Origin of the sequence: Actinoplanes teichomyceticus ATCC 31121, from assembly GCF_003711105.1 — a bacterium.
GTDB lineage: Bacteria > Actinomycetota > Actinomycetes > Mycobacteriales > Micromonosporaceae > Actinoplanes > Actinoplanes teichomyceticus.
Genome location: NZ_CP023865.1, coordinates 5,253,495 through 5,478,431 on the forward strand (window position 1 = coordinate 5,253,495; position 224,937 = coordinate 5,478,431).

The following is a 224,937-nucleotide window of genomic DNA, read 5'->3' on the forward strand; positions in this document are numbered from 1 at the left end:
GTACACCTCGAAGCAGTCACCCCGGGCGAACCACTCCTCCCCGCGCAGGACCGCCATCGCCAGCTGCGCGGCCGCGTACCCCAGCAGCGCGCACCCGACCACCACCGGGTCGGTCCGGTGCGGGGCGACCAGCTCGAACCAGACGAACGCCAGCAGCCACAGCACGCCCGGCCAGACACCCGCCCCGGGCCCCGGGCGCAGACCGGCGCGCGGCAGCCGCAGCAGCCGGAACACCGTCCGCAGCGGGTTGACCGCCCGCCACACCGGTCCGCACAGGGCGCTGAGCGGCACCAGGCCCACCCACAGCCACACGAACAGCGCGTGGGCCGCCGGGTTCGCCGCGCTCCGCGGACCGGCCAGCGCGTCGGCGACCAGGTAGAGCGACGCCACCAGGACGAGCATCCGCAGCCCCGGCAGCTTGCCGGCGGTGCGCACCGGCCGCTGCGGGTGGCCGGCCAGCCGTGGTCTGGTCCACACCGCCGCGGCGATCAGGAAGGACAGCACGACGGTGGCGGCCCCGGCCTGCAACACCAGGTCGAGCGGCAGCGGGAGGTCGGCGGAGCCGCCGACGCCGTGCGCGAGCGGCACGCCGCGGCTCACTTCACTTCGAGCTGCAGCAGCAGGATGTCCGGGTGCGCCTCCACGTCGAACAGCCCGGGCCGGGAGGCGACGAAGACGACGCACGCCGGCTGGCCGGGCTGGACCGGGTATCGCAGGTCGTAGCCGTGCACGTGGATGTCGGCCGCGGTGTCGGCGGAGATGCCCAGCCGGACCTGGCTGCCCAGCGGCACGCTGACCCGCCGCGGCGCCGGTTGCGCCCGGCCCTCGCGCAGCGCCGCGTCCGCCCGCACCTGGTCGCGGGCGGCCGGTCCGCACGCGGCCGGGGACGCGGCCTGCGCGGCCGGCGCCGAGGCGCAACCGGGCAGCAGCGCGAGCGCCGCCATCAGGAACGGGACGGTGCGCAGCGTCCGCCGCTGAAGAGCGGCCGGGCCGGGAGGGAGCGGCTCGGAGTGCCCGGCGAGGGGCGCACCGGCCGGCGCGGGCGGGTCGGGGCGGACCGGTCGGCGGCGGGTCAGCGCCAGCATCGCCAGCTGGGCGAAGACCGCGATCGACGCCGAGGACACCACCAGCACGAACGCCGCGAACAGCGCCGGGGCCGACAGCAGGCTCGGCGCCGACAGCAGCGTGGTCATCCCGAGCAGCGCCGGCACCGTGAAGGCGGCCGACGACACCAGCAGGACGAGCCCGGTCAGCACTCGCATGTCCCCTCCCTGACGAGCACGCTCATCCGCGCTCCACGGTCACCGGCGCGGCGGCACGCTGCGCGAGCGTGCGCAGCACCGGCGCCCCGGCCAGCGCCACCCCGGCGCCCAGGCCCAGGGCCAGCACGACCAGCGCCCGCTCGGCCGCCGCCGGGCCGGCGAACGGCAGCACCGCCCGGTGGAACGACGTCACGTCCGGCAGGACGAACACCGCCGTCAGCGCGGCGCCCGCGCAGACCGCGAGCAGACCGGCGGGCCGGCCGCGCCAGGCGGTGACCGCGCCGCCCAGGATCAGCGGCCAGCTCAGCAGGTTGATCCCGGCGGCGCTGAGGAAGGTGCCGGCGAACGGCGCCGACTCCACCGCCAGGGTGGACCCGGTGACGTGCGCGGCCGACGCGGCCATCGCGATCACGCCGGACACGGCCAGCAGCACGTCGGCGCGGCGCAGGCGGCGGACGATCACGGGTACGGCCACGGCCGCCACGATAGCCAGCGCCCACCAGGGCAGCGGGTTCGGCGGGCGCTCGCCGGTGAGGACGCCGGTGACCGTCACGGCGGTGCCGCCGGCCTCGACGGTGAGTGACCAGTCCGCCGTACGTCCGGGTGGGATCCTCCTGCCCTCCGGCGTCGACCGGGAGTCCGCCCAGGTCAGCTCATTGCCAGTGGCGACGGTGGCCGGTGTTCCGGCGCCGCCGCCACCCCGGACCGTGACCGGGCCGCCGGTGTCGTTGGTCAGCCGCAGCTTCGCGCCGTCCTCGATCGCGAGCACCCGCAGGCCCGGGACCGCCGGTGTGATGGCCACCACCCGGCTGCTCGCGTTCGTCGCGACCAGCCCACCGGCGTGCGCCGCGGCCGGCCCGGCCGCGCCCAGCACCACCACCCCGGCCACCGCGACCAGCACCGCCGCTCGCCGCAGCCCGGCCGGCCGCACCGGCCCGGCCGGGGACCGGCGGACGGCCGCGGGCGTGTCCGGCGCCGCCGCGCGCGGGGCGCCGGGACCGATCCGGGTCACTCCGGCCGCAGGTTCTGGATGCTGCGGGTGACCAGGACCGTCGCCGCTCCGGCGAACGCGGTCAGGGTGAGCAGGCCGCTGACCATGTGCACGTTCCAGCCCACCGACCCGGTGCGGATCTGCCCCACCAGCAGCACCGCGCCCCACACCACGGGCGGGGCGATCAGCCCGAGCGCGATCCACCGCCCGTTGACCGGCAGCGTCGCCATCCGGTTCGCCACCCGCAGCGCCAGCTCGGTCACCGGCGCGGCCAGCGCCACGGTCAGCTGCGGCCACCACGGCGCGTCGGAGTCGAACATCAGGTGCATGAGCAGGGCCGGGACCGCGACCAGCGTGGCCGGCAGGCCGACCGGCAGACGCCAGCGGCGGCCGATGAGCACGATCGGCGCCAGCAGCAGAACGGTACTGACCAGGTAGCCGTGCACCAGCTGGGCGTCGGTGGAGAAGACCAGCGGGTCCTCGCCGCCGCTGCCGAGGTGCCGGATGCCGAGGGCGGTGGCGTGCAGCGAGTAGATGTGCAGCGGGAGCACGGCGAACAGCGCGGCGACGGTGACCAGCACGGCGCCGCCCGCGCCGAGGGTGCGGCCGGGGGCGGTGGCCAGCATCAGCGCCGGGCCCATCGCGACCAGGACCATGCCCAGGATGATCAGTTCGTGGCTGGGGCTGACGAAGATCTCGAGCCGCTTCTCGATGCCGAAGAGGTTGTGCCAGAGCGTGTCCATGCCACCGCCGGCCAGCAGCGCCGCCATGCCGGCCAGCGGGATGCGCAGGGCGTTGGGCAGGGCGAGCAGGCTCCGGTACGTCGGGATCGCCGGCAGCCGCGGCCGCAGGATCCCGAGCAGGGTGAAACCGCACGCCGCGATGCCCGAGTAGAGCACGCCGTGCCACGGGGTCCAGAACGTCTCCAGCTCCGGCGTGGTGGCATGCGCGTACGCGTCGAGTTGCAGCCCGATCACCAGCCAGACGCTGGCGAGCAGCAGCACCCAGCGCTCCCGCGCGGTGAACGCGGCGGCGCCGGCGGGAACGTTCCCCACCGGTTGCGGTCGTTGCACGGGCGTGGTCACGCGTCCCCCTTCGATCGGACCGGGCCCCGGTAACCTACCTCGGCAGCGTCACGTCGATCGATCCGATGGCGGACCGGCGACCGGCGGGACCCCGGCCGCGCCCGGCCCGGAGGCTTCGGCGCCGCCACCGTCCGGAGCCGGCGTGGCGCCGCCCGCGGCCGCCGCTGCGCCACCGCGCTCAGTGCCCGCTCAGCCTCACTCGGTGAGAATGCGCACGTGAGTGGTCATTTTCACGGCATTCGGGTATCCGGAAGTGCGCTGTACTGAGCGCACAGACTGGGACGGGAGCAGGCAATGACTCAGGCAAGCCGCCGTCATCGCGTGGTCGTGGTGGGAGCCGGTTTCGCCGGACTCTTCGCGATCAAGGCGCTGCGCAAGGCTCCGGTGGACATCACTCTCATCAACGGCACGGCGTACCACCTCTTCCAGCCGCTGCTCTACCAGGTGGCGACCGGCATCCTGTCCGAGGGCGAGGTCGCCCCGCCGATCCGCGAGGTCCTGAAGCGGCAGAAGAACGTGGACGTCCGCCTGGGCTGGGTGCAGGACGTCGACACCGAGCGGAAGATCGTCTCGGTGGCCGGGCCGGGCATCGACTACACCGTCGAGTACGACACGCTGATCGTCGCGGCCGGCGCCTCGCAGTCGTACTTCGGCAACGACCATTTCGCCGACCACGCGCCCGGCATGAAGAGCATCGACGACGCCCTGGAGCTGCGCGCCCGCATCTTCGGCGCGTTCGAGGTGGCCGACCTGCAGACCGACCCGGAGGCGGTGCAGCGGTGGCTGACCTTCGTGGTGGTCGGCGCCGGCCCGACCGGCACCGAGCTGGCCGGGCAGATCGCCGAGCTGGCCCACCGCACCCTGCCCGGGCAGTACCGGCACATCGACCCGCGCACGGCGCGCATCATCCTGGTCGACGCGATCGGGGCGGTGCTCAACACGTTCGGCGATCACCTCTCCGCCGGCGCCCAGCGGCAGCTGGAGAAGCTCGGCGTCGAGGTCAAGCTGAACACCAAGGTGGTCGGCGTCGACTCGACGAGCATCGAGGTCGAGGACGCGACCGGCCGGCACCGCATCCCGTCGATGACCAAGGTGTGGGCGGCCGGGGTGGCCGCGCCGCCGCTGGCGCGCAAGCTGGCCGAGTCGACCGGGGCGCAGACCGACCGGGCCGGGCGGGTGCTCGTGGAGAAGGACACCACGCTGGCCGGACACCCGGAGATCTTCGTGCTCGGCGACATGATGAACCTGGCCGGTCCGGACGGGCGGCCGCTGCCCGGCGTGGCGCAGGTGGCCATCCAGAGCGGCCGGCACGCCGCCGACCAGATCAGCCGGCGGCTGGCCGGCAAGGAGTCCGGGCAGCCGTTCAAGTACTTCGACAAGGGCAGCCTGGCGACCATCTCCCGGTTCTCCGCGGTGGCCAGCATCGGCAAGCTGCACATGTCCGGCTTCCTGGCCTGGGTGGTGTGGGTCGCGGTGCACCTGTTCTACCTGGTCGGCTTCAAGAACCGGGTGACCGCGGTGCTGCACTGGGCGGTCAGCTTCGTCGGGCGCGGGCGCTCCGAGCGGGTGGCGACGCAGCAGCAGGCGTTCGCGCGGCGCGCGATCCGGGCGTACGGCGATCCGTTCGAGCGCGACCGCGCGGCGGCCACCGAGAGCCGGCCGCAGGCCAGCACGACGGCGGCCGAGGGCCGGCCGGTGCAGAACCCGGCGGAGACCGGCGACCAGGCCACCCTGGACGGCAAGGCGGAGCGGAAGCCCCTCGGCGTCCGGGACTGAGCGCGGGGCCGGCGCAGCACGGCGCTCCACGGCGGCCCGCCCGCCGGCCGGGTGGCGTCCCCTCACCGGCCGGGTGGCGTCCCGGTCGCCGACCGGGCGCAGACGGTGCTCGACGTGGTCACCGCCGGGCCGCCCGGCCGGTCCGGCGGCGCCGGTCTGGTCCGGTCGGGCCGCCGCGACCGGCCGTTCCGGCATTGATTCTTCGTCGGGTGTCTCGAACCTGACCGTCGACCGGCGGTAACCAAAAGTTCGGTGACCAGGTAGCGTGTACCGGCCCCGCCCCGCAGAGAAAGAGGCCCCGATTGATGCCGGTCACCGCCGCGCCCGTTCTCGCCGCTCGGCAGCCGGCGCTGGCCCCGGTCTTCGGGACGCTGACCCTGTTCACCGGCCGGATGGGTTCCGGCAAGAGCACGCTGGCCCTGCAGAACGCGTTCAACCGCCGCCAGGCCGGTCGGCCCGGGGTGCTGCTGACCATCCAGGATCGGGCCGGCGAGGGGATCATGTCGTCCCGGCTGGGAGTGGCCGCGGACGCCATCGAGGTGCACCCGGAGATGGACCTGGTCCGGCTGGTCACCGAGCGGGTCCCGGCCGGCGGTTTCGTGATCGCCGACGAGGCGCAGTTCCTCAGCCCGGCCCAGGTCGAGCAGCTGGCCTGGGCGGCCGACGAGCTGGGCGTCGACATCGACTGCTACGCGATCACCACGGATTTCCTGTCCCGGCTGTTCCCGGGCGCGCAGCGGCTGGTCGAGCTGGCCGACGTGATCGTGCCGTTGCAGGTCGAGGTGACGTGCTGGTGCGGGCGACCGGGCCGGCAGAACGCGCGCATCGTGGACGGCCGGGTGGCGCGGGCCGGCGCGCAGGTGGCGGTCGGCGACACCACCGAGACCTCCGCGGTGTCCTACCGGGTGCTGTGCCGGCGGCACTGGCGCAACGGCGAGCCCGGCCCGGCCTGACGCGCCCTTCGGCACCGGCCGGCGCCCCACACCAGCAGGAGCTCCTCGCGCCGCAGCGGGTCGCGAACCCGTCCGCCGGTTCCGCCTCGATCAGCAGCCGGGCCGCCTCGCTCGGCGCCCGGTCGCCGGCCTCGTGCGTGCACCGGCCGGTGAGCGCCTTGAAGTGGTCCAGGTGGAGCAGCGGCGCCCCGGTGCGGGTGGCGTGCTCGGTCAGGCCGGGCAGCTGCTCGTCGACGTAGCGGCGGTGGCGCAGCCCGGTGAGCGGGTCGCGGCGCGCCTGCTCGCGGAACCGCTCGGCCTCCCGGCCATCCGCGGCCGGGGGCGCATCACGGCTGTTCCGGCCATGTCCGGCCGTCGGCATGATTCCTCCGCTTCGTCGCCTGTGACCCGGCCCGCCGATCATCGTGCGCCGATCCGGCACAGCGGGCAAGGAAACCGTCACGACTCGTTAAAACCTATAAACCCGATAGGCAATGTATATTCATCGGCGATCGTCACGCCGCGGATACGCAACGTCGCCGCCTCCGCCGTTCGTTGAGGGGAAGCAGATGACAGGTCCGACACTGAACCGCCGAACGCTGCTGGGCGGGCTCCTCGGGGTGACCGCGCTCGGCCTGGCCGGATGCGGCGGCGACGACGCCGCCGCCGCGAACCTGACCGCCTCCGACCCGCTGCCGACCACCGTCGACCCGGCGACCGAGCTGGTCATCTCGATCCACACCACCCAGGTGGCCCTGCAGGCCGCCGGCGAGATCGACAAGCTGCCCTTCAAGGTCAAGGACTGGCCGAACATCTCCGCCGGCCCGGACGTGATCCAGGGCTTCCGGGCCCGCTCGATCGACCTGGCCGCCAACGCCGGCATCCCGCCGATCCAGGCCGCCGCGATCAACGTGGACGCCCGGATCGTGGCGGTGCAGACCAAGAAGGAGCCGCAGTACACCTACGTCACCGCGCCGGGCAACCCGGTGGCCGGCATCACCGACCTGCGCGGCAAGAAGATCGGCTTCTCGCAGGGCCAGGCGCAGGGCCTGGTGGTCCTGCGCACCCTCAAGGAGCAGGGCCTGACGCCCAAGGACGTGGAGCTGGTCGCCCTGCCCAGCACCAAGTTCCTGGTCGCCCTGCAGAGCAAGCAGATCGACGTGGCGCCGCTGTACGAGCCGTCGATCACCAAGTACCTCAGCGAGTACGGCAAGGACGGCGCCACCCAGTTCCCGATGACCGCGGTGGACTACCTGACCATCCTCTGGGCCCCGGGCGAGGTGCTCGCCGACTCGGCCAAGGTCGCCGCGATCCGCGCGTTCATCCCGATCTGGGCCAGATCCACGGTGTGGCGCTGGGAGAACCAGAAGAAGTGGCTGGACGCGTACTACGTCAAGGACCAGGGCGTCTCGGCGGCCGACGCCCAGCGGATCGGCGCCACCGAACACAAGCCGCACTTCCCGCGCCGCTGGGACAAGGCGGTGGCCTGGCAGAAGGAGTCCGCCGACCTGCTGGTGGAGGGCGGCTTCATCAAGCCGATCGACGCCGAGAAGCTGTTCGACCGGCGTTTCGAGACCATCGCCGCGGACGCGGTGCCCGCCGAGTACCAGGAGTGACCATGGCCACCGAGACGCTCTCCGTCGCCACCCGGCCCCGCTCCCCCGCGTCACCGGCGCGCCGGGCGCGGCGCCGGCTGGGACCGGGCCGGCCCATCCCGTACGGCCGCCTGCTCGGCCCCGCCCTGCTCGTCGCGATCTGGGCGGCCGCCTCCGCGACCGGGCTGCTCGACCCGCGCAAGCTCTCCGCGCCGTGGACGGTGGCCGGCACCGCCGCCGACCTGATCTCCACCGGCGCGCTGCAGGACAACATCCTCGCCTCGCTGGAGCGGGCGGTCTCCGGTTTCCTGATCGGCGCGGTCATCGGCACCGCGCTGGCGCTGCTGGCCGGCACCAGCCGGATCGGCGAGGCGCTGATCGACGGGCCGATGCGGATCAAGCTGGCCATCCCGACGATCGGCCTGATCCCGCTGCTGATCCTCTGGCTGGGGATCAACGAAGGCTTCAAGATCACCATCATCGCGGTCGCGGTCGCGGTCTACATGTACATCCAGGTGTTCGCCGGTCTGACCGGCATCGACCAGCGTTACGTCGAGCTCGCCCAGGTCCAGAACTACTCCCGCTGGGAGTTCCTGCGCCACGTGGTCTTCCCCGGGGCGCTGCCCGGCTTCTTCGTCGGGCTGCGCCTGGCCGTGACCGCCTCCTGGCTGATCCTGATCACCGTCGAGCAGATCAACGCGCTCTCCGGCGTGGGCTACATGATGTCCCAGGCCCAGCTCTACGCGCAGACCGACATCATCGTCGTCGGCCTGGTCGTCTACGGCATCTTCGGATTCGCCTCGGACGCCCTGGTCCGCTTCACCGAACGGAGGGTGCTGGGATGGCGGCGCACGCTGACCAGCTGACCGGCGGCGTCCGGATCGAACAGCTCACCCGGCGCTTCGGCGCCAAGACCGTCCTGGACCGGATCGACCTGGACATCGCGCCCGGCGAGTTCGTCGCCCTGCTCGGGCGCAGCGGCTCCGGCAAGAGCACCCTGCTGCGCGCCCTGGCCGGCCTGGACCACGAGGTGGCCGGCTCCGGCGAGCTGCGGATCCCCGGCCGGGTGTCGGTGGTCTTCCAGGACTCGCGGCTGCTGCCCTGGCGCCGCGTGCTGGACAACGTGATCCTGGGGCTGCGCGCGCCGGACGCCCGGCAGCGCGGCGTCGAGGCACTGGCCGAGGTGGGCCTGGCCGGACGCGAACGCGCCTGGCCCAACCAGCTCTCCGGCGGCGAGCAGCAGCGCGTCGCGCTGGCCCGCTCGCTGGTCGGCGACCCGGAGCTGCTGCTGGCCGACGAGCCGTTCGGCGCGCTGGACGCGCTCACCCGGATCCGTATGCACGACCTGCTGCGCGCGCTGTGCAAACGGCACCAGCCGGCGGTGCTGCTGGTGACCCACGACGTGGACGAGGCGGTGCAGCTCGCCGACCGGATCGTGGTGCTGGACGGCGGGCACATCTCGCTGGACCTGCGCCCCGGCCTGCCGGAGTCGCGGTCCCCGCGTGACCCGGGCTTCCAGGAGGCCCGCGAACTACTGCTCAAGGCCCTGGGGGTGTCCGAATGACCCGGCAGCTGCACCTGAACGCGTTCCTGATGACGGTCGGTCACCACGAGGCGGCCTGGCGGCTGCCGGAGAGCGACCCGTTCGCGCACCTGGACCTCCAGCACTACGTCCGGCTGGCCCGGATCGCCGAGCGCGGCCGGCTCGACTCGCTGTTCCTGGCCGACACCCCGGCGCTGTGGAACAGCATCGGGCGCCGGCCGTCCGGCGGGCTGGAACCGACCGTGCTGCTCACCGCCCTGGCCACCGCCACCGAGCACATCGGCCTCATCGCCACCGCGTCGACCAGCTACAACGAGCCGTACAACCTGGCCCGGCGGTTCGCCTCGCTGGACCACATCAGCGGCGGCCGGGCCGGGTGGAACGTGGTGACCACGGCGGGGCCGGACGCGGCGCGCAACTTCAACCTGGACGACCAGCCCGCGCACCGGGACCGCTACGAGCGGGCCGCCGAGTTCATCGAGGTGTCCCGCAAGCTCTGGGACAGCTGGGAGGACGACGCGGCGCTGGGCGACAAGGCGAACGGCGTCTGGGGCGACGACTCGAAGATCCACCCGGCCGGGCACGAGGGCCGGTACTTCCGGGTGGCCGGGGCGCTGAACGTGCCCCGCCCGCCGCAGGGCCACCCGCTGCTGGTCCAGGCCGGGTCCTCGGCCGACGGCCGGGAGCTGGCCGCCAGGTACGCCGACGCGGTGTTCACCGCCCAGCAGACCCTGGCCGACGCGCAGGCGTTCTACGCCGACCTCAAGCGGCGCGCGCTGGCCGAGGGCCGGGATCCGGACACCATCAAGATCCTGCCGGGCATCGTCCCGGCGATCGGGTCCACCGAGGCCGAGGCCCTCGCCCTGGAGGAGGAGCTGGACCGGCTGATCAGGCCGGAGTACGCGCTGCGCCAGCTCGCCACGACGCTGCGGGTCGACCCGGCCGATCTGCACCTGGACCGGGAGCTGCCGGACGACCTGCCCGCCGAGGACGAGATCGAGGCCGCCAAGAGCCGGTACACCCTGATCGTGGAGCTGGCGCGGCGGGAGCGGCTGACCGTACGACAACTGATCGGGCGGCTCGGCGGCGGGCGCGGGCACCGCACCTTCGCCGGCACCCCGGAGCAGGTGGCCGACGCGATCCAGCACTGGTTCGACAACGGCGCCGCGGACGGCTTCAACATCATGGCGCCGGTGCTGCCGGCCGGGCTGGAGCTCTTCGTCGAGCACGTGGTCCCGCTGCTGCAGCGGCGCGGCCTGTTCCGCACCGAGTACACCACCGGCACGCTGCGCGAGCACTACGGGCTACCGCGGCCCGCGGCGGTGCTGGCGGGAGCCTGACGAGATCGGAGGAAACCCCGGCGGCGCCGGGGTTTCCTCGGCCCATCTCGTCAGCCGCGGATGTCCTGCGGTCCCACGACCGGGTCCGGTCCGGCGAGTTGATGCCCCGGGCCACCCCGGACGTCCGGGAGCATCGACGAGCCCCGTCCGCTTCGGACAAGCGTTCCGCATCACGGGCCGAGGTTTCAGCGCAGCGCCTGCTGAACGGCCGTATCGCTATCTTGTCGCGCAGCGGCTGTCCACCACCCGTCGGCGACGACCGGATGATTGTGGTCGGCGACGACGGCATCCTGGAGCACGGCAACCACGACGAGCTGATCTCGGCCAGCGGACGCTACGCCGGCATGTACGCCACGGAGGAGCGGCTCGCGGCTGGCTCTTGAAGGCGACCGACCGGGCCTCTACAACAGGTCGGGCGCTGTAGCCGCACCTCAATCAAGACGTCGCATGGCACGACCTGTTCGCCAGGATGACCGCCGCACGAAGATTGTTCTCCGAGCACCCCGCTGACCTCGTCCGCGTCGCGCTGGGTGCAACCCGAACCGGTTGAGTAAGATTCATCCATGCTCACCCGGCTTGAGGTTCAAGGTTTCAAAAACCTCCTCGACGTACGCATCGATTTCGGCCCTTTTACGTGCATCGCCGGCGCCAACGGTATCGGAAAGTCCAATGTCTTCGACGCCATTGAATTCCTTTCATATCTGGCCAGCGACTCCCTGGTTGAAGCATCGCAGCGAGTGCGGGGGGCATTAGGAAACCAGGGCAGCACCTCAGGCATTCGAGGCAGCGACCCCCGAGACCTCTTCTGGGATGGATATCGGGACCACCAGCGGAAGATACGACTCGCTGCAGAAATGATTGTCCCAGCCGAGGTCGAGGACGATCTCGGTGCATCCGCCAAGGCAACGACCACCTTCCTGCGCTACGAGGTAACCCTGGGGTACTCACCTCCAGAAGGAGAAGGCAGCACCGGAAGACTGACCCTCCTCGAAGAGGGATTGAGGCATATAAATCGCGGTGAAGCGGCTCAGCACCTACGTTTCAAGCACAACGCCAGAAGCTTCCGGAACAGCGTTCTTGTCGGACAACGCCGCGGCGGCGCATATCTGTCCACCGAACACCGCGACAGTGGCACGGTAATCAATGTTCATGGCGATGGCGGCAGCTTCGGCAGGCCGCAACCCCGAGCCGCAGCACGAGCCGGAAGAACTGTGCTGAGCACAGTCACCACGAACGACTATCCGACCATTCTGGCAGCCCGGCGCGAGATGCAAAGTTGGCGACGGCTTGCTCTCGAACCCTCGGCGCTACGCGCGCCCGACAACCTCATCGACCCGCGCTCTCTAGCCACTGACGGTAGGCACTTGGCAGCCACCCTGTTTCGCATCGCGAATGAGAAGGACCCGGTCACCGGCAGAGCTGACCCGGAGGCCGTGTACGCCCGCGTCGCAGGACGCCTGTCAGACCTCATCGGCGTGGGCGTCGAGGGTATTCATGTGGAACTCGATCAAGTGCGCGAGGTGTTCACACTGTTCCTTCAAGAGAAAGGCGGATTGCGCCTGCCCGCGCGAGCACTTTCCGAAGGAACTCTTCGGTTTTTGGCGCTCTGCGTACTACTCGAAGACCCGAGTTTCGTCGGCCTGATCTGCATGGAGGAACCCGAGAATGGCATACATCCGGCAAATCTGCCAGCCATGCTGGATCTGATTCGTGACCTAGCCGTTGATCCGACCGCAGTTCCGGACGCAACCAACCCTTTCCGTCAAGTCATCGTCAACACCCATTCACCGGGCGTTGTTCAACTCTGCAATACAGACGATCTGCTGCTCGCCGAGGTCAGACAGCACAAGGTCACGACCAGCAACACCGCACGAGCATTAACGCTTCTCCCATATACAGGCTCCTGGAGGGAGACACCCTCTCGCTCGACTTTCACCACGGCTGACGTAGTTTACTATCTGACTGCGCCCGTGGGCGCTCAGCTCACCCTACCGCTGGGGATTTCAGGATGACGGAGCGCCTGTACAAGGGAATTTTCATCTGCAGAAGTGACTGGCAGGCGTCGCGACCGCGTAGCCAACCGCTTCAACCAGAACCGTAGACAGCTACTAGAGAGACTTGATCGGAACGGGCCCGTCACACGACTGCAAAGTTGGCAGAACCTGCTAATCGACATTGACCGTGTCCTTGAGCAATGGGGTCTTTCATAGACGTATGACATCTGCCCCTGCTCCAATGACCGGAGGTACACCCAACATTCTATCGGCTGGCTGTCCGGCTCGAGACAAGTTGCAATCCTTGCCCAACTGCCCTCTTGCGTTGGCTCTACCTCGACGATGGGGTTGTGTCGCTCTCGGTCTCTTCGACCGGCGCGAGGAAGGCGAAGACGCGCATCCCGACCGGGCCGGTGGGCAGCGGCGGCTCGGCCGCGGCGGTCACCCGCATCCCGGCCGCCCACGGCTCGCCGTCCCGGAACACCTCGTTGGTCAGCATCCGGCCGCCCTGGTGGGCGGTGAAGAACCGCAGCGCGTGCACCGCCCGGCTCAGCGGCTCCTCGTCGAGCGCGGCGAGGAGCCGGTCGAACAGCGGCTCGGCGGACGGCACCGGCCCGGTGGCGAACAGGTCGACCTGCGCGCCGAGCAGGATCTCGAACTCGCCGCTGGGGTGGCTGCGGCGTTCCACGTGCACGTGCTCGGCGGCAGCGGCTCGGCCAGCGTGATCGACCCCGGGGCGAGGCGGCCAGTTCGGCGCCGCCGCGCAGGGCCCGGCGGACGGCGCGGCCGCTCCCGCGCGGAACGCCGTGACCGCGACCGCCTCGTCGAACATCGCGTGAGCGTACCGTCCGGCCGCTCGTCCGCAACCCTGCGGAGGCACCGGCCCGAGGCGCCACCCCCGGGCCGGTCAGCGCCGAGGATGCAGTTTTCCCCGGACGACTGGCGGGGAGTAGCGCACGGCCGCGCCGATGCGCCAGGCTGCGATCATGACCGCTTCCGTGCTACGCGCGCTGCTCGCCGCCGACCGGGTCACGCACGTGCCCGGTGTCCACGACCCGCTGACCGCGTCGCTCGCGGTGGCCGCCGGGCACGGGGTGGTGCACCTGTCCGCGGCCGCCGTCTCCGCCACCATGCTGGGCCGCCCCGACCTGGGCCTCGTTCCCACGACGCAGATCGCCGACCGGGCGTCCACGCTGGAACCGGCCCTGCACGGGGTTCCGCTGCTGGCCGACGCGGACACCGGCTACGGCAGCCCCCGGGACGCGGTGTGGACCGGGCTGGCCTACAGCCGGGCCGGCATCGCCGGACTGATCCTGCGCGACCGGGTGGGTGCGGCACGTCCGGGGCTCGTCGACGCCGGCCTGGCCGCCGCCACGATCGAGGCGCTGGCCGGGGAGGTCCCGCAGCTGGCGGTGATCGCCCGGACCGGGGCGTACGCCGTGGACGGGGTGGCCGGCACGATCGAGCGCGGCCGGGCGTACGCGCACGCCGGCGCCGCCGCGGTCTGTCCCGACGGCGTACCGGACCTGGCCGGGCTCACCGCCGTCCACCGGGCTCTTCCCGGCGTGCCGCTGGTGGTCGAGCGCAGCGAGGCGGCGCCGTACCGTCCGGACCTGAGCGACGCGGATCTGGCCGCGGCCGGGGTCCGCCTGGTCCTGCACCCGCTCACCGCCCTGCTGGCCGCCATCCGCGCGGCGTCGGCCGCCTACCGGGTGCTCGCCGAGTCCGGTGACGTGGCGCCGATCGACCGGATGCCGTGGGCGGTCGTCACCGCGCTGGCCGCCGGCACCGAGACGACCGGCTCGAACGGCCGCCAGGTCCCCGGGAACCTGCAGACCTGACCCGACCCGCCGCCGCCCCGGCCCGGGGGCGGTGCGGTCAGCGGGCGAGCCGTGCGTCCGCCTCGGCCATCGCCGCCTGGCGTCCGGGTTCCTCGCGCAGGATCGCCGCGTTCAGCCACGCGTCCGGGATCGCGAACGCGTCGACCAGCGTCGACAGGTGCGGGCGCAGCTGTTTGAGCAGGTCGTTGACGACCGCGGTGATCGCCCTGGAGCGGGCCGGCGTCAGGCGCCCGTGCTCCAGGTACCACGCCCGGTCCGCCTCGATGGTGGTCAGCGCGTACAGGTCGCACACCCGGTCGAGCAGCGCCTTCGCGCCCGGGTCGGTGGCCCGTTCGATGCCGGCGACGAACGCCTCCAGGGTGATCCGGTCGATGTGCGCGGTGGCCGCCTTCAGCACATGGTCCTGGACGTCGTTGAAGATGTCGAACGGGCGATCCTTCTTGGTCGCGGCGCCGCTGCGCAGGCGCCGGATGGCCCCGTCCAGTACGTGCTTCTCCCGGTCCTCGAACATGGTCAGGTGCCAGCCGCGGTCGGTCACCGCGACCTCGTCGTCGCGGCCGGGCACCGCGGCGACCAGGCGCTGGATGAGGCCGCGGGCGGCGGTGCGCTCCAGCACCATCTCGCGGACCTGCTCGGCGACGAACGTGGCCCGCCCCCAGCCGTCCAGCGAGCCGAACGCGTCCCGGTAGCCGGTGAGCAGGCCCTTCGCGACCAGCTGCAGCAGCACCGTGTTGTCGCCCTCGAAGGTGGTGAAGACGTCGGTGTCGGCCTTCAGCGCGGGCAGCCGGTTCTCCGACAGGTAGCCGGCGCCGCCGCAGGCCTCCCGGCACATCTGGATGGTGCGGGTGGCGTGCCAGGTCTGCGCCGCTTTCAGCCCGGCGGCCCGGGACTCCAGTTCGCGCTGCCGGTGCTCGTCGGCCGGGCCGGGGCCGGATTGCACGTCGGCGAGCGTGCCGACGAGTTCCTCCTGGGCGAACGCGTACGCGTACGTCGTGGCCAGCGCCGGCAGGAGCTTGCGCTGGTGGGCGAGGTAGTCGTTGAGGACCACCTCACGGTCCTCGCCGGGGACGCCGAACTGGCGGCGCGTGTCGCCGTACCGGACCGCGATGGTCAGCGCCGCGCGGGTGGCCGCGGACGCCGCTCCGCCCACCGTGACCCGGCCGCGGACCAGGGTGCCGAGCATGGTGAAGAACCGGCGGGTGTCGTTCTCGATCGGGCTGGAGTAGGTGCCGTCCGGCGCGACCTGGCCGTATCGATCGAGCAGCATGTCCCGGGGCACGCTCACGTGGTCGAAGCTGATCCGGCCGTTGTCCACGCCGAGCAGGCCGGCCTTGTGCCCGGCGTCGCTCAGGGTGACCCCGGGCATCGGGTTGCCGTCGGCGTCGCGGATCGGCACCAGCCAGGCGTGCACCCCGCGGCCGCGGCCCTGGGTGATCAGCTGGGCGAAGACGACCGCCATCCGGCCGTCGCGGGCCGCGTTGCCGATGTAGTCCTTGCGGGCCGCCTCGTGCGGGGTGTGCAGGTCGAAGGTCTGCGTCCGCGGGTCGTACGTGCAGGTGGTGCGCAGTTTCTGCACGTCCGAGCCGTGCCCGGTCTCGGTCATCGCGAAGCAGCCCATCACCTCGGTGGAGATGATGCCGCGCAGGTAGGCGTCGTGGTGGCGCCGCGTGCCGAGGGCCACCACGGCGCCGCCGAACAGCCCCCACTGCACGCCGGCCTTGACCATCAGGGACAGGTCGGCGTACGCGAGCATCTCGGCCGCGACGACCGAGCCGCCGGGGTCGTCGGATCCGCCGTACGCCTTGGGGAACGCCGACGCCACCCCGATGCCGGTGGGGATCTGCCGGATCGCGGCGCTGATCCGGGCGCGCGCCTCGTCGCCGGTCTCGCCGTGCACCGCGGTGAACCCGGCCTTGCCGAGCTCGTCGCGCACCGCCTGCCGGATGTGCGCCCAGCGCCCGTCGAGGACGTCCTGCAGGCGGGCCGGGTCGATGGAGTCGCCGATCATGACAGAGAGTCAATCACGCGGCCGGCCGGCCCGCCGCGCGGCGACCGGTCCGGCCCCGGCGGCGGGCTGCGCCGGGGGACCGGGCGCTGCCGGCCCTCCGGAGCGGGCGCGGATCGGCCCCGACAGCGATCCGCGACGTTCCTCTCGCGCCGGGTCACTCCTCGCCGGCTCCGAGGTGCCACGGGACGACCAGCGGGTGCCGCTGTTCGTCGCGGGCGGCGATTCCCTCCATCGAGCGCAGGTACTGCCGGCGGGTGATGCCGCCGTCCATCAGCTGGCCGCAGAGCACGCCCTCCAGGCTCTGCGGCGCGAAGAACGACTCGGGCACGAGCAGCGGGTCCGTCGCCGTGCGCACCTCCGCGCGGACTCCCCGCACCGCGAGCGCGCAGGCGGCGGCCAGGACCAGGATGAGCAGGAACAGGATCAGCATCGCCACCGCCTTGTCGGTTCTTGAGCGGGACACGTTCGTCCGCCTCGACAAAGCAAACGGATCACGGCGCGTATCGGTTCGACGGTTTCCCGGCCGACTCGCCAGCCGCGGAACCGGACAACGCGCCGGACGGCCTCGGCGCACTCCCCCGTCGAGGTGAACGACTCACCGCGAAGTGGACGGCACGCACGGTGATCGTCCGGTTGCCGGCCGCACGGGATCGGCGGGCCACCGTACGCCCGGCTCCACGATCGGGTGCGGGGGATGTCCAGGCTTCGCGGCTTCTGGATAGTGTCCCCCTGTGACCGAATCCGGTCACATATTGACAAACCATCACAATGCGCGCTGAGCGTGACGGTCCCGTCTGTCCACCTTCCCCCCAGTGACAGAGGAGAACGATGCCCTACGACTACGACAGCTTCAGCCGCCTCGCCGGTCCCGCGGACCCGGCCCCGCCCGGCCCCTACCGGGTCCGCCTGCGCCGGCTGACCCGCCACCGCCGCACGCGCGGCCTCCTGATCGCCGTCCTCGCGTTCACCGTGGAGGCCACCTTCGCCGGCTGGCTGCTCACCCGCGCCGACCCGGCCGGCGGACTCGGCCCGGCGATGGTCGCCACGATCGCGCTCATCGAGTTGTTCCGCCTGATCAACGTGGCGACGCTGGGCCTGGCCACGCTGCGCGCCCGGGACCCGGTGCCGGTCCCGCCGGACCCCGGGCTGCGGGTCGCGTTCCTCACCACGATCGTGCCCGGCAAGGAGCCGGTCGCGATGGTCGAACGCACCCTGCGGGCCGCCGGGCGCATCCGCGGCGACCTGGACGTGTGGCTGCTCGACGAGGGCGACGACGACCGGGTCCGGGCAATGTGCGCGAGCGCCGGCGTACGGCACTTCAGCCGCCGGGGCGTGGCCCGGTGGAACACCGAGGCGGGCGCCTTCAAGGCCCGCACCAAGCACGGCAACTACAACGCGTGGATGGACGCGCACGGCGACGAGTACGACGTGTTCGTCTCGGTCGATCCGGACCACGTGCCGCTGCCGTCGTTCGGCGAGCGGCTGCTCGGCTACTTCCGCGACCCGGACGTGGCGTTCGTGGTCGGCCCGCAGATCTACGGCAACTACGACAACCTGGTCACCCGCTGGGCCGAGTCGCAGCAGTACCTGTTCCACTCGCTGCTGCAGCGGGCCGGCAACCGCCTCGGCGCGCCGATGCTGGTCGGCACCAACAACGCCGTCCGGATCGCGGCCCTCAAGAGCATCGGCGGCCTGCGGGACTCGATCACCGAGGACATGGCGACCAGCCTCGCCCTGCACGCGGCCCGCAACCCGGCGACCGGCGCGCGCTGGCGCTCGGTCTACACCCCGGACGTGCTGGCCGTCGGCGAGGGCCCGTCCTCCTGGACCGACTACTTCAGCCAGCAGCACCGCTGGTCACGCGGCACCGACGAGGTGTGCGTGACCGGGTTCGCCCGGGTGCTGCGCCGGCTCGGGGCGCGCCGCGCGCTGCACTACGGGCTGCTGATGGCCTACTACCCGATGACCGCGGTGTCCTGGCTGCTCGGCTGCGTCACCGCGGTCGCGCACATCGTGCTCGGGGTCCGCGGCGTGCCGGTGCCGCAGCAGGTGTGGTCCATGCTCTATGTGGACGCGGCGCTGTTCCAGATCGGCCTCTACCTGTTCAACCGGCGGCACAACGTCAGCCCGCACGAGGAGTCCGGCTCGTCCGGGGTGACCGGGATGCTGCTCTCCACGCTGTGCGCGCCGGTCTACGTGGCCGCGTTCCGCCAGACGCTGCTGCGCCGGCGGGCCGGGTTCGTGGTCACCCCGAAGGGCGACTCGACCAGCCCGGACCGGCTGAGCACCTTCCGGACCCACCTGAGCTGGGCGGCCTTCTTCGCGGCGCTGCTGGTCACGGCGGTGCTGACGGGTCGTACCCAGGGATTGATGTGGCTGTGGCCGGCGCTGAACCTGGCACTGTGCCTCGGCCCGCCGGCGCTGTGGGCGCTGACCGCCAAGCCGGCCGGCAGGCCCACACCGATCCCCGCCCAACGCGCCGGTGAACCCGTGAGGACGTACGCATGATCCGCCGACCCCAGCCCACGCTCACCCGCCGCCTGCTGCGCGGCCTCGCGGTCGTCCCGGCCGTCGTGGCGGTCCTCGCCGCGAACCGGCCGATCGCGGACTTCGCGGCCGAGCGCTACCACGAGATCACCATCAACCGCCCGGGCTACAAGCAGAGCCACGGCCGCTGGTCGGTCCTGCCCGTCCCGGCCGCCTTCCGGATCAACGCGATCCACGCCGCGCTGCTGCGCACCGGCAAGGTGCTGATCATCGCCGGGTCCGGCAACGACCGGCGCAACTTCGAGGCCGGCACCTTCCGCAGCATCCTGTGGGACCCGGCCACCGACCGGTTCTCCGAGGTGCCTACCCCGACCGACATGTTCTGCGCCGGGCACACCTTCCTGCCCGACGGCAGACTCCTGGTCGCCGGCGGCACCCGGTCCTACGAGGTGCTGCCGGCGAACATCCGGTACGCCGCCGGGGTGATGAAGGTGAAGAACGAGTCGCCGGACCACGGCGCGCGGACCCTGCCGAAGGGCACCCGGTTCGTCGCCGCCGACGGCCGCCGGTACGCCACCCGCGACCGCGTCACCGTCCCGGCCGCGACCAAGATGGTGCACGGCGGCCGGACCATGGTGCACGCCGGCGCGGCCGAGGTGTGGGTGGACGCGGTCGAGCCCGGTGACGCGTCGGTGATCGACCGGCCCGCGCAGTACCGGATCTCCGGGCTGCGCGCCCCGGACGCCCGCAACCTGTACGGCGTCGCCGACAAGATCACCCGCGAGAAGCAGGAGTACGGCGGCGACCACACCACGTACGAGTTCGACCCGCGCGCCGAGCGGTACGTCCGTACCGGCGACCTGGTCGACGCCCGCTGGTACCCGACCCTGGCCGCGCTGCCCGGCGGCAACGTCCTCGCCGTCTCCGGCCTCGACCGGTTCGGCCGGATGCTGCCCGGCCGCAACGAGATCTACCTCGCCGCCGAGCACCGGTGGGTCCCGGCGCCCCGGCTGACCCGGGTCTTCCCGACCTACCCCGCGCTGTTCCTGACCCGCGACGAGCGGCTGTTCTTCTCCGGCTCGAACGCCGGGTACGGCTCGGCCACCGTGGGCCGCACCCCCGGCCTGTGGGACCTGCGGACCAACCGTTTCCGGCCGGTGCCCGGGCTGCGCGACGCCACGATGACCGAGACCAGCGCGTCGGTGCTGCTGCCCCCGGCGCAGCGGCAACGGGTGATGATCCTGGGCGGGGGCGCGGTCGGCGACGCGCCGCAGTCCACCGCGCGCACCGCGATCGCCGACCTGAGCGCGCGCGCACCGGTCTACCGCCCCGGGCCGGACCTGCCGCATCCGGCCCGGTACCTCAACACCGTGGTGCTGCCCGACGACACCGTGCTGACCAGCGGCGGCTCCTCCGGCTACCGGGGCGGGCCGTACCGCGGCAGAACCCGCAGCGACCTGCTCACCGCGCAGATCTACCATCCGGACCGCAACGTGTTCCGGCCGGTGGCCGCGCCCACCGTCGGCCGCGACTACCACGCTGAGGCGCTGCTGCTGCCGGACGGGCGGGTGGTGACCATGGGCAGCGATCCGATCTACGACCGGACCGGGCGCAACCCGGGCACGTTCGAGCAGCGGATCGAGATCTACAGCCCGCCGTACCTGTTCCGCGGCGACCGCCCGGCGATCGTGGGCGGGCCGGCCGAGGTGGCCCGCGGCTCGGCCGTGTCGTTCGGCACCTGGGACGCCGGCCGGATCCGGACCGCCCGGCTGGTGCGGCCGAGCGCGGTCACCCACGGCACCGATGTGGACCAGCGGTCGGTGGCGCTGCCGGTCCGGCCGGCGCCCGGCGGCGTCACGGTACGGATCCCCGCCGACCGCGGCCTGGTCCCGCCGGGCTGGTACATGCTGTTCGTCACCGACACCAGGGCGGTTCCCTCGGTGGCCACCTGGGTCCACGTCCCCTGACGTCCCGGCCCGCTGCGGCGCCTCAGTTGGTGGCCAACCCCAGCGCGTACTCCGGCCACCACTGACCGGCCTGCGGGGCTCCGGCCCCGCAGGCGCCGTCCGACTCGCCGGGCCGCTTCACCCACAGGTACGCGTCCACCCGCTCGTGCCCGGTCCGCGTGGTCGGGGCCGGACCCAGCGCCCGGCCGGGCGGGTTGCACCAGTGCCCGTCCCCGTCGCCGTCGGTGGTCGCCGGGCCGTTGCCGTTACGGCTGGTGTCGATCACGAAGTGCGTGCCGCCGAGCCGGTCGGAGATGGCCGTGCCGTAGCCGATGTTCGCCTCGGTGGTCTCGAAGTTCGCCACGTTGAGGCTGAACCCGTCGGCGTCGGCGATCCCGGCCCGGCGCAGCGCCTCCACCACCCGGTCCACGTCCTTGACCCAGCCCGGGTTCCCGCCGTCCAGGTAGACCCGCACCGCCGGTTTCCGGCCGAACGCCCGGACCGCCTCGCCGAGCAGCGCGTACCGCTGGGCGGCGGCCTCCTCGGACAGGCAGCCCTGCAACACGTGGGTCACCGCGTCCGGCTCCAGCACGACCAGCGCGGGCGACCCGCCGACCGCCGCGGCCAGCTGAGCGATCCAGTCCCGGTACGCCGCCGCGTCCGGCGCGCCGCCCCCGGAGTGCCCGCCGCAGTCGCGCTCCGGCACGTAGTACGCCACCAGCACCGGGGTGCGCCCGGCCGCCGCGGCCGCGGCGACCAGCCCGCGGGCCCGCTCGGCGAACCCGGGGGCGGCGTCGGCGAACCAGACCGCGGTGGGCGCGTCGGCGATCCGGCGCACCGCGGCGGCGTCCGCCGTCCGGCCCTCCGCCTCCCACGCGCGAACCTGGGCGGCGGCCGCCCCGGACGGGTCCACGTAGAGCTGCTCGGCGCTCGGCGCGGGCGCCCGGTCCGGCGGCGAACCGGCGCAGGCCGCGAGGCCCGTGCACGCAGCGACGGCCAGCGCCGCGGATCGAACTCCCATAACCCCTTACCGTCTCAGCGCACCGGCCGGGCCGCCCTGGCACGCCACCGGCCACCCGGAACGCCGGCTCCCGCGTCCGTCGAACCGGTCGCCACGCACCGTACCGCCCGGACCGGCACGGACGGAGCACACGCGGCGCACCCACCGGGCCCGGACCGGCCGGAACCACCCGGTCGGGCGACCCCGGCGGGCCCGCGACTTACCGCACCGGCCGTGGCGACCGGGCCGGCCGCCGGTCGGCAGCCGGGAATCCCTCAGACCGATGCGGCTCCGCCCGATCGGTGCGGCATGCTGCTGCGCTGCTACGTCGCGGTCACCACCGTCCTGGTGGCGACCTATCTGGTGTGGCCGTACGACCTGCGGCAGTGGCCGTTCCTCGCGGTGACCCTGGGCGCCGTCCTGCCGGCCGTGATCGTCGGGCTGCGCCGGGCGCCGGCCGGGGAACGGGCGCCGTGGTGGCTCACCCTGGCCGCGATGGTGTTCTACAACGTCGGCAACGTGGTGTGGATCGTGCGCGCCGCGCTCGACGCCCGGGGAACCGGCGACGGCAGCGTCGCCGAGCTGTTCTTCACCGGCGGCGGCCTGCTGTCGCTGGCCTCGGCGATCGCGGTGGTCCGGCGGCGCGGACGGGGCGACGTCGGCGGCATCATCGACTCGGTGCTCACCGCGCTGGCGCTCGGCGGCGTGCTCTGGGACGCGGTGCTGTGGCCGGCGATGAGCGCGCAGGGCCAGCCACTCGGGCGGCTCATCGCGATGTTCCTCGGGGTCATGATGACCAGCGGCACGCTCGGCGCGATGCTGCGGGTGTCCTTCGCCGGCGGGCGGTCGACGTCGGTGTGGCTGTTCACCGCGGGAATCGCCCTGACCCTGGCCGGCGACGTGGCGTCGGCGCTGGCCGTGGACGCGGCCGGGGTCCGCCCCGACTGGACGAACATGGTGTTCCTCGCCGCGTACGCCGCGTTCGGGTGCGCCGCCGCGCACCCGTCGGTGGCCGTGATGACGTCCGCCGGGCAGGTGCCGGAGGACGACCTGAGCCGCGGCCGGATGACCTTCCTCGGGGTGATGCTGGCGCTCACCCCGCTGGTCGGCGGGGGCCGGGCCATGTTCGGCCTGGCCACCGACGGGGTGCTGATCGCGTTCTCGTCGGCCGCGCTGGTGCCGCTGGTCATGGTACGGATCGCCCGGCTGGCCGGGCAGCGGCGGGCGGCCGAGCAGGCGCTGCACCGGCTGGCCACCCGGGACGGGCTGACCGGGCTGCCGAACCGCGGCGCCTGCCTGGACCGGCTCGCCGCCACCCTGGAGGCCGGCCCCGACGATCTGGCGGTGCTCTTCTGCGACCTGGACGGGTTCAAGCCGGTCAACGACCGGCTCGGGCACGCGGCCGGCGACGAGCTGCTGGTCGAGGTCGCCACCCGGCTGCGGGACTGCGTCCGCGACGGCGATCTGGTGAGCCGTTTCGGCGGCGACGAGTTCGTGCTGCTCTGCCACGGGCCGGAGGCGGTCGGTGCGGTGCGCGACCGGATCGCCGAGCTGGCCGCCCGGCCGTTCACCGCCGGGGGCGTCGCGGTGCGCATCGGCGTCAGCGTCGGCGCCGCGCAGGCCCGCCCCGGCGACACCACCGACGATCTGATCGGCCGCGCCGACCTGGCGATGTACGAGGCCAAGAAGGCCAAGCGGGTCGGCGCGGTGAGCCTGGTCCGAGCCGCCTGACGGCCGCCGTGTCCCGGTCGGCTCGCGGGGTGGCGGTGATCGACGTTGCGGTATCGGTCCGCGGCCGGGCTGCCGTGTCCGCGGCAGCCCGGCACGCTCTCAACCGTGGGTCAGGTTCAGCGTCTTCACGCCGGTGGCCGGGATGCCCACCTTGGTGGCGGTGCTGATGTCGGTGGCGTCGGCGTACCACAGTTTGGCGTCCGAGCCGCCGTACAGGTCCCACTGCAGCTTGACCTGCTGGCCGCCGATCAGCGGGATCCCGTAGGCGGTCACGTCGGTCTCACCGTGGTAGCCGTGGAAGAAGCCGACCAGGTCGCCGGTGGTCGCGTTGTGGGCCAGCAGCCGCACCTCGCGGGCACCCGGCGTGACCGAGCCGCGCAGCGTCGCGCCCTTCGCCAGCCGGAAGTCGTAGGTGCTGCTGCCGCCCGCGGTGACCGGGATCCGGGTGGCCTGGAAGCGGTTGCCGGCATTGCCGGACCACTGGAACGGATGGTCGGCGGTGGGCGAGAAGAGCAACGGCCAGGCGTACGGGCCGAGCTTGCCGATCACGTAGCGACCGGACGAGTCGGTGCGCACCCCACCCGCCTCGCCGGAACCGAAGCTGGCGTTCGCCCGGTAGTCGACGGTGACGCCGCTCACCGGCGTGCCGGCGGTTCCGGTCACCACACCGGTGATGGATCCGGCCTGGTCCAGCCGTACCGCCGGAGCCTTCGTGGTGGTACCGGGCTTGACCGTGATCCGGGCGGCGGCCCGCTGGTCGCCGGTGCCGCCGGACGCGCCCAGCCACTGGTGGCCGTAGGTGCCCGGGGCCCGGACGAAGACCGTGTACGTGCCGGGCGCGGCCGGGGTGTACAGCGTCCCCGTTCCGTCGGGGCCGGTGCAGCCACCGCTGAAGTCCTCCGGGCGGCCGACCGTCTTGAGGGTGAAGCAGGCGTCGGCGACCGTTGACCCGGTCACCCGGTCGACGGCGGTGACCGCGACCTGGCCGCCGAGGACCAGGGGCACGGTCACCGTGGTGGTCCGGTGGGCCGCCGGCTCGGCGGTCACTCCCCGGCTGGCGAGGTAGAGACCGGAGCCGCTCGCCTCGACGTCGAAGCGCACCGGCCCGGCGGGCAGGTCGCTGAGTGTGGCGCCGCTCGCGTCGCCGCACACCGGATCGGGAAGGTCCCACGCCTGCACGCAGAAGTCGCCCACCGGCGCCCCGGTGACCGAGTCGACCGCCTTCACGACCAGCGTGGTGGGAGCCGGCAGCGTCGCGTCCACCGTGGTGGTCGCGTCGGCGGCGACGGTGAAGGTGCCCGGCACGTGGTGCACGGCGGTGCTCCAGCCGAACGCCACCTGGTACTCGCCGGGCAGCACCCCGTCGAAGCTGTAGAAGCCGCTCTCGTCGACGTAGGCGTAGGCGACCGGCTCGCCGCCGCGCCGCAGGGTCACCTCCGAGCCGTACAGCGCGGTGCCGTCCGGGCGGGTGATGTGGCCGCTCAGCGTGCCGGTGGCCAGCAACTGGTCGTCGACCCGGACGGTCTCGCCCTCGCCGACCGGGAAGGTGGCCGCCCGGTCGGCGGTGACCTGCCGGTACGCCCACTGGGTCAGGGACTTCCAGCCGAACGAGACCCGGTAGGTGCCGGGCGCCACGTCGGCCGAGTAGGCGCCGGCGTCGTCGGTGTAGGTGTACTGGACGTTCCCGTCGAGGTTCTCGACGGTCACGAAGGCGGAGGCCACCGGCCGGCCGGACGGATCGGTGAGGGTGCCGGCGACGGCGGTGCCCTCGGCGGCGGCCGCGGGGGCCGTCAGCGCGCCGGCGGCCAGGAACCCGGACAGGACGGCGAGCCCGAACCGGGCTCGAAGTGATCTGCGCAAGGAGTGTCCTCGAAGGGGGGTGGTAGAGGTCCGCAGCCGTCGATGACTTTCGCTGCGACACGGATCATAGCCACCTGCTCCTTCCGCACCCCTTGCGTCCCGGCCGCCGCCGCGACGCCGCGGCTAGACGCGACGGAAGACGTCCAGGACGAACCACTCGTCCTCGTGGCGCACCACGCGCTCCAGGCCCGGGTGCCCGGCCATTGCGCCGTGCACGTGGAAGCCGTCGTAGTTGCCCGGGTTCTCCCGGTCGCGGAAGTGCACGGAGAGCAGGTCGCCGCCGGGCTCCAGCCGGGCCACCATGCCGTCCAGCATCCGGTTCAGGTCGTCGCCGGAGAGGTAGTAGAGCAGGTCGCCGATCACGATCAGGTCGAACGTGCCGTCCGGCAGCTCGGCGGGCAGCAGGGCGCGTTCCACCCGGACGTTGGCGAGCCCGGCGGTGGCCGTACGCGCCTGCGAGACCGCCTCGTCCACGCAGTCGACGGCCAGCACCTCGTCGCAGCGCTCGGCGAGCATCACGCTGAGCAGGCCGACCGAGCAGCCCGGCTCGTAGCAGCGGCGGTATCGCGGCCGCGGCAGACTGGCCACCGCGACCGCGTACTTGCGCTGGTCATGCCACTTGGTCGCGGTGTCCCACGGGTCGTCCTTCGCCTCGTAGAGACCGATGAAGTGGTCGAGGGAGACGGAAGCCTCCGGCGGTACGGCGTCACCCTGAGTACGTGTCACCCGGCGATTCTCCCCCGGCCTCACCGTGCCTGAACGGTCAGGGCTCCCACCCCGCCGGTGGAGTCCAGCCGGATCCCGCCGTCGCCGCGTCCCGCCCGGGCCGTCCCGCCCCGGGCCACCCCGTCGTCGGTGCGGCCGTAGAGGGTGACCGAGCCCGCGCCCTCGCGGAACAGTGCCCGCACCGGCACCTCGCCGCCGGTGACGATCCGCCAGGTGCCGAGCCCGCCCCGCTCGGTGATCGGGATCGCGTCGCGCTGGCCCGGCAGCACCAGGTCCATCGTGCCCGAGCCGCCGATCAGCTCGATCGCGCCGACCCGGCCGCCGGACAGGTCGATCCCGGCCGTGTGTACCCCGCCGCGCATCCGGAACGACCACCTGACCTCGTCGCTGAGCAGTACGTCGAGGCGGGCCGAGCCACTGGTGCGCCCGCTGGGCCCGATGGCGACCCGGACCGTGCCGCCGTCGACCGAGGCCCGCGCCGTGATCGCGCTGTCCGCGCCGGTCTCCACCCGCACCAGGCCGCCGCGCACGTCGCCGACCCGGACGCGCAGTTGGGTCACCCCGTCGGCCAGCTCCAGGGTGGCGGCGGCGGGGACCGCCGGGGTGGTCCTCCCCGCGCCGCCCGGCGCGGTCGGCGAGGCCGGCGGCTGCGGGCGTGAGGTCGCCGGGCGCGACGGCGGTGAGGTGCCGATGGAGACCGGCGGGGTGGCCGGCGGCGGCGAGGGCGCCGGCAGCGGCGGCGCGGGCAGGCTCGTGGCCGGGTCGCGGCCGGTACGCGGCCAGGACACGGCGGCGGCGACGCCGGCGCCCACCAGCAGGACCACGACCAGCAGGACCAGCACCGGCTTGAGGTCTCGCCCGGTACGGTCGCCGGGCCCCGCCGCCACCGGCGCCGTCTCGCCCACCGGCCGCCGGGTGTGCAGGGCCGGTCCGGTGCGGGTGGCGTCCACACCGGGCAGCTCGTAGTGGTCGGCGGGCGGGCCGAGCCGGTGCGGGGCGTCGGGCCAGTAGTCGGCGATCCGGGGCCAGGCCGGCGGGGGTCCGGACGGATCGTCGGTGCCGGGCACAACAGGACTGTCCACGCATGTCTCCTCGGTGCGGCCAGCCGGCACCCCATGTCCACGCCGGATGGTCCACCGGGGTATACGCAGCGGTCCGAGCTTCGGTTCGCCCGCCGGTGACAAAGATTTGTACGCCGTTGCGGGAAATTGCGGCGGCCACCCCTTGATATCCGTCACCGGCCGGGCAAAGATCCTTATCGTTTCATTAAGTCGGTTGGCCACAGGCACTGCAGGAAGCGAATACATGCCGGAAGACGACACCCGTTCGAGGTTGCGGGTCGGTGGGTGGGTGCCGCCGTATTCACCCGACGCGCGCTGCAGCGCACCGCGGGTCGGGCCGACCACACCCGCCACCTTCTCGCCGGCCCCGCCGCCCGGCTTCCCCGGGTGGAGCCGCCGGGGCGGGCCGCTGCGCCGGCGCGCCGCCCTGACCGCCGTCGCGGTCGCCACGCTGGCGGTGGCCGCGCTCTCCGCGGCGGCCCTGCGCGGCGATCCGCCGCCGGGCGACCCGGCGTTCGTGGCCGGCGCGGTGCCGCCCGCGCCGCCGCCCGCCCAGCCGGTCATCATCGCGCCGAGCAGCAGCTCCACCCCGGCACCCACCGGGAGCGCTCCCACGTCCCGGCCGGCGGCCACACCGGCAAGCCATCGGCGTACATCGAAGCCGACTCGCGCCTGGCCCGCGCCGAGCCGCGCCACGGCGCTCACTCTGCGTGCCGGCTCGACCGTCGCGCTGACCCTCGCCGACGACCCCGGACAGCGGGTGCGGCACCGGGACCTCCTCGGCCGCATCGACGCCGTCGGGCCGTCCCCCGGCGGCATCGACCGGGCCGACTCCAGCTTCACCGTGCGCGCCGGGCTCGGGAATTCCGGCTGCGTCTCGTTCGAATCTGTAAACTTTCCCGGATATTTCCTGCGGCATGAGAACTTCATAATCAAGCTGCACCGGCCGGACGGGTCCCAGCTTTTCCGCCAGGACGCCACTTTCTGTCCGATCAGGATTCGCTCGGGCGCCGCGCTCGCGTTGCGGTCGCTCAATTTCCCGGAACGGTTCGTGGCCGCATTCCGCGGCGAACTCCGGCTGCGGGAGTCCGCCGCCGGCACCGCGCTCGCGCTCGTGCCGCGCGCCGTGGGCTGACCGCGCCACCAGCCGACCACGCCCCGGAGCCGGCCACCCCTCGATCTGACGGCGCCGCCGGCCGACGCTGCCTCAAGGCCCCCGAGGCAGCGTCCGGGGAGGGCCGGCCCGGCCGGCCCTCCCCGCGCGGCTGTCTCAGCCGTCCAGCACCGCCACGCCCAGCCCCGCACGCGCCGGCCGGAGCGGCGGCTCGACAAGGCGCCCGTCACCCGTGATGGTCATCGGCCGGTCCGGCGCGGGGCATTCTGGAAAAATATCCGGGTGGCGGTGCACAGGAGGAGCTCGGGGGACGTCGATGGGGGTGTGACCTTCGAGCAATTCGCGATGGCCCGCCTGCCCAGCCTGCTGCGCTACGCGGTCGTCCTCACCGGCGACCGGTATCTCGCTCAGGACGTAGTTCAGGAGGTGCTGGCCCGGGCGCACGTCCGGTGGCGGCGGATCAGCAATGCGGACTCCCCGGAGGCGTACGTCCGGCGGATGGTGCTCAACGAGTACCTCTCCTGGCGGCGCTCCTGGGCGGTGCGCAACCTGCATCTGGCCGGCGAGCGGCTGACCGAGATCGAGGACGCCCGCGGCGGGGTGCTCGACCACGCCGACCGGATCGCCGAGGCCGACGCTCTCTGGCACCGCCTGGCCCGGCTCGGCCGCAAGCAACGGGCCGTCCTGGTGCTGCGCTACTACGAGCAGATGGACGACGAGTCCATCGCCGATCTGCTCAACTGCTCCCCGGCGACGGTGCGCAGCCAGGCCTCGAAGGCATTGCGAACGCTCCGGCTGGAGTCGGAGCGGCAAATCCTGATCACTGCCGAGGAGAAGTCGTGACCGACCACGGTGACCGGCTGCGCGAAGCATTCGAGTCCCACGAGAACCAGACCCCCGACCCGGCCGCGGTGTACGCCAAGGTCGTCGAGCTTTCCGCAAAGCACCGGTGGCGCCGCCGGGGTGCGACCGCCGCCGGTGGCGCCGCACTGGGCGCCGGGCTGATCGCCGCGGTGGTGAACCTGCCGGCGATCCTCCCGGACGGGCCGCAGGAGTCGAGCGCCCCGATCGCCGCGGCCGCCCCGGCCACGCCTGCCGTGACCGCGAGCGTGGCACCGAGCACGACCCCGAGCGCGGAGCCCACCGCCGAGTGGGACGCCTACTTCGACGCGGGCTACGACTACGACGACGCGCTCCGGCTCGCCCGGCTGTGGAACATGTCGACCGACGACATCGGCGGGGTCAAGGCCGAGGCCGGGCGGCGGCTGCTGGCCGGTCAGGCGCTGCCGTTCCCGGCCACCCCGGACGAGCCGGGGCAGGTGCCGGCCACCGTGCAGAAGTTCTTCGCCGCCGGGTACGGCTACGACGACGCGGTCAAGCTGGCCAAGCTGTGGCACCTGAAGACGCCGTACGACGCGAAGGTCGCCGCCGGCAAGCGGCTGCTCGCCGGACAGACCCTGCCGATCAAGCCGGAGCGGGAGAGCGCCGAGTCGAAGCAGGAGCTGCTGCGGGTCGAGGCGTTCGACCGAGCCGGGTACGACTACGACGACGCGGTCAAGCTGGCCAAGCTCTGGCACCTGAAGACGCCGTACGAGGCGAAGGTCGCCGCCGGCAAGCGGCTGCTCGCCGGACAGAGCCTGCCGATCGAGCCGTGACCGAGAGGCTGCGCCGGCGCACCGGGTTCGAGATCGAGCTGAGGGCCCCGCCCGGGGCCAGCCGGCGCACCCTCGCCCTGGACCTGGCCGGGCGCTGCGGGGGCAGCGTCCGGCCGGTGTGGCACTCCGACAGCGAGCCGTCCCTGGTCCCCGGGCTGGGCCGGTTCCTGCACCTCACCCAGGGGTTCCAGGTGCGCCGGCCGGACGGCGCGTGGCTGTGCACCCTGGTCGACGACATCACGCTGCTCGCCGGGCTGGACCCGAAGGCGCCCCCGCAGCCCGGCTGGTTCCGGGTGCTCACCGACGACGCGCGGCTGCTGCGCCTGCTGGCCCGGCCCGCCAGCTGGGTTTCACCGTGCCGTACGAGACGGCGGTGCACCTGCACGTGGACGGCGCGCCGTTCCGCGCGCCGCACGCGCTGGCGAACCTGGTGCGGCTGTTCGCGCACTGGCGGGAGCCGCTGCGGGAGGTGCTGCGCACCAACCCGGCCTGCCGGCGGCTGGCGACGCTGCCGGAGCCGCTGGTGGCGGCCACGAACGGCACACCGACGTACGCCGAGCTGCGGGCCGCCGCGGCCGAGGGCGAGCTGACGAAGTACTTCGACGTGAACCTCACCCAGCTGCTCACCGACACCCCGGTGCGGGACACGGTGGAGATCAGGATCCTGCCGGGCCGGATCGAGGCGGCCCCCGTCGTGGACCGGGCGGCCCTGGTGGAGCTGCTGCTCGACCGCTGCCTGGATCCGGCCCCGATCCCCCCGGCGGGCACGTCGAGACCCTGCTGGAACTGGCCGCCGAGGCGCTGGCCGGGCGCGGCTGACCGGCCCGCGGGTCATGCCGCCGCCGGCTGTCACCCGGAGCCGGCGGCGGCGCTCCCGGATCGGGTGACACCGGCACAACTGGCCGTTCGGCCCACTGTGGGCGGTGCCGGGGTCGGCTGAGATGGGGAGGGTGACGTACCCGCCCCAGCAGCCGTTTCCACCCCCCGAGGACCCGTACGTCAACCATCCGCCGACCCAGCCGTTCACCGGGCCGTACCCGCAGGCGGGTTTCCCTGCGGGCTATCCGCACCCGGCCGCGCCGCCGCGCCGCCCGCTCTGGCCCTGGCTCGCCGCCGTGGCGGCGCTGTCGCTGATGCTGCTCGCCGGGAGTGGCTGGCTGCTGTGGGACCGGGTGCTCCGGGAGGACTCCGGGGTGGCCGCCTGCAAGGCCCTCGCCGACCGGGACCGGGCCGCGGGCGGCGCCGACGAGACGCTGACCCGCGAGGAGTACCTCGCGATGCGCCGGGTCTTCGCCGACTCCCGGTACGCCGACCTGCGCGAGCACGGCACCAAGCTGATGGACGTGCTGTGGCAGGTCACCCAGCTGGGCACGGACGACCAGGTGGCGGCGCTGACCTATCTGGAACCGCTGACCCGGCACGTCAGCGGCCTGCAGTCCGCCTGCGCCGACCACGGCGTCGTCATCGACCTCAGGCTGACCGACTGAGCGCGCCGGTGCGGGTGACGCGGGCGGCCGCGTCACCCGCCGGTCTCAGTGGACGGTCGGCCAGCCGGACGAGCTCCACGAGAGCAGGTTGATGCCGAGCCGGGCGTCGCCCGCGGACGTGTAGTAGTGGTAGACCAGCACGTCGGCGTCGCTGTCGGCGAGCACCGCCGGGTGGCCGGGGCCGTGGATGGCGCCGTGCGAGGCCAGGATCTCGGTGCCGCCGCCGGCCGTGGTGAGCGTGCCGGCCCGGTCCCGGTACGGCCCGGTGATCGTCGTCGACCGGGCCACCACCGTGCGGTACGTGCTGGACGCCCCCTTGCAGCACAGGTCGAACGCCATGAACAGGTAGTAGTACCCGCCGCGGTGGTAGATGTGCGGCGCCTCGACGGACTTGCTGTTGACGAAGCGCTCGGCGATGTTGTGGATGGTGCGGTCGGCGCGCTTGCCGGTCGACGGGTTCAGCTTGACCATCTTGAGGCCGGACCAGAACGACCCGAAGCTCAGCCACCACTCGCCGGACGGGGTGACCGTCAGGTTCGGGTCGATCGCGTTCCAGCCGCTGGTAGCCGTCGACTCGATCACCTTGCCGTAGTCGGTCCAGGTCCCGGCCGCGCCGCTGGTGGAGCCGGCCAGGAAGATCGCCGACTTGCTGGAGCCGAAGCTGGACGCGGCGTAGTACATCAGGTACTTCCCGCCGTGGTAGGAGATGTCCGGCGCCCACAGGTTCGCGCTGCCGCCGGTGTACTCGTCGGCCCAGGCCGTGCCGTTCGGGAACGCCCGGCCGGCGTCGGTGAACCGGGTCCGGTCGGCCGAGGTCTTCAGCGTGATGCCGTCACCGGTGGCGGCCAGCAGGTAGCCACCGCCGGGCTTCTTCACCATCGTCGGGTCGTGCGCGCCGGTCGAGCCGGTCACCGCGCCGGGGTCGGGGTACGTCGCGGCGTCGGCCATCTTCAGGCCGTACACGCCGGCCGCGACGGCCACCACACCGGTGACGCCGGCGAGCAGCAGCTTGCGGAAGCGGGATGTCATGGATCGCCTTCCGGGTCGGGGATGTACCCGGTAGGTGGCGCGCCGGGCGGGAAAAGGTTGCCCGCGCGGCCGGAAAAGATCGCCTCGGCTCCGGTATCGACGTAGATCCTCTCCAGGGCCGGGGTGCGAGCACGGGACCGCGCCTCCCGGGCACGGGCGGATTGACCCGACCGTCTAGGGTGAGCGGCCGATACCTAGGGACGGGGAGACAACGAACGATGAAGATGGGACGTCTGGCCGTCACGGGGGTGACCCTGGTGGCCCTCGCCGGGCTCAGCGCCTGCGGCGACAAGGGCACGCCGGCCACCACCACCGGCGGCACGGGCTCCACCGCCGCCGCGGCGACCACGGCCCCGGCCAACCCGGCCGAGGAGCTGGTCGCGGCGGCCCGCAAGCTCACCGGCTCCAGCGGCAAGATTCACCTGACCTCGGTCGGCGGCATCACCGCGGACGGCTCCTTCGACGCGGAGAACAGGCTCATCGCGTTGACGCTGGACATGTCGTCGCTCGGCAGCACCGCTGAGATGCGCCAGATCGGCAACGACCTCTACGTCAAGTACGGCGGCGACGCGGCGAAGAGCTTCGCCGACGGCAAGTGGATGCACATCGACGCCAGCAAGATGCCGTCCACCAGCGCGCTGAGCCTGGAGAAGAACGACCCGCGCAACTCGGCGAAGATGCTGGAGGCGGCGATCGGCGTCACGAAGACCGGGGACGGCACCTTCACCGGCTCGGTCGACATGTCCAAGTCGCCGTCGGCCACCCCGGAGATGGTCAAGCTGCTCAAGGGCAAGACCGTGCCGTTCACCGCGGAGGTCGACGGGCAGGGGTACCTCAGCAAGATGGCGCTGGACATCGACTCGGTCATCTCCGGCGGCGGCCAGACCGTCGCCAGCTACTCGGACATGGGCACCAAGGTCAGCGTGTCGGCCCCGCCGGCGAGCCAGACCGTCGAGATGCCGAAGTCGGCCATCACGATGATGGGCGGCTGAGCCCTCCCGTCCCGAGCGCGGGCCTGCGGAGGCCGCCGGTGACGGCGGCCTCACCCGGCCCCGGCGGTGCGCAACGCCCGCAGACGGCGGGCCTCGGCCGGATCGGTCACCGGCACGGCCGCCAGCAGCTGTCTGGTGTACGGGTGCCGGGGCTGCTCGTACACCTCGGCGGTCGGACCGATCTCCACCACCGCGCCGTCCCGCAGCACCGCCACCCGATCGGCGATCTGGCGCAGCACCGCCAGGTCGTGCGAGACGAACACCATCGACAGGCCCAGCTCCCGCCGCAGGTCCTCAAGCAGGGCGAGGACCTGCGCCTGGGTGGTGACGTCCAGCGAGGACACCGGCTCGTCGCAGACGATCAGACGCGGGGACGGGGCGATGGCCCGGGCGATGCCGACCCGCTGGCGCATCCCGCCGGAGAGCTGATGCGGGTGGCGGTCGTACTCGCCGCGGTCCAGGCCGACGCGTTCCAGCAGCTCCTCGACGCGGGGACGGGGATCGCGGACGCCGGCGAGCCGCAACGGGTCGGCGATGCTCTCGCCGACGGTGCGCCGCGGGTTCAGTGCCGAGAGCGGGTCCTGAAAGACCATCTGCACCGAACGCCCGCGCCGCCGGGCGATGTCCACCCCGTCGAAGGTGATCGTCCCGGCGGTGGGCCGGACCAGGCCGACCATCATCCGGGCCAGGGTGGTCTTGCCGGTGCCGGACTCGCCGACGATGCCGAGCGTCTCGCCGGCGTGCACGTCCAGGGTGACGCCGTCGACAGCGCGGATCGGCGGCGGCTGGCGCAGCGAGCCGCGGCGCGGCTGCCGGAAGTGCTTGCGTACGTCCCGGACCCGCAGCAGCGGCTCGCCCGGCCGGTAGTCCCGCGAGCCGGGCTTGGGCACCGCGTCCAGCAGCGCCCGGGTGTAGTCGGCGCGCGGCGCGACCAGCACCGTGTCGGTCGGCCCCTGCTCGACCATCCGACCGCGCCGCATCACGATCACCGAATCCGTCGATCCGGCCACCACGCCCAGGTCGTGGCTGATCAGAAGGAGCGCCGCCCCGGTCGTGGCGCGCACCTCACCGAGCAGGTCCAGGATCTGCGCCTGCACGGTCACGTCCAGGGCGGTGGTCGGCTCGTCGGCGACGATCAGCCGCGGCCGGCAGGCGATCGCCATCGCGATCAGCGCGCGCTGGCGCATCCCGCCGGAGAACTCGTGCGGATACGCCCCCGCCCGCCGCGCCGCGTCCGGGATGTGCACCTGGGCGAGCACCTCGACCGCGCGGGCCCGGGCGGCCCTGCGCGACGCGCCGGTGTGCAGCCGGTACACCTCGGCGATCTGGTCACCGACGGTGTGGAACGGGCTCAGCGCGGTCAGCGGCTCCTGGAACACCATGGCGATCTGTCCACCGCGGATCCGGCGCCACCGCTCGGGCCCCGCGGTGACCAGGTCGGTCCCGTCGAAATCGATGCGGCCGGCCGCCTCGCCGCCGAGTCCGAGCAGGGCCAGCGCCAGCGAGCTCTTGCCGGAGCCGGACTCGCCGACCACGCCGAGCGACCCACCGGCGGGCAGCGTGAAGGAGAGCCCGTCGACCGCCCGCTTGTCGCCGAAGCTGATCCGCAGGTCGTCCACCTGAAGCAGGGTCATCGCAGTTCCACCCGGGGATCGACGGCGGCGTAGAGCAGGTCGGCGGCGGCGTTGGCCACGACGATGAGCAGACCGGTGAGCAGGGTGACCCCGACGACCACCGGCAGGTCGATCTGATTGACCGCGCCGACCAGCAGCTGCCCGACGCCGGGCAGGCCGAACATGGTCTCGGTCAGCACCGCGCTGGTCATGATCGCGGCGAGGTCCACCGCGGTCAGCGTGACCAGCGGCAGCAGGGCGCCCCGCAGGGCGCGGCGCCAGAGGATCCGGCGCTCCGGGATCCCGTACGCCCGGGCGGTGCGGATGTGGTCCTCGGCCAGCGTCTCCTGCAACCCGGAGCGGGTCAGCCGGGCGTAGGCGGCGCTCTGGATGACGGCCAGCGCGACCCACGGCAGCAGCAGGTTCTGCGCCCACAGCAGCGGGTCGGTGGTGAACGGGACGTACCCGGGGAACGGCAGCCACCGCAGGTGCACGCAGAACAGCAGGAGCAGCAGCAGGCCGACCAGGAAGACCGGCACCGTGTACCCGGCCAGGATCAGGCCGTTGACCACCCGGTCGAGCACCCGGAAGCGGCGCAGCCCGGACAGCATGCCGGCGCCGATGCCGACGGCCAGCGACAGCGCCTCGGCGCCGATCGCCAGCGAGGCGGAGACCGGCAGCCGGTCCAGCAGCAGGGCGGTGACCGGCTGGTCGGTCTCGAACGAGTAGCCCAGGCAGGGCGCCGGGCAGTGCCGCACGTCCGGGCCGGCCGGATAGTCGCGGCCGGCGAACAGCCCCTGCAGGAAATGGCCGTACTGCGTCCAGATCGGGTCGTCCAGGCCCATCGCGGCGCGCACGTCGGCGAGCCGTTCCGGGGTGCAGCCCTTGCCGCAGGTCAGGATCGCCGGGTCGGACGGGGCCAGGTAGAACAGCGCGTAGATCAGCGCGGACAGCACCAGCAGGACCACGCCGGCGCCGGCGACCCGGCGGATCAGGTAACCGATCATCGCAGCACCGCCCGCTGCCGCGGGTCGAGCACCCGGCGCAGCCCGTTGGCGACCAGCACGAACGAGAGCAGGGTCAGAAACAGCAGCAGCGCGGGGAAGAAGACGTAGCACGGGTCGGCCCGGAACCAGGTGGTGGCGCTGGAGAGCATCTGGCCCCAGGACGGGGTGGGCGGGCGTACGCCGACGCCGAGGAACGACAGCCCGGCCTCGACCACCATGTTGGTGGGCAGCAGCAGCGCGGCGTACGTCAGGATCGGCGCGGTCAGGCCGGGCAGGATCTCCCGGCGCGCGACCCGCCCCCAGGACGCTCCGGACACCTGTGCGGCCGCGACGTACTCGCGGGTGCGCAGGGTCAGCGTCTCGCCGCGGCTGATCCGCGCGGTGCCGCCCCAGCCGAGGATCGCGATGACCGCGGCCAGCAGCAGCGGCCGGGGCCAGTCCTGCGGCACGATCGCCAGCAGCGAGATCGCCATGACCAGCACCGGCACCGACAGGACCAGGTCGATCAACCGGCTGAGTCCGGCGTCCACCCAGCGGCCGCCGAGCCCGGCGGCGATCCCGACCGTGACGCCGAGCAGCACCTCCAGGAAGGTGGCGGCGACCGCGACGCCGACCGACACCTGGGCGCCGTAGACCAGCCGGGCGAACAGGTCGCGGCCGGTGCCGGGCTCGACCCCGAGCCAGTGCTCGCCGCTGATCCCGCCGAACGACCCGATCGGCACCCCGCCGCGGGCCGAGTCGAGCAGGTCGTCGTGGTACGTGGTGTAGTCCTGCCCGGCCAGCGCGGCCAGCAGCGGCGCGGTGACCGCGACCAGCACCATGCCGGCCGCGATCACCGCTCCCACGACGAAGCCGCGGTCCCGGCGCAGCGCACGGATCACTTGACCGAGATCCGGGCGATGTCGAGCTGGCCGCGCCACCCGTCGGCGTAGGCGTTCTTGACGTTCTTGCCGTAGAGGTAGACGTCCTTCTCGTGGGTCAGCGGGATGACCAGCGCCAGCTTGCCGAGCTTGGCGTCCAGGGCGCCCCAGCGCGCGGCCGCCGCGGCCGGGTCGGTGAGCGCGTTGATCGCGTCGATCTCCGCGTTGACCTCGGGGTCGTTGTACTGGGCGAGGTTGAAGTTGCCACCCGCGGTGATGATCTGCCGGCCGTCGAAGATCGGGATCAGGAACGGGCCGCCGGACGGCCAGTCCGCGCCCCAGGTGGCCAGCGCCAGGCCGGGCTGGGTGGCCGGCTTGCCGACCACGTCGCGGTAGGTGGCGGCGTCGATGGCGTTCAGCTTCACCGTGACGCCGGCCTGCTTGAACGCCTCCTGCACGGCGGAGGCGACCTTCGGTCCGATGCCCTCGCTGTCGTCGTTCTCGTACGCCAGGTCGATGGTCAGTCCGGTCAGCCCGGCCTCGGCGAGCACCTGCCTGGCCTTCTCCGGGTTGCCGCTGTCACCGGCCGGGAAGTAGTCGTACGGCTGGTGGCCGAGCGCCTTCTGCGGGGGCAGGAACGTCGTGGACGCGCCGACCACCGCGGAGCCGCCGAGGGCGTTGACGACCGAGGTGCGGTTGATGGCGTAGGACAGCGCCTCGCGGACCTTCTGGTTGTCGAACGGCGCCTTCTTGGTGTTGAAGGCGAGGTACGTGGTGGACGGGAACTCCCCTCGGGTGACCCGCTTGTCCAGCTCGGAGCCGGTGCCCAGCTGGGCGAGCTGCTCGGGGCCGACGACCGCGTCGGTGGTGACCGCGCTGGCGTCCTTGCCGGCGCCGGTGACCAGCCGCTGGTTGATCACCGCGGCGTCCAGGCCGGAGGTGACCTCGATCCGGTCCGGGCAGGCGTAGCGCAGCTCGTCGACGCTGCTCGACCAGTGCTTGTTGCGCACCAGCACCAGCGACTTCTTCGGCTGGTAGGACTCCACCTGGTACGGGCCGCTGGAGATCGGGTGCGCCTCGTACTCGGCGCCGGTGTCCTTGGCCTTCGGCACCGGGGCGAACTGGGTGGCGGTGGCCAGGTACGGGAAGTCGCCCTCGGGCTTGCGCAGCCGGAAGACGATCGTCTTGTCGTCCGGCGTCTCGATCGCCTTGATCCCCTCCGGCTGCTTGTACGGCCCCTGGTAACCGGCCGCGCCGGCCAGCCAGTCGCGCAGGTAGGGCGCGCCGCCGGGCAGTTCGGGAGCGAACGAGCGCTCGATGCCGTACTTGACGTCGGCCGAGGTGATCGGCGTGCCGTCCTCGAAGAAGATCCCGTCGCGCAGGTGGTAGGTCCAGGTCTTGGCGCCGTCCGAGGGGGTGCCCAGGTCGGTCGCCAGGTCCGGGGCCGGCTTGGTGCCGGCCTCGCCGGGCTGCCGGTTGCGGGTGGTCAGCGTGCGGAACAGCAGGGACGGCAGATTGCCGCCGCCGGAGGTGTAGAGCCGGGCCGGGTCGAGGTGGTTGATCCCGCCCTGGTTGAGCACGGTGAGCGTGCCGCCCTGACAGGTCTTCGGATCGAAGGCCGCGTCCGACGCGGTGGTGTCGCCACCGGCTCCGCCCTGGCAACCGGCGAGCAGCACGGTCACCGAGGCAACGATAGGCACGAATCTGCGCATGGGATTTCCTTAGGACGGAGCCACAACAGCGGTGAACCTATCGGATCGATAGGCAATGTGCACTATCCGCGTAACACTCGAAGCAAATCCTTTAAATTTGGTTCCGGCCGGGCACCCGGACCGGCGGTCAGGCGCAGGCGGTCGCGTCCGCGCCGTTGAGATAGGTCCGAACGTAGTCGAACGAGGCCGTCGCGCCGGGCGCGTTCATCGAGATCAAACCGATCCGGTACGTCCCGGTGTGCGGCAGCGTCCACACGCCGCCCCAGGTCCACACGGTCCCGTCGACGCTGGACGCGGCACGCACCTCGTCCTCGTTGTGCGCTGCGTCGAAGTGGTACCGCAGCCGCAGCCAGGTCGTCCCGGCCGCCGGCCCGCCGAACATCGGCGCGTTGGCCACCGCGATCGGCGGCGTGTAGGTCGGCCGCTCCCCCTCCTTGCCGAACTCCACCTGATGGGTCACCTGGCTCGTCCCGCTCAGCGGCAGCACCGAGTGCGCGAGCTTGAAGTACCGGTCGTCGTTCTGGTACAGCAGCAGCCCGGCCTGCTGGTTGCCGCGGGTGCCGTCGAAGGTCAGCCGGGTCTCCACGGTGAAGTCGCCCGGCGGGGCGGTGCGCGCCAGCACCGACGCGGTGTTCGTGCCGGTGTGCAGCTCGGCGGCCTGCGTCGGCCAGACCAGCGCGCCACCGGTCAGCGTGGTGTCGTCGCGCCCGCGGATCCAGCTCCACGCCGGATCCGCGCCGGTGAACTCGTCGGAGTAGGCGGGCAGCGGCGCGCCCACCGCCGGGTCGGCGACCCGCTGGGTGACCGGCCGGTACAGCGGAGCCGCGCCGATGTTGTCCGCGGCGGCGCCGGCCGCGGTGGCCGCCGCGCCGATCCGGCCGGTCAGCGCGACCGCGGCCGGCAGGGTCAGGGCGACCGACGCGACCGGGTCGCGCAGCCGGTCGGCGGAGACCTCCACGCTCAGGTTCCGGCCGCGCCGCTCCGCGGCGACCGTGTGCCAGGTGGCATGGGGGAATCCGCTCGGCAGGGCGGCCGTGTGGTCGCTGCGCCGCCCGCGCACGGTCACCGCCACGTCCAGCCGCTGCCCGCCCCGATCGAGCCAGGCGACCACGTGGTTCTGCGGATCGGCGTACGAGATCACCAGTCCGGCTCCGGAGCGCAGGTCCCCCTCCACCCGTACGTCTCCGGAGACGGCCCGGTCGCTCAGCGAGAAGGACCGCTGCGCGGCGGACAGGAACCCACCGGAGTCCGGATCCGTGGCCGTCGGCCACGCCGTGCTCCACCCGCTGAGCGAGTCGAACGTGCTGCCCACCGCCCAGCTGGTGACCGGCCCGGTCTGCGCCGTCTCGGACGGGCCGGCCCCGGCCCGGACCACCGGCCAGCCGTCGATCCAGTCCAGGCGGTCGATCATCAGCGGGCGGCGGGTGAGGTTCAGGGTGGCCCCGTTCGCGCCGGTGACCGGCGGGAAGTCCGGCTCGCCGGCCGGGATCGCGTGATAGACCAACCAGTCCTGGCCGGCCAGGTCGGTGGCGATCGCGTTGTGGCCGGGACCGATCCAGCGGTTCCCGTTCGCGCTCAGCACGATGCCGTCCTTGCTGGTCAGGGCCATCAGATCGGTGCCGCTCGGCGTGACGAACGGGCCCTTCGGGCTGATCGAGCGGCCGACCTTGACGGTGTAACCGCTGAACGCGCCGTCGCAGCAGCCGGCGTCGGAGAAGAACAGGTAGTAGTAGCCGCCGCGGTGCACCACGAACGAGCCCTCGGCGCGCCGGCCGCGCCCGACCTGGGTCACCTCGCCGACCCGGGTGGTGGCATCCGCGCTGAGCTGCTGCACGCAGAGCGTGTCGTAGCTGCCCCAGTAGAGGTAGTTGACGCCACCGGTGTCGGTGAACAGCGCCTGGTCGATGGCGCCGGTCGGGCAGCCGCTGTCCGACGGCCTCACCAGCAGCCCGCGATCGGTCCACGGGCCGAGCGGGGTGGGGCCGGTGAGCAGCGCGACACCGCCGGTGGAGAGCGCGTAGGTCAGGTGGTAGGCGCCACCGAGGTAGCGGATGTCGGGCGCCCAGGCCCGGGTGCCGGCGGCCCAGTAGGCGGGCTTGCCGGTCGGGGTGTAGACGTCGCCACGGTACGTCCAGTGGACCAGGTCGGGCGAGGACAGCACGGGCAGGATGTGCTCGCCGGCCTCGCCGCTGCTGTTGCGGATCGGGTTGGTGGTGCCGTAGGCGTACCAGGCGCCGTCCTTGCCCCGGATCACCGCGGGGTCCGGGAAGGTGTCGACGGTCCCGGCGCTGACCGGGTTGGTGTAGGAGGTGGGGGCCGCGGCCGGGGCGACCGGCGCGGCGGCCTGCGCGGAGGCCGGTGTGACGAGGCCGGCGACGGCCAGCGCCGCCAGCGCCATCCAGGTGCGGAGTTTCATCTCGGCGACTTCCTCAGCGGGTCCGATTTGCCGCCGAGACCGTAGGCGTGCCCGGATTTTTCCGGCAACGACCCGGCAGATTCACACCTGTTACAGCCGCGGCCCGGCGATCAGACCTGGTCGGGCCCGGTGATCGGCTGGCTGACGTCCCAGTGCTCGACGATCCGGCCCTGATCGAACCGCCAGACGTCGACGACCGCCTCGCCGGCTCCGCCGTCCTGCGGGGTGAGCCGCAGGTGCGCGACCACGAACTCGTCGTCGGCGATCACGCGCTTGAGCTCCAGCGTGGCGGTGGCGACCGGGCCGGTCCGGGTGAATTCGATCCACTCGTCCCGGCCGCGCGGGCTGTCCGGGTCGTGGTTGACGAAATCCTCGCGGAGGATCTCTTTCAGCACACCGGTGTCGCCGGCGGCGAAGCGGCCGAACGCCTCCAGGAAGATGTCCTTGATGGTCATGCGGGCACCCTGGCACCACGGCGGCGTCACGTCGATTACCGGGCTGGTAACCAAGCGGTCATAGCAGCAGGTCACGCCGCCTGTATCGCAATCCCGGATTTTCTGCACGGACGGCCGGGCGCCGGGTGCGCCGATCGGCCACATGGCGGTCACTGACGAGCGGGCCGGTGCGCGATATCGGGCGATCCGGACCCGCTGAATCGTACGTTCCACCACGACGACTGCTGTTCCCGGCAGATCTGCCATTCGTCGCATTTCAGGAGGAACCTCGATGCTGAGCTCGATCACCGCGGGCGCGCTGCTCGTCTCGTCGCTGAGCGGGGCGCCGGCCACGACATGGCACGGCTCGCCGCCCCCGGCGGACCGGATGGTCATCGACGTGGTGTCGGCGAACGGCTCGGGCTGCCCCGGTCGCAGCGCGGACGTGCAGGTCTCCCCGGACAACACCGCGTTCACGGTCACCTACAGCGACTTCATCGCACAGGTCGGACCGGACGCCGAGCCCACGGATTTCCGCAAGAACTGTCAACTCGCGCTGGACGTGCACGTGCCGCAGGGATTCACGTACGCGGTGGCCGGGGCGGACCACCGCGGCTTCGGCCACCTCGAGGAGGGGGCGAGCGGGACGGAGACGGCGTCCTACTACTTCCAGGGCGAGCCGCACACCACCCGGATCCGGCACGACTTCCACGGCTGGATGGACAGCGAGTGGCAGCACAGCGACCGGGTCGAGGTCGGGTCGATGTCCTACCTGCCCTGCGGAGAGCAGCGATACCTGAACGTCAACACCGAACTGCGGGTGGACGCCGGCTCCTCGGAGAGCTCCACCACCAGCTTCCTGACCATGGACTCGACCGACGGCAGCCTGGAGACCACGTACCACGTCTCCTGGCTGGAGTGCTGAGCGCCGCCGCTGTCCCGGGTGTCGGGCGCCAGCTGAGCGAGGGCTTTTCAGGAACACGGCGGGGACCACGACATCGTCGGCGTGACGGACCAGCCGCCACGTCGCCGGGTTCTGCCGGCGCTGCCGTGTCCGCCGATACTCGCCGCCCGTCGCCGCGCCCGGCTTCCATGACGCCATCAGATGCGCATCGCCCGCTGGCCGCTCGATGCCGGCCGGCAACGGCGACAGGATGCCGCGCTGCGGGGCGCCGGTCAGCGTTTCCTGCGCGATGCCGGGTTCCGTGAGCGATCCCGGCCTCGAGGAACGCGTTGACCGGCGCCGGCCCGCGTTTGTCCTTGATTGCAGCATTCTCAGAGAAATGTTTACGCCACGACGATCGTAGGATGGCGGCATTGTGCTCCCGGAAGCCATTGGCGTACAGCCCGGAATTGTTCGCCAGTCCTGATCGCAGGAGGTACGCAATGACGCTTTCCACCGACGGGCCGATTGACCTCGGCATGACGAGCAACGACGTCGGCGGGGAACCGAAGAAGCGTCAGAACAACCGGCGGCCGCGGTCGCGAGGGCTCGGCATGCTCACCTTCGTGGTTCTTGCCTGGCTAGCCGTATTCGTCGCCCCGGTGTACTTCTCCCTCGACCCGTCGACGGCGAGAATCCCGCTGCGGCCGGGCCTCTCACTGCATTATCCGCTGCTTGTCGTGCACGTCTGGTCCGGGACGGTGGCGATGCTGACCGGTCTGATGCAGATGTGGCCGTGGCTGCGCCGCGCCCACCCCCGGGTGCATCGGGTGGCCGGCCGGGTGTACGTCGTCGCGGTGGTCGCCGGGGCGCCGGCACTCGCCGCCCTCATCGCCATCCGGTCGCAGACCCTCGGTGACGTCAGCACCGCGGTGGTCGTGGGTTTCGGTGTGCAGACCGTGCTCTGGGTGTGGGTCACCGCCACCGGTTACCGGCGGGCCCGCCAGCGCCGGTGGGCCGACCATCGGCGACTGATGATCTACAGCTTCGCGCTGACCCTCTCCATCATCTGGAGCCGGATCGCATTCGTCGTGGCCATGATGATTCCCGGCGCCGACATGCGATGGGTCAGCGAGAACACCGGCTGGTTCCCCTGGGTGCTCGATCTGCTGATCGCGCACTGGTGGATCAGCCGGACGCAACGACGCCCGCTGCAGCTCTCCGCAGCCACCCAAGACGAGAAGGTGACGGTATGAGTATCGACCAACGTCCGGCCGGGCAGCGCGATGCGGCGCGGGCGACCGCTGTCGTGGAGAGGCTGCTCGCGGCCACGGCGTCACGCGACGACGACGTCGATGCGGTCATCGACGACCTCGGCGCCGTCGAGGTGGCCGACGTCGTGGTCGCGGAACTGCTGTTCCGCGCCTGCGTCGAGGACCTCGTGCCCGCGGCGGGTGACGACGGGGCCGCGGTCACCGTGGTGTTCTCGCACCGTGGCCGCGACATCACCACGTTCCTGGCGGTCACGTCCGGCGGCGTGCGGGTCGTGCCCGGCGAGCTCGGCGCCCCGTACGAGGAAAGCCTCTCGCCGTCGCTGACGCAGGAGCTGTCCGAGACCGTCCGCGCGCTGTACGGCCCGCTGGCGGACGTGTCCGCGACGACCCGCCGGATTCGCTGGCCCGGGCCCGAGGTCGTGTTCCCCACCCCGCAGCGGCCCAGCCTTCCGACGGTCTTCTACGCCGTCGTGCAGCGCCTCGTCCAGGTGCTCGACCGGCGTGAGCCCTCCGACCTGACCGAGCTGGCAGTGCGGTACGGCACCGACAAGTGGGGTGCGATGCATCAATACCCCCGCCGGTACGAGACCCATTTCGGCCCGTTGCGTGATCGCCGGCTGCGCATTCTGGAGATTGGTGTCGGCGGTTTCGACGACCCGGCCAAGGGCGGCGGCTCGTTGCGCATGTGGAAACGGTATTTCCCGCGGGCACTGGTCCACGGCCTCGATATCCTGGACAAGAGTCCGCTGGCCGAACCTCGGATGACCATCGTTCGCGGCGACCAATCGGACACCGACGACCTCGACGAGGTGGTGCGACGGCACGGGCCCTTCGACATCGTCATCGACGACGGCAGTCACCGCCCCGAGCATGTCCTGGCCTCTTTCAACGCCCTGTTCCCGCACGTCAAGCCGGACGGCCTGTACGTCATCGAGGACTTGATGGCCTGCTACTGGCCGGTTCCGTTCGGCGGCAGCGACACCGACCTGAGCGACCCGGGTTTCACCGTCGGATTCCTCAAGTCATTGCTCGACGGCCTGCACCACGAGGAGTTCCTGCGCCCGGACGCGCGAGCCGCACTGCCGACCGACGCCCTGATCAGCGCGGTCCACGTCTACCACAACCTGGCCGTGATAGAGAAGGGACCCAACGCCGACGGCAGCCTGGTGGCCTCGCTGCTGCGCGCTGAGCGGGCAGCAGGCCCGAAGGCCGATCCGGCATGACCGCGTTCGGCGCCGAGCCGACGAACAGTGGTCTCACAGCTGCGTGTCCGGGGACCACCCCCCGCCGAGGGGCGCCTGTCTGCCTTTGAGCCGGCGAGCGGATCCCCTTTCTCTCATGTGCCGGTGCGGGCCGCCGACAACTAACCCCGAGCACTTCTCCGGGCCGTGGCGGCGGCCCGGAGAACAGCAACCGGCGGGCACCTTGACGGGCACCGTCCTGACAACTCCACTCCCGGAATCTTCTTCCCATGCCCGGCGGGCAACACCGCCGGACAACTCGGGGGAGATTCATCGTGAAGCGCTCGACGCTGCGTAAGACCGTACTGACGCTGGCCGCTCTGGTTGCCGGGCTCGGCACCGCGACGACCACGCCGGCACCGGCCCAGGCCGCACCGACCGTTTCGCCGGCGTCCAAGTCGTGCGTGACCAACGCCAAGCTGGTGCCCAGCTGCGGGGTGCTGTGGGGGGCCGCCGCCGGCGGGTTCACCGGCAAGCCGCGCGACGCGGAGCACCGCAACTGGGAGAAGCTCAGCGGACGCACCGCGACGATCTTCCACACGTACCACAAGGGTGACGAGAAGTTCCCGACCGACGCCGAGATCGCGATGGCGCGGGACAAGGCGCACCCCCGCGTGCTGCTGCTGAACTGGCGCGTCGAGTACGGCTCCACCTGGGCCGCCGTCGCCGCGGGCAAGCACGACAAGCGGATCGACGCGTTCGCCGAGCGGCTCAAGCAGAAGTTCTCGGAGAAGTTCTACCTGGTGCTCAACCACGAGCCGGAGGACGACGTCCGCACCGACCCCAAGTCCGGCATGACCGCCAAGGACTTCGCCGCCTCGTTCCGCCACGTCATCCAGCGGCTGCGGGCCAAGGGCGCGAACAACGTGGTGAGCGTCGTCGCCTACATGGGCAACGAGAAGTGGATGGGTCAGTCCTGGTGGAAGGACCTGTACCCGGGCAACGACGTGGTGGACTGGATCGGCCTGGACTCGTACGTCAGCGCCGAGAAGAACTACTACCACGCCGGCGTGTTCAAGGATCTGCTGGACCGTAAGGCCAAGGGCGGCGTCGGCTTCTACGACTGGGCCACCCGCAACCACCCGACCAAGCCGGTCATGGTCGCCGAGTGGGGCGCGTACCACCGCGTCGGCAAGGTCGTCGACAAGGCGGCGCAGTTCAACAGCGTGCTGCCCGAGCTGGCCAAGCGCCCGGCGGTCAAGGCGATCGTCTACTTCGACACCAAGAAGGACCTGTTCGGCGACCGCGACATCAGCATCGACAGCACCGCCACGAGCCTGGCGGCGTTCCGCAAGCTGGCCGCGAACCCGCTGTTCAACGTCAGCATCCGCTGACCGACGCACCTCCACGAGCCGCCCGGCATCCCGCCGGGCGGCTCGTCGCCTTTCCGGGCCGCCGGGCGCGACGCCGTTTCCGCCCCGCCGGCGAGACGTCGTTTCCAGCCCGCCGGGCGGACGTCCCGTTTCCAGCCCGCCGGGCAGACGTCCCGTCCCCGGCCCGCCGGGCAGACGTCCCGTCCCCGGCCCGCCGGGCAGACGTCCCGTCCCCGGCCCGCCGGGCAGACGTCCCGTCCCCGGCCCGCCGGGCAGACGTCGCGCTCCCCGCCCCCAGGCGGCTCATCGCGTTTCCGGTCCGCCGGGCGGCCGCCCGCGTCACCGGGCCGCCGGTCCGGGGGCGGCCTCGGCGGGCCGCCGGCCGGCCTCCCGTTCAGCTGGAGGCCGACGGCACGGGAGCGGGGTCGCTCGGCGAGATGCCGGGAGAGGTCCGACCCTGCGACGTACGGCCGTCGCCGCGCCGCCCGCCGTACTCGTAGCCGCCGCGGTCGCCGCCGAACCGGCTCTCGCCGGAGCCGAAGCGGCCGTCCCCGGAGCGGCCGTCCCCGGAGCGGCCCTCCCCGGAGCGGCCCTCCCCGGAGCGGCCCTCCCCGGAGCGGCCCTCCCCGGAGCGGCCCTCCCCGGAGCGGCCCTCCCCGGAGCGGCCCTCCCCGGAGCGGCCCTCCCCGGAGCGGCCCTCCCCGGAGCGGCCCTCCCCGGAGCGGCCATCGCCGGAGCGGCCCTCCTCCGAGCCGGACTGGCCGCGGCGGTCGCCGTCGTGGTGACCGGCGAAAGCTCCGACCGCGGTTGCTCCCGCGCCGAGCACGCACCCCAGAAGCAGGGCGGCCCCGGCGAGCAGCGGGCCGCGACGGCTGCGCCAGGAAGCACCGGACCGGCCCGGGCCGCGCGGCGGTACGGCCGGGACGTAGGCCATACCCGGTGGCGGGGTCGGCAACTGACCACCCACGCTGCCCGCCGGGACATAGGCCCAGCCGGGCGGCGGGGGCGGCAGCGGCCGCCCACCGGCCGGGACATAGGCCCAGCCGGACGGTGGCGGCGGCAGCGGCTGCTCACCGGCGCCGGCGGGCGGGTGGCCGGCCACGGCCGAGGTGTATCCGGCCTCGGCGGGCACCTCCCCGGAGGTGGGAGCCGCTCCGGCAGTCGGCGGAACCGGAGCCGAGGCCGATCCGGCAGCCGCGGAACCCGGAGCCGAGGCCGATGCGGCAGCCGCGGAACCCGGAGCCGGCGCGGTCGGCGGAGGAGCCGGGGCCGGCGCGGGCGTCGCCGCCGTGGTGGGTGGGGTGGCGGCCGGGGCGGAGAGCTCGGGGGTCTTGTCGGCCGCGGGGGCGGGGGTGTCCGGCCGATGGGCCGGGTGCTCTTCGGTCATCAGGGAACTCCGTGTTCAGTCGCGATCATGGCGCCACCACGAGAGTCCGTGCGGTGCTTAAGACGCGCGGGCTGCGCTCGTAAGAAACGGCTAAGGAAGCCGGTTGAGCGTGGCGTTCGGTGGTACGGCGTACCGGAAAGGGTTTGATCTGCCGGGAACCAACCGCCGCGCGGCGCCGACTAACGGCGACCCGACTAGAGAGATCTGCTGACGCCATGACGAAACGCCTCCTGCTCGCCCTCGCCGCCGTCCTCGCGCTGCTGACCCCGGCCGCGCCGGCCTGGGCGCACAACGCGCTCGCCGAAGCGGCGCCGGCCAAGAACGCGACCGTCAAAAAGGCGCCGACGGCGGTGAAGCTCCGCTTCCTGGACGACCTTCCCGACTCCACCAAGCTCTCCGTGACCGGCGCCGACGGCACGGTCCCACCCCAGTCGACGCCGAAGATCAGCGGCGCGACCATCTCGGTGACGTTCGCCGAGCCGCTGCCCAACGGGGCTTACACCGTCACCTACCAGGTGGCCGGCGAGGACGGGCACGTGACGAAGAGCTCGTACCGGTTCACGGTGGCGGCACCGGTGACCTCGCCCTCGGCCGCTTCGTCCGCACCGGTTGGTGCCGGGGCGGCCTCGCCCTCGTCGCCGGAGGCGCCGGCCGGCGCCACGCCGGCTGCGACCGGCGCCGCGGATGTCACCGCCGTGCGGGATGTCACCGCGGAGGACGCGGACAGCGACGGGCCGTGGCTCGGTCTGGCCACCGGGATCGGGATCCTGGCGCTGGCCGGTGCGGCGGGCTTCGTTCTCTTCCGGCGGCGTGCCGCCAAGTGAGGCGAACCACCCTCATTTTCGCGTGCCACCCGGGTGGGACGAGCGGGTCATCGCGCCACCCGGGTTAGGGCTGACCGCCATCACGCCACCCGGCCCAGCGAGCCCCGCCACGCCACCACCCGGCCCAGCGAGCCCCGCCACACCACCCCGGCACAGCGAACCCCATCACGCCGCCACCCGGCCCAGCGAGCCCCGCCACACCACCCCGGCACAGCGAACCCCATCACGCCGCCACCCGGCCCGGCGAGCCCCGCCACGCCACCCGGACCCGGCGAACCCCTCCACGCCACGCGTCGCCGTGATGGGGCTGGCCGCATCGTCCGGTATGCCATCCAGGTGAAGCGCGTCGCCATCGGGCAGCCGAGCCGCCGCACCGTCTTCTCGCCGACCCGCACCCCGCCACCAAGGCCGGTCCCGGCCGTCGAGCCGGCGAGGCCGGGCTGACCGGGCGGCTCCGGACCGCATCGCCCGGGCTGAGGTGACAGCGATGAGATCGCGCAGCGGCACGGACGCCGCCGAGGTAGCCGATGTCCCCTCGGCCTCGCTTCGCCGCCCGGCGCGGCCATCCGGCCCCCGGCTCGATCGGGGATCAGGTCCCCCGGCGACGCCGGCGGCCCCATCCGTCCATGTTGGCCGGCCCCCGCGGCAGGCTCGGGGCTCACGCTGCGACCGGCGCCCGATGCGGACCGTAGCCGGTGGACCGGAAGCCGCCGCACGACGAGGTAGTCGGACGCTTTTACGACCCGCCACAACTCCCGAATCCGCCTCGCGACCGCGGTGAATGATCACTTCCGAAAACAGGAAATCTGCAAGTTGCAGTGCTCGGAAATGCACCGGGAGCGCTCTCACCGAGCGCCATCGCGCATCACGCGCTGAAATCCATCCAAGGCGCTATATGTGACGTAGATCACATAGATCGTCGACTCGATCTTGACAATGCGCCGTCATTCCGGAGAAGGTCACGGGCCGACGTCGGCGGACGCCTTACCGCCACGTTTTTCGGATCAGCGGAAAACAATCACCGGAATGCGACACGTGCCTAGCGCCGGAATCGACCTCATACTTTCGGCCACCCACCGGTCCCCCGCACGGCCCAGAGCGCCGGCTTCCGGACGGATGACCCGCCGGAAAACTCGCCGAGAACCCGAGCGGCGGCCGGCCGGTCAGTCGATCCCGGGAAAGCCGTGACTTCCCTCCAGCATCCGACACCAGACGCACTCAGCGTACAAATAATGTATACGCAGCGTAGCGGTCGGTCGAGTCGGGGCCATAAAATCGTAGGAAACAGACAGCACACCGGGACTCTGTTTCATCGGCACCGCGGGGCAGGCCTGAAATTTCTTGAAACAGCGTGCGGGGCCCGCGTGGGCACATCGGCTTGCAGGACCACTAGATGTAGTGCACTGTAGAAGCCGTCGACCGGGCATTGTCAAGGCCGGCGACAACGACTTCCCGGTCTTGGGAAGTCTCTCCGAATTGCTGTTCGCTGGTCCGGGCGCCAATTCGGAAAACACCGCACCGGAGGCCCCTCGTTGGCAGCGGGGGGCCTCGCGCTGTCCGGTCGCCGTCAGTACAGCTGACCAATTTCGGCCGGGCTCGCCGATTCCCCCTCGATCACCCTTCATATTTCCGCGGTAAATACCCTCGCGATTCCGCTACCGGCGAGTACGCCCGAAAGCGCGGCGAGGACGTCGTACCGGTGGAGGAAGATATGAGGGCGGCTCGATCTCTGGCTGCCAACCAGAAGCCGCGGCGGTGCTTTCCCGAGCGCCCGGACCAACCCCACAGGCGGGGGCGGAGGAGATCCCTCCGTCCCTGCGTCCCGCGCCAGAGGGCGGGACGAGATTCGGAGAACCAAGGAGTGGAACGTGTCCATCGCAGACCCCCCGGACACCCCCGTCGCCCCGGCCGGTGGGCCCGGCGGCGACCACCGGCACACCTGGGCCACCGTGCTGATCGTGCTGCTGGTGCTCGGTGGCGTCCTCACCATGTTGCTCACCGGGCATCCGGTGGGTGAGGCGCTGATGCTCGGCGCCGGCGTGACCCTGCTCGGCGGGGCCGTCGCCCGGCGCATCCTCACCGGCGCCGGCCCGATGCCGACCGTCGTGGTGGCCGCCGCGGTGACCGTGTTCGCCGTGGTGCTGCTCGTGCGCGGGTACCCGATCAGCGACGCCGCCATGATCTGCGGCCTGGTCGGCCTCGTGGCCGGCGAGGTCGCCGCCCGCCACCTCGACGGATCCCGGAAATAGGAAGGGGGCCGCGGGCGGGACCGGCCACGCCGGTCCCGCCCGCGCCGAGCATGAACGTGTTCACCCTGGTCACCGAGAACAATCGGGACGACAGCGGCCTGGACGTGCTGCGGCGCCGCCTGCAACTGGCCCACCAGGAGGCGAGGCGGCCGACCTACCGCATGATCGGCGGACAGACCGGCCTGTCCGCGTCCACCATCTGCCGGATCTTCACCGCCCGCAAGCCGCCGGCCTGGGACAACCTCCGCCGCGTGCTGGAAGCGCTGGGGATCCCGGCGGAGACGGTCGACGAGACCTGGCACGAGCTCTGGCTCAACGCGGAGAACGACGCGCACCCGATCCCGGTGCAACTGGTGGAGGGGCTGTCCGTCCCGGGACGGGAGCACTGCCCCGACTGCGGCGCCTGGATCGCCGACACGGACACCCACGATTCCCTGCACCGCCGCCTCGACCGGCTCGAACGCCTGGTCCGCCGGCTCTCCGCCGAGCAGCTCCAGACGCCGTGACGGGCGACGCGCGCCACCCGCCCGGCCGGACATCGCCCACGTCCGGCCCGGGCACGGTGTCCATCCGGCCGCCCGGTGCACGACATCCGCCGAGCCGCCGGACACCGGCCGCCGCGTGATTCGGATCACCCGAGCCGGCATGGGCACGCGGCGGCGCCGGCGCCGGGATCCCCCGGGTCAGCGAGCACAGCGGGCGGAGAACTGGCAGCGGGCCGGACGCCGGGACGATCAGGGCCGTCCCGGGGCCGGGCCGGGCTATGAGCCGTGACGGATTCGGCGGAGGCGGACGTGGCGCCGGTGGCTCGCATGGTGTTGGATGTCGTCCACAGGTTCGGGGCGACCACATGTAAACATATCGTTCCCATAACGATTGATCATGCGACCCCCGTCGTTCATTTTCATGCGGGTGGAGATACGGCCGATGGCACAGCGTCACACGCTTGCGGAGATTCGTGAGCGTACCTACAAGAGCCGGGATGCGTGGTGGACCGTCTGGCTGGTGGATCCGCTGGCGTCACGCCTGGTGTGGCTGGTCTCGCCGTGGCGGTGGGTGACGCCGAACCGGCTGACCGTGTCGGCGTTCGTGCTCGGCCTGGGGTCGGCGGCCGCCTTCTGGCATCAGGGGTACGCCTGGCTGCTGCTCGGCGCCGCGCTCTTCCACCTGAGCTTCGTGCTCGACTGCATGGACGGCAAGATCGCCCGGTTGAACGGGACGGGCTCGGCCTTCGGCGCGTGGCTGGACTACGTGTTCGACCGGCTGCGCGTGCTGGCCTGCGCGATCGGCCTGTTCGGCGGGGAGTACCACCGCACCCATGACTTCGGCTACCTGTGGCTCGGGCTGCTGGTCATCTTCCTGGACATGTTCCGCTACCTGAACGCCCTGGAGATGGGCAAGGTCCGCGGCGACATGCGCCGCCGGCTGACCGAGGCCGGCGTGGTGCCGACCACGCCGGAGGCCAGCCTCAACGACGAGTTGCAGGAGGACTTCCGGGCGCAGTTCGGGCGGTTCGCCGCGGTCCGCCAGTTCCTGGTGAACAACCGGATCCGGGTTCACCTGATCAGCGGCATCGAGTTCATGATGTTCGTGTTCATCGTCGGGCCGGTGATCGGACAGATCAAGATCACCACGATCGCGATCTCGGTCGGCATGATCGCCTTCGAGCTGCTGCTGATCTACAAGCTGTGGACCAACACCAAGAGCTTCGCCCGCCGCATGGCGAAGGTGCAGGCCGCCCACGACGCGGAGGCGACCGGCGCCGATCTGGCGGGCGCGCCCGGGAGCGAACCGGCGACGGGTGGCGCGGCGGCCGCGACGACGGGAAGCCTGGAGACCACCTCGGCCTGACCCGGCCGGCACGCGCGAGGAGGCACCCCCGACCACGGGGGTGCCTCCTCTTTTTCGTTGCCCGGAGCCGGGCACGAGCAGCCCGCGGGAACGTCACGACCAGCCCGGACGCCCGCGCTCCGGAACACCCGGCCGCGGCGGGATTCGCAAACACCGCTCCATGCCCTTTACGACATCGACACTGCTTGGTAACTTCCTGAAACAAGTTGCAAGGACTTGCATGACATGTCCGAGGGTTCCATCGGCTCATCAGGCTCGTGGATTCCGAGGGCTACCCGAACCCGAGGTGAATCCCCCTCACCTCCTCGGCCGGGTCCCGATAACGGCAGTTCACCGCCTTTGTCAGGACCGGGACCGCGGCGCGCGACGACACACTCCCGGCGAGCGCCGTACTCCTGAAAGAACTTTCACGCCATCCGTCCCCCAACCCCCCGATCCCCGTTCGCATCGCGTAGACCCTGCGATGTCCTCAGCAGAAAGCGCTCTCGACATGCGAAAACGAACTCGTGAGCTGATCCTCGGCTCGGTGAGCAGCCTGGCGCTGGCCGCCGCCGGCCTGGTCGGCGTCAGCCTGGCCACCACGGCGAACGCGGCCGTGGCCCTCAACAACAGCGATGTCACCGCGAACCTCTGGGAGTGGAACTTCCGGTCGATCGCGGCCGCCTGCACCAACCACCTGGGCCCGGCCGGGTACGGCGCGGTCCAGGTCGCCCCGCCGCAGGAGTCGGTCACCCTCGCCTCCACCAGCGACGGCGCCCACCCGTGGTGGGAGGTGTACCAGCCGGTCTCCTACCAGATCTCCGGTCGCCTCGGCACCCAGGCCGAGTTCACCAGCATGATCACCGCCTGCCACAACGCCGGCGTCCGGGTCTACGTGGACGCGGTCATCAACCACATGGCCGGCTCCAACAACACGGTGACCACCGGGTACGGCGGCTCCACGTTCAGCCCGAGCGGCTACTCCTACCCGGCGGTGCCGTACGCCTACGGCGACTTCCACCACCCGAACGACGGCTACTGCGCCGACAGCGACGGCGTCATCGACGACTACAACAACGCCGCCGAGGTGCAGAACTGCGAACTGGTCGCGCTCTCCGACCTCAAGTCGCAGGACAGCTCCGTCCGCACGAAGATCGCCGGCTACCTGAACAAGCTGATCGACTGGGGCGTGGACGGTTTCCGGGTGGACGCCGCCAAGCACATGGCCGCCGCGGACCTGTCGGCCATCAAGGCGCAGCTGCACAACACCACCGCCGAGGGCCGCTCCCCGTACTTCGCCCAGGAGGTCATCCCGGGTGGCAGCGGCGAGACCGCCCCGTCGGCGTACACCGGCATCGGCGACGTGCTCGGGTTCTCCTACGCGTACGGCCTGAAGACCCAGTTCGCCAACGGCACGCTGTCGAACCTGTCGGGCATCCCGTCGTGGGGCCAGGACGCGTCCAGCGACCTGACCGCGGCCATGGTCACCAACCACGACCTGGAGCGCAACGGCAGCACCCTGCGCTACCAGGACGGCGCGACGTACACGCTGGCGAACTACTTCCTGCTCGCCCACCCGTTCGGGCAGCCGTTCCTGTACGACGGTTTCACCTTCTCCACCTCGGCGACCGGCGCCTCGCCGCCGGCGAGCTCCAGTGGCCACGTCACCGACACCAGCTGCACCAACGGCGCCTGGCAGTGCCTGACCCAGAGCACCGGCGTCAAGGGCATGGTCGCCTGGCGCAACACCACCCGGTCGGCGACCACGGTCACGAACTGGACGAACACCGCCGGCAACGTGATCGGCTTCAGCCGCGGCTCGCTGGGCTGGTTCGGGGTCAACCGCTCCGGCAGCGCGTCCACCGCCACCTACCCCACCGGCCTGCCGGACGGCACCTACTGTGACCGGATCACCGGCGGCGCCACCACCGGCGGCTGCGCGGGCACCTCGATCGCCGTCTCCGGCGGCCGGGCGTCGGTGACCATCCCCGCCAACGGCGCGGTCGCGATCGACGTGAACGCGAAGACCGGCGCGGGCACTGGCTCGCCGAGCGCCAGCGCGACCAGCAGCCCCACGCCGAGCACGAGCCCGACCGACAGCACCGGCACCGTCCGGGCGACGTTCAACGTCTACGCGACCACGACCACGGGCACACGCGTCTACGTGGTCGGCTCGAACGCGGCCCTGGGCAACTGGGACACCGCGAAGGCGGTCCCCCTGTCCGCCGGCGGCTACCCGATCTGGTCCTCGACGGTGACCGTCCCGGCGAACGGCAGCTTCGAGTACAAATACCTCAAGAAGGACGCGGCCGGGAACGTCACCTGGGAGAGCAACGCGAACCGGGCGGTGACCACCGGCGGCTCCGCGGTCACCGCCACCGACAGCTTCAACGTGTCCAACGCCGCCGCCACCGCGGTGACGTTCACCGCGACGGCCACCACCAGCACCGGCACCAACGTGTACGTGGTCGGCTCGATCCCGGCGCTGGGCGGCTGGAACACCGCGGACGCCATCCCGCTCCCGGCCACGGCGTACCCGACCTGGAGCCGGTCGGTCATCGTCCCGAAGAGCACGAGCTTCACCTACAAGTACCTCAAGAAGGACGCCTCGGGGAACGTGACCTGGGAATCCGGCAGCAACCGTTCGTACACGACGGGCACGGCCGGGTCGTACACGGTCAACGACACCTGGCGGTAGCCGGGCGCGGGGCCCGCACGGAAAACGTGCGGGCCCCGCACCGTGACCGGGATCCCCACGGGTGACGTGACGCCCGTCCTACCGGCCGCGGAATCAGCGGATCTGGACCGGGACCACCTCCGGAGCGCCCAGGCGGGCGGCGTCCGCCGTCTCGTCGTCCTGTTGCTCCTGCGAGTCGCGTTCCGCGTCGACCCGCAGCCGGTAGTTCTCCACCTCGCGGTCCCGCTGCCGCGGCGTCCACCCGAGCACCCGGCCCATCAGCTCGGCGGCCTCCGCCGCGCACACCGTGCCCCGGTCGAACGTCTCGATCGAGATCCGGGTACGCCGGGTCAGCACGTCCACCAGGTGCCGCGCCCCCTCCGCCGCCGCCGCGTAGACGACCTCGGCGCACAGATAGTCGTCGGCGCCGGCAAGCGGGCGGCCCAGAGCCGGATCGTCCCGGATCAGCGCGAGCAACTCGCCGATCAGCGACCCGTAGCGGCCCAGCAGGTGCTCGACCCGGGCCACGTGCAGGCCGGACTCCGCGGCGATCAGCCCGCGCCGGTTCCACAGCGCCGGGAACCCCTCCGCCCCGATCAGCGGCACCCGGTCGGTGCAGCACCGGGCCACCGGACGGTCGAGGTTGAACACGCAGGCGTCCACCGCGTCCCGGGCCATCACCCGGTACGTCGTGTACTTGCCCCCGGCGACCACGACCAGGCCGGGGACCGGGCTGGCCACCATGTGCTCGCGGGACAGCTGCGAGGTGGACTCGGACTCGCCGGACAGCAGCGGCCGCAGCCCGGCGTAGACGCCCTGCACGTCGGCGCGCTCCAGCCGGGTCGACAGCACCTTGTTCACCTCGGTGAGCAGGTAGTCGATGTCCTTGGCGGAGGCCGCCGGGTGCGCCTTGTCCAGGTTCCAGTCGGTGTCGGTGGTGCCGACGATCCAGTGCCGGCCCCACGGGATCACGAACAGCACGCTGGTCGCGGTCCGCAGGATCAGCCCGGTCGTCGACGGGATCCGGTCCCGCGGCACCACCAGGTGGATGCCCTTGGAGGCGCGCACGTGGAACTGGCCGCGCTCGCCGATCAGGGCCTGGGTGTCGTCGGTCCACACCCCGGTCGCGTTGATCACCTGCTGGGCGCGGATCTCGAAGGTCCGGCCGTGCTCCAGGTCGGCGACCCGGACCCCGGTGACCCGCTCGCCCTCGCGCAGGAAGCCGGTCACCTCCACCCGGTTGGCGACGTGCGCGCCGTACGCGGCCGCGGTCCGGGCCAGGAACATCGTGTGCCGGGCGTCGTCCACCTGGGCGTCGTGGTATTGCAGCGCCCCGACCAGCGCGTCCTTGCGCAGGGCCGGGCAGGCGCGCAGCGCGCCGCGACGGGTCAGGTGCCGGTGGCGCGGCAGCGCGCCGGGCCATGCCATCGCGTCGTAGAGGGTGACGCCCGCACCGGCGTACAGCCGCTCCCACCCGCGGTGCCGCAGCGGGTAGAGGAAGCGCACCGGGCGGGCCAGGTGCGGGGCGAGGCGGGACAGGATCAGCCCGCGCTCCCGCAGCGCCTCCCGGACCAGCCCGAAGTCGAGCATCTCCAGGTAACGCAGGCCGCCGTGGATCAGCTTGCTGGAGCGGCTGGAGGTGCCGGAGGCGAAGTCGCGCGCCTCGACCAGCCCCACGGAGAGACCCCGCGTGACCGCGTCGAGCGCGCACCCCGCCCCCACCACTCCCCCGCCGACGACCAGCACGTCGACCTCGGCCCCGGCCAGAGCCCGCAGCGCGGCGTCCCGGGTGTCGGGCGAGAGAGCCGACATCAGTCCACGTCCACCCAGTCGAGAGTCCGCTGCACCGCCTTCTTCCAGCGGCCGTACCCCTGCTCGCGCTGCTGCGCCGACCAGCTCGGCTGCCAGCGCTGCGACTCGTTCCAGTTCTCCCGCAGCTCGTCGGTGCTCTTCCAGAAGCCGACCGCGAGCCCGGCCGCGTACGCCGCCCCGAGCGCCGTGGTCTCGGCGACCACCGGCCGGCTCACCGGCACGCCCAGCACGTCCGCCTGGATCTGCATGCACAGGTTGTTGACCGTGATGCCGCCGTCCACCTTGAGCACGTCCAGGGTGACGCCCGAGTCCTGGGCCATCGCGTCGACCACGTCGCGGGTCTGGTAGCAGATCGCCTCCAGGGTGGCCCGGGCGATGTGCGCGTCGGTGTTGAAGCGGGACAGCCCGACGATCGCCCCGCGCGCGTCGGACCGCCAGTACGGGGCGAACAGCCCGGAGAACGCCGGCACGAAGTACACCCCGCCGCTGTCGGGCACCTGCGCCGCCAGCGCCTCGCTCTCCCCGGCCGACTTGATCAGGTGCAGCTGGTCGCGCAGCCACTGCACGGCCGATCCGGTGACCGCGATCGAGCCCTCCAGGGCGTAGACCGGCGCGGCGTCACCGAATTTGTAGCAGACCGTGGTGAGCAGGCCGTTCTCCGAGCGCACCAGGTTCGTCCCGGTGTTGAGCAGCATGAAGTTGCCGGTGCCGTAGGTGTTCTTCGCCTCGCCCGGGGAGAAGCAGACCTGGCCGACCGTGGCGGCCTGCTGGTCACCGAGGTCCCCGGTGAGCGGCACGTCCCCGCCGAGCGGCCCGTCGACGTGCGCGATGCCGTAGCCGTTCGGGTCCGACGAGGGCCGGATCTCCGGCAGCATCCGCCGGGGGATGCCGAAGAACGACAGCAGCTCGTCGTCCCAGTCCAGGGTCTCCAGGTTCATCAGCATCGTGCGGCTGGCGTTGGTCACGTCGGTGACGTGGTTGCCGCCGCGCTGCCCGCCGGTGATGTTCCACAGCAGCCAGCTGTCGGTGTTGCCGAAGATCGCGTCGCCGCGCTCGGCGGCCTCGCGGACCCCGTCGACGTTCTCCAGGATCCACTGGATCTTGCCGGCCGAGAAGTAGGTGGCCGGCGGCAGCCCGGCCTTGCGCCGGATCACGTCGCCGCGGCCGTCCCGGTCCAGCGCCGAGGCGATCCGGTCGGTCCGGGTGTCCTGCCAGACGATCGCGTTGTAGTACGGCCGGCCGGTGCGCCGGTCCCACACCACCGCGGTCTCCCGCTGGTTGGTGATGCCCACCGCGGCCAGGTCGCTCGCGCCCAGGTTCGCCTTCTGCATCGCGGTACGCACCACCGCGACCGTGCGCTCCCAGATCTCGATCGGGTTGTGCTCGACCCACCCCGCCCGCGGCAGGATCTGCTCGTGTTCGAGCTGGTGCCGGGCCACCTCGTTGCCGCCGTGGTCGAAGATCATGAAACGGGTGCTGGTCGTGCCCTGGTCCACGGCCCCGACGAAGTCAGCCACGGTTCGCCTCCACACTGTCACGCGCCGGGACCTCGCCCACCCGCTGGGGCTCATCCGACGGCAGGAATCGTCCGATCAGATACTGGTACAGACCGGCGCCGAGAACACCACCGATGATCGGCCCCACGATCGGTATCCAGAAGTAGAGATAGCCGGTCTGGTCCCGGAACGCCCCCTCGTACCCGGTCAGGAAGCTGGCCAGCCGCGGCCCCAGGTCACGGGCCGGGTTGATCGCGTACCCGGCGTCGGTGCCCCAGGCCATTCCGATCGCCACCACCAGCAGGCCGACCACGAGCGGACCGAGGTTGGCGGCCGGTGCGCTGTTGGCCACGTCGGTCAGCGCCAGGATCACGAACAGCAGGATCGCGGTGCCGATGATCTGGTCGCGGAACGCGCCCCACTCACCGACCGGCAGGCTGCCGTTGCCCGGCAGCGTGGAGAAGACCCCCTGGGTCTTGATGGTCAGGCCGGGGTCCGCCGCGTGCAGCACCTCGGTGTAGTTCCAGCGCACCAGCAGCGCGGCGACGAACGCCCCGAGGAACTGGGCGATCGAGTAGGGCAGCACCTTGCGCCAGGCGAAGCCCTTGAAGACCGCGAGCGCCACGGTCACCGCCGGATTCAGATGGGCGCCGCTGATCCGCGCCGCCACGTACACGCCGAGGGTGACGCCCAGGCCCCAGGCCCAGGCGATGCTGTCGTGGTCGCCGATGCCGCCGGCCACGACCTGGGCCACCACCCCCACCCCGAACAGGATCAGAATCAACGTGCCGGCGAACTCCGCCGCGAGCTCACCGACCAGTCCCGGAACCTTGCGTCGTACGGCCATGCTCCCTCCCGTTTTCGCACAGCGATGACCTCCGACGCTAGGAACCGCGCCGGCCGGGAGCAACGCACAGCGGTCGGCATTGTCGAACATCAATCACGTCGGGTCGTGGCCCGGTCGCATAGAGTGCGAAACATGCCGGGAACAGTGCAGTCCATCGAGCGGGCGGCCGCGATCCTGCGGGTGCTCGCCGGAGGACCGGGCCGGCTCGGGCTCAGCGAGATCGCCCGCGCCCTGGACCTGGCCAAGGGCACCGCCCACGGGATCCTGCGCACCCTGCAGGGCGTCGGGTTCGTCGAGCAGGACCGGGCCTCCGGGCAGTACCACCTCGGCGCCGCCCTGCTGCACCTGGACACCAGCTACCTGGACGTCAACGAGCTGCGGTCCCGCTCGATCAACTGGGCGGACCCGCTGGCCGCGCGCAGCGGCGAGGCGGTCCGGATCGGCACCGTGCGCGAGGGCCAGGTGCTCGTCGTGCACCACGTGTTCCGCCCCGACGACACCTTCCAGACCCTGGACGCGGGCAGCCTGCTGCCGCTGCACGCGACCGCGCTCGGGAAGGTGCTGCTGGCGTACCGGGCGGGCGGGGCCGGCGTGGACCGGCCGGCCGCGTACACCAGGAAGACCCTGGTCGAGCCGCGCGAGCTGGCCGCGGCGCTGGACCGGATCCGGGAGTGCGGCTGGGGCGCCGACGTCGAGGAGCTCACCCTCGGCCAGGCCGCGGTCGCCGCGCCGATCCGCGGGTACGGCGGGCTGGTGATCGGCGCGATCGGCGTGTCCGGCCCGGTCGAGCGGATCTGCGACAGCCGCTACCGGCCGCAGCCACACCTGGTCGCCTGCGTACGGGACGCGGCCCGGGCGGTGTCGCGGGAAATGGGAGCCGCCCGGCGCTAGAAGGGGGGATGGATGATGTCCGAGCGCTACGTGGTCGCGATCGACCAGGGCACCACCTCGACGCGGTGCATCGTGTTCGACCGGCGCGGCCAGCTCGTCTCCCTGGCCCGGCAGGAGCACCGGCAGCACTTCCCGCGGCCCGGCTGGGTGGAGCACGACGCCGTGGAGATCTGGCGCAACGTGGAACGCCTCGCCCCGCGGGCGCTGCGCCGGGCCGGGGTGACCATCGACCAGGTGGCCGCGCTCGGCATCGCCAACCAGCGGGAGACCACGGTGGTCTGGGACCGGCACACCGGCCAGCCGATCGGCCGCGCGATCATCTGGCAGGACACCCGGACCGACGCGCTGGTGCACGAGCTGGCCGGGCAGCCGGGCGCCAAGGACGTCGAGGAGCGCTCCGGGCTGCCGCTGGCGACGTACTTCTCCGGGCCGCGCCTGCGCTGGATCCTGGACCGCACGCCGGGCCTGCGGCGGCGCGCGGAGCGCGGCGAGGTGCTCTGCGGCACCATGGAGACCTGGCTGATCTGGAACCTGACCGGCGGCGAACACGTCACCGACGTGACCAACGCCAGCCGCACCATGCTGCTGGACGTGCGCACCCTGGACTGGTCGGCCGACTCGCTCGACTTCTTCGGCATACCCCGGGCGATGCTGCCGCGGGTCCGGGCGTCGATCGGCGCCTTCGGCACCGCCTGCGCGGCGTTTCCCGGGGTACGCATCGGCGCCGCCCTCGGCGACCAGCAGGCCGCCCTGTTCGGCCAGACCTGCTTCACCCCGGGCGAGGCCAAATGCACCTACGGCACCGGCAGCTTCCTGCTGCTCAACACCGGCACGGAACCGATCGCACCGGCGCACGGGCTGCTGAGCACGGTCGCCTACCAGGTCGCCGGGTCGCCCGCCTGCTACGCCCTGGAAGGCTCGATCGCGATCACCGGCTCGCTGGTCCAGTGGTTCCGCGACCAGCTGGAGCTGATCTCCAGCGCGCCGGAGATCGAGACCCTGGCCCGCACGGTCGCCGACAACGGCGGCTGCTACATCGTCCCGGCCTTCTCCGGGCTGTACGCCCCGCACTGGCGCTCCGAGGCGCGCGGCGTGATCGTCGGGCTGACGTCGTACATCACCAAGGGCCACCTGGCCCGCGCGGTCCTGGAGGCGACCGCGTGGCAGACCCGCGAGGTGGTCGACGCGATGAACGCCACCTCCGGGCTGGCCCTCAGGACGCTCAAGGTGGACGGCGGGATGACCGCGGACAACCTGCTCATGCAGATGATCGCCGACGTGCTCGACGTGCCGGTGGTCCGCCCGCTCGCGGCGGAGACGGTGTCGCTGGGCGCGGCCTACGCCGCCGGGCTGGCCGTCGGCTACTGGCCGGACCTGGACGGCCTGCGCCGCAACTGGCACATCGCCGGCCAGTGGATCCCGGCGATGGACCCGCGGCTGCGCGCCACCGAGTACGCCAACTGGCAGCGCGCGGTGCAGCGCACCTTCGACTGGATCCAGCCCGGCTGAGCCCGGCACCGGTCGGCCCCGGAGCGCCCGGGACAGCGGGTGCTGTGCCGACGGTCACCGCAGTGGGCCGGAATCGGCGCCGGGCGGCACGGGTTCGCGCTGGTATGACGACGATCGGACTCATCGGCAGTGGCAACATCGGCAGCACCGTGGCACGGCTGGCCGTGGCCGCCGGCTATGACGTGGTGCTGAGCAACTCGCGGGGCCCGGAGACCCTCCGGGACCTCGTCGGCGAGCTGGGCCCCAAGGCCCGGGCCGCGACCCCCGCCGAGGCGGCCGTGGCCGCCGACATCGTGGTGGTGACCGTCCCGTTGAAGGCCTACCCGCAGATTCCGGCCGAACCGCTGGCCGGCAAGGTTCTGATCGACACGAACAACTACTACCCGGAGCGCGACGGCCGCATCGAGGAGCTGGAGAACGGCTCGACCACCACCGGGGAGCTGCTGCAGAGGCACTTCGCCGCGGCCAAGGTGGTGAAGGGCTTCAACAACATCTGGTTCGAGCACCTGGCCCGCCTGGGCCGCCCGGCCGGGGCGCCGGACCGCTCGGCGCTGCCGGTCGCCGGTGACGACGCCGCGGCGAAACTGGTGGTCACCGAGTTCTTCGACCGGATCGGGTACGACACGGTGGACGTCGGCCCGCTCGCCGAGAACTGGCGCACCCAGCGGGACACCCCGGTCTACGTCGCGCCGTACGGCCCGGGCGACCCGGCGGGCACCCCGGCCAGCGCCGCGGTCATCCGCGAGCTGGTGGGTGCGGCGAAGCGGTGATCCGGTGGCGGCGTACCGGGGCCGGACCCCGGGGCGCCGCCGCCGACACGCGAGCCCGCGACCGGTCCGCCGGTCGCGGGCTCGTGCGCTCACAGCCGGCACGCCGGCCGTCGTAGGTCAGAAGCTGACCGGAACCCCGGCCGCCCGGCACGCGGCGGCGACGTCCGTGCCGGCCTTCTCGAAGCTGGGCTCGGCGGCGGCGGTGACCGGGTCGGCGGCGGTGGCGGCCTTGGCCGCCTCGTCGGCGACCGCCTTCGCGGCGGCGGACACCTTGCTGTCCCCGGCGGACTGCAGCGCGGTGGTCACCTGCTTGGTGAAGTCCTCGAGGATCGCTTTGGCGTCGCCGGCCGAGATGGTGCCCGAGTTCGCCGACATCAGCGTGACCAGCGCCTTCTTCATGGACTGACCGGCCTTGTCGGTGGCCGTGCAGAGCTCCTTGTCGGCGGCGGCGCCGGCCTTGCTGCCGGGACCGTCCTTGGTGGCCGTCGGGTCCGTGACGATCGCCGACGCGGACGGGGCGGCGGTCGCGGAGGCGGGGGCGGCGGGGGTCGCGGACCCGGCCTCGGTCTTGTCATCGTCGGAGCAGGCGGCCAGGGTGAGAACGGCCGTGGCGAGCAGGACAGCGGAGGTGACCCGGGTGCGCTTCACGGCGCGTACGGTAGTCGATGCGAAAAGTAAGATCAACTCAATCTGAGCGCGGGACGGCGCCGGCACAGCCGCGCATGGCGCCCGCCCCGAGCACCTCGGCACGCCCGGTTCCCCTCACGAACCCGTGGTCGTCGCCGGCTGCCTGATCCGGCCCAGCCGCGCGGCGGCCCGCTGCCGGAGCGCGAAGCCGTGCTTGGCCGCGTCGCGCAACCGGGCCACCAGCGGCGAGCGCGACTGGCGGGCCCACGGGACGGCGACCTCGGTGGTGCCGTACTTCGCCTTGTACGAGTTGGCGCCGACGAAGTCGAACTCGGTCACCCCGCGCGCCCGCGCCCAGCGCAGCGCATGCCAGATCAGCGCCTCGTTGGGCCGTAGGTGCTGATGCTCCCGGTAGCTCGCGCCGCCCCAGAAGTACATCGTCCGGCGGTACCAGGGCAGCACCGCGGTGGCGATGCACCGGCCGTCGCTGTCGCGGGCCCGCAGCAGGCTGATCCGGCCCACCGGGAACAGGTGTCGGATGAGCGACCGGACCCGTTCCACGGAATACGTCGGCACCAGGTTCTGCTTGGCGAAAACGTCGCGCAATTGATCGTAGAATTCGTCGGCGAATGCCGGATCGGCACCCGCCTCCTCGATGACCACGCCGGACTTCGCGGCTTTGCGGATATTGCGGCGACAGGCCCCGGCCATCGCACCGAAGAGGGCGTCCTCGTCCGGGCGCAGGTCGATCACCGCGGTGGGCGCGGCGTCCCAGCGCAGGCCCAGCCCGGCCAGATCGGCCTCGGTCGTGCCGCGGTCACGCACCTCGAGGTGGGCGCAGCCGAGCTCGTCGAAGGCGAACCGGGTCAGTGCCCGCACCGCGGCCCGCCGGCAGACTCCCGGACGCAGGTTGAAGCCCAGGTAGGAAGTGGTCCAACCGGCCATCGGGCTACCCAGGATGCGCAGACCGCAGCGCCGGGTGAGCAGGCCGGTGAAGTGCCCCACCGTGGCGCCCTGGTCGCTCACCGTGGCCAGCACCGGCTCGGCGCGCTGGCACTCGGCGACGAAGGCGAGCCACTCGGGGGTGTGGAAGAGGAGGCGGTCCTGGTAGGTCGCGCGGTCGGCGTGGAGCGCCGCGGCGGGCTCCACGCGGTGTAGTCGAAGCATCCGGTCGCCCCGATCGAATTGGTTGTCGAAGGCGGATGATGCCCCGCCGGACGGCCATTCCGCAAGACCCGGACGGGGCATCCGGGAATCGACACGAATCATCCTCGCATTCAGCGTGACAATTGCTACTGCCGCGCACCGGCGCCGTTTTGCCAAGGTATGGAGAACCGACGAGCGGGAGGGTGCCGACCGCATGCAGCCGCCGACCGCGATCAGACGACGCCTCAACGAACTGGGCCTGCGCAGCCGCCTCCGGGCCCACCCCCGGACGCAGGGCCGCGTGCTGGCCCCGGCCGGACTGCTGCGCCGCCTGCCCAGCGTTCCCGGACTCTACTTCCCCTTCTACCACGACGTGCCGCCGGAGTACGCCGCCGACCTGCGCCACCACCTGCGCACCCTGCGCCGGCTCGGCCCGATGGTCAGCTGGGACGAGGCGCTGGCGGTGCTGGCCGGACACCGGCCGCTGACCGGGCCGGCGTTCTGCCTGTCCTTCGACGACGGACACCCGAGCTGGCGTGACGTGGTCGTCCCGGTGCTGCTCGACGAGCAGGTCACGGCCACCTTCTTCCTGACCACCGGTCTGGTCGGCCGGCCCGGCAACCTGACCTGGGCGGACTGCCGCCGGATCCGGGACGCCGGGTTCGCCTTCGGCTCGCACACGGTCACCCACACCCGGCTGGCCGACCAGGACGACACCGGGGCGCGGCGCGAGATCGCCGACTCCAAGCGGGAGATCGAGGACGAGCTCGGCGTCGAGGTGCGCGACTTCGCCGCCCCGTACGGCCAGCCCGCCGTCGACTTCACCGAACGCGACGTGCGCGCCGCCAAGGAGGCCGGCTACCGCAGCTTCGCCACCACCCTGCGCCCGGCCATGCACACCGGCGACTCGCCGATGTGGATCTGCCGGCAGGGGCTGCACCCGGCCTGGCCGATCATGGCGGTACGGAGCCGGGTCCATGACTGACCCACGGATCCACCTCTCCCCGCCGGATGTCACCGACGTCGAGCGCAAGCTGCTGCTGGAGGCGTTCGACTCGAACTGGGTCGCGCCGGCCGGCCCGGACCTGGACGCCTTCGAGGCCGGCTGCGCCGAACTGGTCGGCGTCCGGCACGCGGTCGCGCTCAGCAGCGGCACCGCGGCCCTGCACCTGGGCCTGATCGCGGCCGGGGTACGCCGCGGCGACACCGTGCTGGTCCCCTCGTTCACGTTCGCGGCCAGCGCCAACGCGGTGGTGTACCTGGGCGCCCGCCCGGTCTTCCTGGACAGCACGCCGGAGAGCTGGAACATCGATCCCGGGCTGGTCGCCGCCGAGCTGCGCGACCGAGCCGTCCACGGCCGGCTGCCGCGCGCGGTGATCGCGGTCGACATGTACGGCCAGTGCGCCGACTACGAGCCCCTGCTGGACGCCTGCGACCGGTACGGCGTGCCGCTGATCGAGGACGCCGCCGAGGCGCTCGGGGCGACCTATCGCGGCCGGCCGGCCGGATCGTTCGGGCTGGCCGGGGTGCTCTCGTTCAACGGCAACAAGATCGCCACCACCGGTGGCGGCGGGATGCTGGTCACCGACGACAGTTCGGTCGCCGCCCGGGTCCGGCACCTGGCCACCCAGGCCCGCGAGCCGGTGACCCACTACGAGCACCGCACGGTGGGCTACAACTACCGGCTCAGCAACCTGCTGGCCGCGGTGGGCCGGGGCCAGCTGCGGCGCCTGCCGTCGATGATCGAGGCGCGGCGGGTCACCGCCGAGCACTACCGGGCCGCTCTCGGCGACCTGCCCGGGCTCGGCTTCCTGCCGGTGGCCGGCTACGGGGTGCCGAACTGGTGGCTGACCTGCCTGCTGGTCGACGCCGCGGCGTTCGGGGCCGGCCGGGACGCCGTCCTGGCCGAGCTGGCCGCCCGGGACATCGAGGCCCGGCCCGCCTGGAAGCCGATGCACCTGCAACCGGCGTACGCCGACTGTGTGATGCGCGGCGGCGCGGTCGCCGCCGACCTGTTCCACCGCGGGTTGTGCCTGCCCAGCGGGTCCGCCCTCACCGGGCACGACCGGGACCGGGTCGTGGCCGCCGTCCGCTCGGTCGCCGCCGGGCAGAAAGGGTGACGGGCGGATGCGCGTCGTCTACATCCACCAGTACTACTGCAACCGGCAGATGGCCGGCGGCATCCGCTCCTACGAGCAGGCCCGGCGGCTGGTGGCCCGCGGGCACACCGTCGACGTGATCACCACCGACATCACCCCGGGCGGCCGGACGCTGGGCTGGCGGGTGACCCGGGACGACGGGGTCACCGTGCACTGGTTCCGGGTGCCGTACCACAACCACATGTCGTACCCCCGGCGGCTGCGCGCGTTCGCCGAGTTCATGGTGCTCGCCACCGCACGCGCCGCCGGACTGGACGCGGACCTGGTCTTCGCCACCAGCACGCCGCTCACCGTCGCGGTACCCGGTGTACTCGCCGCTCGGCTGCGCCGGGTGCCGTTCGTCTTCGAGGTCCGCGACCTGTGGCCGGAGGTGCCGATCGAGATGGGCGCGCTGCGCAACCCGCTCGCCCGCCGGCTGGCCGGGGCGCTGGCCACCTTCGCCTACCGCAACGCGGCCGAGGTGATCGCGCTGTCGCCGGGGATGGCCCGGGGGGTGACCGCCCGTCGCCCGGGCACCCCGGTGACCGTCGTGCCGAACGCCGCGGACCTGGACCTGTTCGCGCCGGACCCGGCGCGGGTCAGGCGGTTCCGCGCCGAGCACCGCTGGCTCGGCGACCGGCCGCTGATCGTCTACACCGGCGCGCTGGGCGCGGTCAACGGCGTGGACTACCTGGTCCGCGCGGCCCGCCGGATGCGCGAGCTCGACCCGGACGTGCGGGTGCTGATCGTCGGGCACGGCCGGGAGTGGGAGAGCACCGGGCGCCTGGCCGCCGAGCACGGCCTGCTCGACCACACCGTGCACATGTGGGAGAAGGTGCCCAAGAGCGAGCTGCCGGTGATCCTGGGCGCGGCGACCATGTCGACCAGCACGGTCCGGCCGATCCGCGCGCTCTGGGACAACTCGGCGAACAAGTTCTTCGACGCCCTCGCGGCCGGCCGGCCGATCGCCGTCAACTACGGCGGCTGGCAGGCCGACCTGCTCCGCGAGACCGGGGCCGGGCTGGTGCTCGACCCGGACGACCCGGACGCCGCCGGCGCGACGCTGGCCGCCCACGTCCGCGACCGGGACTGGCTGGCCCGCGCCGGCGCGGCGGCGCACCGGCTGGCCGTCGACCGGTTCTCCCGGGACCTGCTCTTCGAACGCTTCGAGGCGGTGCTGAACCGGTCGGCCGGCCGCCGCGCCGCGCTGTCCCGGCAGTCCTGACGAACGGGGGACGCGTGGAACTACGTGCGTACGTGCGGGCCGGCCGCCGCCGGTGGCCGTGGCTGGCGCTGCCGGCGCTGCTCGCCGCCGGGATCGCGGCCGGGCTCACGCTGACCGCGGCACCGGCCTACCGGTCCTCGATGGTGCTGTTCGTCCCGGCCGGCACCGGTGACCCGGACGCCGCGGCGCGCCGGCTGAACTCCTACATCGCCCTGCTCACCGGGCCCCGGGTGGCCCAGGGCGTGGTCGCCGAGCTCGGCCCGGACGTCACCGCCGAGCGGGTCCGGCAGAGCCTGAGCGCACGGGTCAGCGAGGGCACCGACCTGCTGGAGATCTCCGCGACCGACGCCGCCGCCGCGCGGAGCCGGGCGATCGTCACCACCGCCGCGTCGGTGCTGGCCGACCTGGTCCGGCAGATCGCCCGATCCGCCCCCGGGGAGCCGGCCCCGGCGATCTCCATCCTGCAGGACGCCGAGACCGCCCGGCAGCCCGGCCACCCGGTCCGCGACGCCGGCTTCGCCGCGATGCTCGGCCTGCTGGCCGGCGCCGCCGCCGTGGCGCTGCGGGAGGCCGCCGCGCCGGCCGTGGCCGACGAGGGCGATCTGCGCCGGCTCGGCCTGGGCACGGTCGGGGTGATCGCGCTGGACGCCCGGCACGGCCGCGGCTCGCACCCGGACCAGACGCTCGCCGAGGCGTTCCGGCGGCTGCGCAGCCTGCTTCCGGGGATCACCGACGCCCCGCCCGGCCGGTCGCTGCTGCTGGCCGGGTCCGGACGCAAGGAGGGCACGACCGCGGTCGCCTGCGGGCTGGCCGTCGCGATGGCCGAGACCGGGGCGCGGGTGGCGCTGGTCGACGCCAATCTGCGCACCCCCGGGGTGGGCCGTTACCTGTCGCTGGACCCGGCGCCGGGGCTGGCCGAGGTGCTGTCCGGGACGGCCGGGGTCGCCGAGGTGCTGCGGGAGTCACCGGACGGGCGGCTCACCGTGCTGCCGGCCGGCGAGCAGGTGCCCGACCCCGGCGGGCTGCTCGCCTCACCCCGGCTGACCGCGACCGTGCGTACCCTCACCGAGCGTTTCGACGTTGTGCTGGTCGACGCCCCGCCGCTGAACGGGCCGGCCGACGCCGCGGTGCTCGGCAAGGTCACCGACAGCGCGCTACTGGTCGTACGGGCCAACCGGACCCGTACCGCGGACGTGGAACGCTCGATGGAGTTGCTGGAGAAGATCGGCGCCGCGCCGGCCGGGGCGGTCCTGAACGCCCTGCCGCGCAAGCTGCCCACCGGCCAGGCGTGGGCGGCGGCCAACGTCGCCCCGGCCGACCTGCTGACCGGACTGGACGAACCGGACGGTCCGGAACCGGCCGGCGCCGCACCCACCCCCCGGCCACCGTCCGGTGTGGTGCGCGGCCGGGCCCGGGTGGTCAAGGCCGCGCTCGCCGCCGGCCAGGACGAGGTGGCCCGCGGCCAGGCCCCGGTCGTCGAGCCGACCAGCGGCCCACCGGCCGGGCGTGGCGGCGTGCCGGAGCCGGCGGGGCAGCAGCCCGGTGAGTGAGCTGCAGGTGGACCCGGCGGCCACCGCGGGGCTCGCGCGGCGCCGGGCCGAACCGTTCGGGTGGGTCCGCGCCCAGCTGCGCGAGCCGTACGTCCAGCTGCTCGCCTCGCAGGTGCTCACCGGCGCGGTCGCGCTGGCCGCGAACATCCTGATGGTCCGCTCGCTGACCCCCGCCCACCGGGGCGAGGTGGCGCTGCTGCTGCAGGTGGTCTACCTGGCCACCCAGGTGCTGCTGCTGGGCACCGAGCGCAGCTTCGTGGCCGGCTACCACAACGTGGCGCCCGGGCCGGCGGTCCGCGCGTACGCGCGGCTGCTGCTCGTCCCGGCCGGGATCGGGCTGACCGGGGCGATCGTCTACACCGTGGTCGCGCCGTACCGGCACCAGCCGGGCGCGGTCATCGTGGCCATGCTGGCCTGGTACACCGTGGTGGAGGCGGCGTCGCTGGCCAGCCGCGCGATCGCGATCGCGGCCGGCCGGGTGCGCGACTTCCTGCTCTGCCGGGTGCTCGAGGCGATGCTGTTGCTGCTCACGCTGACCGGCCTGTACGCCACCCACCGCACCCACCCGGAAGTGTGGTTCCTGGCCTACCTGTTCGCCGGGGCCGTGCCCACCGTCGCCTGCCTGGCCGTCTGGCTGCGGCTGCCGCCGGACCCGGCCGCGGTCACCCCGGACCGCAACCGGGTGGTCCGCCGGGAGGGGCTGGCGCTGTTCCCGGCCGCGCTCTCCAACATGGCCATGCTGCGGGTGGACCGGCTGGTCATCCCGGCGCTCGCCTCCACCGCCGCGCTCGGCCTCTACACCAGCGTCGCCACCATGACGGAGCTGCTGTCCTGGCCGCTGCGTGCCTACGCCGACTCCCGCCTGGGCCGGTGGCGTGCCTCGCACCAGGCGGGTGGCCTGCGGCCCGGCCCGATCGTGCTGGCCGCCGCGCTGTACTCGCTGGTGGTGGTCCCGCTGGTGGCCGGCGGCCTGTACCTGCTGATCGTGCCGGTCTTCGGCCACCGGTACGCCGCGGCCCGGGTGGTGGTGCTGCCGCTGGTGGTGGCCGCCGGCCTGTACGCGGTGTCGCGGATCAGCCTCGGCCTGCTGATCGCCAAGGGGCACGGCGCGCTGGTGTCGGCCGCCGAGATCACCGGGTTCGTGGTGAGCTTCACGGTCTACCTGCTGCTCATTCCGCGCCTGGGCATCCTCGGGGCGGCCTACGGCTCGCTCGCCGGGTACGGCACGTGCCTGGTGTTCGCGCTGGTCACCAGCCGGGTGGCGAGCACCCGGCGCGACCCGGGCCGCGCCGGGCGGGGGCGAGAGCCGTGACCGTACGACATCGCCCGCGGATCCTGCTCGCCCCCGGCCTGCTGCTCGTGCTCACCGCGATCGGCGGCCGGTTCACCCTGGACCGGGCCGGTTTCGCCGATCTGGCCTGGCTGGACCTGCGGGTGATCGGCCTGGTGGCGGCGCTGGCCGGGCTGGTCGTCGACCTGACCCGCCGGTCGCGGCCGGGCCCGGGGGCGCGGCGCGAGGGCTGGCTGGTGGCCACCGTGCTCTTCGTGCTGTTCCAGATCGCCTCGGCGCTGTGGGCGCCACCGGCCTCCCGGACCGGCCCGCAGGCTCTGGGCCTGGTCCTGCTCGCCGCCCTGACGCTGGCGTTCTACCACTGGACACTGGGTGACCCGGACCGGGCGATCCGCTTCACCTTCCGGCTGTTCTTCCTCGCCGCGATCGTGTTCGCGCTCGCCGCGATCCTCGTCGACGGTCCCGGCGAGCAGGGGCGGTACTCCGCGTTCGGGGGCGGCCCGAACGTCTTCGTACGGATCCAGATCCTCGGGGTGATCAGCGCCATCGCGCTGGCCCGGTACTCACGCCGGGTGCTGCCGCTGCTGGTCACACCGCTGTTCCTGCTGGCCGCGGTGCTGTCCGGGTCACGGGCCGGGCTGCTCGCCGGTGGTGTGGTGGGCCTGGCCGCGCTCGGGCGGGTCCGCGGCCGTCTGCGGCCGGGGCCGGTGATCGCCGCCGGGGCCCTCCTGGGCGCCGCCGCGGCCGTGGTCTGGCTCGCGGCGCCGCCGGCGTTCACCGACCTGTTCCGGGAGCGGTTCGTCGAGCAGACCGTGCACGAGCGGTACCTGTCCGACCGCACCGGCATCTGGGCGGCGGCCGTGCGGCTGGCGGTCGAGCACCCGGTCGCCGGCGCCGGGCTGGACGGCTTCTACGGCCTGGTCGGGGTGAACCGGATGGTCGAGTACCCGCACAACTACGTGCTCGCCGTCGCCGCCGAGGGTGGACTGATCGGCCTCGGCCTGCTCGCCTGCGCGGTCATACTGTGGGCCGGGACCGTCCGCGGTGGCGGTGCCCGCCCACAGTCGACCGGGCTCGCCGTGTCGGCGGCCGTCTTCGTGGCGCTGAGCAGCCTCTTCTCCGGGGACTACTACGACGCCCGGCTCGCGTGGACGTTCGCCGCGATGGCCGCCGCGGCCGCGGTGGCCCGGGCCCGGCCGGCGAACGCCGCCGAGCCCGCCCGCGAGCGACAGGCGGTAGGACGATGACGTCCCGGCACAGCGGATACGGACGGCGCTCGGTGCTGCTGCTCGGCACCGGCGCGATGGTGGCCGCGACCGTGGCGCAGAGCGCGGCCCGGCCGTGCAACGCCCGGCCGATGCCCCCGCACGCACAGGGCCGGCCGGCGCCGGTCCGGCTGCAACCGGTCAGCCACTGGGCCGCGGTGTTCGAGCAGAGCTGGAACCACCAGTCCCGCACGGCGCAGCCGATGAGCCGGTCACGCGACAGCCAGGACCACTACGACCTGGCGTACACGCTGGACGCCAACGTGGCGATGTTCCGGGCCACCGGGACCCGGCGCTACCTGGACCGGGCGCTGGCGTACACCGAGAACGTGGCCGCCTCCGCGGTGCCCTCGGCGAGCCTCGCGCACAGCACGTTCCGGGACCGCTACCGCGGCTGGGCGTCGAGCAAGTCCGGGCAGGGCGGCAACGAGGTGCCGCTGTACGAGAGCTACTTCTGGCGGTACGCCACCCAGCTGCTGGTCGTGCTGCGGCAGCACCCCCGGGTGTACGCCGACCCGCGCTACCGCTCCCGCTACGACCGGCTGCTGTCGTTCGCCGAGGTCGACGTGTTCGAGAAGTGGTATTCGCGGGGCTCCGCGGACACCATCTACCGGGAGCGCACGCACATGGCCGCGCACTGGGCGCTGATCGCGCTGAACCTGGGCCGGGTCACCGCGGACGCCGCCCGGCGCGCCCGGTACCGGCAGGTGCTGACCACGATCGGCGCGCAGATCCGCAACCAGATGCGCCGCAACCCGCAGGAGCCGACCGCGTACTTCTGGAGCGACGTGTGGGGCTCGACCCGCCGGCCCGGGCAGGACGTGGGGCACGGCAACGGGGTGATCGCCTACGTGGTGGAGGCCCGCGACCAGGGGACCACGTGGACGGCGGGCGACATGACGGCGTTCGGCGCGCTGCTGACCGAGGTGATCTGGCCGGGTGGCGACACCCATCGCGGGTTCGTCGACGGGACCGGCTCGGACAACGGCTGGATCGCCGACGGTTTCGTCAAGCTCGGCCGCTACGACCCGGCGATCCAGCTGCGCCTGGAGAGATACCGGGTGGTCAACGATCAGTTCGCCGCGAACATGGCGCTCAACGCGAAGATCCTGCGCGGGTGAGGAGAATCCGACATGACGGCATCGCTGCTGGACCCGTCGGCCCGGGAGTGGAAGGAGACGTTGCAGCACGTCCAGCACGACCTGTACCACGTGCCGGACTACGTCGTCCTGGACGCCCGGCTGTACGGCGGGACGCCGGCCGCCTTCCACTACCGGGCCGACGGGCGGCGGCTGCTGATCCCGCTGATCGTCCGGGAGATAGCCGGCTCGCCGTGGCGTGACGCGCTGTCGCCGTACGGATATCCCGGCCCGGTCAGCGATGCCGCGCCCGGCGACGAGGCGTTCTGGGGCCGGGCCTGCGCCGCGCTGGCGCGCACCCTGCGGCAGGCCGGGGTGATCTCGGTGTTCGTCCGGATGCACCCGCTGCTCGACGCCCCGTCGCCGGTGCTGAGCCGGGCCGGCGCCCTGGTCCGGCACGGTGAGACGGTCTCCATGGACCTGACCGTCAGCGTCGAGCAGATGTGGCGGCAGACCCGCGGCGACCACCGCAACCACATCAACCGGGCGCGCCGCGCCGGCACCCGGGTGGTCTTCGACGACTGGAGCCGGCTCGCCGAATGGGTCGAGGTCTACCACGACAACATGCGCCGGGTCGGCGCCGCCGACTACTACTTCTTCACCTACGAGCACCTGTCCGCGCTGCACGACGCGGTCGGCGAGCACATGCACCTGGCCGTCGCGCTGGAGGGTGACGAGGTGGTCGGCGGCAACACCTTCTTCGAGTACGACGGGATCGCCACCGGCTACGTCTCGTCCACCCGCCGCGCCCGTGGCCGGTACGCCGACGAGTTGCTCTACGACTCGGTGCGGCGCTGGTGCAAACAGCGCGGCGCCGAGGTGTTCCACCTGGGCGGCGGCAAGGGCGGGCGGCCCGACTCGCTCTTCTCCTACAAGGCCGGGTTCTCGCCGGGTCGCCACCCGTTCCACACCTGGCGGGTGGTCACCGACCGGCCGGCGTACGACAGCCTGGTCCGCGCCCGCCGCCCGGACGCCGACCCGGCGGACCTGACCGGCACCTTCCCGTCCTACCGTTAGGAGCACGCCATGCGAATCACCTGCGTCGGCGGCGGACCCGCCGGCCTGTACTTCGCGGTGCTGGCGAAACTGGCCGACCCGCGGCACCGGATCACCGTGCTGGAGCGCGACCCGGCCGGGGTCACCTACGGCTGGGGCGTGGTCTTCTGGGACGACCTGCTCGACGACCTGTTCCGCCACGACCCGGTCAGCGCCGCCCGGATCGTCGACGCCGCCTGCGGGTGGGACGAGTACGAGGTGCGCGCGACCGGCAAACCGGTCACCCACCTCGGCGGCTACGGGTTCAGCCTGGGCCGGCACCGGCTGCTGGAGATCCTCGGCGAGCGGGCCCGGCAGCTGGGCGTCGAGGTGCGGTACGAGGCCGAGCTGGCCGACCCGGCCGCGCTGCCTCCGGCCGACCTGGTGGTGGCCTGCGACGGCGCGGGCAGCCGGATCCGGGACTTCCGCGCGCGGCACTTCGGGACGCGGATCGAGACCGGCCGCAACAAGTACATCTGGCTGGGCACGCCACACGTCTTCCGCACCTTCACGTTCGGTTTCGAACGCACCGAGGCCGGCTGGATCTGGTTCCACGCCTACCCGTTCACCGACCGGGCCAGCACGTTCATCGCGGAATGTCCCCCGGAGACCTGGACCGGGCTGGGTCTGGACCGGTTGGACCCGGCGGACGGCTGCGCGCGGCTGCGGGAGATCTTCTCCGCCCACCTGGACGGCCGGCCGCTGGATCATGCCGGGCGGGGGTGGCGGAACTTCCGGCGGATCACCGCCGAGCGCTGGGACCACGGCAACGTGGTGCTGATGGGCGACGCCGCGCACACCACCCACTTCGCCATCGGGTCGGGCACCAAGCTGGCGATGCAGGACGCGATGGCGCTGGCCGACGCCATCGCCGGCGGGATCGCCGACGGTACGGCGCTGAGCGCCGCGCTGGAGCGCTACGAACACCGGCGCAGGGTGGCGCTCGCCCCGCTGCAGCGCGCGGCGCGCGCCAGCAGCGCCTGGTTCGAGCGGATGCCCGAGTACGCGGACCTGCCGGCCAGGCGGTTCTCCTACGCCCTGTCGAACCGGCGCGGCGAGTATCCGGCGTGGCGGTACCTGCTGCACATGTCCACGCAGGGCACCGCCGGGCGCACGATGCTGCGCTGGACGCTGAGCGCCCGGCGCTGGCACCGGGCCCGTCGGCGGCCGGCCGGGCGGCTGTCCGCGGCGCTGTCCTGACCGCCGGCCTCCCCGGCTTCCGGGGCGCCCGCCGCGCACGCCCCGGCCGGGCGATCCGCCGTACCGGGAAAAGCTCTCAGCTCGCCGGAAGTCGCACCGATGGTTGCGGCCATGGTGCAGAGGCGACGACCGGCGGCGGTGGCGGCCACCCTGCTCGTCGCCCTCCACCTGCTCACCGTCCGGGTGCTGCCGCTGCCGCCGCTGGTGGCGGGGCGGATCAGCCAGCTCGCCCTGACCGGGATCGGGCTGTTCGTCGCGGTGGTCTGGGGTCGCGCCGCGATCCGGGCGCGGGGCCGGATGCGCGCCGGTCTCGCCATGTGGAGCCTGGCCGCCGCGGGTTGGGCGCTGGGCGAGGTGACCTGGCTGGCCGGCGGCTGGCACAGCGGTTACGCGCCGATCGGCACGGCCGGCAACGCCGGTTTCGCCGTCACCATGGTCGCCACGCCGCTGGCCGCGGTGCTGCTGGTGGGCCGCCCGTCGGCGAGCCTGCGCACACTCTTCGACGCGCTGATGATCGGGACGTCGCTGTTGTTCGTGGTGTGGGCGCTGGTCCTGGGCCCGCGCCAGCGGACCGGTGACGCGCATCTGGGCACGGTGGTCTACGCCCTCGTCGACGTGGTCATCCTCAGCCTGGTGCTCCTGCTGCTGGCCGGCGGCGGCGCGGCGCTGCGCGCACCGCTGGAGATCGCCGCGGTCGGCATCGTGGTGATGTTCGCCGCCGACACGGTCTACGCCTACCAGTCGGTGGCCGGGACGTACCGGTTCGGCTCGCTGCCCGACCTGCTCTGGCTGACCGCGTTCGCGATCATCGCGGTCGCCGCGCCGCACCGGGCCGAACTGCGGGGCGTCACCCGGCTCGGCGAGAGTGGGCGGCCGCGGGCGTACCTGCCGTACGTGCCCTTCCTGCTGGCCTTCGTCACCGGGCTGGCGCTGCTGGCCACCCACCGGCAGCTCGACCGGATGCTGACCGCGCTGAGCATGACGCTGACCGGGCTGGTGGTGTTCCGCCAGATGCTCATCCTCGGCGACAACCGCTCGCTGACCCGGCAGCTCTCCGCGCTCGTCGAGGACCTGCGGTTCCGGGCCGAGCACGACCCGCTGACCGGGCTCGCCAACCGCGCCCGGTTCGAGGAGAGCGCCGAACGGGCGCTGGAGCCGGCCGCGGACCGGCCGGTCGCGTTGCTGCTGCTGGACCTGGACGGGTTCAAACCGGTCAACGACACGTACGGGCACGAGGCCGGGGACCGGGTCCTGGTCGAGGTGGCCCGGCGGCTGCGGCGCGCGGCCGGGCCGGACGACGTGGTGGCCCGGCTCGGCGGCGACGAGTTCGCGGTGCTCACCGCCGGCGACCCGGGGCCGCTGGCCGAGCGGGTGCTGGGCTCGTTCACGGCGCCGTTCGAGCTGGGCGAGGCCCAGGCGCGGATCGGCGCCAGTGTCGGCGTGGCCGGATGCCGGCCCGGCGAGCACGGTGTCGGGCAGCTGGTGCGGGACGCGGACGTGGCAATGTACGAGGCGAAACGCGGCGGCCGCAACAGCGTGGCCTGATCGCGGGGGAAGCACACCCGAGCTCGAACGCATCGCGGCTCAGGCCCGGAAGCGCACCCCGGGACAGGATCGGGAGCACACCGCCGCCTCCACCCTGGAGCACCGGAAAGGGTATGACCGAAGGGATATGGGCCGTTTCCGACCAGCGGAGATCAACCACAGCCCATTCATAGACTTCGATGCTTATCTCTCCTCCGACCCATTCCCCGCCCCGAGGAGGAGCGATGCGAGACAACGACGCCTACGTGCGCGAGGTGCACGACAAGGGGTTGCAGTTCGACCTGCCGGCGATGTCCCGGCGCCGGATGCTGACCGTCGCCGGCGGTGTCGGCGCCGCGGTGATCGGCGGCACGCTGGCCGGCGCGGGCGGAGCCGACGCCGCGACCACCGCCGCCTGCCCGGCCGAGGTGGAGTCGGAGACGGCCGGGCCCTACCCGGCGGACGGCTCCAACGGCCCGGACGTACGCGTGCAGTCCGGCATCGTGCGCAGCGACATCCGCTCCAGCTTCGGCACCTCGACGACCACCGCGCCGGGCGTGCCGCTGCAGTTCTCCCTGACCGTGCAGAACCTGAGCTGCACCCGGGTCGCCGGCGCCGCGGTCTATGCCTGGCACTGCGACCGGGCCGGGCGGTACTCGTTGTACTCCTCCGGGGTGACCAACGAGAACTACCTGCGTGGCATCCAGGTCACCAACTCGGCCGGCGTGGCCACCTTCACCAGCATCTACCCGGGCTGTTACGCCGGCCGGTGGCCGCACATCCACTTCGAGGTCTACTCGTCGCTGGCCGCCGCCACCAGCGGTTCCGGGCCGATCCGCAAGACCTCGCAGATCGCGCTGCCCAAGAACGTGTCGCAGACGGTGTACGCCAGCGCCACCGGGTACTCCGCGAGCGTGACCAACCTGCGCCGGATCACCCTGGCCACCGACATGGTGTTCGGTGACGACCTGGCGGCCCGGGAGATGGCCACCGTCACCGGTTCGGTCTCCGCGGGGTACGTCGCCAACCTGACCATCTCCGTCAATCTGTGATCCGACCACGCCCGCCCGGACCGCGCTCGCCGGTCCGGGCGCGCACACCCGTCACGCCGCGCGAATGGCAACGACCGCAACGGGGCGGGCCGGACGCCGCACTCCACCGCACCGGCGGAATGCGCGATGGGCCGAACGGGCCGGAATCGACGGTTTCCGCGGCAGGAACTTCCGGGTGGGCGATAGTGGGCATGTCGTTATCCGTGGGAAAAGTCCGTACGAGAAGGAAAGCCCGTTCGCCCGTCCGGTGCCGAACCACCCGCGGCGCTGCGACGCCGGAAACCCGCGGGCGAACAGGACTTTCACCATCACCGAGTGACGGCGGCGGCGTCCCGGCGCCGTTCGCGGCCGACGGCCGCGGCGAAACGCGCGGGCCCGCGCCGGAAGGAGCAGAGGTTCCATGCGAAGCAGGATCTGGATGACCGCCGGGATGTCCCTGGCGCTGTCCGCCGGCGTGCTGCCGGCCGTCCCCGCGACCGCGGCGCCGAGCTTCTCCATCGTCGCCGACGTGGAGACCAGGCCCTCCAGCAGGACCGGTGTCCGCGACTGCAGGGAGTCCAGGGAGCCGGTGGTGACCCGGGCACCGGACGGTTTCCTCATCGACAAGCGGATCGTCAAGGCCGCATGGGTTCACGCGCGCGGCTCGGACAGCCGGTACTACATCACCTACGGCGAACAGGTGGCGGTCCTGCCCGGCGGCAACGAGGAGTTCTACTCGAAGATGATTTCCGTGCGGGTGCGCGCGTGCAGTTTCGAGGGCGCCAACGGCAGTTCCGGCCGCTCGGCGGTGCGGGTGAGCGGGACCTTCGTGCCGTACCCGGAATGACGCTCGCGGCGGGCGGCGGTCAGGCGGCGTCGCGGCGCTGACCGGGAATGATGATCTCCCGGTGGCGCGCCGGCCGGCGGGCGGCGGGCAGTTGCGGCCCGACCCGGGCCGGCCAGATGCGCTGCGGCCGGTCGGCGAGTTTGGGCCGGTCACGCGGCACGAGCGTGCGGTCCGGCGGGACCCAGATGGGCAACGGCGCGCTCGGCGGCCCCCACCAGACGATCGTGCCGTAGCCCCGGATCAGCGGCGGCTGCAACGCCGGCCAGCGCGCCTCCAGCGGGATGGCCAGACGCCAGGCCTGGCCCGGGGCGAGCGCCGCGACCGGGTGCCCGGCCGCGCCCGGCAGGACCGGCAGCGGCGGCGCCGGCAGGGCGTACGGCTCCGCACCGGCCGGCAACGCGGCGGGCTCGGCCGCCTCGGCCGCGGCCACGGTCGTCGCCGGGGCGCTGGCCAGCACGATCGCGCAGCTCACGGTGATCAGCGCGGCGGCCAGCGCGACCGGCTCCCAGCCGGGGCGGACGGTGTCGCCCAGGATGGTCAGGGCGATCACCGACGGGGCGATCACCTCACCGGTCCAGTGCACCGCGGTGACCCGGCCCACCTCGCCGCGCTGCAACGCGTTCGCGTACATCACCATGCCGTTGGCCGCGAAGACCAGCAGCACCCAGGTCAACGGCTCGGTGGCGATGGTCCAGGCGGCCGAGCCGACCGTGGTCATCTCGTCGTCGGGCAGGTGCAGGGCACGCCCGCCGAGGGCGGCGGCGCCGACCGACAGCCCGCCGATCGACGCGATCAGGCCCGGCGAGCCGATCCTGGTGGCGGCCCAGCCGAGCACCAGCACGACGACCAGCGCCACGCAGAAGCCCAGCCGCAGCCCGAACGACGCGGCCACCATGTGCTGCTGCCCGGCCGACAGGGCCAGCCCGGCCAGCGCGCAGATGGTGACCACGATCGCCGCGACGTCGCGCCGGCGCAGCTTGGAGCCGAGGAACAGCCAGGCGGCCAGCGCGGTGATGGCGAGCGACCCGGCCAGCACCGACTCGACCAGGTAGACGGCCAGCTCGCGCAGCGCGACCATCGAGCCGAGCCAGGCGGCCATGTCCAGCGCGATGCCGATCAGGTAGAGCGGGTGACCCAGGGTCTTGACCGCGCTGGTGCTGCGCCGGGCGCCGATGGCCTGCAGGATCGAGCCGGCCGCGTAACACAGCGAGCCGAAGACGGCGATGCCCAGCGCGACCCAGCCACCGGTCGTCATCGCGATCGACCGCCGTCACCGGGTGTGCGGGCCGCTCTCACGCCCTGATGATATGGCCGTCCCTCGATTCGCGCGAGGCCCGGCCACTGAACCCGGTGACCACCCCGGCGATCCGGCGCACGTCCGCTGAGCTGCAGCGATGATCAACCGGCAGGGTGAGCATCCGGTCCGCCCAGGCGGCCGCCTCGTGGTCGCCGCTCCACCACCCGTGCCGGTTCTGCGGCCAGTGCACCGGTGCGAAGATCCGGTGCGCGGCGAGATGCGCCAGCAGCGCGTCGCGCTGCGCCCGGGTGGCGGCCACCCACGGCAGCCGGAACGGCGCGGCGTCCGCCGCGGGCCACCTGCCGGTACACCCGTCGAGCAGCTCGCCCAGCGCCACCACGTTGCGGGTGCCGCGCGCCCGGATCCCGGCCACGTCCAGCACCGGCAGCACCGCCGCGGTGAACGTGCTCACCGGCCCGGAGCTGCCCAGCAGCGCGCTCTCACCGGCGCGTTGCAGCGCCCGGAAGTGCTCCTTGCGTACCGGCCACCCGTCCAGCCAGCCGGCCTTGAGCAGCATCGCCGTGAGCTTCTGGGCCGCGCCCGCACTCTGCGGCCCCCGCGGCGCGGGCAGTCGCCGCCCCTGCGGCGACCACAGCAGCGCCCCGTCCGGCAGCGGCAGGGTCTTGCGCAGCGACGCGAGCGCGTACGCCGCGGTGCTGCGCCGGGCCCACCCGCCGAACGGGTCGTGCGAGTGGTCCTCGATCACCGGGACCCCGGGATGGGCCGCGATCCACCCCGCCCACGGCGCCGGGTCGTCGCGGCCGAACAGGTTCTGCGCCAGCACCACGTCGCCGGGCCGGACCCGCAGCGTCTCCCAGCGCGGCCCGCGCCCGTCCGGCAGGTGCCGGTAGTAGGTCACCGGCAGGCACTCGGCGAGCGCCGCGGCGACCCCGGGACAGAAGTACGACGGAACGTGCAGCCGTCCGGGCGCCGCCAGCCGCCGCAGCAGCTCCCGCAGCGCCCCGCACCCGGTGGCGAACAGTTCCCGCCGCTCCGGCAGCCAGTCCGGCAGGCCGCCGCACCCGCCGCCGAGCAGGCCGGCCGGGTCCCAGTGGAACTCCGAGCCGATCTCCCGGGCCGGCTCAGACGGCACGGCGCAGGTCCGGGGTGCCGTCGCCGGCGGCGCGCCGGACGTTGAGGGTGTCCACGTGCACCGGCGGCTCGCCGCGGCGCAGCCCGGTCACGGTCCGCCAGATGATCTTCAAGTCCAGCAGCGGCGACCAGTGGTCGATGTACCAGCGGTCCAGCACGAACCGCTGCGGCCAGTCGATGTCGTCGCGGCCGTTGACCTGCGCCCATCCGGTGATGCCGGGTTTGACCTGCAGGCGCCGGGCGTCCTCGGCGGAGTAGTTCGCCACCTGCGGCAGCACGTCCGGGCGCGGCCCGACCAGGTTCATCTGGCCGCGCACCACGTTGATCAGCTGGGGAAGCTCGTCCAGGCTGGTGCGCCGCAGGGTCCGGCCGCACCGGGTGATCCGCGGGTCGTCGCGCAGCAGGCCGAACGGGTCGGTCAGGCCCAGCCGCGCGCTCATCGCCACGCTGTCGTGCACCATCGAGCGGAACTTGAGCATCCGGAACGGGGTGCCGCCCCGGCCGGCCCGGTCCTGCACGAACAGCACCCCCCGGCCGTCGGCGAGCCGCACCCACAGCGCGACGGCCACCATCAGCGGGGCGAGCAGGACCAGGGCGGCCGCGGCGGCGACGCGATTGAGAACATCCCAGGTCGGGCGTACGAGGTCCACGATTACCTCCGGCTCAGATCGATTCGACGGTGCTTCCGGTCAGGCGGTGGCGGGTGTCCAGCACGTACCGGGCGTGCCCGGCCACCAGGTCCAGGTCGAAGGCGTCGTGATCGGCGAGCAGGACGACCGCGTCGGCGGCGGCCACCTCCCCGGCGGTCAGCGACACCCGGGTCACCCGCCGGTCGACGCGCGCGTCCTCGACCACGTGCGGGTCGGCGGCGCGGACCTCGGCGCCCATGTCGAGCAGCAGCTCCGCGACCCGCCGGGCCGGCGATTCCCGGGCGTCGCCGCTGTTGCGCTTGTAGGCCAGCCCGAGCAGCAGCACGGTGGCGCCGTTGACCGCCCGGCGGCGCCGGTTGAGGGCGGCGACGAGCCGGCGTACGACGTAGTCGGGCATGTGGTTGTTGATGTCGTTGGCCAGCTCGACGAAGCGGAAACTCTGGCCGAGCGCCCGCTGCACCCGCCAGGACAGGTAGGACGGGTCGATCGGCAGGCAGTGGCCGCCGACGCCGGGCCCGGGCACGAAACGCATGAACCCGAACGGTTTCGAGCTCGCCGCGTCGATCGCCTCCCAGATGTCGATGCCCAGCTCGTGGGCGAACACCGCGAGCTCGTTGACCAGCGCGATGTTGACGTGCCGGAAGGTGTTCTCGAGCAGCTTGGCCAGCTCGGCGACCTGCGGATCGGACACCGGGACGGTCCGCTCGACGAGGGAGGCGTAGAACGCCCGGACCCGCTGCAGCGACGCCGGGTTGATCCCGGAGACCACCTTCGGGGTGCTGGCCAGCCGCCACTGCCGGTTGCCCGGATCGATGCGTTCCGGGCTGTAGCCGAGGAAGAAGTCCTCGCCGGCGATCAGCCCGGAGCCCTCCTCCAGCAGCGGGCCGACCAGCTCGGCGGTGGTGCCCGGGTAGGTCGTGGACTCCAGCGCGACGCACGCGCCGGGGCGCAGGTAGCGGGCCAGGGTGCGCGCCGACTCCTCGATGTGGCGCAGGTCCGGGGTGCCGTCGCGCAGCGGGGTGGGCACCGCGATCACCGCGACGTCGAAGCCGGCGCAGGCGCGCGGGTCGGACGAGGCCTGGAACCGGCCGCCGGCCAGCACCTGCCGCAGCTGCTCGGAGGTCACGTCGTCGACGTAGGACTCGCCCGCGGCCAGGCGCTTGACCCGCTCGTCGTCGACGTCGAAGCCGACCACGCGGTGCCCGGCCTCGGCGGCGCGGACGGCCAGCGGCAGTCCGACGTAACCCTGGCCGGCGACGACTACCCGCATCGGGATGCTCCTGTCGTGGTGGGTGGGCGCGCTCACGGGTGCCGGCCCAGGCGCATGGTGAACTCGGCGTGCCGCCGCCCGGCGCGCCCACCGGAGCGGGTCGCCGGCGCGCCGGCCCGGCCGGGCGGCAGGGCCGGGCTCTCGGCCAGCCAGCGCAGCACCGCGATCAGGTCCTCGCGGGACGCCGACGGGTCCAGCAGGGACAGCACCGCCCCGTCCAGCGGCGGCACCGGGGCCTGCGAGATCAGCGGGTGGTGCGGCCGGTGGTCCGGTTCGTCCGGGCCGAGCAGCACCTCGGCCAGCTTCTCGCCGGGCCGCAGTCCGGTGTAGACGATCGGGACCCGTCCACCGGCGCTCGCCGCGATCCGCCGCGCCACGTCGGCGATCCGGACCGGCTCGCCCATGTCCAGCACCAGCACCTCGCCGTGGCTGTCCACCGCGCCGGCCTGCACGACCAGCCGGACGGCCTCCTGCACGGTCATGAAGTACCGGGTCACGTCCGGGTGGGTGACGGTGATCGGGCCGCCCGCCTCGACCTGCGCGGTGAACGCGGTCAGCACCGACCCGCGGCTGCCGAGCACGTTGCCGAACCGGACGCTGGCGTACGTGCCGGTGGTGGCCGCGTCGGCGGCGGCGGTGAGCCGTTCGGCGATCCGCTTGGAGTAGCCGAGCACGCTGCACGGGTCGGCGGCCTTGTCGGTGGAGATGTTGACCAGCCGGTCGACGTGGTGCCGCAGCGCGGTCTGCAGGATCTGGTACGTACCCAGGATGTTGGTCTTGAGAGCCTCGGCGGGGTGCATCTGCAGCAGGGGCAGGTGCTTGAGCGCCGCCGCGTGGAACACCACGTGCGGCTTGTGCTCGGCGAACACCTCGTCGAGGCGCTGCTGGTCGCGGATGTCGGCGACGACCAGGTTGCGGTCGTCGAGCAGGCCTCGGCCGTCCAGCGACAGCTGCACCGCGTGCAGGCCGGACTCGTCACGGTCGAGCATCACCAGCCGGGCCGGGTGGAACCGGGCGACCTGCCGGCACAGCTCGGCGCCGATCGAGCCGCCGGCCCCGGTGACCAGTACCCGGCGGCCCTGCAGGTAACCGGCGACCGCGGCCAGGTCGATGGTGATCTCCCGGCGGCCGAGCAGGTCGGCGTGCCCGACCGGGCGGATGTCCTCGACCCGCACGGTGCGGCCGAACAGCTCGGCCACCGGCGGGACCACTTTGACCTCCACCTCCAGCGGGGCGGCCAGGTCGGTGAGCGAACGGATCAGGTCGGCGCCGGCGCTGGGGATGGCGATCACCACGGCGTCGGCGCGGAACCGGCGGACCACCTCGGCCATCGCGTGCCGGTCGCCGGCCACCGGCACGCCCATGATCTGCAGGGCCCGCTTGGTGGGGTCGTCGTCGAGCAGGGCGACCGGGACGTACGGGCTGGACGGGCTGCGCAGCATGGCGCGGATCACCTGGGTGGCGCCCTCGCCGGCGCCCATCACCACGACCCGGCTGCCGGCCTCGGGGTGCGGGCGCAGGCGCTGGTCGTGCAGCAGGCGCACGGCGTACCGGACGCCGGCGGCCAGGACCAGGCCGATCAGCCCGGCGGCGATGATCGCCGAACGGGGCGCCAACCGGCCCAGCAGCGTGTCCAGCACCAGCACCGCCGGTGTGGTCACCGCGGCGGTCTTGGCCAGCGCCAGGATCTCCTCGAAGCAGCCGTACGACCACCGTCCGGTGTAGAGGCCGGACACGACCCCGGCGCCGGTGTGCGCCAGCGCGGCGACCGCGCCGAGCGCCGCCAGGCCGGCGCCGTCGAGGTGGTCCAGCCGCCCGTCGTGGCGCAGCAGGGTCGCCACGAACAGCGCCGTCGCCAGGGCGAGCGCGTCGGCGCCGGCGCGCGCCGCCCGGCCGGGCAGCGCCGCACGCCACCACGGCACGCGCCGGGCGGGCCGCGCGCCCACCGGTGCGCCCGCCGGACCCGGACCGGGCCGCGCGCCGGCCGGTGCGCCCGCCGCTGGGCCGCCGCCAGCGGCTCGCCGTCTCTGCATCAGATTCCCCCTCGTACGGTGCCGGCGGCAACCGGCCGCGGATCCTTGCTGGACGCGTAACGCCGAACCGGCCGGCGGAACCCGCTCCGCCCCGGTGAGAAATCGCGTTCACGAGTCGTTGCGGCCACGCACGGGCCATTCGCGGCTTTCAGCGTTCCAGCCGCCGGGGAGTCGATTGCAGTAGCATTTGTCACGGGCTGTGCGAATGTTTCTCACGTCCCGGTCGCCCGTTCCGCACGCGTCGTCGATCGCCTTTTCGAAAAACCCGTCCGGAGTCACCCGACGGCCATTCAGAGGAATGTGTCATGCCGTCGACGAGGGATTCTCACCTTAGCGGTGACATCGGCGACCAACGGTTGTGACGGCCATTGCGGCACCGTTCTCGCGGCAGCCGTCGCAAGCGTTTCGTCGACTATCCGACCGGGGGACGGCGATGCGGGCGCGGCACGCGGTCAGCGCTGCGGCGCGGGCCGCCCGGCCGCCGCGGCCGGGCGGTTCCACGGACGGCTCACCGCACCCCGGCCGGCACCTCGGTCACCGCGTTCCGCACCCGCGCGGAACGCATGAGACGCCACCACCCGAGGTAGCCGAGAATCGTGCCGATGGTGTTGGACAGCAGGTCGTTGACGTCCGCCCAGCGGTTGCCGTGCAGGGTGAGGATCAGCATCAGCTGGGTCGTCTCGATGCCGAGGCTGAGCAGGAAACCGATCCGGACCACCCGCAGCCGGTCGGTCACCCCGAAGTTCAGGTGCAGCAGCGCGGCCAGCGGCAGGGTCATCATCGCGTTCAGCACGAAGTCGCGGCGGCGCGTGCTCAGCGACGGCACCAGCAGGATCCGCCAGGTCTCCGCCGACCCGGCGTCCGGCCCCCAGGAGAGCGACATCGGCAGCATGGTCGCGCCGAGGACGGCCACCGCGTACCACGACAGGGCCCAGGCGGCGAGCAGGCGACGAGCGGTGAGCCGGTCCCGGCGGCGCAGCCACAGCCAGGAGAGCAGCATGAGGACCGCGCCCAGGGGCAGCAGCACCGGCAACGCCGGGACCTTCAACTGTTCAGCACCCATCACGTCCCACGCTACGCGACCCGGCCGGGCCGGCCCGTCTCCCGGCGTTCCCGGGCGATCCCGGGTGACCGGCGGCGCCGCGCCCGCCGGTGGCCCGCCTCGGGCTCACCGCAGCCAGCCCTCGGAGGCCCCGCCTCGGGCTCACCGCAGCCAGCCCTCCTTGCGGGCGATCCGGATGGCGTCCAGCCGGTTGCGGGCGCCGGTCTTGGCGATCACCGCGGACAGGTAGTTGCGCACCGTGCCGCCGGCGAGGTAGAGCCGTCCGGCGATCTCCTTCACCGACTCCCCCTCGGCGGCCAGGCCGAGCACCTCCAGCTCCCGGGTGCTCAACCCGCGGTCGGTGTTGAGCGAGGCGGCCTGCAGCATCGGCGAGACCACCCGCTCGCCGGCCGCCAGCCGGCGCACCGAGTCGGCCAGCGAGGCGGCCGCGGCGCTCTTGAGCAGGAAGTTGAGGCCGCCGTTCCATCGCCGGGGCGGCAGCATCCCACGCTTGGACGGATCGCAGAGCAGCAGCATGGCGCAGGACGGGACGGCGGCGTGCAGCTCGTCGGCGATCGGCAGCAGCTGACTCACCATGTACTCCGTGTCGATCACGATCACCGCGGGCCACAGCCGCGCGGCACGCGGCGCCAGTTCGGCGTTGATCGGCAGGGTGGTGACGTAGTGCATGTCCGGTTCGGTCTCCAGGAACGTGCGCACCGGAACACCGAAGTATCCCTCGTCCCGCACCACCACGACACGGATCATCACACCACCCTCGTCGATGGGCGCCGGCCTGCGACCGGGCGCCGGACCCGTCCGCAAAACGCTTGGCGCATTACTTTTTCCCGACGACCCGCCACCATTCTGCGAGTGCGGCGAAGTCGATCTGACAAAGATTTGCATGGATACGGCAGGAGGCTGGTCAAAACCGTTCCGTGCCACCGGTCGGAACGCGGGGGCACTCCCACAAAGTAACTGAGCGAAACGATCCATGCACGCTCTGTCGGCCGTTCGACGGAGACCGACCCACCGGATCAACGAATTCTTCGAGCAACCCGGGCGCCGCACCGGCCCGCACTCAGGAGAAATGACCCGTCAATTATTACAAGTGCTTACTTTTCGGACACCACTCTCGCGTTTCCCGCCTCGGGAAATCAACTCCCCGGCGCATCACCCATTCCGGATCACTCGGGAGATCGATGCCACCGGACCATTTTCATGATTGGCGATGCGTTGATTGTCCGATGCCACCCGTCGCCGGGCCGGCGGCGCGGGGCGCGGCCGCAGCGGGCCGGTCCGGATCAACGCGCGCCGGTGAAGCGTCCGGGGGCGGTTCAGCACCGGCCCCGGCAGAGGTCACCCCCGCGCGGGATCGCGGCGTAGGGCTCTCGCGGTCCACTTTGCCCGCCGGTAGCTCCCCCGGGGCCCGGAATCGCGGCGAAGGGGACCCGCAGGCCACTCCGCCCACTGGCAGGGCGCCCCCGCGCCCGGGATCGCGGCATAGGGCTCTCGCGGTCCACTCTGCGCCGGCAGGTCATCCCCGCGCCCGGCGTCGCGGCCCGGTGGCGCGCGGCGTGCGGAAACGGCGCAGGCGCCCCCGGACCGACCGGGAGCGCCTGCCGCATCAGGCGGACAACCGCCGGGCCGTCCGCGCGCCAGGGAATCCGCAGGCGCCCGGACCGCGGCCCGGCCTCAGTGCATGACGATCGGCGCCGGCGCCGCGCTCCCGTCGGTCGCCACACGCGTCTGCTGCCGCTTGCGCGCCAGGAACAGCGCCGGGATCAACGTGGCCAGGGTCAGCACGAACCCGACCCAGAACGTCGTCGCGAACGAGTCCGCGACGAACCGCAGCCCGCGCTGGAGCAGGTCCGGCGGCAGCTGCTGGGCGATCTGCGGGTTCTGCCAGGAGCCGATCGCCGCCCCGGCCTCGGTCACCGGCTCGCCGGTGGCCGGGTCGGTGAGGCCCGGGATGGCGGCGGACTCGTTGAGCTGGTTGGTCAGGATCACCGACATCATCGCCGAACCCACCGAGCCGGCGATCTGCTGCAGGATGTTGAGCAGCGTGGAGCCCCGCGCGACCTCGTGGTTGGTGAGCGTACGCAGGGCGGACGTCATGATCGGCATCATGGTGCCGCCCATGCCCAGCCCCATCACGAACAGCGAACCGCACAGCAGCACGTACGACGTGTCCGTCCCCACCTGGGTGAACGTGAAGAACCCGGCGGCGATCAGCAGCAGCGCGAACGGGACGGTACGGCCCACCGGCACCTTGTCGGCCAGCATCCCGGCGATCGGCATGGTCACCATGGCGCCGATGCCCTGCGGGGCCATCAGCAGGCCGGCGTCGAGCGTCGTCTCGCCGCGCACCTGCAGGAAGTAGCTCGGGAACAGCAGGCCGGCGCCCATGAACGCGACGGTGAAGACGGCCAGCGTGATCGCCGCGACGGTCAGGTTGCGGTCGCGCAACAGGCGCAGGTCGAGCAGCGGGTGGCGGGGCTTGAACGAGTAGAACACGAACCCGATCACCAGCAGCGCCCCGACCAGCATCGGCGCCCACACCTCGGTCGCGCCGAAGGTGCCCTCCTCGGGCAGGGAGGAGACGCCGTACAGGAAGGAGGCCAGACCCGGGGACAGCATCAACATGCCGATGAAGTCGAACGACTCGGACGGCTCCGGGTTGTCCTTCTCCAGCGCCCACCACGCGTAGACCAGCGCGACCGCGCCGATCGGCAGGTTGATCAGGAAGATCCAGTGCCAGCTGGCCACGTCGATCAGCCAGCCGCCCATGATCGGGCCGCCGATCGGGCCGAGCAGCATCGGGATGCCGAGCACGGCCATCAGCCGGCCGATCCGCTCCGGACCGGCGGCCCGGGTCATGATCGTCATGCCGAGCGGCATCAGCATGCCGCCGCCCAGCCCCTGCAGCACCCGATAGCCGACCAGTTGGCCGATGCTGTCGGCGGTGGAGCACAGGCCCGAGCCGAGGGTGAACAGCACCAGCGCGGTCATGTAGAGCCGCTTGGTGCCGAACCGGTCGGCCGCCCACCCGGTGAGCGGGATGACCGTGGCCAGCGCCAGCGTGTACCCGGTCATGGTCCAGGCGACTTCGGCGTACGTGGCGTCGAACTCTTGTTGGAAGGTGGGCAACGCGACGCTGACCACGGTGACGTCGAGGATCGACATGATCGCGCCGAGGACCACGACCCCGGCGATCTTGAGGACGGCGGCGTCGAGCTTGGCCGGCGCAGCCGCGGCTTGACTACTCAACAGAAACTCCAATGGCCGCGTGGGCCCACGCGGCGGATTGTCCGGACAGAACTGGCGGGCGCAGCCCCCCGGCCCGCCGTGTCACGGCGTGAGCGTAACGGGCCGGCCCGCCGCGCACCTCCCTTTATCCGTCTCCCGACTGTGGCCCTGCCCACTGATCGGGTGTTCCGGTCACCCGCGCGGCGGCGAGCACACCCAGCCCGTCGGCGGCCCAGTGCACCAGCGCGGGCGCCGGCAGCCCGCCCCCGGCGTCCCGCAGCACGCCGAGCACCACCCCGGCCACACCGGTGACCACCGCGTCGGTCCACGGCCGGCCCGGGCCCAGATGCCAGAGCCCGAACAGCACCGCGGTCACGCCGGTCGCCCAGGCCGGTCCGCGCTCCCGGTCGATCAGCCCCCACAGCACGCCGCGGAACGCCACCTCCTCGAACACCACCGTGGCCAGCGGCACCGCGAACAGCGCGGTACGCCACGGGCGGGGGTAGGCGGTGCGGAAGAGGCGGCGCGTGGCCGGGACCCGCACCGCCACCGCGTACCCGAGCGCGATCACGGCGGCGCCGGCCAGGCCGTACCGCAAACCGGCGGTCGTCAGCCCGCACTCACCGCGGGTGAGCCCGGAGACCGCGACCAGCAGCGCCGCGGCCAGCGGCCCGGTGATCGGCTGCACCCGGGCCGGTCCGGCCCGGGTCCAGACCCGGACCGCGGCGATCATCAGAACGACTGTGACGAGGGTCACCCGCGCCACCGTCCCGAGCGCGGCCCGGCGACGCCCGGGCGAAGATCGCCGCCCGGCGACGGACCCGGCCGGGAATCCCCGCTGGCCGGCAACGTACCCGGCCGGGCATTATCGGCTCCCCGCGGCGCACCCGGGCGCGGATTGCGGGCTCCCGGCGGCGGACCCGGGCGGGGATTCCCGCCGCCCGGCGACGGACCCGGGTGCGGGTTACCGGCTCCCCGCGGCGGATCCGGCTCGAACGGCACACCCCACGATAAACCGGACCGCTGGCCGCGGTCGCCGTCACGCACGTCGCCGGTCGCGGACTCCGGCGCCCGTATCGGACGAACCACCGGATGAGAAGCGTGTGGGCAGCCGGCGCCCACCTGCATCGGTCCACGATGGACAGGCACACGGCGTGGATCCGGCCGGAGCCTACGGGAGACCGACGACCCCACCGATCGCCGCGACCGTATCCGCACCGAGCCGGAACCGCACCGAGCCGGAACCGCACCGAGCCCGCCGCCGGGACATCGCGGACCGGGTGGGGGACCACGCCACGGTCCGGCCGGACGCGGTGCGCCGGCGGCACTTCGCCGGGCGGGGGCTACATCCGGCCGGGAGCGGGTATACGGCGGTTATGAGTGATCTTGAGCCGGAGAGCTTCGCCGAGTTCGTGACCACGGACGGGCCGGGGTCGGCCGACGCCGACCAGCAGCCCGGTGACGAGGAGCAGGAGGTCCGGACCGGGCCGGTGAACGACCTGATCGAGCGGTCGATGGAGGAGCCCGACGAGGGTTCGTACCGGTAGCGCGAGGCCGGGGTCCCCGCACGCGGGGCCCCGGTGTGGCGGACGCGGGGCCGGGGCCCGGCCTCGCGGATGTCCCAGGCGCGCGCGAGCGGATACCGGTCTTCGCCCTGGACGGCATCCGCGGCCGCCGGTGACCGCCCCCGCCGCTCAGGCGAACGTGGTGGCCAGCGGGACGAAGTCCGGCTCGGTGACCGGCCGGCCGAAATAGAAGCCCTGCGCGTACTCGTAGCCGATCTCGCGCAGGTAGACCGCCTGGCCCGCGCTCTCCACGCCCTCCGCGACGGCGCGCAGCCCCAGCCCCTTGCTGACGTGGATCAGCGCGTCCACGATCACCGCCCGGCCCCCGCCCGCGGTGATCTCGTCGACGAACGACTTGTCGACCTTCAGCACGTTCACCGGCACGGTGCGCAGCAGCCCCAGTGACGAGTGGCCGGTGCCGAAGTCGTCCAGCGCGATCAGCACCCCGGCCCGGTGCAGGGTCTCCACCGCGTGCACCGCGGTGCCGCCGCCGAACAGGGCCGTCTCGGTGACCTCGACCAGCAGCGCGGCCGGTTCCAGGCCGCACTCGGCGAGGATCCCGGCCACCACGTCCGGGAAGCCCGGCTCGCGCAGCTGGCGGGCGGAGACGTTGACGCTGACGTAGCGCGGCGCGTCGGCGCCCAGCTCGCGCCGCCAGGTGGCGAAGCGCCGGCAGGCGGTACGCATCACGAACTCGCCGAGCTCGACGATCAGCCCGTTGTCCTCGGCGATCGGCACGAAGTCGGCCGGGCTGACCGGCCCGCGCACCGGGTGGTGCCAGCGCACCAGCGCCTCCACCGCCTCGATCCGGCCGCTGCTGAGCTCGACGATCGGCTGGTAGACCACCCGGAAGTCGCCGTCGTCGAGGCTGTGCCGCAGATCGGCGCCGAGTCGCACCGCCGCGTCGGCGCGCTCGTCCAGCTCGGCGCGGTACACCATCAGCTGGCTGCCGGCCGCCTTCGCCGCGTACCGGGCGGTGTCCGCGCGGCGCACCAGCTCGGGCACCGCGACGGCCCCGCCGCGCTCGCTGTCGGCCACCCCGAACCGGGCGTTGAGCAGCAGCTCGTGCTCGCCGGAGACGATCGGGCGGCGCAGCACGTCGACCAGCCGGGCGACGACCGCGTCCCTCTCGCCCCCGTGGGCGTCCAGGACCAGCACGGCGAACTCGTCGGCGCCCATCCGGGCCACCGCGTCCCCCTCGCGCAGCGAGGCGCGCAGCACCGCGGCGACCGCGGCCAGCGCCTGGTCCCCGGCGGCGCGGCCGAGCCGGTCGTTGACGTGCTTGAACCCGGCCAGGTCGATCATGATGAGGCGGCACGGCCCGGCCGCCACCCCCTTGGCCGCCTCCGCCTCGAAGGCGCGCCGGTTCGGCAAGCCGGTGAGGTCGTCACGCATCGCCAGGTCGCGCAGCCGCCGGGACTGGCTGTGCACCCGGGCGATGTACCCGGACATCCGGCACACCACCAGCATGAACAGCACCATCGACCCGAGACCGACCACGAGCCGGCCGGAGTCGACGCCGCCCTGCACCAGCAGGATCGCCGGGACCAGCAGCAGCGAGGCGGTCAGCACCAGCAGGCGGCTCCAGCCGAGGCTGTCGGCCTCCTCGGCGGGCGCCTCCGGCGGCGCCGGGCAGGCCGCCGCGGACGCCCAGCAGACGTACGCGAACAGGTAGCCGGCGTAGAAGAACGAGCCGGCGGCGGCCATCACCTCGGGCAGCAGCGTGTACACCACGTTGCACGCCAGGATGGCCACGCCGCCCACGGTCAGCAGCCACATCCCGGCGGTGCGCGGCCCGCGGCGCAGCAGCACCGGCACCAGCAGCGCGCACAGCAGCACCCCCATCGTGGGGTAGCCGGCGGTCACCGCCCGGGCCAGCGGCGACAGGCTGTCGTCCACCACGATCGGCTGGATCACGAACGTCCAGTACGCGATCCCGACGCTGATCGCCACGATCGCGGAGTCGATCAGGTTGCCGGACCGGGGGCCGCGCCGGCCGGTCAGCAGGAACAGCGCGGTCATCAGCAGCGGGTAGGCGCCCAGGTAGAAGGCGTCCGACCAGGCCGGGTACGCCCACGAACCGGACAGCGCCTGCGCCGCGAACACCAGGTCACCGGCCACCCAGGCGGCCACCCCGCCGGTGAAGACGTACCAGGCGGACAGCTGGGGCCGGTGGTACCGGCGGGCGCCGACGACCATCAGCGCGCAGGCGCCGGCGGAGATCAGCGTGGAGATGACCACCGACGTCCAGCCGTAGGGCAGCAGCGCATACCCGACCGCGGCGGCCGTACCGCCCAGCAGCCAGGCGAGCCACGCGGGGGTACGCCGGAGACCCGTCACAACCGGTCAGTTCGGCACGTGATCGGCAAAGTTGAGCGGCAGGCTCAACCAGGTCCGCCGGCTGCCGATTCTCGACGAGTGAGCGTCCCGTATCCGGCCCGCCTGGCCACCCGCGCCTGCCTCGCCCTGTTCGCGGTGGCGGTGGCCGGGTTCGTGCTGTGGCCGGTGCACCCCTGCGGCCCGGCGTGGCTGCTGTGGGTCACCATGCCCGGGTACGGCCCGCTGGTCGCGGCCGTCTTCGGGCTGCTGTCACGCAACCCGCAGCTGCCCGCCGCGACCCGCCGGTTCTGGCGGCAGCTGGCGCCGGTGCCGCTGCTGGTCGGAGCCGCGCAGACCGCGCAGGCGATCGACGTGATCGGCCATCCGGGGGCGCGCTCGTCGTACACCGGGACGGCGACGCTGCTGCTCAACGCGGCCGCGCTGCTGGCCTTGTGCCACGCTCTGATCCGGTTGCCGGCCGGCGGCCGGCAGGCCGGTTCCGCGGCCCGGGTGGTCCTGGATGCCGGCGTGGTGGCGCTGGCCTCGGCCGTCTTCATCTGGCACTTCGGCACCCGGCAGGCGCTCGGCGCCGGGCTCACCACGCCGGTGGCCGCCTCGCTGGCGCTCAGCGTGCTCGCCGTGCTGATGGTGTTCGCGCTCGCCAAGGTGATCATGGCGGAGTACTCGGCGATCGACGGGCGCGGGCTGCGGCTGCTGGCGGCCGCGGTGTTCCTCGGCGCGTTCGCCCCGATCCTGCAACCGCTGCTGGTCCACCTCGACCCGCGGCTGTACGTCGCCCAGGTGCAGCTGCCGGCGATCTTCGTGCTCGGCGCGAAGGCGGCCGTGGCGCAGTGGCGGGCGCCCGCCGCCGCCCCGGCCCGCCGGCCGCCGCGGCGGCGCCCGTACAGCCTGCTGCCCTACGCCGCGGTCGCCGCGGTCGACGGCCTGTTGCTGTGGTCGGCGGTCGTGGACCGCAGCGACCTGATCGCGGTGGCGTTCAGCGCGGTGGTGCTGACCGCGATGGTGGCCGTCCGGCAGGCCGGCACGCTGCGCGACAACGCCCGGCTGCTGGCCGAGATCGACCACGCGGCCAGCCATGACGCGCTGACCGGGCTGGCCAACCGGGCGCTGTTCCAGCAGCGGCTCCAGGAGGCGCTGCACGACGGTCCGGTCCGGGTGGCGCTGCTCGACCTGGACGGGTTCAAACAGGTCAACGACACGTACGGGCACGAGGCCGGTGACCTGCTGCTGACCACGGTCGCCGCGGCGCTGCGCGCGGCCGTACGGCCCGGCGACCTCGCCGCCCGCCTCGGCGGCGACGAGTTCGTGCTGGTCCTGCCGGGCGCGCCGGACCGCGCGCAGGCGGTGATCGAGCAGGTGATCGCCACGGTGGGCGCGCCGGTCCGCACGCGCGGCGAGCAGCTGCACATCCGGCTCAGCATCGGCCTGGCCACCGGTGTGCCCGGCGACGACCCGGCCACCGTGCTGCGCCACGCCGACCAGGCGATGTACGCGGCCAAGAAACTGCCCGGCACCGCCTGGCTGGCCGCCGCCTGAGCCTCAGGCCGGGCGGTACTCCACCTCCGGGCGGCCCGGGCCGCCGTAGCGGGGGCTGCGCACCGCCCGGCCGGTCTCGGCCAGATGCTCCAGGTAGCGGCGGGCGGTCACCCGCGACGTGCCGGTACGGGCCGCCACCTCGGCGGCGGACAGCCCGTCCGCGGCCCGCAGCGCCGCCCGGATCCGGTCGAAGGTGGCCGGGTCCAGTCCCTTCGGCAGGCTGTCCGGCGACCCGCCGCGCAGCGTCGCGAAGACCCGGTCGATCTCGTGCTGGGCGGCCACCTCGGTCGCCTCGCGCACCTGCGCGCGGTATCGCGCGTAGCGCTCCAGCCGGTCCCGGAAGGCCGCGAAGGTGAACGGTTTCAGCAGGTAGTGGGTCACCCCGAGGGCGACCGCCTGACGGACGACGGCGAGGTCCCGGCTGGAGGTCACGGCCAGCACGTCGGCGCCGTTGCCGGCGGCCCGCAACGCCCGGGCCAGGTCCAGCCCGTGCCGGTCCGGCAGGTTCAGATCGAGCAGGATCAGATCGACCTCCGCGGTACGCAGCACCCCCATCGCCTCCTGGGCGGTGTGCGCCACCCCGGCCACCTCGAACCCGGGCACCCGCTCGGTGTAGGCCCGGTGCGCCTGGGCGATCAGCGGCTCGTCGTCGACCACCAGCACCCGGATCACGACGGCACCGGAAGCCGGACGGTCAGGACCGCGCCGCCACCGGGCGCCGGGTCGATGCCGTAGCTGCCGCCGTACCGCTCGGCAACCTGCCGGACCAGCGACAACCCGACACCGCGCCCGGCTCCCGGCTTGGTCGACCAGCCGCGCCGGAAGGCCGCGGCGGCCTGCTGCGGGGTCAGGCCGGGCCCGGTGTCGCTGACCCGGACCAGCACCTCGGCCGGGCCCTGCCGGATCAGCACCCGCACCCGGCGCGGCCCGGCCACCCCGGACACCGCCTCCAGCGCGTTGTCCACCAGGTTGCCGGTCACGGTGAGCAGGTCACGGCTGGGCAGCGGCGCACCGTCCAGACACGACGACGGGTCGACGCTCAGTTCCACGCCGCGCTCCCCCGCCTGCGCCGACTTGCCCAGCAGCAGCGCCGCCAGCGCCGGCTCGCGCACCGCGCCGACCACCTGGTCGGTCAGCTGCTGGGCCAGCGCCAGCTCCTCGGTGCCCAGCCGCACCGCCTCCTCCGGCTGTCCCAGCTCGACCAGGGTCAGCACGGTGTGCAGCCGGTTCGCCGCCTCGTGCGCCTGCGCCCGCAGCGCCTCGGTGAGCCCACGCACCGAGTCCAGCTCGCCGGTCAGCTGCCGCAGCTCGGTGTGGTCGCGCAGGGTCAGCACGGTGCCCAGGGCGCGCCCCTCGAACCGGGCCTCCCGGCGGCTGGCGACCAGGATCCGGTCACCGGCCAGGATCGGCTCGTCCACCATCGGGCGGCGCTCGGCGATCAGGTCGGCGACCTCGGCGGGCGGGCCGGCCGGACCGTCCGCGGGCACGCCCAGCAGCCGCCGCGCCTCGTCGTTGATCAGCTCGATCCGCCCGTCCCGGCCGGCGACCACGAGACCCTCGCGCACGGCGTGCAGGACCGCGTCGTAGTACTCGTACATCCGGGTCATCTCGGCCGGGCCGAGCCCGTGCGTCTGCCGGCGCAGGCGCCGGCTCAGCAGTGCGGACCCGGCCGCGGCCAGCAGCAGCGCGGCGAGCGTGCCGGCGGCCACGGTGGGAACCTGGGCGAGCAGATCCCGGTTGATCGCGGCGGTGGTGATCCCGACCGCCACCAGGCCGATGATCGTGCCCGCCGCGTTCCGGACCGGCACCACCGCGCGCCACGAGTCGCCGAGGCTGCCGCGGTACTGCTCGACCACCACCCCGCCGGCGAGCGCGCCGCCGACCGAGCCGGCGAACGGCCGGCCGATCAGCTGCGGCGTCGGATGCGTGTACCGGGTCCGGTCCGGGGCCATCACCACGATGAAGTCGGTGTGCGTGGCCCGCCGGGTGCTCTCCGCGTACGGCTGCAGCAGCACGCTGGGATCGGCGGCGCCCAGCGCGTCGATCACGGCCGGCGACTGCGCGATCGTCTCGGCCACCGCGGTCACCTCGCCGATCGCCGCGTCGCGCGCGTCCCGCCGGGCCAGCAGCACCGCGCCCGTGGTGCACGCCGCCACCAGCAGGGTCACCACCAGCACCTGCAACGCGAACAGCTGCCGCGCGATACTCCACCGTCGGGTCATGTGTTGCCGTCTCACGTCTCGGAACGATGAACAGAATGACCGTAATCGTGATCCGGGCTGAGACCTAGACCACAGTGGCGAGGCATGAAGGATCGCACCCGCTACCTGTACCCGGCCGTGATCGCGGCCGTGCTCCTCGGTATCGCCGTGGGACTGATCGCCCCGGACACCGGGGTGGCGTTGAAGCCGATCGGCACCGGGTTCGTCAACCTGATCAAGATGATGATCAGCCCGGTCATCTTCTGCACCATCGTGCTCGGCGTCGGCTCGGTCCGGCAGGCCGCCAAGGTCGGCAAGGTCGGCGGCCTCACCCTCGGCTACTTCCTGCTGATGTCCACCGTGGCCCTGGCCGTCGGCCTGCTCGTCGGCAACCTCATCCACCCCGGCTCCGGGCTGCACCTGGACGCCTCGACCGCCGCGGCCGGCCACCAGCAGGTCGGCGAGACCGCCGACGAGAGCACCGCCGACTTCCTGCTCGGAATCATCCCGACCACCCTGGTGTCACCGCTGGTCAGCAGTGAGGTGCTGCAGACCCTGCTGGTCGCGTTGCTGGTCGGCTTCGCGCTGCAGTCGATGGGCGACCGCGCCGAGCCGGTACTGCGCGCCATCGGCCTGTTCCAGCGCCTGGTCTTCCGGATCCTGGCGATGCTGATGTGGCTGGCCCCGATCGGCGCGTTCGGCGCGATCGCCGCCGTGGTCGGGTCGGCCGGCGTGGACGCGCTGATCAGCCTCGGCCAGATCATGCTCGGCTTCTACCTGACCTGCGTGATCTTCGTGTTCGCCGTGCTCGGCCCGCTGCTCTGGCTGGTCGCCCGGATCAACGTCCTGCGGCTGTTCCGCTACCTGGGCCGCGAGTTCCTGCTGATCCTGTCGACCTCCTCCTCCGAGTCGGCCCTGCCCCGGCTGATCGCCAAGATGGAGCACGTCGGGGTGAGCAAGCCGGTCGTCGGCATCGCCGTGCCGACCGGGTACTCCTTCAATCTCGACGGCACCGCGATCTACCTGACCATGGCGTCGCTGTTCATCGCCCAGGCGATGGGCGACCCGCTGGGCGTCGGCGAGCAGATCTCCCTGCTCCTCTTCATGATCATCGCGTCGAAGGGCGCCGCCGGGGTCACCGGCGCCGGCCTGGCCACCCTGGCCGGCGGCCTGCAGACCCACCGCCCCGAGCTGGTCGACGGCGTCGGCCTGATCGTCGGCATCGACCGGTTCATGTCCGAGGCCCGGGCGCTGACCAACTTCGCCGGCAACGCCGTAGCGACCGTCCTGATCGGTGTCTGGACCCGCGAGTTCGATCGGCAGAGGGCCGACCGGGTGCTGCGCGGCGCCGACCCGTTCGACGAGGCCACCATGCTCGACGACGACCACGCCCCGGCCGCGCCGGCCGGCCCGCCGCAGCGGACGCCGGCCGCCTGAGCGGCAGCCGGGCCGCAGGCCCCGCCGCGCCGGCCCCCGAGGCGCCGCCGGGCCTGCCCGGACGCACAGCGCGCTGGCAGGCCCGTGCTCCTTCGTCAACCGACACTTATGACAGCAACGTGAGGAGCTGCCCGGAGGGCCCTTCCCCCCATCGCCTTACCTTCTGCGGGTGGCGGCTGGGCAACGGGATTCTCCTGGTGTTGGCCCACGAGCGCCGCTCGGCGAGGTCCACGACCTCAGCCCGGGCGGCGGCTGCGGACTCGTACCTCCGGGTGTTGAAGTGCGGCGGCAGAGCTCGGGGCGTATCGGCACCATTACCCAAGCGGCGGTCGAATCGATGCTCGTTCCGGGCAACGATGACTGCCTGGACAAGCCGCTCCTCAAGCAGGATTTCCACGGCCCGCCAGTTGCCGTGGATGACATATCCCGGGAAGATTCCCCGGTTCCGGCAGTACGTGATGGCGGAGTATGCGAACGTCTCGTCGTAGGGTCCGGGCTGCACAAAGACCACGGCGACCTGTGTCATCGGCATGAACGGATCTCCCCTCAGATCGGCGTCCAGCGTCGTGAGGCTCCATTGAACGACGTAGGTGATCACCGCGCTACCCCTGGTGATCACCTTGAGGGAGGTTTCAGCCCGGTTTCGTCCGTCCAGTTTGGGCTGGTCAGACGAATGGTCAGAACTTTAGCTCTCAAGTTGCGGCGCGCCGCCCGGGTGGGTCACCGCAGGCCCCGCCGGATCGCCGAGTAGAGCCGCTCCTCCTCGGCCTCCTCCTCGGCGTGCAACGCCTCGATCACGGCGATCCGGGCCTCCAACTCGGCCACCGACGGCCCGAACGCCACCGGCTTGCGGGTGATCCCGTCCTCCGGCAGCCGGCGCAGATCGTTGCAGCCGACCATCCACCAGCCGGGCCGCCACGCGGCGAACCCGGCCGGCCTTTCCCAGCCCCGGCCGTAGTTCGGACCCAGCCAGCTCGCGTGCCAGCCCGGGTGCTCGGCGTCCAGGCGCTCACATATGGCCAACGCGCCGGCGGGCCACCCGGTGCGGCGGGCGACCACGATGCGGTTGTGGCGACGCAGCGCCATGCCCTCCAGTGCGGTCATCGGGAACTCGTCCGGGTGGCCGGCCGGCGCGCCGACGGCGTGCGGGCGTTGCGGGCCCGCGGGTCGGGCGCGCCGCCCACCCGCTGCAGTCCGGCGGGCTGCACGAAGATGGTCCGGCGGTCCACGGCGTCGCCGGTGGCCGCGTTCAGCTCGTACCCGTCGAGCCAGACCCAACCCTCGTACGTAGTCCAGTTCAGCACCCGGATGACCCGGAACAGGATCGGGCGTGCGGCGAACTGCACGCTCGCCGCCCGCGTCACGTGGATGACGTCACCGGTCCGGAGCATTAGCCTCGCCTCCCGGCCGGGTCGGGCACGTCCTGGGCAACGATCCGGCGCACCGCGGCGTTCCGCTCGGCGGCCTGGGCGCGTTCAGCGTCCCGCCAGGCGCGGGCGGCGGCGGCCCGGCGGCGGTAGAGCAGGTGGCGCGCGATCTCTGTGAGCATCCGTCCTCCCCAGGTAGCGGGGTGGCGGCCGGGTGTGGAAAAACGGGATCCCGGCCGCCACGCTGGAGGGGCGGCGACGAGACCGGTGATCTGCCCCAGGGGTTTCGGTGGGGTGGCCGCGCCGCCGCCCAGGGACGGCGACGGGCTCAACCACTCACGACGCTGGACGTGCCCGCCGCCGCCACGTCTGATCGTGGGACAGCGATCACGCGGCCGGAACGGACGCCGGGTACCACTCTGGGCAGGTCACCCGGGAGAGGTCGGACGCTGCGTCCTACCTTGGCACTCCGAGCCGGCGCGCCAGCCCCCGGACAGCGCTCGACGGGCGCGGTGTGGCGAGCAGGTGGGACACCACGGCCTTCGGGAACGCCTGGTAACGCATCCACCGCGGCGCCTCCCGCTCCACCTCCAGCAGGAGCCGCTCCGCGTCCCGATAGCGGCCGAGGCTCGCATGGGCGTGCGCCAGGTCCACCTTGTGCCGCGACCGGGCCGCGAGCGGCAGCCGACCGGCCCGGGGCATCTCGGCGGCCACGTCCAGGGCGCGCACGTAATCGCCGGCCACCACGGCGGCGTCGACGCGCTGCATCACGACCTGCGAGACGCCGAAAACCGTCTGGTAGTCGTTGCGGTCCTCGCCGAGCCGGACCGCGGCCCCGTGGGCGGCCAGCAGCAGATCCCGCGCCTCGTCGTCGTCGCCGGCCCGGGCCGCCGCGGTCGCGCCAGTCACCAGCAGATTGCCGTACATGCTTATGGCCTCCGGCGCCGACTTGCGTCGCGGCTCCATCGCGTCGGCCTCCCGCACCGCGAGGGCGGCGGCGTCCGCCGGCCGGGCCTGGTTCAGCAGCACCCAGGAACGGGTGCCGACCGCCGCGGCGCGCAGCAGCGGGTCCTCGGCGGCGGCCAGCGCTGCGTCGACCGCGGTCAGGGACAGGTCGGCGTGGCCGAGGTGGACCAGGGTGCTCGCGGCCAGCTGGCTGCCCTCGGCCAGCACGTTGGCGGCGCCGATCCGGCGGGCGTCGGTGATGATGCCGGGCAGGAACGTTGCCAGCAGGTCGTAGTCGCCGCGCCAGTACGCCTCCCACGCCTGGACCAGCGAGGCGCGCAGTTCCTCGAGGGGGGCCGGCTCGCCTGGCGGGTCGACAACGGGTGTGAGGGCGCGGCGCAGCTCCAGCAGCCCGCCGGCCAGCGGGACGCTTTCCAGGTGGGTGGGCTTGCCGACGAGCGCGGCCAGGTCGACGTCGAGGGCCTCGGCGATCCGCGAGAGCGTCGGGAGCGAGCCGGCCCGGCGGCCCTGTTCCAGCTTCTGGATCGTGTCGATGCTCAGGCCGGTACGGTCGGCCAGGTCTTGCTGGGTGAGGCGCGGTACGCGCTCGTCGCGCAGTTCGTAGATGCGGTCGCCGATCTCGGACATGGTGGCGGCTCCCCTGGTAGCGGTCAGGGTGAGGCGGCCGGCCGCTACTCCGGCCGCCACTTCGACGGTACGTCATCCTCGATAACGCCACGGATCATCCGGGGACGCCGTGTCCCCCTTCGAGGTCCGCGTTCCACCAAAGTGGTACCGCCTGTCCGTTCCGCGTTGCCCACCCATCCACGACGATGGAATCCATCGAGGGCGGTTCTTGCCGGATCTGCCCACCGACGCAAGGAGGAACGACATGGAGCTGCACATCAACGGCGGCAAGGCCAAGGGTGGCGAGGGGGCCAGCGGCCCCACGCCGAAGCCCAACGGGGGCAACTGAACCCTGAAGCCCCAAGCAGCAGCCCCGGAGGTTCGCCTCCGGGGCTGTTCGCATGAGCGGTCAGGTCAGCTGCCGCCCACCTTGGCATCGGGGGCCAGGTCGCCGCCGTCGCCCTCGGGCAACCGCGGCGGGAACGGTTCTATGGAGCCCCGCTCCAACTGGAGACCCACCCACACCGCCGTGTCGGCCATCCATACCGGCGAGTTCAAGTCCGGCTGGCTCGGCAGTAGCCGCTGCACCCATCGAGACGCTCGCTGCACCCATTGAGAAACTTGTTGCACCTGCTGAGAGTCTTCATCGGCGAGAGCGGTCACGATATCGACCGTACGCAAGTCCGGGCCGCCGCGAGCATCCCTCGTCCGAGTAGACCGGGGGTCCGAAACCCCGGGATGCGAAAAGAGCGGCCACCCGCCGGGGTGACCGCCTTGATGCTCACCGGCGCAGGCGCCCGATCGTGTCGCGGATGGCGGAGACCGCGGCTGGTCCGGCAGCAGCAAAGGCTGCTTGCAGGCGTTCGGCAGCCTGCACGACCGGGCCTGGGTCCGGCGCGGGAAGCGAGCGACGGAGCGCCTCCACAGCGAGGTTGATGCGGACCACGGGGCGCTCGGGGCGCTCCGGCTGGTCCGTCACGGTCGCCACTCCTTGCGGTAATCCGGGTGCTCAGCGTGGGGCGTAGCCATGAACCGCACCACCATCTCCAGTTCGCGGTGGGTACCTCGTTCGAGGGCAACCCCGTACTGGGCGAGGATCCACCGTTTCGCCTCGATCTCGGCCCGCTCTCGCCGCACCTCGTCCAGCACGCGCTGCGGGTTCCAGCGGGCGATGTGCTCGGCGTCGGCCTTGGACTGCGCGTGCCCACCGGGTCCGGTGGCCGCGATGCAGCCGCTGAGCGGGCTTTCGCCGTAGCCGACGAACTCCTCCCCCTGGGCGAGGTCGTACGCCTCGAACGCCTGGGCGCCGAGCCACACCTTGCTGGGGTTGTGCCACCACGGCCCAGACGTTGCCGACAGCGCCACCCGCTCGTCCTCGGCGAGCTGGCGTTCGCGCTCGTCCCACCGGGCCAGGATGAAGGCGATCAGGTCGGCGGTCACTATCGCAACTCCTCCGGGTAGTCGGGATGGTCGGCGTATGGCTGGGCGAGCAGGCGCAGCAGCGACTTGCGGTGGTCGGGGCCTACGGTTGTCCACGCGCCGGGTCGGCCGTTCACCGAGGCCGCGTGCCCACCTCGTCGCATCGTCGCGATGTAGTTCAGCAGGGCGCGCTTGGCCTCGACCTCGGCCAGGACTCGGGCCGGATTCCAGCGGACGATGTGGTCGGCCGCCTCGCGGAGTGCGACGCTGCCGAGATCGTCCGCGTTGCGGCCCGGATCGAGGTAGAACGTCCCGTCAGGTGCCGCATCCCACTTCCAGTGCGGGTGGCCTCCTGCGGCCGCTCGCGCCGCCTGCTCGTCCTCGTCCAGCCGGGCGCGCAGGAACGCGATCAGGTCGCCGGTCATGCCTCGTCCGCCTTCCCGCCCTGGCCGCCACTGGCCGGCCCCTCGATGATCTTCTGGGCTCGGTTGCGGTGCATGCCCACCGCGCGGCCGATCTCCGCGTAGCTCATGCCCGCCGCCTTCATCTCCCGCAGGATGGCCTGCCGCTTCTCGCGCAGCAACGCGTTCCAGGCGGGGATCGCGTTGAGGCGTCGGCCGACCTCCTTGGCGCGCTCGGCAGGGTCGGCGATGTTGTCGATGTCGTCGATGTCGGCCAACGGGTTCTCCACGTCGTGATCGTAGGGGGTACCTGTGCAAACGTCACTGTAGCTGGGGGGGTTGCACGGCTGCAACTCCCCCCGCTACAGTTCGACTCGTGACCATCACAACGACCACCGACGACCTGATGTCGAGGGCCCGCGACCTCGCCGCCCAGGAGAGGGCCGTGCCGTCACGCGAGCGACTCCGGAAGGCCCTCGCGGTCGGCTGGCCCAAGGCCGCCGAAGTCCACGAGCGCCTCCTCGCCGAGGTCGCCGAGCGCCGCACCGCACGCCGCCGGACGCTGCGCTCCCTGCCCTCCCGGAAGAACCACCGCGGCGGGCTGCGACCCCGGCACGAGCCTCTACCGGCCGCGCCCGAGACGGCCGCCATCACCCCGCCCCCGGAGCGGGCATCCGCGCAGGTGGCGGCGGTCGCAGAAGACCCACGCCCGGCCGCCGCTACCCCTCTACCGGCAAAGCTCTCGCGGTGGCCGCTGCTGCTGCTCGCCGCGCCCGCCATCGTCGCGATCTGGGCCGGCTGGGTAGACCTCGGCCGCCTCACCGGATTCGGCGTCGTGCACCCCTTCCCGGGCATCGCCGACGACCTGGCGATCAACACGGCGATCACGCTCCCGATCGGCCTGGAGACCTACGCCGCGTACGCGCTGCGGGTGTGGCTGTCCGGCGCCGGAAGAGGCCGCGCGTTCGCCCGCTGGTCCGCGATCGGCTCCCTCCTGCTCGGCTTCGCCGGCCAGGCCGCCTACCACCTGATGGTCGCCGCCGGCTGGGAACGCGCGCCGTGGCCGATCACCCTCGCCGTGTCCGGCGTGCCCGTCGCCGTGCTCGGCATGGGCGCCGCCCTGTGGCACCTGACCCACGAGCCGCCCGCCGCGGCCCGTCAGCTCTGAACCCCACCCGATCAAGGAGAAGCACGCAATGCCACATGCCAACCCCGGGCCGCGGTCCGGCTTCCTGGGCGTCGACCAGGGAGCCCTGCAGGACAACGTGACCTTCCTGGAGTGGTGCGAGGGGGCGCGCCGCGTCCTCCACACCGGCGCCCTGGAGCTCGGCATCTTCGCGTCCGAGGCCGACGCCCGGTTTCGGAAGGTGTCGCGCGGCCTCGTCATCGCGAACATGAGCTCGGTCTACCGGGCCCACCAGGTGTCCAAGCCGATCGCGCAGGCCGCCGAGGCGCTGGTCGCGGCGTCGCGGTACATCATCACCGCGTCCAACCGCTACCAGGCCGTCTACCTGCCGGAGTTGGAGGCCGCCGGCTGGCGGGGCAACACGAGCGGCCCGAGCCACGGCTTCCGGGCGATGTGATGGGCCGCAAACCGAAGCTGGGGCCGGCCGGCGACGGGTACGGCTCCGTCCACACCGTTCGGATACCGCTGTGGCCGTACCTGGTGGCACCGCTGTGCTGTGTCGCGGCGCTGCCCGGCTCGTGGCTGGTGCACCACACCTTCGCCCGGGACGCGTCGTCGGCCGGCTGGACCGGCGTCGCCCTGGCGCTGGCCGCCGTCGGCATGGCGATCTTCGTGTTCGCCGCGTCCATCCCGCGCGGCAGGGTCATGAACTTCATGGCCACCGGGAACACGGTGCTGGCCAGCCTATGGCTGATCCCGGCGATCCTGGAGGGCCCCTGGTCGAAGGCGATGCTGGGCACGTGGTTGCTCGGCACGTTGCTCATCTCGGTGGCCTGCGCGGTGTACCGGATCATGCGGCAGGCCCGCGGGGACGCAGACGGCGCCGGGCGGGTGCTCGACGGCGAGTTCGGCGAGGTGGCCGACGCGGTGAAGCAGCTCAAGGGCGCGCGCTTCGGCAGCCCGAAGATCGACGGCGCGAAGGTCTCGGCGGAGATCGAGATGCCGCCCGGCCGAACGTTCAGCGAGGTGGCAGGGGCGAAGAACGAGGTCGCCTCGCTGCTCGACGTGAAGGCCACCTCCATCCGCACCATCGACGGCACGGACTCCGAGCGGCGCGGCCGGGTCGAGATCGTGCCGGTCGACCAGCTGCGCGACCCGATCCCCGACCCCGGCCCGTCGGCGCCCGGCAGGTCCATCGCCGAACCGATCGTGCTGGGCCGGGCCGAGAACGGCAGCGACGCCGCGATCATCCTGCCCGGCGACCCGAAGGCTCACCGCAACGCCGTCGGCGTGATGGGCGTCGTCGGGATGTCCGGCTCCGGGAAGACGGAGCTGCTGCTGCGCCTGGGCAAGGAGGTCGCCACCCGCAACGACGTCGACCTGCACATCGCGGACGCCCGCAAGGCCGGCCAGCTCCCGGCCTGGCTCAAGCGGGCGGCGAAGACCGTGGCGGCCGGCGCCGACGATGCGGACGAGCTGCTGGAAACCCTCGGCGAGCGGGTCGCGGCCCGGGCCGCCGAGCTGGGCAAGCGCGGCTTCAAGCAGTGGGAGCAGGGCTGCGGTCTGCCGTTCGAGGTGTACATCGTCTTCGAGGCCGCCGCGGTCGTTGCCGGCAATAAGACCGTCGTGGACCTGGCAGAGTCGGTCCGGTCGGTCGGCATCTGCCTGATCCTCGAGGTGCAGCGCGCCACCTACGACCGACTGCCCACCTCGGCCCGCAGCAACATCACCACCTGGGTCGTGCTCGGCGTCGAACGCGATGAGGACGCCGAGGCGGCGCTGTCGGAGGACACGATCCGGGCCGGCGCGATGCCGTGGAAGTGGAAGAACGGCAAGCCGGGCTACTTCTACCTGGAGTGGGCCGGGCGGGATCAGGAGCTGTGGTCGGCGCCGTGCCGGTCGTTCATCGAGGACGACGAGCAGCGGGCGGCCGACGTCGCCGCGGCGCTGGGGTGGGGCGGCGCGCCGGCCGCCGACTCCCGGCCGGCCCCGGCCGACGCGGCGGAGGAGCCCGAGCCGGGAGACGAGGGCGACGAGGTACCGCCGGGCGTGGACCCCGACGACCCGCCGGACGACGTGGACCCGGCTGAGCCGATCCGGGTGCCGCCGGACATGCCGCGGCTGCCGCTTGGCGACGGGCGGAAGGTGCCGTCGGCGGTGGCGATGGACCTGCTCCGGTCGAAGATCTTCGACCTGGGTCAGGCGGGCGCCGAGTACCTCAAGCCGTCGGAGCTCGGCGACGTCCTGGCGCAGACGGGCCTGTCCGGGTCGTGGCTGTACGGGGCGCTGCGGGAGCTGACCACGGGCGACGAGCCAGTGCTGGCTAAGCCGCAGCGGGGCGTCTACCGCATCCTGACGCCCGCCCCGGTGTGACGATGAGTAATCAAGGCCGGGCTCGTGTGCACGGTGTACACCGTGCGATCGGGTCCGGCCGGGTCCTGTATATGGGCCATGTGAATGCGCCATGCGAAGTGCCGTGCGAACCGTGTGAACCATGCGAAGTGACGGAGAGTGAATCATGGGAGCGTTGATCGCGTTCGGGCTCGGGGTGGTCGTCGGCGGCCTCGCGGCCTTCACCGGGGGCCGGCGGTACGAGGCCGCTGCGGCGGCCAGCATGGTCGCGGCCGGCTACGTCAGCGTGGCCCGTACCCGGTGGCGGGCCGCCGTCCGCTCGGTCGCGCTGGCGGTCGTCGTGGTCGCCCTGGGTGCGGTGGTCATCCTGGTCGGCCGCTGACCCCGAACACGACGAAGCGCCCCCGCTGCCTGATGGCGCGGGGGCGTTGTGCTGACCTCGGTCACCCGTCCGAGAAACCTTAAGGTTTCCCCTTGTGATCTTGACAGCAAGACCTTAAGGTTTAGCTCATGAGCAGCAAGAACGTCGGTATCGAGCAGGCTCGGAAGACGCTCGGTGATCTGGTCAACCAGGCCCAGCAGGGCACCGACATCATCCTCACCCGCAACGGCAAGCCCGCCGCCCGCATCACCCGCTACCAGGAGGACGCCATGACCACCGAGCTGACCGCAGGCACTCGCGTCATCGTCGACCGCGACACGCTCCCCACGGACTGGACGGCCGCGGGAGAGATCACCGAGGTCACGGAGCAGACCGTGATCGTTGAGTTGGACAACGGACAACGCCAGGAGGTCCTACATGACCAGGTGTCCCGTACCAGCTAAACCGAGACCTACGGCGGCTACATCCCCGACCTGGGGATGTCGTACGAGATGGTCGGCCTGCTCCGGGAGGTCCTCGAACACCGCGACGACGACGGCATCACCTTCCCCTGGGCCTGACCCCGGACACGACGAAGGCCCCCGCCCCGCTCCGAAGAGCAGGACGGGGGCCTTCCGTGACGGAACCCAACGAGCTAAGGACCCGCCGGTCGTGGGCGCGGACCTCCTCGGCCAACGTTGATCCCACGCCGACGGGGTGCCGCCCGCGCACGTCCTGGGCCGGACTGGCTACCGGGCCCTGGATGACTCGCCACTGCGACGGCGTTTAGCCTCAGGCTACTCGCGCTCGGGCCAGTGCCAGGTACCGCCGCGCGGGGTAGCTGGCAGCCATCCGCAGGCGCAGTAGCGGAAGATCTTCCCGTGCTCGGCTCGATCCGGGCAGTTGGGATCGCCGGGCGTCTCGGCAGGCTCGGACTGGAGCACGGACCGGTTGAAGAACATGCCCTCGGGGTTGAGCACGCACAGACCGACAACAGTGGAGTCCTCCGCGTCACGGCCGGTCGCGGGGTTGAAGGCGGGCCCGTTCACCTCGGTCACGACTGCGGCGCGGCACTGCGAGGTGTACTCACCCCCGGGCGTGCCATAGCTGACGTAGTGAACGATTCGCCCGACGGTCGGCTTCACCGAGCCGCCCCCGCCCGCGCACCGGTGGCCGGCGAGATGGCCGGGGCCAGCGTGATGCCGAGCGCGCCGAGCACCGACGCGGCGATCAGCAGCAGGTCGTTGGCGTCGATCCCGTCGCCGATCAGCGTGGACAGCAGACCGAGCCCGGCGAGCACCGCGCCGACGGCGGTCTTGGCCCACGTCGCGCCGGGTGCGAGCGGCACCAGGTAGGTCAGGATGGCCGTGGCGACCGCGGTGGCGATGGTGACGCCCTCGGCCGGGTCGACGTGGTTGTCGCCGGTGACCAGCGGGATCGCAACGACGAGGACCGCGTAGATCGCGGCGATTATGCTCTTGCCGTAGGTGCGGAACATGGCACTCCTCGGTGGGCATGATGAAGGGATGGAGCAGGAGGGCTACCTGGCCGAGCCGGCCAGGCGCTGGGTGCAGGACGTCGCCGACCGCGAGTACGGCGGCAACTGGGGCCGGGCGGCGGCGGCGATCATCGAGGCCGCGTGCGAGGCGGAACGGCGGCCGGACGACCCGTGGGCGTACCTGACCGCGCGGCAGCGGAGCCGCGACGGCCGTTAGGTCAGCGCCCGTTCAGGCCGGTGGCCGGGCGGCCGACGAGATTACGCAGCGCGGCGATGTCCGGCTGCGGCCGCCACACCTCCGACTGCACGCTGGTCAGCGTGTCCGTGAGTCGGTCGGCGAGGTCGTTCGCGGACCGCAGCTTCGCCTCGAGGTCGGCCAGCCTCTCCCGGAACGCCTCCACCTCGGCCTCCGTCTCATCCCGGATCCGGTCGGCGCGCTCCCGGGACTCCGACGCCTCCTTCCGGGCGGCCTGCTCGGACTGCTGCAGCTGCTTCGCCCACTCGAGCATGGCGTTGGTGCGGCTCGTCCTCCCGGCGACCCGACTGGTGATCAAGCTGGCGCCGACGCCGGAAACCAGCGACAGCACGCCGACGACGACTACGGCAGTGGAGGCGTCCACGCGACTCCCTTCCGCCCGAACGACTCCGGCCAGCCGGCCATCAACCACACGCACCAGGCGAACGCGGTCCAGATCGCGGCCTGCGGCCATGTGTCCCCTACGCCGCCGAGCAGCCACGCGCCCAGGCACAGCGCGGCCCAGCCGACCTTGATGCCGATCGCGGCGCCGTACGCCGCCCGGTCGCAGGCGCTTCTGACCTGCGCCAGGCATAGGGCGCTCACCGCGAACCACGGCAGCGACCACACCCACAGCGGCATGGACACGTCCAGCCAGGTGTAGAAAGCGGTGGCGTGCGGGTCGACGGTGCTCAGCCGTACGCCCCACACCACGTCGAGGACGGCGAACCCGAGCAGGGCCCGCCCGCGGCGCCCCACCGGTCGCGTCTCAGCCACCGGTCTACTCGGCCGAGCGCGCGGTCCGCGCGTGCAGCTCGTCGACGACGGCCTGGGCCAGGTCGCCCGGGATTGCCGCGGCGATGCGCTCCGGGGTCAGCCCGGCCAGCACGGACGCCGCGACCGCCTGCTCGTCGACGTCGACACCGGTGATCGCGGCGAGCAGGGCGGCGTGCCGGTCGCGAGCCCGCTTGTCGAGCATGCGCATGTCGCCGCCGGTGCGCCGCATCAGCTTCGGGTCCACCGGGTCCTGCTCCTCGTGGTCCCAGACGGCCTTCGGCATCTGGCCCAGCAGCGCGAGCGCCTTGTCCAGCTTGGCTTCCTGCGCGGGCGTCATGACGTCCCCCTCGATCTCTCGGATGTAGCGCCGGAACAGCGCCGTCTTGTCGTGGTTTTCGCTGTCGCGGAAGTAGCTGATGTGCGTGTGCTCCAGGTGCGAGCTGTCGCCGGTACTGCGCCGGCCGAGCCGGTCCCAGCGCTTCACCGTCTTGCCGTCCGGCGAGTAGATGACCTCGCGGATGTCCCGGGTGTCGTCGGTCCCGGCCTCGCACTGCCGCACCAGCCAGACCGAGAAGGTCCGCAGGGTGTGGGTCTTGCCGCCGCGCACCAGCGTGAACTTGCCGATGTCGAGGGCGCTCGCTGCGTCGCTCAGGCCGTGCCGGTCGCGGGAGCTCTCGACGATCGAGTACGAGTCGTCGCGCAGCTGCGGCGCACCGAGGTGGTACGACGAGCCGTTCTTGCGGTGCGAGATGTCGCCGACGATGCCGACAGCGGTGGGCTCGCCGATCCCGAATGCGTCGAGGACGTAGAGGCGCGCGGCCTTGAGCGGGGCCGGGGCGAACGTCGAGGCCATCAGCCCTCCTCGGGGATCGCGGTCGGGTGGTACCGGAGCTGGAAGCGGGCGTCGTCGAGGTAGTCGACGAAGCCGAGGTCGGCGATGACGACCATCCACCAGCCGGCCTGCATCATGTGGTCCTGCTCGCTCCACTCGCCGACTTCGTGCAGCCGCAGGGTGTCCGCGTCGGCGGAGACGACCGTCCACGTGGACCTGGGCACCAGGGTCTGAAGGTCGGCGAGGATCCCGTCCGCGGACTCCTGTGTGCCGAGGTACCGCAGGCCTGCGGTCCTCCTGACGATGGGCAGCATGGTCAGACCCCCTGCCAGACGGCGGTGACGGACGAGACGACGGGCATGGTGGAGATGGAGGTGCCGATGATCCCGGTGGACGCGAACTGCTGGCCCCAGAGCTCCACGTAGTCGGTCGCGGAGGTCGCCTGGACGAGATGCCCGCCGGTGGTCACGCCGACGTAGCCGGTGGCGCTGGTGAGAACCTGGCCGCCCCACGCGCCGGGGATCACCGAACCGTTCTTGGTGATCATGGCGCGCACGTAGGTGGCCTGCCCGTTGCTGGCCGGGCAGTAGACGCCGCTGATCAGCCACCAGCCGAGCCGCTTGCCGATCACGAGCCGCGAGTTGTTGGTGGTCTCGTCGTGGATGCCGAGCGTGTCGATCACCTCGCTGCCGGAGCTCCAGGTGATCGGGACGGTGGCCGCGGACGTCCAGCCGGTCTGCGCGACCTGCTGCACCAGGTAGCACACCGGCCGGGCAGCCGTGGCGTCCACGTCGGCGGCCAGGTTGCCTATGTCCAACGGCACGTTCGGCGCGGACGACAACGCCGGGTACCGGAGGCCAAGGTTAGGGGTGGTGGGCAACGCAGCCTCCTAGCTGGGCGGGGTGCCGATGATGCGGCCGAGGACCGTCAGGCCGCCGGGCGGCTGGATCAGCACGAGCACGACGTCGTTCACGGCCGGGGAGTACGAGGAGAGGTAGGCGGCCTGGACGGCGGTGCCACGCCAGGACACGGTGACGAGCGCGTTGCTCTCCGCCGCGGCGCCGAGGGCTACCGCGGTGACGATGGCGGGCTCCATCCAGGCGGACGGCGCGCCCTGGGGAGGGCGGTCGCGGTTGATCGCCTCGGCGAGCTTGCTGGTGTTCGTCAGCATCTACACTCCTGACTAATGAAACCAGCCGAAATTGTGAGATGATTCCTGCATGACTTATGAGGCCGCCCCTGAAATGCAGGGCCTGTCCGTGCGCCTGACTCCCGACCGCAACGGCCGGAAGGTCATCACGGGAATCAAGTTGGAAGCCGATGCGATCACTGGCGAGATGCTGCGCAAGATTCCGATCTCGCTGATCGAGAACCGCGCCAACACGGCTGAGGCCCCCGAATCTGACTTGCCGCCGCTGCGCCGGACCGCCGGTATGAGCGGTGAAGACTTCTCCCGACTGGTGGCGGATCACTACAAGCTCTGGGCCAACGTCGTCCCCAACCCCGGCGCCGCGATGGCCTCGAAGTGGGGCATCAAGCCGCCGACCGTGCACACGTGGATTCGGGAGGCCCGGCTTCGGGGGCTCCTCGCGCCTGCCCGACGGGGGAAAGGGGCTTAACGGCTACTCGCCGGTAGGGACGTCACCCTCCGGTCGGGACGACCGGGTGGTGATCTGCTGGGTGCCGCCCGGGGCCAGCGGGATGGTGACCGCGTCGACCAGGTGCAGCTCCGTGGTGCCGTCCGGCGTCAGCACGGTGATCACGTCGCCGCGGTCCAGCGCCGGGTTGACGATGCTCTCGACGTTGATCTGCGCGTTGACCGCCTTGATTCGGTTGAGCAATGCCCTCGCGGCGACCGTGGCCTGCGCCTGAGTGGTGACGGCCTGGCTGGTGTAGCGGTACGGCACCCGGCCGAACGGGCCGCCGACGTAAGTCCGGCTGGTCGGATCGGTGTCGGCGGCGATGACCGGCGCGTACGGTGTCGTCCCGGACACCGAGGACGGGTAGACCACCACGACGTTGTAGGTCCGCGCCCGGTCCCGCAGCCGCTCGCCGGAGAGCAGCACCCCGGACGGCGAGGCGTCCACCGTCCACACCGGGGTCTGGCTCAGCAGCGGCGCGTCCTCCACGACCAGGCCGCCGGTGACGTCGAAATACGCCTCTGCGCCGATCGACGTGGCCAGGTCGGCTACGGCGCCGGCCCGGTCCTGCTCCCAGATCAGCGGTCCGGCCGTGGCCGTCGAGGTGGCGGTTACCGTGGTGGTGATGCCCGGCACGGCGCCGGTCACGAGCCGCACGATCTCTGCGGAGATCCGGGCGGTGGCCACCGCCGCGGTGGGCGTCTCAAACTGACGCCGCTGCACCCGAGCCCACCGGTCCGGCGCCGACTGCACGGAGATCCCGCCGGACGGGCCGACCGACATCGACATCGAGTCCAGGCTGAACACGCCCAGCGGCACGAGCTCGGTGTCACCGCTGGGGTATCGGATGCCGCGGTAGGGGCGCAGCTCGACGCCGATCGTGTCGAGCGTTCCCCACAGGCCACGGTCGGCGATCTGCACGTCAAGCGTGCGGCGCACCCCGGTTCCGGACGCCACGCTCACACTGCCGTCGGTGATCGGGATGTCCGAGGCGAGCAGTGAGCCACCGAGGTAGGCGTCCACCCGGACGATCGCGGTGTGGCTCTCACGCAGCGCCTGCGCGAAGGCCGGGCTCACCGGGTACATCAGGCCCCCGTCAGCAGGTCGGTGTACGTGCCGTACCGAGCAAGCGCGTCCTGGTAGTTGGCGTGCTGGGCCAGCACGGTGGTGTAGGTCCGCTGCGAGACAATGCCGCCGGCCGGGCGGCCCACCGCCACGTACGGCGCCGTCCAGATCCGCCACGGGTGCGGGTAGTAGTCCGGGCGCAGCCGGGACTCGGTCAGCTCGCCGATGCTGAGGTACTGGTGCCGCAGGGTGCTGCCGTACTGCTTCTCCGGTGGGATGTCGAGCAGCAGCTGCGACAGGTCTTTGAGCAATGCCAGCAGCGCATCCGCCTCGGCGTCCGTCTTGGTGCGGATCGTGATGGTGCCCTGCTTCGCCTTCCGCACTCCATCGCTCACGACGATCGGGGTCGCCCGGCCGAGCGGCTGGAGCACCGCCTGGACGACGCCGCGGACCGGCGTGCCCTCGCCCTGGAAATCCACCTTCTGGCTCAGCGAGGGGACGCCCGGGTGGCGCAGCCAGATGTCCGCGACCGTCAGCGTGGCCGGCGCGCTGATGAACGCCCCGGTGCTGGTCGTCGCCGTCCAGGTCGTGGCCGCGCCGAACCAGGATTCGTAGTCGTAGCCGACCCACTGGCTGGAGCCGTCCAGCGTGGCCGGCTCGGCGAGCCGGACCGGGGACGACGTGCCGTCCGGGTCGGTCCGGACGATCGTCGCCGACGTCGCGCCGATGTACTCCAGCTGCAGCAGCACCCGCGGCGGGGCGTTGCCCGGCTCCGGGGTGGCCGTCAGCACGGCGGCCGGGCGCACCATCGACTCGTCGACGTACAGCAGCGTCCCGGACGCCGGCGTGCCGGTCATGCTCACGTTGATCGCGGCCCGGGCGGCGCCGGCCGGCGCGGTGGCCGCGACGGCGAGCTGTGTCCAGGTGTTCGCCGTGACCGCCGTGGTGACCGTGGTCGAGGTGGACAGGTACCCGAACGAGCTGTTGTACCAGTTGATCGAGATGCTGACCCCGCGGGACACCGAGCACCGCACCCAGGCGTCGGCCCGCCACTCGGTGCCGGGCGTGACCCCGGCCGCCGCGTTGGACTCGACCCGGGACGTGGCCGAGCCGTCCGCGGTCAGCAGCAGGGAGGCGGCGCCCTGGTGCGCCTGGGCGGTGCTGCGCGCCGCCGTGCCGCCGAACGCCGTCCAGCCCGCCGCGTCCGTCTCGAAGTACGCGTTGCTGTTCGCGGGCGCGATGGTCACCGGTTCCTCCTACGCGGTCTGGTAGACGGTGGCGGCTGCGACCTCGCCGAGCACGGTGTCGACCTCGATGCGCACCTGCCGGCGGATCGTGTCGGGGCCGAGAGCGATCGTGATGGGCGCCTCGACCGTGATGTGCCGGGCCACTCCCGGGCCAGCGGCCGCCGAGCCGGGACGCCACACCGGCTGCTGAAGCCACCGCTCGCCGACGTGCTGCCAGATCGCCAGCGACCGGGCCTTGTCGCCGAGCCGCGGGATGAACGCCTCGCCGCCGGTCTCCCGCTCCGCCCAGGCGTACATGGTCGGGCCGCCCGCCGCGATCTGCGCCTCCCGCAGCCCGCCGCCGGCCCGCTCGTACACGCCGCCCAGCGCGTTCTTCGACAAGGTGATCCGGCCGTACGTCCGCAGCAGCGAGTCAATCTGCGCCTTGCTCATGCCCGACCGGGACAGGATGGTGCGAAGCTGGCCCAGGTAGGAGTTGTACAGCGCGGTCGCCGCCTTGGCGTTGCCGCCCTCGGCGTACAGCGACTGCGCTGCCTGCTCGGCAGCGCCGAGGTAGGCGAACAGCTGGGTCAGCTCGCTGCGGCCGGCCACCGTCTTCGTGTTGAACGTCGGCTTGGTCCAGGCGAACGCCTTCCTCGCGTCGCCCAGTGCTTCCTCGGCCGCCATCTGGTCGGTGATCGACCGGACCCGGCCCGAGCTGTTCGACGGGGCCCGCGGCGCCGTCTCCGGCAGGTCGTACTTCGGCTTCTCGCTGTACGTCTTGATCAGCGCCCGGCGCTGCTTGGCGTTGACCCCCATCGCCTTGAGCGCCCGGTCGAGCTGCTTAATGTAGTCGTCGTAGACCCGGTTCGCGGCCTTCACCGACCCGGTCTCGGCGTACTTCGCCTCGGCCGCCTGCTGGGCCGCCCGGACCCCGGCGATCAGGGCACTGCGATTGTCGCGCCCCTTCGCCGTCGCCGTTGACCAGGTGCGACCGTTCTCCTTCAACGCCGCGGTCAGCGCGCTCACCGCGCTCCGGGCCGCCAGCAGCGACTCCAGGTAGTCCAGCCGGGTGCCGGTCGGACGGAAGCCGGTCGGCGCGGTGGTCGTCGGCGCCACGTTGACGTAGCCTCCGCCGGCGTAGCCACGCAGCGGGGTCACCCGCTCCGGACCGGCCTCGCCGAACTCGTACGTCGCGCCGCTGCGGCCGTAGCCAATGACGTGCTCGTTGATCACGCCCCCGTTGGCCATCGCGACGTGGATGTGGTTGCGGTGCGCCTCCATCAACGCGGCGTTGAAGCTGCCCTTGTTGACGCCGCGGGTGTACGCGTAGTCCCTGCTCTTGGTGCGGTGGATCAGCTCCAGCGGCCTCTTGCTGGCGAGGAACGACGCGAGGGCGTCCTGCTCGTAGCCCATCCAGTCGACCGCGCGCCCGGATCCGTGCCACTTCGGGTCGCCGGGACGGAACGCGTTCCCAAACTCGCCGGACAACGGGCCGGTCGACTTGATGAGCTGGACAATCTTGTGCCAGACCCCGGAGTCACCGCGCTGGGCTCCCGGGCTCGACGGCCAGTCCCGGTCGAACACCGGGCCAACCGCCTTCGCCACCTCGGCGCGCGACGGGATCCGGGCGCCGGCCACGCTGGCCGGGAACGGCAGAACCAGGCCACCGGTCGCGTACCCGCGGACCTGGCCGGTCGCGTTCATCTCGTCGAGCAGGCCCGGATTCGCGGCCTCGATCTTCTGCCGGGCCTCCTTGCGGATCACGAACTCGTCGGCGTGCACCACGCCGGCCGGCTCGTACTTGCCGCCCGGGCCCGTCCAGCCGCCGGCGTGGAACTCCGGCCGCGCGTTCTTATTGAAAGCACTGGCCGCGGCGCTGACCGAGATGCCCTTCTTCAGGGCCTGCTGGTAGATGAGCAGCTTGTCGAGCTGGCCGGTCACGCCGCCGTAGCCGGACAGCGAGACGTCCGCCTTGTAGCGACCGGCGAACTCGTCGCCGTCCTCCTTCGCCTGCCGGAACTGGCCGGCCAGACCGCTGATCTGCCGCTCGCTCAGCCCGGCAGCCCGCAGTGTCGACCGCAGCGCCGGGGTCATCTCGCCGTCGAAGGTCTGCCCGAGCGCCCCGGCTCGGCCTTCCAGCTCGATGGCGGCCAGCGCCAGATTGCGCGTGGCCTCCTTGGCCTCCGCAGAGTTCTTGCCGTGCTTCTTGACCGCTTCGGCGCTGGCCTTCTGCGCCTCCGTCAGCTTCTGCTGCGCGTCGAGGAACCCGAACACCGGGTCGGCCTCGGACTTCAACTGCTTCGCCAGGTCGTTGAGCGCTGACCGTTCGCCACGCACCGCGGCGGCCGACGCCTCGACCGCGCTGGTGTACTCCTTCTGCGTGCTGGTGCCGGACTGCAGCGCGCCGCCGAGCTCGCCGGTCTTGGCGGTCGCGTCCGCGGTGGTGCCGTTGGACACCTCCAGGGCAGCGGCGTATGCCGGGAACTGCGCGCGGAACTCCTCCATCGAGACGCCGTTAGTGGCGAGCTCACGGGAGAGGTTCGTGAAGGCCACCTTCGCCTGGTCCGCCTGGCCGCCCTGCACCATCTGCGACAGCGCCTGGTCCAGCGCGGTGACCCGCTCGCGCGTCTTGGCGAGGCTGCCCTCCGTGCCGTCCAGGCCCGGGATCAGCGACTCCAGTCCGGACTGCAGGCCGCGCGCCCACGTCGCCTTGCCGCCGGAGTCCGCCAGGATCTGGAACTGGCCGTCAAGCTTCGACAGGTCGCCGCCGAGCAGTCGGGATGCCTCGCCGGCCAGCTGGCCGGACTGCGCGTAACGGCCCAGGCCAGCGGCCAGGGCCTCCGCCTGCGGGTTCAGATCCTTCTGGAACTGGCCGATCACTGCGTCGGCGGCCTGCAGCGCGACGAACGCGCCGGCCACCTTGCCGGCCGCGCCAGCAACCCGCTGCAGGCCACTCGCCGCCCGGGTGCCGACCGGGCCGGTCGCTCGCAGCTCATCGAGGGCCGCCGCGGTGGACCGGCGCGCCTTCACCCAGCCGGCGCCGAGCAGCAGCACCGCGCCGCCGAGCCCGGCCAGCACGGTGATGCCCTGCCCCACCATCGGAGGCAGTTCGGAAATCTGGTCGACGGCCGCGTTGGCGCCCTGGGCGAGCATCCGGAGGCCGCCGTTCGCCCCGGATCCATTCTCGATCGCCAGGGTCTCCAGCGAGCCCTGCAGCCGCTCCAGGTCGCCGATCAGGTTGTCGGTCTGGCGCCGGGCGGTATCCGCGGCGTAGCCCTGGTCGTCGACCTTGTCGATCCAGGTCTGGATGCCGGACGCACCCTGCTCGTACAGCACACTGGCGGCCCGGATCGCATCGCTGCCGAAGATCGTCGCGAGCGCGCTGTTGCGCTGCTCCTGGGTGAGGGTACCGAGCTGCGACTTCAGCGAGCCGGCCAGCTTCGTAACGCCGACGAACTTCCCGGACGCGTCGTAGACCTGGATGCCCAGCTCTTCCATCAGCGAGCGGGCCTTGTCGGTCGGGTTGGCCAGCATCAGCAGCGCCGTCTTCAGCGACGTCCCCGAGTCGCTGCCCATCAGGCCGGCCGAGGCGAACGCGGCCAGCACGCCGGTGGTGTCCTCCACCGACAGGCCCATCTGCGAGGCGACCAGGCCGGCCTGGTTCAGCGCGGCGCCCATGTCGTGGACGTTGCCCTGCGCCTTGCCGGCGCCGGCGGCAAGCAGGTCAGCGATGTGCGGAATGTCCGCGCCCTTGAGCTTGAACTGGGTCATGGCGGACGCTGCGATCTCGGCCGACTCGGCCACGTCCATCTGGCCGGCCGCCGCGAGCGACAGCGCGCCGCTGAGGCCGCCGCCGATGATGTCGCGAACGGTAACACCCGCCTTGGCCAGCTCCGTCTCGGCAGCAGCCGCCTCGGTCGCCGAGTACGATGTCGCCTTGCCGGCCTCCAGGGCGGCATCGCGCAGCATCTGCATCTCGCGGCCGGACGCGTGCGTGGCCGCGTTGACGCCGGACATAGCCTTCTCGAAGCGGGCCGACGCCATGACGACGCCGCCGAACGCCGCCACGCCAACCGTGCCGAGCCGAGCCGCCTGATCGGCCACCTCATCGAGGTGGCCGGCGCGGGCCGCTTGTGCCATCTCGCCGCGGAACTCGCGCATCGACTGGCCGGCGCCGCGCAGCTTGGCCCGGAAGTCCGTGACGTCTGCACCGATCTTGACGGTCACGGTGCGGGCCACGGCTACTCCTTCTTGATCACGCTCGTCAGCACCGCGCGAGGGCGGTCGACGTTGGTGGCGGCTTCTTCGGCGGCGAGCCGCTCATCGGTCACCCGGCAACGCCTGCGGCGCACCTGGTACTCAGGGCCGTCGTCCTCGTGGCTGGTGCACTCCTCCAGCAGCCCGCCGCACAGCGGGCACAGCCAGGAGCGGTAGAGCGCGAGGCCCAACATCCAGTCGCGGTCCTCGTCGGTCCACTGCGGCTCCCGGGTGGTCACCGACCGGACCAGCCGGCCCTCGGCGTCGTACTCGTGCTCGGTGACCTCGGCGGGCTCCCGGCCGTCGAACTGCGACGGCGGGATGCCGAGCCGCTCTGCCGCCTCTACTCGCTGGAGTTGCTCTGGACTATCGCGGAGGCGACGGGCGAAAAAGGGACGGTCAACCGGCCCTCGTTGACGAGGATCGCGGCGTGGAACAGCTCATCCCACTGCCCGTCGGTGATCGCCTCCAGGGTCTCGGCCCACAGCTCGTCGCTGAACTGCGGCTCCACCAGGCAGGCGCGGATCAGGGGTTCGGCGAAGTCGTCGACGTGGACGTTGAGCGCCTTGTCCTGGTCGATGATCTGGCCGTCCTCGCCCTCGTGGGGCGGGTACTTCTGCTTGAGGGTGCGGTACTTCGTGCCGGAGATCGCCTCGATGACGAAGGGCTCGGTCAGCTCGCGGATCTGCGGGCGCAGCGCCTCCATCTGCTCCGCGATCTCGACAACCTCGCCGGAGTCCTCGATCGAGGCTGAGGCGGTCTGCTTCTGCTGCGCTTCGAGGAGCTTCTTGCCGAGCCGCTCGAACTCGTCAACGAGGTCACCGGCGAGGCAGATTTCGACGGTGCGGCGCGGCCTGCGGGCCCGCTTGAGCTTCTCTGCGAACGTGGTCACGAACTCTCCCGCCCAGATCCCGGATGGTGCGCCCGGCCGGCTCCGGGTAGACCGGCCGGGCACGAAAAAACCGCCCCGTTCGGAGGCGGCGGAGAAGGATTACGCAGGTCAGGCGATGGTGGCGCGAAGCTTCGGCTCGGCCGTGATCTTGATAGGGATGTCGTATCTTTCGGGCATGTTGTCCTCGACGTCGAGGACGGCGGTCTCGGCACACATCGCGGGGAAGACCTGCACCGCCTGCCCCGTCGCGGTTGCAGTGGTCGCCGCCAGCGACTTGCGGCGCACCAGGTAGCCGGTCGCGTCCGGGGTCATCGCGTTGTACGCGGTGTCGACGCCGGACTGCTTCTTCAGCCGGATGCGCGGGCCGGAGAACGTCCTGCGCCCGTTGACGTTGGTGTCGAACGTCGACTCGATGGAGCTGGTCGGCGCGTCTGCGGTCTCCGGGGCGAAGCCGGTCGCGCCGTCCTTGGTCATCCACTGCGAGATGCGGATCCCCGCGTCGATCTCCGACTTGGTGGGGGCGGCCGGGTTGGTGATGGACAGCACCCACCACCAGGCCTCTTTGCCGTCGCCGATGATGTCAGGCACGGTCCGTCTCCTTCTTCGTCTCGGTCTTCGGCTTCGCCGGCGGCTCGGCCTCGGTGGTCTTCGGCTCGGTGGTGACCGGCTGCGGGTCGACGAACGGCCCGCTGTCGCCGTCGGCCATCTGCGGCACCCGCGGCTCCCAGCCACGCGCCTCGAACGCGGGCAGCGCGCCGAAGCCGGTCTTCGCCCACGCGCCCAGCTCGGGGTGGTAGATCCACACCTGGCTGGAGTCGGTGGCGCCGTTGTCCGCGAGCGCCCAGCCCGCGGCGATCAGCTCGTCGCGGCGCGCGGCGCCCTCGGCGGGCGCCAGGTAGCCGTCCGGGTCGGCCAGCCAGTACGTCTGCGGGGCGCTCATGCGCGCACCAGCTTGTACGTGACCGACGTGGTGCCGGAGTAGGTGACCGTGGCGAACCCGGTGCTCGGGTCGACGTGGCCGGGGCTGACCCGGAACCAGCGGTCGGCGCCGGCCGGGATCGTCTGCGGCGTGGTGGTGCCCACGTTGCCGAGCGCGGTCTTGCCCGGGTCGGACAGGGTCACGGTGATCGATCCGCCGCCGCCGTTGATGACGATCAGCAGCGCGCCGTTCGTGCCGACGTCGGCCTGGGCGATGGTGTCCGAGGCCGACACGGCGGCCGCGGTGACGGTCGTGGCCGCCGATGTGACGGACACGGCGGTGAGCTGCGCCATGCGGCGCCCCCCTTCAGAGGATGTGGAGATCCGCCGGACGACGGACGGTGAACCTGTGCCGACGCGCCGTACAGTGGCGGCCGTGAGTGATCGAGATGCGCAGATGGCCAGCGAGTACGCGGCGGGCCGGGAGATCCCGGAGATCGCCGCCCGCTACGACGTGCCGGTGGCCTACGTAAAACGGGTCATCGAGGAGGCCGCCGCCGCGCCGCTGCAACCGGTGAGATCGCGGTGGAGCCTCGGCTACCAGGGCAACCGAGCCCTGCTCGCACTCGTCCTCGGCTGGCTCGCATGGCGAGCGAGTGGTGCGCTGACCGTGTGGACGTTCGTGCTCGTCGCCGTCGTGGTGTACACGGCCATCTCGGTCGTGATCGGCCTGCGGCGCCGCTAGCCCGGCGAGCTGACGTACTCGAACACCGTCGCCTGCGTCATCACGAGGCGGCCGGTTGAGCGGTCCCAGTCCGGCGGCCGGGAGTCGACCATCGCCAGCCGCGAGCAGGACCGGCCGGGCACCTCCGGGCGCAGGCCGACCAGCGCTCCGATCACCCGGTCGGTGACCTTGCGGACCGCTTCGGCGTTGCCCGCCACGCTGTGCACGATCGCCGTGCACGTCACCCGGTCGGCGACTTCCTCGAGGGAGACCGCTTCCGGCATGTCGATGTGCACGTACGCCACCGCGTACGGCAGGGCCGGCGGGCTGGCCGGGTCGACTGGGCCGTCCGAGATTGTCAGCGCCGGAGTGAGCGCCCTCAGTGCGGCCAGCACCGGGGCCGCATGTGAGCTGTTCACAGGCCGAGGGCTTTCAGCACGACGTCCTCCAGCGCCTTCTCGAACCGCGGGGCCTCTGCCGCGAGGGCGGGGGCGAGGTGCGGGATCGGAGCGCGGCCCGGGGAGCCGTACTCCAGGATGTTGCCTAGCGGGCCTTGCGGCCGGTCCTTGTCCGGGCCGATCTCCGCCCACGCGCCGGTCGGTGTCTCGCGCGAGTCGTACGAGATGGAGCGGGCGTAGGCGGGCAGGTACGGGCCGCGGCCAATCCGCTTCTGGGCGTCCCGCTTGATGTTGAACGCGCCGCGCTGAACCACCGCGCGGATCTCGCGGGGCAGCACCTCGACGGCGTGGTCGATCTGGGCGGCGAGCTTCCCAACCTCGGTGGTGTCGATCCGCAGCTCATCCACGGCCGCCCCCTGCCTGAGCTACTGCCGCGTCATCCACGAGCACCCCAGCGTCGCGGAGCATGGCGACCTGGTGACGCGGGTGCGACCTTCCCAGCTCGGCCCAGCCGCACAGGCAGCTTCCGAAGTCACGACGCTGGTGCGCGACCAGGACCTCCTCGGCAACCTGGTCGACGGTTGAGTCCACGGCGGCCTCCTCAGCTGGTGCGCTCGACCACGCCGATGCGGCGCGCGGTCTTCTCGGTGCCGTGCGCCAGGTCGCGGACTACGAATGTGCGGCCGGGCAGGTCCGGGTCGTGGGCCGACGCGGTGATCTCCACCTGATCCTCGGGCTCCAGGCCGGTCACGGACATGGGCAGCTGGATCTCCAGCCGGACCATCAGCAGCCGCGCCTCGCCGGTCCGTTCCTCCTGCGCCTGGACGCTCTGCTGCTGCACCCGGCACCGGCCGGCGTAGAGCTGCGTCCACGTGGGGGTCGTGTTGCCCCACTCGTCGGTCGTCTCGCCGGCCGGGCGCCGGATGATGCAGGTGTCGACCATGCCGGCCTCGGCTGCGGCCCGGCCTGCGGCGAGGGTCTCGGCGCGGTTCACCAGTGGCCCCGCGGCCACGCGTGGTGGTCCCGCTGGCCGGCGGGCCGGATGGTGAACGCGCCGGCCGGCCGGTCGTCGCCGAGCGCCCGGTCGATCGCGGCGCGGTCGGCGTCATCGAGCTCGGCCGCGGCGAGAGTCTCGGTGGCCCAGGTGTCGGTCTGCGTGTAGTCGTCGATCTGGCGGCTGGTGGACCGCAGCCCGGCAGCGTTGCGGACCATCCTGCGGGCCAGGTCCAGGGCGACGCGCTTGAGCGGAGCCAGGGACGGCAGAACGTCGAACCGGGCCGCGCCGACGTAGCCGCGAATCTCCGTGGTCACCAGCTCCAGCACCAGCTGCCCGGTGGCCGCCTGGACCTCCGTCTGCACCCACGCGTCCAGCTCGGGCAGCGTGAACAGCGTCGGGATCCCGGCGGCGGTGGAGGCCGTCACCGTGGCCGACGCCGACACGTTGCCAGCCGCGTCCCGGGCCCGGACGCCGAGCGTGTACGTCGTCCCCGCTGTCAGCCCGCCGAACGTGTAGGTCGTCCCGGTGACGCCGGCCTGGACCAGCACGCCGTCGCGGTACAGGTCGTACCCGGTGACGCCCGTGTCGTCGGTGGACGCCGGCCACGTCAGCACGATCTGCGTCTGGTCGGCCGTGGCCTGCAGCCCGGCCGGCGTCGACGGTGCGGTGACGTCCGGGAAGCCGTACGCGGCCAGCGCGACCGGGGTCGGCATCTCCAGCCCGGCAGGGAACGGGTACGCGGGCGGGAGCGCGCCGAGGTCGGCCAGCAGGTTGGTCAGGGCCTGCTGCAGAACCGGGCTCTCCGCGGTCCCGGCGCGGTCGTGCACCGCGTCCAGGCCCCAGGAGTACTGCACGGTGCCGGTGGCGAACACCGCGGCGCCGGACGCAGCCCGGTACGCGGTCATCGCGTGGACGTACGTGCCGGACTGGCCGTAGTCGTTGCCGTTGTCGTCGGACAGGCCACCGGTGACCGTAGTGGTGGCCTGCGACAGCCGGATCAGGCCGGCCGGGCGCTCGGTGCTCGACGTGTCCGCGGGCTCGTCCGCCTCGAAGCCGACGATCCCGACGGGGCTGGCCCAGGTGGCCGAGCCGGTCAGCGCCGCCACCGGGGTGGAGCGCCACAGCGGGAGGCCGGCGTGCGCCGCGGTCGCCACCAGCGATTGAGCGGCGATGCCGTTGAGCCGGAATCTCTGGCCGGTGAGCAAGCTGGCCGGGCGCCGGTCGGTGTTGAAGCTGCGCGTGTCCTGCCAGGTGCCGGAGTACAGGCCGGTGGCGTTGAGTGCCCCGTCGTGGGTGTCCTTCCAGCAGGCGAACGACCGGCGGTCCGACGCGAACCGGATCCGCCAGAACGCCTCGTTGCCGGCCATGATGAGCAGGTTGGACGCCTGGGTGGAGTGGTCGCGGGCGGCCACGAACGCGTCGCGCATCCCGGCCGACCAGTACTCGTCGTGCCCGGAGCTGATCACGACCTCGCGGCCGAGCAGCAGCGTCGGGTCGGCGTCGACCTGCGCGCACGTCAGGTAGTCAACGTCGTAACCGAGCCGCTCCAGCCACCTGACCAGGGGGTATTCCGCATTCCAGAAGGTCGTCTGCGGGTAGTACTTCCTGGTGAGCAGCGGCCGGTCGTAGCTGACCGCCTTCGCGCGCAGAGTCTTGTCGGCGGTGAAAGTGCTGGCGCTGCCCTGGCCGTAGAGCGACCGGCCGGCGTGCGGGTTGCTCGGGTCCGCCCCGGCGTGGTTGTACGCCTGCCACGTCGAATCGCTCAGCTTGACCGCGATCTTCGCCTCGTGGCCCGGGTCGGTGACGACGAACGGGCCGATGTGGCTCTTCGCGCTGGCCAGGTCGTTGCGGGCGATCGTGATGACGTAGACGCCCGGGGTCGCGTCGGCCGGCGCGCTCCAGGTTCCGTTGATCGCCCAGTTTGCGCAGGACGCCATGCCGGTCGTCGCGTCCACCGTGCCGGACGGCTGGGTGGTCTGCGGGCCGGCGATCGTGGCGACCTGGCGGGCGCCGCGGCCGCCGTACCAGCCGAGCCGGTACACCGTGCCGGTCCACGCCGCGGACGGTGAGTGCACCTTGAGGTCGATGCCCGTGCCGCGGGCCACGTACATGCTGGTGGCGTAGCCGAAGATGGTCGGGTCGCCCGCACCGCTGACGTCCCAGGTCGTCTTGTCGATGCCGACCAGGCGGTTTTCCGCCTCGATCGCCGTCTCCGCGGGCGGGGCCGGCGTGAGGTTGGCCGGCTCGAATGCCGCGACCACGACCATCGCCGGGGAGATCGGCACGCCGGTGATGGTGATGTTGTAGGTGCCGGCGGCCACCACGCCGGAGGCGACCGCGAGGCGCACCGGCTCGGCACCGAGCGCCGGACCCTGCACGACGTCCTCGACGGTCAGGCTCGCGCCGGTGATGGTCGGCGTCCAGGTGGTGCCGTCGTTGACTGTCGCGACCGCGACGTAGATGCGGCAACCGTCCACCGTGGTGACCACGGGCGCCAGGTTGATGCTGGTGGTGCCGCTCGGGTTGCCGTAGGTGGTCAGTGTCCCGGCGTGGACCGGGCCGAGGTCGTCGCGCGACTCCACCCAACCGGCCAGCGTCCGCGGGGCGGTGCTCGCGGACGGCTCCCGGACCCAGGTCAGCGACGTCTCGCCGCCGGCCGCGGTCAGGGTGGACATGGACAGGTCGCCCAGGGCCGGATCCGACGCCTCGGCAAGCTCCGTCCAGGTGCCGGACGGGTCAACGGATGCCGGGGCGACCGCGAACGCGACCAGCTTGCGGCCGGCGGTCGCCGCGGAAGGGAAGGTCGCGGTGTGCGTGGCGCTACTGGCCGAGGCCGAGTAGGTGCTCTTCCAGTCGCGCGCCACCGCACACCCCTCCTTCTGCTGATCGAGCTGGGCCCGGGCCGGCCGGATGGGAGACTCGGCAGGAGCCCCGGCCGGCCCGGGTGCTTACTTGGTGGGCTTGCCCGCGGCGTCGAGCGCGGCGATCATGTCGTCGCGGGATGCGCCCTCCGGAACGTCGACGCCCTGCGACGTCGCGTACTCCCGCCACTTCTCCACGCCGGAGCCGGGACCGCTGCGGGCCGGTACCGCACCCGGCGCCGGAGCCGACGGCCGGGCCGGCTCGTCCGACTCCTCGCCGTCCCAGACGTCCGGGTTGGTGATGGCCTTCGCCGCCCAGTCGGGCAGCTTGTCGGCTGGGCCGAACGTGCCGCTCTGGCCGGTCAGCTCGCCCTTGTCGTCGCGCTCGTGGACGGTGACGAAGGTTCGCAGTTTGCGGGCCATGATCTAGTCCTTCCGGTCAGGCCACGTCGGCGGCGAGGGTGAGGTCCGGGTTGGCCATGACCGGCAGGCCGATCGCGGCCGCCTTGGTCCAGACCGCCACCGGGTCCTTGGTGCTGTAGGCGCCGGCCACAACGCCCGGCTCGACGCCGGACAGGCCGTACTCCGGCTCCAGCGACTCGGCGGTCGTGCCGAGCAGCGTCGCGCCCAGGTCGGTGGCCTCGCCGGCGTCCGGCGAGCCCGGCGCGGGCAGCATGACGATCCGGTCGGCCGGAATGACCCGGGTGGCCGAGCCGTTCACCCGCACCTGCGCGTCGTAGATGTAGAGCGGCGGCAGGCCGTAGGACTGCAGCACGCTGTCCAGCGCGGTCCGCGATACCGCCGACGGGGTGCCGAGCATCGAACCGGCCAGGGCGCGGATCTCGGCGTTGCGCAGCAGGTAGCCCACCACGGTGGACGAGGTGAGCAGCGCGCCCGGCGCCTCGCCGTTGGTGGTGATGTAGGTGTCGCGCCAGGTGATCAGGTCGGCCAGCGGCGTGGCCGTCGCGACCGTCGACCACAGGGTGCCCGGGGCGACCGAATGGCCGCCGGAGCGACCGAAGTCCACCGTGGCGACCACGCCGTTCTCGTTGATCTGCAGCTGGCCCCGGTAGAGGGCCTCGCCGCGGAACATCTCCAGCCGGGCGGCGACCGCGCGGGCCATGCGCTCGGCGTCGGAGAGGATCGCGGTCCGGATCGCGGAGTTGTCGCGGCGCTGACGCAGCCGCTCGTACTCGCCGAGCCGGATCTTTCGGGAGATCGGCGGAAGTTCACCGGTGACCCGGGTGACGCCCGGCCGGGAGCCGATCGGGCTTTCGGCGTCGTAGGCGCGCACGGTCGCCGCGTCGGTGAGGCCCTCGCCGCCGCGGGTGAACCGGTAGACGAGGTCGTCGACCTCGCGGCGCGGCAGCCACTGGCTGAGGATGAACCGGTTGCGGTCGAGGTCGGCCAGCGCGGCGCGGACGTAGCCGGTCAGCTCGGCCGGGTCGATGTATTCCTGGTTGATCAGCATGAGTCAGGTCCTCCCGGCCTCAGGCGTCGAATCGGATCTGCGGGAGGTCGGCCTTGTACGCGCCGCCGGCGTCGGGCCCGCCCGCGGTGCCCTGCGCGATCGGCAGCTTGCTGACCAGCACGCGGCCGTGCCACAGCAGCGCGCCCTGCACGTCCGCCGTGGTGGCCGCCGGGGCGTCGACGGCGCACAGCAGGATGCCGGCGCAGTCCTGGCGACCATCGGTGGCGGCGTTGTCGTACGGGCCGTACAGCCCGACGGTGCCACCGGCGCCAGTGCCGGTGATCCGGCCGAGCAGGATGCCCGACGGGAAGTAGCCGTTGGGGTAGTGCGTACCGGCGACGAACATGCTGGTGTCCAGCGTGATCGACGCGGCGCGCGAGGTGCCCTCTTCGGATCCCAGCCAGGACTGGTCGTCCTGGCCGAACGTCTCAGTCACGAGGCCGAGATTCATTCGCGTGCTCCTAAGTCACGATGGTGGATTTCTTGTGGCGCTGGGCGTACAGGTCGGCGCCGGACGCCACGGAGCCCTTCGGCTGGTCGCTGCCGCGCGAGCCCTGCGACGGGTCCGCCTTGGGCCGCTTCGGCTTCTCCGGATCCGCCTGGCGGGCCGGGAACGCCTCCAGCAGCTCGTCGGCGTCCGCCTCCAGCTCCTCGCGGGTCGCACCGACGAGGCGTTTGGCCTGCGCCGGGCTCAGACCCTTCTCGGCGGCCACCTCCAGGCGCAGCGCGCGCAGCTCGGCGGCCGCGGCCCGCTCCTCGGCGGCGGCCCGGCGTTCGGCCTCCGACTTGTCGGCGTCGGCCTTGGCCTGCTCCGCCGCCTCGAACTGAGCCAGGCGAGCCTTGAGCTCCCGGGCCTCGTTCCGTGCGGCGTTGCGCTCGGCCTTCATCCGGTCGATGGCCTGCTTGCCGGCGTCGCCAAGGTCGCCCGGCTGGTCGTCGTGGCCGGCACTGTCGGTGTCGCCGTCCTCGCCCTCGCCGGAGCCGCCCTTGATGGGCCAGATCGGGGCGCCGTTGCGGCGCAGGCCCAGCGCGGTCAAGCCGGTGAACGGGTGGACAGGCAGGTCCGGCCCGAAAGCCGGGACGTGGATCTTCATGGGTGGTGACTCCGTTGCGGGGTCGGCCCGGGCGCCTTGCGCGCGCGGGAAGTCATCGCAGGTAGCCGAAACGCTTCAGCAGGCGCACGGCCTCGTCGCGGTCGCGGCCGGCGATCTGCAGGATGCTCTCGGGCATGAGCCGCGGTATCCGAGCCGAGCGGTACCGCCGGCCATCGGCGCGCACGCCGTTCTCGCGGGCGCCGAGCAGGCGGCCGGCTTCGCCGCGGACCGTCGTGCCCTCGGTGGTGACGACCAACTGCCGGCCGAACACGTCCACAGGCTGAAGCCGACCGCGTTCCAGGCCATTGCGCAGCGCGCGTGCCTCCTGGGCGGTGATCCGCGCACCGGCAGGCGTGAGGCCGATCGCGCCGCGGCGGGAGTTGACGACCTGGCCGATATCGGCGCCGAGCCGGATCGCCTCCGCGCCGGCCTTCGTGAACACCCGGTCCTGCTCCGCCCTCGACAGCGACCGGAAGAACAGATCCGGGTCGGTCCGGGCGTCGCGGGTGGTGTCCTCGCGGCCCGGGATGTGGACGCAATCGCAACGCGGATGCCGGCGGAACCCGGCGTTCACCGCGTACCAGCGGCCGGCCAGGATCGCGCACCGCGAGCAGGACCGGCCGACCAGCATCCGCACGTACCCGGTCGCGTCCGGGCGGGCCGTCATGGCCACCTGGTCCGCGACCCGGCCCGCGTCGGCGATCTGCGTCCGCACGATCATGTCCAGTGCCGCCTGGCCGCCGGCCAGCGCCCGGTCCAGGGTGGCGCCGCGCTGCAGCCCGGTCAGCGCGGTGATCACCGGCTGGTAGAGCAGGCTGTCGAGCGGCCGGCCGTCCGAAGCGACGCCGCTCAGCGCCTCCGGCACCAGCTCGGCCACCGGCGCCGGGTCGAGGCCCTGCGCAGTGAGCACGTCGGTCAGGTATTGCTCCGACCGGCCGGCGGCCGCGCGCTGCGCACCGGTGACCAGCAGCAGCAGGCGGGCCATCGCGGCGATCCACGACTCCGCGATCCGGGCCGGGTCGACCTGCCGCCACGCCCGGCGCGCCTCGTCGGCCACCGCGACGGCCATCCGGCGCCGGACCGAGGCGTGCTCGACCGCCAGCTCAGCCGGCGTCGGCATCGTCGGCGCCCAGGCCGGCGGCGGTCGCCGCCGGCTGTGGCGGCGTCAGGCCGGCGGCGATCTCACGGAGCGGGTCACGAGCCAGCTCGGCGGCGCGCATCTCAGCAAGCTTCTTACGGCGCGCGGCGGAGTAGCCCAGATCCACCCAGGCCGCCTCGACCGGCAGGATCCCGGCCTGGACCAGCTTCACCGCGGCATCCGCCTGCTGCGCCCGAGTCGGCGTGGCCGCCGAGCGCCACTGCGTCTCCATCTGCCGCAGCCGCGGGTCCCACTCGCCGTCGCGGAAGCGGGCGGCGATCTGCTGCACCCGCTCCCATGCCGCCTCGGCGCCCGTCTCGAAGTCCTCGACCTGCTTGATCAGCCGCGACTCGTCGGCCAGGATGCCCTCCGCGCTCGGCGGGTTCGTCGTGGCCTGGCCCAAGTAGCGCATCGGCAGGCCCGTCACTCCGCTAACCAGGGCGGCGTAGTGGTTGACGATGCCGGAGAAGTTCGCCAGGTCCGCCGCGGTCAACGAGCCGATCTTGGCGTCCTTGTTCTTCAGCGCCCACACTGCACCGAAGTACGCCTCCCAGGCAGTGAGGACGTTGCCATCCTTGTCCTTGAAGTCGTCCGGCTGCGCGCCGACGACGTACCGCTGCGGGACGGCGAGGGCCTCAGTGGCGATCTGCGCGTTGGTCAACGCGCGGGCGGTGGCGTCGGTCAGGCCGATGATCCGGGTCATCGCCGAGCGTCCGTCACGCTGGGACAGGCGTTCCCGGTGCGTCAGCGGCACTACCGGCACCACGCCCAGCTCATGCTCGTCGCGGTCCACCTCGGTCCAGGCGGCGTTGCTGCGCTCCAGCCAGATGGTCACGTCCGGCAGGTACAGCGTCGCGTACGCCACGCCGTCGTCGGTGTAGAACTTCGCCGCCGCGATCGGCTGCCGAGTCCGCGGAGACAGCTCGACGGCCATCTCGTTCGACGACTCCACCGTGATCAACGGCGTCGCGGCGTCACGAGGCCGGTCATCGTCGCCGCCCTCAGCCGACGGTGCGTCCGGGGTGTCCGCATCGCCGGCGCCGACCACAACGAACGCGCGGCCGAACTTCAGCGCCTCGAGGTGCGCCAGCTTCGACTCGCGGTCGAGGTTGTTCTCCTGCCAGATCCGCCACAGATCCTCGTCAGCCTCGGTGGCGTCCGGCAGCTCGAAACCTTCCAGGGTGACCCGCTCGGCGATGGCGTCCACGTAGGTGCCCGGCCATGCCACGATCGTCAAGAACCGGCGCAGCTCCGGCGGGATGGCCAGACCGAGCTGCTCGACGCGCTGCTCGCCGTCGTAGTACGCCCCCAGCACCCGGTTGCGGCGCTCGGCGCGGCGCACCTTGACGTACAGGCGCCCGAGCAGCTCCTTCTGATCCTCGGAGAGAGCCACGGCGCCTCCCTCAGCGTATGGTTGCCCAGCGGGCTCGGAAGTGCTGATGCAGTGTCCGGACAGCGCCGGGGTACACGCCCGGCCCGAGCCCGCACCTCTCGGCTACCGGAACACCAGCACGGTGCTGTCGATGGGCTGAGCGGACTTCCACAGGTCCGCCGCGGTGACGTCGCCGGCGGCCTCGTGCGTGAGGACGGAAACCACGCAGAGGTCGATCTTGCGACCGTCGTCGCCCTTGGTGAGCACGTAGCGCGGGTTCTCCTTGGCGCCGCCCGGCCGTTCTTCCTTGTGCGTGGCCTCGACGTGCTGCTCGGTGAACTCGCAACCGTCGTGGGTGAAGGTGCTGTCCGACTTGGAGATGTCGGTCTTGAGGCGCTCGGCGGCGGCATGCATCTGCACAACGCGCTGGGTGTACCAGCGGATGACGACCTTCTCGCCGTACTCGGCCGCCCAGGTGTCAAGTTCGGTGGCCCATCCGGGCGGGTCCCCGTACAGGCGGACGACCTGGTAGCGGCGCATCAGCTGCTCCAGCGCCCGAGCGACCTCCAGACGTGGGACCTTGCCGCCCCAGGCCGCCGGGTTCCAGACCGTCGGTGTGCCGCCGTCGTAGGTCGGCGTGAACTGGTATCCGTCCTGGGTCTCAGCGCGGAAGCCGGTCCAGTCGTCGAGGTCGGAGCCGTCGAAGCCGAGCACAATCGCGGTGCCGTCGGGCACGTCGCGCGGAGCGGCGCGGTCCTTCCACGCCTGAATCTCGTCGAGCCAGGTCCCCGATCCGGCCTTGCCGCGGTTGCCGTAGAACCGCTCGGCCTGGGTCAACTCACCCTTTTCGATCAGCTCGTACGCGAAGCCCTCGATCGCGTCGAGGTTGGTGTGCTTCGACCCCGCGTAGACGAACGCGTGGATCTTCCGCCGTTCGGCCTTGTTCGCGTAGCTCAGATGCTTCGGCGGCTGCCGCCAGAACTTGAAGATGCCCGGCGCGTCGGACTTCCATGTCGTCCAGGCCTGCGAGCGCTGCGTCGGGTCCGGCGCGTTCGTCGTCTCCTGCGACCGACCCTGCATGCCGGCCAGGCCGCGGTTCTGGGTGTCGCCGACGTTGATCATCTTGTTCTGCTTGGTCCAGATGCCGGTCTCGTCCTGCGCGGCGTACGAGATCGGGTTGCCGAGCCGGGACTGTGCGCTGGACGTGACGATCTGCACCTGACTCAAGTCCGGGTCGTCGTCCTCGGTGCCGAGGATCCGGGTGAACTCCTCGCCCACCTTCATCTGATCGGACAGCGGCCCCATCTTGATCATCGCCTTGAGTGGGCGGTAGATGTTGTCCGTCTGCTCACTGGACGTCGCCGTGATCTGGATCAGCGGCGTCGGCCAGCGCATCGCCATCGGCTCGCCCGGTGCGTACTCGTACTCCCACCCGCACCCGCACCCGTGATCCGAGCACGCCCACCCGTCGCCCTTGCCCGCCCAGCCGGCGAACAGCGCCGGTCCGACCGCCTCGATCGCCACACCGGTAGCCGACCAGGGCCCCTTGCCGGTCTTCTGCGGGGCGATGATCAGGCTGCGGCGGTTGTGGAACGCAGTGCTCAGCAGCGGCTGCTCGGGGACCCACTCGGCGTCCTCGCGGACCCGGTAGTGGTTGAGGGTGCACCACTCCTGCCACGGGTACATCTCGAACGGGGCGCCGCGCCGGAATCCGTCCGGGACGACGCAGTGCTGCCGGACCCAGTCGACGGTGATGAACAGGGTGGGCCAGGCGACGACGAACTCAGGCGTCTCCACCGACGGCCTTGAGCCAGCGGTCACGGGCGGTCGGCGCGGCCGGCGCCGCGGCGGCGGACCGCTCGGCGCGCTTCTCAGCGACCTGGTTCGGGGCGATCTTCCAGCCGTTCTCCTTGAGCCCGGCCGGGGTCAGGCCAATCTGGTCGGCGAAGCGGTGCAGGCTGTTCTTGTCGGCCGCGGTCGCCTCGGCCGACTCGCAGATCACTGAGGTCCGGACCCACATGGCTATCGAATGCCAGCGCCAGGGCTCCTTCGCCCACGCGGCCCCCTGTGGCGTACTCCATGCCCATGCCCACAGCTCCAGCTCGCGCTCACGACGCGCCTCGGTGGCCTCCAGGTCAAGGACCTTGTGCCGCTCCTTGTTCTCGAACCAGATGTCGTAGACCGGCACCCGCGGCAGCGGAAACTCCGGCACGTCGCCCTCGTAGCCCTCGGCCGGCAGCGAGGTCAGCGAGTGGCCGATCCGCGCCGACTTCAGCGAGGTCGGGTCCTTCTGCGGCCCGGACCGGTTCCGGGCACCACCTGATGGCATGTCGATCTCTCCCTCGGCCGCCTTGCGCGGCGTCGGTGTCCGTCACCTTGCGTGACGGATCTTGGGTCGTTCTGGAAGCTTGAACCCTGCGCGCCCCCGGCTGACCTCCCCGGCGGTCCTCCGGCCCCGGCCCCCTGGGGGTCACCCCCCACTCCTTCGTCACTGAGCGTGGTCTACGCGCAAGCCGTCCAGGCGACGGGGATGGCGTCGGCTTCAAGCACTGCCGCGGCCAGTTCGGCTGGATGCTCGTGACCCGCCTCGATGGCTTTCAGGGCTTCCTTGCGGAGGTCATCGATGACGCTGTGCCACGCCTCAGGGTCTGCCTGGGCAGTGGGCGCGTAGAGCGCGATCACCTGGCGGGCACGCTCGGGCGTCATGGCTCAGCCTCCGTGTGCTGCTCGTCCGCCCTCGCTGGTGTTGCAGCGGGCGTGACCTGGCCCTCGGTGCTTGCCGGTCTTGCGGTCGTGGCACAGGTGCCAGTCCTGGCCGGGCAGGATGCGGCGGTCGGGCATAAGGCACACCACCTCGTGGCAGTCGACCTCGCCGCGCTCGACCATCGGCGCCCACTGCCTGCGCAGTCCGTCGTGTGCCGCGTCGTACCCGCGCTGCTGCCGTGTCCCGCGCCGCTGTTCCCGCTGCCTGCGGTGCTCGGCGCATGGCCCGCCTGGTGTCAGCTCGGGGCAGCCAGCCTCTGGGCAGACGCGCATCGCTCGCTGCATGGCGTCCCCTCAGTGATTGCCGTTGCCCCAGCCTGCTTCTTTGGCACACTGGGCGCATGCAGCCGCAGCACAGCTTCGTCTACGAGGAGAACACCTCAGGCGCGATGTACGGCTACTGCCCGAGGTGCAAGCGGTACGAGGACGAATGCCTGCCGAACGAGTTCCACGGACCGATTCCCTGCGTTGAGCCGCCGCCGCCCGCTGTGCGGCCGAAGCAACCCTCGTGGTGGTCGCGGATCAGGGGCGTAATCGCGCCGCGTTGAGAACGTCCTCCGTGGCGTGCCGGGGCAGACCTACGCTGAGGTCGTGGACTGCGACTGCGCACCCGATGACTGCTGGTTCGCCGACGCCGGCTACGTGTGGTGCCGACCCTGCGGTGAGCATCATCGGCCGCCGAAGTGCGACATCAACGAGCAGGGGGAGCCGCTCGCGCCATGCGGATGCACCTGGGGGCTGGCGTTCTCCGCATCCGGCTGCGCGCATTGGTGTGCCGGGGCGCGGCTTCCCGATCCCGCGCCCCGGCGTCCCCCCTCGACCGACGCAGCGTCGGAGTCTGGATGCGACGAAGGCCCCCGCCGTGGCGAGGGCCTCCTCGAAGCTGTTGCGACACTTCTGCCGCTGCACGCGATGGTGACAGACGATCTAGCCGCCGTCAAGATGATCGCTCACCCAGCGGCCCGTCGCCGTGTAGGCGCGTTGCCACCCGCACCCCATTCGGCCCGTCGCTCTCCATCGACACGAGGACCGGCCGGGCTACCCCGAACCGCAGTTTGCCGCCCTGCTGGATTCGCACGCTGACCGCATCCTCGGTGATCTCCCGACTCGTGACGACCTCGGCGTGCCAGTGCTTGCGGCCGGGCATCTGCTTCGGGCCGCGGTCGGGAACACGTTCCGGCTGGACCTCCTGGCCGCAGATGCGGCAGTGCCAGTCAACGACGTCGTAGCCGTCGCACACGTCATCGAGCACCGGACCGGCATGCACTCCATCGCAGTCGACGTGCCGGGTGCGCGCTGCAAGCGTGGGCAGTTCGCCGTCGGTGGCATAGGCGTGGAAGTGGCCCGCGTCATCGACCGCGGTCCAGGCCATGTCCGGCTTGCTGGCGGTGTCCGACTGGTAATCGATGACCGCGACCTCCACCGCGAACGAGCCGGGCATCGGCTCACCGTCGTTGATGGTGATCATGGTGGCAGTTCCGATCGCGGTACCCATCCCCTCATGCTCCCATCTCGGCACGCTCTCGGGCCGCCCGCCGCTCTTCCCGCCGCGCCGCTTCCCCGGCCGCCAGCTCCAGCACGTCGCCGAGGTTGTACCTGGCCCGTCCCTGCTCGTTGTGGTCGTGGGCCGCGAGCCTGCCTCTGCTGGCCCACTGGTTGATGGTGTTGCGCCTGATCGGGTAGGCGGCGGCGATCTCGGAGGCGGTGTACGCGTACTGCCGCACTTCGTCGTCGAGCCATGCCCGCCGTTCGGCCTGGAGCACGTTCGCGCCGCAGGTCCGGCAGGTGCCTTTCTCGGCGCCGGGCCAGCCGTAGACGTCGCCCTCGCACCGTTCCGTGTCGGCGAGTCCTTCGGCGAACGCGGCTACCTGGTCGGCTCCGCACGGGCCGAGGTACTTCCGTTCGCGGGGGCCGTTGACGACTCCCCGGAGCGCCCTCGCGCTGGCGTCCACGTCGGTCAGGAACGTGTCCACTTCGGCCCGGTGCCGCATCCACTCGCACATCCCGACGAGCCACCGCGCAGAGGCCCTGAGATCGTCTCGGCCGCCCGAACCCATACCCTCCATGCCAGCCGACCCTGTTCGGCCGCCTCCGTGGATCTCAGGGCAGATTCCGCGCTCCTCTGCGATCACCCGCACCCACCCGCTCAGCGCGTTCTGCACCGCGTCGAGCCGCGCGGTCGCCCCAAGGTCGATCGGCAGCGAGCTCCCCGGCTTCCCGCTCGCCCCGCCTCCGCCGCCGCGCCGGGCCTGCCGGTGGGCGACGTCGCGGGCCGCGGGCACGAGGTCGGCGATCTCGGCGAGCTGGCGCCGGGCGCGGTCCATGCACTCCGGCGCCGCGTACCCGTCCGGCACGGGCCGGTCGCAGCCGCAGGCGCAGGTTGGGGCGCTCACGCGCTCACCTGCTCGGGCCGTCCCGCAGCGATCCACAGCTCCAGGTAGCAGCTTCGGCAGTACCACTGCCGTGGTCGGCCCGGCACGTCGAGCGCGTAGATGTCCTGCCCACGGCGCATGCATGGCCCGTCGCACAGCTCCCAGAGCATGCGGGGAAGCGCCTCCCAGTCCAACGCGCTCATTCGTCATCGCACCCTTCGTGAATCCAGCCGCCGTGGCCGTCGGCGCGAATGCGGTCGCCTGCTTCGATGCCCTCGCCGCAGCAGGCGTCGCTACCGGGGAAGCGTGCCGTGATGACGGGCCCGGGCCGTTCGGTCAGGTCGTCGGCGAGGCGGCCACCTGCGGCGGTTACGGTTCGACCGCGCATGGAGGTCGTGCACGCCTCGTCCAGGTCGTGCTCGGTGTTGCAGGTCCAGCAACGGCGGCTCACGCGTCCTCCTGCGTTTCCGGGGCGGCATCGAGCTCGAATGCCACGGGGACAACCACCCGCTCCCGGAACTGCACCGAGGCAACGAGGCCGAGTGCAGAGGCCCAGCGGGCAATGTGATCGACGGTGATTTCCTTGGTCGCGCCGCTCTCCAGCTTCGACACGGCGGCCTGGTCTGCACCCATTCGCAGAGCCACGGCTGCTTGCGTTAGGCCGAGGCGCTTGCGCCGTTCGACCATGTACGAGCGCAGGTCGTCGAGCTTCACGCGTCCTCCCCGGCCCGTGGCACCAGCGCCAGGTCGTAGCCGAGCGCGTGCGCGATCTCAGGAACCCGGTGCGCGGTCACCCCGCGTTGGCCCTGTAGCCACTTGGCGACCTCCTGGCGGCTCACTCCGAGCTTCCGGGCGATGTCGGCGTAGGTGACTTTCCGGTCGCGCCGGATCGCATTGAGCGTGCGTAGCGCGTGGTCATGGTCGCGCAGACGGTAGGCGCGCGGCTTCGGGGCGGGGCTGGTCATGCTGCGTTCCGTTCGGCTCGGTTGCTGGGGCGGGCCTGGTCTCGTTCGGCTTGGATGCAGGGGTCGCACAGGTCTTCGTTCTTGCGCCGGTGTCGCCTGGCCGCTGCCGGCGTTCCGCAGGGTTCGACCGGCATGGGACCGCGCCCCCACGGCGCCGAAGCGGTAGCGGGTCGCAGTGCTGGCCCTTCGTCGAGCGCCTCCCGGTCCACGTCGACGGGGTGTTCCCGCGGCACCGTCCAGGCGGTCAGGGTGAGCCAGGGCCGGTCGTCCGGGATGGCCGCGGCGAGCACGAAGCACAGCCGGAAGCGGTCCTCCGGATCGGGCAGTACCTCGCGGAGCCAGGCGCCGTTGGCCTCGCTTTTCTCGTCTCGGACGCGGCTCACGAGCTGGATGGCGATGCTGGCGAGCTCGTCGGGGCTGGGCCGGTCGGCCATCGTCACCACTCCCTGACCACGTTGCGCATGGCGGGGCCGTCGAAAAAAAGCACCGTGCCGTCGTCGATGAGCCGCTCGACGACCGGGTAGCCGTACCGCTCGGCCAGGTCGTCGTAGGTGCCGGTGGCGTTCACGCCGTGGTTGGTGGTGGCGATGAGCCGACGGTTGTTGGAGCAGCGGGCGTCGACGATGCGCTGGAGCTGCTCCAGCCACCAGTCGGTGACGCGTTCGCGGCCGAGGTCGTCGATGAGCAGCAGGTCGCATTCGACGGCGTGCTGGTAGGCGAGCGGCTCGCCGCTGTCGGGCTTGAGCGCGGCGGACAGGTCGGCGGCGGTGCGCACGACGGTCCAGGCGCCGCGGGCGTGGACGTCGTTGGTGATGGCGTACGCGGCGGTGGTCTTGCCGGTGCGGGCGGCGCCGGCGAGCACGAGGGAGCGGGGGCCGGAGTCCCACCAGCGGGCGATCTTGCCGTTGTGTGTCTGGTCCTCCGTCAGGGTGTCGTAGCCGGCCTGGGCGTACCGGGTTGGTCGCTGCCTGGCGTAGGCCCGGTTGCGGTTGGCGGCCTGGCGCGCCCGCATGGCTTCGAGTTCGGCCCGGTCGGCGTCGGCGATCATCTGGCGGACGCGTTCGGCCTCCGGGCTGTCGTCGATCCCCAGGAACTCCTTGGCCTTGGCGCTGAGCCCGCGGAGGTCGACGTCGGCAATGTGCTGGGTCATGGGTCAGTCCTCCGCAAACGGGTTGTCGTGGCGTTGGGCGGTGTGCCGGTTGGCGCCGGTGGTGGGGCCTCTTCGGGATCGGTCGAGGTCTTCCTGCGCCTTGCGCATCCAGTTGCGCCACGCCTTGACCCAGTCGGTCTTCGTGGCGTCCCTGCCGGACTTGGAGCCCCAGTAGTCGATGAACTTTTGCGTCTCGTACCGGCCGTTGACCTTCGGCGCGTTCTCGCGGCCCCACGCGACCATCTCCGCCGTCAATGCGAAGTCGCCGGGGATGCGTGTGCCCCGGGTCGGGGCTTTGCGCGGCGGGGCGTCCGAAGAAGACGAAGTCTTCTGAGGGTGTTCTTCCGTAGGAAGAACGGTCGGGTCGGGCCGGGTCGGGTCGGGTCGGGTCGGGGTAGAGCGAACTTCGCTCGAACGTTCCGACTCGGTTCGCGATGTGTTCGCGCGAACAGTTTCCGAACGTTCGGCCTTACGCTGCGCCCGAATTCGCGCCATCCGCTCCTTGGCTTCGGCCCGCTTGTCGAGGACCGATTCGGCGGACGGCTGGTGCTCGGCCCACTGGTGGAACGCCCATCCCTTGTCGCCGTCCTTGACCGCCTCGAACCACAGCCCGGCCTCGACCAGCCGGGCCGCGTTCTCCTCGTAGTCGCGGTCGATCCGGGCGGCCATGTAGTCCGGGATGAACCCGTCGCTGAGCTGGTCGGCACACCAGGCGCCGGCAAGCACCCAGAGCCCCATCGCGGGGACCCCGGCGCGAACGGCCTTCTTGTGCGAGTGGATGCGGTCGTCGACCTTGAACCACGTCATGTGCTTTTTCCTGTTCAGTTGTCGCCGGCGGCGCGGCTTCGAGTGGACCAGCGACAGGTTGCTGCGCGACATCCCCCGTGAGAGTGGTCAGGCATCGCCTCTCCTCGTCTCGCCGGCGGCCCGCCCCCGCGCGTCGGGGGCCGGGTCCGGCATCGTGTGGTTGGCGTCGCCGGCCTTGCCGATCCGCTGGCATCGGGCGCACACCTGCACACCCCTGCGCGGGTCGCCCAGGTCCGGGGCGTCGACGAAGACGTGCAGCTCGGGCCGCTTGGTGGGGCTCACAGCACGCCCCCGATCGTCCGTACGGGCTTGACGCCCCGCCCGCCGCACACCCCGATGCAGAACCGTTCGCCGCAGCACCGCGCGCAGTCGCCGGGGCAGTCGGGCTGCCCGCAGGTGGCGCACGGGTCGGCGCCGGCCGCACGCCGACAGGGACACGGCCGGGAGCTGTGGGCCATCTCCAACTGGTCGGCACAGCCGCTGTCCGCATGCGCCGCGGCGTAATGGCCGCAGCCGTCACAGACGGGTAGGCGCTCAGCCACGGCGCTCACCGACCTCGCGGGCGACGGGCCACAGGTACACGACGACTTCATCGCCGTCGTAGGTGCCCCCCGGAACCCGCTCCACGGGACCGGGAAGAAGTTCCCAGATGGAGCCCGCGAGCATGGCCCGGGTGCCGCTGTAGGCGAAGTTCTGGATGCTCTCGTCGCCCTCGTCCGGGACGGCGATCCGGGTGCCGTATTTGCCGTAGAACAGCTCAGCCACGGCGCTCACCACCCTCCGACGGCTGCGGCGACGAGCAGCAGCAGCAGCAGGGCCGTCAGCGGCACGAGCAGAACGGCCGCGATCTTCGTCGCCCGCATCGCGCTGTCGGCCTGGCGCCGCGCCCGGCGCGCCCAGAAGGTGCCGAGGCGGGCGTGGTAGCGGGCGGCCTGGGCGTGGGTGAGGCCCCACACCTGGACGTCGCCGCGCGAGTCGTTCGGGAACTCGTTCACGGCCGTACCCCCGTCCGGCAGTCGGCGCAGAGTCCGAGGGTGAGTGGCAGGCCGTCCTGCTCGCACAGGGCGCAGGTGTGGCGGCGCGGCTTCCGGTCGAAGGCGCGCAGGATCACGGCGGCGATCAGCGTCGCGACGGCGACGGCCAGCAGGACCAGCGGCAGGTTATCCACGGCGCGCACCGCCCTGTCCGCCGGGACGCAGGTCGAGCCGCCGGTCCGGGTAGAAGTCGATCGCGGCGAGCGCGGCCACGGTGCGCGGCTTGCGGGAGAGCTTGGCCAGCTCCACGTCGATGTGGCGCAGGCGGATGGTGAGCGGGGTGGCCGGGGCGGGCTGGTGGTCGGCGCGGATGTCGCGCTGGCCGCGGTTGATGGAGGCAAACATCAGGCGCCCGCCCCGGGTGCTCCGTCGGAGACCGTGCGGCCGCCGTGCTGGTAGGGCCTGGTGCGGTTGTAGGCCAGCTTCCGCTCGTACTCCGCGGCCAGGTCGATGCCGTAGACGTCGCAGGCGTCGAGGAGCCGGATCAGCACGTCGGCGAACTCGCTTCCCACGCCCTCCGGCTTCGGCGGGCGGGCTGCGGCATGAGCCGGGGTGGCCTGGCAGGTGGCATCGGTAAGCCGATGGTCCCGGTACGCCTCCAGCGCCTCGGAGAGTTCGCTGTGCAGCAGGGCGATGTAGTCGCCGAACGTCTTGGTCTCGTCGCGCCAGCCCTTCTCGACGTTGACGGCGCGGACCTCGGTGGTCATGTCGGCGATGGACTTGCTGTAGTCGAGGCGGTGGGTGTGGGGGTTCAGGTAGCTCATGGGGTGCTCCTATGTCTGTGCCTCGCGGGCCGCCGGAGCAGGGATCACGGCGGCCCGCGAGGGGATCTACGGGGTGTTGGTGTCCAGGGCGATCCGCGCGGCAGCCTCGCCCCAGAAGCAGATCGAGTGCGTCTTGCCTGCCCGCTCGGTGTCGTGGTCGCGGTCGTACACGTCGCAGCACACGAGCTCGGCGCGGATTCGGTAGGCGATCTGAGCGCGTAGGTCGCGCTCGACGATGGCGAGCACGGCCTCCACGGCCGCGCGGTGGGACGCGATGATCCCCGTCATGTCGAAGAAGTGGCTGACCGGGACGCCGTAGTTGTTGAGCGCCATGCTTTCCGCCCACGCGCGACGGCTCCCCTGGACCATCTCGCCGGTCGGCTCGATCACGACGCACCTCCGATCGGCATCCGGTCAAGCCAGCGCAGCACTGCAATCGCATTGGACAGCGCGCAGTCGTCGCCCGCCTCAATCCGCGACACGGTCGAGAACGACATGCCGAGTTCCTTCGCGGCCGCGCGCAGCGAAAGCCGCCGGGTGCGCCGGGCTTCCCGCAGCAACAGCGGGAGGCTCGCGATGATGTCCGCCAGCTCGGCATACGGTGTGGGCAGGTTGCCGCTCACGCCCCACCTCCGAGCTGCCCGCGCACCTTGTCGAGCGCGGCGACCAGCGCGGCCGGCTCGTCGCTCTTCGCCAGGGCGGCCAGCAGCGGCACCGCGCCAACCAGCAGGGTCACGAAGTCCTCGCCGGACATGGTCACGAACCCGTCGCCAGGCGAGGACTTCCCGCGCCGGTGGTGCCACACCACGCCGACCGCGACCCCGGCGTGCTTCGCCTCGGCGGACGCCTCGTCCACCCAGGCGGCCAGCGTGGTCGTCTTGCAGTTCTTCGCCTCGATCACCAGCGGCAGGCCGGCGACGTCGCCCTTGTCCTGCGAGCCGGTCAGCGCCCGCCGCTCGACGCCCGGGAACCCGGCGCCGGACAGGTAGGCGGTGATCGAACTCTCCCAGGCCGTACCCTTTTTCCTGCTGGCGCTCATGCCGCCTTCCTCCAGTCCCCGCGGGCGATGTTCCGAATGTGCTGGCGACTGCAGCCGAACCCCCGCGCCAACTCAGTGGTCGATCCGCCGGTTCGGCGCGCCGGGTGAACTCCCGGAACGTGGCGGTCGCGAACCTGCTTAACCTGCTCCCAGGTCAACTTCTCGTTGGCGTTCCGAGCGCCCTCGGCGCCGCGGCCCCTGCCCTTCGCGGCCATGTCCGCCGCGTTGTCAGCCGGCGTTCCCAGGAAGAGATGCGCCGGATTGCAGCACCGACGGTTGTCGCAGGTGTGGCAGACGAAAAGGCCGTCAGGGATGGACCCGTACGTAACCTCCCAGGCAGCGCGGTGGGTGAAGATCAGCCCCTCGCCCTTACGTCCGCGCCCCGTCTGTCCGTAGCCAGAGGTGTGGATGTATCCCTGCCACTCCCAGCAGCCGGAGGGCTTCCGCTCAACGCGAGCCCATAGGCGCTCGCTGAGAGGGCGCGGCGGCCGATGCCCGCCGATGTACTCCGCTGTCCGCAGGGCCGGCCGACCGCCGCACCCGCAGGCGCAGACTCGGGTGCCCTTGGCCTTCGAGGCGCTCATCGCCGCACCGCCGGGTCGATCGCCAGGGCCAGCTTCCTCAGCGCCGCCCGGTCCAGCTCGCGGAGGATGCAGTGGCCGTCCTGCGTGCTGACGATCAGGCCGGCCTCGCGCAGGATCCGGACGTGGTGCGAGATCGTCGGCTGCGTGAGGCCGATCGGCCCCTCCAGGTCCCGGTTGGCCATCGCGCCGCGCACGGCGAGCAGGTGGATGATCCGGAGCCGGGCCGGGTCGGCGAGCACCCAGAGTTGGCCGGCGAGGACAGCGGCGTCGTCCGGGGTGAAGTTGGCGGCGAACGGGGAGGTCACTGGCCGGCCTCCGCCCGCTGCCGGTCGCGGCGCTCGATCAGCGCGGCGATCACCTGGTCGGCCTGCTCGCGGGTGAGGTCGGAGCTGGAATTGAGCTCAGCCAGCCCCAGGACCCGGGCGGTCAGGCTGAGCCGGGTCTCCCGGTTCTCCTCGCCGCCGTACCCCAGCTCGTTCCACAGTGCGTGCATGTGCCGCATCTGCTTCTGGTCGACCTTGCCGTCCGGAGACTCGCCGGGCAGCGGCGGCCGGGACGCCTGCGGGCGCTGGGTGCGCTGCACGGCCGGGCCCTCGGCGGCCGGCGCCGCCGCAGCGCGCTGCTGCCGCTGGTTGGCCCGCTGGGCGTACCGCTGACCGGCCGCGGCCGCGCCGTCGTCGTCATCGCCCTCAGCGGCCACGCCGGTCGCGATGGTCAACGCGTACCGGCGGGCATAGGTAGCCTGGCTGCCCGTCTGCTGCGGGTTATCGGACAGCTTCAGCGGCCACACGCCGTCCTGGAAAGTGCCGGACGCGACGTGCAGCAGCTTGTACTTCAGCGCGAACTTGCCGTCGTCGAGGAACCCGGTCCAGGTCCTCCAGACCACACCGAGCGCGTTGAGCTTCGGCAGGATCACCGCGTTCGCCTGGACCAGATCGGCGTACTTCGACTGGTGCGCCGCCTTATCCTTGATCAGCACCGGCGGGTCAGCCTGGAACGCCAGCATCGCCTCGTCGATGTTCTTCGGCTCGATCATCAGAACGGCACCTCCTCGGCGACCTTGGTCAGCGCGTACTGCGAGGCGGTCGGCGGGACGATCGGGTCGCCGACCAGGTCCCGCAGGCCGTCGACGATCCGGGCGACCTCCGCGACGTACAGGAAGTCCCGGTACACGTCCTCGCCGGTCTCCAGCGGGATGAAGTGGTAGCCGGTCGGCGTCAGGTGCACGCCCGCGGCGAAGTCGACGGCGGGCATCTCCACCACGTCACCGGTCCGCGGATCGATCAGGAACTCCGAATGCCGGTACGGGGCGAGCTGGAGGGCGACGTCGCCGAAGATGCCGGACCGGGAGGTCTTCCAGTCCAACAGCGCCCTGCTGAACCCCTCCTCGTCGCGGCTGATGTGCGCGTACTCCGGCATGTCCGGCAGCAGCACGTCGGCGATCAGGTCGCAGGTGCCGACGTGCCGGTTGGCCTCGGAGTAGACGACGGCCTCGACGTAGACCTGGCGCACCTGGAAGTCGTCGAGGAACTTGACGCAGGACTCGACGTAGCCTGCCAGTTCGTCGGGGACGGTGACCTTCTCGCCGGCGACGAGCCGCTCGGCCATCTTGTGCACCGCGCTGCCCTTGTTGGCGGCGGCGTCGCGCTTCTCGTACCGGCCGCCCTTGATCTTCTTAAGCCGCTCGGAGTAGGGCAGCTTGGCCAGCTCGTCCCAGTTGTCGACGGCGTACTCGGCGGTGGCGTCTCCGGCCCAGTTGAGCAGGGCGGGCTTGGGCAGGCCGCCGCCGTTGATGGTGGTGACGCCCTTGACGCGCTCGCCGGTGTCGAGGTCGACGTAGTAGTGACCTCGGGCGGTGTTCTTGCGCTGGATCTTCATGCGGTTCTCTCGTCTCCGACGTAGCGGGCATAGATCGTGTAGACGCCCTCGAACGAGCGGGTGCAGGCCTCGAAGGAGCCGGCCGGGGCGAAGCACCGGACGGAGCCCTGCCGGATTCGCGTGGTGATCGATGCGGCGTCGGCGCGGTGCCACCGGCTCTCGGTGACCCCAGCGAGCGCGGTCTCAGTAGCGGGGCCGACCGCAACCGTCACGCCCTCCTGCTGCCTCGCCCACCTCATCGCCCGGCCCACGGCGCGCCATCCGCTGAACGGCTTCATCGGGCACCGCCCCAGGAGGCCGGGACGCATGACGGGCAGTAGTCTTTGCCGCCGCGAGAGGCGACCCGATCGTCCTTGCGCCGGTGGAACCGCCACCCCTGCTGCTCGGCCGCTTGTTTGAGCGAGAACCAGTTCTCGCCACGGCGGCCGAACTCGCTGTCGCAGATGTCGCAGACGATGGCGTAGAGAAGCCCCCGGATCATCGGGCACCGCCCCGCTTCGCCAGGGCCGCGTCGAGGGCGGCCCTGGCCATCTCGCCGTCGGTGGCGGCATAGGAGGCGTCACCGATGATCGGCGCGTTGTGCTCGTCTTCCGGCAGTTGTTCACCGGAGTAGTTGTGCTCGTTGCGGATTCGGAGCACGGTGAAGCCGGATGACTCCAAGCCCCTTCGGGCGGTCTCGACGGCGTAGCCGGGACCCCGCAAGTCGGAGTCATCGTCGATTTGGACGACCGCGGTAATGGTTCGGAAGTGGGAAGCCATCACGCCACCGCCCCGGCCCAGCGCACCGTCGCGTCGGTCCTGCGGCACACCAGGCACAGCGTGTGCGCCTGCTGCCGGGTGGTCAGCGCCAGCGCGGGCCACAGGACCACGGTGCCGGGGTACGCGCCCTCGACGCGCACCGTCACAGGCACCTTGTCGTGGTCGAGCTGGCGGGTCAGGGTTTCCGCCTCGGGCACGGTCAGCGGGTGCAGCGGTCGGCGCGCGGTCATCGGGCACCGCCCTCGTGCTCGCGCGCAGCGACCCGGCGGCACTCGTCCACCAGCCGCACGTAGCTGTCGGTGCTGACGCCCGTCAGCTTCTCGACGACCAGGAGCAGCAGCACGACCAGCTCGGATTCGCTGGTCACGTCGTCGGCCTGGACCTTGACGTCGAAGCCGACCGGGACGTCCTCGTTGGGCGGGCAGTCGATGACGATGCGCGGTCGGCGGCTCATCGGGCACCGCCCGGACGGTGCTCCGGCCGCACGCAGTAGTCCTTGCCGCCGGGGCGGCCGACCAGCCAGCCCGCCTTCTTGGCGGCCTCCCTCGCCTGGGCGACCGTGTTGGCGTAGATCGCGGGCTCACACTCGTACGGCCCACCCGCTCCGTCACAGCGCAGTTCGACCTCGGTGTAGACGCTCATCGGGCACCTCCCGCCAGGTTGATGCCGACCCGGGCCAGCGCCCGCAGCAGCAGGCCGCGGCGCACCGGCTCCGGCGCGGCCTCGGGCGGCGGCGGGGCGGCGTCCCGCACGCGGTGGCGGCCCGCGTACCCGGCCGGCGCGGCAGGCTCCTCGCTGACAGGCTCCGGGTCGGCGGACTCCGGGTCGGCCGGGATGCTGATCAGCGGCAGCTCGCCCGTGGTGATGTCGGCCAGGGCGAACGAGCGGCGCATCCACTGGTTCGTCGGCTCGGCGTCCGGGCGGCGGGCCAGATCGGCGTGCGGGTCGAAGGCCGGGATGATCCGGGTGTCCTCGCCGACGGGACGGCGGTGCTCGCCGGTGTCGTCGGGCTGAATCGTGACGGTCACTGCTATCTCCTGCAGGTCAGAAGTCGGTGGGGAGATGGGGCCCGGGCCGCGGACCCCCCGGTACACGCGGCCCGGGAGCTGGTGTGTCAGCGCGCCACGGTCAGCGGCGTGTGCGGCAGGGTGAGCAGGCCGGGCGTGCCCTGGCGGATCGTCTCGGCGTGCCACACGCAGACGTGCGCGGCGACCGTGACGACCACGCCGGGACGCCGGTACTGGACGCTGGCGAGGTGGGTGGCGTCGCCGGGGCACTCGGTGACCTCGGCGACCGGGAGGCCGAGCTGGGCGATCTGCTCAGCCCACTCGGCGATGCGGCAGGGCAGCGGGGAGGCCATCAGCGGGCCTGGCCCATCGCCCGTCGGTGCTCAGCCATGAATCCCCGGTCGAAAGCGGCCGCATCCTCGGCGTCCTGATCGAACGGCGTCGGCGTCACGTCGACCAGCTCGGGCTCCCGCTCCCGGGTACCGTTGGTGGCGATGTCGCTCACCGCGTCGGCGACGTGCAGCGGGACGCGGGCCGGGTTGGCCGGCGCCTCGGCAGGGAAGGTTGCTGCGGGCTCGCCATGCACCTCGCAGTTGAAGAAGCTCGCCTCCGTGCTGGCGCAGCTGCACTCCGGCTCGTCCGGCTCGTCCGGCGTCTCGTCGACCAGCCCGCCGTCGGTCACCGCACCGACCGCAGGGGCGCCGCCCCGGCCCGGGCTTACCGGCGTCGGGTCGTCGGGCTCGCTGTCGGCCCGGGTGTAGGTCAGGCCGAGGTCGTCGCGGAAGGCGTGCTCACCCGAATGGCCCGCCGGCAGCGTGCAGTCCCCGCCGCACCGGGACGAGCGGCCGGCGCGCAGCTCGGCCACCTCGGCGCGCAGGCGTTCGATCTCGGCGTCACGCTCGTCCGGGACGCCCGGGCGGCCGTCCTCGTGCCAGGTGAGCAGGCTGTACCGGACGATGCCGAACCTGACCTCCGCCGACGTGCGGTCGGGTTTCGACTCGTCGACCTCGACCCCGTGACGGGCGGCGAAGTCCCGCACCCGGGTCAGGCCCTCGGCGGGCGAGATGCCGTCAGCGAAGTTCGGATGCGCCATCTGCTTCTGGCCGAAGATGTCGATCGGCAGCGGCACATCCGGGTTGGCCGCGAGCCAGTGCGCGAAGTCGTGCAGCGCGCTGATCTGCGAGGCGCGGTGCGGCTCGGGTACGTTGTGGGTCATCGGACTGCCTTTCTGATCGCTTGGGTGTCCGGTGCTGCGCGCCGCCCGGGGCTACGGGTGGCGCGCTTCTTACGTCTGGGGCTTCGGGTCCGGCTGCGGAGGCGGGCCGGGCGGGGAGCCGGGCAGGCTCGGCGGCCACCCCTCGGTGCTCACCGCAGCCACACCGAGTCGGCCGGGGCGAACGCGGCGTCGAGCAGGCGCTCGATGTCGGCGGGCAGCAGGCGGCCGGCGCACACGAAGGTGGTCCTGCCGCAGCCGTCGCAGCCGGGAACCTCGTGCGGGCCGTGCGGCCAGTCGTCAGAGCAGCGCTGGGCGTACATCGCTACGCCGCCTCGATCTGCTGCTGCGTGCCGGTCAGCCGCTTCCGCAGCTCGGCCAGGCCCTTCGGGCGCACCCGAACCTGCGGCGGGTCCAGGACCAGCTCACCGGTTCGCGGGTGGTAGTGGCTCGACGCCAGCTCCGTCAGCCAGCCGGCGTTCACGGCCCTCTGGTAGACCGCCCACCGGCGGTCGGCCTGCCGTCGGTAGACCCAGCCCTCGCGGTGCATCAGCGTGAACAGCCGGTCCCGGCCGATCTTGATGAGCGGGTCGCGGGACAGGATCTTCGCCGCGTCAGCGACCGCGTAGTCGCCGTCGGCCGACGCCAGGTGGTCCCACGCCTCCGCCTTCGGCGCCGCCTCGGCGAGCTGCGCGGACTGCAGCTCGATCTGGCGGGCCTGGTCGGCGGCGAGCTGGAGCGCCTCGGCGTACGTCTGCGGGATCGCCGGGGCGGTTTCGTACCGGCCGGTCTTGCGGATGGCCGGCAGAACCTCGTCAGTGACCCACCTGCGAAACTTCTTCGCACTGTCGTTCCGGCTCCGGAAGATCAGCGCGTACAGGCCGGACTCGCTGACGGTGGACATCCGCTGCTCACCGCCGGGGGTACGCACAAGCGCGTACCCCTTCTCGTCCTCGTCGAGGTTGCGGAGGGCATCGGACGCCATCCGGAAGTTGAGGATCGCGCAGACGTCGGCGGCGACGAACCAGGGCTCGCCGTCCACCAGGACGGTCCGGACCTCGACGTCGGCGTAGTTGAAGATGGCGAGGTCGTTCATGCCGCGCTCCGGAGGCTGGTCTCCTGCGCCTCTGCAGCGGCCAGCTCCATCTCGATCGCCGCGAGGGTGCGAGTCAGCCGGGCGGCCACCTCGCGGCCCTCCGGCGTGTTCGGGTCGTAGGGCTCGTCGCGGCCGGGGCCGGGCGGCGGCGGGGGCGTAACCGGCCCCGTCATGCCGCGGCCGCCTTGTCGCGGATCTCGAACAGGTCCTCGAACTTGACGCCGACGCCGTACTTGGCGAGCTTCTCGGCGTGCTCGCCGAACACCGACAGCACCGCGGCGATGAAGCGCTCGCCGATGATGCCGTCGCGTGCCCGGCTGATGGTGATGCGGTCCATCTTGATCGCGCGGCTGAGCGCAGCATCGGTGGTGAGGTCGAGCAGCTTGGCCACGAGCGCGAAATGATCGGTCTTGAGGAAGACGCCCGCCCTCACCTCCACAGGTGGGGGCGGTGCGACATGCATGTCGTAACTCACATGTCGCACAGTACTCCCGACATGCATGTCGTGCAACTGGCACTTAAGGGGAGTTGAGTGCGACATGGATGTCGCATACGATGCGCTGTATGACGACGACACGTGACGTCCGAAAGCGGCGTCTACGTAAGGAAAGATCGGCCCGTCTGGGCTATCCGATGCCCGCCATCACGCTGGATCAAAGGTTGACACGTATGCCGCAATGTCGCGGCACGCATGTCACGTATAGTCTGGCCATGCCAATGGGCCCGATCGACCGTGAAGCCTGGGCTCGTGAGGTCCAGCAGCTCATCGTGCGCTTCGACCCGGGCCCCAAGGGCACCGGCAATAAGAGCGCCTTCGCGCGGCGGGTCAAGGTCACCACCCGCACGATCGAGCGCTGGATCGCCCAGGAGAACGACGTCAAGGTCGAGACGGTGCGTGCGCTCCTGACCGCGCTGAACCTCAGTCGGCAGGAGAGCGTCGAGCTCCTAGGGCGTATCGGCTTCCACCTCGGCGGCTCCCCCGTCATGCCTGACCCGGACAGCGATCCGGTCATCCAGCGGATCAAGGCGGACCCGGCCTGGAACGACGAGCAGCGGAAAGACCTCATCGAGGCGCAGGTGGAACGCATCAAGGATGACACCCGGCGCCGGATGGAGGAGTACGAGCGGTTCGCCACGTGGAACCGGGCGTCATGAGCCGGCGTCGGCCGGCTGCCACGCCGGACCGGCCTGAGCGCGTCGCGCTGTACGTGCGCGTCAGCGCGGTTATGGGCCGCGCCGGGGACGACTTCCACAGCCCGGAAATCCAGGTCGCCGCCATGCGTCGCGTGACGGCGAACATGGAAGAGGTCGCACTGATCGACGACGACATCGACCAGACCGGCCGGACCTTCTCGCGTGCGGGGATCGAGAAGATCCGGAAGCTGGCCGAGGCCGGATCGATCGATGCGGTGGCGGTCTACAACATCAGCCGCTTTGGCCGCAACGTGCTGGAATCGCTGCAGTTCCTGACCTGGCTGGCCGACCGCGGTGTGACGATCCTGTCGGCCACGGAGCACATCGACACCAGCACCCCGTCGGGCCGGTGGATGCTGACCAACCTGCTGGCCATCGCCGAGATGCGGTCCGATGAGATCGGCAACGAATGGCGGAGTGCGATTCACCATCGGACCAAGGCGGGGCGACCGCACGGCAAGATCCCGGTGGGCTACGAGCGCGGCGAGGACGGCCGGCTTACTCCGCACCCGACGCATGGCCCCGCCGTCGCGCGCGCGTTTGCTGACTTCGCAGAGGGCGCCTCGGTGAGGCAGGTCGCTCGCGACTTGCGCGCGGTGACCGGACTGCGAATGTCTGGCGCTACGGCACGCATGGTTCTGCGGAACCGCGCCTATCGCGGCGAGGTGCGCGCTGGCGGGGCGAGTCGGCCGGACGCCCACGAGCCGCTGGTCGACCCGGCCACCTGGACGCGAGTGGAGGCGCGGCTTCGCGAGACCGCGGTCATGCCGTCGAGGCTGGCGGAACCGAAGTATGCGCTGTCCGGGCTGCTGTGGTGCGGCGTCTGTGGGGGGCGAGGCAATCATCGGCCGCAGGACCAGAGGACTCGCACGTACTGCCGTCGCCAGGTGGAAGAGGAAGGCTGCGTTGGGTTCGGAACGCCGGATGCGGCCAAGCTGGCGGCCGGCGTGCTGGAGAAGGTCCGCGCGAAGGCGGCAGAGCTACGCGGCGACATCGCGGGCGCCGCGGTTGACCAATCGGGCGCGCATAACGACGCTGCCCGCGCGGCGGCCCTTTCCGAGAAGCTCGCCGAAACGCGCCGAGCAATGGTCCGGGCGGCCGAAGGGTGGTCCCGCGGGCGCATGGATGACCGTACGTACGACGCCACGATGGCTGCCCTGGAGCGCGACGAGCGGGAACAGCAGGGCGCCCTGGACCAGATAACCATCGCCCCCGTTCGGCTCAGGCGCGGAGAGATGGTGTCGCTGGCGGATCGGCTTCTGCTGCTCTGGCCCCGGATGAACGAGCTGCAACGGAACCGAGCGCTCAAGGACGTGGTTAAGGCGGTAACCGTGCTCCCCGTCAAGCCCTACGCCCGGACTCCGGCGGTTGATCGCATCCGCGTTGACTGGCTGTGACCTGCAGGTTGGCGAAAGGGCACGCCCGTGCCAGCGCGCTGTGCGTCGCCTGCCAGCACGAGCGCGCACCCTCGGAGCCGACAACGAACAAGGGGGAGCGAGGATCGTGGACGATCTCGTGGTGCGCGCCGAGGGACTGCGCAAACGCTTCGGTACGACGCAGGCGCTCGACGGGGTGGACCTGGCCATGCGCCGGGGCACGGTGCTCGGCGTGCTCGGGCCCAACGGAGCCGGCAAGACGACCGCGGTGCGGGTGCTGGCCACCCTGCTGCGCCCGGATGCGGGCACCGCGTACGTGGCCGGCATCGATGTGCTGCGCGAGCCGCAGAAGGTACGCCGCCGGATCGGGCTGACCGGCCAGTACGCCTCGGTCGACGAGGACCTGACCGGCACCCAGAACCTGGTCCTCATCGGCCAGCTGCTCGACCTGCCCACCCGGCAGGCCCGGCAACGCGCCGCCGAGCTGCTCGCCTGGTTCGACCTCACCGAGGCGGCCGGGCGGATGGCCAAGACCTACTCCGGTGGTATGCGCCGCCGCCTGGACCTGGCCGCCAGCCTCGTCGGCCGCCCGGAAGTGATCTTCCTGGACGAGCCGACCACCGGGCTCGACCCGGCCAAACGCGAGGACATGTGGGGCGTGGTGCGCACCCAGGTCGCGCAGGGCTCCAGCGTGCTGCTCACCACCCAGTACCTGGAGGAGGCCGACGCCCTCGCCGACGAGATCGTGGTCGTCGACCACGGCCGGGTGATCGCCCAGGACACCCCGGACGGGCTCAAACGCCGCGTCGGCGGCCAGACGCTCAGGGTACGCCCGGCCGACCCGGCCCGGCTGCCCGACGTGCTCGCGGTGCTCGACACGGTCGCCGCGCCCGGTATGACCGCCACCCCGGACACCGCCGCCGGATCCCGGCCCGGCGCCGCCTCGGTGCCGGTCGCCGCCGACACCGCCCTCGACGACGCGCTCCCGGCGCTGCGCCGCGCCGGCATCGAGGTCACCGAACTGGGACTGCACCTGCCCAGCCTCGACGAGGTGTTCCACACCCTGACCGGGACGAACGACGACACCACCAACCGCACGGGAGAACTCGTATGACCACCGCAGCGCTCGCCGAGGCGCCCCAGCTCGACACCCCGCGCGGCGGCTCGCTCGCGGCGCTGATCCGGCACAGCGCCGCGCTGGCCAAACGCAGCCTGATCAAGACCATGCGTACCCCGGAGGCCCTGCTCGACGTCACCCTGCAGCCGGTCATCTTCCTGCTGATGTTCACCTATCTGTTCGGCGGCGCCATCGCCGGCAACCGGCACGACTATCTGCAGCTCCTGCTGCCGGGAATGCTCGGGCAGTCACTGGCGATGGGCGGCATCGCGCTGGGCCAGAACCTCAACGCCGACATCGAGAAGGGCGTCTTCGACCGGTTCCGCTCCCTGCCGGTGTCGCGCTCCGCGCCGCTGGTCGGCGCGGTGCTCGCCGACATCATCCGCTACCTCACCGTCTGCGTGGTGATGCTGACCTTCGGCACCATCATGGGCTTCCGGATCCAGACCGGCATCGTGCCCACCGTCGCCGCGATCGCGCTGGCCATCGGGTTCGGCCTGTGCTTCGGCTGGATCTCGGTCTGGGTCGGCATGCTGGTCCGCACCCCGGGCGCCGTGCAGGGCCTGATGTTCCTGCTGGTCTTCCCGCTGTCGTTCGGCAGCGACGTGTTCGCCCCGACCGACACCCTGCCCGGCTGGCTACAGGCGTTCGTGCACGTCAACCCGATCACCCCGATCGTCGCGGCGACGCGCGGCCTGCTGCTCGGCGGCCCGGTCGCCCAGCACCTGACGGTCACCCTGATCTGGATGGCCGGCCTGCTGGTGGTGTTCGTGCCGCTGGCGCTGCGCGCCTACAGCAAGCGCACCTAGCGTCCCGGCCGACGCGAACGGCCAAGTCAGCCCGGACGTCGCGACGGGCATGCTTGCCGGAAACCGGCACCGCGCCGATCCGGTCACGACCGGTTGCCGATCGGTAGCGGGGCTCGGTGCGCCGGCCGGGCCCGGCTCAGCACGGCAGTCGTCGGCCTGGCGGATGCGGCACGGTCGGCCGCAGTCGCCGGGCCGCATCACCGGCGAGGGCTAACCGGGGATCAGGTGATCTCCCGCCGGCGCCGGTTCCGGGGCAAGGTGACGCTTGAGCTTCTCGCCTTCGATGTCGACGTCGGGCAGCACCCGGTCCAGCCGGCGTGGCAGCCACCACGCGGAGCGGCCGAGGAGCGTCATGACGGCCGGTACGAGGATCATGCGGACGACAATGGCGTCGAACACGATCGCGATGCCGAGGCCGAACCCGATCGATTTGGTGATCGCCTCGGGGGCGAGCATGAATCCGAAGAACACGCTCATCATGATCAGCGCCGCGGCGGTGACGATGCGGGCGCCGTGGGTGAAGCCGCTGATGACCGCGTCGGTGGGTGCGGCGCCGTGCACGAAGTCCTCGCGCATCCGGGTCACCAGGAACACCTGGTAGTCCATCGCCAGGCCGAACACGATACCGATCAGCAGAATCGGCAGGAAGCTGATGATCGGGCCGGTCTGGTCGACGGCGAACAGATCCGTCAGCCAGCCCCATTGGAAGACCGCGACCAGCGCGCCGAAGGTGGCGGCCACCGACAGCAGGAATCCGAGTGTCGCTTTCAGCGGCACGAGCAGGGAGCGGAACACCAGGACGAGCAGAACGAACGCGAGACCGACGATCAGGATCAGATACGGCAGCAGCGCGTCGGCGAGTTTCTCGCTGACGTCGAGGTTGAGTGCCGTGGTGCCGGTGACGCCGAGGATCCCGTCGAGGTCGCGGACCGTGTGCACGAGGGTCTCGGTGGCGGGTGCGTCCGGAGCGCTCCTGGGGATGACGGTGAGTACCGCGGTGTCACCGGCGTGGTTGACGACTGGCGGGGTGACCACGGCGACGTCGTCGATGGCCTGGATGAGCCGGACGGCGGGTTTGGCGGCGGGGCCGTCGACGACCACGGTGAGCGGGCCGTTGAAACCGGGACCGAAGCCGTCGGCGAGCAGGTCGTATGCCTTGCGCTGGGTGCTGTCGGGCGACGCGCCGCCCTCGGTCGGCAGGCCGAGGCGCAGATCGAACGCGGGGATCGCGATGACACCGAGGCCGATGGCGCCGGCGAGCACGGCGATGACCGGGCGGCGGACGATGGCGCCGATCCAGCGGCTGCTCAGGGTCGTTCCGGCGGTGTGGGTGCGGGTCTTGCCCGGCCTGATCCGGTGGCCGGCGAAGCCGAGCATGGCCGGCAGCAGTGTCAACGCGATGACCACGGCCACGGCGACCGTGCCGGCGGCGGCCAAGCCCATCTCGGTGAGGAACGGGATGTCCACCACGGTGAGGCCGGCCAGAGCGATGATGACGGTCAGGCCCGCGAAGACGACGGCGTTGCCGGCGGTGCCCGCGGCGCGGCCGGCAGCCTCGGGCCGGTCGTGGCCGGCGGCGAGCTCGGAGCGGTAGCGCGAGACGATGAACAGGGCGTAGTCGATCGCCACCGCCAGCCCGAGCATGGTGGCCAGCGTGGACGTGGTCGCCGAGAGGTCGCCGAAGTGGGTGGCGATGCCGATGCCGGCGACACCGGTACCGACGCCGGCGAACGCGGTCAGCAGGGGCAGCCCGGCGGCGATCAGCGAACCCAGCGTCATCAGCAGGACGATCGCGGCGACGAGCAGCCCGATGATCTCGCCGAGCGGCACGTGCTCCTCCTGGGGCGCGATGCTGCCGCTGATCTCGACGGTCAGGCCGGCGTCACGAGCCGTTCGTACGGCGCTGTCGACACCGTCGCGGGCGGCCTGGCTCAGGTCGGGTGCCGCCACGGTCCAGGCGGCCTGGGTGTATCCGACCGTGGCATCGGGGTTGAGGGTCTGGGACCGGTAGGGGTCGGTGACCGAGGCGATCTGTGGTGCGGCGCTGAGTGCGGCGATCATCTTCCGTACCGCCGTCCTGCTCCCGGCCGAGGTCAGCGTCTGTCCATCCGGCGCGGCGAACACCAGCCGCGCCGACGCCGTCGATGCCGGCGTCTGGCCCGCGGCCTGCGGGAAGCGCTGTGCGAGCAGGTCGGTGGTCTGCATGGCGGGGATGCCGGGGATGGTCAACGTCGACGAGTACGGCCTCTGCAGGGCGGCCATGCCGGCGATGGCGGCGACGAGGAGGGTCAGCCAGGCAAGCGCCACCGCCCGGCGGCGACGGAACGAGAACCGGCCGAGCCGGTAGAGCAGGGTAGCCATGCGGTGATCTCCTGATCGGATGGGGACACCCCACGATCTCGTCGATCAGGCCGGAGATCGTCGTCCGGCCGCAGACGGCGGTTACTGCGAACGCAGTAACCGCACCCCGCGACCGGTACTGCGCCCGGACGACGATGTGAGGCTCGCGCGCCGCCTACGGTGATCAGGTGAGAACAACAGGCCTCCGGCGCAGCAAGCTTCTGCACCTCGTTCTCGCCGGCGGTGTCGTGGTGTTCGCCATGGTCAATGAGCGACAGTTCGGGGACGCCCATGCGGTCGCCGTCGCGGTCTGCGGAGTCGGTGTCGTGCTGGCGCGCCTGCGGTGGCCGGCGCCGGCGTTGGGCGCCGGCACCGCTGCGACCGCCGTGACGATGGTGGCCGAGCCCCTGTCACCGACATTCGTGCTCCTGCTCGGCCTGCTGATGTACAACGCGACGCTGCACACCACCCATCGCCGGTCCTGGCTGTACTCCATCGGGGTCTACACGCTGCTGCTCGCAGTGGGTTTGATCGCGCACCCTGATCTGTGGTGGAACGCCACCAGCGTGTTCACTCTGTTCGCCTGGATCTGTGGCACCGGCGCCATCGGCGACGCGATACGCAATCGCCGGGCACTGCTCACGGAGATGGCCGAACGGGTACGACAGGCCGAACTCACCCGCGATCAGGAAGTCCGCCGCCGGGTCATGGACGAGCGGCTGCGCATCGCTCGCGAGCTGCATGACGTCGTCGCTCACCACATCGCCGTCATCAACGTGCAGGCCGGCGCCGCGGGGCATGTCATCGAGCAGCATCCGGAACAGGCTGGTCCTGTGCTCGAGGTGATCCGGCATGCCTCCGACAACGTGCTCCGCGAGATCAGGTCGGTGGTCGGGGTGCTCCGCGATCCGGGTGACCCCGGCAACGCCGAACCCAGTCCCAGCCTGACCCGTCTGCCCGAGCTCGTGCAGGGGCTGACCGCGACCGGATTCCGCATCGACACGCACACCGACGGCGACCCGGCCGAGTTGCCGGCGATCGTCGACCAGGCGGCCTACCGCATCGCCCAGGAAGCCCTCACCAACGCCCACCGATACGGTGACGGCCAGGCGGAACTCGTGCTCGCCTACACCGGCGAGCGTGTGACCGTCGAGGTGACCAACCGGCTGGGACGGCCCCGCCCGGGAGGCTCCGGGTTCGGATTGCTTGGCATGCGCGAACGCGCCGCCGCCGTCGGGGGCAGCGTCAGCGCCGGACCGACCACCGATGGCCGGTTCCGCCTGCATGCCACCCTGCCCACCTCCTCCTACGAGCTGGAGAGCACGTCGTGACCATCCGAGTCCTGCTCGCCGACGACCAGGCGCTGATCCGCGCCGGCTTCAAGATGATCATCGACGCGGAACCGGGAATGCAGGTGGTCGCCGAAGCCGCTGACGGCCGCGAAGCCGTCGACCTGGCCCGCAGCCGGCGCGCCGATGTGATCCTCATGGACATCCGCATGCCGGTCATGGACGGTCTGGAAGCAACCCGGCGCATCTGTGCCGACGAATCCCTGGCCGGCGTCCGCGTCCTGATCGTCACCACCTTCGAGGACGACGACAACGTCGTACTGGCCCTGCAGGCCGGAGCCAGCGGCTTCGTCGGCAAGAACGTGGCGCCCATCGACCTGCTCGCCGCCATCCGTCTCGTCGCCACGGGCGAGGCGCTGCTCTCTCCCGCCGCCACCCGCGGGCTGATCGGCCGATTCCTGCGGAGTCTGCACCCGCAAACGACACGAACCACCGAGACGCTCGACGTGCTCACCGAACGGGAACGGGAAATACTGATCCTGGTGGCACACGGCCTGTCGAACGAGGAGATCGGCGCCCGGCTCTTCCTGTCCCCACTGACCGCCAAGACCCACATCAACCGCGCCATGACGAAACTGCACGCGCGCGACCGCGCACAGCTGGTGGTCCTTGCCTATCAGAGCGGCCTGGTGAGCCCGGGCGACGTACTGCCCGAAGGCTAGGCTAGGCGTCCAGGACGTGATGCAGCCGGCCCGGGTCCACCCGGGCCAGCGCCGTACCCGCGTCCAGGCCCCAGCCCGCCGCGTACGCCTCGGCGAACCCGTCCTCGCCCAGCGCCGCCCGGTTGCGCCGGGTCAGCTCGGCCACCTGCAACTCGGTCGGATCGTGCGCGCCACGCAGCCGGGCCGCCGCGCCCAGCAGCTGCGCCGACTCCCGCGGCCGGCCCAGCAGGTCCGCCAGCCCGGCCGCCCCCACCGCCACCAGCGACAGGATCGGCATGTCGCGGGTCTCCTGCGCCGCCGCATACGCCCGCACCAGCGCCTGCCCGGCCCGCACCGGATCACCCCGGCGGATCGCCACCGACGCCCGCACCCCCTCGACGATCACGGTGCCGTGGTCGCCGTTCATGAACTGCGCACCGTCGGCAGACATCCGCGAACCGGCCTGCTCGATCAGCTCCTCGGCCCGGTCCAGCTCGCCGAGCTTGACCAGCATCCCCGCCTCCAGGGCGTCGATCAGCAGCCGCATCTGCGGGAACGTGGACCGCTCGGCCCACGCCCGGGCGACCCGCATCGCGGCGCGCGCCTCGTCCAGCTCGCCGCGGCGCAGATGCAGGTCGGCCCGGCGCAGGTCGATGAAGATCTCGTCGCCCAGGTCCAGCGAGCCGAACTCGCCCGCCAGCGCCTTCGCCGTGTGCAGGTCGGCGAGCGCGCCGTCCAGATCACCCTCGTACTGCCGCAGCAGCGCCCGCAACGGCAGCGCGGTCGCCTGCCCCCAGCGGTCGCCGGCCGACCGGAAGCCGGCCAGCGCGCCCGCCACATCCGCGCGCACCTGCGCGATGTCGCCGTTGTTCTCCGCCACCTGCGCCCGGAACAGCCGCGCCAGCGCGGCCGCCCACCGGTCCGGACCGGCCACCAGCTGGTCCATCCGGGCCAGGGCGGCATCCGGCTCGTCGGCCATGTAGAGCACCACCGCCGACAGCGCGCCCACCATGCCCGGCAGCCGCGGGTGCGCGATCAGCCGCTCGGCCAGGTCGCGCATCCGCTGCCGCCGCTGTTCCGGGTTCTCCGGCGCGACCAGGTGATCCGAGCTGACCCGGTTGAGCATCAGCACCGCCTCGGCGCAGTCACGGATCAGCCGGTGGCCCTCCCCCGGCACCCGCAGCGCCTCGTTCAGCCAGAACGCGGCATCCACGTGCCGGCCGAACATCTGCCAGTACCAGCACAGATTCATCGCCAGCCGCAGCGCGCCGCCGGCGTCCCCGGCATCGCACAGGTGGCGCAGCGCGGCGAGCGCGTTGTCGTACTCGGCGCGCAGCACCCGCAGCGCGTCCAGCTGCTCGGCGCTGCGCAGCCGCGGATCGTGCTCGGCGACCAGGCCGGCCAGATGCTTCGCGGCCAGCCCGCGGACAGCGGTGAGCGTGCCCTGCCCGGCCAGCCGGTGGATGCCGTACTCGCGCAGCGTCTCCAGCATCCGGTAGCGCCCGCCGTCAGCGGCCAGCTGCAGCATCGACTTGTCGACCAGCGCGGCCAGCAGATCCGGGATCCGCGCGGCCGGCACCCGCGCGTCGGCGCACACCGCGGTCGCCGAAACGACCGTGACCCCGGCCGGCAGCACCGAGACCCGCTCGGCGAGCGCCCGCTCGTCGTCAGCCAGCAGATCCCAGCTCCAGGCGATCACCGCGCGCAGCGTCCGATGCCGTGGCAGGGCCGTCCGGCTGCCCGTGGTCAGCAGCCGGAACCGGTCGTCCAGCCCGTTCGCCAGCTCCCGCAGGCCGAGCGTACGCAGCCGGGCGGCGGCCAGCTCCAGGGCGAGCGGCAACCCGTCCAGGCGCCGCACCACCTGCACCACGTCGGCCACGGTCGACACGTCCACCACGAACCCGGGCAGCACCGCGGCGGCCCGCTCGGCGAACAGGCGCACCGCCGGGGCCGCCAGCGCCTCGTCCAGATCGGCCCGCTCCGGCACCCCGAGCGGCCCCAGCGGCACCAGCGCCTCGCCGTCCACCGCCAGCGGCTCCCGGCTGGTCGCCAGGATCCGCAGCGCCGGGCACCGCACCAGCAACGCGGTGGCCAGATGCGCCACCGCGTCGATCAGGTGCTCGCAGTTGTCCACGACGAACAGGCACTGCCGGCCGGCGAACTGATCCACCAGCACGTCCACGTCGCTGCGCCCCTCCAGCCGCAGCGACTGCTCGAAGATCGCCGCGGCGCGCAGCCCGGTCGCGGTCAGCACCGCCGCCGGCAGCTCGGCCGGCGCGGTCACCGAGGCCAGATCGATCAGCCAGACACCGTCGCGGTAGTCCCCGCGGCGCTGCCGCGCCGCCTGCGTGGCCAGCCGGGTCTTGCCGGCGCCACCCGGCCCGAGCACGGTGATCAGCCGCCCGGCGGCGAGCAGGCCGGCGATCCGGTCCAGATCCGCCTCCCGGCCGATGAAGCTGGTCAGCGGCTCCGGCAGGTTGCTCGGCGCCGGGCACGCCCGCTCCGGCGGGCCCAGCTGCGGTACGCCCGGGCGGCCGGTGGCGGCCGGGCCCGGCACGGCGGCGTCCCCGCCGGTGGCCGGTCGGGGGCCGCGGTCCCCGCCGGTGGCCGGGCCCGCCGTCGCGGCGCCGGATGCGGTCGCCGGCGGGCTCACGGGCGCTCCCGGGCCACCGCCGCCCGCCGGCCGGCCCGGGACGTCCGTGCCGCGCAGCAGGCGCAGGTGCCGTTCCCGCAGCGCCGCGCCGGGATCCGCGCCGAGCCGGTCGGCGACGTCGGCGCGCACCCGCTCGTACAGCGCCAGGGCGTCGGCCTGCCGACCCTGCACGGTCAGCGCGTCCATCAGCAGCGCCACCACCCGCTCGTCGAACGGGGGCTCCTCCAGCAGCCGGGTCAGCCGCGCCTCGGCCGCCTCGCACCGCCCCAGCAGCAGGTCCGCCTCGGCCAGATCGGCCAGCGCGGCGGTGACCGCCCGGCCCAGCCGCACGCCGGTCGCCTCGGCGACCACGCCGACCTCGGGCGCCACCGGCCCGCGCACCAGGCCGACCGCCTCATCCAGCAGCCCGGCCGCCGCCCCCGCGTCCCCGGCCCGCAGCCGCTGCCGGCCGCGCACGGCCAGCCGCTCGAAGCGGACCACGTCCACGTCGTCGCCGGCCACCGCGAGGCGGTAGCCGCTCTCGTCCTGGGTCACCGTGTCGGCGTCGCCGAGCACCCGGCGCAGCCGCGACACCAGCGACTGCAGCGCGTTCGCCGGGTCGGCCGGGCGCTCCAGCGGCCACAGCGCGTCCACCAGCGTCCCGGCGGCGACCGGCCGCCCGGCGGCCAGCGCCAGCCGCACGAGCAGCCCGCGCAGCCGGGCCCCGGGCACCGCCAGGCCGGCGTCCCCGCGGCTGACCCGCAACGCCCCGAACAGCTCGACCCGCAACCGGCCGGCACGCTCCCCGTGCTCGCTCACGGGTGCGATCCTCTCGCGCGGGCGCGGCCCGTACCAAACCGGTTGTCCGGGCCCCGCGCTGGGCGGCCGAACGGCAGGGCGCCGCCCCGGCGTCGCCGTACCCGCCCGCGGATGTCACCCGGCGGCCACCTGACGTGGATAGCGTGCCCCGCCGTGGCCAGTGTGGATCGTCGTCAGTTTCTGCAGATGTTGGGGATGCCGGCGGTCGCCGCCATGCCCGCGGGCCTCGAGAGGGCCCTCGCCATCCCGGCGAACAACCGTACCGGGTCGATCGAGGACGTCGAGCACGTCATCGTCCTGATGCAGGAGAACCGCTCCTTCGACCACTATTTCGGCACGCTGCGCGGCGTCCGCGGGTTCGCCGACCCGCACCCGGCGACGCAGCCGTCCGGCAGGTCGGTCTGGCACCAGCGCCACGGGGACGCCGAGCTGCTGCCGTTCCGGCCGGACGTGGCCGACCTGGGCGGCACCTTCCTGCCCGACCCGCCGCACGGCTGGGACGACACCCACGCCGCCTGGAACGCCGGCCGCTACGACCGGTGGGTGACCAACAAGGGCGTGCAGACCATGACCCATCACACCCGGGCCGACCTGCCGTACCACTTCGCGCTGGCGGACGCGTTCACGGTCTGCGACAACTACCACTGCTCGCTGCTCGGCCCGACCGACCCGAACCGCTACCACATGTGGACCGGCTGGGTCGGCAACGACGGCCGGGGCGGCGGCCCGGTGATCACGAACGCCGAGGCCGGGTACGACTGGACGACCTACCCGGAGCGGCTGGAGCGGGCCGGCGTCTCCTGGCGGGTGTACCAGGACGTCGGGCTGGGACTGACCGCCGCCGGCTCCTGGGGCTGGACGCCGGACCCGTTCATCGGCAACTACGGCGACAACTCGCTGCTCTACTTCCACCAGTACCGCAACGCCGCGCCGGGCACCCCGCTCGCCGACCGTGCCAAGACCGGCACCGAGGTCAACAGGCTGGGCCGTGACCCGGGCCAGCTGCTCGCCGACTTCCGCCGGGACGTGGCCGCCGGCACGCTGCCGTCGGTCAGCTGGATCGTCGCGCCGGAGGCGTACACCGAGCACCCGAACTGGGAACCGCACTACGGCGCCTGGTACGTCTCGCAGGTCATCGACATCCTCGCCGCGAACCCGGCGGTGTGGTCGAAGATGGCGCTGTTCGTGACGTACGACGAGGAGGGCGGGTTCTTCGACCACCTGGTGCCGCCGACCCCCGACCCGGCGCGCTCCACGGTCAGCACGGTCAACGAGATCTACCCGGGCGGCGACGGGCACCCGGCCGGGCCGTACGGGCTCGGCATCCGGGTACCGATGATCGTGGTGTCGCCGTGGACCCGCGGCGGCTGGGTGGATTCGCAGCTGTTCGACCACACCTCGCTGATCCGTTTCCTGGAGCGTCGCTTCGGCATCACCGAGCCGAACATCACGCCCTGGCGACGCGCCGTGACCGGCGACCTGACCGGCGCCTTCGACTTCCGGACCCCGAACCGCCGCCCGGTCGACCTGCCGGACACCACCCGGTTCCGGCCGTCCGACCTGACCCGCCGGCCGGACCAGGCGCCGGTGCCGCCGGCCGACCCGGCGCTGCCGGAGCAGGAGCGCGGGGTGCGCCCGGCCCGGGCCCTGCCGTACACGTTGCACGCGGACGCCCGCCGGACGGCCGCCGGGCTCGCCGTCGAGCTGCGCAACACCGGACGGGCGGCGGCGGTCTTCGGGGTACGACCCTCCGGCGCCGACCCGCTGTCCTTCACCGTCGCGCCGGGCAAGCGCCTGACCGGCACCTTCCCCGCCGGCGACGTCGAGGTGCACGGCCCGAACGGCTTCTACCGCCACTTCCGCCGCACGGCCGGCTCACCCGCCGTCGAGGTCCGGGCCCGCTACGACGAGCGGCACGACACCGTCCTGCTGGAGATCCGCAACACCGGCTCGACCCGGGTCGAGGCGACCGTCGCCGACCGCTACACCGGGCACGCCGCCACCCTCGCCCTGCGCCCCGGCACCGCCCGCACCTCGCAGGTCGAGGTGGCCCGCACCCACGGCTGGTACGACGTCACGGTCACCGCCGGCGAGACGGTCGCGCGGTACGCCGGCCACCTGGAGAACGGCCGGGACAGCATCACCGACCCGGGGATGGGCGGGTTGCTCTGATCCTCGCCAGCCGGCGCCGGGCGCGGGACCGCCGCCTGGCGCCGGCTGGCGGGGAGCCCTCCCGCGCATCGCCGGAGCCACCACTGATCGGTACCGGGGCGCCCGGGAAGCCCACCCGGCCGGGCGCCCGGATTGCGCGGCCGGCGGACCGGGTATGCGGTCCGCAGCGCCGATCTTGAGGGGGCCAGGCCATGACGACGCCGAACGCCGGCATCGAGCTGATCAGACTCAGCGACACCGACCGGATGATCGGCGACCCGGCCGAGGACATCCGCGGCCGCGCGGTGCACGACCGGGACGGGCACGACCTGGGCCGGGTCGACGACCTGCTGATCGACCCGGAGGAGGGCAAGGTGCGGATGCTGCGCGTGGAGCACGGCGGCGTCCTGGGGATCGGGGCGACCGCGTCGTGCGTGCCGGTGGAGGCGATCCGGGCGATCGACGACGACGTGGTGCACGTGGCCGAGCCGATGCAGATCGTGGCCGAGGCGCCGCGATACGACCCCGAGCTGATCGACGCCACCGCGTACTACGACGAGTTGTACCGGCACTACGGGTACGCGCCGTTCTGGAGCACCGGCTACGTCTATCCGGGCTACCCGTACTACCGCATCTGATCGGCCCGGTGCCAGGAACGCCAGAGCGCCGCGTACGACCCGTCGGCGGCGAGCAGCTCGTCGTGCGTGCCCAGCTCGATGATCCGCCCGTCGGCCATGACCGCGACCCGGTCGGCGTCGTGCGCGGTCTGCAACCGGTGGGCGATCGCGATCACGGTACGCCCGTGCAGCACCGCCGCCAGGGCGCGTTCCGCGTCGCGGGCGGCGGTCGGATCGAGCAGCGCGGTCGCCTCGTCCAGGATGACCGTGTGCGGGCCGGCCAACAGCACCCGGGCCAGCGCCAGCTGCTGCGCCTGCGCCCCGTCCAGCGGGTGCGCGCCCAGGTCGCGGTCCAGGTCGTCGGCCCAGTGCGCGCCGACCGTCGCCAGGGCGCGGCGCAGCTGGTCGTCCGGGACCGGCGCCATCAGGTTGTCGCGCACCGACTCGCGGAACACGTGGTGCTCCTGGGTGACCAGCACGACCTGGCGGCGCAGCAGCTCCGGGGGCAGGTCGGCGACCGGGACCCCGCCGACGGTGACGCTGCCGGCGGTGGGCCGGTCGACGCCGGCGAGCAGGCGGCCCAGCGTGGACTTGCCGGCGCCGGAGAGGCCGACGACGGCCAGGCGCTCCCCCGGCCGTACCGTGAGGTTGACGTCGTGCAGGACGTCGCGGCCCCGGTCGTACGCGAAACGCACGCCGCGGACCTCGATCCGGTCGTCGGCCGGCGGCGTCGCGGCGCAGGCCGGCGCCGCCGGCACCGCGGCCAGACCCTCCACCCGGGCGAACGACGCGCCCGCCGCCTGCAACTGCTCGATCCGGATCAGCAGCGAGTCCAGCGGGCCGACCAGCTGCCGCACGTAGAGCACGGCCGCGCCGACCGTGCCCAGGCTGACCCGCCCGTCCAGGTAGAGCATCCCGCCCAGCAGCAGGACCAGCACCACCGGCACCGCGTAGGAGATCTCCGCCAGCGGGAAGAAGACGCTGCGCAGGCCCAGGGTGACCAGCCGGGTGCGGCGGGTCTCGGCGATCGCCGCGTGCCCGGCCGCCAGCCGCCGGCCGGCCAGCCCGAACGCCTCCACGGTCCGCGCGCCCGAGGTGGTCGCCGCCAGCTCCTCGGCCAGCCACGAGTTGGCGTCGCCCTCGCGCAGGTAGGCGTCCCGGGCGCGGCTGAGGTACCAGCGGGTGACGAACCAGATGCCGGACAGGCCGAGCACCCCGGCCACGCCGAGCAGCGGGTCGAGCACCACCACCGCGACCATGATGAACACCATCTCCACCAGGCCGATCAGGATCCGCGGCAGCATGTCGCGCAGGGTGGTGGCGACCACGTCCACGTCGGTGGTGCCACGGGCGGCCACGTCGCCGGCCGGCACCCGCTCCACCACGGAGGCGGGCAGCGCCAGCGCCCGGCGCAGGAAGGTCTCCCGGATCCGGGCCGAGGTGCGTTCCCCGAACCGGTACGCGCACGCCAGCCCCACCCGCGACAGCAGCATCTGGGCGACCGCGCAGCCCAGCACGGCCAGCGCGAGCCGGTCCACCGCGTCCGGGCCACCCCCGGCGGCCACCGTGTCGATCACCCGGCCGAGCAGCCACGGCCCGCCCAGCGCGGCGATCGCCGCCAGCGAGTTCAGCAGGATCAGCGTGGCCGCCGCGCGCCGGTCGGCGGCGATCAGCCGCAGCGCGGCGCGCAGCACCTGCCGCTGTCCGGCGACCGGCAGCGCGGCGCTCACCCGTCCACCCCGAACACCCGGGTGACCAGGGCGCGGTAGCCGGGCTCGGCGGCCAGCAGCTCCCGGTGCGTGCCGGTGGCCGCGACCCGGCCGCCGACCAGGTAGTGCACGGTGTCGGCGCGGTCCAGCAGCACCGGTGACGTGGTCGCCACCACGGTGCCCCGGCCGGCGCGGGCGGCGGCCAGCCGGTCGGCGATCGCCGACTCGGTGTGCGCGTCGACCGCCGAGGTCGGCTCGGCCAGCAGCAGCATCTCCGGGTCGGCGTACAGGGCGCGGGCCAGCCGCAGCCGCTGCCGCTGCCCGCCGGAGAGGTTGCGGCCACCCCACTCGACCGGCCGGTCCAGGTCGGCGGCCACGTCGTGGGCGACCGCGGTGTGGATCGCGGCCCGGATCCGGCCGTCGTCCGGGTCGTGCCGGCCGGCCACCACCTCACGCAGCGGCCCGGCGAACAGGTCGGCGCCGTTCTCGGCGACCAGGATCCGGTCGCGGACCTCGTCGCGGGCGATCGTGTCCAGCCGGCGGCCGCCCCAGCCGGCCGCGGCGGGGGTGTAGCGGCCGAGACGGTCGAGCACCTCGATCGCGTCGGCCGGGCGGGCGCCGGCCAGCGCGGTCAGCCGGGCCGGCTCGGCGGTCACCCCGGACTCCGGGTCGTACAGCGTGGCCGGGCCCGGCGGCGCGGGGGCGCCGGCCGGGTCGTCCAGCGGCAGGTTCAGGAAGCCGGTGACGCGGCGGGCGGCGACCAGGCCGTACGTCAGGTCGAACCCGCAGAAGATCAGCACGCTGACCGGGACGACCAGCATCGCGGTGTAGCCGTAGACGGCCACCAGCTGCCCCACGGTGATCTCGCCGGCCGCCGCCATCCGCGCGGCCACCCAGACCACCACGGCCAGGAACACCAGCGGCAGCCCGTCCCCGAGCGCGCCGACCCAGCTGGCCGGGCGACCCACCCGGTAGCCCAGGTCGCGCAGGCCGGCGGACTCGCGCACGTAGCGCGCCAGGTGCACGTCGCCGCCGCCGAGGCCGCCGAGCACCCGCAGGCCGCCGACCACGTCGACCAGCCGGGTGTTGAGCGCGCCCTGCCGCTCCCGGTACCGCGAGCCGGAGCGCTGGGTGCGGCGCAGCAACGGCCCGACCACCGCGCCCAGCCCCGGCACCCCGACCAGCACGACCAGTCCGAGCGCCGGGGCGGTGTGGTGCAGCAGCGCGGCGATGACCGCGCAGGCCAGGATGGCGGCCCCGCCGATGCCGGCGGCGTTCATCGCCCGGCCGATCAGCCACACGTCGGAGATCCCGATGGTGACCACCTCGCCGGTGGTGATCCGGCGGGGCAGGGCGGCGCCGAGCCGGGTGGCGTGGGTCAGCACCAGGTCGGCGGTGCGCAGCGCGGCGGCGATCCGCAGCTTGGTCATGCTGCGGTGCCGCAGCACGCCGAGCCCGGCGCTGGTCAGCCCGATCGCCAGCACGGCCGCGCACCAGGCGAGCAGCGGGCCCGGGCGGCGCGGGCCCAGGCCGCGGTCGATGGCCTGGGAGATCAGGTACGGCATCGCCGCCAGGCTCACGAACCACAGCGAGCCGAACAGCGCGCCGAGCGCCACCCGGCCCCTGAGCCGTCGCGCCAGCCACCACAGGTACCGACCTGGTCCGCGCTCCACACCGGACATCCTGCCCACCGGGCCGGTGCGGCGGAACCGGTTTATCCGGTCCGCGTCAGTTCAGCGGGCGGCGCATCCGCAGGCTTCGGATGTGGTCGTCCTCGCGGGACAGATCGGCGCGGACCGTCTCCACCGGCTGGAACCCGCGGGAGCGGTAGAAACCGATCCCGGCGGCGTCGCCGAGAAACACCGACAGCCACACCTCGGTGCCGCCGGCCGCCCGGATCTGCTCGATCACCCGGTCCAGCAGCAGGGTGCCGAGCCCGCGGCCACGCTCACCCGGCTCCAGGTAGATCAGGTGCAGCTCGCCGACGCCGGGGGCGGTCAGCCCGCCGCCGGCCGCGCCGAGCAGCCGGCCGTCCCGCTCGGCGACCTGGTATCCGAACCAGCCCGGCGGGGCGGCCGGCACCTGCCGGGCGACGCGCTCGGCGCCGAAGTAGACCGCGACGGTCCGGTCGATGTAGCCGGCCGGCAGCAGCTCGTGGTGGGCAGCGCGGTACGCCGTGGCGCAGATCTGCGCGATCCGGGGCGCATCGACGCCGGTCGCGGGACGGGCAACAGCGGTCAGCGATGTTCCTGGCACGCCGCCCAGGGTAGATCAGCCCCGGCGCCGGGCACGCGGGCTGCTCGTCACGCGTCCCGACCGCGACCCGGCCGGGGCTGCCCGACGGGTGGCCCCGGCCCGGGGCGGTGCCGCCACCGGGCCGGGCCGCCCGGCCGGGGTCAGGTGAGCAGCTCGCTCAGCAGGTCGGCCACGCGGTCGGCGTCGGACTCCCGGGTGCGCCAGTTGGCGAAGGCGGCACGCACGGCCGGGACCCCGTGGTGCACGGTCGGCGTCAGGAACGCCGCGCCGGAGCGGGCCACGGCGTCGAGCAGGGCGGGCACGTCCCGGTCGACGGTGAAGCAGACGACGTTGAGGCGTACCGGGGACAGCAACCGCACGCCGGGAACCGCCGCGAGCCGCTCGCCCAGCCGGTGCGCCGCGGCGATGTTGCGGGTCACGATCTCGCGGTGGCCGGCGGCGCCGTAGGCGGCGAGGGCGAACCAGGCGGCCAGCGCCCGCAGCCGCCGCGAGTTCTCCGGGGTCAGGTGGAACAGGTCCGGGTCGCCCGCCGGGGCGGTGAGGTAGGCGGCCGAGTTCTGGAACACGGCGACCTGCAGGTCCCGGCGCCGGGTGAACTGCACCGCGGCGTCGTACGGCACGTTGAGCCACTTGTGCAGGTCGACGCAGACCGAATCGGCCAGGTCCAGCCCGGCGACCAGGTGCGCGTGCTCGCGCGACAGCGCGGCGAACGCGCCGAACGCGGCGTCCACGTGCAGCCAGAACGGGTGGCGTTCGCGCAGCGCGGCGATGGCCCGCAGGTCGTCGAAGTCGACCGTGTTGACGGTGCCCGCGTTGGCCACCACGATCGCCGGGCGACCGCCCAGCGCCGCCAGGGCGGCCTCCAGCGCCGCCGGGTCGACCGCCTCCCGGCCGGCCAGCAGCGGAACCGTCCGCAGCCGGTCGCGGCCGATGCCGAGCATGGACAGCGCCTTGTAGACGCTCGAGTGCGGGGCCCCGGACAGCACCACGACGTCGCCCAGCGCGGCCACGCCCTGCCGGGCCACGTCGACGCCGAGCCGCTCGCCGAGCCACTCCCGGCCGATCGCCAGGCCGACCGTGTTGGACATGGTGGCCCCGGTGACGAAGGTGCCGGTGTGCGCGTCGCCGAGGCCGAACAGCGAGCGCAGCCAGCCGACCGTCTCCCGTTCCAGGTCCACCGCCGACGAGTCCTGCCGGGTCACCGCGTTCTGGTCGAACGTGCCGGTCAGCCAGTCGCCGACCAGCGCCGCCGGGGTCGCGCCGCCGGTCACGAAACCCAGGTAGCGCGGCCCGGCGCTGCCGGAGAACCCGGGCGCCCAGCGTTGCCGGAACAGCTGCAGGGCGCCGGCCGCCCCGGCTCCGCCGGCCGGCAGCGGCGTCGGGGCGAAGTCCGGCACGGGGGCCGCGGCCGGCCGGGACGGCAGCCCGTCCAGCACCTCGGCGGCGTAGTCCCGGGCGGCGGTCAGCAGATCCGGCAGACCGGTCAGGTCGGCGGCGAGGCGAGCGTCCACCAGGGCACGGTAGGTCGCCCGGGGCCGGGCCGTCGCGGTCCAAAGCGGCGCGCCTGGCCTCGATCATCTCGCCGGCCCGCAGCGGGGCGGGACCCGCCCGGCCGGCGGGCGCCCCGGCGACCGGTCCGCCCGGCGGCGCGGTCCTCACGGTCGCCGACCGGGGCCCGGGGGTTCCCGCCCGGAGCGGCACGGCGCCTCCGGCGCGGTTCCACCGGGCTCGGCCTGGACATCGCCTGGCACGTCGCGGTGGCCTTCGCCATCGGCGGGCGGTCGCGGTCAGGCGGTGGTCACCGCGGAGATCCCGGGTCCCTGACCCCGCTTCGGTACGGCCGGTCCGCGCGCCGCCGGATCAGAGCAGTGCCGGGAAGGCCGCCCGCACGGCCGACCGGAGATCACCCATCGGCATGACCGCCATCAGTGCCTCGTAGGCGGCCATCGGCGACCCGTCCCCGGCCGCCACGTTGTACATCGTCTCGATCGCCAGGTGCTGGGCGACCGCGGCCTGCGAGCCGGGATGCGCGCCGGGCATGGGCAGCCCGGGCAGTCCGCGGCCGGTCTCGTGGCGGTCGGGCAGTTCGGTCCCGTCCCGCAGCGCGCGGATCGCGCGCGGCGCCCACGGCCGGTCGAGCAGGCCGGCCGCGCCGAGCAGCCGCTCGACGGCCCAGGCGGTCACCGCCCGGCGGAGCGGTTCGTCGGCGCGGGCCACGGCGTGCAGCAGCGCCGGGTCGGGCGTCGCCGCCACCGACCACCCGGCGGACACGGCCACCGCTGACCCGAGGTCGCCCCCGGCCGCCCAGCCGGCCGGGTCCTCCGCCGTGTCGGACCACTGCTCGTCGGTCCACTCGTCGTCATCCCCGCGCCGCTCCCGCAGCGCGGCGATCCGCTTCGCCAGCTCCGCGCGGCCGAGCGCCGGCTCGACGCCCTTGCGGTGCCAGTAGCCGGCGATCTCGCTGCCCCGCCGTACGATCCGGTCCGCATCGGTGACCGGCCAGAATTGCAGCAGGTAGCGGTCGATCGGCTGGTCGCCGAGCAGGGTGTCGCAATCGCGGCCGCGCTGCATGTCCGCGCAGCAGTAGCGCACGTGGTAGGTGCCGGGCGGCAGGTCGACCGGTCCCTCCATGCTGTCGAAACCGCGCAGCGCGAGGTCGTCGGAGGCGGTCGCGAAGGTCACCTCGACGATGTCCTGCCAGCCGTCCCCGGGATCCGCGGGCCGGTCGGTGTGCAGCTCGATCCGGACGGCGACCCGGCCGGTGTGCAGCCCGGTGCGCATACTGAGCCGGCCGGGCACGGCGGCGCCGCACAGCCCGTTGACCTGACCGCGGAACTCGTCGTCCAGCCCGGGTGGATCGTCGTCGCAGTCGCCGAGCGTGAGAAACCCGTAGTGCACGTGGATCGTGGTGTCCAGCAGCGTGTCGACCAGCATGGCGCGATCATCGCAGCCGGGTACGACATCCCGGTCCGGTTCGCGCGCCGCCGGGTCGGACGGCGGGGCGCGGCCGCATCTGCTGCCGCTCGGCGCGGCCCGCGACGGCGACCCGCGTCGTACGCCGGACCCGCGGTCGCCACGTCGGAGTGATTCGGCGTCGCGGGCCGCGCCGGGCGCCCGGTCCGGGGCGCCGATCCGGCAACCCGTGTCCTTCGTCGATCGTTTCGCAGCACGTGAGCCTAGCGATTCTGCTTTCCGCCGTCCTGCTGACGGCCCCGGTCCCGGCGGCGCGGGTCGATCCGGACCTGCACTGCACCGGCGATCCGGCGGCCAGCGCCCGCGCCGGGCGTACCCCGGTGCTGCTGATCCACGGCACCACCTCCAACGCCCGGGCGAACTTCTCCTGGAACTGGGTCCGGGCCTTCGACCGGGAGGGCCGTGCGCACTGCGAGGTGGACCTGCCGGACAGCGGCAACGGTGACATCCAGATCGCCGGGCGGCGGGTGGGGCACGCCATCCGCCACCTGTACCGCGCCACCGGGGCCCGGATCGACCTGCTCGGGCACAGCCAGGGCGGGATGATCGGGCGCTGGGTGCTGAAGTACCGGCCGGAGACCCGGCGGATGGTCGACGACTACGTGTCCCTGGCCGCCTCGAACCACGGCACGCAGGAGTTCGTGGTGCAGTGCGCGGTCACCCGGGTCTGCTCGGCGGCGTACTGGCAGCAGCGGGCCGGGTCGGCGTTCCTGACCGACCTGAACCGGGGGCCGCAGACCTGGCCGGGCATCGACTACACGCAGCTCTACACGCGCTACGACGAGATCATCCTGCCGTACCGGTCGTCGGCCCTGCCGGCGGCGCGCAACGTCAGCAACATCGCGGTGCAGCAACTGTGCCCGCTGGAGGCCGTCGAGCACTTCGGGATGGCCTACGACAACGCCGCCTGGCTGCTCGGCATGGACGCGATCCGGCATCCCGGCCCGGCCCGGCTGTCCCGGGTGAGCCGGGCGACCTGCGGATGGCCGCTGATGCCGGCGGTGGACCTGTTCCGCTTCCCGGCGAACGCGGCGGCGGCGCTGGCACAGAGCGCCCGCTCCATGCTGACCACGCCGCAGCTGACCGCGGAGCCGCCGCTTCGACGGCAATCACCTTGACCTCAACCAAGGGTGAGGTGACACGGTGCCGGCATGAGCATGGAGATGGCGGCATGGAATTCGATGTACCACGCGATGCACCAGCAGGACGACCGGAGACCGTTCCGGCTGGCGACGTTGCGGCGCATCGCCGGGTTCGCCCGGCCGCACCGCCGGGCGCTCACCGGTTTCCTGCTGGTCAGCATCATCACCGCGATTCTGGCGGTGGCCACTCCGGTGCTGGCCGGACGGGTGGTCGACGCGATCGTCGACGGCGCCGACACCGGGCTGGTGACCACTCTGGCCGTCGCGATCGCGGTGGCCGCGCTCAGCGAGTCCGGGCTCGGCCTGGTGCAGCGGTGGTTCTCCGCGCGCATCGGCGAGGGGCTGATCCTGGACCTGCGGACCGCGGTCTTCGACCACGTGCAGCGGATGCCGGTCGCGTTCTTCACCCGGACCCGGACCGGCGCGCTGGTCAGCCGGCTCAACAACGACGTGATCGGGGCGCAGCGGGCGTTCAGCGACACCCTCTCCGGGGTGGCCGGCAACCTGGTCACGCTGGTCCTGACGCTGATCGTGATGCTCGGCATCTCCTGGCGGATCACCCTGCTGGCGCTGGTCCTGCTGCCGGTCTTCGTGCTGCCCGCCCGCCGGATGGGCGGCCGGCTGGCCGGTCTGGAGCGGGAGGCCGCGCGGCACAACGCGGCGATGAACACGCAGATGACCGAGCGCTTCTCGGCGCCGGGCGCGACGCTGGTCAAGCTGTACGGCCGGCCGGACGCCGAGTCGGCCGAGTTCGCCGCCCGGGCCCGGCGGGTCCGTGACATCGGGGTACGCACCGCGATGACCCAGTGGGTGTTCCTGACCGCGCTGGTCTCGGTCTCCGGCGTGGCCATCGCCCTGGTCTACGGCCTGGGCGGGTACTACGCGCTGCGCGGCACGCTGGAGCCGGGCGCCGTGGTCGCGCTGGCCATCCTGCTCACCCGGCTCTACGCCCCGCTGACCTCGCTGGCCAGCGCCCGGGTGGAGATGATGAGCGCGCTGGTCAGCTTCGAGCGGGTCTTCGAGGTGCTCGACCTGAAACCGCTGATCGAGGAGAAGCCGGACGCCCGGCCGGTGCCGGACGGGCCGGTGTCGGTGGAGTTCGACGCGGTGCGCTTCGCGTACCCGTCGGCGGACAAGGTGTCGCTGGCCTCGCTGGAGGAGGTGGCCACCCTGGACACCCGGGGCGGGACCGAGGTGCTGCACGACGTGTCGTTCAAGGCCGAGCCGGGGCAGATGGTCGCGCTGGTCGGCTCGTCCGGGGCGGGCAAGTCGACGATGGCGAGCCTGTTGCCGCGGCTCTACGACCCGGACGCCGGGGCGGTGCGCCTGGCCGGGGTGGACGTGCGTGACGTCAGCGCCGCGTCGCTGCGGGCCACGCTGGGCGTGGTCACCCAGGACGGGCACCTCTTCCACGACACGGTCCGGGCGAACCTGCTGCTGGCCCGGCCGGAGGCGACCGAGGAGGAGATCTGGGACGTACTGCGCCGCGCCCACATCGCCGACCTGGTCGAGGCGCTGCCGGACGGCCTGGACACGGTGATCGGCGAGCGCGGGTACCGGCTGTCCGGCGGCGAGCGGCAGCGGCTCACCATCGCCCGGCTGCTGCTGGCCCGGCCGCGGGTGGTGGTCCTGGACGAGGCGACCGCCCATCTGGACTCCACCTCGGAGCAGGCGGTGCAGGCGGCGCTCGGCGAGGCGCTGACCGGCCGCACCGCGGTGGTGATCGCGCACCGGCTGTCCACGGTGCGCGCCGCCGACCAGATCCTGGTCGTCGAGGACGGCCGGATCGTCGAGCGCGGCACCCACCGGTCGCTGCTCGCGGCCGGCGGTCGCTACCAGGAGTTGTACCGCACCCAGTTCGATCAGGACCGGGCCGCGGCCTGATCCCGGCAGCCGTCGGGGCGGCCCCGGACCGGGCCGCCCGGGGTGTGCGTTTGCGGGGCGGGTGGGACGCCTGCCGATCGACCCAGCAGTGAGAGCACTGCTCTTGACAGAGAGCGATGAGATGAGCCCGCCGTCAACAGGGGGGAGCAGTGCTCTCGCACGCTGCGGGGACACCTGGCTCCGCGGCGGGCGGCCAACGCCTTCACCGGCGCGGTCAAGTGGCTCACCGCCCGCGGGAACGGCCTGCCGGGCAACCGCGTCCCGACGGTGCGAGGCGCTCGACGCCCGGCACACCCGCGGGAGCGCCCACCGCCCGGCACACCGCCGGTCGCCGATCAGCAGACGGCGCTGACCCGGCCGTCGTTCCAGTGCCAGATGGCGCCGTGTTCGAAGTGCTGGACCCGCCCGCGCCCGTCCGGGGTGGGCGCCTCCTCGTCGATCGGATAGCCCAGGCAGCCCGCCTCGCCCCGGTTGCCCTGCCACAGTTCCAGGATGCGACCCGAGACCGCGTGCGCGTGGGTCGTCCGGGACCAGTAGATCGAGCCGCCGTCGAACTGCTGCATCCGCCCCTTGTCGGCCGCCGCCTGCTCGATGCCGAGCGGGCAGCCGAACCGGCCCTTGTCCGACCCCAGGAGAATGTATTTCGCCAGGATGCCGCCGTGCACCCGGAGGCGGCAGTAGGTCGCGGCCTTGTCCGTGATCTCGCTTCCGCCAGCGTGCGCGGCCACGGGTGCGCCCATCGTCGCGGCGACGAGGCCGAGCGTGACCGCTTTCCATGCTCGAAGTTTCATGGCCATCCAAAGCTGTCGCCGGGCATTACTCGATATTCGTACCATTCCCGGCATATCGTCGTGGGGCTTTCGCCCTACTTCAGCCGGTCGCAACCGGAGTGCGCGATGTGAGCCCCGCCTCGCCGCGACCTCGCGCGGGCATCCGGCGCGGGACGGCGGGCGGCGGCGGTCGTACCGCAGCAGGTGGGGAGCCGGAGACCACCGCGCCCGCATGATGATCACCGCAACCGCCGGCGCGGTCCGCCGACTAGCATGATCCGGTGCTTGCCCCGGGAATCGTGCTCAACGACCGCTACCAGCTGACCCACCGGATCGCGGCGGGCGGGATGGGCGAGGTGTGGCGCGGCGGTGACCTGCTGCTGCGCCGCGAGATCGGGGTCAAGGTGCTGCTGCCGGCCCTGATGTCGGACCGGGAGTTCATCACCCGGTTCCGCTCCGAGGCCCGGATGATGGCCCAGCTGCGGCATCCCGGCGTGGTCCAGGTCTACGACTACGGCGAGAACGCGGTCGTCGACGGCGAACGATTCGACTACCTGGTGATGGAGTTCATCGAGGGCACATCGCTGTCGAACCGGATCCAGCAGGCCGGGCGGCTCTCACCGGCCGAGACGATGACCCTCACCGCCGGGGTCGCCGACGCGCTGCACGCGGCGCACCAGGCCGGCATCATCCACCGCGACGTCAAGCCCGCCAACCTGCTGGTCCGGCCGAACGGAGCGATCGTGCTGGTCGACTTCGGGGTCGCCCGGTCCCTCGGGGTCACCGGCATCACCAGCACGAACGTGGTGATGGGGTCGGTCAACTACATGGCGCCGGAACAGGCGGAGGGCCGCCCGGTCACGGCCGCCACCGACGTGTACGCCCTGGGCGCGGTCGCCTACGCCTGCCTGACCGGCCGCCCGCCGTACGTCGGCGACAACCCGCTGGCGGTGCTCACCCAGCTGGTCCACGGCCAGCCCCCGGTCCTGCCGCCGGACGTGCCCCGGGCGGTCGCGGCGGTGGTGATGCGCGCGCTGGCCAAGGACCCGGCGCAGCGCTTCCCGAGCGGAGCCGCCTTCGCCGACGCGGCCCGCAACGCCGGTCGCGCCCCGCACGGCGGCCCGGTCGCGCCGACCGGCGCCTGGGGTGCGCCGACGGTTCCGCACCGGGCCGCCCCGCCGAGCGGACCGCACCCGGCGATGCCGCCCACCTCGGCGCACCCCGCGACGCCGCCGACCGGACCGCACCGGCCGATGCCCGCGACCGGACCGCACCGGCCGACGCCCGCGACCGGACCGCACCGGCCGACGCCCGCGACCGGACCGCACCGGCCGATGCCCGCGACCGCCGTGCAGGCGGCCGTGCCGCCGTCCGGACCGCACCCGGCCGGGGCCGCCTTCGGAGCCGCCGCGCCGCCGGACTTCCCGGCGGCGGCCGAACCTGCCGGCCGGGGCCGCAGGCGGAATCCGGGCCTGGTGGCCGCCGCGGCCGGCCTGATCCTCGTCGGCGGCGGCGTGCTGCTGGCGGTGTGGCCGGACTCCGCCGACACACAGCAACCCCAGGTCACCGCCGGCGCCGGCCAGCAGGCGCAACCCGGCCCCACCGGCAAGCCGGCCCGGCCGACGCCGACCCGCAAGCGGGCCGAGCAGACCACGGAGCCGGACGACGAGCCGGCGGACGCCGTCACGCCCGAGGAGTCGGAGGAGGACGAGCCGGACCGGGACACGCCGCTGCCGGAGGAGGACGCCCGGGAGACGGACCCGGGCGAGGCGTGCGGTGGCGGTTACGAGCCGCGCCAACAGACCGACCTGACGTCCGCGGGCGCCGTGCAGGGCCGGGTCCACCTGCTGTACCGCGACTCCGACGCGTCGTACTGCGTGGTCACGGTGCGGACCGCCGGACTGGAGCGCAAGGCCGCCGCGTCGGCCTATCTGCAGGTGCAGGGCCAGGACCGGATCACCGACAGCGGGCCGGTGCAGTACTTCGCCGGCCCGGTCACCGCCACCGCCCCGGGCACCTGCGTGAAGTTCGGCGGCTCGATCGGCCCGCTCACCTTCGACAGCGACTTCGTGGGCTGCGAATAGCCCCGGAATTCCTCAACGCGGCGGCCGCCCGGTCGATCGGGGCGACATGACCGGCGAACGATGGCGGGGACAGGCGGGAGCGAGAGCCGCGCTGATCGGCCTCGCGCTGGGCGTGCTGGCGCTGGGCTGGCTCGCCGCGCTGGGCGCCGGCCGGTGGCCGGTCGGCGTGGTCGTCGCGGTCGACCTGCTGCTGGTGGCGGTCTGCGCGCGCCATCTCCGGGCCGCCGGCGCCGAGCCGGGTGACGACGCCGGCGCCGGTCCGCAGCCGCCGTACGACAGCCTGACCGGCCTGCCCGGCCGGCGGACGCTGACCGCCGTGCTGGAACGCACCCTGCCCGTCGCCGACGCCGACCAGGAGCCGGCCGGCCTGGTGCTGCTCGACGTGACCGGCCTCGCCGACGTCAACGACACGCTCGGCCGGCGCGTCGGTGACCTGCTGCTGGCCGAGATGGCGGCCCGGCTGACCGCCGCGGTGCGCGACACCGACACGGTCGCGCGCTCCGGCGGCGACGAGTTCGCCGTGCTGCTCCCCCAGGTCGGCTCCGCGCCGGCCGCGCTGGAGACGGCCCGTCGCCTGCGGGACGCCGTGCGGGGCCCGGCCGACCTGGACGGCTTCCAGGTCCAGCTCAGCGTCACGGCCGGCGCCGCCGTCTATCCGGTGCACGCGACCACCGCGACCGAACTGCTGCACCGGGCGGAGGCCGCGCTGCGGGCCGCCGGGCAGTCCCGCGACGGCGTCGTGGCGTACGGCGAGCGCTCCCGCCCCGAGGTGCCGTCCCGCCCGGGACGGCCGGCTCTCGACGCCGCCCGCCGATCCGGCCGGGCCCGCTGACCGCGAGCCGTACCGGCCGGGTGCTCGCCGCTCACCACCAGCATCCCGAGGACGGCCAGGGCGAGCAGGCCCGGCCGAGCCGCAGGCCGCCGACCCCGGCGCCCACCGGGGCGGGCGCGGCGCGTCCGGCGGTGGGCAGGTCGTCACGGGTCCCCCCGGGGGCGGGCGCGGCGCGTCCGGGGGTGGGCAGGTCGTCGCGGGTCCCCGCGGGGGCGGGCGCGGCGCGTCCGGCGGTGGGCAGGTCGTCACGGGTCCCCGCCGGGTGACCGGCGGCGGGCAGCGCCAGGGCGAGTCCGGCCAGCAGGAACAGGAGGGTCGCGGCGGCGTACCGCCCGCCGAGCCGTCGTACCTCGATCGCCGCGCCCATCCCCGCCCCCACGTGTATTACTAGAGTCATCACTACCGTAATCGGCGCGGGGAACAGCGTCAACGCCAGGGACAGCGGAGATCGGGCGCGACCCGTGGATGACTGTAGTAATTGCCTGCGGGCTACGTCCCGCCGAGCTCGTTCAGCTCTCGCCAGAGCCGGGCGGCCCGCCGGTAGTCGGCCATCCCCTCGGCCGCCCGCGCGGCGTCCCGCAGCATCCGCGCCGCCTCGCCGGTCCGGCCGGTCGCGGCCAGCGCGCCACCGAGCGCGTGCCGGAAACGCACACCGTCCGGGCCGTTCAGCGTGCCGACGTCCACGGCCGACGCCATCTCGACGGCCTGCTCCAGAGCTCCGGTGGCGATCGCGTACCGCACCTCGAGGGCCCGCAACCGGCCGCTGTCGACATCCGACCCGGCCGCGGTCGCGGCCCGCGCGGCCTGCATGTGCGGCTCGATCTCGACCGGGTCGGCGCCCAGGTCCAGCAGCGTGGAGGCGGCCGCCCGGCTGAACCGGGCCCAGTCCCGCAACGGCGTACGCGGATCGGCCAGCATCCGCCGCGCGCCACCGAGCAGCTCCACCGCCCGTTCCCGCTCACCCACCCCGGCCAGCGCGGCGCCGGCCGCCCACCGGGCCCGCCCGCTGATCGCCGGGCTGCCGAGCTCCTCGGCCATCGCCAGCATGGTGTTCACCAGGCGGACGATCTCGGTGCCGCCCCCGGACTCGGCGAGCACGGAGATGTGCACGGCCAGCAGCTTGACGTGCTCGCTGCTGCCGCGGAACGCGGACGCGTGGATGTCCCGCCCGGCCTGTTCCACGTGCGTGAACGCCTCGTCCAACCGGCCCAGGTCACGCGCCGCGGCGGCCAGCGCGACCCGTACCCGCACCCGCGCCTCGACGACCCCGACCGCGTCGGCGGCCGGCAGCAGGGCGTTCAGCACCTCGTACCGCCCGGCCCGGTCGCCGCGCAGCTCGCGCACCTGCTCCAGCGCCATGCCGTGGCTGAGGACCGCGCCCGGATTGCCGGCGGCGACGGCGGACTCGTACATCCCGGTGATCCACCGCTCGGCCCGCTCCAGGTCACCCTGGTCGATGGCGCTCGCGGCGAGCAGTTGCCGGGCCAGGTCGGCGTCCGGCGGCGCGGTGGCCGCCGGCCCGGCGGCGGGCCCGGCGGCGGACTCCACGGCGGACTCGGCGGCGCCGAGGCAGAGGTCGCCGGTCAGCGCGGTCACCGGCACGCCCAGAGTCCTGGCGAGGTGCGCGGCCACATCCAGGGTCGGCACCCGGGCGCCGGACTCCAGCAGCGAGACGTAGGACTGGTTGACCGCGCCGGACGCCAGGTCACGCTGGGAGAGGCCGCGCCCGGTGCGCAGCTTCCGCAGCCGGACGCCGAACTCCGGCTGAGAGATCTGGGCGACCACGAGCACATCCTGTCAGCGGACCACGCGGCCGCGCCGGGCCGCCTTCCCGCTGAGATTACTGCAGTAATGAACCGGCCATCAACGCCGTGTCACCGCCGAGGTCGTCGCCCCGCTCCGCGCCGGGACCGCCGCGACCGGCGCCGCTAGGAGCGCCGCGCCGCGCCTCGCCGGGCCAGATGACCGGGTCCACGCCGACGCGGCCAGGTCAGAGCCGCGCCAGCGACGCGGGACCGGGCCGCATGAGCCGCGTCAGCGACGCACGACCGGGCTGTGTGACGATCGTCAGCGGCGCGCAGCCAGGGCCGCATGACCAGCGTCAGCGGCGCGCAGCCAGGGCCGCATGACCAGCGTCAGCGGCGCGCAGCCGAGGCCGCATGACCAGCGTCAGCGGCGCGCAGCCGAGGCCGCATGACCAGCGTCAGCGGCGCGCAGCCGAGGCCGCATGACCAGCGTCAGCGGCGCGCAGCCGAGGCCGCATGACCAGCGTCAGCGGCGCGCAGCCGAGGCCGCATGACCAGCGTCAGCGGCGCGCAGCCGAGGCCGCATGACCAGCGTCAGCGGCGCGCGGCCAGGGCCGCGTGGCGGCCCTCGCGCCAGAGGGCTCCCGCCTCGCCGAAACCGGCGGCGCGGGCCGTGGCGGCGTGCCAGTTCAGGCCGGCGGTGAAGGCGGCCGGCGGCCGGTCGCGGAAGAGGCGGGCGCGGGCGGCCATCAGATGCCGGAATTCCGGTACGGCGGCGAGCTCTCCCCACCACTGTGCCCAGGCCAGCTCGGCGGCGGCCTCGCCGGGCCCGGGGTCGAGGGCGGCCATCAGCTCGGGCAGGCCGTCGTCGGGCATCAGGTCGGCGACGACGAGCAGCCCGCCGGGGGCGAGGGCGTCGCGGGCGGCCGCGTACAGCGCCCGGATCGCCTCCGGGGTCAGGTAGTGCACGGTCATCACCGCGGTGATCAGGTCGTGTGCGCCCCCGGTGGCGGCCGGCCAGCTCGCCGCCAGGTCGGCGCGGACCACGCCGACCGTGCCGGGCAGCCCGGCGCGGGCCAGTTCGAGCAGCACCGGGTCGAGGTCGACCAGGGTGATCGTGGCGTCCGGCCAGCGGGTGGCCATCCGTTCGGCGAGCAGGCCGGGGCCGCCGCCGAGGTCGAGCACCCGGCCGGGCGGCGCGCCGCGCAGCGCTTCGACGGCGGCGCCGAGGACGCGTTCCAGCCCGGCCAGCCCGGGGACGAAGCTGGTCATCATCGCGTCCCAGGTGGTACGCCAGCCGGCGACGCGGGCGGGGTCGAGCGCGATCGGCGTCGTCGTCATGGCTGCTGCTTTCTGAACCCACGGAGATGGCTCCCCGGACCTGACCCAACGGGAAATGACAACCGTTTTTAACAGATCCCGGTCGCGGCTACGCGGAATTCAGCTCGGCGAGCCGGGCGAGCAGCCGGTCGATCTCCTGCGCGGTGTTGTAGACGTGCAGGCTCACCCGTACCGAGGCGGTCTCCTCGCCATGCTCCCCCTGGCAGTGACCGTCGGCCCGGACCAGCAGCCCGTCCGCGGCCAGGATGAACCCGAGGTCGTTGGAGCCGATCGCGCGGTGCCGGAAGGTGACGATGCCCTGCCGGCGCTGCACCGCCGACCCGGCGGCCAGGCTGTCCTGACAGCCGAGCACCTGGTAGGCGTCCAGCCCGGACAGTCCCGCGGTGAGCCGGGCGCCCAGGTCCCGCGTCCACCGGGCGATCCGGTCCGGCCCGGCCGCGTCCAGCCAGTCCAGCGCCGCGGCCAGGCTGACGATGCCGCTGGTGTTCGGCGTGCCCTGCCAGCCGGCCGGGACGTACGCCGGGCCGCGCCGGTTGCCGGCCCAGATCACGCCGGTGCCGGGCAGGGCCATCGCCTTGTGCCCGGAGAACACCAGGAAGTCCACGTCCAGATCGGCCACCGACACCGGCATGTGCCCGACACTCTGCGCGGCGTCCAGGCAGATCGGCACCTCCGGCCCGGCGGCGGCGCGCAACCGGGCCAGGTGCATGTCGTTGCCGTACACGTGGTGCACGTGGGTGGCCGCGATCATCCTGGTCCGCGGGGTGACCAGCTCGGCGAGGCGGGCGGCGTCGTAGTCGTGGGCGCTGTCGTACGGCATGGCGCGCAGGGTGACCCGGGCGCCGCCAGCCCGGGCCACGGCGGCGGCCTCCTGCCAGGGCGCGATGTTGGCGTTGTGGTCGGCGAACGGGACCACGATCTCGTCGCCGTCCCGCAGCTGGGGCGCCAGCCAGTCCCGGGCGACCGCGCGCAGCCCCTCGGTGGCGCCGCTGACGAAGTGCACGCCGGAGCGCTCCGGCGCCGGGTCGGCCAGGAAGGCGCGCACCCGGTCGCGGGCCTGCTCGACCCGGGCGGTGGTGCGGTTGGCCCAGGGGTACGTGCCCCGGGCCGCGTTGGCGTTCTCGCTGGTCAAATACGCCATGACGGCGTCCAGGACGGGCTGCGGCTTCTGCGCGGTGGCAGCGCTGTCCAGGTACGCCACGTCCGGGTGGGCGGTGACGATCGGGAACTGCTCGCGCAGCGCGCGCTGCCAGGACGCCGGCTCAGTCGCGGACAAGTTCGGCTCCGGCGTCGCGCCAGGCGATGATCCCGCCGGCCAGGGAGTGCACGGCCGGGTGGCCCATCCGGGTGAGCAGCGCGGCGTACTTCGCCGACTTCTCGCCGACCGGGCAGACCAGCAGGACCGGGCGGCGGCGGCTGAACGGCAGGCCGGCGTGCAGCAGGTCGGCGAACACCTCGTCGACGATGTTGATCGAGCCGGCGATGTGCAGGGCCTGGTAGGCGTACGGGCTGCGCAGGTCCACCACGAGCGCGCCGGTCTCGGCGAGCCAGCGCTGGGCGGCGTCGGTGGGCAGTGCCGGGGCGGCGGCCACCTCGGCGTCGGTCAGGGTGCGGGCGGAGTTGCGCCGGGGTGGTCGGCCGAACAGCTCGGGGCGGCGGTCACGGACGTACGAAAGGTAGCTCTCCACCCGGTCGCAGACGATGAACACGGCGGTCTTCCGGCTGGTCAGGCGCGCGTCGATGGGGCGCAGGTGGCGCAGGGCGCCCTGGAACGCGCCGCCGCCGGTCGGCCCGGTCAGGATCCCGCACCGCCGGATGAGGGTGAGTAGCCCGTCGATCGCGTCGTCCGCGGTGACCGTCTCCACGGCGTCGTACACGCCGGGATCGAACAGGCCCACCTCGTGCACCTCGTCGATGGTGCGGATGCCCGGGATGAAGTCGCTCTTGGCGGCGACCAGGCCGACCACCTCGACGTCCGGGTTGTGCTGGCGCAGCACCCGGGCCACGCCGGTGGACGATCCGGCCGTGCCGACGCAGGCGACGAAGTAGTCCGGGGCGTGCCCGTCCAGGTCCTTGACGATCTCCGGGCCGGTGCCGTGCACGTGCGCTTCCACGTTGCGCTGGTTGAAGTACTGGTCGGTGTGCAGATAGCCGCCGCCGTCCTCGGCCAGCCGCCGGTACATCCGGGTGAGCGGGTCGTCGCTGTCGGTCGGGTCGAGACACTCCGACTGGCCGGGCAGCTCGTCGATCTCCGCGCCGAGCAGCAGCAACAGCTCCTTGATCTCGGGCACCTTCATCCGGTTGGTGACGCTCTTGAACGGCAGCCCGTGCATCCCGGCCAGCAGCGCCAGGGCCTTCGCGGTGTTGCCGCTGGACAGCTCGACCACGGTGGCGCCGGGATCCGCGCCGGCCAGCAGCGGCCGGGCCATGTGCCAGGCGGCCCGGTCCTTCACCGAGCCGAACGGGTTGAGCAGCTCCAGTTTGGCGTACAGGTCGACGTGGGTGAGGCCGTGCACGGCCGGGTCGATGCGGACCAGCGGGGTGTTGCCGATCGCCTCGGTGATGTCGTCGTGTCTCATGGCACCTCCTGGCGGGGGTGGACGGGCCAGTACTGCTCGTCGAGGCACCACCGGCGCAGGCCCGCGGACCGGTAGACCGCGACCTTGCGGGCGACCGGCTGGTGCAGGGCTTCGGTCGCGCTGAAGTCCATGAAGTAGCCGGCCGTGTTGACGAAGGCGAGCAGGTCGCCGGGGCGCGGCACGACCGGCAGGAACACCTGGCGGCGGGTGATCAGATCGGCCTCCAGGCAGAGGTTGCCGAACAGGTAGACGCCGGCCGGACCGGCGCGGCGCTGCCCGGTACGCGGGATCACCACCGGGTCCATCAGCACGCCGTGCTCCTCCAGGCTGACGTCGCGGGCGTTGCAGTCGAGCCCGACCCGGATCCCGTCGTCACCGGTGGTGACCGACAGCACCCGGGCCAGCACCAGGCCGCACTGGTCGAGCAGGGCACGGCCGGGTTCGATGTCCAGGTCGTACATGTGGTCCAGCAGCAGCTCGCCGAGCGGCCGGCCCTGGTCCGGCGCCGGGGTGCCCAGCAGCCGGTCCAGGTAGCCGGCGCCGGCCGTCGGCCGGTACGCCGGATAGACCCCGAGACTGCCGCGCAGGGTGCCGCCCTCGGCGCGCAGCCCGTACCCGTGCCCGTGCCAGGTCAGCGGCGGCCGGCGGCCGAGCACCGCCTGCCCCAGCTCGCTGGTCCACCGCTCCCACTCCGCGCCGTCGGCCAGGTAGTTCACGCCGAAGCCGCCACCGATGTCCAGCGACCGGGGGCGCAGCCCACGAGCCCGGCACTCGTCCAGGGCGGCCAGGCAGCCCTCCACCGCCACCGCCTTCTCCGGCAGCCCGATGGTGTCCAGGTGGTACGCCACCCCGGTGAGCTCCACGTGGTCGGCCCGCTTCTCCAGCAGGTCGAGCAGCTCGGGCAGCCGCCCGGCCGGGGTGCCGAAGCGGCTGCGGCGGGTCAGCACGCGCACCCCGGACGAGGCGAACCCGGACAGCCGCAGGCTGACCGGGACGCGGGGCAGCCGGTGCCCGGCCACGATGCCGGCCAGTTCGGCGAGCTCGTCGTGCGAGTCCACGCTGACCGTGACGCCGGTGCGGGCCGCCAGCCAGAGGAATTCGCGGTTCTTCGGCCCGGTGGCGACGATCCGGTCCGGGGTGAACCCGGCGCCCAGCGCGTGCTGCAACTCGCCGAGCGAGGCCACGTCCACACCGGAGTCCCCGGCGGCCAGCTCGCGCAGCAGCGCGCTGGACCGGTTCGCCTTGTGCGCGTAGAACAACCGGCCGGCGAGGCGGTGCCGGCGGTAGATCTCCCGGAAGGCGGCGACGTTTTCCGCCACCCGCTGCGGCAGGATCAGGCCGAGCGGCGAACCCAGCGCGTCCAGCAGTTCGGCGAGGAAGTCGCGGTCGTCGAGCAGGGACTGGATGGTCGGATCGATTTTAGGCGTCAGACTGAGCATCTGCGTCTCCCGAATTCACCGGCGTTTTTTCAACCTAACTGACGGCGGGTTGCCTAGCCAGACGGGGATCGGGTGAATGCCGTGTCAACGGTTTTGTCGGTGATCCACAGGAATGCTCATATGAGCACGTACGAATAGGTGCGGCGGGTCGGCCTCCCGCCCATTCACTCATCCCGTGAAGCCATTGATCGCCGTCCCGACAAAGTGCGATGTGTCGTTGTGCCACCCGGCACGATTTCCGGGCCGGACCGGACCGCGGTGGCCTCCGCACGGCCGGCCGGCCGCGCACGCGGCCGGCGTCCACCGTGGACCCGCAGGTCGGCGACGGTCCGGGCGAGCGGGACGGCCGCGCTGCTGGCGACGTCCCGGCGTGCCGGAGAAGCCGTGCTCACGGGCAGCTCCGGGGGCATTTCCGGGCCATGCGGCCGGCGCCGCTCCCGATCGCCGGGAGTCGCGGAGGTCCGCGCGGGGTTGAAAACCGTACGTACGTACTGTTAGATCGCCGGTATGCGCGTGCTCCTCCTCGCCTCGCTGATCAACGCGTTCGGCAACGGCGCCTACCTGACCACCAGCGTTCTGTTCCTGACCACGGTGGCCGGGCTCAGCCCCGCGACGATCGCCCTCGGGCTCAGTGCCGGGGCCGCCGCCGGCGTGCTGGCGATGGCCCCGCTCGGCTACGTCGCCGACCGGTACGGCCCGAAACGGCTGCTCCTGCTGGCCATGATGGTGCTCGCCGGGGCGTACACCGCCCTGCTCGCGGTGCACTCGGCGGCGCCGTTCACACTGCTGTCCTGCGTGATCGCGGTGGCCACCGCACTGGCCAAGGGGGCCAACGGCGCCCTCGCCGCCGGAGCCGTGCCGGCCGCGGACCGGCTGCGGATGCGGGCCCGGCTGCGCACCATGACCAACGCCGGGATGGGGCTCGGCACCGTGGCCGGCAGCGTGCCGCTGCTGGCGCACACCGATACGGCGTACGTCGTGATCCTGCTCCTGAACGCCGCCACCTTCCTCGCCGCGACCGCCCTGCTGACCCGCGCTCCCGCCGTCGCGCCACAGACCACCCCGGCCGGCGGGCCGCGCCTCGTCGCCCTGCGCGACCGGCCGTTCCTGGCCTTCGCCGCGCTGGACGGCCTGCTCTCCAGCACCTACAACGACCTGCTCGGCATCGGCCTGCCCCTGTGGCTGGCCAGCGGTGCGCACGCCCCACTCTGGCTGATCTCGGCAGCCCTGGTGATCAACACGGCCGGGTGCGTGCTGCTGCAGGTACGGATGACCGACGGGGTGCACGGCCTGCCCGCCGCCCGCCGCTACGCCGTGCGCGGCACGGTGGTCATCGCGCTGGCCTGCGCGATCTTCGCGAGCACCGCCGGGCGCTCACCGTGGGTCGCCGGAACGCTGATCGCCGTGGCCGCGGTGACCCACGTGCTCGGCGAGCTGTGGCTGTCCACCGCCAGCTGGGGCATCGTGTTCGAGCTGGCCCCGTCCTGGGCGCAGGGGCAGTACCAGGGAACGTACTTCGCCGGCCGCGGCCTGGGCGACATGGTGGCGCCGCCGCTGGTCACGGCGTGCGTACTGGGCCTGCACGCCGGGGGTTGGCTGCTGCTGGGACTGTTCTTCGCGGTCGGCGGCCTGCTCTACGGGCCGGTCACCCGGTGGGCCGCGCGCACCCGCCCGGCCCCCGCTCCGGCAACCGCCTGACCCGCCCCCACGAGACCGCGTGCACCCACCACCACCAGCCCGCACATGCCGGCTGGGGCCCACAGTGGTCATTCCGGCCTCGAAGCCCCCACCGGCGCCAGCTGGTGGTCACGGCCTCATCGCCACCGCGGAAGCAGCCTCCGGGTCGTCAACCCGGTGCTGACGACAGCCCGCCGCAGAACGAGCCGGTGCTCCGGAGCCCGTGCGGCGGGCCACCCGGTCCGGGCCGAACCCGCACCGGCGGTCGTCGCCGAGGACAGCGGGCGGCGGGACGGCGTCGTACCGGGAACGGGTCGGCCGCCCGGCGGGTCAGGCCCGGTGGCGCGGCAGGTCCGGGGACCAGCCGTCGGCGCCGCGCAGGAAGTCCGGGATCTCGTTGACCGCCGCCTCCGCGCGGGTGAGCTGGGGCCGCCCGGCGGTGACCAGCGCGCCGGGGCCGACGTTGCGGTATTCCCGCAGGCGCGCCTGGGTCCACGGCCAGGTGCCGAAGTCGCTCCAGGCGGTCTCGCCGACGTGCGGGCCGATCCAGGATTCGCGGACGACGGTCTGGCCGACGGCGTTTGGGTCGTTGCCGGGATGCCACGGGCGGCCCAGCAGGACCGTGCCGGCCGCGGCGTCCGAGGTGAGGCGGCAGCGGGCGAACAGCAGGCCGTGCGGGTTGGCGAGGTCGGTGCTGGGGGCGGTGACGTAGCCGTTGGGGGTGCTGCCACGGTCGAGCGAGTGGATGCGGCAGCGCTCGAAGACCGCGGTGGCCCGGCCGAAGATGAAGTCGACGTCGCCCTCGACGTGGCAGTCACGGAAGTAGGCGCGGGCGATCACCCCGGCGGCGGTGCTGTTGACGTAGAGGGTGTCCTGGTTGCCGAGGAACCGGACCCTCTCGAAGGCCAGCCGGTCGGCACGGGTGAGAACGGCGACCGCTTGCCGGTTGGTGATCTCCGGGTGGGCGGCCTCGTCGAAGAGGTTGGCGAAGGTGAGGTCGGCGGCGCGGAAATCGGCGCCACTCAGGGTCACCGAGGCGCTGCCCGAGGTGCCCCACGGGGTGCCGTCCGGTTTGAGCGTGCCGTTGGCCCGGTCGTCGGCGATCACCACGTCGGCCGGGCCGGAGCCGAGGCCGCGCAGCTCCAGGAAGGTCTTTGCGGCGGGGACGACCACCTGGCCGAGGTAGGCGCCGGGGCGGATGCCGATCACGTACGGCGTGGTCGCGCCGGACGGGGCGGCGTCGATCGCGGCCTGGACGGTGGTGAGGTCACCCGAGCCGTCGGCGGCGACGATCAGATCCGGTCGGCGGCGCCCCGGGCGGGCGCCCGGACCGTCGGCGGCGCCGGTACCCGGCACGGCGGCAGCCGCGGCAGCAGCGCTCGGCCAGGTTACGCCTGCGCCGAGGGTGGCGGTGAGTTCGAGGAAGGTGCGCCGACGCATCATTGCCTCCCGGCCCGAGCAGTGGGAAAGGGCTTTCCTCGGGCACCGTAGGCGAGTCGGTCCCGGCACGTCAATCGCCGGATCCGCAACGCGACGGCGGTGCCGGTGTCGCACGACCGCCACCGCGCCGCCCAGGACGGAGGCGCATCACATTGAATAGCGTCGATGCTCGGCTGGTTCGCTGACGTCACGCCGGGCACCATTCAGTTCGGGTACGAGATCACCTCGTCCAGCGGCGGCCTCGACTTCACCACCAAGCTGTTCCGCCTCGGCGAGCTGACGCCGGAACAGGTGCGGGACGGGTGCGCGCCCGTCCCGTACCTTTCCGCCCCGTGAATCAGCAGTATTCGCGGAATCCCGCGCTGAAGCCACGGGGGAATCCGCGGTTGTATCCGCGTTCGTAATCGGTTTCGCGACCGCGGTAGCTGCGGCTCCTGATCGGCGCTTCACAGTCCTCGCGGGCCTGCCGCCAGCCGTCGCGGTAACCGTCGCGATAGCCACGCCGGTAGTCCCATTCATCGGTCACGGTGTCGGTTCCGGTATTCACCGTGACCACGGTGGCCGGTGCCGGCGCGGCCACGGCCGGCGACGCGATGGCGCCCTGGACCAGGCCGATCCCACCCAGGAAAAGCAGGCTTCCGGTGGCGGCGTACATCTTCTTGAGGCTCATCGTCACGTCTCCCCCTGATTGACGATCCGGGCAGGACAGCCCGGCCATCCAGAAACTTACGCCGCTGTTTCCGGGCCGCTGGAGAATGGCAATTTTTCGCACCGAAATCCGCTGCCGAGAAGTGCGTTATCGGACAACGATCGCAGCTCGGCAGAATTCCGGTTCCCCCATTCGGGCAGCGACACGACCCGTTCGTCGGATGCCGGGATGGCCCGGCGGGAGGAGAAAAAGTCACACCGTTTCGTCGTGCGCCCACGCGAACGCGAGCGCGCCGCCGATGAGCGTGAGGAGCAGGCCGATGATGAATCCACCCATGTTCGAGGTGAGCCAGGAGCCGAGCCCGCACACGATGGCGACGAGCGAATAGAAGACCCGTTGTGCCGGATGGAACCAGAGCAGCAGGGCGCACAGAACGATCACGATCGGCACCACGTACCCGATGAAGTTCTGCATGCCGACGTGCAGCACCACGCCGAGCGGCGCCCACACGGTCATCAGGATCTCCAGGCCGCCGGCCAGGATCAGCAGGCCGCCCCAGAACGGCCGGCTGCGACGCCAGGCCCGCCAGGCCCGCCAGGCGCGGACGCCTGGCGAGGCCCGGTGCGCGGCGGCCCCGGCCGGCTGCGGTTCGCCCTCCCCTACCGGTACGCCGATGCCGGACATGGTCAGCAGCCGTCCGAGGTGAAGGACATCCGCAGACTGGGCAGGCGGAACGTGGCGGCCGTGGTGGCGTAGTTGACCTGCCGCAGGTTGGTGATGGTCACCTCCTCGGCCTGCTGGCCGAAGACGCCGAGACCGCCCTTGATGCCCGGCACCCGGTTCAGCGTGCTGGCGTCCTGGCCGATGTCGATGTTCTTGAACTCGGCGTTACCGGTGATCAGGTCGGAGTCGACGACGAGCTTGTCGGCCTTGACCTTGTTGGTGGCGCTGCCCGCGGAGATCTTCAGGTTGATGCCGCCGAGGCTGATGCTCTGGCACAGCCCGTCCAGCTCCGCATCGTTGATCGCCGAGACGATGAGGATCATCTGCCCCCCGGTGTCACCCGCGTTCGGGCTGTCCGGGGCCATCTCGTCGAGCACGGCGTACTGCTCGAAACCGTAGCCGTGCAACTTGGGCGAGGTGACCGTGAACGGCATTCCCGAGATCGAGAAAGACGCCGCGAGCACCCCCTTGCCGGTCAGCAGGATCAGGCCGGTGGTGGCCGCGAGGCCGCCGAGCAGCATCGCGGCGAAGCGGCGCCAGCGGGTCCGGCCGTGACGTGTGGAGGACATCCGGTCTCCTTTTCGACTTCCTCCGGCAACGGGCGACGACCGCCGGCGTGCGCACTGCGGATGCGCACCCGGCGCGTCGCCATTGGCGTTTCTCGATGGATTTCGAGGAAGTTACGCCGCGGTAACAGAGGCGTCAAGCACAGCGGAGCCGGGTTCAGTCAGTGAAAAACCCCGTCGGTATCTGACGTGGCGCACGGGGCCACCACCCGCTCCCCGGGCGGCGGCGCGACCAGCTCGGCGGCGGCGCCGTCGCGGCCGACGAACGGCGCCATCATGAAGTAGCTGAGCATCGGCAGCAGGTCCGGCAGCTGCGCCACCCGGCCGGCGGCCACGTGACCGTGAATGGTCGCGTAGACGCCGCCGACGACGGCGCCGACCAGGCCGTCCGGCACCGCCGGGGCGTCGGCGAAGAACCGGGCGAAACGGCCCAGCAACTCGGTGCGCTCCCGGCGGGCCAGCGGACCGGCCGCGTCGATCTCCACGATCGCCATCGTGGCGAACGCCGGGACACTGGCCAGCACGTCGAGCAGCACCTGCAGCGCGACCCGGACACCGGCCCGCCAGTCGCCGGCCTGGGCGTACGCGGTGTCCATCAACCGCAGCACCACGCCCGTGCCGTGCCGGTAGGTGTCCAGGAAGGCGTCCTCCTTGCCGGCGAAGAGCGCGTAGAACGCCGGGCGGGTCACCCCGGCGGCGGCGCAGATGTCGCTGACCCGGGCGTTGGCGTACCCCTTCTCGGCGACCGTGTGCACCAGCGCGTCGTACAGGCGCTCGCGCTGGGTGGCGGCGATGACCTCGGGCGGCAGCGAGCGCGGACCGCGTTTGATCGCACGGGCCGGGTCCCGCCCGGCGCGGGCCCCCGGGAGCGGGCCGATAACAGATTCAATCATCGTCGTACCTCAATGCCTTGACATGACATACCGCCGGGGTTTCTCATACCGTCAGGTACGGATCTCGATGGTGCACGAAGCGGGTCGCTCCAGTATCGCCTCCCGTTCAAGCCCCGGAACGCTGCGGACGCGGCCGGGCCGCTCCCCCACCATCCACCGCGCAACCAGCGAAGGAGTGACGCCATGACAGCGTCACGGCTCAGATCCCTGCTGGCCACGGTCGCCGCCGCCGCGACGATCCTGGCCGTCACCGCGAATCCGGCCCACGCCGCCGCGCCGGGCGGCGCCTACGCCGGGATGCAGAACTGCCCGCTGTCCGCACCGGCCATGACCGACCCCACCCACCTGCAGGTGGGCTGCGTGTACTCGGTCACCCACGGCGGCAGCGTCACGATCGGCTCCAACGTCGTGCCGCTGACCAGCCCGATCACTCTGCAGTTCGGCGTCTACTGGCCGGCGAGCGCGCCGGTGCGCGAGTTCCCGGACGGCACCGTCGCCAACGTCTACTCCACCGTCCCGGCGGCCGGCGGCAAGACCCTGGTGGCCCGGCCGCTCCAGGTGTCCATCCCCGGCATCGCCAACATCATCCCCGGGGTGACCAGTGTCTTCGCCAAGGTCGAGCTGGCCGGAGAGATCACCGACTTCGTGCCTCTGGCCACCGGCGAGAACACCCCGGTCTTCGTCCTGCCGGTCAAGCTGCACCTGTACAACGCGCTGTTCGGCGCCAGGTGCTACATCGGCTCGGACAGCAACCCGATCCGGTTCAGCCCGACCACCGGCACCACCAGCCCGCCCGCGCCGAACCGGCCGGTGACCGGGGACGCCGGCACGATCACCATCGAGCCGGACCCGAACGGCTTCCAGACGCTCGGCGTCGGCTTCCGCGGCGCCCGGCTGGTCGACAACGCCTACGCGGTGCCCCGGGCCAACGGCTGCGGGCTGCTCCCCGGCAGCCTGGACGCCCTGATCAACCTGGCCTTCGGCCTGCCCTCCGCGGGCGGCCGCAACGCCGTCGAGTTCAGCGGCAACGACACCGGCTTCGCGGTCTCCCCCAGCCTGGACGACCTCGACCGGGCGCTGGCCGCCTCCGCGCGCTGAGCCGCCGTCCGGGCGCGCCGTCCCGGCGCGGTGACTGCCCCCGCCGGGTGAGCCGACCCCCGCAACGTACGCCACCCCGCACCGTGAGCCCGCTCCGCACAGTTGAAAGTCCCGTCCCCCACGAAAGGTGCACTCCCATGCACAGGAACCGCATCACCACCGCCGCCGTGACCGGCGCCGCCCTGACCCTGCTGTTCGCCGGGCCGGTCCGGGCCGACGCGGCCGCCGCCGTGCTGACCACCGGCTCCCCGGCCGGACCGGCGGTGGCCGCCGGCGACACCATCTCGGCCGGGCTGGCCACCGGCACCCAGGGCCTGTTCGCCACCGCGCCCGGCGGCAGCAACGGCATGAAGTGCAACGCCTCCAACTTCAGCGCCGTGGTCAGCAACAACCCGACCGCGCCCGGCGGCGCCACGCTCGGCTCCGCCCTGGCCGTCTCCAACTGCACGGTCACCGGCGTGCCCGGGGTCACCGGCGTCAACAGCGTGACGATCAACAACCAGCCGTACGCCACCACGGTGGCCAGCAACGGCACCGTCACGGTCACCGGCACCGCCGCCCGGCCGATCTCCGCGACCCTGGTGCTGCGCTCCCTGCTCGGTACGGTGACCTGCAACTTCGTCGCCAACGGCAACACCATCAGCGGCACCGCGAGCAACACCGACAACTCGATCACGTTCGTCGACCAGCAGTTCAACAAGAGCAGCGGCCCGGCCGCCTGCGTCCCGAACGGCTACTTCACCGCCAAGTACACGCCGGTGAGGAACTCCGCCGCCGCCCCGGTCTTCGTCAACTGACCGACGCCGGGCCGAACCCGCCGGCGGCTCCGTCCCCCGCGGAGCCGCCGGCGCCTTGCGCGCACCGTCCGCGGGGCGCCGTGGCGGGTGGTCAGCTCCTGGTGTCCGGCTGCTGCTGGCGGCGTTGCAGGCGGCGCTCGTGCAGCCGGCGCCAGCGGTCGTAGACCTCGGCCGCGGCGACGGCCGGCTCGGCGGCCCGGCCGGCGTTCCACTGACGGGGCAGGTACGCCTCCGCGCCGGCCCACAGCAGCTCGGTCATCGGCACGGTGCCGCCGTGCAGCCTCATCAGCTCCGCCGCCACCGCGACGGCGTGCTCGCTGCGCCGCCAGCGCTCCACCATCGACGCGCCGTGCAGCAGGTCGTCGTAGTCCTGCGGATCCAGGTCCACCCCGGTCCCCCTCACCGTGTGTAATCCTCTGCCGACTGGCGTGTTGCCGGCGGGCGTAGCGCCGAGACGTCCGAGATCAACCGCCCTAGCGGATATACCCTGCTGGGACTAGCCGCGCCTGTCAAGGTCGAAGGTCACGCCCGGGGTGTCCGGGAAAAACGGCCATCCGTACGGTCAGTGACGTCCCGGGCTCAACGGACCGACCGGACCCCGGGCTGCCGGCCGCTCGGACACCTGTCGCGCCCACCGATCGGTGGACCACCACCGAGCGATCACCGAAAGAGCCGACCTGGCCCACGGTTCTTTCTCGCCCGGGACCTCCGCGACGGCAGGGAGCACCGCCATCGTCATCGCACCCGCGCCGGCGCACAGCCACCGCGTCGCCGTCATCGGCAGGACCGCGCCGGACCGGTCCCGGCCCGGGCGGCGATGACCGCCGGGCACACGGTCACCGGCTTCGACCACGATCCGGCCCGGATCGCCCGGGCCCGCCCGGTGCGGCCGGAGCCGGCGGAGCGGATCGGTCCGGCGTGCCGCCGGGGTCAGTACCCGATGCGGAAGGTGGCGTCCTGCTTGGCGGTGGTGGCGGAACCGCTGGTGACCGGGTCGATGCGCAGCACGTAGCCGCTGTGCCGCAGGTAGCGGTCCGGGTGGCTGGAGGAACGGAACGACGTCCAGGAGACGTCGGCGAAACCGGGCGAGCGGTAGAAGGTGGCGTCCGCGGCGAACGTGCCGGTGCCGTCGTTCGGGTTCAGCACCACGGCGTAGTTGTAGTGGCGCAGGTACCGGTCCGGATGGTTCACCGAGCGGAACGACACGCCGGCCGGGTCGGCCAGGCCGGGCACCAGCGTCCACAGCTGGTCCTGGTACGGGTCGAACGGATAGGTGTCGATCCGGGCGACGTTGTCGGCGTGCCGCACGTAGCGGTCCGGGAAGTTGTACGACGTGATCCGGTTCCAGGCGGGTGTCCCCCACCGGGCGGTCAGGTTCGACATCTCGGTGCCGGTCAGCGGAGTGATCCCCGGGTGTTTGGAGTTCAGCGGCTGGGTGTAGGCCCGGTCGTTGAGCAGGGTCCAGTTCCCGGCCGCCAGGTTGGTCGTCTGCCAGCAGAAGAACCGGCCGTTGGGGCTCCAGGTGTCCCCCCACATGTGCCAGACGTCGGCGGTGTTCGACTTGCTGATCTGCGGCGCCTCGACCCCGCGGCCGGGGCCGATCCCGCCGGTGTAGACGGTGAAGCTGCCCGCGGCCGGCGACGACGAGCGGGCGCCCAGCAGCGTGCTGTTGGTGTTGTTCTTGTAGTACATGTAGGTCACGCCGCCGGCCGTGACGAAGCTGCCGTCGATCGCGTCGTACCCGGGGTCGAAGAAGACCGCGGGCGCCGAGGCGGTGACGAAGTCGCTGGTGTAGTTGACCATCAGAACGTTGTGGCCGGTGCCGTTGACCGCCGAGTAGACGATCGCGTACTGCCCGCGTGAGGCGTCCCAGTACGCCTCCGGCGCCCAGGCGTGGGTGGCCAGCGAGTGCACCTTCAGCAGCCGGTAGCCGGTGAAGGTGCGCAGGTCGGGCGAGTCCCAGACATGCAGGTACTGGCTCCGGTACGACCAGTCGGTGCCGTTCAGGTCGGTGGCCAGCACCACGAACGTGCCGTCCTGCTTGCGCAGCAGGAACGGGTCGCGCAGGCCCCGGCTGCCGAGGGTGGGCGTGGCGACGGCGTTGTTCTGGTTGAGCGGGGTCCAGTTGAGCCCGTCCGCGCTGACGGCCAGGTGCAGCCCGTAGTTGGCGGCGGCCATCGTCGGGGACTCGGTGAAGTACGCCATGGCGTACCCGGAGTAGGTGGCGGCGGCGCGAGCCGCGCCGGGGACCAGGAGCGCTCCGGTGGCGCCCAGGATGAGGGAACGTCGCTTCATCCGCGGCTCACTTCGCGATCGCGGTGCCGTGCCGGCACCCGGAACAGGTGATCTTGCTGAGGCTGCTCCAGGTGTTCAGGTCGGAGCTCGTGGCGGTGTAGATGCCGTCACCGGCGCTGTAGTGGTCCACGTACATGCGCCAGCTGCCGTTGTCCAGCTTGACCAGGGACGGTCCCTCGTAGCCCGCGGCGAACAGGGTGCCCTTGTTCACCCAGCCCTCGGTGAGGTTCGCCGTGGTGGTCCAGTGCTCGATGTACTTGGTGGTCTCGTTCTTGGTGAAGGCGTGCCAGGTGCTCCCGGATTTCACCACGAACGTGTCGATGTGGTTGGTGCCCAGGCCCCACATCTGCGCCGGGCCGCTCCAGCTGGTCAGGGCGGTGTTCTGCGCGGTGTAGACGTACGGCCGGAAGCAGAACGAGCAGCTGGTCGACGCGACGCTGGTGATCAGCTTGACGCTGCCGCCCTCGACGTAGAACTCCGGCGCCCAGGTGTAGTTCGCGCCGCTGACGCCGGCCGGGATGCTGGCGATGTTCGTCCAGCTGGTGAGGTTGGTGCTGGACGCGATGGAGAAGTAGGTGCTGTTGGTGGTCCACGACTGCACCGTGTAGGCGACGTAGTAGACGCCGTTGCGCTTGAGGATGCTCGGGTCGCGCAGCACCCCGGTGGGACCGTGGAAGTTGGTGTCGGTCAGCGTGCTGTAACTCGTGCCGCCGTTGGTCGACTGGTAGATCCAGAGTTCCTCGTCGGCGGCGGCGTCGCCCTTGAAGGTGGCGTAGATCAGTGTGGTGGCCGCCGCGGCGGGCTGGGGCAGGGCGAGCGCGCCGAGGAGCAGGGCGAGGACGGCGGTGACGGCGGTGCGGACGCGGGATCGGCTCATGCCGGCTCCTTCACGTGCTGTTAGCGCTAACAATTCAGCGCGGACGGGGATGGTTCGTACGCGAAACAGGGGGGATCTCGCCTGGAAGAGACCGATGGCGGCCATCCACGCGTAGAAGTTTCTGAATGATTGCGCTCAGGTTGCGGCGCTGTCAAGAACACGACTCCCGCCCCCGGCCCGGACCTCGGCACCCACGCCCGCGGCACCCGCGGGGCGCCCCCTCCCCGCCACTGTCCGACATGCCTGTCCTTTTAGGGCGCGAACAAGATCAAATCGGCTGATTAGCGTGAAGAACGTCACTATTCAGGGCGTAAAACTTGGTCGCGTCCCGGTCGGCGTGGTTACCGTTCGGAGCGTCCCGCGCTGCGGGCACTGTGGACGGACCGCCGAATCCTGCCGCCGTTCCACAGACGCGACTCGACGGCAGGAGCGGGGGACCCACGTTTTCCGGCGCGCTGGAACGAGCGCGCCTCGGGGTGAAGCCGCGTGAGACGGCCGGGCCACTCTGCCCGAACCCGACAGCTCACCTCGCAGGCGTGGAGGATCATTCATGTCTCGGATCGGAAGACGAACGCGCCTTGCTGCCCTCAGCCTGGTCGCCGCGGGTGTGACCGGAGCCGGCGTGCTGCTCGCGCCGGCCGCCCCGGCCAGCGCCGCCGGCGTCAACTGGGACCGGCTCGCGCGGTGCGAGTCCGGCGGCAGGTGGCACATCAACACCGGCAACGGGTACTACGGCGGCCTGCAGTTCAGCCGCAGCACCTGGAAGGCGTACGGCGGGACGAAGTACGCCCCGACCGCCGACCGGGCCAGCAAGGCCGAGCAGATCAAAATCGCCAAGAAGCTGTACGCCAAGCGGGGCCTGAGCCCGTGGCCGGTGTGCGGCAAGAAGGCCGGCGTGCGCCAGAAGGCGTCGCCGAAGAAGAAGGCCAAGGCCTCCGGCAAGACGTACGTGGTCAAGTCCGGTGACACCCTCGCCCGGATCGCCCGGAAGTACCACGTCAAGGGTGGCTGGCGCGCGCTCTACCAGCTCAACAAGAGCCGGCTGAAGAGCCCGACCATGATCTTCCCCGGTCAGCGCATCCGGCTCTGACCCACCGGCGCCGGCCGGGTCACCGCACTCCCAGCCAGCCCTTGAGGGCCTGCACGGTGTGCACGTCGAGGGGAAAGGTGACCCGGTCGTACCGGTCCCAGCGTTCCAGCGTCCACCAGTCCCGTTCCTGGCGCACGGTGACCTGCACGTTCGGCACGGCGTTGTGCCACACCGCGCCGCCCGGCGACACCCCGAACCGGCCACGGCCGAACACGCCCACCTTGGCCAGCCCGGAGCAGGCCGGGCAGCGGCCGTCGGGCGCCACACAGTCCCCGCAGACCGTGCCCTGGCAGAGGCGGCACGGCCGGACCGCGGCGGGGCAGGCGGCGCAGGTCGGGTTCAGGCAGTACACGCACCAGTCGAGGCGGCCGGTCACGTGGTGCTCACGGCAGGTCTGCACCTCGGTCAACGGCTCCCCGGTGCTCTCGTCGAGGACGTACCCCTGGCTCCGGCCCGGCGCGACGTCGTAGACCAGCGGCAGCTCGTAGCCGTCCGGCAGCCGCCAGGTCTCGGCCACCCGCAGCCCCACCGCGATCCGGACCGTGTCGACCGGCCGGCGGCGCAGCCGCCGCAGCAGCTCGGCGGTCAGCTCCTCCGGCAGGTCCAGGGGCGCGGCCGGGGCCTGCGCGGCCGTGCCGGTCACCACACCGCGGATCATCGACGGTTCGAGCTCCTCGCCCGGCGGGTGCTCGACGATCCGCGGCACCACCATCTGCTGGACGCGCTGGGCCCCGCGGACCTGGACGCCGGTGAAATCGTCGCGCGAGGTGCAGGCGGTCACCTCGGCGAGCCGGCGCGGCGCGAGCAGGGTGGCGCCGACCATGCCGCGGTTCATGTCCGCCGGGGACTTGCTGATGCCGTGCCAGTCCGGCCGGCCACCGCCGCGCCGGACACCGAGCTGGGCGTGCCGGCCGACCCGGGCGAGGACCGCCTCCCAGGCGCCGAGCCCGGCGTACGCCACGATCTCCGGCTCCGGCTGCCAGTCCTCGACCGCCCAGCCGCCGCGACCGGCCGGTTCCTCCCACTCGGCCACGGTCTCCGCGATGCCGGGCGGCGGCGCGCCGGCCTCGGCGGTCCCGGGGCTGCCGATGGTCTCCGGGCTCCCGGGGGTCTGGACGCTCCCGGTGCTCTCGGGGCTTCCGGCCGTCTCCGGGCTCCGGGCGCTGTCGGTGATCCCGGCACTCTCCGTGATCGTGGCACCGCCGGTGATCGTGGCACTGTCGGCGGTTCCCGGGGTCTCGGTGCGTTCGACGATGCCGCGGCCGTCGATGCCGATCATCGTGCCGGGGCTGCTGCGGTCGAGGATCAACCAGCTCACGTCGTTCGTACCTCTCACGGTCGGGCCACCCGATCCTAGGCCGCCGGGGCGACCCTCGACCCGCAGGCTGGACGCCCGCCGGCTGTCCGACGTCTCGCGGCCATGCGCCGGTCCCCTCCGGACACCAGGATGACCCGAATGACCAACCTTCTTTCCGGAAGAGCGCTGCTCGCCGGCGTCCTCGCGCCGGTGCTGTCGGTGGCGGCGCTCGCGGCGCCCGCGGCGGCGGCCGCGGAACTGTCCGCATACGACGCGGTCGACCAGTTCATCGGCACCGAGATGGACACCACGCAGAACAAGAGCAACGACGCGTACGGCAACACCTACCCCGGCGCCGCCGTGCCGTTCGGCATGGTGCAGCCCAGCCCCACCACCTACCGGCCGGGCAACCCGCTGGTCGGCGAGAAGGGCGGGTACGAGTACACCGCGACGCTGATCCGCGGCTTCGGCCTGACCCGCCACTCCGGCACCGGCTGCACCGGCCGCTACGGCGGGTACGAGTTCCCCACCATCCCGTACGCCGGCGCCCTGCCCGGCGGGGTGCTGCCGGTCAACCCGTCGGCCGACGTCAAGCGCTACCACCTGGCCTTCCGCCACGAGAACGAGGTGGCCCAGCCCGGCTACTACCGGGTCGCGCTGGACAACGGGGTGAGCACCGAGCTGACCGCGAGCACCCGCACCGCGGTCAGCCGGTACGGCTTCACCGGCGCGGCCACGCTGATCCTGAACGTCTCCGGGCCGAACAACCGCACGTTCGGCAGCGAGGTCACCGTCGACCCGGCCACCCGTACGGTCAGCGGCTGGATGTACGGGGTCGACGTCTGCGACAACGGCAACTACTACAAGGCGTACTTCTCCACCACCTACGACCAGCCGTTCACCTCGTACGGCACCTGGAACGACGCCGAGATGACCGCCGGCTCGACGCACGCGCTCAAGAGCGGCGCCGACGTCGGGGTGGACTACCGGCACGACACCGGGGCGTGGCTGACGTTCGCCGACGGCGTGACGGTGACCGCGAAGACCGGGTTCAGCTACGTCAGCGTGGCCAACGCCGCGGCGAACCGGGACGCCGAGGTGGGCGGGGCGGGCTTCGACACCGTACGCCAGCGGGCCAGGAAGCTCTGGACGGACGCGCTCGGCACGATCGACGCCGACGGCGGGAGCGCCGAGCAGCGCACCACGTTCTACACCGCGCTCTACCACGCCCTGCTGCACCCGAACGTGGGCGAGGACGCCGGCGGCGAGTACCTGGGCCACGACGGCCGGGTGCACCGGGTCGCGGCCGGCCGGCACTTCTACCGCAACATCAACTTCGCCGGCACCGGCTGGGACATGTACCGCAGCCAGGCACAGCTGATCGCGCTGACCTTCCCGCGGGTGGCCGACGACATCAACCGGTCGATCATGGCGCTGGTCGAGCAGACCGGCGGCTGGGCGCCCGGCGCCTCCCGGATGCAGGGCGACAACCTGCAGGTCGTCCTGGCCACCCTGGACGACATGGGCGCCACCGATTACGACCGGGCCGGCGCGCTGGCCTCGATGGTGGCCACCCAGCGGCTGCCGGTGACCGGCTCCCGGCGGACCGACGCGCACCAGTACGCGGCCACCGGCCTGATCGAGAACCGCAAGGGCGACTTCGCGACCTCCCGCGTGCTGGAGTACGCGATCGACGACTTCGCCATCGCGCAGCTGGCCGGCCGCCTCGGCGCCACCGCCGAGCACGACGCCTTCATGGCCCGCGCGCAGAGCTGGATGAACGTGTTCGACCCGGTCACCGGGCACATCCGGCCACGCGAGCGGACCGGCTTCGACCGCTCGTTCGACCTGCGGGTCCGCGACGACGCCGCCGGGCGCGGCCAGTTCAACCAGTCCACCGGCTACCAGTACGGCTGGCTGGTCCCGCACAACCTGGCCACGCTGATCGCCAAGCGCGGCGGGGTGGCGGCGGCGACCGCGCAGCTGGACACGCTGATGGCGCAGCTGGACGCGGGCGCGTACACGCAGACCGGCAACTACCTGTCGAACCAGCCGGCCTTCGGCACGCCGTGGGTCTACCACTGGCTGCGGGCGCCGGCGAAGACCACCGACGTGCTGTACCGGGCGGTCACCGAGATGTACGACACCAGCCCGTCCGGCCTGCCCGGCAACGACGACCAGGGCTCGCTCAGCGCCTGGTACGTCTTCGCCAACCTGGGCCTCTACCCGGCCGTCTACGGCACCGGCGACCTGGTGGTCGGCGGCCCGATGTTCCGCAAGATCGGGATTCGCCCGGCCGGCGGCGAGAAGATCAAGATCAAGGCGAACGGCGTCGCGGACGGCGCGCGGTACGTGACCGGGCTGCGGGTCAACGGCGAGCGGCAGACCGCCAGCTGGATCGACGCGTCGTTCCTGCGGGTCGGCGGCACGCTCGACTTCACCATGTCGGACACCCCCGGCACGTGGGGCACCGGCGCGGCGGACGTGCCACCGTCGTACACCGGAGGCGCCGACGCCCGCAACAACGCCGGAACCACCCGGGACGGCCGCGGCGACCTCGGCTCGATGGACCTCAGCGACTGGTCGCTGTCGCGCGCCGCGCTGGCCGCGGCCGGCGCCACGCCCGGCGCCGCGCTCCCCCTGCCCGGCACCGGCATCGTCTTCACCTGGCCGTCCGCCGCGCCCGGCACGCCGGACAACTGGATCCCCCACGGCCAGCGGATCGACCTGCCGAACCGGGCCGCCACCGCGGTCTCGTTCCTCGGTCTGGCCACCAACGGCCCGGCCACCGGCACCGCGACCGTCCAGTACACCGACGGCACCGCCCAGCGGGTGAACGTCACCTTCGGTGACTGGGCGGCGCTCGCGCCGGCCGGCAACGCCGAGGTGGTCGCGGTGCAGGGCCGCAACAACGCCAACGGTACGGCCGGGACCGGCACGTTCCGCGTCTTCGCCACCACCCCGCAGGCCCTCGACCCGGCCCGCACGGTGGACGCGGTCATCCTGCCGGAGGGCACCGACCGGGGGATCATGCACGTCTTCGACGTGGCCGTGTCCTGAGCGCTCCGCACGGGCCCGGCTGCTCCGTTCCGGGCACGGTCGCTGTCGTGACGCCGGGTGACCGTGGACGCGGTCCGGACCGCGCTCGCCGGGCGGGACCTGGCGTGCTGGTGCCCGCCGGGCCAGCCGTGCCACGCGCAGGTGCTGCTGGAGGTCGCCGCCGGTGAGGCCCTGCTCCCTTGAGGGAGCGGGGCCTCATGCGCTGGAAGGCGCCCGGTGGGGCGGAGACGACTACCGGGCGCTCCGTCCGGCCTGGCCGCTGTTGCGTGCCGCGCCTCGCTGTGCCCGTGGTGCGGCGCCGGTCTGCGCGGTCCGGCTGGAGGGGTTCTTCGCGGCGGCCGACCGCATCCGGGCCGCTGCCGCGGTGGTCATTGCCGTCGAGCGGCTCCTGCCGCTGCCGCTGTTTCTCCCTGACTTGGTCATATGTGCAGTGTCACGCCCGCCGGGCCGGGCGACGCGGAAACCGTAGTAGCTGAGCAGGAGGTGGCCGCGGTGGAGCAGGTAACGCAGGACGAGGTAGGTGGCCGGGGCTGCTTCGACGGCGTAGCCGAGGACCGCCGCCCGTCGACCACGGGACCACCGGCTGGAAACAGCAGTACGCACAGGGCCCGGCACCGTCACAGCGCCGAGGCCCGATGTGCGCAGCGACCGGATCGTGGGCTCTGGCTGGCTTGTGGTGGTAGCGGTCAGCTGGGCATGGGTGTCGGGGACCAACGTCCGGGAAGTCACGCTCAAGCGTGATCTTGGCTGGTGAGCGCGGGTGTGCCCCGTAAGAGTCCTGGGTGCAAACGCCGTTGCCGCGGATGTCGTACCCCACCGGCACAATGATCGGCATGAGTGACGACTGGACTGTGGAGCGCCATCTCGAGGACAAGCCCGCCGAGGTCGTCGCGCTCTACGACCGTTTCATCGCGATCGCGACACGCTGCGGGCCGTTCACGTACGCGGTGGCGAAGACCGCGATCACCCTCAAGGGCAGCCACCGAGGCTTCGCCGGTGCCGCCCCCGGCGCCACCAGGCTGGACGGATACTTCGATCTGCAACGCCAGGTGGACGGCCCGCAGATCCGGCGATCCTCGCCATACACCAGGAAACTGTTCGTGCACCATTTCCGCGTCACCCACCTCGACCAGCTCGACGACGACTTCGCCGCATGGATCGCCGAGGCATACGAGGTCGGCCAGGGCGCCCACCTCAACCGGCCGGCAGCGCCGTAGGACGGCGGTAAGTCCTTCCCAGCCGCTTCCGGCACGGACAATCAGGGTCCGCAGGAACGACCGTTTCTGCGAGCCTTTCCTCAGAGCTCATCCCGAGCACCGGTCACCAGGTCAACGCGCTGGCCGGTCACGGGCGCAGGAAGCGATCGAACCATGCGCGGGTCCGGTGCAGCACGTCGAGTTGGTGGTTGCGTTCGCGGATCGCGTGGCCTTCCCTCGGGTAGCTCACGAACTCATGCTCGACGCCGAAGTGGCGCAGCGCCCGATGCAGGTACACGGCCTGACCGAGGGGGACGTTGGTGTCCTCGGCGCCGTGCAGGATGAGCACCGGAGTGCGCATGCGGCCGGCGAAGGAGATCGGGCTGACCGCGTCGTGCGGGTGCGGACCGATGCCGGACCAACCCGTGCTGCCTCCGAGCGCGGCCTCGAAATGGCCGTTCTCCCCGGTCGCGGCGAGCATGCCCCAGTCGGTGACGCCAGCGCCGACCAGCGCGGCGCGGAAGCGGTCGGTCTGGCCAACGGCCCAGGCGGACATGAAGCCGCCGTGGCTCCAACCGGCGATGCCCAGCCGGTCAGGGTCGGCGATGTCCCGCGCGATGAGCAGGTCGATGCCGGTCAGGATGTCGGTCCACTCCTCCCGACCGACCCGGCCGGCGACCCTGGCGGCGAATTGGTGGCCGTGGCCCTGCCCGCCGCGCGGGTTGGGCAGGAACACTGCGTAGCCTGCGGCGGCCAACCATTGCGCGCTGGGGAACCAGAACAGTTGGCAACGGTCGGCGTAGCGATCGTACGGGCCGCCGTGCGCGATTGTGACCAGCGGGAACGGGCCCTCGGATGCTGTCTTCCCGACCGGGAGAACGAGTAGGCCGTCCAGGGCGAGACCATCGGCGGCCCGGTAGGCCAGCGGTTCTTGCCGGCCCAGGGTGATGCCGTCCAGTTCCGGGCGAGTGTCGGTGATTCTCCGCAGCGGGCCGACTGGTGTCCCGAGATGAACGTTGGTGGGTTGATAACGGCTGCTGGTCAGCGCCGCGATGTTCTCACCGGTGCCCGTGGTGGTGAGGTCGTCGAGGCGTCCGGTGTGCTGCGACAGGATCGTGAGGTCGGCGGGGCCGAGCCGAGCCAGGGTCGTGTGCAGACCGTCGGCGAACACCACCAGTGCGGCGGCATCGGTCTGGCACAGTTCGGTCGGGCACATCGACAACTCAGCGGTGCGGTTGCGCAGGACGCGGCTGCCCAGGGCCAGGTCGAACACGGCGGTACCGGCGTGCAGCCCCGGCGGGGTGAGTGCGAGGTAACCGAGATGCCAGCCGTCCTCAGCCGGCCACCAGGCCAGGGAGCGTGCGTCGGCCGCGACCGCTCCCAGCTCTTCTACGGTGCCGGTGGTGTGGTCGAACAGGTGCAGCCGGCCGGTGCGGGGGCCGTAGTCGGTGTCGGCGCTGGCCTGGGTGAGCACGGCGAGCGGGCCGCCGTCAGGTCGTTGCCGTACGTCCACGACATGCCGGTCGCCGAACACATCCGGTGTGGTGACCCGGCCGGTGTCGAGGTCGAGCAGCCGTAACCTGGCACGTGGCTCCCGCTCGCCGGCGACGATGGCGTCGTCGCGGTCCCGGGCACGGCGCTCGTCCTCCTCAGTGGGCTCGTCCTCGGCGAGCAGAGCGACCAGCCGGGGGTCGGAGAGGGGCAGATGGTCGGTGATGCCGGCGCGCCAACCGGTCACCACGGTCACCGTGCCGTCGGCGGGGGTGAGTCGGTACAGCTGCGGGATACCGCGCTCGGCGCGGTCGGACAGGAAGAACAGCGTGTCCGAGTCCGTGGACCAGCGCGGCCGGGATTCCGTCGCGATGTCCGCGGTTACCCGGCGTGCCGTACCGCCGCCATCGACATCGGCCAGCCACAACTCGGTGTCGAGGTGGTCACCGATCCGGCTGGTGGGCGCCAGAACGTAGCAGATCGAGTGCCCGCTCGGGGCGAGAGCCGGGGTCTGCGGGGCACGACCATCCACCACGAGTTCAGCGGTCAGACCTGTCATGCGATCAGTTTGCCGACATCACCAACGCACGGGTGGGTAGGCAGGTCCGGGACAACCACGCTGAGGCCAGCCGCATGCCGCCGACCGGCGCTCGTGGGATTCTGTGGCGGGGACAGGCGCCGTCCGGCGCGGGTGCGGGACGTCCACGGGACGGACGATTGACCGATGGGGACCGCGCGGAGCGGCACGGCGCCCGCATCGGCGTGGCGGCGTGCGGTGCCCGAAGCGGACGTCGCGGCCGGGCGCGCGGAGCCGACGGCGGAGGTGCCGGGGCCGCCGGGTCCGGTGTCCCGGTGGGAACGCCCGGTCGTCGGCGTGGGACGGGCCCGGGCGGCGGGGCTGGGTGGGTGGGTATGGTCGGGGCTGATCGTTCTCGCGGGAGGCGGAATGAGTGTCACCAGCGGTGAGGCCGCTCGACTGGCGGTGCTGATCGACGCCGACAACGCGCAACCGTCGATCGTCGAGGGGTTGCTCGCGGAGGTCGCGAAGTACGGGACCGCGCACGTCAAGCGGGCCTACGGCGACTGGACCGGGATGAACCTGCGCGGCTGGAAGGAGCATCTGCTGGCCTACAGCATCCAGCCGATCCAGCAGTTCGCCTACACCACCGGGAAGAACGCGACCGACGCGGCGATGGTGATCGACGCGATGGACCTGCTCTACTCCGGGCGGCTGGACGGGTTCTGCATCGTGTCCAGTGACAGCGACTTCACCCGGCTGGCGGCACGGATCCGCGAGTCCGGGCTCATCGTGTACGGCTTCGGCGAGCGCAAGACCCCGAAGCCGTTCGTGGCGGCCTGCGACAAGTTCATCTACACCGACAATCTGACGGCCCCGAACAGCCCCGCCGAGCCGGCCGACACGCCCGCGGCCCCGCGGCCACCGCTGCCCGCGGGTCAGCTGAAGTCGGACAGCGCGCTGGTGAACAAGCTGCGCAACGCGGTCGAGGCGGCGTCCGACGACGACGGGTGGGCCACGCTCGCCTCGGTCGGGCAGATCCTGACCAAGCGGAGCCCCGACTTCGACGCCCGGAACTGGGGGTACACCAAGCTCAGCGATCTGCTCGCGGCGACCGCGCTGTTCGAGTCGGAACGGCGGACCCCCGAGAAGGGCAAGACCGCGGTGATCTACGTCCGGGACCGCCGGCGCCGCCCGGAGCGCCGCTCCGCCGAGCCCGGCTGACCCGGGCCGGGCCGGTCATTCCAGGTCGAGCTGGAGGTGGCCGGGCAGGCGGTAGCCGTGCGCGTCGAGGTGGCAGGCGGCACGCACCCGGGTGGTACGGCCGGTCGGCAGGGTGACCAGCGAACCGGGGGGCACGTCGATGTCGGGTGGGCAGAAGACCACGTTCCGGTTGACGACGCACGGGCCGATCTCGGTGGGTTCGGCGTACCGGCTGCCGTGCCGGGCCGCGACCCGCACCGTGGTCGGCGCCTCGGTGTGCAGCAGCGCGAATTCCAGCCAGGTCATATCCGCTCTTTGCCCGGTCCGCGGCGGATCAAGCATCACGTACGGCCGGAGACGAACGCGGCGAGCGCCTTCGCGTCCCCCGGGTTGATCCATTCGAACGTTCCGCGCAGCTGGTCGGAGCGCTGGTCGACGGTGGTGACCGCGGCGGTCAGCTCGCCCCACGGCATGGTGACGTGCAGCAGCGTACGGGTGATCGCGCTCGGCAGGTGCGGGCTGTCGCCGGCCGCGGTGGCGCGCAGCAGCAGACCGCTGGTGGAGATGTCCTGGACGTGACCGGTGAGCGGGACCAGGCGCTGACCGGTCCCGGTGTCGACCTGCGCGGTGCCGGTCGCCGGGTACGCCCCGGGCCGCCGCGGCGAGTCGCGCCGCTGCACCACGCCGGTCGGCGTGTCCCCCAACACGGTGATCAACCCGTCGCGTAGCTCCGCCTCGACCCAGGCGACCCCGGCGCTGCTGGCCAGCTCGAGAATGCCGTAGCGGCGGACACCGGGCTCGTCGAGGCTGAGCACCGGCAGCGGCGGCAGCTCGGCGATGAACGGGGCCCGCACGTCGGCCAGGCAGACGAGCGGGATGGTCTCCATGTCCGGGCAGCGGAGGGTGAGGGTGCTCCCGGCCGACACCGTGATCATCGAGGTCGCCTCCTCCCGGGCCGTCCGGCCCCCGTCCTCGACGTTCTCATGTGAGGGGGTGCGGGCTGGGCCGGTTGGCGGGAATGACCGGGAGCCGGACACCGGCTGGGTCGCGGTCATGTCCCGTGGTGGAGCGCCCCTCCGGGCACGCGGTGACACCTCAGTGAGGTGTCACCGCGGGTGGAAGCGTCAGAGCGGCCGGATGTTCTCCGCCTGCGGGCCCTTCTGGCCCTGGGTCACGTCGTACTCCACCCGCTGGTTCTCCTCAAGCGTGCGGTAACCGGACGTCGCGATGGCGGAGAAGTGCGCGAACACGTCGGCGCCACCGTCGTCCTGGGTGATGAAACCGAAACCCTTGTCACCGTTGAACCACTTGACGGTACCGGTAGCCATACCAATCTCCCTGAATAACTGTGAGGCGTCGCACCGTGCGAAACCTCGTGTCGCAGCGTCGACCACATCTCCGAGAACCCGCTTCCCACGAAAAACGCCCGGTGGGAACAGATACCCATCAGGCGTCGACATCGCTTTCACAAGTCAAAGTCTCTGGAAATCAAAGTCTCTGCGAAGAGAAGTCTCCGAAATTCGGAACTGCAACGGACCCAACGTAGCACAGCCATCCGGGCGGCGGAGTGGATCGCAAGATCAGATGGTGGCCCGGAGCCGCTGTTCATGATCAGTTCGCGCTCCGGCAAACCGCCGGATCGAGCCCCGCCGCGGTCCGGCAGCCGGGCGACGGGTGACACCGGAGGGCCACGGGCGACGGCTGCCACTCGACGGACGGCGGGCGACGGCTGCCACTCGACGGACGGCGGGCGACGGCTGGAGGCGGTAGCGTTGCAGGCGACGATTGACAGGCGGCGGGCGGCCGGTCCGTGACGGGCGAGGGTCGCGGCGCGTCGCATCGTGTGGCCCGTCAGCCGCGCGCCGGCGAATCCGGAGCCGACGGTCAGCGCTCACCACGTGATCCCACCGGACCGCCCGGCGGTTTCCGCCGATGATCGTCGAGCAGCGACACCGGTTCCGGACGCCGTATTTTTTCGCGGGAAATTGTCCAGCGGCACACAGATGCGGCCGGCATCTCACCGCGCCGACGATGCTCGAGGAACTCATCGGTCCGCCCGGACACCCGGAATGAGCGGCTGCCATAACTCATTCCGGCAGAAGAGCACTCCGGAAAATCAGCGATCAGCCGGCCGTCGACGCCGGACGTGCCCGGCACCGGCCGCATCCGGCGAACCGGTCACCGGTGGCACCACCCGGCGGACGTGGCCACACCGCGGGCCCGCGCCGCGGCACCGCCCGCCTCACCGGCCGGCGGTTCCGGAGCCGCCCTCCGCGGAGTCCGGGCCACGCCCCTGGCGCAGGCCGTCCAGCCGGGCCTGGGCCCGCTCCACCGCGGTGCGGGAGCGCTCCAGGAACGCGTCGCTGCGGTCGAGCCGCGCCACCTCCCGCGCGAAGGCGCCCTCGATGCTCTCCATCGGCCCGGACCGCGGTTGCGCGCCGTCGGACTCGCGGGAGTCGATCAGGCGCTCGCGGGCGGCCTGGCTGGTGTCGCGCTCGTTCGCCCGGGTGTCACGCTCGTTCGCCCGGGTGTCACGCTCGTCGGCCGCGCGCTCCTGCCGGTCCAGCAGCTGCTCGCGGACCTGGATCAACCGCTCCCGCTCGCCGACCGCCCGCTCCCGCCGGTCCAGCGCCGCCGCCCGGTCGGCCAGCTCGCCCTGCCGGGCGTCGAGCTGGCGTTTTCGGGCGTCGAGCCGCTGCTCCCGGCTGTCGAGGGCCGGGTCCCGGTCAGCCGAGTACATACCTCGATGATAGGCCCCCGCCCGCCCCGATCCCGTTCGCCGGAGCGGGCGGATCGGTGGTCAGCCGTGCTTGACGGTGAGGCTGTAGAACTTCACCTTGGCGCCGTTGGTGGTGCTGTCCGACGAGGACTGGTTGTAGGAGCCGGCCTTGAAGTACTGCCGGTAGGGGTTGAACGAGGACGGGATGGCGTAACTGGTGCGGCTGCCGTTCACGGTCAGGTTGATGGTGTTGCCGGTCACGTTGATGACGTAGGTCCACTTCTGGCCGAGCGGCACGTTGCCGACCTTGTGCAGGGTCTGCCCGCCGGCCGGCGAGTTCTCGGTGCCGAGGTGGATGTCGCCGTTGGGCCGGTAGTAGAGCTCCAGCAGCGGCTTGGTCGAGGAGCCGCCGGAGCCCAGGTGCACCTGGCCGACGGCGACGTTCCTGGTCACCGACGGGATGCGCAGCTGGGCGGTGAGGGTGTGGTTGCCGGCCAGTGGCCAGTCCGCGGCGCTGCCGTCGCGGTTCATCTCGCGCAGCTCGGAGCGGGCGTAGTGGGAGTTCGGGGTGGTGACGCCCTTCTCCGGGGCCCAGAAGGTCATCGAGCCGTCGTTCTTGTCGGTCCAGAAGTAGGCCGGGTTGCTGTACCCGTTGGCGCCCTTGAGCTGGGCCGGCTGGATGGTGTCCGGCTTGCCGGGCGAGCCGGTGGGCAGTTGCAGCTGCCAGACCGCCAGGTCGAAGTTGCCGCCGGGCGGCAGGGCCGGGTCGAGGGTGGCGGCCGACGCGGTGGTGATGCCGGCGACGCCGAGCCCACCGGCCACGACGGCGGAGAGGGCGAGGGCGAGCAGGGTGCGCTTACGCATGGGTGACCTCGATGCCTAGGGGATCGGTCCTGCCCCGAGGGGGAATAGGCAAGATGGTTGCCAATAAAGCAGGTGGTCGATGCCGGGTCAACCGGTCCGCCCGGACGAAACCCTTAAACAACCTTAAATCCGTACGACGGCGGGTGACCCGCGGCGCGGCGCGGCCGGCCGTCACGAAGCGGCCGGGCGCCGCCGTACCGGAACGGGTTTCGCGCCCGGGCCCGGTGGGGCAACGGCAGGCGCATGACGAACGAAGGTTCCGCGCAGACCCTGCTCATTCTCGGCGCCTCCGGGGACCTGACGGCGCGCCTGCTGCTGCCCGGGCTCGGCGCGCTGCTGGCCGCCCGGAACGCGCCGGCGGTGACGCTGGTCGGCGCCGGGATGGACGACTGGGACGAGGCGCGCTGGCGGCAGCGGGTCACCGACGCGTTCGCCGGCCACGGCACGGCGGCGCCCGCGGCGCGCGTCATCGCGCAGACCCGGTACGCCAGGGCGGACGTGACCCGTGCGGACGACCTGCGGCAGCTGCTGTCCGGCGCCGACCGGCCGGTGATCTTCTTCGCCCTGCCGCCGGCGGTGACCGCGAAGGCGTGCGAGGCGCTGCTCGACGTGCGGCTGCCGGAGGGCACCCGGCTGGTGCTGGAGAAGCCGTTCGGCACCGGCACGTCCTCGGCCGCCGCCCTCAACCGGCTGCTCACCCGCCTGGTGCCGGAGGACCGCGTACACCGGGTGGACCACTTCCTGGGCAAGTCGACGGTGCTCAACCTGGTCGGGCTGCGCTTCGCCAACCGGATCTTCGAGCCGCTGCTGAACGCCGAGCACGTGGAAAGCGTCGACATCGTCTTCGACGAGAGCCTGGCGCTGGAGGGGCGGGCCGGCTACTACGACCGGGCGGGCGCCCTCGCCGACATGATCCAGAGTCACCTGTTGCAGATCCTGGCGCTGCTCACGATGGAGTCCCCGCTGTCGCTGGACCCGCAGGAGTTCCGCGATGCCACGGCTGACGTGCTGCGCGCCACCCGGCTGTGGGGCGGTGATCCGAAGACGGCCAGCCTGCGCGCCCGTTACACCGCGGGCGAGCTGGGCGGGCTTCAACTGCCGGGGTACGCCCAGGAGCCGGGGGTCGACCCCGCCCGGGGCACCGAGACCCTGGCCGAGATGGTCCTCGCCGTGGACACCTGGCGCTGGGCCGGCGTGCCGTTCCGGCTGCGCTCCGGCAAGGCGGTGGGCCGCAGCCGCAAGGAGGCGGTGATCACGTTCAAGGAGCCGCCCCGGATGCCGGCCGGGCTGCACGGGCACGGCGAGGCGGATCGGCTGCGGATCAGTTTCGGACCGGACCGGCTGGCGCTCGACTTCAACATCAACGGGCCGGCCGATCCGTTCGTGCTCGATCCGGTGACGCTGGAGGCCGAGTTCGGGCCGGGCGACCTGCCCCCGTACGGCGAGGTGCTGCGCGGGGTGTTCGAGGACGATCCGCTGCTGTCGGTCCGTGGCGACACCGCCGAGCAGTGCTGGCGCATCGTCGAGCCGGTGACCGCGGCCTGGCGGGACGGCCAGGTGCCGCTGCTGGAGTACCCGGCGGGCAGCGCCGGCCCGGCGGAGTCGCTGCTTTCACCCACCCGAACGGATGGGTGATCGTTGCCGGACGCCGGGAAACGGTAAACGCTCGATGTGTGGCTGACTGGATGCTGGTGCCCTGCCTGGTGGCGCTGCGCGCGGAGTTCGACGTGCTCGCCCCGCGGCGGGACCGCGCCTCGGACGGCGCGATCGGGGACCGGGCGCACGCCCGGTCCCGCTCCGACCACAACCCCGACGAGACCGGCGCCACCCCGTTCGAGGACGCGGACGACATCAACGAGGTGCACGCCATCGACGTGGACGACGACCTGCGCACGCCGGGGTGGAGCATGAACCGGGCGCTGCAGATCATCATCACCCGGCACCGCGCCGGGCGCGACGACCGCTTGCAGAACGTCATCTACGACCGGCGCATCTGGTCGCGCAGCTGGGGCTGGACCGCCCGGGCGTACCACGGGACGAATCCGCACACCGGGCACGCCCATTTCTCCGCCCGTTACACCACCGCGCAGGAGCGGGACACCCGAGCGTGGGGACTCTTGGAGGACGACATGACCGAGGCCCAGGTGCTGGCCGCCGTGTACAAGGCTTTGGAGTCCGACCGCGGGAAGCGGGCCATCGGGGCCGGCGCCTGGGACCATCTGGAGGAGAACCCGGCCACCGGCCGGAGGGACTACCGGATGGGTGGCTGGGCGCGCAACGACCTGGTGCGCACCGAGGAACGGATGGAGGTGCTCACCGAGCGACTGGACGCCATCCTGGCCGCGCTGGCCCTGCGTCCGCCCGAGGAGGTCGCCGCGGTGCTGCGCCGCACCATGGGCGAACGCGCCGCCGAGGTGGCCCGGCTGCTGGCCTAGACCGGCCCGGTGGGCAGGTCCCGGCGCAGCAGTTTGCCGGTGGCGTTGCGCGGCAGCTCGTCGACGAAGAGGACGTCGCGGGGCACCTTGTAGCGGGCCAGCAACGCCTTGACGTAGTCGCGGATCTCCTGCGGGTCGCGGGCCGAGTCGGCGGTGGGCACGACGAACGCGCGCAGGCGGCGGCCGAACTCGGGGTCCTCGACGCCGATCACCGCGGCCTCGACCACGTCGTCGCGGTCGGCCAGCAGGTTCTCCACCTCCAGCGGATAGACCTTCTCCCCACCGGAAACGATCATGTCGTCGTCGCGGCCGTCGATGTGCAGCAGGCCCGCCCCGTCGACGTGGCCCCGGTCGCCGGTGGCCATGAAACCGTCGATGACCTGCTTGTGCCGGCCGTCGGTGTACCCCTCGAACGGGATCCCGGTGCGGACGAACACCCGCCCGGTGACGTACGCCCGGGTGATCCGCGCGCCGTCGTCGTCGTAGAGGGCGACGTGCACGGTGACCGGCGGACGGCCGACCGTGCCGGGCGCGCGGCGGGACTCGGCGGGCTGCGCGACCGAGGCGACGGCGACCTCGGTGGAGCCGTACACGTTGTAGACGACCTCGCCGAAGGTGTCCTGGAACCGGTTGGTCAGCTCGGGGGCGAGCGGGGCGCCGGCCACGAAGACGGCGCGCAGCGACGAGGTGTCGTACCGGCTGATGACCTCCGGGCCGAGGGCGAGGATCCGAACCAGCATGGTCGGGACCGCGACCAGCATCGCCGCCCGGTGCCCGGCGATCGAGCGCAGCACCGCCTCGGCGTCGAACCGGCGCAGCAGCACGGCGTGGTCGGCCAGGGCGAGCCCGACCGTCCAGGCGCCGAGGCCGGTGCTGTGGAACAGCGGGGAGGCGATCACCAGGGCACCCCGCCTGGGGAACGGGACCCGGTCCGCGATCACGGCGCTGGCCAGCGGCGACACCCGGGTGCGTGGGGCACCCTTGGGCAGGCCGGTGGTGCCGCTGGTGAGGATGATGAACCCGGCGGGCCGGGCCGGCAGCGGCAGCGGCGTGACCGGCCGCCCGGCGATCAGCTCCGCCACGTCGGAAAATCTCGGCACCTCGGCGGGCAGCGCCGCGACCACGCCGGCGAACTCGCTGTCGTGGATCACCGCCCGGACCCGCTCCCGGGCCACCACCTCGGCGAACTGCTGCGGCGCCAGCCCGGTGTTCATCAGTGCCAGCCGCAGACCGGCGCGGGCCGCCGCGCTGATGGTCAGCACGAGTCCCCGGTGGTCGCGGGCCAGCACCCCGATGACCGACTTGTCCGGCAGGCCCAGGTCGCGCAAGCCGTGCGCCAGCGCGTTGGACCGCTCGTCCAGCTGGCGGTAGGTGAGCGTGCCCCACTCGTCGGTCAGCGCCGGCGCGTCCGGGTGCTCGGCCGCCGCCTTCCGGATCAGCGCGGCCTGCGGGCCGAGCCGGGCGTTGCGGACCGCGGCGCTGAGCAGGCGGTCCGGGCGTAGCAGGTCGACGATGCCGATCTGGTGCATCCGCAGGACGGCGTGCAGGTTCTCGGCGACGCTCACGGTCGGCCCCTTCCTCCAGCGGATGCCGGCGTCCGCGTCGGTTCGCCGGGATCTTCGTCGACGAGGTGGCGGGCGGCAGGACCGCCGCCGGGCGGGCGGTGGCTGCGGGACAGCGCGGCGGCCCGAGCGCGACGACACGTGCGCACCGGCCTGGCGTGACGGTAAGCCAGTGACCTGGGTCACGGCAATCCTCCGGATCGGCGGCGCGATCCAGGGTGGACCACGTCCCCGCCGGCATCCCGCCCCGGCCCGCCGCCGCGAGACCGACCGGCCGCACCGCCCGGGTCTTCCCGTACGGCCACGGATCCGGCAAGCACTTCGAACCCTCGATCGCTAGCCACCATCGGACAGTGCCAACCACTACCTTGGGTCATCGAACCGATACGCTCCGCTATGTATCCATCGCCGAAAGTCGATATGCATATCGAGTGGAGTGATCCAGGCATGCCTGAGGGGACCCACAACAACAATTGCGCGTACGCCAAGGGACACGACTGCGCGTGCGGCGGATGCGGCGGTGCACGGCACGGCTGGCAGGGGTGGCTGCGCATGGCTGGCGACGCTGACCGCCGAAGCGCCAGGAGCCGGCACCTGCGGGCGCGGCTGACCAGGCGCCAGAACGGTGGCCTGCGAAGGGACCAGCCGAACCGCGCTCGGATCGTCGACCTGGCACGTCTGGACACAGCCGACTGGCTCGCCCGGCAGCACGACGCACCGGCCGGCTCCCGTGAGCGACCGGACCTCCCTTCCGAGCTCGACCAGGTAGCCGGGCTCGGCCGGGCGCTGGCCGACGACACCTGGTCGGACATCCGAGCCGCCATCGACGCCACCGCCGCCGACCCCGCGCGGGCGCGCCGGCAGCTGGCCGCACACACCTGGTGCGACCTGCTCGTCGCGCTCATCAGATCGGTGGAGGTCATGGCCGCCGCCGAGGAGACGTTCGGCGACTCCGCCGCCGACGCCGTCGTCCGCGCAATCTTGGCGTCGTCCCGGCAGAAGGACCGCGACCAGATCACCGAGCAGATCCTGCGGATCGTCGTCAGCCGGGTCTTCGCGGCGATCCGGGTCGCCACCATCGCGCACGTTCCCGTGCTGCAGTTGCTGACCGATCCGGGATCCTTGCCGGCTCTGCGCGCCCTGGCCGTGTTCATCTGCCCCGCCCCGGAACGGCATCCCGAGGTACGCCGGTACGCGCTCGCGCCGCTGGCCGCGAACGGACCCGGGGCCGTCACGGCGCAGACGCGGCACTGGCTCAGCGAGGTGTGGCCGGACTGGCCGGCGCCGGGGCCGAGCTGACCGGCCGACACGGTGGCGGCCGACGCCGGGACCGCTGTTGCCATCCGGGTCCAGGAGCGATAGACATTTGTGGTTCTTGGCAGCGTGTCCGATGAGGATCGTGGAGGGTGTGCGGTGGCGGAGCCGAACGACTGGGTGCCGGCCGGGATCGACGTCGGCCGGCCCAGCGCCGCCCGGGTCTACGACTACTTCCTGGGCGGGGCGCACAACTTCGCGGTGGACCGGGCGCTGGCCGAGCGGATCGCCGCGATGACGCCGAACATCGCCGAGACGATGCGGTCCAACCGGGTCTTCCTGCGCCGCGCGGTGCGCTATCTCGCCGCCCGCGGCGTACGCCAGTTCCTCGACATCGGCTCCGGCATCCCGACCGCCGGCAACGTGCACGAGATCGCCCTGGAGGCGGCGCCCGGCGCGCGCGTCGTCTACGTCGACATCGACCCGGTCGCGGTGGAGCACAGCCGGGCGATCCTGGCCGGTGTCGAGCGGACCGGGGTGATCTGCGCCGACGTGCGGGACACCGGCCGGGTGCTGGGCGAGGCGGAGAAGCTCGGACTGGACCTCACCGAGCCGGTCGCCGTGCTGCTGGCCGGGGTGCTGCACTTCGTGCCGGACGAGGACGACCCGGGCGCCGTGGTGGCGGCGCTGGGCGCGGCCCTCGCGCCGGGCAGCTACCTGCTCATCTCGCACGCCACCGGGGACGGGCAGCCGCCCGAGGTGATCGAGGCGCAGCGGTTGTCCGGGCGCACCGCGACCGAGATCGTGCTGCGGCCGGCCGCGCGGATCAGGTCGTACTTCGCCGGCTTCGAGCTGGTCGAGCCCGGTCTGGTGTTCATCCCGCAGTGGCGGCCGGACCCGCAGGATCCGGTGGACGAGCATCCCGAGCGAGTGGGGGCGTACGCCGGCGTCGGCCGCAAAGGATGACCGGCTTCGCCCAGCTCTGGCTCCAGCGCATCGCGCGCGAGGGTTTCGTGCCGCTCGACGGCGCCGGCCTGGAGGCGCTGCTGCACGGGCTGGCCGACCGGCTGGCCTCCGGTGACCCGGCGCGGGCCGGCGAGGTCGGCGCGGAACTGGTCCGGGCGCATCTGACCGATCCGGCGGTGCTGGCCGAGACGATCATGCTGATCGGCGCGTGCCTGCCCGGCCCGCGGACCACCGAGGTGCAGGCCGCGGTCGCCGCCGGGTACGCCCAGGCGCTGCGCGAGGCGACGATGGCCGAGCAGGAGGAGCTGACCCGGGCGGTGCTCGACGCGCACGCGGGCGCGGAGCGGGCGCTGCGGGCCAGCGAGTCCCGGCTGCGGGCGATCTTCCACAACGCCGCGGTCGGGATCGGGGTCAGCACCATGGACGGCCGGATCGTCCGGGTCAATCAGGCGTTCGCCGACCTGCTCGGCTACACCCCGGACCAGATGTGCGCGATGACCGTCCCGCAGCTGGCGGATGCCAGCGACCCGCCCGGCATGTGGCAGCGGTACGACGAGATGATCCGCGGCGAGCGGGACCAGGTGCGCATGGAGAAGGCGTACCGGCGTTCCGACGGCACGCTGGTGTGGGTGGACCTGACGTCCTCGCTGATCCGCGACGACGACGGCACGCCGCAGCTGACCATCGCGATGGTGCACGACATCACCGACCGGCGCCGCCTCGAGGAGAGCCTGCAGCACCAGGCCACCCACGATCCGCTCACCGGCCTGCCGAACCGCGCGATGATCGCCGACCGGCTGGCGCAGATCTTCCGGACCGCCGGTCGGGTCGGCCTGTGCTACCTGGACCTGGACGGGTTCAAGCGGGTCAACGACACGCTGGGCCACCAGGTCGGCGACGCGCTGCTGGTGGCGGTCGCCGAGCGGCTGGCCGCGTGCGCGGACACCCCGGGCCGGATGAGCGGCGATGAGTTCGTGCTCCTGGTCCGCGATCCGGCGGGGCCGGAGGAGATGCGCGCGCTGGCCGAACGGGTGCTGGCCGCGCTGACCGAGCCGTACCAGGTGGGCCGGCAGCGGCTGCGGGTGTCGGCCAGCATCGGCGTGGTCGACAGCGACGTGCGCGACACCTCGCCGGCCGAGCTGATGAAGGCCGCCGACCTGACGCTGTACGTGGCGAAGTCCGAGGGCCGCTCCCGTTACGTGATGTACGACGCGGACCGCAACGCCCGGCAGGCCGCCTGCTACGCGCTGGCCGCGGCCATGCCGGACGCCCTGGAGCGCGGCGAGTTCACCGTCGTCTACCAGCCGCTGGTCTCGCTCGCCGACGAGCGCCTGCGCGGGGTCGAGGCGCTGGTCCGCTGGCGGCACCCGGTGCTCGGCGAGCTGTCGCCGGACAGGTTCATCCCGCTCGCCGAGGAGACCGGGGTGATCGTGGCGCTCGGCCGCCACGTGCTGCGCCAGGCGTGCGCCCAGGCCGCCGAGTGGGCCCGCCGCTGTCCGGACGCGCCGGTCTTCGTCAGCGTCAACATCACCGTCGCGCAGGCCCACGAGCCGGGCTTCCCGGCCGAGGTCGCGAAGATCCTCGCCGAGACCGGGCTCGACCCGCGGCTGCTGGTGCTGGAACTGACCGAGAGCGCCATCATGGACACCGACGGCGCGCCGCTCGCCGCGCTCGACAGCCTCGCGCAGCGGGGCATCCGGATCGCCATCGACGACTTCGGCACCGGCTACTCCAACCTCGCCTACCTGCGCCACCTGCCGGTCCACATCCTCAAGCTCGCCGGCCCGTTCGTCGACGGGCTCCGCGAGCCGGCGCCGGCGTCCGGCTGCTCGGTCGACGAGCAGATCGTCGAGACGATCGTCCGGCTGGCCCACGCGCTGCGGATCACGGTGACCGCCGAGGCCGTGGAGACCCGGCTGCAGGCCGACCGCCTGCGCCATCTGGGCTGCGACACCGGGCAGGGCTACCTGTTCTCCCGGCCGCTGTCCGCGGACGCGATGCTCCCGCTGCTGCACCGGTCCGACCCGGTCTACGCCCTGCCCGGGTGATCCCCCGCGGCCGCCGGCATCCGCGGATTCCCGCGGCAACCGCCGGTCCCGGTACGACCCGGCCGGCCCGCGATGCGCCGGCGATCGGCCCGGGCACCTTTCCCGCCCGGACATGTGACCTCCCGGCGCGGCCGTCGTTGAGCCAGGCATGTCTCGCATGCTTGCCATCGCCGTCGCCGTCGGCGCCCTCTGCGTCACCGGATGCTCCGGCGGCCCCGAATCCACCATCGCCCCGGCCGCGCAGGGCTCGCCGGGCGCGCCGGCCGACGCGCGCGCCAGCCTGGAGGCGCAGCTCGGATTCCCGCCGAAACCGGACGCGCAGACCGCGCAGGCCTACCTGGCCGACCTGCGCGCCATCGACCCGGCGCTGGTCGCCGGCGACCCGGAGTCCCTGGTGAACCGCGGCCGCGACCAGTGCCGCGACCTGAAGGCCCGCCCGGAGAAGGAGTGGGCCAAGGTGGCCGGCCAGCGGTTCAGCACCCCGCAGGCGCCGCAGGGCGTGGGCGAGGCGACCGCCACGCGGATCATCCAGGTGGTGCGGACCCGGCTCTGCCCGACGTTCTGAGCCCGCCGGCCGGGCCGCGCCGCCGGGGCGCGTGAGCGCGGGCGGGGCGCGACCGGCCGTACCGGGAATGAGGCGGCGCGGGAACGGCGGACGCCGGCGGCAGCGCGCGGGTCCTACCCCGGCAGCGCGACCCGGTGGGTGAGCACCAGCCAGTTGGCGATCCGGCCGCAGAGCTCCGCGGGCGCCGGCAGCACCGGCCGGTGGGGCAGCGCGTCGAGCGCGGCCCGCAGCGCGCCGGTGCGGTCGGTCACGATCATCCGGCCGGTCGGCGCCCCGCGGGCCGGCCAGGTGGCGACCGAGGCGATGTCCGCGGTCCCGGCGAAGTGGAACTCCCCGCGCAGCAGACCCGGGAAGAACGCCACGGGCGCGCCGAACTCGTTGACCGTCACGTGCCGGAGCGGGCCGATCCGGCGCAGCCGGCGTGCGGGTCCGGCGGCGTGTCGAAGAACAGCCAGAACTCGATGTCGCTGTGCTCGTCGGCCTCGCCGGTCACGAACGAGCCGTAGATCAGCGCCGCGGCCGGCGGTCGTCGGCCGCGCAGAGCCGGCGGACGCGGGTGATCAGTCGCCGCTGCACGGCTACGGCATCAGGATGTCGTCGACCTTGACCGTGCAGTTGGTGACGTGCACGCCGTACTTCTCGACGGCCTCGATCACCCGGCGGCGGACCTCCCGGGTCACCTCGGCGACGACCTCACCGGCGCGCAGGCAGAGCACCACCGTGACATCCACGTCGACGCCGTCCACCCGGGCCTTCACCCCGCGGGTGGCGTCGCCGACCTTGTCCAGGCCGACCCGGTCGAGCACCGAGTTGAAGAAGCGGGCCACGTCCCCGCCGAGCTCGGCGACCCCGGGCACGGACCGGGCCGCCGCGGCGGCCAGTTTCTCGATCACCTCGCGCTCGAAGACGGTGTCGCCCCGGTACTCCGCCACCTCGATCACTTCCGCCCCGCCGTGCTGCGGCGGCACCGGCTGCACCACCGCGGGAAGGAACATCTCCTGGGTACGGTCCGCGTGGAACTCGGACTCGTCGGTCATCTGGCGGATCCCTCGGCTTGCGTCGGGCGGCGGTGTCCACGGGAGCCTACAAGAGATCGTGCACGGCGCTCGGCAGTGGACGGGCCGGCCGGAATACCATCGACTGCGCCCGTCCACCGCAACCCTGGGGCGCAGACCGATGTCGGACATCGCCGAACTCACCTCGCACGTGCGCGCGTTCGCCCGCGACCGGGACTGGGAGCAGTTCCACACCCCGAAGAACCTGGCCATGGCGCTGGCCGGGGAGGTCGGTGAGCTGCTGGCCGAGCTGCAGTGGCTGACCCCGGAGCAGTCCGCTCAGGTGATGGCCGATCCCCGGCTGGGGCCGCGGGTGCGGGCCGAGATCGGGGACGTGACCGTCTACCTGGTGCGGCTCGCCGACGTGCTCGGCATCGACCTGGTGCAGGCGGCCACCGACAAGCTGGCGGAGGCCGGGCGCCGCTACACCGTCGAGGCGGCGCGCGGCCGGGCCGCCAAGATCAGCGACGCGTGACGGTACGCCGGTCGTCCGGCAGCCGCCGCGTCGCGCCGGTGCGGTCGAGCAGCTCCAGCAGCGGCACCGCGACGCGCCGGCTGGTGTCCAGCGCCTGCCGGGCCTCGCTGAGCGTGAACGGCTGCGGCAGCACGGCAAGCACGTCGGCCGCCCGGTCCGGGGCGCCGGCCGGAAGCACCACGTTCGGGGCCAGCTGCACGAGCAGGCCCAGGCGTACCGCCGCGCCCAGCTGACGGGCGCCCAGCCCGAGCTCGGCGAGCCGCCGCGCCTCGGGCGCCACGAACTCGCGGGCCGGGTCGAAGGCCCGCCCGACGGCGTCCGCCAGCTCGGCGGGCACCCCGGAACGGGCCGGCGCGACCCGGCCGGCGCGCACCGCCAGCGGGGGCCGGACCAGCGCCTCGACCAGCGTCCGGTCGGGCAGGCCGAGCCGGTGCCGCAGCATCTCGACCGGTGCGCCCGGCTCCAGCGGGTGCGTCGTGACGTAGTCGGTGACCTCCTCGGCCAGCCGGGCGCCGAGGGCGGACCAGTGCTCCGGGTCGGCGTGCCACGGGCCGGCCACCGGCGCTGCGGACGGGACGACGCCCATCCGCAGCAGGTCGTCGCGGTGCGCCAGCCGGCGGCGGCGCAGCTCGCCGGCCGGGTCCGGGGTGCCGTCCAGCCCGGCCAGCGTGGCCGCCCGGGCGGCGGCCGCCCCGCGCCGTCGCAGCCCGGGCGGCGCGACGTCGAGCACGGTCACGCCACCGGCCACGTGGTGCCGGCCCGGGTCGCGCAGCAGCGCCCGGTCCCCGATCCGCAGCGGCAACGGCTGCGCGAGGCGCAGGCGGGCGGTGTCCGCGCCGAGCGGCCGGACCCGCACCGGCACCGCGGCGGACCCGGCGTGCAGGGTCACCGTGGCCGGCAGGGCCGCCACCGGGTCGCCGTGCACCCGGACGTCGATCAGGTCGGTGAGCCGGAACCGTCCCGGTGTCAGCAGCGCCGCGCCGCGGGCCACCGCGTCCCGGTCGACCCCGCGCAGGTTCACCGCCACCCGGGCGACCGCGGCGATCCCGGCGACCGGGGCGCCCAGGCTCTGCAGCCCGCGCACCCGGACCGGCTTGGCGGCCCCGGTCAGCTCCAGCTCGTCGCCGGTACGCAGGGTGCCCGCCCCGAGTGTGCCGGTGACCACCGTCCCGGCGCCCCGGATGGTGAACGCCCGGTCGATCCACAGCCGTACCGCGGCGCCGGGGTCGGGCGCCGGCAGCCCGGCGACCAGCCGGTCCAGCGCGGCCCGCAGCCGGTCCAGCCCGGCCCCGGTCACCCCGCTGACCGCCACCGCCGGCACCGCCCCGAGCGAGGTGCCGGCGATCTCGGCGCGCGCGGCGGCCGTGGCCGGCCGGGGGTCGGCCAGGTCGGCGCGGGTGACCACGAGCAGCCCGTGGCGCACGCCCAGCGCGTCCAGCGCGGCCAGATGTTCCGCGGACTGCGGCTTCCACCCCTCGTCGGCGGCCACCACGATCAGCACGGCCGGTACCGGCCCGACCCCGGCCAGCATGTTCGGCACGAACCGCTCGTGCCCGGGCACGTCGACGAACGCGACGGTCGCCCCGGAGTCCAGGCGCGTCCAGGCGAACCCCAGGTCGATGGTCATGCCGCGGCGGCGTTCCTCGGCCCACCGGTCCGGCTCCATCCCGGTCAGCGCCCGGACCAGGGTGGACTTGCCGTGGTCGACGTGCCCGGCGGTGGCGATCACGTGCACGTCAGCGCCCCGCCGCCAGGATGGAGCGGGCCAGCACGTCGTCGGACCCGGCCGGCACGCAGCGCAGGTCGAGCAGCAGCCGGCCGCGTTCCACCCGGCCCAGCACCGGCGGCTCACCGGTGCGCAGCGGTTCGGCGTACGCCGCGGGCAGCGCCAGCGCCCACGACGCGACCTCGAGCTCCGGGGCTCCTCCCCCGCCGACCACCGCGACCGAGGCGACCACCTCGACCGGTGCGCCGGGCAGCCGCGCCGCCAGGCGCGCGGTGCGCTCGCGCAGCTCGTCCGGGTCGTAGCGCAGCGCCCGCCAGGTCGGCGTGACCGGCCCGGCGACGGTCGCCTGCAGCGCCGCGAGGGTCAGCTTGTCCACCCGTAGCGCCCGCGCCAGCGGATGCCGGCGCAGCCGCTCGACCAGCTCGGCGGCGCCCAGCAGCAGACCGGCCTGCGGCCCGCCGAGCAGCTTGTCGCCGCTGGCCACGACCAGGTCCGCGCCGTCGCGCAGCGCCCCGGCCGCGTCCGGCTCGCCGGGCAGCATCGGGTCCGGCGCGAGCAGCCCGGACCCGATGTCCGCGACCACCGGCACGCCCAGCCCGGTCAGCTCGGCGATCCCGGCGGCGCTGGTGAAGCCGCGGACCACGAAGTTCGATGGGTGCACCTTGAGGATGAACCCGGTGTCCGGTCCGACCGCGGCCGCGTAGTCGGCGGCCCGGGTGCGGTTGGTGGTGCCCACCTCGCGCAGCCGGGCCCCGGTCGACTGCAGCAGGTCGGGCAGCCGGAACCCGTCGCCGATCTCCACCATCTCGCCGCGGCTGACGACGATCTCGCGGCCGGCGGCGAGCGCGGTCGCGGCGAGCACCAGCGCGGCGGCCCCGTTGTTGACCACGTGCACGGCCTGCGCCCGCGGGACCGCGGCGGCCAGCGCGGCGAGCGCGGTGCGGCCGCGGCGGGCGCGCCGGCCGGTGGCCAGGTCGAGCTCGACATCGGTGGCGCCGCTGGCGGCGACCACCGCCTCGACCGCGGCGTCCGACAGCGCGGCGCGGCCCAGGTTGGTGTGCAGGACGACGCCGGTGGCGTTCAGCACCCGGCGCAGCCCGCCCGCGGTCGCCGGCAGGGCCGCGACCGCGGCGTCCGCGACGTCGCCGGGGGCCAGCTCGCCGGCCCGGGCGCGCTGCTGCGCGGCGTGCACCGCGGCCTTGACCGGGGCGCGGCCGAGGCGGTCGGCGGCGGCGCGCAGCCGGGGATCGGCGAGGACCGCATCGGTACGCGGGGTCTGCCGCCGCGGATCCACGAGGTCCTCTCCTCCTCCGGCGTCCGGTCGCGTTCCCGGCTTTCCGGATGGTGCTTGGCGGAGGCGGACGGGAATCGAACCCGCCTGACCCGGATACCGCGTCACGTCGGTGTTGAAGACCGCGAGGAGCACCAGCTACCTGAACGCCTCCGTGATCACCGTATCCGATCGGCATGAGCGCCGCGTCGTGCGCGGTCCCGGCACGGCTCGTAAGGTGGGTGACCGTGGGTACCGAGGGAGCGGTTCGCGAGGACCCGGCCGTGATCCGGCTGACGCAGTACGCGCACGGCGGCGGCTGCGCCTGCAAGATCCCGCCCGGTGAGCTGGAGGCGGTGGTCGCCGGGCTGGTCGGCGGGGACGCCCCGGACGGGCCGGGTGAGCTGCTGGTCGGCCTGGACGACGGGGACGACGCCGCGGTGGTCCGGATCGCCGCCGGGACCGCGGTGGTGGCCACCGCGGACTTCTTCACCCCGGTGGTCGACGACGCGTACGACTGGGGCCGGATCGCCGCCACCAACGCGCTCTCCGACGTGTACGCGATGGGCGGCGCCCCGGTCGTCGCGGTGAACCTGCTCGGCTGGCCGCGCGACGTGCTGCCGATGGAACTGGTCGCCGAGGTGCTGCGCGGCGGGCTCGACGTGGCCCGGGCGGCGGGCTGTCACGTGGCCGGCGGGCACAGCGTCGACGACCCGGAGCCGAAGTACGGCATGGCCGTCACCGGTGTCGCCGACCCGGCCCGCCTGATGCGCAACGACGCCGGGAAGCCCGGGCTGCCGCTGACCCTGACCAAGCCGCTCGGCATCGGCGTGCTCAACAGCCGGCACAAGCAGACCGGCGAGGTGTTCCCGCAGGCGGTCGCCGCGATGACCGAGCTGAACCGGGCCGCGTCGGAGGCCGCGCTCGCCGCCGGCGCGGTGTGCGCGACCGACGTGACCGGCTTCGGGCTGCTCGGCCACCTGCACAAGCTGGCCCGGGCCAGCGGCGTGACCGCGCGGGTGGACCCGGCCGCGGTGCCCTACCTGGACGGGGCCCGGCAGGCGCTCGCCGACGGCTACGTCAGCGGCGGCACCCGCCGCAACCTGGACTGGGTGCGCCCGCACATCGGCACCGGCCGCACGCCGGAGGACGAGTTGCTGCTGCTCGCCGACGCGCAGACCTCGGGTGGGCTGCTGGTGGCCGGCGAGGTGCCCGGCTATCCGGTGATCGGCGAGCTGCTGCCGGCCCGGGACGGCCGGACCGTGCTGGTCGGCTGACGCCTGACCGCCGCCCCTCGGTCTTCTCGCCGCCGGCCCGCCGATCCCATCCGTCGTCTCACCGTCGAGCCGCCGGTCCCGTCGATCGTCTCGCCGCCGACCCGCCGATCCCGTCGATCGTCTCGCCGCCGACCCGCCGATCCCATCCGTCGTCTCGCCGCCGACCCGCCGATCCCATCCGTCGTCTCACCGCCGACCCGCCGATCCCCTCGATCGTCTCGCCGCCGACCCGCCGGTCGCCCCGCCGCCCGATCGGGGCTGCTCGCATCGCCGTGCCCGGCCCGGGTCACCGGTAGAACGGCACGGCCTCGTCGGGCGTGGTGCGGACCACGTCGATGCCGGGCGTGGTGAGCAGCTCGGCGATCGCCGCCTCGGAGCCGCCGATGCCGGCCCAGTGCGGGTCGACGTCGTCGGCGACGCACCAGGCCCGGTCGGCCGGCCAGACGAAGGCCGGATCGGGCCAGCCCGCGGTCGCCGCCTCCGGGCCGAAGTCGGCGAGCGGGCCGCGGAAGAGGTGGAAGGCGCGGCCGGGCACCTCGACCTTCGGCCCGGCGAGCACCTCGGCCGGGAACACCTCGGTCAGCCACCGGCCCCAGCCCTCCCAGACGCAGAAGTAGCAGTCGCCGGGGGTGGTGGTGTGCCCGGCCAGCGCGGTCAGGGCGGTGCGCAGCTGCTCGGCCTCGGCCGGCGCGTCGTCGTCGGTGACCACGTCGGCCTCGTGCTGTCCCGGGTAGGCCGGGTCGGGCAGGAAACGCAGCCGGGCGTAGGCCGGGAAGCCGGCCGGTCCGGTGGTGACCAACCGTGCCCACGGCTGGTCGTCGTCGACCAGCCAGCGGGCCGCCGACAGGTCGGTGCAGGGGGTGAGTGCCACCCGGCCATCCTGCCAGCGCGAATTCGCACCGGGGCAACCGTGCGCCGGGCTGCCTGACGACCGGCTTGCGTAACCCACCGGTTGCCTGGAACACCTCGCGCGGGACGGCCCCGACGTCCGGGCGAGTGGGCCGCTGCCGGCGCGCTCGGGCGGACGGCGCCGGTGTCACCGTCCGGACCGGGACCTTCCCGCACGGCCCGAGAACTACGGTGCTTCGCCGGAACGGCGGGCCAGCCGCTCGCGCTGCGGCACGACCGTGTACCGGGGATCCTTCGCCGAGGCGATCCCGCCCTCGAAGATGCCGAACCGGGTGACCAGCGACGCGGCCAGCAGCGAGAGCCCGGACAGCGCGGAGACCACGCGGCTCCGGCGGCCGAGCGCAGCGCCGGCCACCCCGGCCGCGGTCAGCGCCCGCCCGGCGCGCAGCAGCCGCCCGGGGCGGCCCTGGGCGTACGGTTCGCTCAGGATGCCCTTGCCCGTCTCGACGCGGTGCGCGCCGTACAACTCGAGCGCCGCGCCGAGGACCGCCATCCGGCGGGCCGGTCCGGCCTGCGCCGTCGGCGCGGCCAGCAGGCCGACTCCGGCGCCGCTGGCCAGCGCGCTGCCCGCGAAGATCATGGGGAGTTCCGGGTACGCCGCGTGCCAGCTCGGCGTGGCGGTGTCGGCCAGCAGCACCGCGGTGTACGTGGCCAGAGCCGGCGCGGTCACCGCGGCGCCGTACTGACCGGCGGTGCCCAGCGGTGGCAGCAGCTTGCGGGCCAGACCGGTGACGCCGCGGTCCGGCAGCAGCGGCGCGGCCTCGGCGACCGCGGAGACACCGGCGGCGGCCCCGAAGGCGCTGAGGATCCAGGTGCCCATCGACATCGGCGAGGTCGGCTTGGCGACCCGCAGCATGTGGTGGAAACGCTCCGGGCGGCCCAGGTCGTGGACCAGGAAGTAGGTGCTGGCCACGAGCGCGCCCAGCGCGGTGACCCGGCCGGCGCGGCGCAACGCCGGGCGACCGGTGGCGTCGCCGCCCGCGGCGAGCAGCGCGGAACCGGCGGCGAGGCCACCGGTGAACAGGTACGCCGCGATGTCGTGCCGCCAGACCGCCGGGCGCACGATCGGCCGCCCGTAGTAGGAGCGGAAGTCGGCGGGCGGCACCATCGGGCGGTCACCGCGGCCCTTACCGCCACCGCCCTTGCCGCCACCGGCCCGGCCGCCGTCGCCCTTGCCGCCACCGGCTCGACCGACGCCCTTGTCGCCACCGGCCCGGCCGTCGCCCTTACCGCCGCCGGCCCGGCCGCCGCCGCTGCCTTGCCCGGCACCGCCCGACCGTTCCTGGCGGTCGCCGTTCGACGAGCCGGAGAAGCCCCGGGGAGCCGCCTGCGGGCCGGACGCGGCGGGCGACGGTGAACCTGGTGTGGCGGACGACGGTGAACCCGGTGTGGCGGGTGGCTGTGAACTCGGCGCGGCGGGCGACGGTGAACCCGATGTGGCGGACGACGGTGAACCCGGTGTGGCGGGCGACGGTGAACCCGATGTG

Annotated in this window: 228 protein-coding genes, 1 tRNA gene, 1 pseudogene and 1 riboswitch (1 of these 231 cut by a window edge); of the genes and pseudogenes, 83 read left to right on the plus strand and 147 right to left on the minus strand. The window is 72.7% G+C overall.

Going from position 1 to position 224,937, the window contains the following annotated elements; genetic code table 11:
* The 4 genes in view from ACTEI_RS23070 to ACTEI_RS23085 are tightly spaced (at most 22 nt apart) and all read right to left on the minus strand, a layout consistent with a single transcriptional unit that may run on beyond the window.
* Positions 1-588, minus strand: partial view of a hypothetical protein gene (locus ACTEI_RS23070; RefSeq protein WP_122982353.1) — the 5' portion only. The gene continues 648 nt to the left of window position 1, outside the view; the window shows 588 of its 1,236 coding nt (coding positions 1-588); it begins with the start codon at positions 586-588; its stop codon lies beyond the left edge, outside the window.
* 8 nt (positions 589-596) lie between these two features.
* Positions 597-1,262 carry a cupredoxin domain-containing protein gene (locus tag ACTEI_RS23075; protein WP_145830893.1) on the minus strand — a complete coding sequence of 222 codons (666 nt, stop codon included), beginning with the start codon at positions 1,260-1,262 and terminating at the stop codon, positions 597-599.
* A gap of 22 nt (positions 1,263-1,284) precedes the next feature.
* Entirely contained in the window at positions 1,285-2,274 is a 990-nt protein-coding gene (locus ACTEI_RS23080) for a hypothetical protein (protein WP_239082480.1), read from the minus strand.
* On the minus strand, positions 2,271-3,338 hold the full coding sequence (locus ACTEI_RS23085; RefSeq protein WP_239082481.1) for a hypothetical protein: 1,068 nt from the start codon (positions 3,336-3,338) through the stop codon (positions 2,271-2,273). Before ACTEI_RS23085 ends, ACTEI_RS23080 begins: the two co-directional genes overlap by 4 nt.
* A gap of 294 nt (positions 3,339-3,632) precedes the next feature.
* Between ACTEI_RS23085 and ACTEI_RS23090 the strand changes: the two genes are divergently transcribed.
* From ACTEI_RS23090 to ACTEI_RS23095, 3 genes are all read left to right on the plus strand, one after another.
* Positions 3,633-5,114 (plus strand): NAD(P)/FAD-dependent oxidoreductase, encoded by a 1,482-nt coding sequence (locus tag ACTEI_RS23090; protein ID WP_239082482.1) that lies wholly within the window; start codon positions 3,633-3,635, stop codon positions 5,112-5,114.
* Positions 5,115-5,165: 51 nt separating this feature from the next.
* Positions 5,166-5,312, plus strand: coding sequence for a hypothetical protein (locus ACTEI_RS37275; RefSeq protein ID WP_164466054.1), 147 nt, complete (start codon positions 5,166-5,168; stop codon positions 5,310-5,312).
* Positions 5,313-5,419: 107 nt separating this feature from the next.
* Positions 5,420-6,067 carry a thymidine kinase gene (locus ACTEI_RS23095; RefSeq protein WP_122979557.1) on the plus strand — a complete coding sequence of 216 codons (648 nt, stop codon included), beginning with the start codon at positions 5,420-5,422 and terminating at the stop codon, positions 6,065-6,067.
* A gap of 109 nt (positions 6,068-6,176) precedes the next feature.
* Here the strand turns inward: ACTEI_RS23095 and ACTEI_RS38555 are convergent.
* Positions 6,177-6,290: pseudogene (locus ACTEI_RS38555) on the minus strand (hypothetical protein); the annotation flags it as partial.
* On the opposite strand from ACTEI_RS38555, the gene ACTEI_RS38560 reads away from it, so the two are divergent.
* From ACTEI_RS38560 to ACTEI_RS23125, 6 genes are all read left to right on the plus strand, one after another.
* The gene (locus ACTEI_RS38560) at positions 6,240-6,605 is read left to right on the plus strand and encodes a hypothetical protein (RefSeq protein ID WP_239082483.1); all 366 of its coding nucleotides are present in this window, start codon (positions 6,240-6,242) and stop codon (positions 6,603-6,605) included. The pseudogene ACTEI_RS38555 and the gene ACTEI_RS38560 overlap by 51 nt on opposite strands.
* 10 nt (positions 6,606-6,615) lie before the next feature.
* Entirely contained in the window at positions 6,616-7,662 is a 1,047-nt protein-coding gene (locus tag ACTEI_RS23105; RefSeq protein ID WP_122979558.1) for an ABC transporter substrate-binding protein, read from the plus strand.
* A gap of 2 nt (positions 7,663-7,664) precedes the next feature.
* The gene (locus ACTEI_RS23110) at positions 7,665-8,507 is read left to right on the plus strand and encodes an ABC transporter permease (RefSeq protein WP_122979559.1); all 843 of its coding nucleotides are present in this window, start codon (positions 7,665-7,667) and stop codon (positions 8,505-8,507) included.
* Complete coding sequence (locus tag ACTEI_RS23115; RefSeq protein WP_122979560.1) at positions 8,483-9,205, plus strand: ABC transporter ATP-binding protein; 723 nt, start codon at positions 8,483-8,485, stop codon at positions 9,203-9,205. The genes ACTEI_RS23110 and ACTEI_RS23115 overlap by 25 nt, the downstream gene beginning before the upstream one ends.
* Positions 9,202-10,524 carry an LLM class flavin-dependent oxidoreductase gene (locus ACTEI_RS23120; protein ID WP_122979561.1) on the plus strand — a complete coding sequence of 441 codons (1,323 nt, stop codon included), beginning with the start codon at positions 9,202-9,204 and terminating at the stop codon, positions 10,522-10,524. Before ACTEI_RS23115 ends, ACTEI_RS23120 begins: the two co-directional genes overlap by 4 nt.
* Before the next feature lie 563 nt (positions 10,525-11,087).
* Positions 11,088-12,536 carry an AAA family ATPase gene (locus tag ACTEI_RS23125; RefSeq protein ID WP_122979562.1) on the plus strand — a complete coding sequence of 483 codons (1,449 nt, stop codon included), beginning with the start codon at positions 11,088-11,090 and terminating at the stop codon, positions 12,534-12,536.
* Between the two features lie 313 nt (positions 12,537-12,849).
* Here ACTEI_RS23125 and ACTEI_RS23130 read toward each other — a convergent pair whose 3' ends face one another.
* A complete protein-coding gene (locus ACTEI_RS23130) occupies positions 12,850-13,350 on the minus strand; it encodes a DUF6348 family protein (RefSeq protein WP_122979563.1) in 501 nt (166 codons plus the stop codon).
* A gap of 154 nt (positions 13,351-13,504) precedes the next feature.
* Between ACTEI_RS23130 and ACTEI_RS23135 the strand changes: the two genes are divergently transcribed.
* Entirely contained in the window at positions 13,505-14,359 is an 855-nt protein-coding gene (locus ACTEI_RS23135; protein WP_122979564.1) for an isocitrate lyase/PEP mutase family protein, read from the plus strand.
* Between the two features lie 37 nt (positions 14,360-14,396).
* On the opposite strand, the gene ACTEI_RS23140 is transcribed toward ACTEI_RS23135, so the two are convergent.
* Together ACTEI_RS23140 and ACTEI_RS23145 are read right to left on the minus strand one after the other, a co-directional pair.
* Positions 14,397-16,367, minus strand: coding sequence for an acyl-CoA dehydrogenase family protein (locus ACTEI_RS23140; RefSeq protein WP_122979565.1), 1,971 nt, complete (start codon positions 16,365-16,367; stop codon positions 14,397-14,399).
* A gap of 154 nt (positions 16,368-16,521) precedes the next feature.
* Positions 16,522-16,830, minus strand: a complete 309-nt coding sequence (locus ACTEI_RS23145) for a hypothetical protein (protein WP_122979566.1) — start codon at positions 16,828-16,830, stop codon at positions 16,522-16,524.
* 365 nt (positions 16,831-17,195) lie between these two features.
* Here ACTEI_RS23145 and ACTEI_RS23150 point away from each other — a divergent pair, with 365 nt between their 5' ends.
* Together ACTEI_RS23150 and glxA are read left to right on the plus strand one after the other, a co-directional pair.
* Entirely contained in the window at positions 17,196-18,875 is a 1,680-nt protein-coding gene (locus ACTEI_RS23150) for a glycosyltransferase family 2 protein (protein WP_122979567.1), read from the plus strand.
* Positions 18,872-20,821, plus strand: a complete 1,950-nt coding sequence (gene glxA, locus ACTEI_RS23155) for a radical copper oxidase GlxA (protein WP_122979568.1) — start codon at positions 18,872-18,874, stop codon at positions 20,819-20,821. The genes ACTEI_RS23150 and glxA overlap by 4 nt, the downstream gene beginning before the upstream one ends.
* 22 nt (positions 20,822-20,843) lie before the next feature.
* Here glxA and ACTEI_RS23160 read toward each other — a convergent pair whose 3' ends face one another.
* Positions 20,844-21,821 carry a glycoside hydrolase family 6 protein gene (locus ACTEI_RS23160; RefSeq protein ID WP_122979569.1) on the minus strand — a complete coding sequence of 326 codons (978 nt, stop codon included), beginning with the start codon at positions 21,819-21,821 and terminating at the stop codon, positions 20,844-20,846.
* 288 nt (positions 21,822-22,109) lie between these two features.
* Here ACTEI_RS23160 and ACTEI_RS23165 point away from each other — a divergent pair, with 288 nt between their 5' ends.
* On the plus strand, positions 22,110-23,531 hold the full coding sequence (locus ACTEI_RS23165) for a GGDEF domain-containing protein (protein WP_122979570.1): 1,422 nt from the start codon (positions 22,110-22,112) through the stop codon (positions 23,529-23,531).
* Between the two features lie 99 nt (positions 23,532-23,630).
* Here ACTEI_RS23165 and ACTEI_RS23170 read toward each other — a convergent pair whose 3' ends face one another.
* The 3 genes from ACTEI_RS23170 to ACTEI_RS23180 form a co-directional block, all read right to left on the minus strand.
* Positions 23,631-25,391: a carboxypeptidase-like regulatory domain-containing protein gene (locus tag ACTEI_RS23170; protein WP_122979571.1), complete on the minus strand. Its 1,761-nt coding sequence runs from the start codon at positions 25,389-25,391 to the stop codon at positions 23,631-23,633.
* A 123-nt stretch (positions 25,392-25,514) separates the two neighbouring features.
* Positions 25,515-26,117: a class I SAM-dependent methyltransferase gene (locus tag ACTEI_RS23175; RefSeq protein ID WP_122979572.1), complete on the minus strand. Its 603-nt coding sequence runs from the start codon at positions 26,115-26,117 to the stop codon at positions 25,515-25,517.
* 20 nt (positions 26,118-26,137) lie between these two features.
* On the minus strand, positions 26,138-27,199 hold the full coding sequence (locus tag ACTEI_RS23180) for a hypothetical protein (protein WP_145830894.1): 1,062 nt from the start codon (positions 27,197-27,199) through the stop codon (positions 26,138-26,140).
* Positions 27,200-27,422: 223 nt separating this feature from the next.
* On the opposite strand from ACTEI_RS23180, the gene ACTEI_RS23185 reads away from it, so the two are divergent.
* From ACTEI_RS23185 to ACTEI_RS23205, 5 genes are all read left to right on the plus strand, one after another.
* Entirely contained in the window at positions 27,423-28,313 is an 891-nt protein-coding gene (locus ACTEI_RS23185; RefSeq protein WP_145830895.1) for an AbfB domain-containing protein, read from the plus strand.
* Between the two features lie 303 nt (positions 28,314-28,616).
* Complete coding sequence (locus ACTEI_RS23190; protein ID WP_164466055.1) at positions 28,617-29,135, plus strand: SigE family RNA polymerase sigma factor; 519 nt, start codon at positions 28,617-28,619, stop codon at positions 29,133-29,135.
* Positions 29,132-29,947, plus strand: coding sequence for a hypothetical protein (locus ACTEI_RS23195; protein WP_122979575.1), 816 nt, complete (start codon positions 29,132-29,134; stop codon positions 29,945-29,947). The genes ACTEI_RS23190 and ACTEI_RS23195 overlap by 4 nt, the downstream gene beginning before the upstream one ends.
* A 355-nt stretch (positions 29,948-30,302) precedes the next feature.
* Positions 30,303-30,887, plus strand: a complete 585-nt coding sequence (locus tag ACTEI_RS38565) for an amidoligase family protein (protein WP_239082484.1) — start codon at positions 30,303-30,305, stop codon at positions 30,885-30,887.
* Positions 30,888-30,897: 10 nt separating this feature from the next.
* Positions 30,898-31,434, plus strand: a complete 537-nt coding sequence (locus tag ACTEI_RS23205) for a hypothetical protein (RefSeq protein ID WP_122979576.1) — start codon at positions 30,898-30,900, stop codon at positions 31,432-31,434.
* A gap of 45 nt (positions 31,435-31,479) precedes the next feature.
* On the opposite strand, the gene ACTEI_RS23210 is transcribed toward ACTEI_RS23205, so the two are convergent.
* Positions 31,480-32,463: an arabinan endo-1,5-alpha-L-arabinosidase gene (locus tag ACTEI_RS23210; protein ID WP_122979577.1), complete on the minus strand. Its 984-nt coding sequence runs from the start codon at positions 32,461-32,463 to the stop codon at positions 31,480-31,482.
* Between the two features lie 218 nt (positions 32,464-32,681).
* Here ACTEI_RS23210 and ACTEI_RS23215 point away from each other — a divergent pair, with 218 nt between their 5' ends.
* Positions 32,682-33,455, plus strand: coding sequence for an SCO4651 family lipoprotein (locus tag ACTEI_RS23215; protein WP_122979578.1), 774 nt, complete (start codon positions 32,682-32,684; stop codon positions 33,453-33,455).
* 50 nt (positions 33,456-33,505) lie between these two features.
* On the opposite strand, the gene ACTEI_RS23220 is transcribed toward ACTEI_RS23215, so the two are convergent.
* The 6 genes from ACTEI_RS23220 to ACTEI_RS23245 form a co-directional block, all read right to left on the minus strand.
* The gene (locus ACTEI_RS23220; RefSeq protein ID WP_122979579.1) at positions 33,506-35,089 is read right to left on the minus strand and encodes a dipeptide ABC transporter ATP-binding protein; all 1,584 of its coding nucleotides are present in this window, start codon (positions 35,087-35,089) and stop codon (positions 33,506-33,508) included.
* Entirely contained in the window at positions 35,086-36,075 is a 990-nt protein-coding gene (locus ACTEI_RS23225) for an ABC transporter permease (RefSeq protein WP_122979580.1), read from the minus strand. The genes ACTEI_RS23220 and ACTEI_RS23225 overlap by 4 nt, the downstream gene beginning before the upstream one ends.
* A complete protein-coding gene (locus ACTEI_RS23230) occupies positions 36,072-36,956 on the minus strand; it encodes an ABC transporter permease (RefSeq protein WP_122979581.1) in 885 nt (294 codons plus the stop codon). Before ACTEI_RS23230 ends, ACTEI_RS23225 begins: the two co-directional genes overlap by 4 nt.
* The gene (locus tag ACTEI_RS23235) at positions 36,953-38,647 is read right to left on the minus strand and encodes an ABC transporter substrate-binding protein (protein WP_122979582.1); all 1,695 of its coding nucleotides are present in this window, start codon (positions 38,645-38,647) and stop codon (positions 36,953-36,955) included. Before ACTEI_RS23235 ends, ACTEI_RS23230 begins: the two co-directional genes overlap by 4 nt.
* Before the next feature lie 127 nt (positions 38,648-38,774).
* Entirely contained in the window at positions 38,775-41,063 is a 2,289-nt protein-coding gene (locus ACTEI_RS23240) for a glycoside hydrolase family 43 protein (RefSeq protein WP_122979583.1), read from the minus strand.
* 110 nt (positions 41,064-41,173) lie between these two features.
* Positions 41,174-41,806: a nuclear transport factor 2 family protein gene (locus tag ACTEI_RS23245; RefSeq protein ID WP_164466056.1), complete on the minus strand. Its 633-nt coding sequence runs from the start codon at positions 41,804-41,806 to the stop codon at positions 41,174-41,176.
* On the opposite strand from ACTEI_RS23245, the gene ACTEI_RS23250 reads away from it, so the two are divergent.
* The 4 genes from ACTEI_RS23250 to ACTEI_RS23265 all read left to right on the plus strand — a co-directional run bounded on the left by ACTEI_RS23250 (position 41,790) and on the right by ACTEI_RS23265 (position 46,229).
* Positions 41,790-42,422, plus strand: a complete 633-nt coding sequence (locus tag ACTEI_RS23250) for a DUF4360 domain-containing protein (protein ID WP_122979584.1) — start codon at positions 41,790-41,792, stop codon at positions 42,420-42,422. The genes ACTEI_RS23245 and ACTEI_RS23250 overlap by 17 nt on opposite strands.
* Positions 42,423-42,883: 461 nt before the next feature.
* A complete protein-coding gene (locus tag ACTEI_RS23255; RefSeq protein ID WP_164466057.1) occupies positions 42,884-43,636 on the plus strand; it encodes a DUF2306 domain-containing protein in 753 nt (250 codons plus the stop codon).
* Positions 43,633-44,877, plus strand: coding sequence for a class I SAM-dependent methyltransferase (locus ACTEI_RS23260; RefSeq protein WP_145830897.1), 1,245 nt, complete (start codon positions 43,633-43,635; stop codon positions 44,875-44,877). The genes ACTEI_RS23255 and ACTEI_RS23260 overlap by 4 nt, the downstream gene beginning before the upstream one ends.
* Before the next feature lie 293 nt (positions 44,878-45,170).
* Positions 45,171-46,229 (plus strand): glycoside hydrolase family 26 protein, encoded by a 1,059-nt coding sequence (locus tag ACTEI_RS23265; protein ID WP_122979587.1) that lies wholly within the window; start codon positions 45,171-45,173, stop codon positions 46,227-46,229.
* A gap of 373 nt (positions 46,230-46,602) precedes the next feature.
* Here ACTEI_RS23265 and ACTEI_RS23270 read toward each other — a convergent pair whose 3' ends face one another.
* The gene (locus ACTEI_RS23270; protein ID WP_122979588.1) at positions 46,603-47,340 is read right to left on the minus strand and encodes a hypothetical protein; all 738 of its coding nucleotides are present in this window, start codon (positions 47,338-47,340) and stop codon (positions 46,603-46,605) included.
* Between the two features lie 470 nt (positions 47,341-47,810).
* On the opposite strand from ACTEI_RS23270, the gene ACTEI_RS23275 reads away from it, so the two are divergent.
* The 5 genes from ACTEI_RS23275 (at position 47,811) to ACTEI_RS23295 (ending at position 55,196) form a co-directional block, all read left to right on the plus strand.
* Complete coding sequence (locus tag ACTEI_RS23275; RefSeq protein ID WP_122979589.1) at positions 47,811-48,419, plus strand: copper resistance CopC family protein; 609 nt, start codon at positions 47,811-47,813, stop codon at positions 48,417-48,419.
* 1,868 nt (positions 48,420-50,287) lie between these two features.
* A complete protein-coding gene (locus tag ACTEI_RS23280; protein ID WP_122979590.1) occupies positions 50,288-50,668 on the plus strand; it encodes a hypothetical protein in 381 nt (126 codons plus the stop codon).
* Between the two features lie 50 nt (positions 50,669-50,718).
* The gene (locus ACTEI_RS23285) at positions 50,719-51,174 is read left to right on the plus strand and encodes a helix-turn-helix domain-containing protein (RefSeq protein WP_122979591.1); all 456 of its coding nucleotides are present in this window, start codon (positions 50,719-50,721) and stop codon (positions 51,172-51,174) included.
* A gap of 421 nt (positions 51,175-51,595) precedes the next feature.
* Positions 51,596-52,519: a CDP-alcohol phosphatidyltransferase family protein gene (locus tag ACTEI_RS23290; RefSeq protein WP_122982358.1), complete on the plus strand. Its 924-nt coding sequence runs from the start codon at positions 51,596-51,598 to the stop codon at positions 52,517-52,519.
* 490 nt (positions 52,520-53,009) lie between these two features.
* Positions 53,010-55,196, plus strand: coding sequence for a carbohydrate-binding module family 20 domain-containing protein (locus ACTEI_RS23295; protein WP_122979592.1), 2,187 nt, complete (start codon positions 53,010-53,012; stop codon positions 55,194-55,196).
* A gap of 93 nt (positions 55,197-55,289) precedes the next feature.
* Here ACTEI_RS23295 and ACTEI_RS23300 read toward each other — a convergent pair whose 3' ends face one another.
* Genes ACTEI_RS23300 through ACTEI_RS23310 form a run of 3 tightly spaced genes read right to left on the minus strand, consistent with a single transcriptional unit; the run spans position 55,290 to position 59,330 of the window.
* On the minus strand, positions 55,290-56,987 hold the full coding sequence (locus tag ACTEI_RS23300) for a glycerol-3-phosphate dehydrogenase/oxidase (RefSeq protein ID WP_122979593.1): 1,698 nt from the start codon (positions 56,985-56,987) through the stop codon (positions 55,290-55,292).
* Complete coding sequence (gene glpK, locus ACTEI_RS23305; protein WP_122979594.1) at positions 56,987-58,504, minus strand: glycerol kinase GlpK; 1,518 nt, start codon at positions 58,502-58,504, stop codon at positions 56,987-56,989. The genes ACTEI_RS23300 and glpK (ACTEI_RS23305) overlap by 1 nt, the downstream gene beginning before the upstream one ends.
* Entirely contained in the window at positions 58,497-59,330 is an 834-nt protein-coding gene (locus ACTEI_RS23310) for an MIP/aquaporin family protein (RefSeq protein WP_122979595.1), read from the minus strand. Before ACTEI_RS23310 ends, glpK (ACTEI_RS23305) begins: the two co-directional genes overlap by 8 nt.
* Before the next feature lie 132 nt (positions 59,331-59,462).
* On the opposite strand from ACTEI_RS23310, the gene ACTEI_RS23315 reads away from it, so the two are divergent.
* The 3 genes from ACTEI_RS23315 (at position 59,463) to ACTEI_RS23325 (ending at position 62,500) form a co-directional block, all read left to right on the plus strand.
* A complete protein-coding gene (locus tag ACTEI_RS23315) occupies positions 59,463-60,221 on the plus strand; it encodes an IclR family transcriptional regulator (protein WP_122979596.1) in 759 nt (252 codons plus the stop codon).
* A gap of 15 nt (positions 60,222-60,236) precedes the next feature.
* Positions 60,237-61,730, plus strand: coding sequence for a glycerol kinase GlpK (glpK, locus tag ACTEI_RS23320; protein WP_122982359.1), 1,494 nt, complete (start codon positions 60,237-60,239; stop codon positions 61,728-61,730).
* A gap of 104 nt (positions 61,731-61,834) precedes the next feature.
* Positions 61,835-62,500 carry an NADPH-dependent F420 reductase gene (locus ACTEI_RS23325; RefSeq protein WP_122979597.1) on the plus strand — a complete coding sequence of 222 codons (666 nt, stop codon included), beginning with the start codon at positions 61,835-61,837 and terminating at the stop codon, positions 62,498-62,500.
* Between the two features lie 117 nt (positions 62,501-62,617).
* Here the strand turns inward: ACTEI_RS23325 and ACTEI_RS23330 are convergent, their stop codons facing one another.
* A complete protein-coding gene (locus ACTEI_RS23330; RefSeq protein ID WP_122979598.1) occupies positions 62,618-63,148 on the minus strand; it encodes a hypothetical protein in 531 nt (176 codons plus the stop codon).
* Positions 63,149-63,262: 114 nt separating this feature from the next.
* The gene (locus tag ACTEI_RS23335) at positions 63,263-64,276 is read right to left on the minus strand and encodes a lipid II:glycine glycyltransferase FemX (protein WP_239082678.1); all 1,014 of its coding nucleotides are present in this window, start codon (positions 64,274-64,276) and stop codon (positions 63,263-63,265) included.
* Positions 64,277-64,487: 211 nt separating this feature from the next.
* On the opposite strand from ACTEI_RS23335, the gene ACTEI_RS23340 reads away from it, so the two are divergent.
* The 12 genes from ACTEI_RS23340 to ACTEI_RS23395 all read left to right on the plus strand — a co-directional run bounded on the left by ACTEI_RS23340 (position 64,488) and on the right by ACTEI_RS23395 (position 78,518).
* Positions 64,488-65,258, plus strand: a complete 771-nt coding sequence (locus tag ACTEI_RS23340) for a polysaccharide deacetylase family protein (protein ID WP_122979600.1) — start codon at positions 64,488-64,490, stop codon at positions 65,256-65,258.
* The gene (locus ACTEI_RS23345; RefSeq protein ID WP_122979601.1) at positions 65,251-66,393 is read left to right on the plus strand and encodes a DegT/DnrJ/EryC1/StrS family aminotransferase; all 1,143 of its coding nucleotides are present in this window, start codon (positions 65,251-65,253) and stop codon (positions 66,391-66,393) included. Before ACTEI_RS23340 ends, ACTEI_RS23345 begins: the two co-directional genes overlap by 8 nt.
* 7 nt (positions 66,394-66,400) lie before the next feature.
* Positions 66,401-67,636 (plus strand): glycosyltransferase family 4 protein, encoded by a 1,236-nt coding sequence (locus tag ACTEI_RS23350; protein WP_122979602.1) that lies wholly within the window; start codon positions 66,401-66,403, stop codon positions 67,634-67,636.
* Between the two features lie 14 nt (positions 67,637-67,650).
* Complete coding sequence (locus ACTEI_RS23355) at positions 67,651-69,186, plus strand: tyrosine-protein kinase domain-containing protein (RefSeq protein WP_187645912.1); 1,536 nt, start codon at positions 67,651-67,653, stop codon at positions 69,184-69,186.
* Positions 69,179-70,498 carry a lipopolysaccharide biosynthesis protein gene (locus ACTEI_RS23360; RefSeq protein ID WP_239082679.1) on the plus strand — a complete coding sequence of 440 codons (1,320 nt, stop codon included), beginning with the start codon at positions 69,179-69,181 and terminating at the stop codon, positions 70,496-70,498. Before ACTEI_RS23355 ends, ACTEI_RS23360 begins: the two co-directional genes overlap by 8 nt.
* Positions 70,495-71,724 carry an O-antigen ligase family protein gene (locus tag ACTEI_RS23365; RefSeq protein ID WP_122979603.1) on the plus strand — a complete coding sequence of 410 codons (1,230 nt, stop codon included), beginning with the start codon at positions 70,495-70,497 and terminating at the stop codon, positions 71,722-71,724. Before ACTEI_RS23360 ends, ACTEI_RS23365 begins: the two co-directional genes overlap by 4 nt.
* Entirely contained in the window at positions 71,721-72,863 is a 1,143-nt protein-coding gene (locus ACTEI_RS23370) for a hypothetical protein (RefSeq protein ID WP_122979604.1), read from the plus strand. The genes ACTEI_RS23365 and ACTEI_RS23370 overlap by 4 nt, the downstream gene beginning before the upstream one ends.
* Positions 72,864-72,875: 12 nt before the next feature.
* Entirely contained in the window at positions 72,876-73,898 is a 1,023-nt protein-coding gene (locus ACTEI_RS23375; protein ID WP_122979605.1) for a GNAT family N-acetyltransferase, read from the plus strand.
* 9 nt (positions 73,899-73,907) lie between these two features.
* Complete coding sequence (locus tag ACTEI_RS23380; RefSeq protein WP_122979606.1) at positions 73,908-75,116, plus strand: FAD-dependent monooxygenase; 1,209 nt, start codon at positions 73,908-73,910, stop codon at positions 75,114-75,116.
* A gap of 111 nt (positions 75,117-75,227) precedes the next feature.
* Complete coding sequence (locus ACTEI_RS23385; RefSeq protein WP_122979607.1) at positions 75,228-76,661, plus strand: GGDEF domain-containing protein; 1,434 nt, start codon at positions 75,228-75,230, stop codon at positions 76,659-76,661.
* 224 nt (positions 76,662-76,885) lie between these two features.
* Positions 76,886-77,692, plus strand: a complete 807-nt coding sequence (locus ACTEI_RS23390) for an intradiol ring-cleavage dioxygenase (protein ID WP_122979608.1) — start codon at positions 76,886-76,888, stop codon at positions 77,690-77,692.
* Between the two features lie 400 nt (positions 77,693-78,092).
* Positions 78,093-78,518, plus strand: a complete 426-nt coding sequence (locus ACTEI_RS23395; RefSeq protein WP_145830899.1) for a hypothetical protein — start codon at positions 78,093-78,095, stop codon at positions 78,516-78,518.
* A 19-nt stretch (positions 78,519-78,537) separates the two neighbouring features.
* Here ACTEI_RS23395 and ACTEI_RS23400 read toward each other — a convergent pair whose 3' ends face one another.
* From ACTEI_RS23400 to ACTEI_RS23440, 9 genes are all read right to left on the minus strand, one after another.
* On the minus strand, positions 78,538-79,773 hold the full coding sequence (locus tag ACTEI_RS23400) for a hypothetical protein (RefSeq protein ID WP_122979610.1): 1,236 nt from the start codon (positions 79,771-79,773) through the stop codon (positions 78,538-78,540).
* Between the two features lie 37 nt (positions 79,774-79,810).
* Positions 79,811-80,908, minus strand: a complete 1,098-nt coding sequence (locus tag ACTEI_RS23405) for an aspartate aminotransferase family protein (RefSeq protein ID WP_122979611.1) — start codon at positions 80,906-80,908, stop codon at positions 79,811-79,813.
* Entirely contained in the window at positions 80,898-81,557 is a 660-nt protein-coding gene (locus ACTEI_RS23410) for a sugar transferase (protein WP_122979612.1), read from the minus strand. The genes ACTEI_RS23405 and ACTEI_RS23410 overlap by 11 nt, the downstream gene beginning before the upstream one ends.
* A 13-nt stretch (positions 81,558-81,570) precedes the next feature.
* Positions 81,571-82,827, minus strand: coding sequence for a nucleotide sugar dehydrogenase (locus tag ACTEI_RS23415; protein WP_122979613.1), 1,257 nt, complete (start codon positions 82,825-82,827; stop codon positions 81,571-81,573).
* A gap of 32 nt (positions 82,828-82,859) precedes the next feature.
* Positions 82,860-84,773, minus strand: coding sequence for a nucleoside-diphosphate sugar epimerase/dehydratase (locus ACTEI_RS23420; RefSeq protein ID WP_239082680.1), 1,914 nt, complete (start codon positions 84,771-84,773; stop codon positions 82,860-82,862).
* A 595-nt stretch (positions 84,774-85,368) separates the two neighbouring features.
* Positions 85,369-85,923 (minus strand): VanZ family protein, encoded by a 555-nt coding sequence (locus tag ACTEI_RS23425; protein ID WP_122979615.1) that lies wholly within the window; start codon positions 85,921-85,923, stop codon positions 85,369-85,371.
* Between the two features lie 141 nt (positions 85,924-86,064).
* Positions 86,065-86,670 (minus strand): helix-turn-helix transcriptional regulator, encoded by a 606-nt coding sequence (locus ACTEI_RS23430; RefSeq protein WP_122979616.1) that lies wholly within the window; start codon positions 86,668-86,670, stop codon positions 86,065-86,067.
* Between the two features lie 927 nt (positions 86,671-87,597).
* Entirely contained in the window at positions 87,598-89,172 is a 1,575-nt protein-coding gene (locus ACTEI_RS23435; protein ID WP_122979617.1) for a DHA2 family efflux MFS transporter permease subunit, read from the minus strand.
* 124 nt (positions 89,173-89,296) lie between these two features.
* Entirely contained in the window at positions 89,297-89,908 is a 612-nt protein-coding gene (locus ACTEI_RS23440) for a CPBP family intramembrane glutamic endopeptidase (RefSeq protein ID WP_145830900.1), read from the minus strand.
* A gap of 619 nt (positions 89,909-90,527) precedes the next feature.
* Between ACTEI_RS23440 and ACTEI_RS37280 the strand changes: the two genes are divergently transcribed.
* Positions 90,528-90,698 carry a hypothetical protein gene (locus ACTEI_RS37280; protein WP_164466059.1) on the plus strand — a complete coding sequence of 57 codons (171 nt, stop codon included), beginning with the start codon at positions 90,528-90,530 and terminating at the stop codon, positions 90,696-90,698.
* 147 nt (positions 90,699-90,845) lie between these two features.
* On the opposite strand, the gene ACTEI_RS23450 is transcribed toward ACTEI_RS37280, so the two are convergent.
* Positions 90,846-93,056 (minus strand): putative bifunctional diguanylate cyclase/phosphodiesterase, encoded by a 2,211-nt coding sequence (locus ACTEI_RS23450; RefSeq protein WP_122979620.1) that lies wholly within the window; start codon positions 93,054-93,056, stop codon positions 90,846-90,848.
* Positions 93,057-93,134: 78 nt separating this feature from the next.
* On the opposite strand from ACTEI_RS23450, the gene ACTEI_RS23455 reads away from it, so the two are divergent.
* Positions 93,135-94,592: a GGDEF domain-containing protein gene (locus ACTEI_RS23455; RefSeq protein WP_122979621.1), complete on the plus strand. Its 1,458-nt coding sequence runs from the start codon at positions 93,135-93,137 to the stop codon at positions 94,590-94,592.
* 3 nt (positions 94,593-94,595) lie between these two features.
* Here the strand turns inward: ACTEI_RS23455 and ACTEI_RS23460 are convergent, their stop codons facing one another.
* A complete protein-coding gene (locus tag ACTEI_RS23460) occupies positions 94,596-95,264 on the minus strand; it encodes a response regulator (RefSeq protein ID WP_122979622.1) in 669 nt (222 codons plus the stop codon).
* Entirely contained in the window at positions 95,261-96,814 is a 1,554-nt protein-coding gene (locus ACTEI_RS23465) for a sensor histidine kinase (protein ID WP_122979623.1), read from the minus strand. Before ACTEI_RS23465 ends, ACTEI_RS23460 begins: the two co-directional genes overlap by 4 nt.
* Positions 96,815-96,898: 84 nt before the next feature.
* Between ACTEI_RS23465 and ACTEI_RS23470 the strand changes: the two genes are divergently transcribed.
* The gene (locus ACTEI_RS23470; RefSeq protein ID WP_122979624.1) at positions 96,899-98,230 is read left to right on the plus strand and encodes a cation:dicarboxylate symporter family transporter; all 1,332 of its coding nucleotides are present in this window, start codon (positions 96,899-96,901) and stop codon (positions 98,228-98,230) included.
* 106 nt (positions 98,231-98,336) lie between these two features.
* Here ACTEI_RS23470 and ACTEI_RS23475 read toward each other — a convergent pair whose 3' ends face one another.
* The 10 genes from ACTEI_RS23475 to ACTEI_RS23505 all read right to left on the minus strand — a co-directional run bounded on the left by ACTEI_RS23475 (position 98,337) and on the right by ACTEI_RS23505 (position 103,279).
* Positions 98,337-98,828: a hypothetical protein gene (locus ACTEI_RS23475; RefSeq protein WP_145830901.1), complete on the minus strand. Its 492-nt coding sequence runs from the start codon at positions 98,826-98,828 to the stop codon at positions 98,337-98,339.
* A 122-nt stretch (positions 98,829-98,950) separates the two neighbouring features.
* Positions 98,951-99,334 (minus strand): hypothetical protein, encoded by a 384-nt coding sequence (locus ACTEI_RS23480; RefSeq protein ID WP_122979626.1) that lies wholly within the window; start codon positions 99,332-99,334, stop codon positions 98,951-98,953.
* Positions 99,331-99,621, minus strand: coding sequence for a hypothetical protein (locus tag ACTEI_RS23485; RefSeq protein WP_122979627.1), 291 nt, complete (start codon positions 99,619-99,621; stop codon positions 99,331-99,333). The genes ACTEI_RS23480 and ACTEI_RS23485 overlap by 4 nt, the downstream gene beginning before the upstream one ends.
* Positions 99,621-99,779, minus strand: coding sequence for a hypothetical protein (locus ACTEI_RS37285; RefSeq protein ID WP_164465863.1), 159 nt, complete (start codon positions 99,777-99,779; stop codon positions 99,621-99,623). The genes ACTEI_RS23485 and ACTEI_RS37285 overlap by 1 nt, the downstream gene beginning before the upstream one ends.
* 274 nt (positions 99,780-100,053) lie before the next feature.
* Positions 100,054-101,190, minus strand: coding sequence for a helix-turn-helix domain-containing protein (locus ACTEI_RS23490; RefSeq protein WP_122979628.1), 1,137 nt, complete (start codon positions 101,188-101,190; stop codon positions 100,054-100,056).
* Positions 101,191-101,583: 393 nt separating this feature from the next.
* Positions 101,584-101,832, minus strand: a complete 249-nt coding sequence (locus tag ACTEI_RS37290; protein ID WP_145830902.1) for a hypothetical protein — start codon at positions 101,830-101,832, stop codon at positions 101,584-101,586.
* A gap of 118 nt (positions 101,833-101,950) precedes the next feature.
* Positions 101,951-102,148 carry a hypothetical protein gene (locus tag ACTEI_RS37295; protein ID WP_145830903.1) on the minus strand — a complete coding sequence of 66 codons (198 nt, stop codon included), beginning with the start codon at positions 102,146-102,148 and terminating at the stop codon, positions 101,951-101,953.
* Complete coding sequence (locus ACTEI_RS23495) at positions 102,145-102,609, minus strand: DUF6221 family protein (RefSeq protein WP_203723824.1); 465 nt, start codon at positions 102,607-102,609, stop codon at positions 102,145-102,147. The genes ACTEI_RS37295 and ACTEI_RS23495 overlap by 4 nt, the downstream gene beginning before the upstream one ends.
* Positions 102,609-103,013 carry a DUF6221 family protein gene (locus tag ACTEI_RS23500; protein ID WP_122979629.1) on the minus strand — a complete coding sequence of 135 codons (405 nt, stop codon included), beginning with the start codon at positions 103,011-103,013 and terminating at the stop codon, positions 102,609-102,611. The genes ACTEI_RS23495 and ACTEI_RS23500 overlap by 1 nt, the downstream gene beginning before the upstream one ends.
* Positions 103,010-103,279: a hypothetical protein gene (locus tag ACTEI_RS23505; RefSeq protein WP_122979630.1), complete on the minus strand. Its 270-nt coding sequence runs from the start codon at positions 103,277-103,279 to the stop codon at positions 103,010-103,012. The genes ACTEI_RS23500 and ACTEI_RS23505 overlap by 4 nt, the downstream gene beginning before the upstream one ends.
* A gap of 86 nt (positions 103,280-103,365) precedes the next feature.
* Between ACTEI_RS23505 and ACTEI_RS23510 the strand changes: the two genes are divergently transcribed.
* The 5 genes from ACTEI_RS23510 to ACTEI_RS23530 all read left to right on the plus strand — a co-directional run bounded on the left by ACTEI_RS23510 (position 103,366) and on the right by ACTEI_RS23530 (position 107,292).
* Positions 103,366-104,157, plus strand: coding sequence for an ABC transporter permease (locus ACTEI_RS23510; RefSeq protein WP_372443307.1), 792 nt, complete (start codon positions 103,366-103,368; stop codon positions 104,155-104,157).
* Positions 104,158-104,185: 28 nt separating this feature from the next.
* Positions 104,186-104,572, plus strand: coding sequence for a hypothetical protein (locus ACTEI_RS23515; RefSeq protein WP_122979631.1), 387 nt, complete (start codon positions 104,186-104,188; stop codon positions 104,570-104,572).
* A complete protein-coding gene (locus tag ACTEI_RS23520; protein ID WP_122979632.1) occupies positions 104,572-106,488 on the plus strand; it encodes an FtsK/SpoIIIE domain-containing protein in 1,917 nt (638 codons plus the stop codon). Before ACTEI_RS23515 ends, ACTEI_RS23520 begins: the two co-directional genes overlap by 1 nt.
* Before the next feature lie 145 nt (positions 106,489-106,633).
* Complete coding sequence (locus ACTEI_RS23525) at positions 106,634-106,849, plus strand: hypothetical protein (RefSeq protein ID WP_145830904.1); 216 nt, start codon at positions 106,634-106,636, stop codon at positions 106,847-106,849.
* Between the two features lie 128 nt (positions 106,850-106,977).
* A complete protein-coding gene (locus ACTEI_RS23530) occupies positions 106,978-107,292 on the plus strand; it encodes a type II toxin-antitoxin system Phd/YefM family antitoxin (RefSeq protein WP_122979634.1) in 315 nt (104 codons plus the stop codon).
* Between the two features lie 333 nt (positions 107,293-107,625).
* Here ACTEI_RS23530 and ACTEI_RS23535 read toward each other — a convergent pair whose 3' ends face one another.
* A complete protein-coding gene (locus tag ACTEI_RS23535) occupies positions 107,626-107,973 on the minus strand; it encodes a hypothetical protein (protein WP_203723825.1) in 348 nt (115 codons plus the stop codon).
* Entirely contained in the window at positions 107,970-108,326 is a 357-nt protein-coding gene (locus tag ACTEI_RS23540) for a hypothetical protein (protein ID WP_122979635.1), read from the minus strand. The genes ACTEI_RS23535 and ACTEI_RS23540 overlap by 4 nt, the downstream gene beginning before the upstream one ends.
* Between ACTEI_RS23540 and ACTEI_RS23545 the strand changes: the two genes are divergently transcribed.
* Positions 108,325-108,543 (plus strand): hypothetical protein, encoded by a 219-nt coding sequence (locus ACTEI_RS23545; protein ID WP_145830905.1) that lies wholly within the window; start codon positions 108,325-108,327, stop codon positions 108,541-108,543. The genes ACTEI_RS23540 and ACTEI_RS23545 overlap by 2 nt on opposite strands.
* 1 nt (position 108,544) lies before the next feature.
* Here ACTEI_RS23545 and ACTEI_RS23550 read toward each other — a convergent pair whose 3' ends face one another.
* Genes ACTEI_RS23550 through ACTEI_RS23575 form a run of 6 tightly spaced genes read right to left on the minus strand, consistent with a single transcriptional unit; the run spans position 108,545 to position 111,341 of the window.
* Positions 108,545-108,946 carry a hypothetical protein gene (locus ACTEI_RS23550; RefSeq protein WP_122979637.1) on the minus strand — a complete coding sequence of 134 codons (402 nt, stop codon included), beginning with the start codon at positions 108,944-108,946 and terminating at the stop codon, positions 108,545-108,547.
* A complete protein-coding gene (locus tag ACTEI_RS23555) occupies positions 108,925-109,338 on the minus strand; it encodes a hypothetical protein (protein ID WP_145830906.1) in 414 nt (137 codons plus the stop codon). Before ACTEI_RS23555 ends, ACTEI_RS23550 begins: the two co-directional genes overlap by 22 nt.
* A 4-nt stretch (positions 109,339-109,342) precedes the next feature.
* Positions 109,343-110,191: a hypothetical protein gene (locus tag ACTEI_RS23560; RefSeq protein ID WP_122979639.1), complete on the minus strand. Its 849-nt coding sequence runs from the start codon at positions 110,189-110,191 to the stop codon at positions 109,343-109,345.
* Positions 110,191-110,484, minus strand: a complete 294-nt coding sequence (locus tag ACTEI_RS23565) for a hypothetical protein (RefSeq protein WP_122979640.1) — start codon at positions 110,482-110,484, stop codon at positions 110,191-110,193. Before ACTEI_RS23565 ends, ACTEI_RS23560 begins: the two co-directional genes overlap by 1 nt.
* 2 nt (positions 110,485-110,486) lie before the next feature.
* The gene (locus ACTEI_RS23570) at positions 110,487-111,050 is read right to left on the minus strand and encodes a hypothetical protein (protein ID WP_145830907.1); all 564 of its coding nucleotides are present in this window, start codon (positions 111,048-111,050) and stop codon (positions 110,487-110,489) included.
* A 9-nt stretch (positions 111,051-111,059) separates the two neighbouring features.
* Positions 111,060-111,341, minus strand: a complete 282-nt coding sequence (locus ACTEI_RS23575; RefSeq protein ID WP_122979642.1) for a hypothetical protein — start codon at positions 111,339-111,341, stop codon at positions 111,060-111,062.
* A gap of 49 nt (positions 111,342-111,390) precedes the next feature.
* Here ACTEI_RS23575 and ACTEI_RS23580 point away from each other — a divergent pair, with 49 nt between their 5' ends.
* Entirely contained in the window at positions 111,391-111,789 is a 399-nt protein-coding gene (locus ACTEI_RS23580; RefSeq protein ID WP_122979643.1) for a hypothetical protein, read from the plus strand.
* Between the two features lie 3 nt (positions 111,790-111,792).
* Here ACTEI_RS23580 and ACTEI_RS23585 read toward each other — a convergent pair whose 3' ends face one another.
* The 8 genes from ACTEI_RS23585 to ACTEI_RS23620 form a co-directional block, all read right to left on the minus strand.
* Positions 111,793-112,896 carry a DUF5047 domain-containing protein gene (locus ACTEI_RS23585; RefSeq protein WP_122979644.1) on the minus strand — a complete coding sequence of 368 codons (1,104 nt, stop codon included), beginning with the start codon at positions 112,894-112,896 and terminating at the stop codon, positions 111,793-111,795.
* Positions 112,896-114,122, minus strand: a complete 1,227-nt coding sequence (locus ACTEI_RS23590; protein ID WP_122979645.1) for a carbohydrate binding domain-containing protein — start codon at positions 114,120-114,122, stop codon at positions 112,896-112,898. The genes ACTEI_RS23585 and ACTEI_RS23590 overlap by 1 nt, the downstream gene beginning before the upstream one ends.
* A 9-nt stretch (positions 114,123-114,131) precedes the next feature.
* The gene (locus ACTEI_RS23595) at positions 114,132-118,343 is read right to left on the minus strand and encodes a phage tail tape measure protein (RefSeq protein WP_122979646.1); all 4,212 of its coding nucleotides are present in this window, start codon (positions 118,341-118,343) and stop codon (positions 114,132-114,134) included.
* A gap of 2 nt (positions 118,344-118,345) precedes the next feature.
* On the minus strand, positions 118,346-118,600 hold the full coding sequence (locus ACTEI_RS23600) for a hypothetical protein (RefSeq protein ID WP_122979647.1): 255 nt from the start codon (positions 118,598-118,600) through the stop codon (positions 118,346-118,348).
* Between the two features lie 104 nt (positions 118,601-118,704).
* Positions 118,705-119,253 (minus strand): hypothetical protein, encoded by a 549-nt coding sequence (locus ACTEI_RS23605; RefSeq protein ID WP_122979648.1) that lies wholly within the window; start codon positions 119,251-119,253, stop codon positions 118,705-118,707.
* A 108-nt stretch (positions 119,254-119,361) separates the two neighbouring features.
* Positions 119,362-119,841, minus strand: a complete 480-nt coding sequence (locus tag ACTEI_RS23610) for a phage tail tube protein (protein ID WP_122979649.1) — start codon at positions 119,839-119,841, stop codon at positions 119,362-119,364.
* A complete protein-coding gene (locus ACTEI_RS23615; protein ID WP_122979650.1) occupies positions 119,834-120,193 on the minus strand; it encodes a hypothetical protein in 360 nt (119 codons plus the stop codon). The genes ACTEI_RS23610 and ACTEI_RS23615 overlap by 8 nt, the downstream gene beginning before the upstream one ends.
* Positions 120,190-120,525, minus strand: coding sequence for a hypothetical protein (locus ACTEI_RS23620; protein ID WP_122979651.1), 336 nt, complete (start codon positions 120,523-120,525; stop codon positions 120,190-120,192). Before ACTEI_RS23620 ends, ACTEI_RS23615 begins: the two co-directional genes overlap by 4 nt.
* An 82-nt stretch (positions 120,526-120,607) precedes the next feature.
* On the opposite strand from ACTEI_RS23620, the gene ACTEI_RS23625 reads away from it, so the two are divergent.
* On the plus strand, positions 120,608-120,916 hold the full coding sequence (locus ACTEI_RS23625; RefSeq protein WP_145830908.1) for a hypothetical protein: 309 nt from the start codon (positions 120,608-120,610) through the stop codon (positions 120,914-120,916).
* Here ACTEI_RS23625 and ACTEI_RS23630 read toward each other — a convergent pair.
* The 47 genes from ACTEI_RS23630 to ACTEI_RS23860 all read right to left on the minus strand — a co-directional run bounded on the left by ACTEI_RS23630 (position 120,913) and on the right by ACTEI_RS23860 (position 148,132).
* Positions 120,913-121,314 (minus strand): hypothetical protein, encoded by a 402-nt coding sequence (locus tag ACTEI_RS23630; protein ID WP_122979653.1) that lies wholly within the window; start codon positions 121,312-121,314, stop codon positions 120,913-120,915. The genes ACTEI_RS23625 and ACTEI_RS23630 overlap by 4 nt on opposite strands.
* A complete protein-coding gene (locus ACTEI_RS23635) occupies positions 121,311-121,700 on the minus strand; it encodes a hypothetical protein (RefSeq protein ID WP_122979654.1) in 390 nt (129 codons plus the stop codon). The genes ACTEI_RS23630 and ACTEI_RS23635 overlap by 4 nt, the downstream gene beginning before the upstream one ends.
* 194 nt (positions 121,701-121,894) lie before the next feature.
* A complete protein-coding gene (locus ACTEI_RS23645) occupies positions 121,895-122,287 on the minus strand; it encodes a DUF6093 family protein (RefSeq protein ID WP_145830909.1) in 393 nt (130 codons plus the stop codon).
* A complete protein-coding gene (locus ACTEI_RS39025; protein ID WP_122979657.1) occupies positions 122,284-125,154 on the minus strand; it encodes a fibronectin type III domain-containing protein in 2,871 nt (956 codons plus the stop codon). Before ACTEI_RS39025 ends, ACTEI_RS23645 begins: the two co-directional genes overlap by 4 nt.
* Positions 125,155-125,238: 84 nt before the next feature.
* Positions 125,239-125,574 carry a hypothetical protein gene (locus ACTEI_RS23655; RefSeq protein ID WP_122979658.1) on the minus strand — a complete coding sequence of 112 codons (336 nt, stop codon included), beginning with the start codon at positions 125,572-125,574 and terminating at the stop codon, positions 125,239-125,241.
* 16 nt (positions 125,575-125,590) lie between these two features.
* A complete protein-coding gene (locus ACTEI_RS23660) occupies positions 125,591-126,622 on the minus strand; it encodes a major capsid protein (protein WP_122979659.1) in 1,032 nt (343 codons plus the stop codon).
* A gap of 19 nt (positions 126,623-126,641) precedes the next feature.
* Entirely contained in the window at positions 126,642-127,058 is a 417-nt protein-coding gene (locus ACTEI_RS23665; RefSeq protein WP_203723728.1) for a head decoration protein, read from the minus strand.
* 25 nt (positions 127,059-127,083) lie between these two features.
* A complete protein-coding gene (locus tag ACTEI_RS37855) occupies positions 127,084-127,716 on the minus strand; it encodes a hypothetical protein (protein ID WP_187645910.1) in 633 nt (210 codons plus the stop codon).
* A 52-nt stretch (positions 127,717-127,768) separates the two neighbouring features.
* Entirely contained in the window at positions 127,769-128,836 is a 1,068-nt protein-coding gene (locus ACTEI_RS23675; protein WP_122979661.1) for a VG15 protein, read from the minus strand.
* On the minus strand, positions 128,820-130,247 hold the full coding sequence (locus tag ACTEI_RS23680) for a phage portal protein (RefSeq protein WP_164466061.1): 1,428 nt from the start codon (positions 130,245-130,247) through the stop codon (positions 128,820-128,822). The genes ACTEI_RS23675 and ACTEI_RS23680 overlap by 17 nt, the downstream gene beginning before the upstream one ends.
* A gap of 102 nt (positions 130,248-130,349) precedes the next feature.
* The gene (locus tag ACTEI_RS23685; RefSeq protein ID WP_122979663.1) at positions 130,350-132,023 is read right to left on the minus strand and encodes a hypothetical protein; all 1,674 of its coding nucleotides are present in this window, start codon (positions 132,021-132,023) and stop codon (positions 130,350-130,352) included.
* Positions 132,010-132,555, minus strand: coding sequence for a hypothetical protein (locus ACTEI_RS23690; protein WP_122979664.1), 546 nt, complete (start codon positions 132,553-132,555; stop codon positions 132,010-132,012). The genes ACTEI_RS23685 and ACTEI_RS23690 overlap by 14 nt, the downstream gene beginning before the upstream one ends.
* 173 nt (positions 132,556-132,728) lie before the next feature.
* Positions 132,729-132,932 (minus strand): hypothetical protein, encoded by a 204-nt coding sequence (locus ACTEI_RS23695; protein WP_122979665.1) that lies wholly within the window; start codon positions 132,930-132,932, stop codon positions 132,729-132,731.
* Between the two features lie 994 nt (positions 132,933-133,926).
* Positions 133,927-134,484, minus strand: coding sequence for a hypothetical protein (locus tag ACTEI_RS23700; RefSeq protein ID WP_145830910.1), 558 nt, complete (start codon positions 134,482-134,484; stop codon positions 133,927-133,929).
* 4 nt (positions 134,485-134,488) lie between these two features.
* On the minus strand, positions 134,489-135,382 hold the full coding sequence (locus ACTEI_RS23705; RefSeq protein ID WP_149100672.1) for a MerR family transcriptional regulator: 894 nt from the start codon (positions 135,380-135,382) through the stop codon (positions 134,489-134,491).
* Positions 135,379-135,564 carry a hypothetical protein gene (locus ACTEI_RS37860; RefSeq protein ID WP_122979668.1) on the minus strand — a complete coding sequence of 62 codons (186 nt, stop codon included), beginning with the start codon at positions 135,562-135,564 and terminating at the stop codon, positions 135,379-135,381. The genes ACTEI_RS23705 and ACTEI_RS37860 overlap by 4 nt, the downstream gene beginning before the upstream one ends.
* Complete coding sequence (locus tag ACTEI_RS23715; protein WP_122979669.1) at positions 135,561-135,812, minus strand: hypothetical protein; 252 nt, start codon at positions 135,810-135,812, stop codon at positions 135,561-135,563. Before ACTEI_RS23715 ends, ACTEI_RS37860 begins: the two co-directional genes overlap by 4 nt.
* Positions 135,809-136,075: a helix-turn-helix domain-containing protein gene (locus ACTEI_RS23720; RefSeq protein ID WP_122979670.1), complete on the minus strand. Its 267-nt coding sequence runs from the start codon at positions 136,073-136,075 to the stop codon at positions 135,809-135,811. The genes ACTEI_RS23715 and ACTEI_RS23720 overlap by 4 nt, the downstream gene beginning before the upstream one ends.
* Complete coding sequence (locus tag ACTEI_RS23725; RefSeq protein ID WP_122979671.1) at positions 136,072-136,326, minus strand: helix-turn-helix domain-containing protein; 255 nt, start codon at positions 136,324-136,326, stop codon at positions 136,072-136,074. Before ACTEI_RS23725 ends, ACTEI_RS23720 begins: the two co-directional genes overlap by 4 nt.
* On the minus strand, positions 136,323-136,760 hold the full coding sequence (locus ACTEI_RS23730; RefSeq protein WP_122982363.1) for a hypothetical protein: 438 nt from the start codon (positions 136,758-136,760) through the stop codon (positions 136,323-136,325). The genes ACTEI_RS23725 and ACTEI_RS23730 overlap by 4 nt, the downstream gene beginning before the upstream one ends.
* 2 nt (positions 136,761-136,762) lie before the next feature.
* Positions 136,763-137,476 (minus strand): P-loop NTPase family protein, encoded by a 714-nt coding sequence (locus ACTEI_RS23735; RefSeq protein ID WP_122979672.1) that lies wholly within the window; start codon positions 137,474-137,476, stop codon positions 136,763-136,765.
* Positions 137,477-137,479: 3 nt separating this feature from the next.
* The gene (locus ACTEI_RS23740; protein WP_145830912.1) at positions 137,480-138,355 is read right to left on the minus strand and encodes a hypothetical protein; all 876 of its coding nucleotides are present in this window, start codon (positions 138,353-138,355) and stop codon (positions 137,480-137,482) included.
* A 15-nt stretch (positions 138,356-138,370) separates the two neighbouring features.
* Positions 138,371-138,565 carry a hypothetical protein gene (locus tag ACTEI_RS23745; protein WP_122979674.1) on the minus strand — a complete coding sequence of 65 codons (195 nt, stop codon included), beginning with the start codon at positions 138,563-138,565 and terminating at the stop codon, positions 138,371-138,373.
* Positions 138,566-138,817: 252 nt separating this feature from the next.
* Complete coding sequence (locus ACTEI_RS23750; RefSeq protein ID WP_145830913.1) at positions 138,818-139,048, minus strand: hypothetical protein; 231 nt, start codon at positions 139,046-139,048, stop codon at positions 138,818-138,820.
* A gap of 5 nt (positions 139,049-139,053) precedes the next feature.
* Complete coding sequence (locus ACTEI_RS23755; RefSeq protein WP_122979676.1) at positions 139,054-139,278, minus strand: hypothetical protein; 225 nt, start codon at positions 139,276-139,278, stop codon at positions 139,054-139,056.
* Entirely contained in the window at positions 139,275-139,451 is a 177-nt protein-coding gene (locus ACTEI_RS37300; RefSeq protein ID WP_164465792.1) for a hypothetical protein, read from the minus strand. The genes ACTEI_RS23755 and ACTEI_RS37300 overlap by 4 nt, the downstream gene beginning before the upstream one ends.
* Positions 139,444-139,662 (minus strand): hypothetical protein, encoded by a 219-nt coding sequence (locus tag ACTEI_RS23765; RefSeq protein WP_122979678.1) that lies wholly within the window; start codon positions 139,660-139,662, stop codon positions 139,444-139,446. The genes ACTEI_RS37300 and ACTEI_RS23765 overlap by 8 nt, the downstream gene beginning before the upstream one ends.
* Positions 139,662-140,081, minus strand: a complete 420-nt coding sequence (locus tag ACTEI_RS23770; protein WP_203723729.1) for a nucleoside triphosphate pyrophosphohydrolase family protein — start codon at positions 140,079-140,081, stop codon at positions 139,662-139,664. Before ACTEI_RS23770 ends, ACTEI_RS23765 begins: the two co-directional genes overlap by 1 nt.
* A 66-nt stretch (positions 140,082-140,147) precedes the next feature.
* The gene (locus tag ACTEI_RS23775; protein ID WP_122979679.1) at positions 140,148-140,471 is read right to left on the minus strand and encodes a hypothetical protein; all 324 of its coding nucleotides are present in this window, start codon (positions 140,469-140,471) and stop codon (positions 140,148-140,150) included.
* Positions 140,468-140,704 (minus strand): helix-turn-helix domain-containing protein, encoded by a 237-nt coding sequence (locus tag ACTEI_RS23780; RefSeq protein WP_122979680.1) that lies wholly within the window; start codon positions 140,702-140,704, stop codon positions 140,468-140,470. Before ACTEI_RS23780 ends, ACTEI_RS23775 begins: the two co-directional genes overlap by 4 nt.
* Complete coding sequence (locus ACTEI_RS23785; protein WP_187645909.1) at positions 140,701-141,120, minus strand: hypothetical protein; 420 nt, start codon at positions 141,118-141,120, stop codon at positions 140,701-140,703. Before ACTEI_RS23785 ends, ACTEI_RS23780 begins: the two co-directional genes overlap by 4 nt.
* Positions 141,117-141,704 (minus strand): HNH endonuclease signature motif containing protein, encoded by a 588-nt coding sequence (locus tag ACTEI_RS39420; RefSeq protein ID WP_122979681.1) that lies wholly within the window; start codon positions 141,702-141,704, stop codon positions 141,117-141,119. Before ACTEI_RS39420 ends, ACTEI_RS23785 begins: the two co-directional genes overlap by 4 nt.
* The gene (locus ACTEI_RS23795) at positions 141,701-142,009 is read right to left on the minus strand and encodes an ArsR/SmtB family transcription factor (protein ID WP_122979682.1); all 309 of its coding nucleotides are present in this window, start codon (positions 142,007-142,009) and stop codon (positions 141,701-141,703) included. The genes ACTEI_RS39420 and ACTEI_RS23795 overlap by 4 nt, the downstream gene beginning before the upstream one ends.
* Entirely contained in the window at positions 142,006-142,740 is a 735-nt protein-coding gene (locus tag ACTEI_RS23800) for an ERF family protein (RefSeq protein WP_122979683.1), read from the minus strand. The genes ACTEI_RS23795 and ACTEI_RS23800 overlap by 4 nt, the downstream gene beginning before the upstream one ends.
* Complete coding sequence (locus tag ACTEI_RS23805) at positions 142,740-143,582, minus strand: hypothetical protein (RefSeq protein ID WP_122979684.1); 843 nt, start codon at positions 143,580-143,582, stop codon at positions 142,740-142,742. The genes ACTEI_RS23800 and ACTEI_RS23805 overlap by 1 nt, the downstream gene beginning before the upstream one ends.
* A gap of 274 nt (positions 143,583-143,856) precedes the next feature.
* On the minus strand, positions 143,857-144,063 hold the full coding sequence (locus ACTEI_RS23815) for a hypothetical protein (protein WP_122979686.1): 207 nt from the start codon (positions 144,061-144,063) through the stop codon (positions 143,857-143,859).
* Entirely contained in the window at positions 144,060-144,341 is a 282-nt protein-coding gene (locus tag ACTEI_RS23820; protein WP_122979687.1) for a hypothetical protein, read from the minus strand. The genes ACTEI_RS23815 and ACTEI_RS23820 overlap by 4 nt, the downstream gene beginning before the upstream one ends.
* Positions 144,341-144,571 carry a hypothetical protein gene (locus ACTEI_RS23825; RefSeq protein WP_122979688.1) on the minus strand — a complete coding sequence of 77 codons (231 nt, stop codon included), beginning with the start codon at positions 144,569-144,571 and terminating at the stop codon, positions 144,341-144,343. Before ACTEI_RS23825 ends, ACTEI_RS23820 begins: the two co-directional genes overlap by 1 nt.
* The gene (locus ACTEI_RS23830) at positions 144,568-144,795 is read right to left on the minus strand and encodes a hypothetical protein (protein WP_122979689.1); all 228 of its coding nucleotides are present in this window, start codon (positions 144,793-144,795) and stop codon (positions 144,568-144,570) included. Before ACTEI_RS23830 ends, ACTEI_RS23825 begins: the two co-directional genes overlap by 4 nt.
* On the minus strand, positions 144,792-144,983 hold the full coding sequence (locus ACTEI_RS23835) for a hypothetical protein (protein ID WP_122979690.1): 192 nt from the start codon (positions 144,981-144,983) through the stop codon (positions 144,792-144,794). Before ACTEI_RS23835 ends, ACTEI_RS23830 begins: the two co-directional genes overlap by 4 nt.
* The gene (locus tag ACTEI_RS23840) at positions 144,980-145,369 is read right to left on the minus strand and encodes a hypothetical protein (RefSeq protein ID WP_122979691.1); all 390 of its coding nucleotides are present in this window, start codon (positions 145,367-145,369) and stop codon (positions 144,980-144,982) included. The genes ACTEI_RS23835 and ACTEI_RS23840 overlap by 4 nt, the downstream gene beginning before the upstream one ends.
* A gap of 86 nt (positions 145,370-145,455) precedes the next feature.
* Complete coding sequence (locus ACTEI_RS23845; RefSeq protein ID WP_122979692.1) at positions 145,456-145,701, minus strand: hypothetical protein; 246 nt, start codon at positions 145,699-145,701, stop codon at positions 145,456-145,458.
* Positions 145,701-146,564: a hypothetical protein gene (locus ACTEI_RS23850; RefSeq protein ID WP_122979693.1), complete on the minus strand. Its 864-nt coding sequence runs from the start codon at positions 146,562-146,564 to the stop codon at positions 145,701-145,703. Before ACTEI_RS23850 ends, ACTEI_RS23845 begins: the two co-directional genes overlap by 1 nt.
* A 149-nt stretch (positions 146,565-146,713) precedes the next feature.
* Complete coding sequence (locus tag ACTEI_RS37305) at positions 146,714-146,884, minus strand: hypothetical protein (RefSeq protein WP_164466063.1); 171 nt, start codon at positions 146,882-146,884, stop codon at positions 146,714-146,716.
* A 2-nt stretch (positions 146,885-146,886) separates the two neighbouring features.
* On the minus strand, positions 146,887-147,657 hold the full coding sequence (locus ACTEI_RS23855) for a phage antirepressor KilAC domain-containing protein (protein WP_122979694.1): 771 nt from the start codon (positions 147,655-147,657) through the stop codon (positions 146,887-146,889).
* Positions 147,654-147,830, minus strand: a complete 177-nt coding sequence (locus ACTEI_RS37310) for a hypothetical protein (RefSeq protein ID WP_164466064.1) — start codon at positions 147,828-147,830, stop codon at positions 147,654-147,656. The genes ACTEI_RS23855 and ACTEI_RS37310 overlap by 4 nt, the downstream gene beginning before the upstream one ends.
* The gene (locus ACTEI_RS23860; RefSeq protein WP_145830914.1) at positions 147,827-148,132 is read right to left on the minus strand and encodes a hypothetical protein; all 306 of its coding nucleotides are present in this window, start codon (positions 148,130-148,132) and stop codon (positions 147,827-147,829) included. The genes ACTEI_RS37310 and ACTEI_RS23860 overlap by 4 nt, the downstream gene beginning before the upstream one ends.
* An 89-nt stretch (positions 148,133-148,221) precedes the next feature.
* Here ACTEI_RS23860 and ACTEI_RS23865 point away from each other — a divergent pair, with 89 nt between their 5' ends.
* The 4 genes from ACTEI_RS23865 to ACTEI_RS23880 all read left to right on the plus strand — a co-directional run bounded on the left by ACTEI_RS23865 (position 148,222) and on the right by ACTEI_RS23880 (position 152,153).
* Positions 148,222-148,812 (plus strand): hypothetical protein, encoded by a 591-nt coding sequence (locus ACTEI_RS23865; RefSeq protein ID WP_145830915.1) that lies wholly within the window; start codon positions 148,222-148,224, stop codon positions 148,810-148,812.
* A complete protein-coding gene (locus ACTEI_RS23870; RefSeq protein ID WP_122979697.1) occupies positions 148,794-150,248 on the plus strand; it encodes a recombinase family protein in 1,455 nt (484 codons plus the stop codon). The genes ACTEI_RS23865 and ACTEI_RS23870 overlap by 19 nt, the downstream gene beginning before the upstream one ends.
* 106 nt (positions 150,249-150,354) lie before the next feature.
* A complete protein-coding gene (locus tag ACTEI_RS23875) occupies positions 150,355-151,341 on the plus strand; it encodes an ATP-binding cassette domain-containing protein (protein WP_122979698.1) in 987 nt (328 codons plus the stop codon).
* Positions 151,338-152,153 (plus strand): ABC transporter permease, encoded by an 816-nt coding sequence (locus ACTEI_RS23880; protein ID WP_122979699.1) that lies wholly within the window; start codon positions 151,338-151,340, stop codon positions 152,151-152,153. The genes ACTEI_RS23875 and ACTEI_RS23880 overlap by 4 nt, the downstream gene beginning before the upstream one ends.
* 210 nt (positions 152,154-152,363) lie before the next feature.
* On the opposite strand, the gene ACTEI_RS23885 is transcribed toward ACTEI_RS23880, so the two are convergent.
* Positions 152,364-154,514 (minus strand): MMPL family transporter, encoded by a 2,151-nt coding sequence (locus ACTEI_RS23885; protein WP_122979700.1) that lies wholly within the window; start codon positions 154,512-154,514, stop codon positions 152,364-152,366.
* A 167-nt stretch (positions 154,515-154,681) separates the two neighbouring features.
* Here ACTEI_RS23885 and ACTEI_RS23890 point away from each other — a divergent pair, with 167 nt between their 5' ends.
* Both ACTEI_RS23890 and ACTEI_RS23895 read left to right on the plus strand, forming a co-directional pair.
* On the plus strand, positions 154,682-155,824 hold the full coding sequence (locus ACTEI_RS23890) for a sensor histidine kinase (RefSeq protein WP_145830916.1): 1,143 nt from the start codon (positions 154,682-154,684) through the stop codon (positions 155,822-155,824).
* Positions 155,821-156,504 (plus strand): response regulator, encoded by a 684-nt coding sequence (locus tag ACTEI_RS23895; RefSeq protein WP_122979702.1) that lies wholly within the window; start codon positions 155,821-155,823, stop codon positions 156,502-156,504. The genes ACTEI_RS23890 and ACTEI_RS23895 overlap by 4 nt, the downstream gene beginning before the upstream one ends.
* 1 nt (position 156,505) lies before the next feature.
* On the opposite strand, the gene ACTEI_RS23900 is transcribed toward ACTEI_RS23895, so the two are convergent.
* Positions 156,506-159,934, minus strand: coding sequence for an AfsR/SARP family transcriptional regulator (locus tag ACTEI_RS23900; protein ID WP_122979703.1), 3,429 nt, complete (start codon positions 159,932-159,934; stop codon positions 156,506-156,508).
* Between the two features lie 111 nt (positions 159,935-160,045).
* Between ACTEI_RS23900 and ACTEI_RS23905 the strand changes: the two genes are divergently transcribed.
* Positions 160,046-162,106 carry a phosphocholine-specific phospholipase C gene (locus tag ACTEI_RS23905; RefSeq protein WP_262384632.1) on the plus strand — a complete coding sequence of 687 codons (2,061 nt, stop codon included), beginning with the start codon at positions 160,046-160,048 and terminating at the stop codon, positions 162,104-162,106.
* Between the two features lie 191 nt (positions 162,107-162,297).
* Positions 162,298-162,723, plus strand: a complete 426-nt coding sequence (locus tag ACTEI_RS23910; protein ID WP_122979705.1) for a PRC-barrel domain-containing protein — start codon at positions 162,298-162,300, stop codon at positions 162,721-162,723.
* Here ACTEI_RS23910 and ACTEI_RS23915 read toward each other — a convergent pair.
* The 5 genes from ACTEI_RS23915 to ACTEI_RS23935 form a co-directional block, all read right to left on the minus strand.
* Positions 162,711-164,432 (minus strand): ABC transporter ATP-binding protein, encoded by a 1,722-nt coding sequence (locus ACTEI_RS23915; protein ID WP_122979706.1) that lies wholly within the window; start codon positions 164,430-164,432, stop codon positions 162,711-162,713. The genes ACTEI_RS23910 and ACTEI_RS23915 overlap by 13 nt on opposite strands.
* The gene (locus ACTEI_RS23920; RefSeq protein ID WP_203723730.1) at positions 164,429-166,027 is read right to left on the minus strand and encodes an ABC transporter transmembrane domain-containing protein; all 1,599 of its coding nucleotides are present in this window, start codon (positions 166,025-166,027) and stop codon (positions 164,429-164,431) included. The genes ACTEI_RS23915 and ACTEI_RS23920 overlap by 4 nt, the downstream gene beginning before the upstream one ends.
* A gap of 112 nt (positions 166,028-166,139) precedes the next feature.
* Positions 166,140-166,667, minus strand: coding sequence for a GNAT family N-acetyltransferase (locus ACTEI_RS23925; protein ID WP_164466065.1), 528 nt, complete (start codon positions 166,665-166,667; stop codon positions 166,140-166,142).
* 140 nt (positions 166,668-166,807) lie between these two features.
* Positions 166,808-168,178, minus strand: coding sequence for a pyridoxal phosphate-dependent decarboxylase family protein (locus ACTEI_RS23930; protein ID WP_122979709.1), 1,371 nt, complete (start codon positions 168,176-168,178; stop codon positions 166,808-166,810).
* A 349-nt stretch (positions 168,179-168,527) separates the two neighbouring features.
* Positions 168,528-169,601 (minus strand): hypothetical protein, encoded by a 1,074-nt coding sequence (locus tag ACTEI_RS23935; RefSeq protein WP_122979710.1) that lies wholly within the window; start codon positions 169,599-169,601, stop codon positions 168,528-168,530.
* Positions 169,602-169,837: 236 nt separating this feature from the next.
* Here ACTEI_RS23935 and ACTEI_RS23940 point away from each other — a divergent pair, with 236 nt between their 5' ends.
* Together ACTEI_RS23940 and ACTEI_RS23945 are read left to right on the plus strand one after the other, a co-directional pair.
* A complete protein-coding gene (locus ACTEI_RS23940; protein WP_239082507.1) occupies positions 169,838-170,758 on the plus strand; it encodes an esterase/lipase family protein in 921 nt (306 codons plus the stop codon).
* Between the two features lie 33 nt (positions 170,759-170,791).
* Positions 170,792-172,666, plus strand: coding sequence for an ABC transporter ATP-binding protein (locus ACTEI_RS23945; protein WP_122979711.1), 1,875 nt, complete (start codon positions 170,792-170,794; stop codon positions 172,664-172,666).
* Between the two features lie 335 nt (positions 172,667-173,001).
* Here the strand turns inward: ACTEI_RS23945 and ACTEI_RS23950 are convergent, their stop codons facing one another.
* Positions 173,002-173,457: an LGFP repeat-containing protein gene (locus ACTEI_RS23950; protein ID WP_164466066.1), complete on the minus strand. Its 456-nt coding sequence runs from the start codon at positions 173,455-173,457 to the stop codon at positions 173,002-173,004.
* Between the two features lie 260 nt (positions 173,458-173,717).
* Between ACTEI_RS23950 and ACTEI_RS37865 the strand changes: the two genes are divergently transcribed.
* Positions 173,718-175,520: a serine/threonine-protein kinase gene (locus ACTEI_RS37865; RefSeq protein WP_122979713.1), complete on the plus strand. Its 1,803-nt coding sequence runs from the start codon at positions 173,718-173,720 to the stop codon at positions 175,518-175,520.
* 46 nt (positions 175,521-175,566) lie between these two features.
* The gene (locus ACTEI_RS23960; protein ID WP_122979714.1) at positions 175,567-176,352 is read left to right on the plus strand and encodes a GGDEF domain-containing protein; all 786 of its coding nucleotides are present in this window, start codon (positions 175,567-175,569) and stop codon (positions 176,350-176,352) included.
* A gap of 31 nt (positions 176,353-176,383) precedes the next feature.
* Here ACTEI_RS23960 and ACTEI_RS23965 read toward each other — a convergent pair whose 3' ends face one another.
* The 6 genes from ACTEI_RS23965 to ACTEI_RS23990 form a co-directional block, all read right to left on the minus strand.
* Positions 176,384-176,749 (minus strand): hypothetical protein, encoded by a 366-nt coding sequence (locus ACTEI_RS23965; protein ID WP_145830917.1) that lies wholly within the window; start codon positions 176,747-176,749, stop codon positions 176,384-176,386.
* Positions 176,750-176,841: 92 nt separating this feature from the next.
* The gene (locus ACTEI_RS23970; RefSeq protein ID WP_164466067.1) at positions 176,842-178,137 is read right to left on the minus strand and encodes a helix-turn-helix domain-containing protein; all 1,296 of its coding nucleotides are present in this window, start codon (positions 178,135-178,137) and stop codon (positions 176,842-176,844) included.
* Between the two features lie 554 nt (positions 178,138-178,691).
* Positions 178,692-179,438 (minus strand): class I SAM-dependent methyltransferase, encoded by a 747-nt coding sequence (locus ACTEI_RS23975; RefSeq protein ID WP_239082508.1) that lies wholly within the window; start codon positions 179,436-179,438, stop codon positions 178,692-178,694.
* A gap of 88 nt (positions 179,439-179,526) precedes the next feature.
* Entirely contained in the window at positions 179,527-180,714 is a 1,188-nt protein-coding gene (locus tag ACTEI_RS23980) for an aminotransferase class V-fold PLP-dependent enzyme (RefSeq protein ID WP_122979717.1), read from the minus strand.
* A complete protein-coding gene (locus ACTEI_RS23985) occupies positions 180,701-182,017 on the minus strand; it encodes a pyridoxal-phosphate dependent enzyme (protein ID WP_122979718.1) in 1,317 nt (438 codons plus the stop codon). Before ACTEI_RS23985 ends, ACTEI_RS23980 begins: the two co-directional genes overlap by 14 nt.
* Positions 182,014-183,456 (minus strand): Y4yA family PLP-dependent enzyme, encoded by a 1,443-nt coding sequence (locus tag ACTEI_RS23990; protein ID WP_122979719.1) that lies wholly within the window; start codon positions 183,454-183,456, stop codon positions 182,014-182,016. The genes ACTEI_RS23985 and ACTEI_RS23990 overlap by 4 nt, the downstream gene beginning before the upstream one ends.
* 507 nt (positions 183,457-183,963) lie before the next feature.
* Here ACTEI_RS23990 and ACTEI_RS23995 point away from each other — a divergent pair.
* On the plus strand, positions 183,964-185,154 hold the full coding sequence (locus ACTEI_RS23995) for an MFS transporter (RefSeq protein WP_239082509.1): 1,191 nt from the start codon (positions 183,964-183,966) through the stop codon (positions 185,152-185,154).
* 309 nt (positions 185,155-185,463) lie between these two features.
* Here the strand turns inward: ACTEI_RS23995 and ACTEI_RS24000 are convergent, their stop codons facing one another.
* The gene (locus tag ACTEI_RS24000; RefSeq protein ID WP_122982367.1) at positions 185,464-186,573 is read right to left on the minus strand and encodes a pectinesterase family protein; all 1,110 of its coding nucleotides are present in this window, start codon (positions 186,571-186,573) and stop codon (positions 185,464-185,466) included.
* Positions 186,574-186,738: 165 nt separating this feature from the next.
* Between ACTEI_RS24000 and ACTEI_RS37315 the strand changes: the two genes are divergently transcribed.
* Complete coding sequence (locus ACTEI_RS37315; protein ID WP_164465793.1) at positions 186,739-186,909, plus strand: hypothetical protein; 171 nt, start codon at positions 186,739-186,741, stop codon at positions 186,907-186,909.
* Position 186,910: 1 nt separating this feature from the next.
* Here ACTEI_RS37315 and ACTEI_RS24005 read toward each other — a convergent pair whose 3' ends face one another.
* The 4 genes from ACTEI_RS24005 to ACTEI_RS24020 all read right to left on the minus strand — a co-directional run bounded on the left by ACTEI_RS24005 (position 186,911) and on the right by ACTEI_RS24020 (position 189,404).
* Positions 186,911-187,243, minus strand: a complete 333-nt coding sequence (locus ACTEI_RS24005) for a hypothetical protein (protein WP_122979721.1) — start codon at positions 187,241-187,243, stop codon at positions 186,911-186,913.
* Positions 187,244-187,474: 231 nt separating this feature from the next.
* Positions 187,475-187,906, minus strand: a complete 432-nt coding sequence (locus ACTEI_RS24010) for a DUF6114 domain-containing protein (protein WP_122979722.1) — start codon at positions 187,904-187,906, stop codon at positions 187,475-187,477.
* Positions 187,907-187,908: 2 nt separating this feature from the next.
* Positions 187,909-188,514: a DUF6230 family protein gene (locus tag ACTEI_RS24015; RefSeq protein WP_122979723.1), complete on the minus strand. Its 606-nt coding sequence runs from the start codon at positions 188,512-188,514 to the stop codon at positions 187,909-187,911.
* A gap of 158 nt (positions 188,515-188,672) precedes the next feature.
* Positions 188,673-189,404, minus strand: a complete 732-nt coding sequence (locus tag ACTEI_RS24020; RefSeq protein ID WP_122979724.1) for a TetR/AcrR family transcriptional regulator — start codon at positions 189,402-189,404, stop codon at positions 188,673-188,675.
* A gap of 183 nt (positions 189,405-189,587) precedes the next feature.
* Between ACTEI_RS24020 and ACTEI_RS24025 the strand changes: the two genes are divergently transcribed.
* Both ACTEI_RS24025 and ACTEI_RS24030 read left to right on the plus strand, forming a co-directional pair.
* A complete protein-coding gene (locus ACTEI_RS24025; RefSeq protein ID WP_122979725.1) occupies positions 189,588-190,502 on the plus strand; it encodes a hypothetical protein in 915 nt (304 codons plus the stop codon).
* A gap of 137 nt (positions 190,503-190,639) precedes the next feature.
* Positions 190,640-191,299, plus strand: coding sequence for a Tat pathway signal sequence domain protein (locus tag ACTEI_RS24030; RefSeq protein WP_122979726.1), 660 nt, complete (start codon positions 190,640-190,642; stop codon positions 191,297-191,299).
* A gap of 91 nt (positions 191,300-191,390) precedes the next feature.
* Here the strand turns inward: ACTEI_RS24030 and ACTEI_RS24035 are convergent, their stop codons facing one another.
* The 3 genes from ACTEI_RS24035 to ACTEI_RS24050 all read right to left on the minus strand — a co-directional run bounded on the left by ACTEI_RS24035 (position 191,391) and on the right by ACTEI_RS24050 (position 194,471).
* On the minus strand, positions 191,391-191,702 hold the full coding sequence (locus ACTEI_RS24035; RefSeq protein ID WP_239082510.1) for a hypothetical protein: 312 nt from the start codon (positions 191,700-191,702) through the stop codon (positions 191,391-191,393).
* A gap of 527 nt (positions 191,703-192,229) precedes the next feature.
* A complete protein-coding gene (locus ACTEI_RS24045) occupies positions 192,230-193,594 on the minus strand; it encodes a glycoside hydrolase family 43 protein (RefSeq protein ID WP_122979729.1) in 1,365 nt (454 codons plus the stop codon).
* A gap of 7 nt (positions 193,595-193,601) precedes the next feature.
* A complete protein-coding gene (locus ACTEI_RS24050) occupies positions 193,602-194,471 on the minus strand; it encodes a family 43 glycosylhydrolase (RefSeq protein WP_122979730.1) in 870 nt (289 codons plus the stop codon).
* A gap of 374 nt (positions 194,472-194,845) precedes the next feature.
* Positions 194,846-195,023, plus strand: a riboswitch (cyclic di-AMP (ydaO/yuaA leader).
* Here ACTEI_RS24050 and ACTEI_RS24055 point away from each other — a divergent pair.
* Positions 195,022-195,561 (plus strand): LysM peptidoglycan-binding domain-containing protein, encoded by a 540-nt coding sequence (locus ACTEI_RS24055; protein ID WP_122979731.1) that lies wholly within the window; start codon positions 195,022-195,024, stop codon positions 195,559-195,561. Its footprint overlaps the riboswitch before it by 2 nt.
* Before the next feature lie 19 nt (positions 195,562-195,580).
* Here the strand turns inward: ACTEI_RS24055 and ACTEI_RS24060 are convergent, their stop codons facing one another.
* Positions 195,581-196,879, minus strand: a complete 1,299-nt coding sequence (locus ACTEI_RS24060; protein ID WP_122979732.1) for a hypothetical protein — start codon at positions 196,877-196,879, stop codon at positions 195,581-195,583.
* A 138-nt stretch (positions 196,880-197,017) separates the two neighbouring features.
* Here ACTEI_RS24060 and ACTEI_RS24065 point away from each other — a divergent pair, with 138 nt between their 5' ends.
* The 3 genes from ACTEI_RS24065 (at position 197,018) to ACTEI_RS24080 (ending at position 201,135) form a co-directional block, all read left to right on the plus strand.
* Positions 197,018-199,918 carry a GH92 family glycosyl hydrolase gene (locus ACTEI_RS24065; RefSeq protein WP_122979733.1) on the plus strand — a complete coding sequence of 967 codons (2,901 nt, stop codon included), beginning with the start codon at positions 197,018-197,020 and terminating at the stop codon, positions 199,916-199,918.
* A 57-nt stretch (positions 199,919-199,975) separates the two neighbouring features.
* Positions 199,976-200,101 carry a DUF4326 domain-containing protein gene (locus ACTEI_RS24070; RefSeq protein ID WP_307837891.1) on the plus strand — a complete coding sequence of 42 codons (126 nt, stop codon included), beginning with the start codon at positions 199,976-199,978 and terminating at the stop codon, positions 200,099-200,101.
* 650 nt (positions 200,102-200,751) lie between these two features.
* Entirely contained in the window at positions 200,752-201,135 is a 384-nt protein-coding gene (locus ACTEI_RS24080) for a DUF5655 domain-containing protein (RefSeq protein ID WP_122982369.1), read from the plus strand.
* 127 nt (positions 201,136-201,262) lie between these two features.
* On the opposite strand, the gene ACTEI_RS24085 is transcribed toward ACTEI_RS24080, so the two are convergent.
* Positions 201,263-203,164, minus strand: coding sequence for a prolyl oligopeptidase family serine peptidase (locus ACTEI_RS24085; RefSeq protein ID WP_122979734.1), 1,902 nt, complete (start codon positions 203,162-203,164; stop codon positions 201,263-201,265).
* Between the two features lie 387 nt (positions 203,165-203,551).
* On the opposite strand from ACTEI_RS24085, the gene ACTEI_RS24090 reads away from it, so the two are divergent.
* Entirely contained in the window at positions 203,552-204,346 is a 795-nt protein-coding gene (locus ACTEI_RS24090) for an NYN domain-containing protein (protein ID WP_122979735.1), read from the plus strand.
* Positions 204,347-204,361: 15 nt separating this feature from the next.
* Here the strand turns inward: ACTEI_RS24090 and ACTEI_RS24095 are convergent, their stop codons facing one another.
* The 5 genes from ACTEI_RS24095 to ACTEI_RS24115 all read right to left on the minus strand — a co-directional run bounded on the left by ACTEI_RS24095 (position 204,362) and on the right by ACTEI_RS24115 (position 207,908).
* Positions 204,362-204,631, minus strand: a complete 270-nt coding sequence (locus ACTEI_RS24095; RefSeq protein WP_122979736.1) for a hypothetical protein — start codon at positions 204,629-204,631, stop codon at positions 204,362-204,364.
* A 35-nt stretch (positions 204,632-204,666) separates the two neighbouring features.
* On the minus strand, positions 204,667-205,260 hold the full coding sequence (locus ACTEI_RS24100; RefSeq protein WP_122979737.1) for a PilZ domain-containing protein: 594 nt from the start codon (positions 205,258-205,260) through the stop codon (positions 204,667-204,669).
* Between the two features lie 189 nt (positions 205,261-205,449).
* Positions 205,450-205,653, minus strand: coding sequence for a transcription antiterminator/RNA stability regulator CspE (gene cspE / locus ACTEI_RS24105; RefSeq protein ID WP_122979738.1), 204 nt, complete (start codon positions 205,651-205,653; stop codon positions 205,450-205,452).
* A 914-nt stretch (positions 205,654-206,567) separates the two neighbouring features.
* Complete coding sequence (locus ACTEI_RS24110) at positions 206,568-207,065, minus strand: hypothetical protein (RefSeq protein WP_122979739.1); 498 nt, start codon at positions 207,063-207,065, stop codon at positions 206,568-206,570.
* Between the two features lie 60 nt (positions 207,066-207,125).
* Positions 207,126-207,908 (minus strand): polysaccharide lyase family 7 protein, encoded by a 783-nt coding sequence (locus ACTEI_RS24115; RefSeq protein WP_122979740.1) that lies wholly within the window; start codon positions 207,906-207,908, stop codon positions 207,126-207,128.
* 243 nt (positions 207,909-208,151) lie between these two features.
* On the opposite strand from ACTEI_RS24115, the gene ACTEI_RS24120 reads away from it, so the two are divergent.
* Positions 208,152-209,543, plus strand: a complete 1,392-nt coding sequence (locus ACTEI_RS24120; protein WP_122979741.1) for a glucose-6-phosphate dehydrogenase — start codon at positions 208,152-208,154, stop codon at positions 209,541-209,543.
* Positions 209,544-209,581: 38 nt separating this feature from the next.
* A complete protein-coding gene (locus ACTEI_RS24125) occupies positions 209,582-210,343 on the plus strand; it encodes a hypothetical protein (RefSeq protein ID WP_145830918.1) in 762 nt (253 codons plus the stop codon).
* Here ACTEI_RS24125 and ACTEI_RS24130 read toward each other — a convergent pair.
* Positions 210,340-211,908 carry an AMP-binding protein gene (locus tag ACTEI_RS24130; RefSeq protein ID WP_122979743.1) on the minus strand — a complete coding sequence of 523 codons (1,569 nt, stop codon included), beginning with the start codon at positions 211,906-211,908 and terminating at the stop codon, positions 210,340-210,342. The two genes, ACTEI_RS24125 and ACTEI_RS24130, sit on opposite strands and share 4 nt — an antisense overlap.
* Positions 211,909-212,457: 549 nt before the next feature.
* On the opposite strand from ACTEI_RS24130, the gene ACTEI_RS24135 reads away from it, so the two are divergent.
* From ACTEI_RS24135 to ACTEI_RS24150, 4 genes are all read left to right on the plus strand, one after another.
* A complete protein-coding gene (locus ACTEI_RS24135; RefSeq protein WP_122979744.1) occupies positions 212,458-213,204 on the plus strand; it encodes a hypothetical protein in 747 nt (248 codons plus the stop codon).
* A 114-nt stretch (positions 213,205-213,318) separates the two neighbouring features.
* Complete coding sequence (locus ACTEI_RS24140) at positions 213,319-214,125, plus strand: SAM-dependent methyltransferase (RefSeq protein WP_122979745.1); 807 nt, start codon at positions 213,319-213,321, stop codon at positions 214,123-214,125.
* Positions 214,122-216,173 carry a putative bifunctional diguanylate cyclase/phosphodiesterase gene (locus ACTEI_RS24145; protein WP_122979746.1) on the plus strand — a complete coding sequence of 684 codons (2,052 nt, stop codon included), beginning with the start codon at positions 214,122-214,124 and terminating at the stop codon, positions 216,171-216,173. Before ACTEI_RS24140 ends, ACTEI_RS24145 begins: the two co-directional genes overlap by 4 nt.
* A gap of 148 nt (positions 216,174-216,321) precedes the next feature.
* Positions 216,322-216,738, plus strand: coding sequence for a hypothetical protein (locus tag ACTEI_RS24150; RefSeq protein WP_145830919.1), 417 nt, complete (start codon positions 216,322-216,324; stop codon positions 216,736-216,738).
* Between the two features lie 113 nt (positions 216,739-216,851).
* Here ACTEI_RS24150 and ACTEI_RS24155 read toward each other — a convergent pair whose 3' ends face one another.
* Positions 216,852-217,127, minus strand: a complete 276-nt coding sequence (locus tag ACTEI_RS24155) for a hypothetical protein (protein ID WP_122979748.1) — start codon at positions 217,125-217,127, stop codon at positions 216,852-216,854.
* Positions 217,128-217,316: 189 nt separating this feature from the next.
* The gene (locus ACTEI_RS24160; RefSeq protein ID WP_122979749.1) at positions 217,317-217,775 is read right to left on the minus strand and encodes an Asp23/Gls24 family envelope stress response protein; all 459 of its coding nucleotides are present in this window, start codon (positions 217,773-217,775) and stop codon (positions 217,317-217,319) included.
* A 139-nt stretch (positions 217,776-217,914) separates the two neighbouring features.
* Here ACTEI_RS24160 and ACTEI_RS24165 point away from each other — a divergent pair, with 139 nt between their 5' ends.
* Positions 217,915-218,268 (plus strand): nucleotide pyrophosphohydrolase, encoded by a 354-nt coding sequence (locus ACTEI_RS24165; RefSeq protein ID WP_122979750.1) that lies wholly within the window; start codon positions 217,915-217,917, stop codon positions 218,266-218,268.
* Here ACTEI_RS24165 and selB read toward each other — a convergent pair.
* The 3 genes from selB to ACTEI_RS24180 form a co-directional block, all read right to left on the minus strand.
* Positions 218,255-220,003: a selenocysteine-specific translation elongation factor gene (gene selB, locus ACTEI_RS24170; protein ID WP_122979751.1), complete on the minus strand. Its 1,749-nt coding sequence runs from the start codon at positions 220,001-220,003 to the stop codon at positions 218,255-218,257. The two genes, ACTEI_RS24165 and selB, sit on opposite strands and share 14 nt — an antisense overlap.
* Position 220,004: 1 nt before the next feature.
* The gene (gene selA, locus ACTEI_RS24175; protein WP_122979752.1) at positions 220,005-221,288 is read right to left on the minus strand and encodes an L-seryl-tRNA(Sec) selenium transferase; all 1,284 of its coding nucleotides are present in this window, start codon (positions 221,286-221,288) and stop codon (positions 220,005-220,007) included.
* Between the two features lie 55 nt (positions 221,289-221,343).
* Positions 221,344-221,439, minus strand: a tRNA-Sec gene (locus ACTEI_RS24180).
* Between the two features lie 109 nt (positions 221,440-221,548).
* Here ACTEI_RS24180 and selD point away from each other — a divergent pair.
* Positions 221,549-222,541: a selenide, water dikinase SelD gene (selD, locus tag ACTEI_RS24185; RefSeq protein ID WP_372443279.1), complete on the plus strand. Its 993-nt coding sequence runs from the start codon at positions 221,549-221,551 to the stop codon at positions 222,539-222,541.
* Between the two features lie 286 nt (positions 222,542-222,827).
* Here selD and ACTEI_RS24190 read toward each other — a convergent pair whose 3' ends face one another.
* Together ACTEI_RS24190 and nrfD are read right to left on the minus strand one after the other, a co-directional pair.
* Complete coding sequence (locus ACTEI_RS24190; protein WP_122979754.1) at positions 222,828-223,412, minus strand: hypothetical protein; 585 nt, start codon at positions 223,410-223,412, stop codon at positions 222,828-222,830.
* A gap of 204 nt (positions 223,413-223,616) precedes the next feature.
* A complete protein-coding gene (nrfD, locus tag ACTEI_RS24195; protein WP_122979755.1) occupies positions 223,617-224,558 on the minus strand; it encodes an NrfD/PsrC family molybdoenzyme membrane anchor subunit in 942 nt (313 codons plus the stop codon).
* Positions 224,559-224,937: the final 379 nt, after the last annotated feature.

Excerpts from the sequence above, each read along its gene's own strand:
- ACTEI_RS24045 (WP_122979729.1), bottom strand. The coding sequence starts at position 193,594 with ATGAAGCGACGTTCCCTCATCCTGGGCGCCACCGGAGCGCTCCTGGTC.
- ACTEI_RS23530 (WP_122979634.1), top strand. The coding sequence starts at position 106,978 with ATGAGCAGCAAGAACGTCGGTATCGAGCAGGCTCGGAAGACGCTCGGT.
- ACTEI_RS23285 (WP_122979591.1), top strand. The coding sequence starts at position 50,719 with ATGAACGTGTTCACCCTGGTCACCGAGAACAATCGGGACGACAGCGGC.
- ACTEI_RS23375 (WP_122979605.1), top strand. The coding sequence starts at position 72,876 with ATGACGGCATCGCTGCTGGACCCGTCGGCCCGGGAGTGGAAGGAGACG.
- ACTEI_RS23370 (WP_122979604.1), top strand. The coding sequence starts at position 71,721 with ATGACGTCCCGGCACAGCGGATACGGACGGCGCTCGGTGCTGCTGCTC.
- ACTEI_RS23690 (WP_122979664.1), bottom strand. The coding sequence starts at position 132,555 with ATGCCATCAGGTGGTGCCCGGAACCGGTCCGGGCCGCAGAAGGACCCG.
- ACTEI_RS23185 (WP_145830895.1), top strand. The coding sequence starts at position 27,423 with ATGCCGGAAGACGACACCCGTTCGAGGTTGCGGGTCGGTGGGTGGGTG.
- ACTEI_RS23255 (WP_164466057.1), top strand. The coding sequence starts at position 42,884 with ATGACGCTTTCCACCGACGGGCCGATTGACCTCGGCATGACGAGCAAC.
- ACTEI_RS23835 (WP_122979690.1), bottom strand. The coding sequence starts at position 144,983 with ATGAGCGTCTACACCGAGGTCGAACTGCGCTGTGACGGAGCGGGTGGG.
- ACTEI_RS23585 (WP_122979644.1), bottom strand. The coding sequence starts at position 112,896 with ATGTACCCGGTGAGCCCGGCCTTCGCGCAGGCGCTGCGTGAGAGCCAC.
- ACTEI_RS23545 (WP_145830905.1), top strand. The coding sequence starts at position 108,325 with ATGGCACTCCTCGGTGGGCATGATGAAGGGATGGAGCAGGAGGGCTAC.
- ACTEI_RS23465 (WP_122979623.1), bottom strand. The coding sequence starts at position 96,814 with ATGACCCGACGGTGGAGTATCGCGCGGCAGCTGTTCGCGTTGCAGGTG.
- ACTEI_RS24010 (WP_122979722.1), bottom strand. The coding sequence starts at position 187,906 with ATGTCCGGCATCGGCGTACCGGTAGGGGAGGGCGAACCGCAGCCGGCC.
- ACTEI_RS23425 (WP_122979615.1), bottom strand. The coding sequence starts at position 85,923 with ATGGGTGCTGAACAGTTGAAGGTCCCGGCGTTGCCGGTGCTGCTGCCC.
- ACTEI_RS23415 (WP_122979613.1), bottom strand. The coding sequence starts at position 82,827 with ATGCGGGTAGTCGTCGCCGGCCAGGGTTACGTCGGACTGCCGCTGGCC.
- ACTEI_RS23135 (WP_122979564.1), top strand. The coding sequence starts at position 13,505 with ATGACCGCTTCCGTGCTACGCGCGCTGCTCGCCGCCGACCGGGTCACG.
- ACTEI_RS23825 (WP_122979688.1), bottom strand. The coding sequence starts at position 144,571 with ATGACCGCGCGCCGACCGCTGCACCCGCTGACCGTGCCCGAGGCGGAA.
- ACTEI_RS24005 (WP_122979721.1), bottom strand. The coding sequence starts at position 187,243 with ATGAGCCTCAAGAAGATGTACGCCGCCACCGGAAGCCTGCTTTTCCTG.
- ACTEI_RS24100 (WP_122979737.1), bottom strand. The coding sequence starts at position 205,260 with ATGATCACGGTGTCGGCCGGGAGCACCCTCACCCTCCGCTGCCCGGAC.
- ACTEI_RS24110 (WP_122979739.1), bottom strand. The coding sequence starts at position 207,065 with ATGTACTCGGCTGACCGGGACCCGGCCCTCGACAGCCGGGAGCAGCGG.
- ACTEI_RS24165 (WP_122979750.1), top strand. The coding sequence starts at position 217,915 with ATGTCGGACATCGCCGAACTCACCTCGCACGTGCGCGCGTTCGCCCGC.
- ACTEI_RS23885 (WP_122979700.1), bottom strand. The coding sequence starts at position 154,514 with ATGGCTACCCTGCTCTACCGGCTCGGCCGGTTCTCGTTCCGTCGCCGC.
- ACTEI_RS23430 (WP_122979616.1), bottom strand. The coding sequence starts at position 86,670 with ATGATCCGTGTCGTGGTGGTGCGGGACGAGGGATACTTCGGTGTTCCG.
- ACTEI_RS24145 (WP_122979746.1), top strand. The coding sequence starts at position 214,122 with ATGACCGGCTTCGCCCAGCTCTGGCTCCAGCGCATCGCGCGCGAGGGT.
- ACTEI_RS23800 (WP_122979683.1), bottom strand. The coding sequence starts at position 142,740 with ATGATCGAGCCGAAGAACATCGACGAGGCGATGCTGGCGTTCCAGGCT.
- ACTEI_RS23390 (WP_122979608.1), top strand. The coding sequence starts at position 76,886 with ATGCGAGACAACGACGCCTACGTGCGCGAGGTGCACGACAAGGGGTTG.
- ACTEI_RS23660 (WP_122979659.1), bottom strand. The coding sequence starts at position 126,622 with ATGCTGATCAACCAGGAATACATCGACCCGGCCGAGCTGACCGGCTAC.
- ACTEI_RS23140 (WP_122979565.1), bottom strand. The coding sequence starts at position 16,367 with ATGATCGGCGACTCCATCGACCCGGCCCGCCTGCAGGACGTCCTCGAC.
- ACTEI_RS23350 (WP_122979602.1), top strand. The coding sequence starts at position 66,401 with ATGCGCGTCGTCTACATCCACCAGTACTACTGCAACCGGCAGATGGCC.
- ACTEI_RS23880 (WP_122979699.1), top strand. The coding sequence starts at position 151,338 with ATGACCACCGCAGCGCTCGCCGAGGCGCCCCAGCTCGACACCCCGCGC.
- ACTEI_RS23785 (WP_187645909.1), bottom strand. The coding sequence starts at position 141,120 with ATGAGCGCCAGCAGGAAAAAGGGTACGGCCTGGGAGAGTTCGATCACC.
- ACTEI_RS23385 (WP_122979607.1), top strand. The coding sequence starts at position 75,228 with ATGGTGCAGAGGCGACGACCGGCGGCGGTGGCGGCCACCCTGCTCGTC.
- ACTEI_RS23105 (WP_122979558.1), top strand. The coding sequence starts at position 6,616 with ATGACAGGTCCGACACTGAACCGCCGAACGCTGCTGGGCGGGCTCCTC.
- ACTEI_RS23935 (WP_122979710.1), bottom strand. The coding sequence starts at position 169,601 with ATGCTGGTCGACACGCTGCTGGACACCACGATCCACGTGCACTACGGG.
- ACTEI_RS23210 (WP_122979577.1), bottom strand. The coding sequence starts at position 32,463 with ATGACATCCCGCTTCCGCAAGCTGCTGCTCGCCGGCGTCACCGGTGTG.
- ACTEI_RS24020 (WP_122979724.1), bottom strand. The coding sequence starts at position 189,404 with ATGATTGAATCTGTTATCGGCCCGCTCCCGGGGGCCCGCGCCGGGCGG.
- glpK (WP_122982359.1), top strand. The coding sequence starts at position 60,237 with ATGTCCGAGCGCTACGTGGTCGCGATCGACCAGGGCACCACCTCGACG.
- ACTEI_RS23115 (WP_122979560.1), top strand. The coding sequence starts at position 8,483 with ATGGCGGCGCACGCTGACCAGCTGACCGGCGGCGTCCGGATCGAACAG.
- ACTEI_RS23395 (WP_145830899.1), top strand. The coding sequence starts at position 78,093 with ATGCGAAGCAGGATCTGGATGACCGCCGGGATGTCCCTGGCGCTGTCC.
- ACTEI_RS23615 (WP_122979650.1), bottom strand. The coding sequence starts at position 120,193 with ATGAGCGCCCCGCAGACGTACTGGCTGGCCGACCCGGACGGCTACCTG.
- ACTEI_RS24135 (WP_122979744.1), top strand. The coding sequence starts at position 212,458 with ATGGCTGGCGACGCTGACCGCCGAAGCGCCAGGAGCCGGCACCTGCGG.
- ACTEI_RS24000 (WP_122982367.1), bottom strand. The coding sequence starts at position 186,573 with ATGCGTCGGCGCACCTTCCTCGAACTCACCGCCACCCTCGGCGCAGGC.
- ACTEI_RS23725 (WP_122979671.1), bottom strand. The coding sequence starts at position 136,326 with ATGACCAGCCCCGCCCCGAAGCCGCGCGCCTACCGTCTGCGCGACCAT.
- ACTEI_RS23815 (WP_122979686.1), bottom strand. The coding sequence starts at position 144,063 with ATGATCCGGGGGCTTCTCTACGCCATCGTCTGCGACATCTGCGACAGC.
- ACTEI_RS23730 (WP_122982363.1), bottom strand. The coding sequence starts at position 136,760 with ATGGCCGACCGGCCCAGCCCCGACGAGCTCGCCAGCATCGCCATCCAG.
- ACTEI_RS23905 (WP_262384632.1), top strand. The coding sequence starts at position 160,046 with ATGTCACCCGGCGGCCACCTGACGTGGATAGCGTGCCCCGCCGTGGCC.
- ACTEI_RS23565 (WP_122979640.1), bottom strand. The coding sequence starts at position 110,484 with ATGCTGCCCATCGTCAGGAGGACCGCAGGCCTGCGGTACCTCGGCACA.
- ACTEI_RS23125 (WP_122979562.1), top strand. The coding sequence starts at position 11,088 with ATGCTCACCCGGCTTGAGGTTCAAGGTTTCAAAAACCTCCTCGACGTA.
- ACTEI_RS23520 (WP_122979632.1), top strand. The coding sequence starts at position 104,572 with ATGGGCCGCAAACCGAAGCTGGGGCCGGCCGGCGACGGGTACGGCTCC.
- ACTEI_RS23165 (WP_122979570.1), top strand. The coding sequence starts at position 22,110 with ATGCTGCTGCGCTGCTACGTCGCGGTCACCACCGTCCTGGTGGCGACC.
- ACTEI_RS23985 (WP_122979718.1), bottom strand. The coding sequence starts at position 182,017 with ATGAGACACGACGACATCACCGAGGCGATCGGCAACACCCCGCTGGTC.
- nrfD (WP_122979755.1), bottom strand. The coding sequence starts at position 224,558 with ATGGTGCCGCCCGCCGACTTCCGCTCCTACTACGGGCGGCCGATCGTG.
- ACTEI_RS23225 (WP_122979580.1), bottom strand. The coding sequence starts at position 36,075 with ATGATCGGTTACCTGATCCGCCGGGTCGCCGGCGCCGGCGTGGTCCTG.
- ACTEI_RS23240 (WP_122979583.1), bottom strand. The coding sequence starts at position 41,063 with ATGAAACTCCGCACCTGGATGGCGCTGGCGGCGCTGGCCGTCGCCGGC.
- glxA (WP_122979568.1), top strand. The coding sequence starts at position 18,872 with ATGATCCGCCGACCCCAGCCCACGCTCACCCGCCGCCTGCTGCGCGGC.
- ACTEI_RS24050 (WP_122979730.1), bottom strand. The coding sequence starts at position 194,471 with ATGAGCCGATCCCGCGTCCGCACCGCCGTCACCGCCGTCCTCGCCCTG.
- ACTEI_RS23945 (WP_122979711.1), top strand. The coding sequence starts at position 170,792 with ATGAGCATGGAGATGGCGGCATGGAATTCGATGTACCACGCGATGCAC.
- ACTEI_RS23400 (WP_122979610.1), bottom strand. The coding sequence starts at position 79,773 with ATGACGACCGGTGGCTGGGTCGCGCTGGGCATCGCCGTCTTCGGCTCG.
- ACTEI_RS23095 (WP_122979557.1), top strand. The coding sequence starts at position 5,420 with ATGCCGGTCACCGCCGCGCCCGTTCTCGCCGCTCGGCAGCCGGCGCTG.
- ACTEI_RS23820 (WP_122979687.1), bottom strand. The coding sequence starts at position 144,341 with ATGGCTTCCCACTTCCGAACCATTACCGCGGTCGTCCAAATCGACGAT.
- ACTEI_RS23215 (WP_122979578.1), top strand. The coding sequence starts at position 32,682 with ATGAAGATGGGACGTCTGGCCGTCACGGGGGTGACCCTGGTGGCCCTC.
- ACTEI_RS23325 (WP_122979597.1), top strand. The coding sequence starts at position 61,835 with ATGACGACGATCGGACTCATCGGCAGTGGCAACATCGGCAGCACCGTG.
- ACTEI_RS23150 (WP_122979567.1), top strand. The coding sequence starts at position 17,196 with ATGCCCTACGACTACGACAGCTTCAGCCGCCTCGCCGGTCCCGCGGAC.
- ACTEI_RS23480 (WP_122979626.1), bottom strand. The coding sequence starts at position 99,334 with ATGACCGCACTGGAGGGCATGGCGCTGCGTCGCCACAACCGCATCGTG.
- ACTEI_RS37305 (WP_164466063.1), bottom strand. The coding sequence starts at position 146,884 with ATGTACGCCCAGCGCTGCTCTGACGACTGGCCGCACGGCCCGCACGAG.
- ACTEI_RS23960 (WP_122979714.1), top strand. The coding sequence starts at position 175,567 with ATGACCGGCGAACGATGGCGGGGACAGGCGGGAGCGAGAGCCGCGCTG.
- ACTEI_RS23575 (WP_122979642.1), bottom strand. The coding sequence starts at position 111,341 with ATGCTGACGAACACCAGCAAGCTCGCCGAGGCGATCAACCGCGACCGC.
- ACTEI_RS23850 (WP_122979693.1), bottom strand. The coding sequence starts at position 146,564 with ATGACCCACAACGTACCCGAGCCGCACCGCGCCTCGCAGATCAGCGCG.
- ACTEI_RS24030 (WP_122979726.1), top strand. The coding sequence starts at position 190,640 with ATGCACAGGAACCGCATCACCACCGCCGCCGTGACCGGCGCCGCCCTG.
- ACTEI_RS24090 (WP_122979735.1), top strand. The coding sequence starts at position 203,552 with ATGAGTGTCACCAGCGGTGAGGCCGCTCGACTGGCGGTGCTGATCGAC.
- ACTEI_RS24095 (WP_122979736.1), bottom strand. The coding sequence starts at position 204,631 with ATGACCTGGCTGGAATTCGCGCTGCTGCACACCGAGGCGCCGACCACG.
- ACTEI_RS23990 (WP_122979719.1), bottom strand. The coding sequence starts at position 183,456 with ATGCTCAGTCTGACGCCTAAAATCGATCCGACCATCCAGTCCCTGCTC.
- ACTEI_RS23540 (WP_122979635.1), bottom strand. The coding sequence starts at position 108,326 with ATGTTCCGCACCTACGGCAAGAGCATAATCGCCGCGATCTACGCGGTC.
- ACTEI_RS24025 (WP_122979725.1), top strand. The coding sequence starts at position 189,588 with ATGACAGCGTCACGGCTCAGATCCCTGCTGGCCACGGTCGCCGCCGCC.
- ACTEI_RS23110 (WP_122979559.1), top strand. The coding sequence starts at position 7,665 with ATGGCCACCGAGACGCTCTCCGTCGCCACCCGGCCCCGCTCCCCCGCG.
- ACTEI_RS24080 (WP_122982369.1), top strand. The coding sequence starts at position 200,752 with ATGAGTGACGACTGGACTGTGGAGCGCCATCTCGAGGACAAGCCCGCC.
- ACTEI_RS23120 (WP_122979561.1), top strand. The coding sequence starts at position 9,202 with ATGACCCGGCAGCTGCACCTGAACGCGTTCCTGATGACGGTCGGTCAC.
- ACTEI_RS23275 (WP_122979589.1), top strand. The coding sequence starts at position 47,811 with ATGACGAAACGCCTCCTGCTCGCCCTCGCCGCCGTCCTCGCGCTGCTG.
- ACTEI_RS23765 (WP_122979678.1), bottom strand. The coding sequence starts at position 139,662 with ATGTTTGCCTCCATCAACCGCGGCCAGCGCGACATCCGCGCCGACCAC.
- ACTEI_RS37860 (WP_122979668.1), bottom strand. The coding sequence starts at position 135,564 with ATGAGCGCGTTGGACTGGGAGGCGCTTCCCCGCATGCTCTGGGAGCTG.
- ACTEI_RS23340 (WP_122979600.1), top strand. The coding sequence starts at position 64,488 with ATGCAGCCGCCGACCGCGATCAGACGACGCCTCAACGAACTGGGCCTG.
- ACTEI_RS37315 (WP_164465793.1), top strand. The coding sequence starts at position 186,739 with ATGCTCGGCTGGTTCGCTGACGTCACGCCGGGCACCATTCAGTTCGGG.
- ACTEI_RS23950 (WP_164466066.1), bottom strand. The coding sequence starts at position 173,457 with ATGAAACTTCGAGCATGGAAAGCGGTCACGCTCGGCCTCGTCGCCGCG.
- ACTEI_RS23805 (WP_122979684.1), bottom strand. The coding sequence starts at position 143,582 with ATGAAGATCCAGCGCAAGAACACCGCCCGAGGTCACTACTACGTCGAC.
- ACTEI_RS23740 (WP_145830912.1), bottom strand. The coding sequence starts at position 138,355 with ATGTCGCGCAGCAACCTGTCGCTGGTCCACTCGAAGCCGCGCCGCCGG.
- ACTEI_RS23500 (WP_122979629.1), bottom strand. The coding sequence starts at position 103,013 with ATGACCGGCGACCTGATCGCGTTCCTGCGCGCCCGGCTGGACGAGGAC.
- ACTEI_RS23735 (WP_122979672.1), bottom strand. The coding sequence starts at position 137,476 with ATGACCCAGCACATTGCCGACGTCGACCTCCGCGGGCTCAGCGCCAAG.
- ACTEI_RS23075 (WP_145830893.1), bottom strand. The coding sequence starts at position 1,262 with ATGCGAGTGCTGACCGGGCTCGTCCTGCTGGTGTCGTCGGCCGCCTTC.
- cspE (WP_122979738.1), bottom strand. The coding sequence starts at position 205,653 with ATGGCTACCGGTACCGTCAAGTGGTTCAACGGTGACAAGGGTTTCGGT.
- ACTEI_RS24015 (WP_122979723.1), bottom strand. The coding sequence starts at position 188,514 with ATGTCCTCCACACGTCACGGCCGGACCCGCTGGCGCCGCTTCGCCGCG.
- ACTEI_RS23160 (WP_122979569.1), bottom strand. The coding sequence starts at position 21,821 with ATGGGAGTTCGATCCGCGGCGCTGGCCGTCGCTGCGTGCACGGGCCTC.
- ACTEI_RS23315 (WP_122979596.1), top strand. The coding sequence starts at position 59,463 with ATGCCGGGAACAGTGCAGTCCATCGAGCGGGCGGCCGCGATCCTGCGG.
- ACTEI_RS23865 (WP_145830915.1), top strand. The coding sequence starts at position 148,222 with ATGACGACGACACGTGACGTCCGAAAGCGGCGTCTACGTAAGGAAAGA.
- ACTEI_RS23655 (WP_122979658.1), bottom strand. The coding sequence starts at position 125,574 with ATGGCCCGCAAACTGCGAACCTTCGTCACCGTCCACGAGCGCGACGAC.
- ACTEI_RS23490 (WP_122979628.1), bottom strand. The coding sequence starts at position 101,190 with ATGTCCGAGATCGGCGACCGCATCTACGAACTGCGCGACGAGCGCGTA.
- ACTEI_RS23700 (WP_145830910.1), bottom strand. The coding sequence starts at position 134,484 with ATGGGTACCGCGATCGGAACTGCCACCATGATCACCATCAACGACGGT.
- ACTEI_RS23310 (WP_122979595.1), bottom strand. The coding sequence starts at position 59,330 with ATGGCCGTACGACGCAAGGTTCCGGGACTGGTCGGTGAGCTCGCGGCG.
- ACTEI_RS23235 (WP_122979582.1), bottom strand. The coding sequence starts at position 38,647 with ATGCGCAGATTCGTGCCTATCGTTGCCTCGGTGACCGTGCTGCTCGCC.
- ACTEI_RS23130 (WP_122979563.1), bottom strand. The coding sequence starts at position 13,350 with ATGTTCGACGAGGCGGTCGCGGTCACGGCGTTCCGCGCGGGAGCGGCC.
- ACTEI_RS24085 (WP_122979734.1), bottom strand. The coding sequence starts at position 203,164 with ATGACAGGTCTGACCGCTGAACTCGTGGTGGATGGTCGTGCCCCGCAG.
- ACTEI_RS23515 (WP_122979631.1), top strand. The coding sequence starts at position 104,186 with ATGCCACATGCCAACCCCGGGCCGCGGTCCGGCTTCCTGGGCGTCGAC.
- ACTEI_RS23770 (WP_203723729.1), bottom strand. The coding sequence starts at position 140,081 with ATGAGCTACCTGAACCCCCACACCCACCGCCTCGACTACAGCAAGTCC.
- ACTEI_RS23855 (WP_122979694.1), bottom strand. The coding sequence starts at position 147,657 with ATGAACGACCTCGCCATCTTCAACTACGCCGACGTCGAGGTCCGGACC.
- ACTEI_RS23485 (WP_122979627.1), bottom strand. The coding sequence starts at position 99,621 with ATGCTCCGGACCGGTGACGTCATCCACGTGACGCGGGCGGCGAGCGTG.
- ACTEI_RS23830 (WP_122979689.1), bottom strand. The coding sequence starts at position 144,795 with ATGAGCCGCCGACCGCGCATCGTCATCGACTGCCCGCCCAACGAGGAC.
- ACTEI_RS23090 (WP_239082482.1), top strand. The coding sequence starts at position 3,633 with ATGACTCAGGCAAGCCGCCGTCATCGCGTGGTCGTGGTGGGAGCCGGT.
- ACTEI_RS23380 (WP_122979606.1), top strand. The coding sequence starts at position 73,908 with ATGCGAATCACCTGCGTCGGCGGCGGACCCGCCGGCCTGTACTTCGCG.
- ACTEI_RS23525 (WP_145830904.1), top strand. The coding sequence starts at position 106,634 with ATGGGAGCGTTGATCGCGTTCGGGCTCGGGGTGGTCGTCGGCGGCCTC.
- ACTEI_RS23290 (WP_122982358.1), top strand. The coding sequence starts at position 51,596 with ATGGCACAGCGTCACACGCTTGCGGAGATTCGTGAGCGTACCTACAAG.
- ACTEI_RS23995 (WP_239082509.1), top strand. The coding sequence starts at position 183,964 with ATGCGCGTGCTCCTCCTCGCCTCGCTGATCAACGCGTTCGGCAACGGC.
- ACTEI_RS24150 (WP_145830919.1), top strand. The coding sequence starts at position 216,322 with ATGTCTCGCATGCTTGCCATCGCCGTCGCCGTCGGCGCCCTCTGCGTC.
- ACTEI_RS37280 (WP_164466059.1), top strand. The coding sequence starts at position 90,528 with ATGAGTGATCTTGAGCCGGAGAGCTTCGCCGAGTTCGTGACCACGGAC.
- ACTEI_RS23295 (WP_122979592.1), top strand. The coding sequence starts at position 53,010 with ATGCGAAAACGAACTCGTGAGCTGATCCTCGGCTCGGTGAGCAGCCTG.
- ACTEI_RS23560 (WP_122979639.1), bottom strand. The coding sequence starts at position 110,191 with ATGGCCTCGACGTTCGCCCCGGCCCCGCTCAAGGCCGCGCGCCTCTAC.
- ACTEI_RS23300 (WP_122979593.1), bottom strand. The coding sequence starts at position 56,987 with ATGTCGGCTCTCTCGCCCGACACCCGGGACGCCGCGCTGCGGGCTCTG.
- ACTEI_RS23260 (WP_145830897.1), top strand. The coding sequence starts at position 43,633 with ATGAGTATCGACCAACGTCCGGCCGGGCAGCGCGATGCGGCGCGGGCG.
- ACTEI_RS23220 (WP_122979579.1), bottom strand. The coding sequence starts at position 35,089 with ATGACCCTGCTTCAGGTGGACGACCTGCGGATCAGCTTCGGCGACAAG.
- ACTEI_RS24120 (WP_122979741.1), top strand. The coding sequence starts at position 208,152 with ATGACGAACGAAGGTTCCGCGCAGACCCTGCTCATTCTCGGCGCCTCC.
- ACTEI_RS23965 (WP_145830917.1), bottom strand. The coding sequence starts at position 176,749 with ATGACTCTAGTAATACACGTGGGGGCGGGGATGGGCGCGGCGATCGAG.
- ACTEI_RS23695 (WP_122979665.1), bottom strand. The coding sequence starts at position 132,932 with ATGACGCCCGAGCGTGCCCGCCAGGTGATCGCGCTCTACGCGCCCACT.
- ACTEI_RS39420 (WP_122979681.1), bottom strand. The coding sequence starts at position 141,704 with ATGAGCGCCTCGAAGGCCAAGGGCACCCGAGTCTGCGCCTGCGGGTGC.
- ACTEI_RS23910 (WP_122979705.1), top strand. The coding sequence starts at position 162,298 with ATGACGACGCCGAACGCCGGCATCGAGCTGATCAGACTCAGCGACACC.
- ACTEI_RS24065 (WP_122979733.1), top strand. The coding sequence starts at position 197,018 with ATGACCAACCTTCTTTCCGGAAGAGCGCTGCTCGCCGGCGTCCTCGCG.
- ACTEI_RS37285 (WP_164465863.1), bottom strand. The coding sequence starts at position 99,779 with ATGCTCACAGAGATCGCGCGCCACCTGCTCTACCGCCGCCGGGCCGCC.
- ACTEI_RS23580 (WP_122979643.1), top strand. The coding sequence starts at position 111,391 with ATGACTTATGAGGCCGCCCCTGAAATGCAGGGCCTGTCCGTGCGCCTG.
- ACTEI_RS23470 (WP_122979624.1), top strand. The coding sequence starts at position 96,899 with ATGAAGGATCGCACCCGCTACCTGTACCCGGCCGTGATCGCGGCCGTG.
- ACTEI_RS23250 (WP_122979584.1), top strand. The coding sequence starts at position 41,790 with ATGCTGAGCTCGATCACCGCGGGCGCGCTGCTCGTCTCGTCGCTGAGC.
- ACTEI_RS37855 (WP_187645910.1), bottom strand. The coding sequence starts at position 127,716 with ATGAAGATCCACGTCCCGGCTTTCGGGCCGGACCTGCCTGTCCACCCG.
- ACTEI_RS23620 (WP_122979651.1), bottom strand. The coding sequence starts at position 120,525 with ATGGCGCAGCTCACCGCCGTGTCCGTCACATCGGCGGCCACGACCGTC.
- ACTEI_RS24115 (WP_122979740.1), bottom strand. The coding sequence starts at position 207,908 with ATGCGTAAGCGCACCCTGCTCGCCCTCGCCCTCTCCGCCGTCGTGGCC.
- ACTEI_RS23975 (WP_239082508.1), bottom strand. The coding sequence starts at position 179,438 with ATGACGACGACGCCGATCGCGCTCGACCCCGCCCGCGTCGCCGGCTGG.
- ACTEI_RS24055 (WP_122979731.1), top strand. The coding sequence starts at position 195,022 with ATGTCTCGGATCGGAAGACGAACGCGCCTTGCTGCCCTCAGCCTGGTC.
- ACTEI_RS37310 (WP_164466064.1), bottom strand. The coding sequence starts at position 147,830 with ATGACGGGGCCGGTTACGCCCCCGCCGCCGCCCGGCCCCGGCCGCGAC.
- ACTEI_RS24160 (WP_122979749.1), bottom strand. The coding sequence starts at position 217,775 with ATGACCGACGAGTCCGAGTTCCACGCGGACCGTACCCAGGAGATGTTC.
- ACTEI_RS23675 (WP_122979661.1), bottom strand. The coding sequence starts at position 128,836 with ATGCCGACGCCGGCTGAGCTGGCGGTCGAGCACGCCTCGGTCCGGCGC.
- ACTEI_RS23845 (WP_122979692.1), bottom strand. The coding sequence starts at position 145,701 with ATGGCCTCCCCGCTGCCCTGCCGCATCGCCGAGTGGGCTGAGCAGATC.
- ACTEI_RS23345 (WP_122979601.1), top strand. The coding sequence starts at position 65,251 with ATGACTGACCCACGGATCCACCTCTCCCCGCCGGATGTCACCGACGTC.